At 69.6% G+C, this 179,365-nt stretch carries 153 protein-coding genes, 2 tRNA genes and 9 pseudogenes; 64 read left to right on the top strand and 100 right to left on the bottom strand.

Features of this window, described 5'->3' with window-relative positions; all coding sequences use genetic code 11:
• Window positions 1–180: hypothetical protein (locus tag J7E89_RS26415; RefSeq protein WP_308315609.1), on the top strand; the 180-nt coding region annotated here is incomplete at its 5' end.
• 24 nt (window positions 181–204) lie between these two features.
• On the opposite strand, the pseudogene J7E89_RS26410 reads toward J7E89_RS26415, so the two are convergent.
• The 3 genes and pseudogenes from J7E89_RS26410 to J7E89_RS26400 all read right to left on the bottom strand — a co-directional run.
• A pseudogene (locus tag J7E89_RS26410) lies at window positions 205–599 on the bottom strand (DUF2637 domain-containing protein); the annotation flags it as partial.
• A 422-nt stretch (window positions 600–1,021) separates the two neighbouring features.
• Window positions 1,022–2,290, bottom strand: coding sequence for a DUF3631 domain-containing protein (locus tag J7E89_RS26405; RefSeq protein ID WP_214976926.1), 1,269 nt, complete (start codon window positions 2,288–2,290; stop codon window positions 1,022–1,024).
• A gap of 233 nt (window positions 2,291–2,523) precedes the next feature.
• Window positions 2,524–2,739, bottom strand: a complete 216-nt coding sequence (locus J7E89_RS26400; RefSeq protein WP_251061112.1) for a hypothetical protein — start codon at window positions 2,737–2,739, stop codon at window positions 2,524–2,526.
• A 109-nt stretch (window positions 2,740–2,848) separates the two neighbouring features.
• On the opposite strand from J7E89_RS26400, the gene J7E89_RS26395 reads away from it, so the two are divergent.
• Entirely contained in the window at window positions 2,849–3,529 is a 681-nt protein-coding gene (locus J7E89_RS26395) for a helix-turn-helix domain-containing protein (protein WP_214976925.1), read from the top strand.
• Window positions 3,526–5,132: pseudogene (locus J7E89_RS26390) on the top strand (tyrosine-type recombinase/integrase). Before J7E89_RS26395 ends, J7E89_RS26390 begins: the two are co-directional and overlap by 4 nt.
• Window positions 5,133–5,421: 289 nt before the next feature.
• Here the strand turns inward: J7E89_RS26390 and J7E89_RS26380 are convergent.
• Window positions 5,422–7,104 carry a DUF3320 domain-containing protein gene (locus tag J7E89_RS26380; protein WP_251061084.1) on the bottom strand — a complete coding sequence of 561 codons (1,683 nt, stop codon included), beginning with the start codon at window positions 7,102–7,104 and terminating at the stop codon, window positions 5,422–5,424.
• Between the two features lie 53 nt (window positions 7,105–7,157).
• On the opposite strand from J7E89_RS26380, the gene J7E89_RS26375 reads away from it, so the two are divergent.
• Genes J7E89_RS26375 through J7E89_RS26355 form a run of 5 tightly spaced genes read left to right on the top strand, consistent with a single transcriptional unit; the run spans window position 7,158 to window position 13,107 of the window.
• A complete protein-coding gene (locus J7E89_RS26375; RefSeq protein WP_214976922.1) occupies window positions 7,158–8,684 on the top strand; it encodes a site-specific integrase in 1,527 nt (508 codons plus the stop codon).
• A complete protein-coding gene (locus J7E89_RS26370) occupies window positions 8,681–9,430 on the top strand; it encodes a hypothetical protein (protein WP_214976921.1) in 750 nt (249 codons plus the stop codon). The genes J7E89_RS26375 and J7E89_RS26370 overlap by 4 nt, the downstream gene beginning before the upstream one ends.
• Window positions 9,430–10,548, top strand: coding sequence for a hypothetical protein (locus tag J7E89_RS26365; RefSeq protein WP_214976920.1), 1,119 nt, complete (start codon window positions 9,430–9,432; stop codon window positions 10,546–10,548). Before J7E89_RS26370 ends, J7E89_RS26365 begins: the two co-directional genes overlap by 1 nt.
• Window positions 10,545–12,710 (top strand): hypothetical protein, encoded by a 2,166-nt coding sequence (locus tag J7E89_RS41105; RefSeq protein ID WP_251061083.1) that lies wholly within the window; start codon window positions 10,545–10,547, stop codon window positions 12,708–12,710. The genes J7E89_RS26365 and J7E89_RS41105 overlap by 4 nt, the downstream gene beginning before the upstream one ends.
• Window positions 12,700–13,107, top strand: coding sequence for a hypothetical protein (locus J7E89_RS26355; protein WP_214976919.1), 408 nt, complete (start codon window positions 12,700–12,702; stop codon window positions 13,105–13,107). The genes J7E89_RS41105 and J7E89_RS26355 overlap by 11 nt, the downstream gene beginning before the upstream one ends.
• Here J7E89_RS26355 and J7E89_RS26350 read toward each other — a convergent pair.
• The 5 genes and pseudogenes from J7E89_RS26350 to J7E89_RS26335 form a co-directional block, all read right to left on the bottom strand.
• Entirely contained in the window at window positions 13,005–15,491 is a 2,487-nt protein-coding gene (locus J7E89_RS26350; protein WP_214976918.1) for an ATP-binding protein, read from the bottom strand. The two genes, J7E89_RS26355 and J7E89_RS26350, sit on opposite strands and share 103 nt — an antisense overlap.
• A gap of 76 nt (window positions 15,492–15,567) precedes the next feature.
• Window positions 15,568–15,768, bottom strand: a pseudogene (locus tag J7E89_RS42455) (hypothetical protein); the annotation flags it as partial.
• An 11-nt stretch (window positions 15,769–15,779) separates the two neighbouring features.
• Window positions 15,780–16,103: a hypothetical protein gene (locus tag J7E89_RS26345; RefSeq protein WP_214976917.1), complete on the bottom strand. Its 324-nt coding sequence runs from the start codon at window positions 16,101–16,103 to the stop codon at window positions 15,780–15,782.
• 104 nt (window positions 16,104–16,207) lie between these two features.
• Complete coding sequence (locus J7E89_RS26340; RefSeq protein WP_308315608.1) at window positions 16,208–17,521, bottom strand: helicase-associated domain-containing protein; 1,314 nt, start codon at window positions 17,519–17,521, stop codon at window positions 16,208–16,210.
• A gap of 25 nt (window positions 17,522–17,546) precedes the next feature.
• A complete protein-coding gene (locus J7E89_RS26335; RefSeq protein WP_214976916.1) occupies window positions 17,547–18,263 on the bottom strand; it encodes a hypothetical protein in 717 nt (238 codons plus the stop codon).
• A gap of 355 nt (window positions 18,264–18,618) precedes the next feature.
• On the opposite strand from J7E89_RS26335, the gene J7E89_RS26330 reads away from it, so the two are divergent.
• The 9 genes from J7E89_RS26330 (at window position 18,619) to J7E89_RS26290 (ending at window position 26,776) form a co-directional block, all read left to right on the top strand.
• Complete coding sequence (locus J7E89_RS26330; RefSeq protein ID WP_214976915.1) at window positions 18,619–19,524, top strand: hypothetical protein; 906 nt, start codon at window positions 18,619–18,621, stop codon at window positions 19,522–19,524.
• A gap of 23 nt (window positions 19,525–19,547) precedes the next feature.
• The gene (locus J7E89_RS26325; RefSeq protein WP_214976914.1) at window positions 19,548–21,245 is read left to right on the top strand and encodes a DEAD/DEAH box helicase family protein; all 1,698 of its coding nucleotides are present in this window, start codon (window positions 19,548–19,550) and stop codon (window positions 21,243–21,245) included.
• 65 nt (window positions 21,246–21,310) lie between these two features.
• Window positions 21,311–21,631 carry a hypothetical protein gene (locus J7E89_RS26320; protein WP_214976913.1) on the top strand — a complete coding sequence of 107 codons (321 nt, stop codon included), beginning with the start codon at window positions 21,311–21,313 and terminating at the stop codon, window positions 21,629–21,631.
• Window positions 21,632–21,675: 44 nt separating this feature from the next.
• A complete protein-coding gene (locus J7E89_RS26315) occupies window positions 21,676–21,918 on the top strand; it encodes a hypothetical protein (protein ID WP_214976912.1) in 243 nt (80 codons plus the stop codon).
• 437 nt (window positions 21,919–22,355) lie between these two features.
• Complete coding sequence (locus J7E89_RS26310) at window positions 22,356–22,934, top strand: hypothetical protein (protein ID WP_214976911.1); 579 nt, start codon at window positions 22,356–22,358, stop codon at window positions 22,932–22,934.
• Window positions 22,931–23,137, top strand: coding sequence for a hypothetical protein (locus tag J7E89_RS26305; RefSeq protein WP_214976910.1), 207 nt, complete (start codon window positions 22,931–22,933; stop codon window positions 23,135–23,137). The genes J7E89_RS26310 and J7E89_RS26305 overlap by 4 nt, the downstream gene beginning before the upstream one ends.
• Window positions 23,134–23,556: a hypothetical protein gene (locus J7E89_RS26300; protein WP_214976909.1), complete on the top strand. Its 423-nt coding sequence runs from the start codon at window positions 23,134–23,136 to the stop codon at window positions 23,554–23,556. Before J7E89_RS26305 ends, J7E89_RS26300 begins: the two co-directional genes overlap by 4 nt.
• Before the next feature lie 387 nt (window positions 23,557–23,943).
• On the top strand, window positions 23,944–24,711 hold the full coding sequence (locus J7E89_RS26295) for a hypothetical protein (RefSeq protein ID WP_214976908.1): 768 nt from the start codon (window positions 23,944–23,946) through the stop codon (window positions 24,709–24,711).
• 481 nt (window positions 24,712–25,192) lie between these two features.
• A complete protein-coding gene (locus J7E89_RS26290; protein WP_308315607.1) occupies window positions 25,193–26,776 on the top strand; it encodes a hypothetical protein in 1,584 nt (527 codons plus the stop codon).
• Here the strand turns inward: J7E89_RS26290 and J7E89_RS26285 are convergent.
• The 24 genes and pseudogenes from J7E89_RS26285 to J7E89_RS26170 form a co-directional block, all read right to left on the bottom strand.
• On the bottom strand, window positions 26,707–29,124 hold the full coding sequence (locus J7E89_RS26285) for a tetratricopeptide repeat protein (RefSeq protein ID WP_214976907.1): 2,418 nt from the start codon (window positions 29,122–29,124) through the stop codon (window positions 26,707–26,709). The genes J7E89_RS26290 and J7E89_RS26285 overlap by 70 nt on opposite strands.
• An 804-nt stretch (window positions 29,125–29,928) precedes the next feature.
• Window positions 29,929–30,411, bottom strand: a complete 483-nt coding sequence (locus J7E89_RS41100) for a transposase (protein WP_251061107.1) — start codon at window positions 30,409–30,411, stop codon at window positions 29,929–29,931.
• Between the two features lie 82 nt (window positions 30,412–30,493).
• A pseudogene (locus J7E89_RS41095) lies at window positions 30,494–30,568 on the bottom strand (hypothetical protein); the annotation flags it as partial.
• A 758-nt stretch (window positions 30,569–31,326) separates the two neighbouring features.
• Entirely contained in the window at window positions 31,327–32,805 is a 1,479-nt protein-coding gene (locus J7E89_RS26270) for an aldehyde dehydrogenase (protein WP_214976906.1), read from the bottom strand.
• Between the two features lie 25 nt (window positions 32,806–32,830).
• A complete protein-coding gene (locus J7E89_RS26265; RefSeq protein WP_214976905.1) occupies window positions 32,831–33,724 on the bottom strand; it encodes an isocitrate lyase/phosphoenolpyruvate mutase family protein in 894 nt (297 codons plus the stop codon).
• A 66-nt stretch (window positions 33,725–33,790) separates the two neighbouring features.
• The gene (locus tag J7E89_RS26260; RefSeq protein WP_214976904.1) at window positions 33,791–34,375 is read right to left on the bottom strand and encodes a thiamine pyrophosphate-dependent enzyme; all 585 of its coding nucleotides are present in this window, start codon (window positions 34,373–34,375) and stop codon (window positions 33,791–33,793) included.
• Window positions 34,375–34,899, bottom strand: a complete 525-nt coding sequence (locus tag J7E89_RS26255; protein ID WP_214976903.1) for a thiamine pyrophosphate-binding protein — start codon at window positions 34,897–34,899, stop codon at window positions 34,375–34,377. Before J7E89_RS26255 ends, J7E89_RS26260 begins: the two co-directional genes overlap by 1 nt.
• A gap of 22 nt (window positions 34,900–34,921) precedes the next feature.
• Window positions 34,922–37,291, bottom strand: coding sequence for an ATP-grasp domain-containing protein (locus J7E89_RS26250; protein ID WP_214976902.1), 2,370 nt, complete (start codon window positions 37,289–37,291; stop codon window positions 34,922–34,924).
• A 48-nt stretch (window positions 37,292–37,339) separates the two neighbouring features.
• Window positions 37,340–38,197, bottom strand: coding sequence for a TauD/TfdA family dioxygenase (locus J7E89_RS26245; protein WP_214976901.1), 858 nt, complete (start codon window positions 38,195–38,197; stop codon window positions 37,340–37,342).
• Between the two features lie 45 nt (window positions 38,198–38,242).
• Window positions 38,243–38,647 (bottom strand): hypothetical protein, encoded by a 405-nt coding sequence (locus tag J7E89_RS26240; RefSeq protein WP_214976900.1) that lies wholly within the window; start codon window positions 38,645–38,647, stop codon window positions 38,243–38,245.
• Window positions 38,644–40,023, bottom strand: coding sequence for a cation:proton antiporter (locus tag J7E89_RS26235; RefSeq protein WP_214976899.1), 1,380 nt, complete (start codon window positions 40,021–40,023; stop codon window positions 38,644–38,646). The genes J7E89_RS26240 and J7E89_RS26235 overlap by 4 nt, the downstream gene beginning before the upstream one ends.
• The gene (locus tag J7E89_RS26230) at window positions 40,016–41,341 is read right to left on the bottom strand and encodes a sulfate adenylyltransferase subunit 1 (RefSeq protein WP_214976898.1); all 1,326 of its coding nucleotides are present in this window, start codon (window positions 41,339–41,341) and stop codon (window positions 40,016–40,018) included. The genes J7E89_RS26235 and J7E89_RS26230 overlap by 8 nt, the downstream gene beginning before the upstream one ends.
• Window positions 41,341–42,261, bottom strand: a complete 921-nt coding sequence (gene cysD / locus J7E89_RS26225; protein ID WP_214976897.1) for a sulfate adenylyltransferase subunit CysD — start codon at window positions 42,259–42,261, stop codon at window positions 41,341–41,343. The genes J7E89_RS26230 and cysD overlap by 1 nt, the downstream gene beginning before the upstream one ends.
• A complete protein-coding gene (gene cysC, locus J7E89_RS26220; RefSeq protein WP_214976896.1) occupies window positions 42,258–42,803 on the bottom strand; it encodes an adenylyl-sulfate kinase in 546 nt (181 codons plus the stop codon). Before cysC ends, cysD begins: the two co-directional genes overlap by 4 nt.
• Window positions 42,800–43,621, bottom strand: a complete 822-nt coding sequence (locus tag J7E89_RS26215) for a 3'(2'),5'-bisphosphate nucleotidase CysQ (RefSeq protein ID WP_214976895.1) — start codon at window positions 43,619–43,621, stop codon at window positions 42,800–42,802. The genes cysC and J7E89_RS26215 overlap by 4 nt, the downstream gene beginning before the upstream one ends.
• Before the next feature lie 63 nt (window positions 43,622–43,684).
• The gene (locus tag J7E89_RS26210; RefSeq protein WP_214976894.1) at window positions 43,685–44,935 is read right to left on the bottom strand and encodes an acetyl-CoA carboxylase biotin carboxylase subunit family protein; all 1,251 of its coding nucleotides are present in this window, start codon (window positions 44,933–44,935) and stop codon (window positions 43,685–43,687) included.
• Window positions 44,901–46,172 carry an MFS transporter gene (locus J7E89_RS26205; protein ID WP_214976893.1) on the bottom strand — a complete coding sequence of 424 codons (1,272 nt, stop codon included), beginning with the start codon at window positions 46,170–46,172 and terminating at the stop codon, window positions 44,901–44,903. The genes J7E89_RS26210 and J7E89_RS26205 overlap by 35 nt, the downstream gene beginning before the upstream one ends.
• 136 nt (window positions 46,173–46,308) lie before the next feature.
• Window positions 46,309–47,355: an aspartate carbamoyltransferase gene (gene pyrB, locus J7E89_RS26200; RefSeq protein ID WP_214976892.1), complete on the bottom strand. Its 1,047-nt coding sequence runs from the start codon at window positions 47,353–47,355 to the stop codon at window positions 46,309–46,311.
• A gap of 143 nt (window positions 47,356–47,498) precedes the next feature.
• On the bottom strand, window positions 47,499–48,584 hold the full coding sequence (locus J7E89_RS26195; RefSeq protein ID WP_214976891.1) for a TauD/TfdA family dioxygenase: 1,086 nt from the start codon (window positions 48,582–48,584) through the stop codon (window positions 47,499–47,501).
• Window positions 48,585–48,658: 74 nt separating this feature from the next.
• Window positions 48,659–49,948, bottom strand: coding sequence for a hypothetical protein (locus tag J7E89_RS26190; RefSeq protein ID WP_214976890.1), 1,290 nt, complete (start codon window positions 49,946–49,948; stop codon window positions 48,659–48,661).
• Complete coding sequence (locus J7E89_RS26185; protein WP_214976889.1) at window positions 49,923–51,866, bottom strand: alpha/beta fold hydrolase; 1,944 nt, start codon at window positions 51,864–51,866, stop codon at window positions 49,923–49,925. Before J7E89_RS26185 ends, J7E89_RS26190 begins: the two co-directional genes overlap by 26 nt.
• 14 nt (window positions 51,867–51,880) lie before the next feature.
• Window positions 51,881–52,903 (bottom strand): histidinol-phosphate transaminase, encoded by a 1,023-nt coding sequence (locus tag J7E89_RS26180; RefSeq protein WP_214976888.1) that lies wholly within the window; start codon window positions 52,901–52,903, stop codon window positions 51,881–51,883.
• Entirely contained in the window at window positions 52,900–54,183 is a 1,284-nt protein-coding gene (locus tag J7E89_RS26175; RefSeq protein WP_214976887.1) for a hypothetical protein, read from the bottom strand. The genes J7E89_RS26180 and J7E89_RS26175 overlap by 4 nt, the downstream gene beginning before the upstream one ends.
• Window positions 54,184–54,495: 312 nt before the next feature.
• Window positions 54,496–54,789: a hypothetical protein gene (locus J7E89_RS26170; RefSeq protein WP_214976941.1), complete on the bottom strand. Its 294-nt coding sequence runs from the start codon at window positions 54,787–54,789 to the stop codon at window positions 54,496–54,498.
• A gap of 137 nt (window positions 54,790–54,926) precedes the next feature.
• Between J7E89_RS26170 and J7E89_RS26165 the strand changes: the two genes are divergently transcribed.
• Window positions 54,927–55,295 carry a hypothetical protein gene (locus tag J7E89_RS26165; RefSeq protein ID WP_214976886.1) on the top strand — a complete coding sequence of 123 codons (369 nt, stop codon included), beginning with the start codon at window positions 54,927–54,929 and terminating at the stop codon, window positions 55,293–55,295.
• A gap of 85 nt (window positions 55,296–55,380) precedes the next feature.
• Here J7E89_RS26165 and J7E89_RS26160 read toward each other — a convergent pair whose 3' ends face one another.
• The gene (locus J7E89_RS26160) at window positions 55,381–55,533 is read right to left on the bottom strand and encodes a hypothetical protein (RefSeq protein ID WP_214976885.1); all 153 of its coding nucleotides are present in this window, start codon (window positions 55,531–55,533) and stop codon (window positions 55,381–55,383) included.
• A gap of 610 nt (window positions 55,534–56,143) precedes the next feature.
• The gene (locus J7E89_RS26155) at window positions 56,144–57,178 is read right to left on the bottom strand and encodes a LuxR C-terminal-related transcriptional regulator (RefSeq protein WP_214976884.1); all 1,035 of its coding nucleotides are present in this window, start codon (window positions 57,176–57,178) and stop codon (window positions 56,144–56,146) included.
• Window positions 57,179–57,263: 85 nt separating this feature from the next.
• Here J7E89_RS26155 and J7E89_RS41090 point away from each other — a divergent pair.
• From J7E89_RS41090 to J7E89_RS41080, 3 genes and pseudogenes are all read left to right on the top strand, one after another.
• Window positions 57,264–57,452 (top strand): annotated as a pseudogene (locus J7E89_RS41090) (hypothetical protein); the annotation flags it as partial.
• A 59-nt stretch (window positions 57,453–57,511) separates the two neighbouring features.
• Window positions 57,512–57,826, top strand: coding sequence for an FAD/NAD(P)-binding protein (locus tag J7E89_RS41085; protein WP_251061114.1), 315 nt, complete (start codon window positions 57,512–57,514; stop codon window positions 57,824–57,826).
• A gap of 9 nt (window positions 57,827–57,835) precedes the next feature.
• Window positions 57,836–58,657: a hypothetical protein gene (locus tag J7E89_RS41080; RefSeq protein ID WP_251061113.1), complete on the top strand. Its 822-nt coding sequence runs from the start codon at window positions 57,836–57,838 to the stop codon at window positions 58,655–58,657.
• Here the strand turns inward: J7E89_RS41080 and J7E89_RS26145 are convergent.
• Entirely contained in the window at window positions 58,567–59,142 is a 576-nt protein-coding gene (locus J7E89_RS26145) for an NUDIX hydrolase (protein WP_214976883.1), read from the bottom strand. The genes J7E89_RS41080 and J7E89_RS26145 overlap by 91 nt on opposite strands.
• A gap of 108 nt (window positions 59,143–59,250) precedes the next feature.
• Between J7E89_RS26145 and xerC the strand changes: the two are divergent.
• Window positions 59,251–60,534 (top strand): annotated as a pseudogene (xerC, locus tag J7E89_RS26140) (tyrosine recombinase XerC); the annotation flags it as partial.
• 392 nt (window positions 60,535–60,926) lie between these two features.
• Here the strand turns inward: xerC and J7E89_RS26135 are convergent.
• Window positions 60,927–63,632 (bottom strand): ATP-binding protein, encoded by a 2,706-nt coding sequence (locus J7E89_RS26135; protein WP_214976882.1) that lies wholly within the window; start codon window positions 63,630–63,632, stop codon window positions 60,927–60,929.
• 139 nt (window positions 63,633–63,771) lie between these two features.
• Window positions 63,772–64,872, bottom strand: a complete 1,101-nt coding sequence (locus tag J7E89_RS26130; RefSeq protein ID WP_214976881.1) for a hypothetical protein — start codon at window positions 64,870–64,872, stop codon at window positions 63,772–63,774.
• A 677-nt stretch (window positions 64,873–65,549) separates the two neighbouring features.
• On the opposite strand from J7E89_RS26130, the gene J7E89_RS26125 reads away from it, so the two are divergent.
• Window positions 65,550–66,326, top strand: coding sequence for a hypothetical protein (locus tag J7E89_RS26125; protein WP_214976880.1), 777 nt, complete (start codon window positions 65,550–65,552; stop codon window positions 66,324–66,326).
• Window positions 66,323–66,865 (top strand): restriction endonuclease, encoded by a 543-nt coding sequence (locus J7E89_RS26120; protein WP_214976879.1) that lies wholly within the window; start codon window positions 66,323–66,325, stop codon window positions 66,863–66,865. The genes J7E89_RS26125 and J7E89_RS26120 overlap by 4 nt, the downstream gene beginning before the upstream one ends.
• Window positions 66,866–67,121: 256 nt before the next feature.
• On the opposite strand, the pseudogene J7E89_RS42450 reads toward J7E89_RS26120, so the two are convergent.
• The 3 genes and pseudogenes from J7E89_RS42450 to J7E89_RS26110 form a co-directional block, all read right to left on the bottom strand.
• Window positions 67,122–67,205, bottom strand: a pseudogene (locus tag J7E89_RS42450) (IS5/IS1182 family transposase); the annotation flags it as partial.
• Window positions 67,206–67,388: 183 nt separating this feature from the next.
• The gene (locus tag J7E89_RS26115) at window positions 67,389–69,029 is read right to left on the bottom strand and encodes a UvrD-helicase domain-containing protein (protein WP_308315606.1); all 1,641 of its coding nucleotides are present in this window, start codon (window positions 69,027–69,029) and stop codon (window positions 67,389–67,391) included.
• Window positions 69,014–71,020 carry an ATP-dependent endonuclease gene (locus J7E89_RS26110; protein WP_214976878.1) on the bottom strand — a complete coding sequence of 669 codons (2,007 nt, stop codon included), beginning with the start codon at window positions 71,018–71,020 and terminating at the stop codon, window positions 69,014–69,016. Before J7E89_RS26110 ends, J7E89_RS26115 begins: the two co-directional genes overlap by 16 nt.
• A 1,392-nt stretch (window positions 71,021–72,412) precedes the next feature.
• Here J7E89_RS26110 and J7E89_RS41075 point away from each other — a divergent pair.
• The 4 genes from J7E89_RS41075 to J7E89_RS26090 all read left to right on the top strand — a co-directional run bounded on the left by J7E89_RS41075 (window position 72,413) and on the right by J7E89_RS26090 (window position 74,152).
• On the top strand, window positions 72,413–72,721 hold the full coding sequence (locus J7E89_RS41075; RefSeq protein ID WP_251061082.1) for a hypothetical protein: 309 nt from the start codon (window positions 72,413–72,415) through the stop codon (window positions 72,719–72,721).
• A gap of 278 nt (window positions 72,722–72,999) precedes the next feature.
• A complete protein-coding gene (locus J7E89_RS26100; protein WP_214976877.1) occupies window positions 73,000–73,179 on the top strand; it encodes a helix-hairpin-helix domain-containing protein in 180 nt (59 codons plus the stop codon).
• Window positions 73,176–73,553, top strand: a complete 378-nt coding sequence (locus J7E89_RS26095; protein ID WP_214976876.1) for a hypothetical protein — start codon at window positions 73,176–73,178, stop codon at window positions 73,551–73,553. The genes J7E89_RS26100 and J7E89_RS26095 overlap by 4 nt, the downstream gene beginning before the upstream one ends.
• A 17-nt stretch (window positions 73,554–73,570) precedes the next feature.
• A complete protein-coding gene (locus J7E89_RS26090; protein ID WP_214976875.1) occupies window positions 73,571–74,152 on the top strand; it encodes a TetR/AcrR family transcriptional regulator in 582 nt (193 codons plus the stop codon).
• 73 nt (window positions 74,153–74,225) lie between these two features.
• Here J7E89_RS26090 and J7E89_RS26085 read toward each other — a convergent pair whose 3' ends face one another.
• From J7E89_RS26085 to J7E89_RS26040, 10 genes are read right to left on the bottom strand one after another with little or no spacing between them, the layout of a single operon-like run.
• On the bottom strand, window positions 74,226–75,002 hold the full coding sequence (locus J7E89_RS26085; protein ID WP_214976874.1) for a class I SAM-dependent methyltransferase: 777 nt from the start codon (window positions 75,000–75,002) through the stop codon (window positions 74,226–74,228).
• 53 nt (window positions 75,003–75,055) lie between these two features.
• Window positions 75,056–76,042: an aldo/keto reductase gene (locus J7E89_RS26080; RefSeq protein ID WP_214976873.1), complete on the bottom strand. Its 987-nt coding sequence runs from the start codon at window positions 76,040–76,042 to the stop codon at window positions 75,056–75,058.
• Window positions 76,039–77,652 carry a GMC oxidoreductase gene (locus J7E89_RS42095; protein ID WP_214976872.1) on the bottom strand — a complete coding sequence of 538 codons (1,614 nt, stop codon included), beginning with the start codon at window positions 77,650–77,652 and terminating at the stop codon, window positions 76,039–76,041. Before J7E89_RS42095 ends, J7E89_RS26080 begins: the two co-directional genes overlap by 4 nt.
• 43 nt (window positions 77,653–77,695) lie before the next feature.
• On the bottom strand, window positions 77,696–78,877 hold the full coding sequence (locus tag J7E89_RS26070; protein WP_214976871.1) for an acyl-CoA dehydrogenase family protein: 1,182 nt from the start codon (window positions 78,875–78,877) through the stop codon (window positions 77,696–77,698).
• A complete protein-coding gene (locus J7E89_RS26065) occupies window positions 78,874–79,587 on the bottom strand; it encodes a 4'-phosphopantetheinyl transferase superfamily protein (protein WP_214976870.1) in 714 nt (237 codons plus the stop codon). Before J7E89_RS26065 ends, J7E89_RS26070 begins: the two co-directional genes overlap by 4 nt.
• A complete protein-coding gene (locus J7E89_RS26060) occupies window positions 79,584–80,342 on the bottom strand; it encodes a class II aldolase/adducin family protein (RefSeq protein WP_214976869.1) in 759 nt (252 codons plus the stop codon). The genes J7E89_RS26065 and J7E89_RS26060 overlap by 4 nt, the downstream gene beginning before the upstream one ends.
• Entirely contained in the window at window positions 80,339–81,091 is a 753-nt protein-coding gene (locus J7E89_RS26055) for a dihydrodipicolinate reductase C-terminal domain-containing protein (RefSeq protein WP_214976868.1), read from the bottom strand. The genes J7E89_RS26060 and J7E89_RS26055 overlap by 4 nt, the downstream gene beginning before the upstream one ends.
• Complete coding sequence (locus J7E89_RS26050; RefSeq protein WP_308315605.1) at window positions 81,084–81,383, bottom strand: hypothetical protein; 300 nt, start codon at window positions 81,381–81,383, stop codon at window positions 81,084–81,086. Before J7E89_RS26050 ends, J7E89_RS26055 begins: the two co-directional genes overlap by 8 nt.
• Window positions 81,380–82,816 carry a class I adenylate-forming enzyme family protein gene (locus J7E89_RS26045; protein ID WP_214976867.1) on the bottom strand — a complete coding sequence of 479 codons (1,437 nt, stop codon included), beginning with the start codon at window positions 82,814–82,816 and terminating at the stop codon, window positions 81,380–81,382. The genes J7E89_RS26050 and J7E89_RS26045 overlap by 4 nt, the downstream gene beginning before the upstream one ends.
• Before the next feature lie 5 nt (window positions 82,817–82,821).
• A complete protein-coding gene (locus J7E89_RS26040; RefSeq protein WP_308315604.1) occupies window positions 82,822–84,297 on the bottom strand; it encodes a nitroreductase family protein in 1,476 nt (491 codons plus the stop codon).
• A 233-nt stretch (window positions 84,298–84,530) separates the two neighbouring features.
• Between J7E89_RS26040 and J7E89_RS26035 the strand changes: the two genes are divergently transcribed.
• Both J7E89_RS26035 and J7E89_RS26030 read left to right on the top strand, forming a co-directional pair.
• The gene (locus J7E89_RS26035; RefSeq protein WP_214976866.1) at window positions 84,531–85,406 is read left to right on the top strand and encodes a helix-turn-helix transcriptional regulator; all 876 of its coding nucleotides are present in this window, start codon (window positions 84,531–84,533) and stop codon (window positions 85,404–85,406) included.
• 250 nt (window positions 85,407–85,656) lie between these two features.
• Window positions 85,657–87,024 (top strand): aminotransferase class V-fold PLP-dependent enzyme, encoded by a 1,368-nt coding sequence (locus tag J7E89_RS26030; protein ID WP_214976865.1) that lies wholly within the window; start codon window positions 85,657–85,659, stop codon window positions 87,022–87,024.
• A 220-nt stretch (window positions 87,025–87,244) separates the two neighbouring features.
• Here J7E89_RS26030 and J7E89_RS26025 read toward each other — a convergent pair whose 3' ends face one another.
• The 9 genes from J7E89_RS26025 to rfbB form a co-directional block, all read right to left on the bottom strand.
• Window positions 87,245–88,384 (bottom strand): ThiF family adenylyltransferase, encoded by a 1,140-nt coding sequence (locus J7E89_RS26025; protein ID WP_214976864.1) that lies wholly within the window; start codon window positions 88,382–88,384, stop codon window positions 87,245–87,247.
• Window positions 88,385–88,398: 14 nt separating this feature from the next.
• Window positions 88,399–89,487 (bottom strand): ketoacyl-ACP synthase III family protein, encoded by a 1,089-nt coding sequence (locus J7E89_RS26020; RefSeq protein WP_214976863.1) that lies wholly within the window; start codon window positions 89,485–89,487, stop codon window positions 88,399–88,401.
• Window positions 89,488–89,607: 120 nt separating this feature from the next.
• Window positions 89,608–90,378, bottom strand: a complete 771-nt coding sequence (locus tag J7E89_RS26015) for an SDR family NAD(P)-dependent oxidoreductase (RefSeq protein ID WP_214976862.1) — start codon at window positions 90,376–90,378, stop codon at window positions 89,608–89,610.
• 79 nt (window positions 90,379–90,457) lie between these two features.
• Window positions 90,458–92,107, bottom strand: a complete 1,650-nt coding sequence (locus tag J7E89_RS26010; RefSeq protein WP_214976861.1) for an FAD-dependent monooxygenase — start codon at window positions 92,105–92,107, stop codon at window positions 90,458–90,460.
• 49 nt (window positions 92,108–92,156) lie between these two features.
• Window positions 92,157–92,606, bottom strand: coding sequence for a VOC family protein (locus J7E89_RS26005; protein ID WP_308315603.1), 450 nt, complete (start codon window positions 92,604–92,606; stop codon window positions 92,157–92,159).
• A 4-nt stretch (window positions 92,607–92,610) separates the two neighbouring features.
• Window positions 92,611–93,735, bottom strand: coding sequence for a glycosyltransferase (locus J7E89_RS26000; RefSeq protein WP_214976860.1), 1,125 nt, complete (start codon window positions 93,733–93,735; stop codon window positions 92,611–92,613).
• A 71-nt stretch (window positions 93,736–93,806) separates the two neighbouring features.
• A complete protein-coding gene (locus J7E89_RS25995; protein WP_214976859.1) occupies window positions 93,807–95,012 on the bottom strand; it encodes an acyltransferase in 1,206 nt (401 codons plus the stop codon).
• Between the two features lie 79 nt (window positions 95,013–95,091).
• The gene (gene rfbA, locus J7E89_RS25990) at window positions 95,092–95,961 is read right to left on the bottom strand and encodes a glucose-1-phosphate thymidylyltransferase RfbA (RefSeq protein ID WP_214976858.1); all 870 of its coding nucleotides are present in this window, start codon (window positions 95,959–95,961) and stop codon (window positions 95,092–95,094) included.
• A 35-nt stretch (window positions 95,962–95,996) separates the two neighbouring features.
• A complete protein-coding gene (gene rfbB, locus J7E89_RS25985; RefSeq protein WP_214976857.1) occupies window positions 95,997–97,025 on the bottom strand; it encodes a dTDP-glucose 4,6-dehydratase in 1,029 nt (342 codons plus the stop codon).
• A 406-nt stretch (window positions 97,026–97,431) separates the two neighbouring features.
• On the opposite strand from rfbB, the gene J7E89_RS25980 reads away from it, so the two are divergent.
• From J7E89_RS25980 to J7E89_RS25930, 10 genes are all read left to right on the top strand, one after another.
• Window positions 97,432–98,589 carry a 3-deoxy-7-phosphoheptulonate synthase gene (locus J7E89_RS25980; RefSeq protein WP_308315602.1) on the top strand — a complete coding sequence of 386 codons (1,158 nt, stop codon included), beginning with the start codon at window positions 97,432–97,434 and terminating at the stop codon, window positions 98,587–98,589.
• 68 nt (window positions 98,590–98,657) lie between these two features.
• Window positions 98,658–99,476, top strand: a complete 819-nt coding sequence (locus J7E89_RS25975) for a 2,3-dihydro-2,3-dihydroxybenzoate dehydrogenase (RefSeq protein WP_214976855.1) — start codon at window positions 98,658–98,660, stop codon at window positions 99,474–99,476.
• An 82-nt stretch (window positions 99,477–99,558) separates the two neighbouring features.
• Window positions 99,559–100,218: an isochorismatase family protein gene (locus J7E89_RS25970; RefSeq protein ID WP_214976854.1), complete on the top strand. Its 660-nt coding sequence runs from the start codon at window positions 99,559–99,561 to the stop codon at window positions 100,216–100,218.
• 4 nt (window positions 100,219–100,222) lie between these two features.
• On the top strand, window positions 100,223–102,211 hold the full coding sequence (locus J7E89_RS25965) for an anthranilate synthase family protein (protein ID WP_214976853.1): 1,989 nt from the start codon (window positions 100,223–100,225) through the stop codon (window positions 102,209–102,211).
• A 4-nt stretch (window positions 102,212–102,215) separates the two neighbouring features.
• Entirely contained in the window at window positions 102,216–104,660 is a 2,445-nt protein-coding gene (locus J7E89_RS42090) for a cytochrome P450 (protein ID WP_308315601.1), read from the top strand.
• A 17-nt stretch (window positions 104,661–104,677) separates the two neighbouring features.
• Window positions 104,678–105,958: an activator-dependent family glycosyltransferase gene (locus J7E89_RS25950; RefSeq protein WP_214976852.1), complete on the top strand. Its 1,281-nt coding sequence runs from the start codon at window positions 104,678–104,680 to the stop codon at window positions 105,956–105,958.
• Window positions 105,958–107,424: an NDP-hexose 2,3-dehydratase family protein gene (locus J7E89_RS25945; protein ID WP_214976851.1), complete on the top strand. Its 1,467-nt coding sequence runs from the start codon at window positions 105,958–105,960 to the stop codon at window positions 107,422–107,424. Before J7E89_RS25950 ends, J7E89_RS25945 begins: the two co-directional genes overlap by 1 nt.
• Window positions 107,425–107,450: 26 nt before the next feature.
• On the top strand, window positions 107,451–108,428 hold the full coding sequence (locus J7E89_RS25940; protein ID WP_214976850.1) for a thiamine pyrophosphate-dependent dehydrogenase E1 component subunit alpha: 978 nt from the start codon (window positions 107,451–107,453) through the stop codon (window positions 108,426–108,428).
• A gap of 33 nt (window positions 108,429–108,461) precedes the next feature.
• Window positions 108,462–109,499 carry an alpha-ketoacid dehydrogenase subunit beta gene (locus J7E89_RS25935; RefSeq protein ID WP_214976849.1) on the top strand — a complete coding sequence of 346 codons (1,038 nt, stop codon included), beginning with the start codon at window positions 108,462–108,464 and terminating at the stop codon, window positions 109,497–109,499.
• A gap of 44 nt (window positions 109,500–109,543) precedes the next feature.
• Window positions 109,544–110,158, top strand: coding sequence for a dTDP-4-dehydrorhamnose 3,5-epimerase family protein (locus J7E89_RS25930; protein ID WP_214976848.1), 615 nt, complete (start codon window positions 109,544–109,546; stop codon window positions 110,156–110,158).
• A 78-nt stretch (window positions 110,159–110,236) separates the two neighbouring features.
• Here J7E89_RS25930 and fusA read toward each other — a convergent pair whose 3' ends face one another.
• Window positions 110,237–112,357, bottom strand: a complete 2,121-nt coding sequence (gene fusA / locus J7E89_RS25925) for an elongation factor G (protein WP_214976847.1) — start codon at window positions 112,355–112,357, stop codon at window positions 110,237–110,239.
• A gap of 66 nt (window positions 112,358–112,423) precedes the next feature.
• Window positions 112,424–113,863, bottom strand: a complete 1,440-nt coding sequence (locus J7E89_RS25920; protein ID WP_214976846.1) for a DHA2 family efflux MFS transporter permease subunit — start codon at window positions 113,861–113,863, stop codon at window positions 112,424–112,426.
• Between the two features lie 104 nt (window positions 113,864–113,967).
• Between J7E89_RS25920 and J7E89_RS25915 the strand changes: the two genes are divergently transcribed.
• Window positions 113,968–114,459, top strand: coding sequence for an FBP domain-containing protein (locus J7E89_RS25915; protein WP_214976845.1), 492 nt, complete (start codon window positions 113,968–113,970; stop codon window positions 114,457–114,459).
• Here the strand turns inward: J7E89_RS25915 and J7E89_RS42085 are convergent.
• Window positions 114,456–115,043, bottom strand: coding sequence for a MarR family winged helix-turn-helix transcriptional regulator (locus J7E89_RS42085; RefSeq protein WP_214976844.1), 588 nt, complete (start codon window positions 115,041–115,043; stop codon window positions 114,456–114,458). The genes J7E89_RS25915 and J7E89_RS42085 overlap by 4 nt on opposite strands.
• A 296-nt stretch (window positions 115,044–115,339) precedes the next feature.
• Window positions 115,340–116,482, bottom strand: coding sequence for an acyl-CoA dehydrogenase family protein (locus J7E89_RS25905; protein WP_214976843.1), 1,143 nt, complete (start codon window positions 116,480–116,482; stop codon window positions 115,340–115,342).
• Window positions 116,483–116,641: 159 nt separating this feature from the next.
• On the opposite strand from J7E89_RS25905, the gene J7E89_RS25900 reads away from it, so the two are divergent.
• Window positions 116,642–117,244 carry a TetR family transcriptional regulator gene (locus J7E89_RS25900; RefSeq protein ID WP_214976842.1) on the top strand — a complete coding sequence of 201 codons (603 nt, stop codon included), beginning with the start codon at window positions 116,642–116,644 and terminating at the stop codon, window positions 117,242–117,244.
• A 78-nt stretch (window positions 117,245–117,322) separates the two neighbouring features.
• On the opposite strand, the gene J7E89_RS25895 is transcribed toward J7E89_RS25900, so the two are convergent.
• From J7E89_RS25895 to J7E89_RS25885, 3 genes are read right to left on the bottom strand one after another with little or no spacing between them, the layout of a single operon-like run.
• Entirely contained in the window at window positions 117,323–118,060 is a 738-nt protein-coding gene (locus J7E89_RS25895) for an HAD family phosphatase (RefSeq protein ID WP_214976841.1), read from the bottom strand.
• 38 nt (window positions 118,061–118,098) lie between these two features.
• Window positions 118,099–118,497: a LysR family transcriptional regulator gene (locus tag J7E89_RS25890; RefSeq protein ID WP_214976840.1), complete on the bottom strand. Its 399-nt coding sequence runs from the start codon at window positions 118,495–118,497 to the stop codon at window positions 118,099–118,101.
• Between the two features lie 40 nt (window positions 118,498–118,537).
• Window positions 118,538–119,530: a ScbA/BarX family gamma-butyrolactone biosynthesis protein gene (locus J7E89_RS25885; protein ID WP_214976839.1), complete on the bottom strand. Its 993-nt coding sequence runs from the start codon at window positions 119,528–119,530 to the stop codon at window positions 118,538–118,540.
• A gap of 154 nt (window positions 119,531–119,684) precedes the next feature.
• On the opposite strand from J7E89_RS25885, the gene J7E89_RS25880 reads away from it, so the two are divergent.
• On the top strand, window positions 119,685–120,317 hold the full coding sequence (locus J7E89_RS25880; protein WP_308315600.1) for a ScbR family autoregulator-binding transcription factor: 633 nt from the start codon (window positions 119,685–119,687) through the stop codon (window positions 120,315–120,317).
• Between the two features lie 317 nt (window positions 120,318–120,634).
• Window positions 120,635–120,852, top strand: a pseudogene (locus J7E89_RS25870) (hypothetical protein); the annotation flags it as partial.
• A gap of 96 nt (window positions 120,853–120,948) precedes the next feature.
• On the opposite strand, the gene J7E89_RS25865 reads toward J7E89_RS25870, so the two are convergent.
• Window positions 120,949–121,695 (bottom strand): site-specific DNA-methyltransferase, encoded by a 747-nt coding sequence (locus J7E89_RS25865; RefSeq protein WP_214976838.1) that lies wholly within the window; start codon window positions 121,693–121,695, stop codon window positions 120,949–120,951.
• Window positions 121,696–122,274: 579 nt separating this feature from the next.
• Between J7E89_RS25865 and J7E89_RS25860 the strand changes: the two are divergent.
• A pseudogene (locus tag J7E89_RS25860) lies at window positions 122,275–123,390 on the top strand (C40 family peptidase); the annotation flags it as partial.
• A gap of 454 nt (window positions 123,391–123,844) precedes the next feature.
• Window positions 123,845–123,973: a hypothetical protein gene (locus J7E89_RS41890; protein WP_285439287.1), complete on the top strand. Its 129-nt coding sequence runs from the start codon at window positions 123,845–123,847 to the stop codon at window positions 123,971–123,973.
• Between the two features lie 552 nt (window positions 123,974–124,525).
• On the opposite strand, the gene J7E89_RS25855 is transcribed toward J7E89_RS41890, so the two are convergent.
• From J7E89_RS25855 to J7E89_RS25805, 11 genes are all read right to left on the bottom strand, one after another.
• Window positions 124,526–124,599, bottom strand: a tRNA-Thr gene (locus J7E89_RS25855).
• Window positions 124,600–124,708: 109 nt separating this feature from the next.
• Entirely contained in the window at window positions 124,709–126,244 is a 1,536-nt protein-coding gene (locus tag J7E89_RS25850) for an alpha/beta hydrolase (RefSeq protein WP_214976837.1), read from the bottom strand.
• Between the two features lie 135 nt (window positions 126,245–126,379).
• Window positions 126,380–127,594, bottom strand: coding sequence for a DNA polymerase III subunit delta' (locus J7E89_RS25845; RefSeq protein WP_214976836.1), 1,215 nt, complete (start codon window positions 127,592–127,594; stop codon window positions 126,380–126,382).
• 231 nt (window positions 127,595–127,825) lie between these two features.
• Entirely contained in the window at window positions 127,826–130,996 is a 3,171-nt protein-coding gene (tmk, locus tag J7E89_RS25840) for a dTMP kinase (protein WP_214976835.1), read from the bottom strand.
• A 147-nt stretch (window positions 130,997–131,143) separates the two neighbouring features.
• Window positions 131,144–134,041 carry a type I DNA topoisomerase gene (gene topA / locus J7E89_RS25835; protein WP_214976834.1) on the bottom strand — a complete coding sequence of 966 codons (2,898 nt, stop codon included), beginning with the start codon at window positions 134,039–134,041 and terminating at the stop codon, window positions 131,144–131,146.
• A gap of 213 nt (window positions 134,042–134,254) precedes the next feature.
• On the bottom strand, window positions 134,255–134,452 hold the full coding sequence (locus J7E89_RS25830; protein WP_214976833.1) for a hypothetical protein: 198 nt from the start codon (window positions 134,450–134,452) through the stop codon (window positions 134,255–134,257).
• A gap of 133 nt (window positions 134,453–134,585) precedes the next feature.
• Window positions 134,586–136,106: a class I SAM-dependent methyltransferase gene (locus J7E89_RS25825; RefSeq protein WP_214976832.1), complete on the bottom strand. Its 1,521-nt coding sequence runs from the start codon at window positions 136,104–136,106 to the stop codon at window positions 134,586–134,588.
• A 93-nt stretch (window positions 136,107–136,199) separates the two neighbouring features.
• The gene (locus J7E89_RS25820; protein ID WP_214976831.1) at window positions 136,200–136,781 is read right to left on the bottom strand and encodes a small secreted protein; all 582 of its coding nucleotides are present in this window, start codon (window positions 136,779–136,781) and stop codon (window positions 136,200–136,202) included.
• A gap of 210 nt (window positions 136,782–136,991) precedes the next feature.
• A complete protein-coding gene (locus tag J7E89_RS25815; protein WP_214976830.1) occupies window positions 136,992–139,409 on the bottom strand; it encodes a sodium-translocating pyrophosphatase in 2,418 nt (805 codons plus the stop codon).
• Between the two features lie 263 nt (window positions 139,410–139,672).
• Window positions 139,673–140,149, bottom strand: a complete 477-nt coding sequence (locus J7E89_RS25810) for an ATP-binding protein (protein WP_214976829.1) — start codon at window positions 140,147–140,149, stop codon at window positions 139,673–139,675.
• 95 nt (window positions 140,150–140,244) lie between these two features.
• Window positions 140,245–140,598 (bottom strand): STAS domain-containing protein, encoded by a 354-nt coding sequence (locus J7E89_RS25805; RefSeq protein WP_028810414.1) that lies wholly within the window; start codon window positions 140,596–140,598, stop codon window positions 140,245–140,247.
• An 81-nt stretch (window positions 140,599–140,679) separates the two neighbouring features.
• On the opposite strand from J7E89_RS25805, the gene J7E89_RS25800 reads away from it, so the two are divergent.
• Window positions 140,680–143,214 (top strand): DEAD/DEAH box helicase, encoded by a 2,535-nt coding sequence (locus tag J7E89_RS25800; protein WP_214976828.1) that lies wholly within the window; start codon window positions 140,680–140,682, stop codon window positions 143,212–143,214.
• Here the strand turns inward: J7E89_RS25800 and J7E89_RS25795 are convergent.
• From J7E89_RS25795 to ssd, 7 genes are all read right to left on the bottom strand, one after another.
• A complete protein-coding gene (locus J7E89_RS25795) occupies window positions 143,120–143,530 on the bottom strand; it encodes an Rv3654c family TadE-like protein (protein ID WP_308315599.1) in 411 nt (136 codons plus the stop codon). The genes J7E89_RS25800 and J7E89_RS25795 overlap by 95 nt on opposite strands.
• 113 nt (window positions 143,531–143,643) lie before the next feature.
• Window positions 143,644–144,021 (bottom strand): TadE family type IV pilus minor pilin, encoded by a 378-nt coding sequence (locus J7E89_RS25790; protein WP_214976827.1) that lies wholly within the window; start codon window positions 144,019–144,021, stop codon window positions 143,644–143,646.
• Window positions 144,008–144,214 carry a DUF4244 domain-containing protein gene (locus J7E89_RS25785; protein WP_214976929.1) on the bottom strand — a complete coding sequence of 69 codons (207 nt, stop codon included), beginning with the start codon at window positions 144,212–144,214 and terminating at the stop codon, window positions 144,008–144,010. The genes J7E89_RS25790 and J7E89_RS25785 overlap by 14 nt, the downstream gene beginning before the upstream one ends.
• 14 nt (window positions 144,215–144,228) lie before the next feature.
• Window positions 144,229–145,020, bottom strand: a complete 792-nt coding sequence (locus J7E89_RS25780; RefSeq protein ID WP_214976826.1) for a type II secretion system F family protein — start codon at window positions 145,018–145,020, stop codon at window positions 144,229–144,231.
• Window positions 145,017–145,841 (bottom strand): type II secretion system F family protein, encoded by an 825-nt coding sequence (locus J7E89_RS25775; protein WP_214976928.1) that lies wholly within the window; start codon window positions 145,839–145,841, stop codon window positions 145,017–145,019. The genes J7E89_RS25780 and J7E89_RS25775 overlap by 4 nt, the downstream gene beginning before the upstream one ends.
• 35 nt (window positions 145,842–145,876) lie before the next feature.
• On the bottom strand, window positions 145,877–147,025 hold the full coding sequence (locus tag J7E89_RS25770) for a TadA family conjugal transfer-associated ATPase (protein ID WP_214976825.1): 1,149 nt from the start codon (window positions 147,023–147,025) through the stop codon (window positions 145,877–145,879).
• Window positions 147,022–148,131 (bottom strand): septum site-determining protein Ssd, encoded by a 1,110-nt coding sequence (gene ssd / locus J7E89_RS25765; RefSeq protein WP_251061081.1) that lies wholly within the window; start codon window positions 148,129–148,131, stop codon window positions 147,022–147,024. The genes J7E89_RS25770 and ssd overlap by 4 nt, the downstream gene beginning before the upstream one ends.
• A 443-nt stretch (window positions 148,132–148,574) precedes the next feature.
• On the opposite strand from ssd, the gene J7E89_RS25760 reads away from it, so the two are divergent.
• Window positions 148,575–149,450, top strand: coding sequence for an HAD family phosphatase (locus J7E89_RS25760; RefSeq protein ID WP_214976823.1), 876 nt, complete (start codon window positions 148,575–148,577; stop codon window positions 149,448–149,450).
• 311 nt (window positions 149,451–149,761) lie between these two features.
• Here the strand turns inward: J7E89_RS25760 and J7E89_RS25755 are convergent, their stop codons facing one another.
• Entirely contained in the window at window positions 149,762–150,586 is an 825-nt protein-coding gene (locus J7E89_RS25755) for an oxidoreductase (protein ID WP_214976822.1), read from the bottom strand.
• 102 nt (window positions 150,587–150,688) lie between these two features.
• Here J7E89_RS25755 and J7E89_RS25750 point away from each other — a divergent pair, with 102 nt between their 5' ends.
• The gene (locus tag J7E89_RS25750; protein WP_214976821.1) at window positions 150,689–151,675 is read left to right on the top strand and encodes an ATP-binding protein; all 987 of its coding nucleotides are present in this window, start codon (window positions 150,689–150,691) and stop codon (window positions 151,673–151,675) included.
• 221 nt (window positions 151,676–151,896) lie between these two features.
• Here J7E89_RS25750 and J7E89_RS25745 read toward each other — a convergent pair whose 3' ends face one another.
• Complete coding sequence (locus J7E89_RS25745) at window positions 151,897–153,189, bottom strand: hypothetical protein (protein ID WP_214976820.1); 1,293 nt, start codon at window positions 153,187–153,189, stop codon at window positions 151,897–151,899.
• Window positions 153,190–153,469: 280 nt separating this feature from the next.
• Between J7E89_RS25745 and J7E89_RS25740 the strand changes: the two genes are divergently transcribed.
• The 7 genes from J7E89_RS25740 to J7E89_RS41055 all read left to right on the top strand — a co-directional run bounded on the left by J7E89_RS25740 (window position 153,470) and on the right by J7E89_RS41055 (window position 161,738).
• Window positions 153,470–156,016, top strand: a complete 2,547-nt coding sequence (locus J7E89_RS25740) for a bifunctional SulP family inorganic anion transporter/carbonic anhydrase (RefSeq protein ID WP_214976819.1) — start codon at window positions 153,470–153,472, stop codon at window positions 156,014–156,016.
• Window positions 156,017–156,046: 30 nt separating this feature from the next.
• Complete coding sequence (locus tag J7E89_RS41885; RefSeq protein WP_285439286.1) at window positions 156,047–156,169, top strand: hypothetical protein; 123 nt, start codon at window positions 156,047–156,049, stop codon at window positions 156,167–156,169.
• A 78-nt stretch (window positions 156,170–156,247) separates the two neighbouring features.
• Entirely contained in the window at window positions 156,248–158,215 is a 1,968-nt protein-coding gene (gene acs / locus J7E89_RS25735; RefSeq protein WP_214976818.1) for an acetate--CoA ligase, read from the top strand.
• A gap of 183 nt (window positions 158,216–158,398) precedes the next feature.
• On the top strand, window positions 158,399–159,877 hold the full coding sequence (gene nhaA / locus J7E89_RS25730; protein WP_214976817.1) for a Na+/H+ antiporter NhaA: 1,479 nt from the start codon (window positions 158,399–158,401) through the stop codon (window positions 159,875–159,877).
• A gap of 84 nt (window positions 159,878–159,961) precedes the next feature.
• Entirely contained in the window at window positions 159,962–160,426 is a 465-nt protein-coding gene (locus tag J7E89_RS25725) for a phage holin family protein (RefSeq protein WP_214976816.1), read from the top strand.
• Window positions 160,423–161,421: an alpha/beta fold hydrolase gene (locus J7E89_RS25720; RefSeq protein ID WP_214976815.1), complete on the top strand. Its 999-nt coding sequence runs from the start codon at window positions 160,423–160,425 to the stop codon at window positions 161,419–161,421. The genes J7E89_RS25725 and J7E89_RS25720 overlap by 4 nt, the downstream gene beginning before the upstream one ends.
• Window positions 161,422–161,549: 128 nt before the next feature.
• Entirely contained in the window at window positions 161,550–161,738 is a 189-nt protein-coding gene (locus J7E89_RS41055; protein ID WP_251061080.1) for a hypothetical protein, read from the top strand.
• Between the two features lie 37 nt (window positions 161,739–161,775).
• Here J7E89_RS41055 and J7E89_RS25715 read toward each other — a convergent pair whose 3' ends face one another.
• The 4 genes from J7E89_RS25715 to nth all read right to left on the bottom strand — a co-directional run bounded on the left by J7E89_RS25715 (window position 161,776) and on the right by nth (window position 166,119).
• Window positions 161,776–163,149 (bottom strand): 6-phospho-beta-glucosidase, encoded by a 1,374-nt coding sequence (locus J7E89_RS25715; RefSeq protein WP_214976814.1) that lies wholly within the window; start codon window positions 163,147–163,149, stop codon window positions 161,776–161,778.
• A gap of 47 nt (window positions 163,150–163,196) precedes the next feature.
• Window positions 163,197–164,396, bottom strand: a complete 1,200-nt coding sequence (locus tag J7E89_RS25710; protein ID WP_214976813.1) for a MarP family serine protease — start codon at window positions 164,394–164,396, stop codon at window positions 163,197–163,199.
• A gap of 12 nt (window positions 164,397–164,408) precedes the next feature.
• On the bottom strand, window positions 164,409–165,179 hold the full coding sequence (locus J7E89_RS25705) for a CoA pyrophosphatase (protein WP_214976812.1): 771 nt from the start codon (window positions 165,177–165,179) through the stop codon (window positions 164,409–164,411).
• A gap of 67 nt (window positions 165,180–165,246) precedes the next feature.
• Complete coding sequence (gene nth, locus J7E89_RS25700; protein ID WP_374196886.1) at window positions 165,247–166,119, bottom strand: endonuclease III; 873 nt, start codon at window positions 166,117–166,119, stop codon at window positions 165,247–165,249.
• A 254-nt stretch (window positions 166,120–166,373) separates the two neighbouring features.
• Between nth and J7E89_RS25695 the strand changes: the two genes are divergently transcribed.
• Together J7E89_RS25695 and J7E89_RS25690 are read left to right on the top strand one after the other, a co-directional pair.
• Complete coding sequence (locus J7E89_RS25695) at window positions 166,374–167,048, top strand: Crp/Fnr family transcriptional regulator (protein ID WP_123460131.1); 675 nt, start codon at window positions 166,374–166,376, stop codon at window positions 167,046–167,048.
• Window positions 167,049–167,169: 121 nt separating this feature from the next.
• Entirely contained in the window at window positions 167,170–167,709 is a 540-nt protein-coding gene (locus J7E89_RS25690; protein WP_214976810.1) for a Uma2 family endonuclease, read from the top strand.
• Between the two features lie 7 nt (window positions 167,710–167,716).
• On the opposite strand, the gene J7E89_RS25685 is transcribed toward J7E89_RS25690, so the two are convergent.
• The 4 genes from J7E89_RS25685 to J7E89_RS25670 all read right to left on the bottom strand — a co-directional run bounded on the left by J7E89_RS25685 (window position 167,717) and on the right by J7E89_RS25670 (window position 170,109).
• Window positions 167,717–168,547, bottom strand: coding sequence for an MBL fold metallo-hydrolase (locus J7E89_RS25685; RefSeq protein ID WP_214976809.1), 831 nt, complete (start codon window positions 168,545–168,547; stop codon window positions 167,717–167,719).
• The gene (locus J7E89_RS25680) at window positions 168,544–169,413 is read right to left on the bottom strand and encodes an NUDIX domain-containing protein (RefSeq protein ID WP_214976808.1); all 870 of its coding nucleotides are present in this window, start codon (window positions 169,411–169,413) and stop codon (window positions 168,544–168,546) included. Before J7E89_RS25680 ends, J7E89_RS25685 begins: the two co-directional genes overlap by 4 nt.
• Before the next feature lie 67 nt (window positions 169,414–169,480).
• Window positions 169,481–169,951 carry a RidA family protein gene (locus tag J7E89_RS25675; RefSeq protein ID WP_214976807.1) on the bottom strand — a complete coding sequence of 157 codons (471 nt, stop codon included), beginning with the start codon at window positions 169,949–169,951 and terminating at the stop codon, window positions 169,481–169,483.
• Window positions 169,948–170,109, bottom strand: coding sequence for a DUF4177 domain-containing protein (locus J7E89_RS25670; protein WP_019355547.1), 162 nt, complete (start codon window positions 170,107–170,109; stop codon window positions 169,948–169,950). Before J7E89_RS25670 ends, J7E89_RS25675 begins: the two co-directional genes overlap by 4 nt.
• A gap of 70 nt (window positions 170,110–170,179) precedes the next feature.
• Between J7E89_RS25670 and J7E89_RS25665 the strand changes: the two genes are divergently transcribed.
• Together J7E89_RS25665 and J7E89_RS25660 are read left to right on the top strand one after the other, a co-directional pair.
• A complete protein-coding gene (locus tag J7E89_RS25665) occupies window positions 170,180–171,169 on the top strand; it encodes an ArsA-related P-loop ATPase (RefSeq protein WP_214976806.1) in 990 nt (329 codons plus the stop codon).
• Window positions 171,166–172,515: an ArsA family ATPase gene (locus tag J7E89_RS25660; RefSeq protein ID WP_214976805.1), complete on the top strand. Its 1,350-nt coding sequence runs from the start codon at window positions 171,166–171,168 to the stop codon at window positions 172,513–172,515. The genes J7E89_RS25665 and J7E89_RS25660 overlap by 4 nt, the downstream gene beginning before the upstream one ends.
• A 35-nt stretch (window positions 172,516–172,550) precedes the next feature.
• Here the strand turns inward: J7E89_RS25660 and J7E89_RS25655 are convergent, their stop codons facing one another.
• A complete protein-coding gene (locus J7E89_RS25655; protein ID WP_028810436.1) occupies window positions 172,551–172,892 on the bottom strand; it encodes a WhiB family transcriptional regulator in 342 nt (113 codons plus the stop codon).
• A gap of 428 nt (window positions 172,893–173,320) precedes the next feature.
• Window positions 173,321–173,638: a hypothetical protein gene (locus tag J7E89_RS25650; protein WP_251061078.1), complete on the bottom strand. Its 318-nt coding sequence runs from the start codon at window positions 173,636–173,638 to the stop codon at window positions 173,321–173,323.
• Between the two features lie 155 nt (window positions 173,639–173,793).
• Between J7E89_RS25650 and J7E89_RS25645 the strand changes: the two genes are divergently transcribed.
• Window positions 173,794–176,043 (top strand): transglycosylase domain-containing protein, encoded by a 2,250-nt coding sequence (locus J7E89_RS25645; RefSeq protein ID WP_214976804.1) that lies wholly within the window; start codon window positions 173,794–173,796, stop codon window positions 176,041–176,043.
• Window positions 176,044–176,157: 114 nt separating this feature from the next.
• Here the strand turns inward: J7E89_RS25645 and J7E89_RS25640 are convergent, their stop codons facing one another.
• Window positions 176,158–176,622, bottom strand: a complete 465-nt coding sequence (locus tag J7E89_RS25640; protein WP_214976803.1) for a GatB/YqeY domain-containing protein — start codon at window positions 176,620–176,622, stop codon at window positions 176,158–176,160.
• Between the two features lie 76 nt (window positions 176,623–176,698).
• Here J7E89_RS25640 and J7E89_RS25635 point away from each other — a divergent pair, with 76 nt between their 5' ends.
• Entirely contained in the window at window positions 176,699–177,649 is a 951-nt protein-coding gene (locus J7E89_RS25635; RefSeq protein WP_214976802.1) for a metallophosphoesterase, read from the top strand.
• Between the two features lie 125 nt (window positions 177,650–177,774).
• Window positions 177,775–177,848 (top strand) — tRNA-Pro (locus tag J7E89_RS25630).
• A 192-nt stretch (window positions 177,849–178,040) separates the two neighbouring features.
• On the opposite strand, the gene J7E89_RS41050 is transcribed toward J7E89_RS25630, so the two are convergent.
• Entirely contained in the window at window positions 178,041–178,328 is a 288-nt protein-coding gene (locus tag J7E89_RS41050) for a hypothetical protein (protein ID WP_251061077.1), read from the bottom strand.
• A 633-nt stretch (window positions 178,329–178,961) separates the two neighbouring features.
• On the opposite strand from J7E89_RS41050, the gene J7E89_RS25620 reads away from it, so the two are divergent.
• Entirely contained in the window at window positions 178,962–179,243 is a 282-nt protein-coding gene (locus tag J7E89_RS25620; protein WP_214976801.1) for a hypothetical protein, read from the top strand.
• Window positions 179,244–179,365: the final 122 nt, after the last annotated feature.

Genomic DNA, 179,365 nt, shown 5'->3' with positions numbered 1-179,365 from the left:
ATGGGCGGCTCCAACCACCCCAACCACACGGTGCTCGCCCGGAAACTCCAGGACTACCTGCGGTGGCGCAACGCCAATGCCCGTCACCCCGACGTCCTGTCCGCCCAACGCCGTGAACGTGCCAGAGTCCGCAGCGAACGCCAGCAACGCTGGGGCCGCCCACGACTCAAAGCCGCCTGATCAAACCCGGCGAACGTTCGTGGCCAACGCACTAGCGTTGGCCGTGCCGCTGACGCCGGCCACGTTGAGCGCGATCGAGCCCACCGATCCGGTGGCCGTGAGGGCGATGGCCCACCCGTCGGTCACCCGGCGCAGGCCCGCCCGGAGCATGAGCAGTTCGCCCGCGACGATGAACGCGTCCAGGGTGGCGGGCCAGGCCCACCGCCGGGCGGGAGAGCTGTTGATCCCGTGCTGTCCGGCGACCTCGGCGAGGTGCGCGTACGAGAGCCAGAACGCGCCGGCGGTCAGGGCCACGATGACGGTGCCCGCCGCGATCAGTGCGTACCGCTCGACAGACTGCTTCGTCATCACTGGCCACCCTTCGCCGAGCCGGTCGCCTGGTAGGTGGTGCGGTGGATAGGGATGGAATGGGTGGTCAAGCGGTGTACTCCTGCGATAGCGGTGTAGTGCGTCTTTGCCGTCTTGGCCGTTGCAAGCGCAGGTCAGGGCGGGTACGGCAGCAGCCCCGGCCGTCCGTCCCGTCGCGTGCGGGCGGCGTCCTCGAACCTGCCGGGCGGAGGCTCAACCCGTTTATCGCGTCCGAGCGCGGTCTCAACGTGCCCCTGTCCGGCCGGGACGGTGCCGGGGCGTCTTCCGTCCCGGCAGGCAGCGCTGCGACCTGGGGCAATACGGCAAGGACGCTCAGGACGGCACAAGACGGATCCGGGCAGTGTCTGGGCGGGAAGCGCGCCAGTCGTGATCGCGTTGACGTCTTGGCCCTGACTGCCGTCTTGGCCGTATGCCGTTTGACCTGCGAGATCACGGCAGGGACGGCAAGGACGGCAACCAGGGGTGCGGGGGCTCAGCCCTCGCTGGGGGTGGGATCGGCGTCGACCGGATGCACGGTCGGGCAGTAGCGGCGCCAGGCGTCGAGGAACTTGTTGCGCATGTAGCCCTTGCGCTGTGTCCCGTCGGCGAGGCGGACGTTGCCGGACTTGATGCCGAACTCGCGCAGCATCGAGCTGAGGTCACGCGGGCTCAGCCCGCTCCGCCCCCACTCAGACCATGGGCTCTCCGGGTCCTGGCGCAGGTGGTGGAGCAGTTCCTCGGTGCAGAGGCTGTCGACCTCGCGCTGGGCGACGAAGACGCGGCGGATGTCGGCGAGGATCCGCACCGAACTGGGGTGGTCCTCCTCGGCCGCTGCCTCAGCGGCGACCATCTGTGTGCACGCCTCGCGGGCGAGCCGAGGCCAATGAGCGGCTGCGAGGTCGGCGACGATCACCAGAGGTTCCCAGGTGTCGGCGGCGCGGTCCTCGACCGGCATCGCCGGTTCCAGGTCGGCGGCCTTGTCGAGCAACGGCCAGGCCCACGCGGCGATGCGGTCGCGCAGATCGTGGAGGGCTGGGGTGTCCCTGCGTGATCGGAAGGGCCGGACACTCTCGCCGTCGGCTCGACGGCGGATGCGGATGACGACCGAGCGGTCCATGATCGTGTCGGGCAGGTCGCCGATCCCGGCCAGGGCCGCCATGGCGAAGGTGGCGAACCTGTGGGGTGTGTGGTCGTTGCCGACGACGCGGGTGACATAGCGGTTGCGCTGGTGGCCCGCGTTGAGGAGGCCGCGCATCTCCTCGTTCTTCTCTGCCTGCTTCGGCGTGCCGAAGATGGTGTCGGCCTCGTCGACGAGGAGCGTGGGCGGCTCGTCGGTGATCGAACGGAAGACCGCCGCCGGCGTGGTGTTGATGGTGAGCATCGGCTCGTGGACCGTCTCGGTCAGGACGTCCAGCAGCCGGGACTTGCCGCACCGCTTGGCCGGGCCCACCACCGCCAGGCGCGGGGCGTGCTGCCACGCGGGCTGCAGATGCGTCGCCGCCACCCACAGGGTGACCGCATCGAGCGCCTGCTCTGAGGGCAGGATTACGAACTTCGCTATGTGCGACCGCAGTTCGAGCAGCAGCTCGGAGCCGTAAGTCGGCTCTGGCTCCGGGACCGCTTCCTCGGCGGGTTCAGTCCCATCGCCGGGGATCTGCGCCTCGTTCTCGGGCGCGTAGTTGCCAGGGTGGCCGGGCACGGCCGTCGGCGGCCACGAAGGCTTGTCGGATTCGGAATAGGGCTCGGGTGCCGTGTGTTCCACAGGGCAGCTCCTCGTCTGGCGACTGCGGGCTTGCGTGCCCTTGCCGCCGGGTTGGTTCTCTTCGGGCCGTGGAGGGATGCTGGGGCCTCCGGCGTTGCGTCGCCGGGGGCCCATCCCCTTCTCGCGGGCATCAAGCCGCCGCGAGGGAACACGGACAGTACGTCCACGCCTGGCCACAGTCCAGCGTTTCTGTGTCAGCTCAGCGCAGAACCGCCTGCTACCTTGTCTCGCCCTCAAGCGGCGAGGCCCAGCAGGTTCAGCAGATCCGCGGTCACCACGCGGTACGCCTTGCCCAAGCGCAGGACCCTGCAGGGGTACTGGCCTCGCTTGGCCAGTTCATAGCCCTTACTCCGCCCGAGACCCAAAGCACGGTTTCCTGTGTCCAGGTCAACGGCAGCGGGAAGGGTAAGCAGCTCCTCCCGGCTCATCCCCTTCGACTGGCTGACCATCGCTTCTTCGCGCACGCAGCGCCCCTCTCGGTACAGCCCTCGGCGAACGTGCGCATCACATCCGACTCCAGGCGCCTAGTAACCATCATGGGCGAGCTATTGTGTCTTCATGACACAACATCGTTCCGATGATGAAGAGGACGACTTTCCGGAGTGGGTGGACCGGATCAAGGCCAACGTGGCCGGCGAAGTCCGGCGACGGAGGAAGGAGATGGGGTGGAGCGCACAGGACCTGGCGGACCAGTGCGAGAGGCTCGGGCACTCGATCGCACGCAATGTGATCGCCAACATGGAGTCCGGACGCCGGGCGAACCTTCCGCTGGTGGACGTCATGGTCCTCGCCGCCGCCCTGGAGACGTACCCGGTCTGCCTCATCTTCCCGGTCGGATACGTCGACCGGACCCAGGAACTCCCGTTCCGGGACCTCGTACCCACCTGGGACGCCCTGCGGCGCTTCACCGGCGAGGAGGACGTGCCTGAGTACGACGCGGGGCTGGTCCCCGAGTTCGAGCTTCACGCCAGCCTTGTGCGCACCGTCCTGGCCTCGCTCGAAGAGGAAGAACGGGCGCGGTTCGCGGCCAAGACGGCAACCAGCCGCGCCCAGCAGGAAGAAGCCGAGCGTAAACGGACCGAGTACGCCGACCAGGCCATCTCCGCCAAGTACAACCTCCGGCACCTCCGCCGGGAGCTCCGCGAAGAGGGAGTTACCCCGCCAGACCTGCCACCCGCACTGGGTGATGTCGACCCACCCGAATCCGACCCCAACACCACCCCGGAGGAACGCCTTTGAAGGGCTCCACCTACCGCCGCTGCTCCTGCCGCGACCCGAAGACCGGCAAGGAACTCGGCTCTTCCTGCCCGAAGCGCAACAGCAGGAACCACTGCACGTACTCCATGCGTCAGGAGCTGCCGCCCCGTGAGGACGGCAGTCGGCGGTCGTTCGCACGTGGCGGGTACGCCAACCTCAAGGCGGCCCAGGCCGACCTCGACCACGTACGCGCCCTCCTCGGGCTTGCCGAGGCCGACGACCCGGAGGGCGTGCAGCTGATCTCCGAGATGCTGGCGGAGGTCAGCGGGGAGAAGCTGCCTCTGCCCGACGTGGAGGAGACCCGGCGGCGACTCAAGGCCGGCCAGGACCTCGTCGGCAGCCTGACCGTGAGCGAATGGCTGGACCGGTGGCTGGCGGGCAAGAGGATCCGCAAATCGGGTATCAGCCGCTACGAGACCGACATTCGCGTGCACCTCAAGCCGCACATCGGGCACCGGCGCCTCGACCGGCTGCGCGTCAGCCACCTGAGCGAGATGTTCACAGCCATCGCCGACGCCAACGCCGAGATCCTGGAGCAGAACGCCCAGCGGCGGGCTGCCGTGGAGGAGTTGGCGACCATCCCATGGAAGGGGGTCGAGAACCGTGCTCGACGGAAGGCGCTGAAGGCAGCGATCGACGCGATGCCGGCCTTCCGCCGGGTCACCGGCCCCGCCACGCGCCAGCACGTCAAGGCCACGCTCCGCGCGGCCCTGAACGACGCGATCGGGCAGCAGATCATCACGTTCAACCCAGCGGCCCACGTTGAGATCGACCCGGTGCGCAAGCCGAAGGCGCTCGTGTGGACGGACGAACGGGTCGCCAAGTGGGACCAGACCGGAGAGAAGCCCCCACCGGTGATGGTCTGGACGCCGGAACAGACCGGCGCCTTCCTCGACTTCGTCGCCGAGGACCGGCTGTACGCGATGTGGCACCTGATCGCGTTCCGCGGTCTGCGACGGGGTGAGGCGTGCGGGCAGCCGTGGTCCGAGACCAACCTCGACCGGCACTCCCTCACCGTGACCGGGCAGCTCGTCCAGGACGGCTGGGAAGTCGAGGCGTCCGAGCCAAAAACCGACAGTGGCTTCCGCGTCGTCGCCCTCGATGACGACACCGTCGGCGTCCTGGAGCGGCACCGCAAGCAGCAGGAGGCTGACCGCGCGGAGTGGGGGTCGGCCTGGGTGAACACCGGGCTCGTCTTCACGCAGGAGGACGGCTCCTGGCTGCACCAGGCAAAGTGACCGATCTCTTCGAGGGGCTGGTGGTCTCCTCGGGGCTCCCGCCGATCCGGCTGCACGACCTCCGGCACGGGGCCGCCACGCTCATGCTCGCCGCCGACATCGACGTCAAGATCGTGTCCGACACCCTCGGGCACAGCGACACCCGGATCACTCGGGACATCTATCAGAACCCCCACGTCGGCAAGAACGCCGCCGAGGCCACCGCCAAGCTGGTCCCTCTCCAGCGCAAGGCGGAAATGAAAGAGGCCGCACGCAAGGCGGAGAAGGCCCGGAAGAAGGCCAAACGCGCCAAGAAGGACCAGGCCGAGGGCAAGAAGAAGGCCCAGCGGAAGAAGCCCAAGCAGTAGGGCCGAGACCCCCTCCGCTCGCACATCGCTCACGCAAGCCATTCCACGGCACCCCGGCCGTGTGACGCGCCATGCCCCGAGCAACAGAAAACCCCAGGTCATGGGCTACGTGACCTGGGGTTTCTCTGAGCCGCCTTCGGGATTCGAACCCGAGACCTACGCATACGAGGGGCTGCAAGATCATTCCAGATGGTTCTGAGCGGTGCTAATGAACACCGTCTTACGAGCGCGTCGGCTGGTCCTTCAGTAGCCGCCCCGGCCACAACGTGGCCCATCAGATCGGTTTCTGTCACCCGACCGCCGTAATGTGCCCGTTCACCTCCCTCAGCCTGCCCCGGCGGTGCAGTTCGTCGATGTCGGAGTCCAGGAAGCTGCGGATGTCCCGGCCCATGCGGCGCCAGCCGAAGAACTCGCCCGTGTGCCGGACCAGTTCGTCCCGGGACATGCTCGGACACTCGGCGGCAAGTTCGTACAACGCCAGCTGACGTTCAACCGGAGCGATGTGCGCGGCCTTGCGAGGGGTGTCGCCCTCCCCTGGAACGCGGGCACCCAGCCCCTCCCTGCCTGCCACATCCAAGAAGTCGCCATCGACGGTGACCTGCCCCGAGTGGACAAGACCTCGCACCGCTTCCCGTACGTTTTCACGGATCCTGTTGCCCGCCCGGGCCACACCCCACGCCTCCCTGGCTCGCTGCACCAACAACTCCTCGTGGACGGGGCCCTCGATCTCGATGACCCTGTTCAGGAGCTTGCGCAGCGCGGGCCGGGCCTCTGAGGTGTGCAGTTCGTACGGTGAGGACACTGCCATCTCGCATGTCTCGTACAGGGAGCTCCACGGCCGGTCGGGCTCGGTGTCGACCGGAACGCGCTCATGGTCCGCGGCAGCGGTCGGAGGCGTACCGTTCCCCAGCCCCGGGGAACCGGGCGCGGCCGAAACGCCGGGGAGCGGGGCAGCCGCCCTGGTGCCCGAGGTGTCCCCCGCTTTGTCGTCCTCGTCGGCCACCGTCGGGCCCGTCCTTGGATCCGTCGAGGCAGAGACCGGCATCGGTCCCCGTTCGACCGCCAGTGCGACCGCCTCGCGCAGTCTCAACTCGGCAGCATCCCTGCCGCGATACCAGTCAGTGCCCCAGATACGGTGCAGCCGCCAGCCCAGCCCGGCGAGCACCTCCTCCCGCAGCCGGTCGCGGTCCCGAGCCGTCCTGGAGGAGTGGTACATCGCGCCGTCGCACTCGATGCCGAGCGCGTAGGTACCCGGGAACTCCGGATGGCGCACGCCGATATCGATGCGGTATCCGGCGACACCGACCTGCGGCTGCACCCGGTGGCCCCAGTCGCGCAGCACCTGCAGGACCGACTCCTCGAAGGGGCTGTCAGGCTCGGTGTCGCCCTGTGTCACATCCCGCGCGAGGACGGCGTGGCCGTTCTCGGCGTACTCGAGATACCGCTTGAGGTGCTGAACGCTCTCGTTCGCACTGTCGGCCAGGCCACTTCCCCGGAAGGACGCGACGACCTCCATACGGAAGCGCGCCCTGGTGACAGCGACGTTGAGGCGCCGCCAGCCACCGCCCTTGTTGATCGGCCCGAAGTTCGTGCCGAACTTGCCGTGCTCGTCGGGACCGTACCCGATCGACATGATCACGACGTCGCGCTCGTCGCCCTGGACGGATTCGAGGTTCTTGACGAAGAACCCGTCGAGTCGATCCTCGGTGAAGCAGTGGTCGAGGTCGGGGCGAAGCAGCCGGGCCTGCTGGACGGCCTGGTCGATGGCCGCCGCCTGGGTCTGGGAGAGAGCGACGACGCCCAGGGTGCGACCGGGGCGAGTGTCGAAGTGATGGATGACCCGCCGGGCGACGAACTCAGCCTCCACACGGTTGTCGCGTCGACCGCCCCGGTCGTACACGCCCTGTGTGGGGAAGAACTCGACGCCGATGTCGTTGCCGTGGTCCAGTGCTCCGGCGGTCTCTAGCCACAAGAAACTGTTGCTGGGGTTTTGGTGACTGCGAGTGGCTGTATGTTCACTCATTGATGCTCGATGAACTTGAGGTGGAGACTGGCCTGTTGGCGCGGTGGCAGGTGCATTGGTGCAGCCCGCGACGGGAGGTGTCGTGGTACGCGGCAGATCCGGTGCTGGCAGGTCTGCCGACACTGGCGGAGTGGGCGCACGCGCACGGTACGCAGATGGGGCAGCCGGTGCTGCTTCGGGCCGATGGGTGGTCGGTGCCGGAGGTCAACGGGTTCTTCGCCTCGGCGCGGATGCGCAACGCGAGCACGGGCACGCGGAGGAAGTACGCCTTCGCGGTAGCCGTCTGGCTGGGATTCCTTGATGCGGCGGGCCGGGCTTGGCACGACGCCGACGAAGAGGACGTCGCCGGGTTCAAGTTCTGGCGGATGACCGACGAGGCCAACGTCCGGCGCGTGGCCGGCGGGACGGTGCTGGACGACCTGATCGCGATCAGCGCGTTCTACCGCTGGGCCGGGTCCCGGTTCGGAGTGATCGATCCGGTGGCCCGACGGCAGGTTCCCGGCCCTGACCCGGGCACGGTGGCGGAGTCGTTCGAGGCCGGCCCGCACCTCGTACGCGGCAAGGACGTGAAGTGGCTGGACCCGGCCGGCTACGCCCGGTGGGTCGACGTCGGGCTGCGCGGACTGGACCTGCGCGGTCGGGAGATCGACGGATGGCGCGGGCGCAACAGCCAGCGTGACTGCGCGTTCGTCGATGGGCTCTACGGCACCGGGCTGCGGCTGAGTGAGTGGGCCAGCGTCCTGCGCCTGGAGCTGCCCGCCGACGACCAGGCCCGCACCTACTACACCTGTCGGCTGGCGGAGGAATGCGCCAAGGGCGGACGTGGACGCCGGTTCTGGATGCCGCGCAGCGTGCTCGTCGACGTCCTGGCCTACGAGGAGGGCGAACGCGCCGCAGCGGTCCGCCGCGCTCAGCGCGCCGGCCGCTACGAGCGGCTGCCGCAGCTGCTGCTGGTCGAACGCAGGACCCGCAACCGGCGGCTGGAGATGCGCGACACCAACGGCCGGCGGATGACCGCGTCGCTGGACTCGCTCGATCCCGAGGCCCGCAAGAGGCTGTTCCGCCAGACCGTCGCCGGACTGGAACCGCTGGCAGTCTGGCTGAACGAAGACGGCATGCCACGCGAGGCGCACGGCTGGCAGCACACCTTCGACACCGGCAACGAGCGAGTCGCCCGCGCCGGGCTCACCTCGTTCGAGGCAAACGCCCACATGATGCGGCACTCGTTCGCGCTGCGCTGGTACTCGGTCGGCCGACTGCTCTACGAGCGGCAGGTCGCGCACCTGAACGCCGAGGAGGTACGTGACTTCCGCGCCCAGTTCGGCGACACCTGGTATCTGGTCAAGACGCTGCTGGGGCACGCCGACGTGACCACCACGATGGATATCTACCTGGAGCCCTTCCGCGACCTCGACGTCTCGCTGCTGATCGAGCATGCTCACGGCTTTGCGCTGTCGTCCCTGATGGCGTCCATGTTCGCCACGCACCCGCAGGTCCTGTCTGACCCGGTCGCCGGAGAGCCGTCATGACCCGGGCTACTGGGCGCCCGGCTGCGCTGCCGACCCCCGGATACCAAGCGCCGCGACGGTTGTTCCTCGACGACGGGCAGTGCCTGGTCCGCTTCTTCCCGGAGAGCGGCGGCCCGCCCGTCGACTACGACTTCGCCGCCTTCCCGGTCGCCCGCGAGCTGGTGGTGTGGCTGGCGACCGCGTTCGCAGGGGCGACCGCCCCGGCCGGGCGGCGCCGGACGACGTCCTCGGCCAAGAGCGCCTTCGGGCTGCTGCGCCGTTTCGCACAGCATCTGGCCTCGCTGAACCGCCCGCCAGCCCATCCGGCGCAGCTTCGAGCCGCCCACCTGGAGAGCTTTCAGATGGCCGGACTGGGCACGCCGAACCTGAACCGGGAGCTGCCGACGCTGCGCTCGGTGCTGCGGTTCGCACCTGAAGGTGCCGACCAGGACTTCCTGGCGCGTCTGGCCCGCAAGGGCCTGGAGCGCAACTCCACGCCCGCCGCCAGCTACACCACAGACGAGTTCGACCGCATCACCAACACCGCGCGCTCCCAGTTGCGGCGGGCCGCCGACCGGATTTTCGCCGGGCGGGAACTGCTGGCCCGCTGGCGGGCGGGGCAGATCGACGCCGAAGCGGAGCCGCGAACCTGGCAGCACGGCGAGCTGCTGGACCACGTGGAGCGGCACGGCGACGTTCCGCGCAGGGACACCGCTGGGGCCGGCAGCCTGACATCTGCGTCCGTCCGTTCGGGGCGGGCCGACTGATGGCGGACCTGCACCTGACCTTCTCCGACATCGGCGCGGCCGGCGTGCTGCTGCTCTGCCTGACCGGGCAGAACTACAGCACGATCTCCACAGCCACGGCGACGCACCACCGCGCCGACGGGCACACCGGGACCATCGCGACTGCGGTGGTGGACCTGGTCAAGCCGCGCCGCGGCCGGGACCGCGCACACATGCCGACCGCGTTCTCCGGCAATGCGCCCGGTGAACAGAGCCGCAGCCCTCACCGGCAGTTCGACCTGCACACGCCGTTCGGGGTCTACGCGCTGCTGGTCGATCTGGCCGACCCAGCACGGACGCACATCGGAACGGATCTACTCCTGGCCTTCTTCTGCTCCAAGGGCGTGGAGAAGGCTCGTGGATTTCGTACCGGCCTGCCTAACGCGATCCTGGCCAGCTGGAGCCGAGGCGCGAACCTGCACGCCGACACCGTCGGCGCGGACGGTCTTCCGATGCCGCTAGTCGTCGACAGCCGACGGCTTCGGATGAGCTGGCTGGAACGCCACCAGCAGCCGGTCGCACACACGGAACGGACGCTGGCGAACGAGTACCTGGCCCGCAACCGCGGCAACCTCGCCGAGTACCAGAAGGTCGTCGCGGACGTGCTGGAGGATCAGCTGGCCGGCGCGAGAGCCGCGCAGGTCATGCGAGTGCTGACGGCCACCGATGTCGCCGAGGCCCGTCGCACGCCCGAGACCGTCGCCAGCCGCCACGGCCTGGACCCGGCCACCCTGAAGAAGCTGTTGGCCGGGGAACTGGACACCGTGCTGGGAGGCTGCACCGACCACCTGGCCAGCCCGCACAGCCCGGCGGGCGAGCCCTGCCGCGCCTCGTTCCTGCTCTGCATGTCCTGCCCCTGCGCCCGCGCGACTCCGGCGCACCTGCCGGTGCTGATCGCCGTCCAAGACGGGCTGGAGGCCCGCAAACAGGAGATGACGCCTCTGCGCTGGGCCGAACGGTTCGCCGGGCCCGTCGCGCAACTGGCCGACCTGCTCTCCAACTTCCCCACCGCGACGATCGCCACGACCCGCACAGAGATCACCGCCGAGCAGCGAGCCCTGGTCGAGCGGTTCCTGACCCGAGGACTCGACCTGACATGATCCTCCCGGACACCGCCCCGGCCCCATCTGCGCCTCTGCTGCCCGAACCGGACACACTCGTGCTGCTCAACCGGCCGTTGCGCCCCGGAACCGACCCCAGCACTCTGTCGGTATTCGCCGACCAGCGCTGGCGCCTTTCGCCCGCCGTCTTCGAGGGCCACACCACCGCGTTCTCGATCGACTTCAGCCCCATCACGGCACCGTTCCTGCATACGGTCAAGACGCTCACCTGGTTGCTGCTCAACCACACCAGCGCCGGCGTCTCCACCTTCTACTTCCGGCCGCGCACGTTGGCGATCACCACCATCACCTCCACGTTCCGCAACCTCCGGCTGTTCACCGACTGGCTCCACGGACGCGGCCGTACATGCTTCGGCGAGGTGTCCCTGGCCGACCTCGACGACTACGCCGCGCACGTCAAAGCAACCGAGACCAGCCATGCCCAGCGCGAAGACCGGCTCTCGATCGTGAACCGGGTGTGGTCCTACCGGGACCTGCTTCCCGAGGCCGACCGGCTGCCGCAAACACCGCCCTGGCGCGGCGAGCGCATCCAGGACATCCTCCAGCAGCGGCGCGCCATCCGTGAAGAGAACCGGACGCCGCGCATCCACCCCGAGACGATGTCGGCGCTGCTGGCCTGGGCCCTGCGGTTCGTGGAGACCTTCGCCGAGGACATCACCGCGGCATTCGGCGAACACCTCGTACTCAGCGAGCGCGGCGGCCGCGCCCGCGGGGGCCGGGACATTCCTCCACCACGGCGCCCGAAGGGCGCGCTGACCGACGAGCTGCGCGTCCTGCTGAGCGACTACCGCGAGCGAGGACATCCGCTTCCCGGCATCCGTGACAGCGACGGCACGCTCCGGGTCAACCTCTCGCACATCGCGAAGGTGCTCGACACGGCCCGCGGTGCGCTGGACAACCCCAGCAACCGCGCCGTTTTCGCCGAGATGGGGCTGTCCGTCATCGAAGGCGCGCCGCTGGACGCGCCGGTCACCGGGCGATTGGACGGCCGGTCCTGGCACGACGGGGCCATCGACTACGTCGAGGCCGGCTTTCTGGCCCGGCACCTGAGTACGGCCTGCTTCATCGTGATCAGCTACCTGTCGGGGATGCGGGCAGGCGAGGTCCTCAGTCTTGAACGTGGCTGCGTCGAACGAGACGACGCCCACGGCCTGGTCCTCCTGCGCGGCAGGCACTGGAAAGGTGTCCGTGACGCTGCCGGCGACAAGATGCCCGAGGGCGAGATCCGGGCTGATCCGTGGGTCGTCACCGAGGCCGTCGCCACCGCCGTCGCCGTCCTGGAGCGGCTGCACACGAGCACCTGGCTGTTCCCGGCGACGTTGTTCACCGACGGTCGCGACGGCGCGACCATCCTGCGCAGCCGCGTCGGCGGTTCCCGGTCGGAGACCCGAATCAACCACGACATCGCCGAATTCCTGGCCTGGGTCGAGACCTACTGCACCGAGCACGGCCGCAGTGACCACATCCCGCCCGACCCGGTCCACCCGGTCATCTACTCCGCCCGCCTGCGCCGCACGCTGGCCTGGTTCATCGTCCGCCGGCCACGGGGCCTGGTTGCCGCCGCCATCCAATACGGACATCTCCGCGTCCAGATGACCCTCGGCTACGCCGGAAACTACGCCTCGGGATTCCCCGACGACCTCGCCTTCGAGGACTGGCTGACCCGGCTGGACACCCTCGCCGACGCACACCAGCGCCTACGTGAAGGCGAGCAGGTCAGCGGCCCAGCAGCCGAGACCTACCGGCACCGCGTCCAGGCCGCCACTCGCTTCGCCGGCCGAGTCCTGCGCACCAAGCGGCACGCCAACACCATGCTCGCCAACCCCGACCTCCAGATCTTCCCCGGCAAGGGCATGACCTGCGTCCTGGACCCCAAGCGGGCAGCCTGCCGCCTGCGCAGCGAGGAGGACAGCACCCGCCGCACCCCCGACCTCGACGACTGCCGGCCGAACTGCGTCAACATCGCGCGGACCGATCGCGACATCGAACACGTCCTCGTCCAGATCGACCAGCTACGACCGCTCGTCGACGACCCGCTGGCCCCCGCCTTCCGACACGCCCGCGAACAACAGGTACTCGACCGCCTGGAACGCATCGTCACCGCCCACGACTCGACTGGAGAACCCCACGATGGCCACTGACCGAGACGCCGAACGCGACGCCATCACCGCAGCGATCCAACGGCTCCTCGACGGCCGTCCAACCCGGTCCACCGGGGCGCTCACCACGCTGCAACTCGCCGCCGAGGCAGGCGTCAAGCGATGGGTCCTCACGCACAAGCACGTTGACCTCAAAGAGGAATTCGTCCGCCGAAAGTCCGAAGCGAACGGCATTCCACCCGCCTTCCAGCATCTGCACGCCCGCGCCATCGACGCCGAAGCCGCCGCCCAGGCCCTGCGGGAGGACAACGGCCAGCTTCGTGAGCGCGTCGCCGTCTATGCCCAGGTCATCCACGAACTCCGCACCGAGCTGGACCGACGCACCGACAACAACACCCGGCGCAGTCCCGTCCGGAGCCTGCCCACCAGCATCACCTGACGGGCAAGAACGGCAGATGAACCGTGATCGATTGACATTGGAAGCAACAACTCGCAATAGGCGAGAGAACCCGGGAACGTCACCATGGAGTTGCCGTAGAAGGACCTGTTGCTGAACGTGATCAGGTCCTCGTGACGGCTGCGGTAGTGCCAACGCAGGGAAAGTTCGCGTAGGGCGCCCGCCTTGCAGGCATGCAACAGCGACTCGAAGGTATCGGGGACGTCCTCGTCGTACTCGTCGGAGTCATCCTCGACCGCCGCGTCGAAGAAGGAAGTGGGCGGCAGCTGCTTCTCGTCGCCCGCCACGATCAGAGAATCTGCCCGGTATACGCAGTTGACGGCGTCGGCTGGGCGGACCTGTGATGCCTCGTCGAAGATGACCACGTCGAAGTGGTAATCCGCAGGCAGGAACTGGCTCACCGTCAGCGGGCTCATCATGAAGCACGGCTTGATCAGTCGGACGACTTCACGGGTGCGGCCGAGCAGTTCCCGCACCGGCATATGGCGTCGCTTCAGCTCCGCCTGCCGCTTGATCACCGCGGCCGCCCCGCCGCTGAACTGGCGCGGTCGGCGCTTGTTGCACGCCTCGATCACGGCTCCGCTCGCTGCAGCGACCAGCCGACGGTCGGCCTCCTGGAAGTCCGCCACCCGGACGTCCAGGTCCGCGGAGCGGGTGATGGCGAGCCGGGTGTCCGTGGCCAAGAGATCGTCGGCCCAGCACTTCAGCACCGCCTGCTCCACGACCGCAGGCAACCGCTCGGGCAGGAAGCCGCGTTCGACTGCACGCGGGACGAGTTCGTCGACACCGTGATGGGCCAAGACGTCCAGTCCGGAGCGGTACGCCTGCCATTCCTCCGGGCCGCGCGGGTTGGCCCGGAGTTCGTCGACGGCCTGCTGGGCCTGATCGAAGGTACCGAACAGGGCAAGAGACAGCTGGGCCTGGCGGGGCTCCTCGAAGAGGTCGTGCAGTGCGGCCGAGGACTCGGACCAGCGCTCGACGCGGTACGTCGCCGCGGCACACCAGCTGACCATCGCGCCGCGAATGCCACGGGCCAACAACCCCGGCAGCGGGTCGGGCTCAGTACCATCAGCCAGGCGGGCGGTGAGAAGGTCCCGCTGCTCGATCCCGCGGGTGAGTTCCGCGATGCGATCTGCCACAGTCAGCACGGCGTCCAAGGCGGGCAGTTCGTCCTCGTCGCGGGGGACATAGCCGCCCAGCGCCTCCTCGTGGTGTTTCGCCAGCCGAGCGACCTCCGCCGCAGTGTTCTGCCAGGCCAGGGCGTCGTTCAGGCGCTGGGGCAGCGCCTTGTCCCAGGCACCGTTGCGCGTGAGAGCGGCCACTGCCGCGCGGTCCTCCCTGTACCGGCCAGACAGACGCGCGAAGACGCCCCGGCGCTGACCAGTGAACCTCTCGACCAGGGCGGGCAACTCTTGGGCTTCCAGCACCTGTTCGCCGAAAAGGCCCACCGCTGCTGCACGGGCCGCCGCGTGGGCAGCGAGCGCGTCCCGCAATTCCTCAGCCGCTCGATGTGCCTCGCGCAGCCCTTCCTCGTCAAACCATCGCGCAGGCGGCCGCATCGCTGCGGAGGCCAGATCAGCGAGTTCCAGTAGACCGAACGCGGCCCGGGCTGATTCCGGCTTGGGCAGTCCGAACAGCTCGGCCAGTTGGGCGAGGCTTCCGAAGAGGTCGGCCGACAGTCCGCCGCCGACCGTGGCCAGGTTCCGGTCCGGCAGGCCCGCTTCCAGAATCCGTACGGTCTGCTGTACGTCGTGCACGGTACGCGGTTCGGGGGTCGTGGCCGCAAACGGGCGACGCTCGGCAGCCGTGCGCAGATCCCCGAGCGCGTCAGCGGCCTCGGCGAGAACCGTGGTGGGAGCGGAGGTCCCCTTCAGCCCGCGCCAGACGAACGCGTCGCCTTCCGCTGCCGGGCGCCAGGAACGACTGACGGCGCCGGCCGCGTCCAAGAGCGCCTGAAGCTCCCCGGCGCCAAGGCGCCGGACCGTGCTGGTGCTCTTGGCGCCGAGAGCGAGCTGCGGAGTGTCCGCTCGCTCCAGGAGGACAAGGCGGCCCAGGACGTCGTGGAGAGAACGGCCGAGCGGTTCGCGGATCTGGTTCATAGCCGCCGCGTAGGCAGACAGTTCCTCTCGCAGCCGCCGCGCCCGGTCGAGTTCGTGCTCGGCCGCGCCGGTGAGCCGCACTTCGGTGGTCAGCACCCGTTCGAGCTCCGTCGCCACAGCCTTCTTGCTGGTGTCGCCGCTGTGCAGGGCCATCACGAAGTCCCCGAGGCCGACACCTCGCAGCCTGTTGCGGACCACGTCGAGCGCCGCGGCCTTCTCGCTGACGAAGAGGACGGAGCGGCCGGCGTGCATGAGTGCGGCGATCATGTTGGTGATCGTCTGGCTTTTGCCCGTACCGGGCGAACACCCCACCGGACTTCTCCACCTCAACGGTCAGGTCTGCCGCCCGGTACGCCGCAGCCACCGCATCGACTGCCTCGGAGAAGGCAATCGGGTCAGCGTTGTCCGTGAATAGGTCGACGTCGTCCGAGAGCCGCTCCAGGAACCCGTGCACCTGCACCGCATACCCGCCGGCCAGGACAAAGCCGTAACTCGCGGCGGCTCCAAGACCGATACGGGCGAGCCGGGAGTGAAACGGATCCATGCCGACGAATACTACGCAGCCCTGCGGGTCAGCTCCGGGAAGCGCCCCTCCCACATCAGCCGCACCCGCGGCGGAAGCCACAGCCTCTGCCACACGGCTGAGAGAAGCACGGGGTCGAGGAACTGCCGCAGCTCCTCCACATGCATGGCCTCGCGGATGACCGTTTCATAGAGCATCCGCAGGTCAACGTCGTCCGACAGGTCGTAGGCACTCTTCGGTGTCCAGTCCAACGCGGTCGGCAAAACCACGACCCCGTCCGTCGGACCGGCCAGCTCATCCAGGGTCTCCGGAACCGTGTACGGCCGGATCTCCGCATACCGCACCCGTGTCTCCATGTGCTCAGTATGCCCAGCCTCGGCCCCGAACAGCCACAGCCATCTACTCAGGGGGCGCCGTCGATCAGGGCCTGCAGGAGGCTGAGCCCTCGGATCCGTCCGGGTCAGGCCAGTGGGTAGCCCTGGGCGAGCAGGGCTTTGCGGAACGCGGGGAGCTTCTCGGCGGGGACTGCCAGCTGCCGCTCACCGAGGCGGGTGCAGAGGGCGCGCAGGCGGCGGTCGCCCGCTAGGAGAGTAGCCAGGGCTTCGTCGGCGCACTCGATGAGGTGGACCGGGCCGGTGTCGCGAACCTTGCCGAGGCGGCGTTCGGTGTCGTCCAGCAGGGTGGTGACGGTTTGCGGCAGCGGCTGTGAGGACGCCTGGGCAAGGTAATAGCGGAGCTCCTTCAGGGTGTGCTTGGTGTCCAGGGCGCTCAGGAGGGAGGTGGCGCTCAGGGTCCACACCCGGTCGGAGGTCTTGTCGGCGAAGGCGTCAAGGAGCAGGGCGTCGGCAGGACGCAGTCCGTCGAGGGCGACGATGTCGAAATTCGGCAGGACCTTGATGCCGCGGCAGTCTGTGTCGACGGGGGCCGGCGCGGGGAAGTAGGCGGGGGTGCGGCCGGTGGCGTACCCGCCGAGCGGGTTAAGGCGCAGGGCGAGCAGGCCGTCATAGCGGGAGAGTTGGTCGAGGTCGTCGCCGCCCCAGTTGTCGCGGTAGTCCTCGCGGGCGCCGACGGGCGGAACGTACTCGATGTCGATGAGGCCGAGGGTGGCGGCGTACTCGAACAGGACGGCGAGCGTGTAGCGGCCCTGGAGCAGGGGCCAGTCGTGGAATCCGTCGTAGCCGAGGCTGCCGTACTGCGGGTCTTGCAGGTACAGCTTCCACAGGGCGCGGTCACTGCGCGCGATGGTGAAGTCGAACCCGCTCTTGCGCATGGCCGCGAACAGGTCGTCCACCTGGGTCCACTGCCCCGGTGCGCAGGCGGCGAGGGCCTCGCCGACCGTCTTGCGGCGGGGCCCCGCGGCGGACAGCACCGCCGCCGCGCGTTGGCCCTTGATCTCCTCGACACGGGAGAACTCATCCAGCACCGCGCGGTTCAGCCACCGCTGCCACAGGAGCCTGAGGGTGTCATGGGGCGGCTTGGTCAGGGCGGGCCGCCCTCGGGTGGTCAACGCCAGCTTCCCTGAGGCGAGTTCGGCGAGTCCTCCGGCCTGGAGCAGCAGCGGCCAAGCGAAGGCGGCGATGGGATCAGCCGAGTAGAAGTCGCCGTCCTGCAGGATCTCGGCAACAGCCGCCACCGTGGCCGCACCCGGGCGGTGCGTCTTCTGGCTGCACCGCAGCTTCCCGGCCGCGCACAGTTGCAGTACGGCGAGCAGGTTGGCCTGCGCCTCCTGCTCGGTGCACCGCACTGTGCCGCGCGACGCCTGCTCAGTTGTCACAGCTGATGCCTCTCCCACACCTGTGCTACAGGTGGGCGATGTAGTCGTAGTTGTCCGCGCCGCAGGTCCGCTCAAGCTGCCGCACGACGGCACGGGGGTCGTCGTGGGGGCCGGAGATGTAGAACGGTTTGCCGCCCTGGCCGTAGCGGATCTCGGGCAGGCCGGCCGGTGCGGGGCCCAGGTGCCCGGCGGCCGCATCGAATCCGGTGGCGGGCTCGAAGCCCAGAGCGCGCGCGTAGGCGACCGCGCCGTGGACGATCGCCTGGACCTGCTCCACGCCGATGCTCAGCGGCGGGTGGTCGAAGGCGGAGTAGTAGGAGCGGGCGTATGCCTGAAGTGATCCGGCCCCCATCACCTCCGGGCCGGTGACGTTCTTGACGCCCAGGCAGTACACATCCACCAGGAACCCGCACACCGTCACCCGGCTGGCGCGCTCCTGCCGAGCCAGCAGTACCTGTGCGAACCCGCCCGTACCAAGATCCTCCCGATCGTGGAGGGGGTCGGACGCCGCCCAGTCGGGAGCGGCGTCCATGCCGAGCCCCACGCTCCAGCCCGCGTTGACGAAGCAGCCCACCACCGCACGCTCAGCAGCCCCGACGCCTGCCTGCTGGGCCTCCGCGACCCGCCGAACCAGCGCGGTGGCCTGCGCCGGGCGCAACCCCAGCACCTTGGCGATCTGCTTCGGACCGCTGCCCCGCGCGCGCATCTCCCGCACCCGGCCGAGAAGTTCATCGTCCTGCATCACCCCATTGTGCCCCGTCGCCTCACCCAGGCAGACCAGTCCCAGGAAGCAGCAGTCGGGGCCCCACATGGCCTTCGAAGTGGATGGGCCTGCGGATCGGCGTACCTCACTGGTCCTTTGGAGAGACAGAACAGTCGGTCCGAAGTCGATGACTGCGAGCGGGGCTCGCAGCGCAAGGCGTTCCCCGCCCAGCAGAGCACGCTTGGGCCCGTGGATCGTGCCCACTGATGTCCACCTGGTGCGGCCCTCACCGGTCGACGCCTCCCGTGCCCACCGGACCAGGAGAGCGAGGGACACGAGGACGGACATGTCCTGATCGGCTGCGATCCGGTCAGGATTTTCGGATCATTGGCTCGTGGATGACTGGGACGGGTGGGACGACCCCGCCGAGTTGCGGATCCGGCTCGACGTCGCGCTCGAGCAGATCGCCGAGCTGACGGAGGAGAACCGGCGGCTCCGGGAACGCCTCGGAATGCCAGCACCCGACACCGTGCCCGAGGCGGTGGAGAGGCCGGCACCGCCCACGTTGCCCGAGATGCCGTACAGCAGTGGCCTGCCCTACGCGGACGCGGCCTCCGCCCCGCAGGCCAAGGTCGCTCTGTTCCGTGCACTGTTCGTCGGCCGCGCGGATGTGTACGCGAACTGGTGGGTGAGCGCGAAGAACGGCCGGACCGGATGGAGCCCGGCCGAGGAGAACCCCTGGGACAAGGCCAAGTCGGATGCTGAGCGGGTGTTCTTCCCGCTCACCGACCAGGTGATCTTCCGGCACCTGAGTCGGCCTGAGCCGGGACAGCGCGAGCTGCATGTGGCCCTTTACCCGATGTTCCCCGACGACACGACCCAGTTGCTGGCGTGCGACTTCGACGACAAGGACTGGCAAGGCGACGCCGCCGCCTACGTGGCGGCCTGCACGGAAGCCGGGGTTCCCACCTTGGCGGAGGTCTCCCGCTCCGGGGCCGGCGCACACGTGTGGATCTTCTTCACCGCGGCGGTACCGGCCAGCCTGGCCCGCGCACTGGGCATGGCCTTGTTGCGGCGCGCGATCGACGCCCGCGACGGGATGTCCCTGGCCAGCTACGACCGGCTCTTCCCCGCCCAGGACTTCCTTCCCACGCACTCCAAGGGCGGGGCACGGTTCGGGAATCTGATCGCACTGCCGCTGGGGTCTCCCGCACCGCGGGCACCACACTCTTCTGCGACCCTGCCACCTGGACGCCGTACAAGGACCAGTTCGCTTACCTGTCGCACACCGAACGTCTGACGCCCGGGCAGGTGCAGGAGTTGGTGGAAACGTTGGGCCCGCTGCAGGCCGGCCCCAGCCCGGTCCCGCCTGCGCTGCCGGCCCGGCCGCGCCGCAGCGCGCTGGGCAAGGCCCCCAAGACGGTCAAGGCCAAGGCAGGAGCCATGCTCCGCATCTCCACCACCGGACTGCCACCGCAACTGATCGCGGCGCTCAAACACGCCGCGTCCATCCACAACCCCGAGTTCTACCGACGCCAGAACCAGCGGTTCTCCACCTTCAACACCCCGCGCCTGATCTGCTGCTTCGACGCCACCGACCCGAAGTGGATCGCCCTGCCCCGGGGGCTGCGCGACGAAGCCGCCAGCCTGGTCGCCGCCGCCGGCGGCACTTTGAAAGTCACCGGCACCTTCCCCGACCGGGCCCCGGTCGGTGCCCGGTTCACCGGCGAACTCACCGCCGTACATACCCGGGCCGTCGAAGCGATGACCCCTCACCCCACCGGAGTCCTGGTCGCCCAACCCGGTGCGGGTAAAACCGTGATGGCCTGTGCCCTGATCGCGGTTCACGCCCGGCCCACAGCGATCATCGTCAACCGGGCCAAACTGCTGGCCCAGTGGCGCGAGCGCCTGGAGACGTTCCTCGACCTCGGTGAGCACACCGTCGGGTCGCTCGGCGCGGGCAAGGACCGCCGCGGCGGCGTGGTCGACCTGATCATGCTGCAGTCCCTGGCCCATCGTGAGGCCGCCACAGGACTGCTGGACAGCTACGGCCTGATTATCGTCGACGAGTGCCACGCCATCGGGGCTCCGGCCGCCGAGGCCGCGATCCGCAAGGTCAAGGCCGAACGGTGGATCGGCCTGTCAGCCACCCCGTACCGGGCCGACCAGATGGACGCTCTGATCACCATGCAGTGCGGGCCGATCCGCCACGAGATCGAGGACCAGAGCAGCTTCGCCAAACACCTCATCGTGCACCGCTGCCACTTCACCACCGACGAGCCCGGCACCGACGGCGCTTCCATCCAGGCCATCTACGGCGAACTCGCCGCCGACCAGGCGCGCAACCAGCAGATCGCCGCCGACATCGTCGAGGCCTACCGGCGTGGCCGGTGCAGCCTGGCCCTCACCAATCGCATCGAGCACGTCAACCAACTCGCATCTGCGCTCAAAGGGCACGGCATCGAAGCGCTGCTCCTGCACGGTGGCCTGCCCAAGAGCGATCGTGATCACGTCCGTGCCGAGTTGTCCGGCGCCCGTACCGGTCCTTTGGTACTGCTAGCGATCGACAAGGTCGCCGGGGAAGGGCTGGACGCACCCGTGCTGGACACGTTGTTCCTGGCCAGCCCCATCTCGTTCAAGGGCCGGGTGATTCAGCAGGTCGGCCGGATCATGCGCAACACCGAGGCCAAGAAGAGCCACGTCGAGGTCCACGACTACCTCGACTCGGAGGTACCGCTGCTGGAGCGCATGCACCACAAACGCCGCAGGGTCCTCGACCGCCGAGGTTTCACCACCGCGGCCCCGCCACGGTCGGAGCCCCAGTCGGATCGGACACCACGTCCCGGCGTCGAACGCGGCACGCCCCGCGAGGTCCCCGTAGCCGAAGACGGGCCGCAGGAGCCAACCACCGCCCAGGTCCGCTCGTGGGCCCGAGGCCAGGGCATCGACGTCCCGCCCCGGGGAAAGCTGCGGGCGGCGATCCGGGACGCCTACCAGGCCGCCCACCCCACGCCCCGGTGATGTTCCACAATCCACGCACAGGGCTTCCCCGCCGTCATGTATCCGGGCTGGCTACGCTGACGTCCGTGGAACCCAGCGAGCCGTGGACCGAGCAGGAACTCGACGCCCTCGTCGAGGAGGCCACCGTGGATGCCTACGACACCGAGGAACAACTGTCTGGGCTGTTCACCATGGTGCAGGAGCATCTCGCGGTGCCGTTCACCACCACCGTCCTGGGCGTGCAGGTCACGGTGGAAGACATCGACCTCACCGAAGGCAGCCACATCGTGGCACGCTGCGTCCGTGGCCCCTGGCAGCAGGCCATCGGCATCCTCGACCTCCCCCTGCCTGTCCCGGCCCCCGACGGTGTGCAGTGGATCGCGGCCTACCGCCACTGGGCGCCGTGACCTGCCACACCAACATCCCTCCGGTCACAAGGTGTGGACGCCTCGTGAGCGACTATCAGTCCTACGAATTCTGCGCCGCTGACCGGGCGCTGGACCGCCAACAGCTCGCCGTGCTCCGGACGATCTCGACCCGCGCCCACATCACCGCAACCAGCTTCACCAGCACCTACCAGTGGGGCGGCCTGAAGGCCGATCCCTGGCAATTGATGGAGCGCTACTTCGGCGCCCACCTGTATCTGGCGAACTGGGGCACCCAGCGCCTCATTGTGAACCTGCCCGCAGAGTAAGTCGGCCCTATGCCGTAGGGACTTCATCGTGTCGATGCCAGCGCCCCCGTAGACCCCGGACCTGGCGGAGACCACCCGCATCTTCAAGGCCAACGGTCTCGCCCCCGTGCCGATGAAGCCGTGCGCGCCGTCCCTGAAGGTCGAGCGTGTCGAGGTGCTGGCCGATGTCGAAACCTCGGTCCCGGTCGCTCCTGCGGCCCTGGCCACCTAGGGCAGGCGGGGAGGTCTCCTGGGGGTCACCCCGCCAGCCGAAACAGCGCATTCTACACACCAGTTACCGCGAAATAACCCTCTTCCGGGGCTGGACCCCTCGAACGGGACAGCGCTCTCGACCCCGTTTCGACAGGGCGCGTATCACCAAAGCAAGGGTCCCGGCCGGTGGGTGCAACACCGGAGGTGAGGCCATAGCCCGACTCCTGCAATGGGGGAGACAAAGTATGAAAAACACACCAACGGCTGCCAGCAACGGCGGCCCCGAGAGCCACACCACCCAGCCTCTCGGGAGCGCCTGCCAGGCCGCCCGGCTTCAGTCCGTCCCCGCAGCCCCGTCCGACGGTGAGCCCGCCGTGGGAGGGTCCGCTGTCCGCCGGACATTCACCTTCACCAGCGCTGTCACCGGTGAGAAGGTGACCGCGACCTGCATGCCCGGCTGCACGGTCGACCACGAGGCGGACAGCAACACGCCCGAGCACCCGCACGACATCTACTGCAACATCCCCGGCACAGCCGGCGAGCTGCCCCTCTACGGCCCGCTGTGCGACACGGGCAGCCCGGAGAACTTCCGCTTCCTCAGCTGGCAGATCGAGTCCTGCCCCTTCTCGGCACGGCCGGCGGAGCGGCTGCCCTTCGTAGCCATTGAGGCCATCGACGACCACTACATCGAGTACCTCGACCCGGACACGCTGGAGATGGTCATTAGCCGCCTGCAGAAGCGGGTCGACTCCCTGCGCGAGGCCCACGCCCAGCTCGCCAACGTCCGCACCGCGTACCTCAACCCATCGGAGGTGGCGGCATGAAGGCCACGGCCATCGCCGAACGCGCCATCGCCGAGGTGGAGACGTTCCGCACCAAGGTGCGGGAACTCGGCTCGCGCTCCCCGGCCGTGGAGAAGTTCGCCGACGAGGTGATCGTCCACATCATCGTCTGCGGGTCCCCGAAGGTCGCCGTCGAAACCGCGATGCGCAACCTCCTCAGCGAGCCGGCGGAGGTGACGGTATGACGACGTTGACCACGCGCGCCGGCTTCGACGCCTTCCGCGACCGCATGTGCGACCACTTCGGACAGCTGCCCGACGAGCTCGGCAACCAGCACCTCCACGTCAAACATGCTCCGCTCGGCCCCGATGAGTACTTCACTCACCGGCTCGACAGCGACGGCCACTACATCGTCTACGACCCGCGGCAGACCAGCGGGCTCATGGTGCGCCAGTTCCTCGGCATCTACGCCACCTTCACCGAGGACCCCATCCGCGAGGGCGTCCGCGACGCCTACTACGAGGCGAAAGCGGAGGGTGCGCGGGCAATCTGGGGGATCGTCCTCAGCGAGATCGACCGCACCCAGGACTCCGAGGGCGTGATGGACCAAGTGCTGGAGCTGCTGCAACAGGCCCGCGCGAAGACCAAGGCAACGGCCGCGTGAGGACGACCGTGAAGACTGCGGCGGTCGGGGGTGTGCACTTCGTGGACAACCCCGGCCGCCCGGCCCGCACCTGACAACAAGCCTTATGGATCCTGAAGACTCGACGCCCGCGAACGGTCACCCACACGAGTGAAGCGGCGCGACATTCCCCTGACAGTGCGGCTGGCTCTGTAGCGTGCCTGGCTGCAACTCACAGTCCGCTCGGCCGATGAACGGCAGCGCCGGGCAAGGAACAGGGAGAGGCCCATGGGTGCCCCTTCAACCAATAGTCGCCATCTTCTCCTGGAAGACCGGCCGCCGCCGAGCACCCCCACGGTGCAGCGGCTTCCCGGCAAGGCCAGGCCGCGCCAGGAGGCGCTGCGGGAGTGCGAGGCGGAGGTCACCGAAATGCGCGGGTACATCCCGCGGGTGCTCTGGGACTTCCTGATTCCGGATCTGACCCACGTGTTCCGGTGGCGCGTTCAGCTTGACTGCGACTGCATCCCCGAGGTCCTCACTCGCGAAGACGGCACCCCACCGCACGAGGCACAGTGGAAGGCTCTCCACTCCCCGCTGCCTCCTGGGCAGATGATCTGTCATCACGACGATTCCCCACCGCCGCCGTATCGCGAGATCGCCGAGTGGGGAGAACGGAGGGAGGTGACGTTTCCCGCCGACCCGGTCGAGCCACCGGACGACACGGCCCCCAGGGTTTGGTCGGTACTCCGCCATGACGAGCCGCACACCTCCGCGTTCTGGGAGGTGACGCTGGCCTGCGGTCACGTGGAGGAGGCCATCGCCCCGAGTCTCGATTGGGTGCCTGCTTCTGGACCTCGTTGTGCGGCTCCGGAACGAGTCCAACAGATGTCCGCAGAGTTCGAGGACGCCTGGCGCGCGAACCCAAAGCTGCAGACCGAGCGGGATCGGGAGCACACCCGACGAATGCTCGCGAACGGCTGGCCGACACCGGAGCCTGAGCAGCTCTGTTATTCCTGCCCCCAAGCACGAATGATCTTGGCCTACGAGCGCATCGGATGGCTTGTCCCCCGACAGCGACAGTCCGGGAAAGCGGCAGGCACCGCACCCACGCCCTCGCGGTCCGCCTTGGAGCGGAGGCTGCGAAAGGCCGAAGCCGAGGCCGAACGTCTTCGGGCCGAGTTGGATCGGATCGACTAGGGACCGCTTCGCCCTGATTGACGTCCGCAGGGGCGTTTCCCACCTCCCGGTTTCCGCAGTGTGTACCCAGATAGCATCCAGCGGGACGACAGGATGAACAGACTCGATCAAGTCAGGGGAACGAGCCGGCGTGACAGGTGGGACGGCGCGGTTGCGAGTACCGGTGGGCGAGGACGCGGAGCAGTGGGTCACACGCGTGGGCTGTCGTCGCGTCCTATTCATCGTGCACAACGTGACGTCCGCGACTCGCCTGCTGGACGTACTTCCGCTTTTCCACAGCGATGTTCGCGTGCAGATGTTCGCCACCTGCACGGGTTCATCTCCTTTCCTTGCTGGAGTGCCCGAGTTGTTGGCTCAGGCGGGGCTGCCTGTCCTCCCTTGGGAACAGGCCAGGGACACGGTGTTCGATCTGGCGGTGGCCGCGAGCTATGGCGGCGAACTGGGGTCGATACGCGGCAAGCTGGCCATATTGTCCCATGGGATGGGATACAATAAGAGGCTGGGGACACCGGACACCGGACACCGGACACCGGACACCGGACACCGGACACCGGACACCGGACACCGGACACCGGACACCGGACACCGGACACCGGTCTTCGGCCTGGCGCCGGACTGGCTCCTGGAGGACGGGCGCCCGCTCGCGACCGCCACGGTGCTCTCCCACCCCGAACAGCTGGAGAGGCTGCGCTCGGCCTGTCCTGAGGCGGTGCCCACCGCGGTACTCGCCGGGGACCCGTGCTACGACCGTATCCTCGCCGCTCTCCCCCAACGGGACCGTTTCCGCCGTGCACTGGGTGTGGGGCCTGGCCAGCGGCTGATCGTCCTCAGTTCGACCTGGGCACCGCGTTCCCTCTTCGGCGGTGCCGGGGCAGGAGGAGCGGGCGAGCCGGGTGCGGATGATCTGCTGCCCTGGCTGCTGTCACGTCTGGCGGCGGAGCTGCCGGCCGATGAGTACCGGACGACCGCTGTTCTGCATCCGAACATCTGGTACGGCCACGGTCCTGGCCAGGTCCGCGCGTGGCTGGACAACGCGCGGCGAGCCGGCCTCGAGGCGATCCCGCCGCTCGACGGGTGGAGACAGGCCCTGATCGCCGCTGACTGCGTCCTGGGGGACCACTCGAGTGTCACCTACTACGCGGCGTCCATGGGCATCCCCGTCCTCCTCGGAGCGTTCCCCCAGGAAGACCTCGACCCGCTTTCCCCGGTGGCCGCCCTCGGCCGTACGGCTCCCCGTCTCTTCCGCCGCGGCAGCCTCCGCGCACAGATCGACCGGGCGATCACATCGCACAACCCCGGCCGCTACAAGGAACTGGCGGAGCAGACCAGTTCGTCACCAGGAGAGTCGGCTGCTCTGCTGCGCCGCCTCTTCTACGGCCTCATGGGCATACCCGAGCCCGAAGGGCACCCGGCGCTGCTTGACCCGCTGCCACTGCCGCCGTACGTTCCCGCCCGCGTCACCGCGCCGATCCGCGTCCTCGTGCGCCAGATCAGTTCGGATCCGCCGGAACTCGCCCTTGTCCGGTACGCCGTCGTCGGCGACGAGCCCGATCCGTCGGAAGACCCGGCGGTGCGGGTCGACACCGCGCACACGGTGGTCGACGAGGAGACGCGGGAGACCGGCCGACTGCGCGTCGCCGACGTCGTCGTACGCCATGCCGCCGGGGACGATCCACGGCTCGGCCCGCCGGCCGCGTGGGCGTCTGAAGCGCTCGACCGCTATCCGTACTGCGGGCTGGTCGCCTATGTCGACGGCCCGGACCGCTGTGTCGTACGCACCCGCGAGGGAGACCTCGTGCGGCTGTCCGCCGCGGCGGACCCCGAGGGGCGGCCCGACCTGTGCGATCCCGCCGTCTACGCCTCCGCGCTCTACGCCTGGCTCGCGAGCGGGCAGCCCCTGGCCGATGCCCTCCCTACGATCACCGTACGCACCGGCGCTACGGCACATCACGTCACCGTCGAACTGCTCCCGCCGTCCCCACCGCCGACCGGGTCTCACGCCTCCAGTTCTGCGAGCCCCATCCGGATCCGCTCGGCACCAACCCGGTCACCGTTCTCCTCGTAGTGCACAGCGGCGGTGCGAAGATCCTCCGCCGCCTCCGCCGGACGGTCCGAGAGACGATGGCACCGGGCCCTCGACTCGAAGACATCGGCGAGCTGCAGCCCCGCGCCTGCCCTTTCCATGGCCTTGACGGCCTTGTCCAGGCACACCCGCGCGAGGTCCGTGTCCCCCTCGTCCAGGTGCGCCTCGCCCAGGCTCATGTAGACCCGTCCCTCGTTGTAGGCGTCGCCACCGTCGGGCAGCTGACGGAACCGCACCAGCGCGCCGTTGAGCCGAGCAAGGGCCTCCGCGAAGTGCCGCTGCTTCGTCTGGGCACGGCCGATGTGGTGCTCCAGCAGGGCCGTGGCACGAGGCAGGTCCTCCCACCCATCGTCGCCCTGCCGGATACGCCCCAGGATCTCCCGCGCCTCCTCGAAGCACCGCTGCGCCTCCGCATACTTCCACCGCTTGAGGCGGAGCAGCCCCAGGGCCTCGACTGCGCTCGCCTGCCCGCGATGGTGGCCGCAAGCCTCGTCCGCGCCCACGGCCTCCGCGAGAGCCTCCTCAGCGTCGTCCGCCCGCCCGGCTCCCATATAACCGAAGGCGAGTTGCACCAGCATCCGGCCCACCGCACGCCGGTCACCGAACTCCGCAGCGCAGCGCCGGGCGGCCTCGACTCCGAGCAGATGCGTGTCGATCCACTGGGCATGGAAGCCGAGCAGCAGATGCAGACCCCACATCGCCTCGCACAACTGCCATACGAGGTCGTCGAAGCCGTGGTGATCGGCCGCCCGGATGACGGCCGCGAGGTTCTCCCGCTCCCGACGCAGTTCCGCCAGCGCGCGCTTGCCGTCCGCCGGATCACGGTCCTCTGGCAGAACGAGTGCCCGATAAGCGGGGCCAAGCCGCCAGCGCAACGGCATGACCCGGAAGTCCGCTTCCGCCGCACAACGCAGATGCGCGACCGCCACCCGACGGACCCCGGCGGACATGCGGCCATGACCGTCCTCGGCCACCGCAAGCTCACGTGCGTGCGCCCGCGCCAGATCGTGGAAGCGGTAGCGCTCCTCACCGACCTCCTCCAGCAGATGCACCCTGGCCAACTGCTCCAGCAGTTCCCGGGCCTGGTCCTCCCCCACCCCTGCGGCATGGGCGGCGCACATGACGGTCACGGTCGGCCATGCCCACCCCGCGATCGCTCGGTAGAAGGCGGCGCACTCCGGAGTCAGTTCGCTGTACGAGGCATCTTGCGCGTGGCGAACAGGATCGACGGGGCCACCTGCGTCGTCGGTGCTTCCCGATCGCATGGCGTCGCCTCCCTGGCCCTGGCCGTGGATCCGTTCGGACAACTGTCGCGCCACTCGCTCCCAGGCCAAGTGCTCCCGGACTGCGAGACCGGCACCCATGGTGCACAACGCGAGAGGAACACCACCAGTCGCTTCCGCCACGGCCTGAACGACCGCGTCCGGAGCCGCCGCACGCTCGCTCCCCGCGACCCGCCGGAGCAGGAGGACGGAATCTGCGGTCGACAGCGGCCGGAGGATGAGCGGACGAGCCCCGTGCTCGGCCACGAGGCGACCCAGCCGGTGCCGACTCGTCACCAGGACGAGGCACCCGGGCGAAGCCGGGAGCAACGGGACGACCTGGGCGTCGGCATGGACGTTGTCCAGTACGACCATCATGCGTCGATCGGCCGTGCAATCGCGGAACAGATCCCGCTGACGGGCCTCATCGCCTGGCACCATGGCGGGCGGAACCCCGAGCCTCTCCAGGAACCGCGCAAGCACGTCGGAAGGCGGAAGAGCCGTGCCGGAGGACGCGCCGGCCAGGTCCACGAACAGGATCCCGTCGGGGAACCGCTCCCGTAGTGCGTATGCGCACTGAACGGCGACAGCCGTCTTGCCGATACCACCCGGCCCAGTAAGGGCGGCAATCGTCGGCGCGCCCTGTATGGGGTCCGCATCGTCCAGCAGTGCCGTGATCCACGCGATCACGTCCTCGCGGTCCGTGAACACCGCGGTCGCCGGCGGCAGCATCTGCGGACGGGAGGCACCGCTAGCCACGGCAGGCACGGCACGCGGCGCCAGCCAGGAGGCCTCACGGGCCCACTCCGCGACTTCGCGCGCGAACTCCGGCGATCTGCGGGCGACTTCCATCAGCCGTAACGCGGCTGCCGTCTGCTCTTGCTCGGTGACGGGCAGGGTGGGCTGCTCCTCACCGCCTCCGGAACCGGTGCCCGCTCCCTCATCCACGGTGCGTGCTCGACTCAGCAAGCCGTAGAGCCTCTCGGAGGTCCGCCTACCCATCTCGCCGCCCGCTCCGGAAAGAGCGCCCGAAGCGACCGTGCCGACAGTCGAGAGCACCATACTCATCAACGGTTCCACGCAGGACTCTCCCAACTCGCCGTTCCCGCAATGGTATCGACAAGATCGGAGCACGGGCGGAAAGGGCCGATGCTGCGACGGTGCAGTGTGACGGGTCTGCAGGAACCGCGCAGCCGGGCCTGGCCGAGACCGACGGGAAGTCCCTCGCAGCCGCATTCACCCGGGCTGCGGAGCCGAGTCGCTTGCGTTCCTCCGTGAAGCGGGAAGTCTTCTCTTCCACTGCTCCACATCGATGGCGGTCTGTCAGCTCGGTGGCACCTCGGAACGTGCCAAGAAGCGGTTCCTGCGTGTACTCACGGTCAATCATCGCCAGGACTCGAGCTGGACGTGAAGCTGTCAGGACCGGACAGTCCCGACGCCGCCGATAGCCCCATCGGAGACCGGTGGATTTCACCCGTCGGCCAGGGGCGGCGAGAGTGCCCTGACGGAGTTTCACGCACGGTTGTCCACCGGGTGTCCACCGGGATCCATTGCGCTGGCATGGTCCGTTCCCTACGAGCAATCAAAAGACCAGTTCAGAGGCTTGCTGCGTCGGTCTCGTCACAGAAATCAAACCTCCGACCTACGCATTACGATGCACAGACAGACAGCGCCCGATTTGCCGAGATTCCAAGGTCGCCCGACACAAGAAACCCCAGGTCAAAGGCCCGACCTGGGGTTCACCATGGAGCCGCCTTCGGGATTCGAACCCGAGACCTACGCATTACGAGTGGGATCGAATCCTTGCCGGGTGGTGCTCGACGCTGCCGCAGGATGCTGTTTCGCCTGATCAGGGCCCTACGGTGTCGTACCTCATCCCGCTCGTGACGCCCCGTGCCGCACCATCCGCTCACGCATCGCGCACGCACGAAGCCCGCGTGCCTTGTCGCCACGCCTGCGCCCGGGTAGCCTGCCGCTGTTATGCAGACCCGGGCTGGAGTGCTGGGCCTGACAGCAGCCCACCTTTGACCATGCGGATGAGCATGCAGCTCGGACGACACGTCGATTGGCGGGATTCCCCATTACTTGTGGCGGTATCGGCGCGCGTGCGTACTGGTGCCGCCTTCGCCGCAGCCGCACCAGCAGAGGCACGGCCGCATCCCGGTCGCCCACATTCGCGGCGGTCACCGCGACGACCAGCAGCAGGCCGAGCGTGTCGGTCACGATGTGCCGTTTGCGGCACCTTCTTCCCGCCGTCGTAACCGCGTGAGGCGGCCGGCACCGTCGCGGCGGCCCGCACCGCCTGCGCGTCGATGATCCCCGCCGTGGGCTCGGCCTCACGGCCCTCGCGTTCATGGACCTTTCCGTGCAGCCGGTCGTGGAACTCTGCGATCAGCCCGTGCTCGCGCCACCGGCGGAAAAAGGCATAAACCCGGCGCCAGGCGGGGAAGTCCACGGGCATCGCCCGCCAGCAGATCCCACCCGCGACCAGGTAACGGATCGCGTCCAGCATCTGACGGTGGCATAGCCCTCGGGCTGCCCGCCCCGCCCCTCCAGCCAGGCCGACACCGGCAACAACAGGCGCACAGCCGCCCACTCCGCGTCCGTCATGTCCGAGGGATACCGGCGTGCCCGATCCGGATGATCAGCCGCGTTCCCGTACGCATGTGCGAGGCAATCGCACGGTACGACAGCCGAGTTGAACTCGACAGGGATGAGCGAGTACAACAACGACACTAGGGCCTCCCGGTCTTGCTCGGTTCGATTCGCATCTCCGAGCTACCGAGAGGCCTTGCCCTCATGCCCACACCACCAGAGAATCACCCGATCAGGAAATCTGTCCGACCCTCACGCTCCAAGATCGGTTGAGAAGCGGCTTCTGAGCACGGCCCAACGCAAAATGGCGGCCCCCCGCTCCCGGAAGTTCCGGGAGCGGGGGGCCGCTTCGTGGGTCAGGGCGCCTTGGTGGCGAGGGTGTCGTCGATGAGGATCTCAAGCGCACGGTCCCGGTGGCGGCCATCCGTGGTGCCTGCCCTCGCCGATCGGGCGCTACTGATAGCCGTCTACTACAGCACGTACCTCACCATGCGGCAGATCACGCCGCTGTTCGGAGTCTGACCCGCGGCGGCCTGCCGAGTGATCCAGCGGCTACGCCCTACGGGGGCCTTCTACGTTGTCCCCGCGCCGCCGAAAGCCCGGAACCGGTGTTCGGTCCGGGACTTCGACCCTTCCGTGGGTCTTCCCTCACACCGGGCTGCCCGCCGGTTGCGGTCAGTACGCGATGCAGGCCGTGCGCCACTCCGTGTAGAAGTCCCACACCTGGGGCGAGCACTCGGCCGGGCCGTACTGGGACTCCTTCGCGCCGATGTGAGGCATGTGCGGGTACGCGCCCACGCCCGGGCGGTTGACGTGGAGCATGCCCGCGTCGACGCGCTCCAGGGCCTGCAGCGCGAGGGAGGTGTCCGCCGTGAAGATGGCTGCGGCCATGCCGTAGCGGACGGAGTTGACGATGCGGAGACCGTCCTCGAAACCGTCGCAGACGAGGACCGACAGCACCGGGCCGAAAATCTCCTCCTGGGCGATGTAGCTGTCCGGACGTACACCGGTCAGCACCGTCGGGGCCATGAAGTAGCCCTGCGGGACGCCCTCCGTCAGGCGGTCTCCGCCGGTGACGGCCACGGCGCCCTCCGCGAGCGCCTGGCGCGTCCCGTCCAGGCAGGCCAGCAGCCGGTCGGCACTGACCACCGGGCCGAGCCGTGAGTCCGCGTCGAGGCCGCCGCCCACCTGCAGCGCGGCCGCGCGCTCGGCCAGCTTCCGCACGAGCTCGTCGTGGACGGCACGGTCCACGACGACCCGGCTGGTCGCGGAGCAGCGCTGGCCGGCCTGCCCGAAGGCTCCGGCCACAATCGAGTCGGCCGCCAGGTCGAGATCGGCGTCCGCCAGTACCAGGGCGGCGTTCTTGCCGCCCATCTCCAGCTGAGTACGCAGGAACCGCGGCGCACCGGCCGTGTGTATGGCCCGGCCCACCTCGACCGAGCCGGTAAACGAGATGCCGGCCACGACCGGGTCCTTGACCAGGACCTCGCCCACCTCGCGCCCGCCGTACACCAGGTTCAGCACGCCGCCCCCGGCCCCGGCGGCCAGGAAGCACTCCACGAGCAGCATCGCTGTGAGAGGGGTGAGCGGCGAGGGCTTGAGGACGGCAGTGCACCCCGAGAGCAGGGCGGGGGCGACCTTCCACGCGGGAATCGCCAACGGGAAGTTCCAGGGCGTGATCAGTCCCACGACTCCGATGGGCTCCCGCCGGGTCAGCGCCAGGGTCCGCGGGTCGTCGGCGGGGAGGGTGGCGCCGCCGAGCCGTCGCCCCTCCCCCGCCGTGTACTCCAGGAGGGCGACGGTGCGGTCCACCTCGCCCAGCGCCTCGCGCAGCAACTTGCCCTGCTCCCGGGTGACCGCCTCGGCGAACTCCTCCCGGCGCTCGTCGATCAGGCGGGCCGCCCGCATCACGATCTCGCCGCGCCGGATCGGGCCGAGGGCCCGCCAGGCCGGGAGCGCGCGCTGTGCAGCTCCGACTGCCGCCTGCACGTCAGCCGTGCCGGAATCGGGACTCCGGCTGACGAGGTCCGCGAGATCGCCGGGGTTGCGGTTCTCCTGGACCCGGCCCGACTCGGCATCGCACCACTGGTCCGCGATGCGATTGCGCACCTCGGCCGTCTGTCGGCCGCCGGCGGTTCGGCGAGGCACCATCATGCTCCCTTTCTGTGGGTTCGCCGACTCAGCCGAGGGCGGAATACGCGGCGGTCAGCTCGTCGTGGCGCTCCTGGCGGGCGAGCAGGTCGTCCACGTCCTGAAGGGCGAAGACGTCCTTCAGGCTGGCGATGGAGCCCTCCACGGCGTAGGTCGAACCGGCGCCGCCGATCTGGGCGAGGACGTCGCGCATCGCGCTGATCGACGCGCGCAGGCCCTGGTTGGCGTAGATCACCCCGCCGAAGCCGTGCTCGGCCAGCTCAGTGGCCGTGACCTGCGGGTAGGTGGTGGGCACGACGATGACGGGCAGCGCACCCCGGTAGGCGTCGCGGAAGGCGTAGACCTCCTCGGCGGTGGAGCGCTTGGAGTGGATCAGCAGGGCGTCGGCACCGGCCGCCTCGTAGACGGCCGCGCGGCGCAGCGCCTCCTCCAGGCCGGCGCCGGCGATGAAGGCCTCGATGCGCGCCACCACGACGAAGTCCTCGTCGGTACGCGCCTCCTTCGCCGCGGTGATCTTCGCGGCGAAGTCGCCGATCGGGGCCAGGTCCTGGTTACCTTCGACGAAGCTGTTCATCTTGGGGAACTGCTTGTCCTCGATGCACACCCCGGCCAGGCCGCGGGCCTCGTACGAGCGGACCATGTGGGCGACGTTGCCGACGCCGCCGAAGCCGGAGTCGCAGTCGGCCAACACCGGGATGTCCACCGCGCCGGCGATCTGGGCGGCGGCCTCCAGGCACTCCGCCATGGACAGGATGTTCGCGTCCGGCAGCGCGCGAGCGGCGGAGATCTCCAGACCGCTGGCCCAGATCGCCTCGAAGCCGGCCTCCTGGCCGAGCTTCGCGCTGAGCGCGCTGTGTGCGCCCATGAAGCGGGTGATCGCGGAACCGTTGAGTGCGTCGCGCAGGACACAGGTCTTCGACATGGGGAATTCCTTCAGGAAGATAACGCGGCGGATGAAGAGGTTTATGGGGGTGCGGAGCGTGGAGTGTTACCGCGCCGGGCGGTTGGCCGCTGCGTGGACGCGCGCGACGATCTCCTGCGGGGTGTGCGTGACACGGCGGCCAGGTCCGTCCGTACGCGGCCCGGTGAGCGCGTGCAGGAGGACCGCTCCGGCGGGCAGTTCGGCCGCCCGGAGCTCCTCGGCGGTCTCGACGCGTACGGCGCTGCGGTAGCCCGCCGCCAGGGCCAGTGCGACGAAGTCGGAACGTTGCACGGTGGACTGGCCGCCGGTGCTCTCGTGCATGCCGTTGTCAACGACCACGTGCAGCAGGTCCGTACCGGAGGCGGCCACCAGCGGGAGCACGCTCAGGTTCATGAGCAGCGAGCCGTCGCCGTCAAGGGCGATCACGGTGCGCTCGGGGCGTGCCAGCGCGAGGCCGAGCGCGACCGGGGCGGACATGCCCATCGAGCCGACCAGGTAGAAGTTCTCCGGCCGGTCGGCCGCGTTGAACAGCTCACGGCTGGTGAATCCGCACGTGGACACGATCAGCGCGTCCGGGTGGCGGGCGATCAGCTCCCGCACGACCTCGGAGAGGCTCAGCGGCGGGGCGGTGGCGGGCAGCGGTGCGGGCATCAGATGCCTTCCCGGACGACGAGCACGCTGCAGCGCTGCTCCTTGTCCATCAGATCGATCGCGGCGGAGACGGAACCGGCCGGGTCAGCGGGGTCGAGGACGGTGTGCGGCAGCCTGAACAGATCGAGCAGCCGCAGCAGTTCGGCTCCGATCACGTCGTGCTCAACGGCGTCGTTGCCGTCGTGGCCGCGCCAGCTGACGATCAGCAGCACCGGTACGTCGTAGATGAGGTTGAACGAGGTGATGACGTTCAGGCAGTAGCCGAGCCCGGAGTTCTGCATGAGGACCACGGCCCGCTCGCCGGCCACGATGGCGCCGGAGGCTATGCCGATGGCGCTGTCCTCGCGCGGGGCGGGTACGTAGCGCAGACCGGCGAGCCGGGCGTCGTCACCGGGCTCCTCCAGCAGCTGGAACGCGCCCTTGAGCAGGCTGCAGGGAACACCCGTCGCGAGGGTGTAGCCATGGTCCACCAGGCAGTGCAGCAGATCGCGGGCGGTGGTCGAGCCCGCGGTGGCGGTGTGCATGTTGGCCTTCCGTCAGAAGAGGTCAGTGGAGCGAAGCGGAGAAGGTGACGGGACTGCCGTCGTCGAGCGAGACGAACTCGGCCCGGAACGCACCCGCCACCCGCTCCGCGGTGGCCAGGCAGGACGTGACGTCGTCACCGGTCACCAGGAACGTCAGAACGTTGTAGGGCCGTTCGGGATGCAGCTCGGCACCGGGAGCGAAGCGGGTCTTGCAGAACACCAGCTCCGGGAACTGGGCGAGCAGTTCCTCCCGTGGGGTCTGGCCGACCAGGGTCACGGCCTGCGCGGGCGGCGGCACCGCGCGGTACAGCGCATACCGACGGCCCTGGTAGTCGCCCTCCGGGGAGCGGCCGAGCGCGAGGCGCATGATGTCCGCCTCGATGTCCACGCCGCTGCTGGCCCGCAGCAGGTGCCCCACCGGGCCGCCCAGCCGGGCATTGAGCTCGATGCAGCCCGGGCTGTCCGGGGTGAGCTTGAGCTCCAGGTGGGTGGCGCCCCACCGGATGCCCATGGCCTCGATGACCCGTCCGGCATGCTCCAGCACCTCTCGCTGCCGGTCAGCGGGCAGCGAGGTGGGGGCCACGTAGCCGGTCTCCACGAACCTCTGCAGCGGGAGCTTGTCGGTGATCCCGACATGGGTGATGCGACCGTCCTCGACCAGCGACTCCACGCTGACGTAGTCGCCGAATCCGTCCTCCTCGTACCACTGGTCGCCCACCAGGAGCTCTTCCAGGACGAAGAGAGGCTCGGGGTCGAAGAGCGGGGACGACCGATAGGCCGCGATCGCCTCGCCCAGCCGGTCCCGCAGCTCCGTCTCGTCCCCGACCTTGCTCACCAAGAAGCTGGCAGCGCCGTGCACCGGCTTCAGTACGGCGGGGAACCCGACCGCGGCCACCGCCGCCGGCACGTCCGCCTCGCCCGCGATCTCATGGAAGCGGATCTTCTCGACGCCGGCCTCCCGCAGCCTGCGCCGCTGGGCCAGCTTCGACTGGGCGGTACGGACGGTCTCCGGCGGATTGCCGGGCAGGCCCAGCCGCTGCTGCGCTTCGGCCTGGACCACGATCAGCGGCTCGCCGAACGTGACCACTCCGTGCACCGGCCGCCGCCCGTGCAGGTCCACCAGCAGGTCGGGGATGGCCAGGTGGTCGGCGGTGGTCAGCCACTCGCCAGCGAAGGACTCGCTCCACTGCTGTCGGAGCCGTTCGACCGCGGCGCCCGACGTGTTGCCCTCGTACCAGACGACGCTGACCTCGGAGGCGACCTTCGCGGCCGCCTGCAGGGCGGCGTCGGGGGAGATGCCCCCGGCACCCAGCAGGAGGACGAGATGGGACGCGCCGGCACTCAACGGAGCTCCCGACCCGCTGCCCACCGCTGCGGGAGCGGGCAGCAGCGTCTCGGTGATCAGTCGCTCCATGTCCTGCTCGTTGTGCGGGTCGACCAGCTGGACGCCCATACCGCGCCCCACCCGCTCCCGGGCGGCCATCACATTGCGGTGCGGTACGCCGTGGACCGGCGGGATGGTGATGTCGTTCTGGGCCAGCCAGGTGTCCGCCCCGAGCGAGGCCATCGTGTCCGAGGGCACCAGGACCAGGGCGCGGGCCGCGGCGACCAGGCCGGGGTCGCGCAGGATGTCCGGGATACCCGCACCCCACAGGTCGCCGCCGAGTTCGGCGACGATGATCTCCGCGCCCTCTTCGGTCAGCCGGCCCACCAGGTGCCGGGCAGCGCCCACCACGGCGTCCGCCGAGTGGCCGTACGTTGTGGCCAGACCCGCGTCGACGAAGTCGGCCGCGCAGTGCGCGCCCGCGTCCGCCAGGGTCAGCAGGTCGCGCAGCCGGCCGGTGCCGGCCAGCTTGGTGACCCCGACCCGCAGCCCGTGCCGGGCGGCCAGGTGGTTGACCAGGGCCGAGGCGAACGTCGTCTTGCCGACCTCGGCGGCGGTGCCGCCGATGAACACGATCGGGGTGCCGGCCGCCGAGGAAGCGGCCTTCGGCTCCAGGCGCACCACCCGGCCGTCGGCGTCGGCGGCGAGGCCGACGAGCTCCAGGGCGGTCGCGGTGCCGAGCGAGGACGGGGAGGAGGCAGCGATGCCGATGACGCCGCCGACCGCCATCAGGTCGGCCGGGGTGCCGGCCGTGACGGCGAGGCCGGCCTCGGGCAGCCCGCCGTAGATCGAGGTGGTGGAGAAGCGGTCGCCCAGCACGCCGACGATCTCGTCGCCGACGCGGATCCGGACGTCCCGCCCGTGGGCGTTCTCCACCTGTCGGTAGGCGCCCACCTTCACGACGCGGGCGATGACGAGATCTCCCGCCCGGCCGATGCCCTGTACGGCGGTCAGCCGCTCCGGGAGCGCCTGCGCTCCACGCGTACAACTCGCTATGACTGTGCTCATGTCCCGTTCCGGAAGAGGAGGTTGATGTGTTGGAGAGCGCGAGCGCGGCTACTGGATGTTGACGCTCCAGATCGTGCGCGGATTCACCACAAGGGCGCCGTCGGCGTCCGTGCGGGTGGCCACCACCTCCTGCCGGCCGTGGCCGTAGCGGTCGTTGTCGATCACGACGACGTCACCGGCGGCCATCACGTACACCTGCTGAACCGCTGGGTCGTTGGCCGTGTCCTTGAAGCGGGTGACCGCCTCGAACCAGCGCTCGCCGCCCTTGACCGACTCGGCGGCCTTCTGCAGCCGGGTGATGTCCTGCGGCAGCCGGGCCGCGTAGTCGTCCAGGACGGGCGTGCGCCGAGGGGTGCCGGGGACGTAGAGAAACGGCAGCTCGGAGGCGTCCTCGTCCAGGTGCGAGGCGGGGAAGCTCATCCCGTAGCCGGTGAGCAACCGCAAGTCCTCGGCCCAGTGCTCGGGGTGGCGGATCCGCATCTCGGACAGCACGTCGCCCCACCGCACGATCAGCGACTCGCCGTTGTGGCCGGCCTCGAAGTCCTGCCAGCCCGGGTCGGCCATCAGCATGGCCAGGTGCAGCGGGCGGCGGCGGGCGAAGGAGCGGCCGGAGTGCATCGGCAGCGAACCGGCCTTTTCCTGAACCCGCTCGACGCCCTCGGACTGCGGAGCGCGGCACCGTACGGTGTTGATCGCCGGGTGCAGCGCGTACGCCGCCTTCGTCGAGTCGGCGGCGTAGTTGGGGCAGAGCTCACCGAGCGTCTCCAGCAGGCCGATGCACTGGTCGACGTCGAGCGGGAAGTTCCGCAGGTATGCGAGCCGGTGGTCGGCCACCGAGGCGGTGGTGGCCGCTTCTGTCTCTGCCGGCGAGAGGTCGGTGCAATCGATGGCAATGGTGTCGAACATGGTGACAACTCCCAGAAGGAATGAAGGAGTCCGGGCGGCGAACGGTCAGCCGGCCAGGACCAGGCCGTGCTCCGCCAGCAGGGCGAGCAGCACGTCGACGGACGGGGCGGGGTCGTCCGGACCGGCCCCACGCACCTCCAGGAAGGTGGTGCCGGCCCGTAGGTGGCGGTCGCGGACCCGGTTCCGGTCTGCCGGGGGCCCCTCGGGGGCCGCGACCACGGCGAGGATGCCGTGGCGGGCAAGGATCTCGGCCACCAGGCCGATCCGTTCGGCGGCGGCCCGCGGGCTCTCACCGGGGACGGCCGAGGTCGCGGGGTCGAGGACCTCCACCCGGCGGTGGTGGGCGGCGCGCAGCCGGTCGGCGAGCTCCTCGGCGACGGCGTGCCGCGGAGCGCCGTCCAGCCACAGGGTGGCTCCGGGCCGGCAGGTGCAGACGGTCGTGGAGGTCATGCGGATCCCACCTCGGCAGGTTCGGACCGCCGTTTGGCGGCGGATGACGGCGGGGGTGTCTCCGTGCTGTCCCTACGGGACAGCAGACCGCGTTTGATTGCGCTTTCCAGCCACGTGCCGGCCATCAGCGAGGTGATGACGGCGGTGAGGACCAGCGTCGTGAACAGCGTGGCGTTGATGATCCCCGCGTCGTACGAGAGCGTGGCCAGCACGATCCCGGGACCACCGCGGGCGTTCATCGCGACGGCCAGGTTCAGCGAGTCGGCGGGGGCGCGGCCCGCCCAGCGGGCACCCGCGTACACGCTGGCGGCCTTGACCACGCAAGCGAAGGCGATGAACAGCAGCGTGTACAGGGGCGCAAAGGAGTGGACGAGGTCCAGCTTCAGGCCGACGACGGCGAAATACACGGGGATGAAGAAGCCGGTGGCGAAGGATTGGATGGCCCTGGTCGGCTCGTTCGCGGCCGCTTCCCTGGCGCTGGGGCCGGCGCGGCCCCAGCCCGCCATGAGGCCGACGACAAACGCCCCGTACATCGGCGTGATGCCGAGGAAGAGGCAGCCGGCCGCCGCAGCGAGGACGAGGGCGAGCTGGACCGCGACCCGGCCGGTCGGCCGGTCCGGGCCGGCTGCCCGCCGGCTCGTGGCCAGCACCCGCCGTACGACGAAGCCCACCCCGGCCACCAGCCCGAGGAAGCCCACCGAGGCAAGTGCGTGGTAGGCGGCGGAGCCGTATCCGGATCCGATGCCGAACAGCGCCGCGGCGCCGAACGCGTCGTGTCCGCCGCCGTCGACCATGCCGAGGGCTACAGCGATCACCACGTTGAGGACGATGTCCTCCAGCACAGCGACCGAGAGCACGATCCGGGCGAAGGCCGTGCCGGCAATGCCCAGATCGAGCATGATCCGGGAGATCACCGGAATGCTGGTGATGGCCACGGCGCAGGCGATGACCAACGTCAGCGCGGTCTCGTTGCCGGCCCGGCCCATGGCTCCGGACAGGTCGACCAGCTGGACCAGCAGCAGCCCGAAGGCGAACGGGACCACCATGCCGACCACGGTGATGAGCCCGACGGCGCGGCTGTCCTGCCGGGAGAACAGTGCCCGCATCTGGATACCCGCGAGGAACATCAGCAGCAAGGTGCCCAGTTGGTAGATCAGCGCCAGCCCGGCCGCTGCCGGGCCGGTCTTCGGGAACAACCAGGCCTGCGCGTCCGGGGCGATCAGCCCGAACAGCGAGGGGCCGAAGAGCAGGCCGCCGAGGATCTCGCCGATGACGGGCGGCTGGCGCAGCCGCCCGAACAGCCGGCCCATGAAGTGCGCGGCGACGAGCAGGGCCATGAGCCCCGCGAAGAGCCGGAAGAGGTCGGTGTCAGACACGACCGTCGCCCCTCACCACGGAGGAACCGGCCATCCCGGCTGCGCGCGTGGTGCCGTCCGCCGGGTCGATCAGCAGGAAGGCGCCGGTGCTCCGGTTGTCCTGGTAGTCGTCGAGGGCCAGCGGCTCGGCAGTGCGCAGCACCACGTCGCCGATGTCGTTGACCGACAGGCCCTCGCCGCCGGGCCGGTACTCCAGGGTGTCGATGTCGAGCCGGTGGGAGATCTCCCGGACCACTGCACGCACGGTGCGGGTGGTGTGCTTGATCAGCACCTTGTCGCCTGCCCGCAGAGGGCGTTCGTGGAGGTGGCAGACCGTCGCCTCGACGTCCTGGGTGAGCCGTGGCGCCGCACCGGCGACGATGAGGTCGCCACGCGAGATGTCCAGGTCCTCGGCGAGTCGCAGGGTGACCGACTGGCCGGCCGACGCGGTATCCGAGGGCGTGCCGAGGATGTCGATGGCCGCGACGACGCCACGGTGCCCGGAGGGCAGCACGGTGACGGTGTCACCGGTGCGCAGCACTCCGGCGGCGACCTGGCCGGCGTAGCCGCGGTAATCGGGGAACTCGCCGTGCTGCGGGCGGATCACGTACTGCACCGGGAAGCGGGCGGGCAGGCCGGCCGGACTCGTGTCGACCGGGACTGTCTCCAGGTGTTCGAGCAGTGTCGGGCCCGCGTACCAGTCCATGGCGACGGACGGCTCCACGACGTTGTCGCCGGCCAGCGCGGAGATCGGCACGGCGACGACGTCGCGTACGCCGAGCCGGGCCGCGTAGCCGGTGAACTCCGCGGCGATCGCGGCGAAGACGGCCTCGTCGTAGCCGACGAGGTCCATCTTGTTGACGGCGAGGACAACGTGGGGGACGCGCAGCAGGGCGGCGAGGGCTGCGTGTCGGCGGGTCTGCTCGACCACGCCGTTACGGGCGTCGACGAGGACTACGGCCAGCTCGGCGGTCGAGGCCCCGGTGACCATGTTGCGCGTGTACTGCACGTGCCCGGGAGTGTCGGCCAGGATGAAACGCCGCCGGGGCGTGGCGAAGTAGCGGTAGGCGACATCGATCGTGATTCCCTGCTCCCGCTCGGCCCGCAGGCCGTCGGTCAGCAGGGCCAGGTCGGTACTCTCCTGCCCGCGTCGCCGGGACGCCTGCTCGACGGCCTCCAGCTGGTCGGCGAGGACCGACTTGGAGTCGTGGAGCAGCCGGCCCACCAGAGTGGACTTGCCGTCGTCGACCGAGCCGGCCGTCGCGAAGCGCAGCAGGGAGGTCGTGAGGCCGGGCAACGTCACGGAGTCGGTGCTCCGGTCGTGTGTGGACGTCAGCATTAGAAGTACCCCTCGCGCTTGCGGTCTTCCATGGCGGCCTCGGAGAATTTGTCGTCGGCGCGGGTGGCGCCGCGCTCGGTGATGCGGCTGGTGGCGATTTCGGCGATCACGTCGGCGACGGTGGACGCGTCGGAGTCGACGGCTCCGGTGCATGACATGTCGCCGACGGTGCGGTAGCGGACCATGCGCCGCTCCACGGGTTCGGTCTCCTTGGGGCCGCCCCACGTCCCCGGGGTCAGCCACATCCCGTTGCGGGCGAACACCTCGCGCTCGTGGGCGAAGTAGATCTCGGGGAGCTGGGTCCTCTCCCGCTCGATGTACTGCCAGACGTCGAGTTCGGTCCAGTTGGAGAGCGGGAAGACCCGGACATGCTCGCCGGGCGTGTGCCGGCCGTTGTAGAGGTTCCACAGCTCCGGGCGCTGGCGACGCGGGTCCCAGGCACCGAACTCGTCGCGCAGCGAGAAGATTCGCTCCTTGGCGCGGGCCTTCTCCTCGTCGCGTCGGCCGCCGCCGAAGACCGCGTCGAAGCGGTTGCGCTCGATGGCGTCGAGGAGCGGCACCGTCTGCAGCGGGTTCCGGCTGCCGTCGGGCCGCTCTGCCAGCCGCCCGTCGTCGATGAACTCCTGTACATGGGCCACGTGCAGGGTCAGTCCGTACCTGGCGACCACCCGGTCGCGGTAGTCGATGACCTCGGGGAAGTTGTGCCCGGTGTCGACGTGCAGCAGCGCGAACGGCACCGGCGCCGGCCAGAAGGCCTTCAGCGCCAGGTGCACCATCACGATGGAGTCCTTGCCTCCCGAGAAGAGGATGACCGGGCGCTCGAACTCGCCCGCCACTTCGCGGAAGATGTGCACCGACTCCGCCTCCAGGGCGTCGAGGTGCGTGGGGTGGAACACGGGGGCATGCGTCACGGTGGTCATGCCAGTCCCCTCTCGGTGAGCAGTGCGTGCAGGCGGCCGGCCGATTCGGCAACCGTCCGGCCCTGGGTCTGCAGGCGCAGGTCCGGTGCGGCGGGGACCTCATACGGGTCGTCCACACCGGTCAGGTGGGTGATCTCACCGGCCGCCTGCCGGGCGTACAGGCCCTTTACGTCGCGTACGGAGCACACATCGACCGGCGTCGCGACGTGCACCTCCAGGAACGGGGTGCCCATGACGGTGTGCTGGCCGCGTACGGCGGCGCGCGCGTCGGCGTACGGGGCGATGACCGGCACCAGCACCTTGACACCGTGCTGGGCCAGCTTCTGTGCGACGAAGCCGATCCGGGTCACGTTGGTGTACCGGTCCTGTCTGCTGAAGCTCAGGCCCTGGGAGAGGTGTTCGCGGATCTCGTCGCCGTCCAGCACCTCGACGCGGTGGCCGTCGGCACGCAGCCGCTCGGCCAGGGCCAGCGCCAGGGTGGTCTTGCCCGCGCTGGGCAGGCCGGTCAGCCAGAGTGTGACGCCGCTCTCGGTACGCGTCACTGCGCTGCCTGCCCTTCCTGCGCGTCGCGCGCCTTCAGCAGGACGGCGGCGAGCAGCGCCGGGGCGTCGGCGGCTTGGCAGACCAGCAGGTCGGGCAGGTACGGGTCGGCCTGGTTATAGAGGAGCGGGGTGCCGTCCAGCCGGGAGACGTGCAGGCCGGCGGCGAGGGCCACGGCGGCGGGAGCCGCCGAGTCCCACTCGTACTGTCCGCCGGCGTGGATGTAGGCACGGGCACGGCCCCGGATCACCGCGGCGGTCTTGGCACCAGCCGAACCCATCCCCACCAGCTCCGCGCCGACCCAGTCGGCGACCTTTCGCAGGAAGGCCGGCGGCCGGGAGCGGCTGCCGAGGATGCCCAGGTCCTGGGCGGCGGCGGGCGGCGTGGAGGCCGTGGAGGCCGTGGAGGCCGTGGAGGCCGTGGAGGCCGTGGAGAGCGTGACGCCCTGGGCGGGGAGCGCCACGGCTCCCGCCACGAGCCGGCCGTCGGCCCACAGGGCGACGTGCACGGCCCAGTCCTCGCGGCCGGCCTCGGAGAACTCACGGGTTCCGTCCAGCGGGTCCACGATCCACACCCGGCCGGCATTCAGCCGCGCGGGATCGGCCACGCCCTCCTCGGACAGCACGGCGTCCAGCGGCCGGTGCCGGGCTAGTTCGGCGACCAGGAAGTCGTGCGAGCGGGTGTCTCCGAGGTCCTTGAGCGCCTTGGGGTCGCCCAAGGCCTGCTCGGTGCGCAGCCCGAGGAGCAGGGCACCCGCCTCCTCGGCGAGCCGGTGGGCTAGAAGGCCGATGAAGATCTTGAAATCGCGCCCGGCTTGCACCGGTTCAGCCCGATTGACATTTACCGGCAATCCGGGGTGAGTCGGGCGGTCCGAGCAAGATCTTCAGGAGTCTTCTAGCTCATGGTCGTCAGGGGCACAGCCCCTGCCGTCATATGCCTCGGTGCAGGACGGTGAGCGGGTGGTGACGGCCGTGGTCTCGAACAGCCGACGGATCCAGCGCTCCACGTCCGCCGGGTCGGCGCCCGCCACCACTCCGGACAGCGGCAGGTTCTCTGGGCGGTACGAGTGCTTGCGCGCCGTCGGGGTGCCGGGCGGCATCATCAGGTGGCTCAGCACCAACGGGTCGTCGAGCATGCCGTCGGCCACCTCCACGGTGACCTCGGCGCCGCCGTGCACATGGCCGGGGAAGAGGAAGAAGCCGTGGCTGAGGTCGGAGCGGGCCAGCCCGATGAACCGGGTGGCCAGTGTGGACTCGATGTCCGAAGCCATGTCCAGGGTGTGCAGGTAGGCGCCCGTGCGCAGTTCGGTGGCGCGCACGATGTAGCCGCCGCCACAGCGGGCCGCGACCTCCATGAAGACCGGCCCATCCACGGTCATGATCGCTTCCAGGTGGAAGGTGAGCGTCTCGCCGCCGAGAGCGCGTACACAGCGGACGGCCCAGTCGGCCAGTTCCGGGTTGTCGATCTGGACCGATCCGACCGGCTCGCCGTTCTCGAAGCGCAGCGGCGTCCCGACGTACCGGGAGGGCTGTACCACGACGACCTCGCCCTCGAAGAGGAAGCCGTCGATATGCCAGATCGGCCCCTCGACGTACTCCTCCAGCTCGTAGCGGGCCGCGAAGGCGGCGGTGCGGACGAATCCGGCGGCCTCCTCGAAGGTGGCGAAGAGCTTGACGCCCTGGCTGCCGCCCTCGTCGCGCGGCTTGACGATGGTCGGGCCCAGCCAGGGCGCTGCGGCGTCACCGCACTCGTCGAGCGCCAGGTAGCGCGGCACCCGGACGCCGACCGCGGCCAGCGTGTGCTTCATCGCGACCTTGTCGCGGAAGTTGCGGGCGGTCTCGGGTCCCATGCCCGGGATACCGAACTCGGCCCGCAGTTCGGCGGCTGGGGTGATCAGCAGCTCGTGTCGGGCGATGATCCGGTCGTACGGGGGCTGCCCGGCCAGGAACGGACGCAGCTGGTCCGCGACCGGCAGCGCCGGGTCCCAGGGATGCATCTCGCACCGAATGTGGTCCGGGATGTTGTCGAGGTACTCCTGGGCGCCGGCGTAGGTGACCTCGTGCGCCGTGTGGTCGATGGCCTGCTCGTAGCCGAGCCGTTCAAACAGGTTCTGGTGAAGGACCAGTATCCGCACCGGTGTTCTCCCTGAGGGTGAAGTAGACGACGGCACAGGCGGCTACGCCGCACAAGCCCATGAAGACGAAGAGCAACCCGCGGTCGAACGAGGCCAGCACCAGGCCTCCCGCGGCGGGTCCCGCCCCGAGGCCGAGGTTGCGCAGGGTGGCCGCGCCGAAGTAGGTGCCGCGCATGGCGGGCGGCGCCAGTTCGTCGACCACGACGCTGACGGTGGGGACCACCAGCACCTCGGCCATGCTGATCAGCACGATGAGGGTGATGAGGCCGGTCTTGCCGAAGGCCACGAGCGAGAAGAGCAGACAGACGACCGCGAACAGGGCGTTGCCCAGCAGGATCGTGCGCCGGGGGCTGAGCCGCTTGGAGATCGCCGTGGCGATCGGCTGCAGGGCGATGACCGCGGCCGCGTTGACCGTGAGCAGGATGGCGAAGAACCGCACTCCGTCGGAGAAGCCGCTGCTGACGATCGCGGAGAGATTCGTCGCGATCTGGCAGTACGCCAGCGTGAAGAGGATCATCGAGACCGTCAGGCCTCGGAACACCCTGTCCGCGCCGAGCACTCTGATCGCCCCGGTGAAACTGCGCCGCTCCTCCGGGGGCCCGCCGGGGACCCCGAAGCCCGTTCCGCGCGTGAGCCACCAGAAGGCGACGGCGAACACGAGATACGAGCACCCCGAGATGACGAACGCCGCCCGGGCCGACGCGATGCCCAGGAAGGCCCCGGCCGGCGGGCCGATGCCCACGGCGAAGTTGGTCAGCACGTAGCGGTGCCGGAACAACGCGGGGCGGCGCTCCTTGGGCAGGCTGTCCGCCATCAGTACCTGGGTCACTGGCCAGAAGAAGGCCGACATGACCCCGTAACCGGCGTTGAGCAGGCCGAACGCCACAGCGAACAGCGAAGAGCCCCGGAGAAAGGTCGCCGCCAGGAAGAACAGCAGGAAGACCAGGGCGCTGCCGAAGAGGCCCACCAGCAGGATCAGCCGCTTGCCGACCCGGTCGGCGAGCACCCCGCTGAAGAAGCCCGCGGTGAGCGAGCCGATCTGGCTGAGTCCGACGATGACGCCGATGATGTACGGCGGGGCATCCACGTTCCTGCTCAGGTAGATCGTCATGAACGGGATGCAGAGAAAGGAGACCAGCTTCAGAAAGAAGGTGCTCGCCATCGTGACCGAGACCAGCGGGTTGCGGTACGCGGCGTAATCGCTGGTGGACGTCGCCGCTTTCATTTCCACACTCATGCAAAACCTCTTGTCCGTCGTTCTGCTGTTTCGTCGCCGCGTCGTGCCGCGAACGGCCACCGGATGCCGAGAACGCCGAAGCGGGCCGGTGGTGACCGGCCCGCTTCGGCGTTCTCGGGGGGCTGTACGCGTGCTGTCAGGAAGCGACGTTCCTGTAGAACGGAGCGTCCTCGGGCCCGGTGTAGTCCGGGCGGTACCAGGTCGCCGGGCTCAGCGAGCCGCGGACGGCGTCGGCCACGCCGAGCACCGAGGCGAACAGGGCCATCCGCATGGGGATGCCAGCGTCGGTCTGCCGGAAGATCGCCAGGCGGGGGTCGTCGTTGAGGTCGGTTGCCAGGTCGTTAGAGCCCGGGCGGCCGTCCCGCGGCAGTGGGTGCATGATCACCGCGTCGGCCCGGCAGACCCGGCTCACCAACGCCTTGTCGATACGGAAGGCGTCGCTGTAGGGCACCGGCCGGTCCGCGAACCGCTCGGTCTGCAGCCGCGTCGAGTAGACAAGGTCGGCGTCCTTGAGGCCGGTCTCCGGGTCGTCGCTCAGCTCGATTCGGTGGCCCCGCCGCTCGACGAACTCCAGCAGCTCGGCGGGCATCCCAAGGGACTGGGGGGCGACGCAGACGATGGTCAGATCCTCGTAGCGGGAGACCAGCTTCATCAGCGAGTGTACGGTGCGGCCGTGCCGCAGGTCGCCGACCAGGGCGAGACGGCGGCCATCCATGATTCGGCCGGTCCGAGCGAACTCCTGGTGCAGGTTGAACATGTCGAGCAGGGCCTGCGTCGGGTGCTCACCGGCGCCGTTGCCCCCGTTGATCACCGGGACGTTGGTGGCCGCGGCGAACTCGTGCACCGCGCTCGTCTCTGGGTGCCGCATCACGATGAGGTCGCAGTACCCGCTGACCACGCGGCTGGTGTCGGCCAGCGACTCGCCCTTGGCGATCGACATGACCTCCGCGCCCGTGGTGCTGGTCACCCCGCCGCCCAGGCGCAAGAACGCGGACTCGCAGCTGAGCCGGGTGCGGGTGCTCGCCTCGAAGAAGAGGCTGGCCATGACGGCGCCCTCGAGGACCCGGGTGACTTGGCGGCCCCGGGCCACCGGCGTCAGCACGTCCGCCAGTTCGAAGAGCTGCTCCAATGCGTCTCTGCTGAAGAGGTCGCTGGAGAGAATGTGCTTTCCGGTCAGTGACATGGCGGATCCGACTTCCTCTGGGAACTCAACTGCGATCGGGGCGCCGACAGTGTACGGGGGCACCCGATTGGCCTGCTGATATCAGCTTTCCGCCCTGCTGCGGGAAACAGCAGGGCGGAATCCCCCGGGCCATGGGACAGCAATCAGTGGTGGGAGAGCGCCACCAGCTGCACCGATGAGACGTTGCGCTGCTCGACCTCCTTGAGGGAGGCCACGGCGGTGTCCAGCGACTGGGCCGCGGCATTGCTGCCGGTCCCGCCGATCAGGGCGTCCAGCTCGCCCTGGAGCTCGGCGCAGACGGCGACGAGGTCGGCCTGCTCGCCATCCGCCTCGGCCGCGGCCCCGTCCTCAGCCCTGGGCGAGACCGTGACGCTCCATAGCTCGCGGTTGTTCGTCCGGGCCTCGCCGTCGACGACGTACTCCCCGACTATCTTCAGGCGGCCGTGCGCGAAGCGGTGGTTATCGAGCAGCAGCAGGTCGCCGCTCGCCATCGGGAAGCAGGCGAAGAACTGCTCGTCGGCGCTCGCCTCCAGCAGGTAGTCCAGTGATTTCTGGTACGCCTCGAAGTCGGGGATCTGCTCCCGGATGCCCACGATCTTCTCGCTCAGGTCCTGCTTCAACCGCACGCCGACGTCGTAGGGGCCACGGGCGTCCGGCAGCCGGTAGAGCAGCGGAAGGCGGCTGAGCTCCTCGCGGACGTTGTTCGCCTCGAAGGTGATCGGGGTGGTGGACAGCCGCGCGAAGTGCTCCTGGAACGCCTCGCCGTCGCGCTCCGCGAGCCGGTTGAACAGGTCGTTCCAGCTGACCACGACGGACTCGCCGCGCTCACCGGCCGGCACCTCGCGCCAGCCAGCCTCGACCATCAGCATCGCGAAGTGCGAGGGCCGCGGGGAGCGCCAGGACCGCGCCGAGTGGGGCCGCAGCCCGCCCGCGACGTAGTGCACCGACTGGGCACCCTCCGCCTTCTTCTTGTACTTGACCCGGTTGATCTGCGGGTGCGGGTCGGTCTTCGCCAGCTCGCTGAGCGAGGAGTAGTTCATCAGCGGCTCACCGAAGTGGCCGAGGAACTCCAGGTAGCGGTCGGGGTCAAGGGGGAAGGCGCGGATCAGACAGATCCGGTTCTTCTCCATCACCTCGCGCGCAGCGGCCGCGATTTGCTCGACCGACTTGCCCGCACCGGCCACGCACTCGTCCTGGATGACCCGGGCCAGTGCATTCTCCGTGTACAACGTTTCGCCTCCTTGGCGGTGTTCGTGAGAGGAGCGGGGCGGCGCGCGGCCGGCCCGTTCTGGCGGCTGGCGCCTTACGCGGTCGCCGCCGGGTCTGCCGCCGCCATGTCGCCCGCAGCGTCCGCTGCCCGCCGCTGGACGGCGCGGGCCTCGGCGACGCGGCCCAAGCGGGCCAGCAGCGAGGCGTGCGTGAGCAGGGTCAGCCGGTTGGCGTCCGGGCTCTCGGCCGCCGGGCCGAGCAGGGCCAGCGCCTCCTCGGCCCGGTCCTGTCCGGCGAGGAGGTTGGCGAACTCGACCTGCAGCTCGTGCTGGGCCGCGTTGGCGGCCAGGCTCTGCCGGTAAAGGACCTCTGCGAGGCCCGGGTCGCCCAGCCGGTCGGCGGTCAGCCAGGCCAGCTTGCCCAGCGTGTAGGGGTGGTTGGGGCGGCCGGCCAAGGCGCGCAGCATCAGCGCGCGCGCCTGCGCGGTGTCGCCCACGTGCTTCGCCACGTACAGCGCATAGTTGCACAGGGTGCGGGGGTGCGCCGCGTCCAGCCGCAGCGCTTCGCGGTAGCGGTCGCCCGCGTACTGCGGGTCCTGCTTCTTGTGCTCAGCGTACAGCGCGAAGTTGCTGTTCACCCGGGCGTAGCGGGTCTCCGCAGCCACCGGGCGGCCGGCCTCGCGCTTCTTGTCGTCCGGCGCCCAGTGGATCTTCTCGGTCCACAGCGAGAGCAGTCGCAGGTCGTTCGCGTCCTCGGGGTAGCGGGCCTGCATGTTGGCCAGTGCGATCGGGTCGGGCCGGTCGGCGAGGTAGCCGAAGCGCCCCATGGTCTCCCACTCGGAGAGGGTGATCAGCTCCTTTAGCTCCACCGGGTAATCGGGGCGGATCTTCGTCGCGTTGATCCGGCTGCCCTCCGCGAGCACCTCGGCGTCGAACTCCTCGCCGACCAGTTCCAGGAAGCGGGCGAAGTCGGCCTGGAGGTCCTCCTGGCGCCCGATGAAGTCGACCTCTTCGCCCGGAGCGCCCACGTACGAGGTGTAGATGTTGCCCAGGGCGCCCGGCAGGGTCGTCACCGCGCGGCGGACGAACGTCTCGAAGTCGTCGCTCTCGCAGTGCTCGTCCAGCGGGTACTGCGGACGCCAGCCCCTCTCCATCCGGTAGGACCAGTAGGAGCGGTACCACTCCAGCGGATCGCGGACGAAGGCGCCGATGAAGCGGTACTGCGAGCGGTCGAAGTCGGCGAGCAGGTCGTGCTCGCGCATCGCCGGGTCACCGACCTCCTCGACGGCGATGCCCAGCTCTCTGATCTTCTTCCGGATCCAGGTGCTGCCGGTCTTCGGGGTCAGCAGCAGCAGCGCGTTACTGCGCGTCAGGTGAAGTGCCATGCTCTGCTCCAGAGTTCGGCGCCCGGCCCGCCGCAAGGCGGGCGGCGCGAGGTGAGTCGAAAAGCTTCATGGTGGTGTCGACCGAGGGACCTGCCGGATCGGGCTGCGTCCCCGCTGGCCCGGGCTCCCAGAGCCGGTCGGCCAGGTAGCGGGCTAGCAGCGCGTTCAGCGCATTGCGGTTGCCGGTCGTCACCACCTCGTGGCCCTCGTCGGGGAAGAGGGCAAGAGTGGCGTCCCGGTTCGCCTGAGCCAGGGCCATGAACATCCGGGTCGCCATCTCTGCGGGCACTCGGCTGTCGGTGGCGCCGTGCACCAGCAGCACCGGGCAGCGGAAGCCCTCGGGCCGGTTCACCGGTGAGGTCGCCTCTAGGGCCGCCCGCTGCTCCGGTACGGCCGGATCCCCAATCCGCCGCCGCAGCATCGGCGCCGCGGTCCGCCAGAAGGCGGGCGGCTCCTCCAGGAACCGCACCAGGTCGGTCAGCGGCGAGGTCGCCACCACGCAGCGCAGTTCCCGCCGGGTGGTCGCGGCCATCTGGAGCACGGCGTAGCCGCCGTAGCTCCCGCCCAGCAGGGCAATCCGGTCCGGGTCGGCGAGCCCCTCGGCCACCGCCCAGTCCAGGGCGTCCTCCAGGTCGTCCTGCATGGCGGCGCCCCACTGCCGGTCGGCGGCGTTGGCCCAGGCCGAGCCAAAGCCGGTGGAGCCGCGGAAGTTAGGCTCGATCACGGTGTAGCCCTGCTCGGCGAGCCAGGCCCGCCGCTCGGCGTACTCCCAGCGGCTGCGCCGCCAGGGCCCGCCGTGCACCAGCAGGACGGTCGGCCCGGCCCCGCCCCGCCGCCGCGCGTCGGCGCCCCGGGTGACGTAGGTGACGGCGTGGCCGCCGTCCCGCAGCGGCACCGTGGCCGGCCGACACTCCACCGGCAGCGGCTCCTGGCCGGGACGGGCCGTGCTCAGCAACCAGGTTTCGTCTGCCGCCGGGTCGTGGAGGGCATACGTCACGTCCCGCTCGGGGCGGTGCGCGGCCGCCAGCCAGTGGCCGCCCCGGCGTTCCAGGACCACCGGTTCGGTGCCGAGCGCGCTCCGCAGCCGCGCGACCCGGGCCGTCGCTGCCTCGTCCAGCGCGACGCAGGTCTGCTGCGCCTGCTCGACATGAAACAGGTCGGGCCGGCCGGTGTCCTCGGCGTACAGCACCCCGGCGAAGTCCCCGCCGCCGACCCGATACAGGGTCCGCGGCCTACCGGCCGGCACCCCGGGCCGGCAGTCCAGCTCGGCCAGCCGTACGCCGTCGGCCCCGTCCGGCAGCACCAAGTACAGGCTGTCGCCGTCCATGCCGAACCGCAGGATCCGAACGGTGAGCGCGTCCTCGTGCGAAATGCGCAGGTAGGGAGCGCCCTCGCCGTCCGTGCCCGGCGCTGGCAGGTGCCGCAGCTCCCGTGAGCCGTCCGGCAGGACGCTCTCGGTCAGCCGGGGCCGAAGGACACGGTCGAAGTACACGGCGGAATGCGCGGAATCGCGCAGCAGCGGCACGTGCTCACCGGTGAGCAGCGAGACCCGCAGGTAGTCGCGGCAGCTCGGGTCGCGGCCGTCGGCCGACAGCACGACCTCGGCGGGGCGCTGCTCAGAGAGCCCGGCGATCTGCATCCGTACGGCCGGGCCGCCACCGAGCGGCGTCCACTCGGCCGCCTCGACCCGAACCCGGTAGAGGGTCCAGTTCTCGGCCCCGTCCGCGTCCGCCACTGCGAGCCCGACGCCGGGCAGGTGCGTCCAGGTGAAGGCCCTGCAGCGCACCGCGCCGACGCCGGAACGGCTGAGCTCGCGCCGCGCCGCCACGTCGTACAGCACCAGGCGGGGAGCGGCGGAGCCACTGGAGAGCCAGCCGGCGAACCGGCCGTCGGCGCTGAGCGACGGCGGCCCGTTCACCTCTCCGGAAGGACTCACTGGTCTGCCGCGGTCAAGCAGCCCGCCGCCTCGTGCACTCGGACGACGCACTCGACGACCGCGTCGAGCTCGGTCTCCTGCGGTACGGAGATCCGTACGCCGAGCGGCCACTCCTCGGGGTAGCCCTTGAGGTCGTGCAGAAGGCGGGTCCGGTAGCCGGCGGTCAGCAGCTCTTCGACGATCGCCTGCGCGTGCGGGCTCTCCAGGCAGAGGTAGTTGGCGTCCGAGGCCCACACCCGCATGCCCTCTATCTTCTCCAGGGCCGCCGCCAGGACCTCCCGGCTCTCGCGGGCCCTGCGGATGCTGTCGTGCACGGCCTCGGTACGGGCCAGCAGCCGCAGGGCGGTGCGCTGGGCCACGCCGGAGACGCTGTTGGGCATCAGCCAGAAACGGAAGTCCTGGCGGGCGAAGGCCTGGGAGACCGCGAAGCCGATCCGCAGGTTGGCCAGGCCCCAGGCCTTGGAGAAGGTCCGCATCACCACGAGGTTCGGGTACTGCGACACCAGCCGCAGCGCCGTGTCCGGGGCGAAGTCGGCGTACACCTCATCCAGGACGACGAGGCCGCGGGCGCGGCCCAGGAGCGTGGCAATGTCCTGAAGATCGAATTGGTAGCCGAGCGGATTGCGCGGCGAGCACAGCACGATGATCGCTTCGGGGCGGTCAAGGTACGGCTCCAGGGCGGGCAGCAGTTCACCCGCCTCGCGCACCGGGACGCTCTCGTAATTCCACCCCTGCTGCCGGGAGACGGTGGCGGTGAGGTGGAAGTTCGGGGTGACGTCGACCACGAGGCCCTGATAGGCGCTGCGCAGCAGGGTGTCGATTAGCTGGGTGGCCCCCGCACCGACGCGCACGAATTCCTCGGGCACGTCGAAATGCTTGGCCACCGCGGCGGCCACGCTCTCGCCCCAGACGTCGTCCTTGTTAGTGATGTCGATGGATTCGGTGGCCGACATCATCTGGTCGGCCTGCTCACGCGGGTCCAGGAATTGGTTGCCCGTCCAGGTCAGGTTTAGCGTCATCGGAGTATCCCGCCGTCGGTGAAATGGCTCTGGGTGGTCCCGAGCAGGAAACGCCGCTTCTTCCCGCCCAGCGGGGTGATGCGTGCGCACTGCTCCAGGTCCGGGTGCTCCGCGGGGAGCAGTCCGGCCACGGCGTCGCGCAAGGCGGCCGCGAGGACGCCCGGGTCGGCGCAGGCCGCCTCCGGGGACCAGCGCAGGAGGGTGCGGTCTGGATCGCTCAGCACGAACTGGAAATCCGCGAGGCCCGGGACGAAGCCGACGGCCCGCGTCACCTCGTCCGCGGGCAGCTCGGCGGTGCGGAAGCGGACCTTCTCCGGCTCCCGGCCGCGCAGCGCCAGCAGCCGCTGGGTGCCGTCCTCGGCGGTCTCCAGCTCGGCGAGGTCGCCGGTGCGGTAGCGGGCGAAGACAGTGCTGCGGTTGACCAGGTTGGTGAGCACCAGCTCCCCCCGGCCGCCGGGTGCGGGCCGTCCGCTCCCGCCGAGCACTTCGAGCCGTACGTTCTCGCCGAACACGTGGTACGTCGCCCCGTCCGGCGCAGTCGCGGCGATCAGGCCGCCCTCCGTCGAGGCGAGGGCGTCCACGATGGGCGCCTCGAAGTAGCCGGTGAGCCGCTCGCGGTCGTCCGCGTGCAAGGGCTCTCCGCTGACCAGGATCAGTTGCGGCCGCCAGGGTGGCCGTACGGCGCCCTGGCCGAGCAGCGCCGCCCGCAGGTCGAGCAGGTAGGTCGGCTTGCCGTAGAGCACGGGGGCCTGGAACTTCTGGAAGAGCGCCAGGGTGTCCGCCCCGGACTCGGGCAGCTGCAGGCGCAGGTAGAGCGCGTCGTCCAGGGGCGGCAGGGGGCGTACGAAGCTGGGCCGGCCCGGCTTGTTGCTGACGAAGACGACGCCGGGCGCGCCACGGCGGAAGGCATCGCGGGGCAGTCCGGCGAGCTCGCGGATCTGCGCAAAGAAGTGGTAGTTGACGGCGTACCAGGCGGGGTCGTCCAGGGTGACGTCGAGCGGCCGGCCCGTGGTGCCGCTGGAGGAGAGTCGGTACTGCGGGCCGTCGGCGGGCTCCGCACGGAACCGGCCGCCGTCATCCTGGTGGTCCGAGCGGCCCACGAGCGGCAGCTCGGCCGCTGCGTCCAGGTCCCGGTAGTAGGGGACGCACGTGCGCAGGTACTTCAGGAATTCCTCGTACGCGGTCGCCGGAGAAGCGGGACGGGGCCTTTCCTCCCAGGTCTGCCGGGATCGGCGGACCGCTTCCAGCGAGTTCGCAATGGCGTCGTCGGAATCAATCACTGTGGACCCTGTCCGTTCGGCGAGATAGAGGACGCGATGAGAGATGCATGCACCCGGAACACGGAAGAAAAAACATTCCACGATCAGACGCGCCTCGACGGTCCATTCACATCAAGGGGGATCAGTGGGCAGCCGGAAACTCCGACACTTCTTCCGCTGCCAAGAGCGTGACACCTTCACGGTCTCATGTCAAACATAGAAAGAATCCATACGCGGAAGCGAAAGGGAAACACCGAAAGGGCCTTGCGCGGCAACATGAATTGCTACGCAAAGCCTTCTGGAGGCACTTTTCAGGGATGTCCCGAATGCGACTCAGCCGGCCGCGAGGGCCGTCAGTTCTTCGACGTCGTATTCGGCACGCGAGGGACTCCCGTGGCGCGTCAGCTTTCCGCGGCTCGCCCACTTCCGGACGGTGGCCTCTGACACTCCCGCGGCCCGGGCTGCCAACCGCGTCGGCAGCGTCCGCCCCGCAGGTGCGGGGGCAGGCCCGTCGGCCGACAGCAGCTGCCGCAGCACCAGCCATTCCCCAGCCGGCCACGCATGACCGTCCTGGCAGCGCACCTCGCCGGAGCGCGCCCCGTCCCCGCTGCGCGCGGCGCCGTGCACCCACGCCTCCACCGCACTTGAGCAGCCGGCCCGGGGGCAGGGGCCGAGGGTGACCGGCACGCCGCAGGCGGCTGGACCACCCTGCGGGCATCCGCCATCAGCCTGCCGATCTCCTCGGCCAGATCGGCGGCGGCCGGGTGGCCGGCCAGCAGGTCGAGGTGCCGGAGCAGGAAGGCGGTGAGCGGTCCTACTTCCCGCACCGGTGCGGCGACCGCCCCGAGGCCCGTGACCACGCCCGCCCAGGAGGCGAGCACGCCGATCATCACGGTGCGGACGGCCGAGGCCTCCTCATTGAAGAGGAGCCCGAGGTTCCGGCTGCCGCTGACCCGCTCGCCGCGGCCGGTCACCGTCGGTCCGAGGACGTACTCGATCTCCCGGTGCAGGCCGGGGAGTTCCGCGAGGGCCGCCGCGAGGCGGTCTCGGCATGCTCGGCACAGCCGTCCGGCGGGCGCCGGCGTCTGCGTTGCGTACGGCGCCGACCGGCCGCGGTCGGTCGGGCACTCTGACAGAAGGCATCCGCTGCCGTCGGCGGCTTTATACATGGAGGTTCCTGATGCGGAGTCGAGTCACCGGCGAGGGCGGAGCGGGCGTCTAGTCCCAGGCCCAGCTGTAAGGCGCGGGCTGGACCGACGGCGCGTTGGCGCGTACCTCGTAGGCGGTGGGCCGCTCCGGCGAGGCGATGAGCAGCACGGCGGCCAGCGCCGCCACGGAGCAGTTGAGCAAGGTCAGAAAGCGCGTCGACATGAAGGTCCTCTTGAGCTGTATCAATTCGCTGTGTTGCGAGCCGGAAGGCCTCTCGGAGAATTGTGTTCTCCGCGAATTCGTCGGCTCGCTGCGCAGCCAAAGTGACACACGGTGCGAGCCAGGCTCCAGATATTTCCCTGGCCGTAAGCTGCCCAGGCCACAAGGTGCCATTCAGAAGGGGCGGGTGGCTGCGTGGTCCCACGACATGGATGCCACCTGGACTGTCGCATCACACAGACCGACGGACCACGGATCGGTGGAAGTCACCAGATTGGCCCTCATGTGGCTACCCGTGAGCACCTTTCGGACTGCGGCCAATGCCCCGGATCCTGCAGCTTTCACAGACGATCCAGTGACGTAGAGCACGCCGCAATGTCCGTATTCATTCGTTCTAGGCGCGTAGACATGCTCGAGAACGCAATTCCGGACCTTAGACAATTCCATCGCGACGTCATTGATGTCCAGTCGGCCCAGGCCGGACTCCGGGAGACTCTGCCGGATATGGATTGCGTACATGGGAGCCCATGGTGGCACCGCGCGGGCTGCGGAACGCGGATGGACGTCGGCCGCTAACTGCCATGGCACGAGACGGCCACCCGGTTGCCCCGCTCTACATCCAGCCGGCCCTCGTCGCCAACAGCCCGGCCTCGAACCGGCTGCGCGCGCCCAGTCGGCCCATGATGTCCGCCATCATCCGGCGCACCGTCCGCAGGGAGACGCCGAGCTTGCGGGCGGCCATCTCGTCCGTGCTGCCCATCTCTAGCAGCTTCAACAGCTCCAGCTCCTGGGCCGTGAGCCCGCCCGGCCCGGAGGGCTGTACGCCGTCCAGCGGCTGCCCCTGCTGCCAGGCCACCTCGAAGAGGTGCACCAGCGCGGCTAGCACCCCCGGCGCCTTCACCATGACGGCCCCGGCCCGGCTGTTCTCCGGGTCGATGGGCAGCAGGGCCACGGACCGGTCCACGACGAGCATCCGGACCGGCAGGGAGGGAATCGTGCGGATCTCGCCGCCGAGTCCGGCCAGCCTGCGGGCGTACTCGGTGGTGGCCCGGTCGTTGCGGACGCTGTCGAGGTACAGAGTCCGGATACGGACCCCGGCGGAGAGGCTCTTCTCGTCCAGCGGTCGGCTGGCGTCCAACGCCTCCCGGCTCTGCGCACCGCCTGGTATGAAGGAGAGCAGCTCGTGCTGGGCGTGCTCGGCGAGCTCGGCCAGCCGCGCCCGCACCGTGGCGACCTCGTCGAGCTGCTCAAGACCCTGATTGCCCCAGTACCCCTGGTGCGCGGAGTAGACGACGGCGAGCTCGGCGACCTCAGTGCGGGCCGCGGCGAGCTGCGCCTGCTGGTTCTGAATCTCGGACTCCCGCCGGTTCAGCAGGGCCGCCAGGCCGATCTCCGGGTTCAGCGCGATCGGTGTGGTCGAGTGCTTGGCCGGATAGAGCATGGAGAGTTCCGCCAGCTTGTCCAGACAACCGCGGACTTGGGCCTCGGCCATGCCTAGATGCCAGGCGATCTCGGCGATGCCCCATCCAGGACGGCGCACCACGATCCGGTAGACGTCCAGGAGCCCGTCATTCAGGCCCAGGAGCTTGGCCAACGGTGCCCGGTCCGGCTCTAGCTCCGCCTCGTCGCCGACCGCTGACGCAACCATCGGTACCCACCCTCTCGACACCATCGCCCCCATGCGGTGCCTTTGCCCCCGCTCCCGTTACCCTCGGTGCCGATAGTAGACGCCGATGCGTCATGATCTTGTCATGTGGACTGCGGATGGTGAGGCAAAGTACAGCCCGATGGTGGGGCCGACGGTTGCGGTGGTCGGGTCCGGTGCGGCGGGCGTCCTGACCGCGGTCCAGCTGCTGCTACAGGCCGAGCAGCGGGGCGAGCCGTGTGACGTCCGGCTGATCGATCCGGCGGCCGGGGGCGCCCCTGGACCCGCCTACGCGACGACGGATTCACGCCACCTTCTCAACGCCGGGCAGACCGAATGGGCCTGCTGTACGGCCGGTACCTGCTGGAGCTGCTGGCGGGCACGGCCGCGCGCAGTACGACCGTCAGCCTGCTCCCCGTCCACGACCGGACCATTGGCATCGCGCCCGGGCCGGGCCGCACCGCCGTGCTCGCGCTGCGCGGAGCGAGCGGCCTCACCCAGCACGCCGATGCCGTGGTCCTCGCCCTGGACAGTCTTCCGCCGAGCCGGCCCTGCGCGCCTCGGCGCGCTTCGTCCCCGATCTCTGGGTCCCGGGTGCCCTGGACGGCGTACCGGCCGATGCCGATGTCCTGCTCGTGGGTACGGGCCTGACGATGGCCGATGCAGCGCTCACGCTGGGGCGGCCGGGGCGCGTGCTGTACGCCGCCCGTCCCGCCCGTCGAGCCCCCGGACCTCGGTGGCCTGCACACCCTCGATGCCCTGCGCCGGGCTGTGCTGCGGCACCTGGCCGCGACCCGGCGTACGCACGGCGACTGGCGGCCGGCGATGGACGGCCTGTGCCCGCTGACGGCCGAACTCTGGCAGCGGCTGTTCTCCGCCGACCGGGCCCGTTTGTTCTCCGCCGACCGGGCCCGTTTCCTCGGTGAGGACCTGCGAGTGTGGGAGACGCACCGGCACCGACTGGCCCCCGCCTCCGCCGCCGCCCTGCACTCGCTACGGGAGGAAGGCCTGTTGGAGGTCTCGGCGGACGAGGTCGCCCGGGCTGACACCGAGGGTGACGGGATACGCGTGGGACTGCGCGAAGGTCGGGAGCTACGGGTGGGCGCAGTGGTGAACTGCACCGGCGCGCAGACCGGCGTCGGCGCCTCGGACGACCCGCTGATCGCGGATCTGCTGCGGCGCGGCCTGGCCCCGCCCGGACCCTGCGGACTCGGCCTGGACACTGAGCCCGACGGCCGCCTCCGGCCCGGCGGCCGAACCACTGGCACCGGGCCAGGGGCCCGGCTGTGGACGCTGGGCGCGCTGCGCCGCGGCAATCTGTTCGAGACCACCGCGGTCCCCGAGAGCAGGGTGCAGGCCGAAACCGTAGCCGCGGCCGTACTGGGCACCTGTCACGGGGCCGGGAACTCCACGGCCGCCCCGTCCAGCAGCTCCGCCGGGCCGCCGTCCGTCGGCAGCGCGGCGAGAGAGGCCTTCAGCTGACCCCACGACGCGGCGGACAGCAGCGCCTCAGCCTCGTCCGGCGTGCACATCCGCCATGTCGCCAGCTCCGCCTCGTCCAGCCGTATCCCGGCCAGGTCCCCGTCCTCCAGCAATCCGCCGTCGAAGACGTGGACGATCCGCGGCTGGTCGCCACTCCGGTTCACCCAGTCCACGGCGAGCAACCGTCCGGGCGCACACAGCAGTCCGGTCTCCTCCGCGATCTCGCGCACGGCCGCCTGTCGCGGTGCCTCGGTTCCGGCCTCCACGGTTCCACCAGGGAGCCCCCAGTGCAGCGCGTTGTGCCAGGGCTGGAGCCGCACCAGCAGGATCCGGCCGCGGCGGTCCGTGAACAGCACGCGCGCCTTGGCCACGACGGCGGGCCGCGGCGGGGCCGGCGCAGTGCCGCCAGGCGCGCTGGGGTCACCGGGCGCGTCGGCGCGGTCCTGGGAGCCCTGGGCGTCGTCGGCTATCGGCAATAGATCCATGCCGGGAGCGTAGCCTCCCCGCGCTAAACTGCGCGGCGCAGCCACCCACGGTCACCAAGCCGGGGTCGGGGCCGGCCCGTCAACCCGGGCGCTACCCCGACACTCTGCACGGTCGGCGAGTGGCTGGACACCTGGCTGTCGGGCAAGAAGGGGCGGCAGAGCGCGATCAGTCGCGACGAGAGCAACATACGGGTGCACCTCAAGCCACGCATCGGACACCTGCGGCTGGATCGCCTTCGGGTCACCCACCTGTCGGAGATGTTCGAGGCCATAGCCGAGGCCAACGTCGAAGTCGCCGAGGGAAACGCCGCGCGGCGTAAGGCGTTCGAGGATCTCGCACAGATCCCCTGGAAGGGGCGCGAGCCCCGCGCCCGTCGCAAGGCCATGAAGGCCGCCATCGCCGAGATGGATCCCTACCGTCGCATCGTCGGTCCGGCGACGCGCCAGCGCGTCCGCTCCACGCTGCGGGCCGCGCTGAACGCAGCGATCGCACAGCAGTTGATCACCTTCAACCCTGCCGCCCACGTCGAGTTGGAGGCGGGCAAGCGCCCCAAGGCGCTTGTGTGGACCGAGGAACGCATCCTTCACTGGAAGCGCACCGGTGAGAAGCCCTCGCCGGTGATGGTCTGGACTCCGGAGCACACTGGTCTCTTCCTCGACCACGTCTCGGAGGATCGGCTGTATGCGCTCTTCCACTTGGTCGCGTTCCGCGGCCTGCGGCGCGGTGAGGCGTGTGGTCAGAGGTGGACCGACACCCTGCTGGATGCCGGGCTCATCACCGTCGCCAAGCAGCTCGTGGTGAACGGCTGGGAGGTCTACGAGGACGATCCCAAGACCGATGCCGGCGCGCGCACCATCGCGCTGGACTCCGACACGGTCCAGGCCCTAAAGCGGCACCGCGCCCAGCAGGACAAGGATCGCAAGAAGTGGGGGAGTGCCTGGGTCGAGACCGGACGGGTCTTCACCCGCGAGAACGGCGAGCTGCTCCACCCCGCCAATATCACACGGCGGTTCATCGAGCTGTACGAGGAGATCGGCCTCCCGCCAATCCGGCTCCACGATCTCCGTCACGGTGCAGCGACCCTGGCCCACGCGGCCGGCGCCGACCTGAAGGACATCCAGGAGATGCTCGGCCACTCCTCGATCACCATCACGTCGGACACGTACACGAGCCTGCTCCCCGAAGCGGATCTGGCGATCGCCGAGGCCGCCGCTCGCCTCGTGCCGCGCGCACGCGCCGCCTCACTGGAAGCGGATGCCAAGCCCGACGAGGCGGAGGAGTCCGTGCCGGATGGTGCTGATCCGTCGGGAGAAATATCGGGGTCTGGCGACCCGTCCGCTCACGCTCCGCTCACGCAAACGGCCCCGGACGAGGAGTCCGAGGCCGGTTAGAGCCCCTCCCTGGTGGAGAAATACCAGGTCAGAGCGGTAATGCGTTGTGCCCCCGGCAGGATTCGAACCTGCGACACCCGCTTTAGGAGACCAAGAGCGATCATGTTGCCCGGTGCCGTGTGGTGCCGCCTGGTGACGTTTGCGCTGATCAGAGCAGGTGCACCGGGTTGGGGCGTGCCACCCCGTGCTGCATCGTCCAAAGGCATCTGTCCACCGGCTATCCACCGGTGCACCTAGGCGCTCACCACCTAGTGACCACCTTCCGGCCCGCCGGCACCACGGAAGGTCGTCCGGCCACTCAGACTCCCGCGCTTGTCGACACTCGACAAGCGCCCAATCCGTAGGCGCGCCGCCATAGGGGCAGCAACCACCCTAGCTGTATGGCCCAGTGCTCAAGGTGCTAACGGTGAGTGGGCGGGGCGGGGCTGGGTCGCGAGGTGCTCGATGAGGGCGCGCTGGTTCTCGATCTCCCGTGCTTGCTGGAGTGGAACGTCGTAGCGCTGGAGGGTGTCGAGTTCGGCTCGGGCGGCGGCATAGTCACCGGTGTGAGCGATGACGACTGCTCGTTGGGAGCGAAGTCCGATGACAAGGTCATCGAGCGCGTGCTGCTGTACGAGGGGCAGCAGTGTCTGCTCAAGGAGTTGAAGGGCTTCCTGGAGGTCTCCGATCTCCACGAAGTCGTCTACTACCTCCTGGCCGATGGTGACGACCGATCTCCAGGCGCCGGCGAGGTGGAAGAACTTCATGGCGTGCAGAGCGGCGAGTCCATGGTGCTCATCGAGTTCTCGTTTGCAGCGCACGGTCAGCGCCAGGCAGTCGGCCAGGCGTTTGCAGTCGTCGAGGTCCGTGCCCTGCTGTCCCAAACGGCCGCCCAGCTCCTCGACCCCGACGCCGATGATGTCCTCAGGCTTGAGCCCGAGGTGATCCAAATAAGCCTCGGCCACGTCCATGGCCAGAATGTTCGACTGTTCGTACCTGCCGGCGATGAAGAAGCACTGGGCCTGCGTGTAGCGCAAGATGCGCCTCGCCACGGAGTTCTCGGCTGTCTCGGATCGTGTTGCCAGGTACGTGGTGTTCATGGCGCCGAGGTCGCCGGTGGATGCGTGTTGGATCATCTGGTGGGTCGCGAGCACCAGCCGCTCGCGTGCGCCCCACTGTGCTGGGTGCGCGGCTGCGAGTGCGGCAAGGTCATCAACCAGGCGGCCGTGGTCTGCTGTCTCGTCGGCAGCGTGCGCAAGGAGGGCGAGCGCGTTCAGGGCATCGAATCGGCTGACTGGTGCGGCGTCCTTGTCAGTGACCACAGCGGTGAGGATCGGGGCGAGGTCGGCGGAGAAGGACTGTTCAAAGAAGAGATCGTGGCTGGCAAGTTCGAGAAGCTGCTCGGTCTGATCGGTTCGGGCCAGCAGCATGGCCCATTTCGCCAGGCGTCCGACCGGTGCGCTGCCTCCTTCAATGGACTCGCGCAGGATGCGGCTCAGAGCATGCTCAATCGTGAGATGGCTTCCTGCTGGGCCGTACTCCGTCGCGAGAGAACGCGTGGCGTCGTGCAGGGTAATCAATCGGCCGGTGCGCTGGGTGATGGCGAAGGCAGTAAGGGTTCGCAGGCCTCGTGCGCAGTCCGGTCCGCTGAGCTCCGCCGCTTGGGCTAGGCGCTGTAGTTCTTGGTTGGTCAGAGGGACTTCGGCCGTTGCCAGGAGGAAGGCGACCGTCCGTGCCGTTGGGTCCAGGCTGGCGAAGACTTCCTCAAGGATGATGTCTTGGACAGAGGGGACGCTGTGGCAGCGCTGGCTGAGTTCTGTGCACAGGCTGGCCGCGTCGTGATCGTAGTGAGTGCGGGTCAGGGCGGCAGCACTGCACACGTAGAGAGGCAGGCCGCCGGTAAGGGTTACGAGGCGCTCGGCAGTGGGCCGGTCGACGGGGCACTCGGCATCAGCGAACACAGCAGCCACGCTGTCGGCCGTCCACCCGTTGAGGTTTTCCGTCGCGATGCCGAGGTGGGCTGCGAAGGCAACCTGGTCAGGGCGAGGCTGGCCGAGCAGTACGAGTCGCACAGCTGGCAGCGCGGATACAAGTCCTCGCAGGGCGGCGGCATCCATTCGATGGACGTTGTCGATGACGATCGCGACCGGTGTACCCGCCAAATGACGGTGGACCGCCCGTAGGACATCGATGCCGACCCCGTGCAGGAGGTCCGTTCGCTGCGCTGTGTCGAGATGACGGGCCGCAAGTTCTCGTGCGAGTGCTCCGGCGACGGCGTCGCGGGAAAGCGCGGAGACGTCGAAGTAGGTGATCGGCTCAGGGCAGTGCGTGGCAGCATGAGATGCCCAGGCGGTCTTCCCCGAACCGGAGAAGCCGGTGATGAGACGTACTTCGGCGGCGGTCAGCAGTTCCGGTTCGGTGTCCTGCGGCAGATAGGGGGCCGGAGTTGCTGGGAAGGCTTGCAGCTCCTGGACGAACTGCTCATAGAATGCTGGCATTTCACTGGCTTTGAACATTTGCCCGCCGTGGCCGGTGCAGGCAAGGACGACCCGGGCCGCCAGCTTCCATACAAGCGTCTGCGGTTCCAGAGACGCGAACGGGACTCCCGCCGCTTCGCGGGTGCACCAGGCGACTGCCTCGTCGACCGTTTCCCATGCGGGTGGCAGCCAGTGATTGGGGGCCGGTACTCCAGGAGTGAGGATCGTGACGTCGTTCGGCCAGTCGTCGCCGGCCATCTTCTGGGTCAGGCTTGGACCAGCGGCCTGGTTCGACACGATAATCAGCTGGGGCCGTCCCGGGCGTTTACCTGCGGCGTGCCGGGCCCGCACACCCTCGAAGTTTTCGACGGCGCTGCTGATGTCGCCCCACTGCAAGGCTCTACTGCGGGTCTTGATCTGCATGTACAGTCGCCAGTCCGGAAGGACGGCTTCCACGTCCTCGTCCCGTTCGACCAGCAGCCTGTCCACTCCCCCGCGTTTGAGGCTCAGCAGGCATCCGACGGCATACAGATGCTGGTAGAGGAAGCCCCTGTGCAGCGATGTGATCCGCGTCAGCTGAGCAGGATCGACAGGGCCGTCATCGACGTCGGGGGTGATGCGCGGCGGGAGGATGTCGGGCACGTACCCCATTCTCACACTCGTTACGCAGGTGGATCAGGACGGTCGGCAAGCTGCCTGCTCACACAGCAGCCTCTATACGGAGAGGAAGAACTGACGCGGGCCTGTGCTGTAGAGCACTGGATCAAAAGTCCTGCGAGGGTCAGTCTCCGGACCAGGCTTCCATACGATCGGCGACATGGGCGGTGTAGGGAGCGAGCCCTTCGCGCAACGATCGTGCCTCTTCTGCGGGGAAGTAGGCGCCCACGAGCCCGTAGAGCGGTGCCTGGAGGGACAGCTGTTCCCGTACTCGCCGCTCGGGGCGGTAGTGCACCAGGGTGTTTCTGAAGCCTCCATGGGCCTGCATGACCAGGCTGCTTGTCGGAGCGTTGAGAATCTCCTTCAGCAGTGCTTGGTCCGGCGGGCGGAGCTCGGCCCCGTACTGTTCATCGAGCTTACGGAGGCTGGAGAGCACATGGTGGAGCGTGATATAGCGCAGCTTCCACAAGGTGACCGCGGAAGCTTGGCCGGTGTCGTCACCAAGGAGGACGTCCACGGTGTTCAACGCGCAGATCATGGCCGTCAGGGATGCCTTGACTTCCTCAGGAAGGGCAGGGTCGAAGCTTCGCCGGTAGTACTTCTCAGCACGTACTTCGCCCTCTGCCAGTTCCATTTTCTGAAAAGTATCCAGGAAGGACTGTCCTTCCCAGGGCAGCCCGTTTGCTGCTGCGGCGATGTAGCTGCCCTGTTCCACGGCGATGGCATGTACCTGGGGGCCAAGTACGTCGAGGCTTTTGAAGGATCGCGGCGGGAGGGCGAGGAAGAAGCTCGCCGTGTGAGAGGTGGATACGAGCCTGCCGCGGTAGCGCCACAGGACCAGGTCCCTCTCCAGCGGCCGGGCCAGCGGCAGCCAGGTGTTGTTGAGGAACTCCTGCCGATGCTCGTCGATGATGCGCCGGAAGTCGGCGCTGACGTCGGCCAGTCCCTTGTACTTGTCGTCGAAGAGCTTGACCGAGTGCCGGGCGCGCTCGATAGCGGGGGCGCAATCGTAGGCGAGTGCATCCGCGAGGTCGGGGACGACGTGGCGAAGCGTCCGGTGGGACTCGTGGATGATCAGGCACATGTAGTTGTGCATGCAGAAGATCGGGACGACCACTTGTTCCTTATCGACTGTGATGCTGTTGGCGAATCGCCGCAGGAACATCGTGTCTTGCTCGATCAGTGCCAGCGCGATGTCGTTACCGGAGTCGGCGGTCGTCGTCATAGGTCGCTCTCACTCAGGTTTAGGGGGTGGTGGGTAACGCTTCCTGTGGTGCGACACCCAGCCCGAAGCTGCCCCGGTTCGAGCAGCGTTGTTGTCGGTCAGGGCATCGTGCCAGCAGTCGAAGCCCGTGCACATTAGGTTTTGAGCAGGGTGGCCGTCCTGTGCTGCCGACGCGCCGAGGGTGCGCCGCCTCCGCGACGTTCAGGTCGCTTGCTACCGTGCTGCGCCCCGGCTGCGCATCCTCACCCAGCTCTCCTCTCTGCGGGACGGGCATCGAAATCGGTGTCGGCGCGGAACGGTCTGCCTGCCTGTGTTTCAAGGGAAACGCATCGCGTGCTGCAATGGTGAAGGGTCGTGCCCCGCGCAGTGGTGTAGCGGGCCGTTCTTGCCGCTCATACGAGCTCCGCCGACCAGCACCGTGGTACAGGCGGGACAGCCGAGGTGATCGCTGTTACACCACTCGGCGGGACACCATCTGGTGAAGTACGTGCGGTGGCGTGGCGGTGCCCGCGCCGGAGGGCGGGAGTGAGGTTCTTGGCGTGGTAGAGGAAACAGCGGATACGGATACGACTGCGCAGGTTTCGCGTTGGTTTGTTTCCGCGCCGGCTGCCGCGGACCTGCGTCCGCTGCTGGGAGCGCTACGGCAGCGGGGGGTGCGTCCCTATGTTCTCTCCGATGTGGCTCCTCTGGGAGCGAGTATCGCCCAGAGCCTGCGGCAGGCCATCACGCAGGCCGAGACAGTGCTGGTAGTCCTGGGGAGCCCCGCCAGGTCCCAGAGTGTCCTGTTCGAGGCCGGCGTAGCGGTAGGTATGGGCAAGCGGGTCGTCGTCATCACCGATCCCGGCGAGGAGACCCCCGCGGACCTGTGCGGTCTGCTCACCATCCGTGCCCGCCCGGACGACCTGGAGGCCATCGGTTTTGCCCTGGACCAGGCCGAGGGCCGTCCGGCTCCGGGTTCTGCGACTGCCGCTGCGGTCGGGCGCCCGCTCGGCGCCGTGCGAGTGGATGAACTCCTTGCCCTGCTGCACGAGGGCAAGCCGCGCGAGCTACGGATCATCGAGATTCTCAAGACCGCCCTGGAGGAGAGCGGAACGGTAGCCGTGGAGCGCCCAGTCCACGGCACGCATCGCCTTATCGATCTCGGGGTGTGGTCGGACGACCTGGACGCCATCGCTCTGAACCCTCTACTCATCGAGGTGAAGCGCACGTTGTCGCGCAGCGCGGTCGATCAGACTCTCCGTCTGCTGCAGAGCAGCCGCATGCAGGCGGCCCTTTTGGTGCACCTTGAGCCGCCGCCGTCGCAGAGTGAGGCGGGTGAGGCACTCGAGGAGACCACGTTCCCGGTCCTGACAGTTTCGCTACCAGCGCTGCTTGAGCGCATGCGTACGTCGAGCTTCGCCGAGGTCGTACGCGACCTGCGGAACCGCGCTGTTCATGGTGTGCAGGCCTCATGACGTCCATCGACGACGGCCGTGTTGCCGCGCTCTTGGCAGCTGGTGACAACGCCGTCAGCAACGCGGCACGAGGCAAGGCTTTCGAGGACCTCCTCACCTACCTCTTCGAGCTCGTCCCCGGGATCAGCGCGAGTGTCCGTAACCAGCTCGATGCCTTCTCATCTGAAGAAATCGACATCGCCTTCTGGAACGACGGCGACCCAAACGGTTTGCGCCAGTTCGACCAGATCATCCTGGTGGAGTGCAAGAACTGGTCCAAACCAGTGGGCGCATCAGAGGTAACGATTTTCAATGCGAAGCTGGAGGCACGCGGTCGGCCTCTGGGAGTCCTCGTCGCCGCAAGTGGGATCACCGGTGATGCGGACGACCTCTCTGCCGCACACCAGATCCTCTTCAGGGCTCTGGGGCAGAAGAGAGAGATCCTGGTGGTAACCCGGACTGAGATCGAGCAGCTCTGCGATACCGACGATCTGGTCCGGCTGTTGAAGCGGAAGAAGCTGCAACTGGCCGTCTCGGGCACTATCTACGGTGTGTCGTGACAGGCTGGCACGAATGTCAGGCGGCCAAGACGCTGCTGTCGCCTGCCCAGAGACCGTCCTCGACGGCGGCTGTGAGGCGTACTGCTGCGCAGAGCAAGAGCACCGCTCCGTTGAAGCAGCCCGCGAAGGGGCCCTCTTGCCTCTCCCCGACCTGTCCGTATCCTCGCTGACCGTGACATCCCGCAAGGAACAGACATGGCCCTTGCAGGGGCTGGCAACAGCGTCCGTGGTGGCCGACTCCATCTCCCAAAGCCGCACGCAGGTACGCCAAGGCGACCAGCGGAAGCTGGTGCGGTGGGAGTTTGCACCGTCGGCCACCTTCACGAGTGACGATGAGCATCGTGACTCACTCGGCGTGCCGCAGGTCGAGTGCGACAGGAGAAGAACCAACCAGACTCCTACGCGGGCGGGTTGAGACTTCAAGCAGCTCCCTCAAGGCGGGAGCCTCATGCGCTGCGGGTCTCCGCCCATCCACTGCCGTCACCCGATCGGTGTCCATGTTGAAAGGCTCAGGGACCTGTCCCTAGTCGTGAACGGCGGCGCCGCTGAACCATTCGCGTGCCACTGCTTCACTACGAGGGCTAAGCGGAGTCACGAAGACGACGGCGAGGCGCCTGATGGCCCGGGAACAGCAGACGTAGAAGAGGTTGCGGGAGCGGGTGGCCCGTTCCTTGCGGTGGTCGTCTCCGGTGAGCATGCGGTCGACGTTGAAGTGGTTCCATGCGCTGTCGTCGATCATGACCACGACGTTCTCGAACTCGTCGCCCTTGACGCCGTGCTGGGTGGAGAAGGGGGTGAGCTCGTTGCGGTACTGGGTGAGACGGACGACTTCCTGGTATTTGATGGCGCGCAGGCCAGCCGCGAAGTCGGCGTCTCTTTGGGCACGTTCGTCGAGGTCCTCCGCGCCGATGGTGCGTTCGATGGATTTGACCCTGCCCGGCGGAGTGATCAGCTTGGCGCGGGTAACGGCGTCGAGGACGTCGCCAACGGTGCCCGTGGCCCGGACTGCGGTGATCTCCTGGAGTATGCCGTTGATCCTGGCTTTGTCCGAGTGCTTGCGGATGGTGAGGGGCCCTGTGCCGAGCAGGGTGGTGAGGTGGGCGTACTCCTGGGCTTCGTAGGCGGCGCAAAGCTCCTCGATGATCTTCATGAACTGGGCGTAAGGCTCAGTTCCCTCCAGAAGGTCGTCCCTCCCGTTGCTCCCTCGTTTGCTGTAAAGCTGGAGGAGGTTGGGGTAGCCATGAGCGGCTGCGATGCTGCGGTGCGTCAGGCTCAGGTACTTGACCCCCGTCGCAGGCCAGCCGCAGGTGTCGAGTACTGTCCGGGCCCGCTGGACCGGGTTCTCGTCCTCAGCGCCGGGCAACTTGAGGATCAGGCGGACCTCGCCGGCAGACTTGTCCGTGTCCGGTTGCTGGATCAAGTCTGGTCGGATCTTGTTCAGGACCTCGACGATCGGCTTCGCGCAGCGGTGGTTGCCATGCATGGTGAGCGTGACCAGGTCGTCCCGCTTCAGGGCGCCGACGCCGGTGTTGTAGATCTTCTGCATGGAGTCGCCGAAGAAGCCGACGGTGCAGGCAGGTCCGGTCGCCGTGGCGATGTGGTCCAAGAGGAGGGTGACGGTGGCGGGGAAGGTGTCCTGGTACTCGTCGACGAAGACCACCGGGTAGCGGTGGGCGATGATCCTCGCGAGTTTGGAATGGGAGCCGATCAGTGCGGAGGCGAGCGCGAGGACCTCGTCGTGGGAGATTTTCCCGTCGGCGAAGCGCCGGCCCCGGTCGTGGTATTCGATCCGGAGGCCGGAAGCGAGTTCCGCCATGTCCTGGGGGCGCGGCAAGCCTCGGTTGTACTCGATGAGGGCGTCCAGTAGTTCGCGCTGATGGTCTTGGATGAGGCTCCACAGGAATTCGTGGATCGTGCCGACGTACACCAGGGGGTCGTCAGCGATGCGCTGCTTGATCTGGTGCTTGGCCACGTTGGTATAGGTGATGCAGGCGATCTGCTTGCCGGCCTGCTCCAGGGCCGGCCGCCGGGTGTCGAGCAGGTAGAAAAGGGCCTCCACCAGGGCCGTGGTCTTGCCGGCGCCGGCCCCGGCTTCCACGAGGAAGTTGCTCCGGGCGTCGAGGGCGGCGCGGATACCTTCGCGGACTTCTACCTCGTCAGCCACTGCAGGCCTTCCCGGATATAGCGAGGGACCGCCCAGCCCTCCGTGAGGAGCATGTCGAACGCGAAGTCGGTTTTCTTGCGGCTCAGTCGCTCGGCGATGGGGAAGGCGGCGGTAGCGATGGCCTCGGGGCTCGGCGTGGTGCCAACCTCGCTGGTGAAGGCGTTCTTGAGGGCCAGTGTGTCCAGGTTGCGGGTGAACATGTCGGCGTTGGCGATGATCATGGCGTCCTCGAAGCTGCGCCCGCACGGCCCCCCGTCCGCTTCCGGCACCTCGTAGGCGACGCGTACGTTTCCGCAGACTTTCGCCTCTGCTGGGGCCTGCAGGAGCGTCTTGACCTCACTGAGCTGCGGCACCCAATCCTTGAGAGTGGCGTTGGAGGTGAGGGCGCCGCCGGTGTCGGGCGCGCAGCGTGTTTTGGTGGCGGGGTCGACCGAGTCGAGGTCGGTGATTACCAGCGCCGGGACGCCGAGGAACTCCAGGAGCGTCTTGAACCGCGCGGCGTATGCATCGCCGACCTCAATGATCGAGATGTACTGGTTTGCCAGTTCCGGCGCACACTTGCTGATCATGGCGCGGAGGAGGAGTCGTTCAGCGGTCCCCTCGATCAAGATGATGCGGTCGGCGAAGAACATGTCGCAGCGGTGCGTGTGCATGTACTGGGCGAGGAACTGAAGGGTCGTCTTCCCGTTGGTCTGCTGCTTGGTGGTGTGCTCGAAGTCGGAGAGGTCCTTGACCTTGAGGTTGGGGCCGTTGCAGTCGAAATAGCGCACGGCACTGAAACCGCTGCTCGCGACAATGTGCGAGGAATGGGTGGTGAGGACCGCCTGGACGGCCCACTCTTTCCTCTCCAAGAGGCGGTTAATGTTGCTGATGAAGACTTCCTGCATCTGGGGGTGCAGGTGGGCTTCGGGTTCCTCGATGAAGAGCAGTTGCAGGGCCGGCCGGGGCTTCAAGCGCAGGTAGGCGTGGTAGAACCCGATGACCTGGATCACGGTGCTGATGAGCTTGCTGTAGCCGAGGCCGTTGTGGCCTTCGGGCAGCGGGTGGTCACTCTCGGGCGAGGCGTACTGGATTCGGGTGCTGCCGTGGAGAATATCCCCGGACTCGATCAGCGAGATGATCTCCGGCGTTTGCAGCGGAGCGATAGTGCCCACGCCGAAGGTGCGCAGTTCGTCGAGGATGGGGCGGAACAACTGGTCGTAGTTGGTGTCGATGCTCTTCGAAGCGACGGCCAGCGCCTGCTCGATGCTCTCGATGTTCTGGTTGCGTTCCTCGTCGGCGCTGTTCGCCTTGTAGAAGGTCTCGAAGGTTTTGGACAGCGTGCGGGCCCGGTCTGCGGGGACGTCGTCGATGCGGGGCTGGGCGTGGATGGACTTTACTGACAGCACCCTGCGCGCCGCGGCGGGCGTGATCTCCCGGCGGACGTTCGGGTCCAGGGCGGAGACCGCCCAGTAGGAGGGGGCGTAGAACGTGGAGAAGTTCTTGCGGAGGAACTTGCCCCAGTCGAAGGCCGAGCCTTGCCGGGCCAGGGCAGCGTCCGCCTGCTCGAGGAGGTCGCGCGGCCGCTTCACACTTAGGACTGCTTCGAGCCGGGCCTCCAGGCAGTCCTCGCCTAGGTCCAGGATGATCCCGGACAGCAAAGCGAGGTCGTCCTCTACGGTGTAGGCGATGACGACCTGCAGACTGATGGCAGGGATGAGCTCTTCCGCTGCCTTCAACTGCTCTTCGCGGGTCTCGCTGCTGTCCTCCGGAACGGCCCGGGCCGTGCGGTAGGCCTCCACGGCCGACTTGATCTCCTTGATCCTGCTGACGGACAGGTCCTCCAGGACGAACTTGGTGTCGTCGCTGCCGAAGAACTTGTCGAAGAGGTTGGCGAAGGACGTCTTGCCGCTGTTGTTCCGGCCCACTACGAGCGTGGCCTTCTTGTCGATCTTCACCTCTACGTCCTGCAACGCGCGGAAGTTCGTCACTTTGGCACAGGTCAGCTGCACTGGCTCTCCCGAGCTGTTCCACCCCTAGCCTGCCGCACCGGCCCAACAGGCACACCGATTTGATGCAGTATCAGGCACACCACGGGCCCAGATCCGCGCTTCGCTAAAAGTGGATCATTCGTTCGATTACTCAGGTACTTCGCCCGGGCTGAAGCCGCCGGGCGGAGGCAAGTGCAACTGCGGCGGCGGGCCATGCCTGAGTGCCCAGACGATGGGCTGCCCGCCGTGACAGACGAGGGAGAGCCATGGGGATCAAGGGGGCGGGCGGACGCGTACGACGCGGCTCGGCCGGCGGCGCACTTTACTGCGGGAGGGTATGGCACGGGCAGCTGTCAGAACGGCACAAGCCCGAGATCGCCAAGCCCAGGTCACGGACAACCCAACTGGCCCCAGGACTCGGACGCCCCGCAAGAATTCTGACGTTTCATCACGCACAGCTGTCCACCGGCTGTCCACCGGAGGCATCACGCACCAGACGAATTCCGCAGCTCGGCCGATCAAAACAGCAGGTCACAGCCTTGCGACCACCCATCGGCGACTGCGAGTAAACCTGCGACCTACGCATTGCGATGCGTAGACCGCACATGCCCGATTTACCCGGAATTCAAGGTCACCCGAAACAAGAAACCCCAGGTCAGAGGCCCGACCTGGGGGTTTACCTTAGAGCCGCCTTCGGGATTCGAACCCGAGACCTACGCATTACGAGACCATGAGCAATCATGTTGCGTGGTGCCTGCTCGTGCTGCTGAGTGACGTTTTGCCTGATCAGAGCACGTGCGACTGGTTGGTCTATGCTTCCTCATATTGCGTCGTCCAAAGGCGTCCGGCCTATGCTTCCTCATATTGCGTCGTCCAAAGGCGTCCGGCCACCGGCTGGCCACCGGAGGGGTCACCGGAGGGGTCACCGGAGGGGTCACCGGAGGGGTCACCGGAGGGGTCACCGGAGGGGTCACCGATAACGACAAGAAGAGGTGCCACGCGGGTTGTGGGTCTTCCACAGTGCCTCCTGCGGCCGATCCCGCTCCCTGCGGAGTCGCCCCCAAGGGCGCTCCCACCGTAGCCGGTACGGACCGCCACGCTGGGACGTGGTCACCGCCCGCAGGTTCGCGCCGCGCCGACTGATCAGCTCCGCCGCCGGGTTCTGTCGACGCCTGGCTCAGGCCAGGGATTCCTACTCCGGCCTCGACCAGAGACACGGCGTCTGTGCTCGCCCCCCTCGTGGCGGCTGGACGCTGACGCCCCCGAACTCGTGCCTGGTGGGCCGGACAGTCGCTGGTCCGACGCCGGGGCTCTCGTCACCGTGCGTGATGCTGCGCCAGTGCGGTGCACCGTCCCAAGGCAGGCGGATCCCCTCCGTCTGGAATACCCCTCTGCCCGTTTCGATTGCTTCCCTTGTACCGATCGCGGGAGGGGGACGCTGGTGGCCGACCTCTCGCCGGGACCGGGCGGATCCTGTTCGACCGGTGCTTCATCAGCGAACTGGTCTACGGCCCTCTCCACCGGGGCCGTTCCCGGATCAACTGGAAGTCGGTCCTGGACGATCTCGCCCGTGACGCCGCCGAGAAGGTCGTGCAGCTCGTGCCGCACGCTCGGAGGCCCCTGGCGGCCGTCAAGGACGGAGAGCCGACGGCCTCGCCCCGCCGGCCTAGGATGACGCCGTCGCGCAAGAGCGACGAGGCCAAGGAAGAGCGCTCCGCCTGATCGCAGGCGAGAAGGAGCCCCGGTCAGCGGAATCTGACCGGGGCTCCGCCATGTCATGAACGGTCCACGGTGCAACGCGGCAAGCAGCGCCACCCAGGCCTCCGCGTGGAGCGCGCCGCGCACGGCCCGCAACCCGTACTCGTCCCACCCCTCAGCCACGGCCCGACGGTAGCGCGCACGACGGAGGATGTACGACGCCGAGACCCACCGGCCGCCGCCCGCCTCCGTACCACTTCCGATCCCACCCGGCGCCTGCGAACAGGCCGTCTGCTTTGTTCGTGCACAACATCGGCGCAATCCGGCTCGGGCGAATCACGGCTGCCTGGCAGGAACAGAAGGCCATCGCCGAGATCATGCTGTTCCTGCAGAACTTGGGAATCACCCCAGGCCTCGCGGTGAAGATCTACACCGCCTACGCCGAGTCTTCCGGCAGCACGACGACAGCGCCGCGATCGTGACGAACGCCCACCGCATCCTGCACGGCGAACTCCCGCAAGACGACCCCAAGGCGTTCTGGAACCGCCCCGTCCCCGTCGCCGAAGACATCGCCCAACGCGTGGTGAACCGGGTCTGCGAACTCATGCCCGAGCACTTCAAGGCCCACCCGGAGGGCGTCCAGGTCCTGTGCCCGGGCAAGAAAAACATCGCTGGCATGAACGACCTCAACCTGCGCCTCAACCCACCCGCGCCGGACAAACCCCCAGCAATACCACGGCGGGTCCGTCTTTCGGCTCGGCGACCGCAACTGGAATCGGTGACTGGCATCACAATGGCGTGCTGGGCAGCTGCGCGCTTCGCGGCGCAGGCCGTATCGTCCAAGGGAGTAAGCTAGGCCTATTAGGAGAGTGGATGAAGACGCGCGCGGGCCTGACCGTCGACAAGATCACACAGGCCGCTGCCGCCCTGGCCGACGAGGTCGGCTTCGAAGGGGTCACCCTCTCAGCCCTTGCCCGCAGGTTCGGCGTCAAGGACGCCAGCTTGTACTCGCACGTCAAGAACCTTCAGGACGTACGGACCCGGGTGGCTCTGCTGGCAGCCGAAGAAATGAGCGCCGAACTCGCCGCCGCCATCGCTGGCCGGTCGGCCGAGGACGCGCTGGTGGCCTTCGCCGACGCCTACCGTGACTTCGCCCTGCGCTGTCCGGGGCGGTACGCGGCGACACAGATGCGGCTGGATCTGGAGCAGATCGCCGACGCGAAGGGGTTCGTCCAGAACATTGAGCTGACGTACGCGGTGCTGCGCGCCTACGACCTGGAGGAGCCCGATCTCACCGACGCGGTGCGCTTCATGCGCAGCACGTTCCACGGCTTCATCAACATCGAGTCGGTCGGCGGATTCGGGCATCCGCGCGACATCGACGAGTCCTGGCGCAAGGCCATCGCAACGGTCCACTCGGCGCTCCGGCAGTGGCCCCGCACCAAGGCCGCTTAGGGCCTGCCGGGCCCTGAGCGTCGGTGGCGCGACAGGGAAGGGACGAGACCCGGTCGCGCCAGCCTGCCTCCCGTCACTCACCCCACTTCATGTAGATCACCGGCGGCTCACGGCCGGGGAGCTGGCGCAGGGGCGCGTGGTCGAGGCCGAAGACCTCACGCAGAGCAGTGGTCTCGCCGGGCCACTTGGGATGGGCCAGCTCGTCGAAGGCGAGAATGCTGCCCTTGGTCAGGTACGGCTTGATCGCCTCCAGAAGCTCCTTCGTCGGCTGGTACAGATCGAGGTCGAAGTAGGCCATCGCGATGACCGTCTCCGGGTTCTCCTCCAGGTACCGCGGGACGGTCTCGCGTACGTCGCCCTGGACGACGAAGGAGCGCTGGGTGTGCCCGAAGGGCTCGGTGGCCTCGTGGGCGGCCAGGACCTCGCGCAGGTGGTCAACCTCACCGTCGGGCGTCGCGAAACGTCCCGGGACGGCACTGGTGCTGACCTTGTCGACCTCCTTGATGTCCTCCGGGAAGCCAGTGAAGGTGTCGAAGCCGACGATGCGACGCAGCGAGTTGTACGGCTCGTAGATGCTGCGCAGCGCTGTCAGGGTGGCCAGATGGCGACCGTGCAGGACGCCGAACTCCATGATGGTTCCCGGGACTTCGGGCAGCATGCGGTAGAGCGCGTCCATGGACAGCAGGTCGGCCAGCTGGTGCCGCCGCATGTAGACCGACAGGTTGTCGATCAGGTACTCCGGCGGGATCGGTGACTCGACGAGCAGCTTGGTCAGCCGCTCGCGCGCCTCGCGATCCTGCGCCGACTCGTGCGGGACAATCCGCGGATCGGTGTAGCTGTTCTCGGCCATCAGCCGTTTCCTTTCAATTCAGTTCAGTTCAGTTCAGGTCAGGTCAGGTCAGGTCAGGTCAGCCAGCAGTCGGGGGCGGAGCCACCGCGACCGACCGGCGGGAAGAGTTCGTCGAGCCGGTCCAGCAGGGACTCGGGCAGGACGCACTTCAGGGCTTCTAGTGCGCCCTCGATGTGCTGCTCCGTACGAGGCCCGATCACTGCGGCCGTCACACCGGGGCGCGACAGCGTCCAGGCCATGCCGACCACCGCCGGGTCCAGGCCGTGATCGGCGCAGAGCTTCTCGTAGGCCTCGATGGTGTCGTGGTGTGCGTCCAGGGCCGCCACCGCACGGCCTTGCGCCGACTTGACGGCGGAGTTGGTCCGCTTCTTGCGGAGCACACCGCCGAGCAGGCCGCCATGCAGCGGTGACCAGACCAGCAGGCCGAGTCCGTGCGCCTGGGCCGCGGGCATGACCTCGAGCTCCGGATACCGGGTGACGAGGTTGTAGACACACTGCTCCGAGACCAGGCCCAGGGTGTTCCTGCGCTGCGCGGCCGCCTGAGCGGAGGCGATGTCCCAGCCCGCGAAGTTGGACGAGCCGACATAGCGCACCTTGCCCTGGGTGACCAGGAGGTCCATCGCCTGCCAGACCTCGTCCCAGGCCACGGAGCGGTCGATGTGGTGCATCTGGTACACGTCGATCCAGTCCGTGCCCAGACGCCTGAGCGACGCCTCGCAGGCCGCGACGATGTTGCGGGCCGACAGACCGTGGTCGTTCAGGCCATCGCCCATCGGGTCGCCCACCTTGGTGGCCAGTACAACCTGGTCACGGCGGGCGGGGCCCTTGTCGAGCCATCGGCCGATGACCTCCTCTGTGTGGCCCTTGTAGACCCGCCACCCGTACGTGTTGGCGGTGTCGATCAGGTTGATGCCCCGCTCCAGGGCGTGGTCCATGAGGTGGTGCGCCTCCGGCTCCTCAACCCGGCCGCCGAAGTTGACGGTGCCGAGGGCCAGCCTGCTGACGCGCAGACCGGTGCGGCCCAGCTGAGTGTGGATCACGCGTCCTTCCCTTCGTCCGGTACCTGTGTCCCCGGTGCCGCGTCGGCCGTGCCGCGCCGGATACGGCGCGCGATGTCGCGCGCCCCCAAGACGGACAGCGCGACGCTGGTGAGGGTGGGGTTGCAGGCCGTCCGCGTCGGTATGACGCCGTTTCCCGCGACGTAGAGGTTGTCGACCCCCCACACCCGGCTGCTGGGGTCGCAGACGCTGGTGCCGTCGTCGACGGCGCCCATGCGCACGGTCCCCTGGTAGTGCAGGGAGCTACCCGACGGGAGGATCCAGGGGGCCTCGCCGTCGGCGGGGCCCCCGAGGACCTTGCTCAGGCGCAGCGCCTCAGCCTCGGCCTCGGCGAGCATCGCGCGGTCCCCGTCGTCGAGGGTGTGGTGGATCGTCATCGCGGGCATGCCGATCCAGTCCCGCTCGGTGTCGCTGAACTCCAGCCGGTTGTCGGCCCGCGGCTCCTGTGAGGTGAACAGGTGCACCGAGACCAACGGTCTGCCCGCCCGGCCGCCGTCGGCGGTGTCCGCGACCGTGGCGGGGTCGATCCGGGTCAGCATGCAGTGGAACGGATACCTCTCACCCTCGTAGGGGATCCAAGTGACCCCGCTCGGAACCTCGTTCCTGCCTTCCCCGTCCTCGGGGCCGCCGAGGCCGTGGACCTCGGCGATGACCGAGACCTGCGGGTGCTCGTTGAGGTAGCGGCCGAGGGCCCGGGGGCGTACACCGGAGGCGAAGAGCAGCTGCGGGGTGCGCAGCGGGTCGCCCGCCACGACGATGTAGTCGGCGCGTACGACGCTGACGGCTCCCGTGGCCCGGTCGCGAAGCCCCACTCCGACGGCCCGCCCGTCCTCCACGAGCACCTTCTCGCACAGCGTGTCCGCGCGCAGTTCGACGCCCGCGCCGGGACCCGTCGGCAGCTCCCGCAGGATCACGTCCGTACCGCTGCGCCGCACCTGGTTCCCGGTGCGGACGGCGGCCATGGGCATGGCCCGCACCCTCCGGTCCGGCGCCCGTCCCTCGTCGAGCTCCTCGCCCAGGATCCGTTCGATATGGGCGGCGAAGGCTGAGTCGGAGAACTGGGTACCCGAAACCTGGAGAAGCCGCTCGGCGACCGCGTACGCCTCGTCGAGCTCGTCCCGGTCCACGCAGTCGACGCGCTCGGCGTCGCCCGGCCGGGGGGAGGCCCCGAACCAGAGCGCCCCCATGCCGCCCACGTTGCAGGACTGCTGGGCCGCGGGCAGCCCGTCGCCGGTCAGGTCACCCGACCCGACGGGGAACATGCCCGGCCGGGTGACAAGGGCCCGCCCCCGCTCCTCCCAGAACTGGTTGTGCGCGATGGCCGACGCCGTGGCGATTCCGTACGGGCGCCGAAACGGACCTTGCGCGGCGACCCGGGCGCGCTCGCGCTCCTCGGCGTCGGTGATGGCGGTCATGTGCAGGCCCGGCGGATCCGTCAGGACGGGGCCCGCCTCGACCAGCAGAACGCCGGCTGAGGGGTGCGCCTCGTGGATCTGGTGGGCGTAGGTCGCGCCCGTCGGACCGCTGCCGATGATGACTACGTCGACGACATGCGTGCTCTCGGTCGTCTCGGTGGACTTCTGAGCTGACACGCTGCTCCTCTCTCCAGCTCTATGGCTCTATGGCTCTATGGCTCTACAGCGAGCGGGCGATGACGACGCGTTGGATCTGGTTGGTGCCCTCGATGATCTGGAGCAGCTTCGCCTCGCGCATCCAGCGTTCGACCGGGTGATCCTGGACATAGCCATAGGCGCCCAGGGCCTGTACGGCGTCCGTGGTGACGCGCATGGCGGTCTCGGTGGCGAAGAGCTTGGCGCGGGCCGCCGCAGCAGTCACGGCCGAGGCGCTCGCGCCGGAGTCCAGCGTGCGGGCTGCTTCCCGCACCAGGGCGCGGGCCGCGTCGACCTGCGTGGACATATCCGCGAGCATGAAGGCGAGGCCCTGGAAGTCCGCCACGGGACGGCCGAACTGCCGCCGGGTCTTGGTGTAGGCGACGGCGTGGTCCAGGGCTGCGGAGGCCAGGCCCACCGCGCAGGCGGCGATGCCCAGGCGGCCCCGGTCGAACAGGCCGGTCGCGATCAGGAACCCCTTGCCCGGACGGCCAATCAGCCGCTCGGCCGGGACCTGGGCCCCGTCCAGCACCACCGCCGCGGTGGGCGAGGAACGCACACCCATCTTCTTCTCAAGCCGCTGGACCTGCAGCCCCGGGGTTTCGGCGTCGGCGAGGAGCACGGACAGCCCGCGGATGCCGGGGCCTCCGGTGCGGCAGAAGACGTTGTAGTGGTCGGCCTGCCCGGCGTGGCTGGTCCATGCCTTGATGCCGTCGACCGTGTACCGGCCGTCCTCGGAGGCCTGGCGTGCCGTGCAGGCGATGGCCGCGATGTCGGAGCCCGCCTCGGCCTCCGAGATGCAGTTGGCGCCGAGCTGTTCGCCGCCGAGCATGCCGGGCAGCCACTGCTCACGCTGGCGGTCGGTGCCGTAGGTGGCCAGCGGGTAGCACGACAGGGCGTGGATGTTGACGGACTGCGCGACGGCCAGCCACCGCTTGGCCAGGATCTCCAGCACGGTGAGGTAGACCTCATGGCTCTGCCCGCCGCCGCCATACTCCGTGGGGTACGGCAGGCTGAGCAGCCCGGCCCGGCCGAGGGTCCGCAGGATCTCCCGCGGGAACTCCGAGCGGGCCTCGAAGTCGTCGGCGTTCGGAGCGAGTTCCTTCTCGGCCAGCTCTCCGGCCAGCGCCACCAGATCGCGGACCTCCTCGTCCTGCTTCCATGACCTGCCCGTCGAGGGGGCTTCGGTGAACGGAGGGCTTGTCATCGTGACACCGGTCTTCTTTCTGGTGCGAGGGTCGGGGGTGGGGTCGGGGGCCCGGCTTCCGGGGCCATCAGGGCGAGGCGGACCACGGCCGGGCGGTGCGGCTGGTCGAAGGCGACGGCCAGGGCGAACGCGGGGAGGGGCTGCAGCACCCGCCACCGCAGAGCCCGCCAGGTCCCGCCGTCCGCCAGCAGCGCTCCGGGGTAGGTCTCGGGCCAGCGCTTCAGCCCTGTCCCGGTGGCTTTGGCACACGCCTCGTGGATCGTCCAGCGCCGGGCCAGCGCCGCCGCCTGCCGCTCGGGCGGGAGCACCGCCAGCTCGCGCTGCTGCTCCACCGAGCAACAACGGTTCAGCAGGCCGGCGGTGGGCGGTGTCGGCCCCTGGATGTCGACGCCCACGGCGCGGCCCACGGCGACGGCGACGGCGACCGTCTCGCCGCTGTGGGAGACGCTGATGCCGATGGACGGCAGGTCCTCCAGCACGGGTTTGCCACGGTCGGTGCGGGCGACCCGGGTGGCCCGCACCCAACTCCCCAGGCTGCGCTCCAATGCCCAGCGCAGCAGGGCCCGGCCCGCGGTGAACTCCCGGGCCCGACGCGGCGCGAAGGCCTCCGCCTGGAGCGACTCCTCGGCGCTGAGCAGGTGCGCGTGCCGCACCGCCGCAGCGGTCGGCGCGCACGCCACGAGGAGGTCGTCGCGCGGCACTTTGGTCACCACGTGGTGGCTTCGGGCCAGACGCACCGGACGCGTCGGACGGCGTAGTCCCAGTAGGAGCGCACGGACAGGTCCGCGTAGATGAAGTCCCGTTTGAGGGCGACGTCTGTTTCGGAGGCCCAGGTGTAGGGGGCGCCGCTCTGCTCCGCCAGCAGCTGCAGTCGGCAGGCGCGCTCCAGGACCTGCGCGAAGACCGCGGCGTGCCGCACGCTCTTCCCGACGATCACCCCGCCGTGGTTGCGCAGCAGGACGCCCTCCGCGTCGCCGAGCGACTCGGCGATGGCGTCACCGGTCTCCTGGTCGAGCACCGTGTTGCTGGTCTGTGTGAACAAACTGAGGGCGCCGGTGAAGTGCGCACCGTCGTGCGAGACGGGCCGCAACTCAAGGTCCGTGGCGCCGAAGACGAGGGTGTGCGGGGCGTGGCTGTGCACGATGCCGTTGACGTCCGGGCGAGCCCGGTAGATCGCTTGGTGCAGCGGGAGTTCGGGCGGGGCGAGCGGGTCGACCGGCGCGTCCGGGGCGATGGACGCGGCCACCACCTGGTCGGGGGTCGCCTCGTCGAAACCGCACAGGGCGTTCTTGATGAAGAAGGTGTCGGAGTTGGGCATCCGCGCCGATATCTGGCCCTGGTTGAAGTCGTCATGCCCGTCGAGGGAGAGCATGCGGGCCCCGGCGGCGATCTGCCCGGCCAGCCGGGTGGGTACGCGCGGCAGGGTGCTGCGGCCCTCCACGGCGGCTGCGGTGGTTGGCGTCATCGTCCGTCCTCCTGCCCGTCGGTCACCGCGCCGGCCATCGTGGCCAGCAGGTCGTCGAACACCTCGTGGATCGAGTACGTGCCGGGGGCGCGGCCCACGCTCCAGCCCGCGGCTCCCAGGGCACCGGCCGCGGCCGCGTCGACGGAGCGAACCTCGTGGGTGAAGGTCAGTGCCTGCTCGGGCCATTCGAGCCGGACCTCATGGTCGCTGACGGCCGGACCGCAGCGCAGCGAGGCGATGTCGGCGGCCGGCCGGCCGGTGTGCCGCAGCCACTCCCGGGCGAGGCGGGAGGCCGTCGTGCTCGGCCGGTGCGCCTTGGTGGCGGGATGACGTTCCAGGACGGCGGCTTCCGGTACGGCGCCGGTGATGCCGGCCCGTTCCATCGTGGCGACCACCTCCGCGACCTGCCGCAGGGCGCGGGTCTGCAGGTAATTGCCGAGCGACAGGTTGGGCGCGAGGACGACCGGGGCCTTGGCCGCGTGTGCGTCGAGCAGCCGGAGTTGGTCGTCGTCGAGACCGGAGACGCACTCGACGAGGGGCACCCCCAGGCGGCCGCTCAGGTCGACGGCCTGTGCCACGGCGGCGGGTGCGGAGCAGTCGACGAGGACGTCGGGCACTGGCACCGAGTCCCACTGGTCCGGGCGCCTCGGGTCGTACAGGTGGACGGAGTGCCCTTCCGCTTCGGCGGTTCGGTGGATCGCCCGGCCGAGGCGGCCCGCCCCGAAGACGCCGATGGCGGGCTCAGGCATCGGCCGACTCCCGCAGATGCTGACTGATCAGTTCGACGAGGCTGTCGATGGTCTCGAAGCGCTCGCTCTCCTCCTCGGGGTCGAGATAGACCCCGAGTTCGTTCTCCACCGTGTCAATCATGCGGATGTAGGCCAGCGACGAGTAACTCACCTCGGGCAGCGACCAGTTCGCGGCTGCCAGGTCCCGCTCGGCCAGGTCGCCCTCTGCCGAGCTGAGCACGATGCGCACGATGCGCGAACGGATGTCGTCCGGGGAGGCCGGCATGGCTGCGTTCTCCTTGAGCGTGGTCACTGGATGTCCTCGGTGTCGTCGAACATGCGGCGCAGCGCCGCCGTGGCGGGCTTGCCGCTGGAACTGCGGGGGATCTTTGGCACGATGCGTACGAGGCTGGGGATCTTGTACGGGGCCAGGCGTTCGGCCAGGTGCCGGCGTGGCCCGGCCGGGTCGAGGCCGGGGGCGGCGGCGAGGACCGCGGCGAGGGCGGCGGTCCCGTGCCGGTCGGCGACCTCCAGGACGATTGCGTCCCTCACTCCCGGTGCCCCTGCGAGGGCTTCGGAGACCTCGACCGCGTCGATCTTGCGGCCGCCGACGTTGATCACCTGGCTGGTGCGACCGGTCAGTACGAGGCTTCCGTCGGACAGGTGCCCCGTGTCGCTCGTGCGGTAGAAGCCGTCCTCGCCGATACGGCTCTCCAGCGCTCCGGGGGCATTGAGGTAGCGGGTGCCCATGGACTCGCTCCTGGCCTCGACGACGCCGGGTTCCCCGGTGCTGCCGGCCCGCAGCTCGACGCCGGGAAGCGGCTGCCCCAAGCCGGGGTCGGTCAGCGGGTCGGTGGCGAAGGTGAGTGGTCCGGCCTCGGCGATGCCGAAGTAGTTCTGCAGGGGTACGCCGGTGCTGTCCACGAACTGCTGCTTGATCTTCGGGCTCAGCGGCGCTGCAGAGGAGATCGCCATCCGCAGATCGGGCAGTGCCTGGGGTGACAGGGGGCGCCGCACCAGGGACTCGTACAACGCGGGGAAGCCGACCAGCCGGGTGGCGGCGCTGCTCCGCAGCATCCGGGAGACCGCGCCGGCCGTGGGCAGTCCGCTGCCCAGGTGCAGCCGCGCCCCGACGAGGAACGCCGACAGCAGGGAGGTGTTGAAGGCAAGGCCGTTGGACAGCGAGGCGAAGCACAGGATGCTGTCGTCGCCGCAAAGGCCGGTGCCCTCGGCCCAGTTGGCGGCGGCGCGGTGCACGGCCCGGCCGCGGAACTCGATGCAGTTCGGGCGGCCCGTGGATCCGGAGGTGAAGCGGCAGACCTCCGTCTCGTCGTGCAGGGCGGGACGGTCGTCGCGGGCCGGGAAGCGGGTGGCGTGCAGGGGACCGAGGGTGCCGCACCGGGTGCCGTGCTCCGGGACCGGCGTGCTCTCCTCGTGGACCAGCAGATCGAGCCCGCAGTCCTCCTGAACGACCCGGGTCTCCTGCGGGCCCGCGGCCCGGTCGATGAGGAACGGTACGCATCCGGCCTTGAGAGCGGCCAGATACGTCACCACGTAGGCGACGGAGTTGCCGGCCCGGATGCCGACGCGCGGCCGGTCCCGGCCGGGCAGCAGTTCCCGTACGACGAGGGCCTGTTGGCCACTGGCCTCATCCAGCTCCCGGTAGCCGAGCGCCGAGCGGCGGTCGGCCACGGCGGGGGCGTCCCCGTGGGCGCGCAGGGCCTGGGTGATGACCTCGATCAGCATGGACATCACCTCTGCCCGTGGGCGTGGGCGGGCTGAAGACGGTCGATCTTGACCGCGGAGGTACCGGGGGTGCCGAGCATCGCGACGTAGAGGACCTCGTCCTCGTCCGCCAGTCCCGCGAGGGAGTGCCAGTGTCCGGCGTCGAAACCGCCGATGGTGGTGACGGCGATGCCCGTTCCAGTGGCACCGAGGTAGAGGAGGTGGGCCAGGGTACCGGCGCGCAGCAGGGCCTCGTCGACGCCGCGCATGCCGATCCGGAAGATGTCCCGGTGCCGGGCGTGGAAGACGACGGCCGCGCAGGTGTGGCGCAGTTGCTCCTGCCCCATGCAGATCCGCACGATGTCGTCGCCGGTCGCCGCGGTGGTTCCGGCGGGCTCGGCGGCGATCTCACCGGTGCCACGGATCGGGTACGCGCCCGGGGCGAGCCCGGTGACCCGGCGAGCGACAAGGGTGGCACCGAAGCCGTCGGACGGGAACAGGTCGGTCGTCAGCGGGGCGCCAAGGACGGCCAGCGCCTCCCGCACCCGGTTCTCCGGCAGTTCGGCGTCGCCGAAGTCCTTCGCCGAGCGCCGCCAGGCGGTGAGGTCCGCCAGCGCGGCGTGGAGCGCGGGGACACCCGGGTCCACGCCGTCCGGGCCGGTCAGCAGGGGGCGGGGACGAGGGGCGGTGGACTGGGCCGGGGGCTGCTGGAGGTGGGGAACCAAGCCCCGCCAACATCGTCCCTCGGAGCCGTCCGCAAGACGGTGTACCGGTGGCACGCTCCGCCAGTCCGTACACGTCCACGTGCCAAGGGAGCGCTCGTAGTTGACGACGGGGTCGGCTGCCAGCAGAACGCTGTGCGGGAAGACGTGGTTGTCGCCGAGGCGCAGCAGGCCGCTGAGGGGCCCAGTCGCCGCGCGGGTCAGCCACTCCGCCCGACGGTGGCTCCGCTCCGCCAGGCACAGCAGGTGTGTGCCCAGGTGCGCGGCGTCCAGCTGGGCGTAGAGATAGCCCCGATCGTCGTACTTGCGTATGGACAGCCACGGGCGCACCGCGATCAGCACCAGGAAGGCTTCGGACCCCGGGAGGGCAAGCCCACCGCTCTCCAGCGCCTTGGCCACCTGCTCGCCACGGTGCAGCAGACGGCAGCTGCGCCGGGTGACGTCCACGGAGAACACCGTCGGACCCGCGGGTCCGCCGGTGACCACATATTGCTCGTACGGGTACAAGGCGCCGGCCGACGGCACGGAGGGGCCGCCGTTGAGGGACCCTTCGGCGGACGCCTCGAACAGGGTAAGCGCACCGCGCAGTTCGGCGGGCACGGATATCCGCTGGGGCCGGGGGGCGCCGTCGGGAGCGGCGGCGAGCGCCATCTGCTGCCAGAAGCGCAGGGCGTCCCGCTCCGCGTCCACGGCGTGGGCACGAGGTCCGGTGGCCGTGTCCGCGACGCCCTCGAGGCGGTCGGCGGGCCGGTCGTCCATGACGGAGCCTTTGTCCTTCACCGGTATCGCTTCTCCTTCCTGCCGAGGCGGGCTCGACGTGAACACCTGAGTTGGCGCCGAGCGATGAGCCGCACTCACTCGGCAACTACGTACAGTAATGCCGAAAAGCAGGATCAATACTTTCGCCAACAACAGTTCCGATCTTGCCAGATAAGAGCAGAACCGTGTAGACCCTTTAGTGGCCGACAACGGTCATGACCGGAAAAGGACATGCGGGGGAAAGGATTAATTAAGTGCTCCTGCAGGCAAATATAAATGGAGAGAACGCCTCTCTGGAAACGCTGTCGAAACTGGTGGGAAGGCAGCAGCGGGCATTGGTGGAGGCCGGAGAGGTCACCCGCTCCCTGCAGTTGCAGCTGTCCGCCCTCGCCCTGCACCACCGCGGGACTCAGGACGTGGCCGTCACGGGCGTCGAGGAGATCGACGACCCGGGGCGGGTACGCGCCCTCCTGGACTCCGTGGCCGCGATGACCCGACACCAGATCCGCGTCATTCAGCCGTCCGTCGTCGCCCGTCACCTGATCTCGGACTGGCTGGGCGAGGACCGGTACGGGCACGAGAACAGCATCGAAGTCCGCACGATCCACCAGAGTTCCCTGCTGCACAGTGAGCGGGCCGTCTCCTACCTGGAGCGGCTGGCGCGGCGCGGAGTACGCGTCCGAGTCGCGCCGCTGCTGCCGTTTCGCCTGATCATGGTGGACGAGACGTCCGCACTGGTCTGCCCGCCGGACACGACGTTGCTGGTGCGACAGCCCGCTCTGCTACAGCTCCTTGCCCGGATGTTCGAGTTCTGCTGGGACGACGCACGCGACCTGTACAAGCCGCCGGCGGAGACACCGCACCGGGAGACGAAGGCGCTCGGCGACCCAGCCGGTGTGGGCAGGGTCCCCCTGAGCGAGCAGCAGTTGGTGATCCTCAGGCTGTGGGCGAAGGGCCGCCAGGACCCCGACATCGCCTGTGAGCTGCGGGTCTCTCCCCGCACACTGCGTCGCATGGTGTCCGCGCTGCTGCGCCGGCTCGGAGTGAGCAGCCGCTTCGAGGCCGGTGTCGTGGCCGCGCGCACGCATCAGCTGCTGGAGGACACCGAGCGGCTACCGCTGCCCTTCTGACCGCGTGTGGCCGCACCCGGCCGCGTCCGCCGAGGGTCAATCTCCGCCCGCTGCCCACCGGGACGCTCTGCCAGAACCAGGCATCCCAGGCCCCGCCCGTTCCACGGTCGTTGGGCCCTGCCTCTCTGGTGAGCCCCACTCCCGGCAGTGGCTTCCTCTCGTACTGCTTTCCCCTCTGGGCCTCACCCGGGCCGTTCCGGCCCGCAGGTGCCGCCGGAACCCTGCTCAGTTCACCTACCAGGAGTGCGACATGTCTGTTCAGCCGTCCTTGCCGACCACCGAGGTGGAATGCGGTGACCCGCTGCCCGTGCTCGGCGCCGATGTGACGGTGCCGCTCGTCACGGGGGGCGAAGTGCCCTATGCCGCCCTCGACTACGCGGCCAGCTCCCCGATCCTGCGGAGTGTGTGGAACGACGTGGCCACGTATGCGCCGTACTACGGCAGCGTGCACCGCGGCGCCGGCTATCTGTCGCAACTGTCCACCGACCTGTTCGAGCAGAGCCGGGAAACCGTGCGGGAGTTTCTCGGCTGTCGTGGCGACGACGAGGTCGTCTTCACCCGGTCGGCCACCGACTCGCTCAACATGATGGCGTCGGTACTTCCCGCCGGGACGAGGGTCTACGTCTTCGAGACGGAGCACCACGCCGCCCTGCTGCCGTGGCGTGATACGGAGTTCACCCTGCTGAGGGCCCCTGGCACCCGCCACGAGGCGGTCGAGATCGTGGCCGAGGCGCTGGCCGGCCACGACCCGGAGCGGCCCGGCCTCGTCTGTGTCACCGGTGCCTCCAACGTCACGGGCGAGCTGTGGCCGGTCGCGGAGATCAGCGAGGTCGCGCACGCGGCCGGGGCGCGGGTGGTCCTGGACGCCGCCCAGCTCGTACCGCACCGACCGGTCGTCATCAGCGAACTGGGCGTGGACTACGTCGCCTTCTCCGGGCACAAGATGTACGCGCCCTTCGGAGCGGGTGTGCTGGCCGGGCGCGCGGACTGGCTGCGCGAAGCCGAGCCATATCTGGCCGGGGGCGGGGCAAGCAGGCGGGTCGTGCGCGGCGACGACGGGTTCTCCGTCGAGTGGCAGCAGGGCCCCGCGCGGCACGAGGCCGGGTCGCCGAACGTCGTCGGCGCCTACGCGCTGGCCTCGGCCTGCCGCGCGCTCCAGTCGGAGGGCTTCGACTCGCTGATGGCGCGCGAGGAGGCGCTGCTGCAGCGGACCCTGGCCGGTCTGGCGGCAATTCCGCAGGTCAAGGTGTTGTCGCTGCTGGGCGATTCCGCTCCGCGGGTCGGTGTCATCAGCTTCGTGGTCGAGGGCTGGAACAGCTCGCACCTGGCCTCGGCGCTCTCCGCCGAGCACGGCATCGGGGTTCGTGACGGCATGTTCTGCGCCCATCCGCTGGTCCGCGGCCTGCTCGGCAACGCCCCCGACCAGCCGGACGAGTGCGGCGCCCCGGAGCCGCTGGCGCCGGGCGAGCGGCCTGTGAACGCCGTGCGGGCGAGCTTCGGCGCCGGCACCCCCGTCGAGCACCTCGACCGGCTGGTGGCCGCGGTCGCGCAGCTCGCCCGCGAGGGGGCGCGGTGGACCTATCGCACCGAGGCGGGGCGCTGCGTTCCGGTGCGCTGAAAGGGCTGCTGCGATACGTGCCCGCCTGCCACAGGGCAGGCGGGCACACAACTGTTATCGGAGACGCCGATAGAATGCGAATGCATTCTTCATGTACCGCCGGGGCCGAGAATGGAGAATGCCGGTTCCTGGATTCGGAGCGTGTACGGGAGTTCCGTGTCAGCGGGACTCTCCGACACCGAAATCAGCACGGAGAGTAATCGTTCTGGGGCGGGGCGGGTCAGTAGGAGGGCATGGCGGTGTCGATCCGCTCCGCCCAGGCAAGGATGCCGCCGCCCAGATGGACCGCGTCCGGGTGGCCGCTCCTCTTGACCACCGCGAGCACCTCCGCCGAGCGGATGCCTGCCCGGCACAGCAACACGGTCCTGCGGTCCTTGGGCAGCCGGTCGGCGGCGTCACCGCGCAGGAACTCCCCCTGCGGGATGAGCACCGAGCCGGGCAGGTGGGCGAAGGCGTACTCGTCCGGCTCACGGACGTCGACCAGGGTGACCGGCTCGCCCTGGTCGAGCAGGGCCTTGAGCTCCTCCGCCGAGACGGTGGACGCCCGCGCGGCCTCGGACGCCTCCGGTGACAGCAGGCCGAAGAAGGGGTCAGCGGCCGTGAGTTCGGCCGGGCGCTGGGTGCGCGCGTCCGGGCGCAGCGGCACGGTCACGCAGGTGGCGGCCATCGCGTCGTACTTCATCACGCGGCCGACCAGTGGCTCGCCCGCGCCGGTGAGCAGTTTGACGGCCTCGGTGGCCAGCGTCACGGCGAGCCAGGCCCCCACCACCTTCAGCGCCCCGGCCATACCGCGGAAGTACGGGGCGGGGGGCTCGGGGTACAGGTCCCGGAAGCCCGGCCCATGCCGGTCCCAGAAGACGGAGGCGCGGCCCCCGGTGGCGTCCATGGAGCCCCACACGAAGGGGATGCCGGCCTGCGCGCAGACGTCGTCGACGAGTTGGCACCGGGCCTGGTCCTCGCCCGCGCACACCACCAGGTCGTAGCCGTCGACCAGCTCCCGCGCCGAGGTCACGTCGAACCGGCCCTCGACGACCGTCCGCACGGACGGGTGGGTGCGCCGCAGGGCATGGGCCCAGGCGGATGCCCGGTCGGACGGTTCCTCGCCCGGAATGCCGAGATAGCGGTCCCAAGGGTTGAGGGGTGAACCGTCGGAGATGCCGATGAACCCGATGCCCGAGTCGGCGAGATGGGCGATGAGCGGCGCTCCGATCTCGTCGGCGCCGATGACCAGCACCCTGCCCGCGGCGAGCCGCCGCTGGCCCGGGGCGCCGTGACCGGACAGGATCAACTGGTGTGCGTGGCGCCGGACTTCGCTGTCGGGAAGGTCGGACGCAGGCTGTACAAGGGGCGGAAAGGGCATGGCGGGGCTCCTCTTCACTTCTGGGGTACGGGAGCCGTCGCGGCCTGTGCCTCGTCGGCCTCCGCGGTGGCCCAGGAGGGGATGTGGAGGATCTCCAGCACCGCGGCGCCCCAGTTGAAGCCGTAGCCGGTACCGGCGAGCACCACACGGTCCCCGGGTTCCAGCTGTCCAGTGGTCAGCAGGTACTCGAGCCCCGCGTTCTGGTCGCCGGATCCGAGGTGGCTGACCTGACGCCCGAACTCCCAGGTGGTGCGCTCCTGTCCGACGCCCATGTCGGCGAGCATGTTCCACCAGCGCACGGTCTGTCCGTTGTGAGGCATGACGAATCGCCGTACGTCGGCCACGTCGGTCTTCGCCTCGTCGAGGGCCTGCTGGATGCAGTCACCGATGCCCCCGGCGATCTGCAAGGAGATCGACTCGAGGTCGTTGAGGTTCTTGCGCATGAAGTCCGTCTTGCGGGCCCGCATGTTGAGGGGCTTGTCGCCGGAGGCCGGGGCGTCCTTGAGCCCGCGGCCGCGGTACATGTGCTCCAGCGAGGAGTCCGATGTGAGGACGCAGGAAACGACCCGGGCGAAGCCGGGGGTCCGACCGAGTACGAGGGCCGTGCCGCCGTCGGCCATGACCGTGCCGCTCTCGGTGCGGAATCGGTCGAACCCCGGGAGGCAGAACCGCTCGCCGGTGGTGACCAGGACGGCGGCGGCGGCGTCGCAGCCCGCCAGGAAACCGGCCGCGAGCGACAGCGCGGCCATGCCCCCGTTCGACTTCTGGTCGACCTCGACGGCCGGGGCGTTGCCACCGATGGTGTGGTGCTGGATGTAGGAGGCCGGCGTCCACATGTCCTGGCCCTGGAAGTACGCGCTGGCGTGCAGCAGCAGCCGTACGTCGTCGGGGGCCAGATCGGTCCCGGCGCGTTCGAGGGCCAGGCGGGCCGCCGCCACAGCCAGGTCGGGGGCGAACACGTCGTCCGACACGGTTACCCCGAGGAGGGCGTTGGCGACGTACTCAGCGGAGGCGTAACGCCCGTCGGTCACGGCCTCTTCGAGGTCGAGCCGCCGGCCCAGACGTACACCGAGGGATGTGAGGTAGATGTCGTTGAGGAGCAAGTCCAAACCTTTCTGACGTACAACGGCGGTTCGCAGCGGGCCCGAACGGGGCGGCGCAGCGGGCGGTCGGCCGCATGGAGCAGCGGGCGACAGGCCTCACAGAACGGAGGGTGGCGGATCTCACAGATAGGCACCCCCGGTGGTCTCCACACGCTCTCCGGTGATCCACCGCGCCTGTTCCGAGGCGAGGAAGGCGACGGCGTCTGCCACATCCTCTGGCTGTCCCAGCCGTCCAAACGCGGTGAGCGCCGCCGCCTCGGCGGCGTCCTCGGGGTGGGCGCGCAGCCGGGCGCGGTGGAAGTCCGTCTCGATCAGGCCCGGTGCGACGGTGTTGACCGTGATACCGCGGGGACCGAGCTGCGCCGCCAGTGAGCGGCTGAACGCCTCAAGCGCGCCCTTGCTCATGGCGTAGGCCAGCACGTGCGGGTGGGCGATCCGGTTGGCGACGGAGGAGACATTGACGATCCGCCCCCCGTCACGCAGCAGCGGCAGGAGCCGCTGGACGACGAACACGGGGGCCTTCACATTGATCGCGAATACCCGGTCGATGTCCTCACTGGTCAGGGTGGTGATGTCGGCGCGGCATCCGACGCCCGCGTTGTTGACCAGGACGTCGAGCCCACGGGAGCCCGTGTGCTCGACCAGGCCCTGCTCGACGCCCGCGGCCAGCGCGTCGACGGCGTCTTCCTCGGTCAGGTCGGCGCGTACCGAAAAGGCCTGTCCGCCCGCGGCGCGAACCGCGGCCACGGCCTCGTCCGCCGCGGCGGCGTCGCGTCCGTAGTGGATGGCCACCACGGCACCCGAGCGGCCCAGCCGTTCGACGACAGCCCGGCCGATTCCCCTGCTGCCGCCGGTTACCAGAGCGGTACGCGGTGCGGTGTCCGCTGCCACGGTTCCCTCCCCTCGTCGCGAACGGAGAACGAACGCGACGCCATGTGAGTTGAGTTTCGAATGGTGAGTTGAGTGCGCCTCAGGAAGGCTGTTCCGGGCGGGCGAGGAGCGCGGCCAGGGCTTGTTCCAGACGGGGCTCGGGCGCACCGTCGAGGCTCTGGGCACGCCATGCGACGAACCCGTCGGGGCGCACCAGCAGGGCCCCGGAGTCCTCGACGCCGACCTGGGTGGTCCAGGGGGCACCGGTCTCGCTCGCCGTGCCGTCGCCGTCCTCGACGCGATGTCCGTCCACCGGGACGCCGAGACGGGCCGCCACCTTGCCGAGGGCGTCGAGCCACTCCTGCCCGCGTGAGCCGGTGAGGAGGGTGAACCGGTGGTCGACCAGGTCGAGTGTGGAGACCCGGTCGCGTTCCCCGGGCAGCCAGTGGTGCGGGAGACGGGAGCCGGGGGATCCGTCCAGGTCCGCCTCCACGTCCTCGCCGGACGGCAGCCCGGGGTGCGCGTCGAGCACGGCCGCGGAGTCGTAGCGGTAGCCGAGGTGGACCACCGGGGCGTTGAGCGCCCCGGCCCGAGCCCTGCGCGCGCGGCCTTCCGGCCCGGACGCCCAGTGCAGGGAGGGATCCTCCAGCCGCAGCATCGACTGCTCCAGCGCGGTCCTGGCCACCGGGATCCGCTCGGCCTCGTAGGTGTCCAGGAGGGCGCCGCCCGCATTTCCGTCCAGAACGTGTGCGAGTTTCCACGCGAGGTTGTGGGCGTCGGCCACTCCCGTGTTCATGCCGAAGGCACCGACCGGCGGGATGACATGGGCGGCGTCCCCGGCGAGGAACACCCGGCCGGAGCGGAATCGGTCGGCGATCAGTCCGCGTACCTGCCAGGGCAGGATGCTCACGACGTCGGGCTCCACGTCGGCGGCGGGTCCGATGGCCTCCCGGATCCGTGCGGCGCACTTCTCCGGTGTGAAGTCCTCGGCCTTCTGGCCGGAGTCGGGCGAATAGCGGAAGTGGTAGATCCACTCCCTCCTGCCGTCGACCGGCAGCAGCCCGCCGGAGGCCTTCGGGGTGGTGATGTCGCAGATGACGAACGTGTGGCCGTGCGTCAGCTCCGTCAGGTCGGCATGGAAGAGCACGCTGATCAGGGGGTCGCCGAGCACGCCGGGGCCGCTGGTGGCGATGCCAAGTCGCTCCCGTACGCCGCTGCGGGCGCCGTCGGCGGCCACCAGGTAGCGGGCCCGGATCTCGCGGATCCCGTCAGAGCCCGCGACCTGTGCGGTGACTCCCTCGTCGTCCTGTACGAAGTCAAGGAGCTCGGTACCGAACTCGATGCGCGCGCCCGCGGCCCGGGCCTCGTCGACGACCACCTGGTCCAGGCGGCCCTGCGGGCAGGTGCCGCGCAGGGTCTGCGGCGTCAGCCGGCCGAAGGCGTCACTGCGGGGCGGTGCCTGCTGGGACAGGACGTCCAGGTCGGCCTCCGCGAGGGTGGGTGTGGTGAACATCTGGAGGTTGTCGCCGGTCATGTCCACGCACTGGGCGTCCACCGCGTCGGCGAGACCGGCCGCGCGCAGGATCTCCACGGTGCGCGGGCCGATCCCCATGGCGCGCGGGTGCGTCGGCGGGGCCGGGCGCCGCTCGACGGCCAGGGTGCGTATCCCGGCCCGGGACAGGAACAGGGCTGTGCACAGCCCCACCGTGCTGCCGCCGACGACCAGTACGTCGGGATTCTCGCTGGGCATTCGGTTTCTGCTCCATTCGTACGGATGAACAGGCACTGCGACGGATGCGTTATGTGTCGGATGCCGAGTCGAAGGCGGGCATCCGCGGGGCCCCGGGGTCCCAGGACGCGACGAACTTCTGCTGCCGGGAGATGTCCATCATTTCCAGGTCGATGCCGAGGCTGCGCACCTTGTGGTAGGTGTACGGGCGCCCGAGCGGGCAGGCGCTGAACTCCTGGGTCAAGCCCGCGTCGGACAGCCGGGCGGAGCTCTGGGTCACGTCCTCGGTCCAGTAGCCGAGGTGGTGGCAGCGGGCTCCCAGGGAGGAGTCCCAGGGGCTGCCGGGGGGCCCCTGGACGAGTTCGATGTACGGCGGGCCGCCGCTGGTGAACGCGAGCCGGTAGTCCCACTCCCCGAGGGAGTCCTCCAGGACGCCGGACCACTGGGCGCCGACGCTCGCGGTGAGGTCACTCATCGCCTGCTCGATGTCCGGTACGACGAAGCACACGTGGTAGAACACGGCGTCAGACCAGCTTCTCGATCAGGTTCAGCACCTCGGCGGGCGCGGGCATGGCGTTGGCCTCGTCCGCCAGCGACCGGGCGCGCTCGCGGTAGGTCGCCTTCGTCAGCAGGTCCTCCGCCGCGGTCGCCACCGCGTCCGGGGTGTCGTCGCCCGGCAGGATCGTGCGGGCCGCGCCGTAGGCGGCGAGGCGCTCCGAAGGGGCCACCAGCTTGGGCATGTTGGGGACGAGCAGCTGGGGTATGCCATAGACCATGCCGGTCAGCGCCGTGCCGCCGCCCGCGTGGTGGACGAGCAGGTCGCAGGTGCGGGCCACCGTGTCGAAGGGCAGCCAGCCGACCTTCGTACCCGTCGCCTCGCTGAGTTCACCGGCAACCGCGGGCGGTGCGCTGACCAAGAGCTCGGCGTCCAGATGCCGGAGCTTGTCGACGAGTTGGACCAGGTAGTCGAAGAAGTAGCCGGGGGCGGTCTTCGTGCCGGCGGTGATGGCGACCCTGGGCGCGGAGCCCTTCGTGTACATCCACGGCTCAAGCTGCGGCTGCAGGTTGCAGGGGACCCAGAGCATGGAGGTCCCCTGCGGGGCCTCGGGGTCCCGGACGCTCGGCGGGCAGACGTCGATCCACAGGGCGGAGTCGGGGATGCCGCCGAGGCCCAGTGCCTCGAGTTCCGGCCGCATCTCGATCTCGGCGGCTACGTCGACGACCTGCGGCTCGCCGGAGTCCCAGGACTGCCGTACGTAGGGCACGCCGATGCGGGCGGCGAGGACCGCGGCCGAGTAGGTGAGAGTGCCGCCGACGACCACATCGGGGCGCCAGGACCGGGCCAGTTCGTACAGGGGCTCCTGGTAGAGCGCCGCCATCCGGCCAAAAGCGTGGCCGATGGACCGCATCTGCACGTCCGGGTCGTCGGACTTCGGGACGAGATCGCCCGCACGGTCGGTGGTGATGAGGTGCCGGATCGGGACGTCGGACACGCAGACGCCGGGGAGCCCGGCTCCAGCGATCGCCTCCATCGTCTCCTTGTTGGAGGCGACGAGGACCTCGTGGCCGGCGTTGCGGGCGGACGTCGCCAGCGGGGTGAGTGCGTAGGCGGTGGCCGGGCTGCCGCCCGTGACAAAAAGGATACGCAAGGAAGAGACCTCACTCGATGTCGGAGCGGAAGGGGGGTAGGGCATCGAAGAACAGTGCGGCCCAACCCAGGTCAGGCGCGGGGCGATGCGCTCTCGTCCGCGCGGCCCGGCGACGGCTTGGGTACCGCCGCGGAATCGGACGGTGCGGCGGCTGCCCGGCGCCAGGAGCGGCCCCAGTGGCGCATCGCGGGCGTCTCGATCCAGTGGTACATGGCCAGGGCGAGACCCAGGCTCACCGCGAGGGCGAGCAGCGAGACGAACACGCTCTCCAGCGTCGTCAGCGCCCGGCCCGCACCCGCCACCTGTTCCCCCGCGTAGGCCAGGACGATGCCGTGGACGAGGTAGAACGCGAACGACGCCTCACCGAGGCGACGCGTCACCGGTCCCGCGAGGACCGTACGGCCGCCGCCCGCGTCGGTGGCCGCCAGCGCGGCGGTGAACAGCGCCAGCGGAACAACGGTGACGGCGGCGACGGTGAACAGCATGGGCGTGTAGATCCCCACGACGTACGCGACGGTAGTCAGCAGCGCGGCCCAGGCGGAGCTCAGGCCGATCCACCGCCCGCTGAGCACGACGCGCGCCATCAGCATGCCGAGTACGAACTCCAGCAGCCGGGTCAGCGGGAAGACGTACACGAACCACAGGCGCTCGATGGACACGCCGTCGAGCCACGAGCCCACCGCCGGGAATGCAGGGGACTGCGGCAGCAGGACCGACGCCACGAGGGGGAGCACCATGACCGCTGCGGCGACACCCGCCGCCCACCACCACAGCCGAGCGGCGCGGATCCGGCCGATCAGCGGCAGCAGCACCGGGAACAGCGCGTAAAAGAGCAGCTCACAGGAGAGCGACCAGCTCGCGCCGTTGACGCTCAGGAAAACCGCCGGGTCGGACGACCAGGACTGGAGCAGCAGCAGGTTGAGCACGGCCGTACCGAGCGGGGTGGCGGCCGCGGCGTACACGACCATCGCCAGGGCAAAGGTCACCACGTGATTGGGAAGGATCTTCACCAGGCGGCGCCGCAGCATGCTGCCGTAGGTCTCGCCCGGGCGGGCCGACCATGTCAGCACGAAGCCGCTGAGGACGAAGAAGAACGAGACGCCGATGGTCCCGGCGGTCTTGGTCGCCGTCATCAGTCCGTCGGCCGCGCCCGACCCGGCGGCGAAGAGGCCTCCGGTCGCGATGTGGCACAGAAACACAAGGCCCGCGGCGACGAAGCGCGCTCCGGTGAGCGAATCCAGACGGTGGTTGCGCAGAGCACCAGCAGCGCTCTCCATAGATGTCTCCTGTGTCGATGGCCCGTTCCTTCGGGCGTCCTGTCGGGAGTTCGGGCGTCCGGTGGCGAGGTGCGTGGGATCAGGCCTGGACCAGAGATCTGACGTGCCTGCCGTACATCGACCCGGTAGAGAGCCGCTCGGAGAGTTCACTGAGCTGGCCCATGCCGATGTAGCCCATGCGGAACGCGGTCTCCTCCAGGCAAGCGATCTGCATGCCCTGCCGCTTCTGCAGGACCTGCACGTACTGACTGGCCTCCAGCAGGCTGTCGTGGGTGCCGGCGTCAATCCAGGCGTTGCCGCGGCCGAGTTGGACGATCCGGCCGCGGCCCTCCTGGACGAGCAGCCGGTTGACGTCGGAGATCTCGAGCTCGCCTCGGGCGGACGGCGAGATCTTCTCGGCGTAGGCCAGGGCGTCATTGCTGTACATGTACAGCCCGGTGACGGCGATGTTGGACGGCGGAGCGGCCGGCTTCTCCACGATGTCGACGAGCTCACCGTCCCCGTCGAGCACGGCGACGCCGAAGCGCTCGGGGTCGGAGACCGGGTAGCCGAAGACCGTGCAGCCGTCGACGGTCTCCGTGGCCTTGTGCAGCGTGGCGGGCAGGCCCTGCCCGTAGAAGATGTTGTCGCCCAGGATCAGGCAGACGTCCTCGTCACCGGCGAACTCCCTTCCGATCAGCAGGGCTTCGGCGATTCCCCGCGGCTCGTCCTGGACGGCGTACTGCAGGTCGAGGCCGAGGTGGCTGCCGTCGCCCAGCAGGGAACGGAAGGAGTCGATGTGGAGGCTGTTGGTGATGACGAGGATTTCCCGCATCCCGGCGAGCATCAGCACCGACAGGGGGTAGTACACCAGCGGCTTGTCATAGACGGGCAGCAGCTGCTTGGAGTTGATGGTGGTCAGCGGCAGCAGCCGGGTGCCAGAGCCGCCGGCGAGCAGTATTCCGCGCATCGCGATGGGTTTCCTTGCCTAGGGGCGATCAGCGGTCAGTGGACGGTTCCGGTCAGGGCGACGGATGGAGCGGTGCGAGGCAGCGGGGCGGTGCCGAGCGGGCGCCACCAGTCGGGGGTATCCCGGTACCAGCCCACGGTGGCGGCCAGTCCGGAGTCCAGGTCGTGCAGCGGCTGGTAGCCGAGTTCCTCCCGCGCCTTGCGGCAGTCGACCGAGTAGCGCAGGTCGTGGCCCTTGCGGTCGGGCACCGGGCGCACGGACGACCAGTCGGCGCCGGTGGCCACGAGCAGCCGTTCGGTCAGCTGCCGGTTGGTGAGTTCCGTACCGCCGCCGATGTTGTAGACCTCTCCGGGGCGGCCCGCACGCCGCACCAGTTCGATGCCGCGGCAGTGGTCCTCGACGTGCAGCCAGTCGCGGACGTTGCTGCCATCGCCGTACAGCGGCACAGACAGCCCGTCGACGAGGCGGGTGACGAAGAGGGGGATGACCTTCTCCGGGTGCTGCATCGGGCCGTAGTTGTTCGAGCAGCGGGTGATGCGGACATCGAGACCGTGGGTGCGGTGGCAAGCCAGCGCCAGGAGGTCGGCTGAGGCCTTCGAAGCGGAGTAGGGGGAGTTCGGCCGCAGGGGGCAGCTCTCGTCCCAGGACCCGTGCTCGATCGACCCGTACACCTCGTCCGTGGAGATGTGCACGAATGTGCGTACGCCGTGCCGGAGCGAGGCGTCCAGCAGGCTCTGGGTGCCGAGGACGTTGGTGCGCAGGAATGCGCCGCTGTCCTCGATTGAGCGGTCGACATGGGACTCGGCGGCGAAGTGCACCACCGTGTCGACGCCGGGCAGCAGTGCGTCGAGGACACCGGGGTCGCAGATGTCGCCCTGCCTGAAGCGCAGCCGGTCGTCGTCGGCCAGGTCGGCCAGATTGGCGAGGTTGCCCGCGTAGGTGAGCTTGTCCAGGACCGTGACCGTGCGCACGTCCGCGTCCGCGCGACGCAGCAGCGTACGGACATAGTGGGAGCCGATGAAACCCGCGCCCCCGGTGACGAGCAGGTGCGTGCCCTTCTGCATGTACTCCCCCTGGAACTGGAACGTTAAAACGGACCGCCAATACGGCAGGGCGGCGTCAACCTAATCCTCTTAGGTGGCGACTGTAAAGCCTTAACCTACCGAAAGGCGAGTCAAGCAAAAGCAAAGCAGTGCATGTAACCGCACACGCTTTAAAAGATGCGCGCAACCGCATCAAAAACGGGGCTCAGCAGGCATTCCAAGCGCGACAATGATCGCTTGACGAAGTCCGCGACATCTGCATATCTTGCAGATCCATTGCGTGCCGCATTGCCGAAAGTGCCCCGTCGCGAATTCGGCCACGACTTAATTCGACGCCCGAATTTCGATCACCGAATCGAACGTTCTGCTATATCCAAAAAGGGGGAGCTACGTGGGGCGAGATACGGCCACAGTCCACGCCGCGAACGTGGAAGAGGTCCCCCCACCCCTGGCCGCGGAGCAGCAGCCCGTCTGGCGTGACCGATGGCTGCTGGCCCGGGTCCGCGCGATCCTGCGCGACCGCCCCGGCCTCGTCACCGCCGAGGACACGGCCCGGCTGCGGGAGCTCCTCGGCGAGGTGGTCACCGGAGACCGGCGGATCCTTCAGGCGGGCGACTGCGCCGAGGACCCGGCCGAGTGCACCGCGCCCGGCGTCCGGCGCACCGTGCGCCTGCTCGACGAACTCGCCGGGGTGATGCGGGACGGCACCGGGCGCGAGGTGCTGCGGATCGGGCGGTTGGCCGGCCAGTTCGCCAAGCCCCGCTCCCAGCCCGTCGACCGGGTCGGGGGCCTCGAACTCCCCGCCTACCGGGGCCCCATGGTGAACGCACCCGAGGCCGAGCCGGTCGCGCGGGAGCCCGACCCCCGGCGGCTGCTGACGGGCTACGACCTGTCCCGCACCGTCCAGTCGGCCGTGGCCGCACAGGGCCGCGGCCCGGCGGCGGACGCCAGGTCGGCCGTGTGGACCAGCCACGAGGCGCTGCTGCTCGACTACGAACGGCCGCTGCTGCGCAGGCTGGACGACGGCGGGCTGCTGCTGGCCTCCACCCACCTGCCGTGGATCGGGGAGCGCACCCGGCAGCTGGACGGCGCCCACGTCCATCTGCTGTCCCAGGTCGTCAACCCCGTGGCCTGCAAGGTCGGCCCCACCGTGACGGCCGACGAACTGCTGGCGCTGTGTGCCGCGTTGGATCCCGGCCGCAGCCCCGGCCGACTGGCCCTCGTCACCCGGATGGGCACCGCCCATGTCCGCGACAGGCTGCCGCGGCTGGTGCGGGCGGTCCGCGAGGCGGGGCACCCGGTGATCTGGCTGTGCGACCCCATGCACGGCAACACCGTGCGCGCGGCGGACGGACGCAAGACACGGATCGTGGCCGCGCTCATCGACGAGGTCGAGGCCTTCCAAGACGTGGTGCTCGCCGAGCGCGGTGTCGCGGGCGGCCTGCATCTGGAGGCGACCGCCCAGCTGGTCGCCGAGTGCGTCTGGGCCCCCGACGACGTGCCGGGCGCCCCCTACACCACGCTGTGCGACCCCCGGCTCAATCTGGCGCAGGCCCGCCACCTCGCACTCGCCTGGCACGCCTGATCCACGGCCGATCTGCGGTGCCTCGATCTGTAGTGACTCGATCTGAAGCGACCTAAGGAGAAACAACGTTGAAGGGCAAGGAGCACACCCGCAGGGAGCGCCCCGGCACGGAGCACGCGGGCAAGGTCGCGCTGGTGACGGGGGCCACTGGAGGCATCGGGCAGGCGGTCGTGTACGCGCTCGCCGAGGCCGGTGCCTCGGTCGCCGCGGTCGACCTCGACGCGGTGGCCCTCGAAGAACTGGAGCGAACCGCCAGGGACAAGGGCCTGTCCGTGGCCGGCTTTCCCGCGGATGTCACCTCCGCCGCCCGGGTGGAGGCCGTGATCGCCACCGTGGAAGAGCGGCTGGGCCCGATCGACCAGCTCGTCAACACCGCGGGCGTCCTGCGCGCCGCGCCAGTGCTGTCGCTCACCGAGGAGGACTGGGAACAGACCTTCGCGGTCAACACCGCCGGTGTGTTCCGGGTCTCCACCGCCGTCGCCCGCCGCATGGCGCAGCGCCAGCACCGGGGCTCCATCGTCACCGTGGCCTCCAACGCCGCCGTCGTTCCACGGGTCCACATGGCCGCGTACAGCGCCTCGAAGGCCGCGGCTGTCGCGTTCACGAAGAACCTCGGCCTGGAGCTGGCGCAACACCGCATCCGCTGCAACGTCGTGTGCCCCGGCTCGACCGACACGTCCATGCTCCGCTCCCTGTGGGAGGACGAGTCCGGGCCTGCCCACTCTCTCAACGGAGTGCTGTCGGAGTACCGGGGCGGCATTCCGCTCGGCAAGTTCGCCACCCCCGACGACATCGCGGACGCCGTCGCGTTCCTGCTCTCCGACCGTGCCGCGCACATCACCATGCACGACCTCCACGTCGACGGCGGCGCCGCCCTGGGTCGCTAGGCCCTGTCGTGGGGCCTACCCAGCCCACCCAGGACCTGTCCGGCCCAGGACATCCTCCTCGAACCCCCAGGAGAACCCCCTCATGGCCATACCCGGCATCGCCCCCTACCCCATGCCCCACCAGGACGCCCTGCCCGCCAACACGGCCTCGTGGCGGCCCGACCCCCGGCGCGCGGCGCTCCTCGTGCACGACATGCAGCGCTACTTCGTGGCCCCCTTCCCCGCGGCCCAGGAGCCCGCGCTCAGTCTGGTCGGCAACGCCCGCAAGCTGGTGGAGCTGTGCCGGTCCCTGGACATCCCGGTCGCCTATACCGCGCAGCCGGGAGACATGACCGAGGACCAGCGCGGGCTGCTCAAGGACTTCTGGGGTCCGGGCATGCAGACGACGCCCGAACACCGCGCGATCATCGACGAGGTGGCGCCCGCCGCGGAGAACGCGGTCTTCACCAAGTGGCGTTACAGCGCCTTCCACGGCAACGACCTGATGGACCATCTGCGACGCAACGGCCGCGACCAATTGATCATCTGCGGTGTCTACGCCCACGTCGGCTGCCTGATGACGGCTGTCGACGCCTTCACCCATGACATCGAGACCTTCCTGGTGGCGGACGCGGTCGCAGACTTCTCCGCGAACCACCACCGGATGGCACTCGACTACGCCGCGTCCCGGTGCTCGGTCGTCGTGCCCACCGACACGCTGCTCAGCCAGCTGGGCACCGCCGAACTCATCAGGCAGGACTGACGCGATGGCGCCCGAAGACTGTCGGTTCACCGACCTCCTGGGACGCGTGCTCGGACCCGACACGCCCGCCTTCGCATTGCTGTACCGGCCCGAGGCGGTCGGGGACCGGGTGGAGCTGCTGCTGGGAGACGTGGACGAAGTGGCCCGCCTGGCCGACGTACCGCTCACCGCACCCCACGAAGGGCCGCCCGGACCACACCACGAGACGCTGGTACTGGTGCCCTACCGCCAGGTCTCCGAGCGCGGCTTCGTCTGCCACGACGACGGCGCACCGCTGCTGACCCTGACCGTGGCCGAACAGGCCGCCCATCCCCTGGACGAGGCCCTGGCGCTGCTGCCCGACGTGCCGGTCGACCTGTCGGACGCGCGCTTCGACGTCGACGACGACGAGTACGCCTCGATCGTGCGCCGGGTGCTGGAGCGCGAGATCGGTAACGGTACGGGTGCCAACTTCGTCATCAGCCGCTCCTTCACGGCCGACATCACCAACTGGTCCCCCGCGGTGGCCCTGAGCCTGTTCCGCCGGCTGCTCGGCGGTGAGCGCGGCGCGTACTGGACGTTCGTCGTGCACACAGGGGACCGCACCTTCGTCGGCGCCACCCCCGAGCGGCACGTCAGCCTCTTCGACGGGACCGCCGTGATGAACCCCATCAGCGGCACCCTGCGCTACCCGCCCGACGGCCCCGCACTCGCCGACGTGATGCGGTTCCTCGCCGACCCCAAGGAGGCCGGTGAGCTGTACATGGTGGTGGACGAGGAACTCAAGATGATGGCCCGGATCTGCGACGAGGGTGGCCGGGTCGTGGGCCCGTACCTGAAGGAGATGGCCACCCTCGCGCACACCGAGTACCTCATCAAGGGCCGCACCACCCGCGACGTGCGCGAGATCCTCCGCGAGACGATGTTCGCGCCCACGGTCATCGGCAGCCCCCTGGAGAGCGCGTGCCGGGTGATCCGCGAGTACGAACGCCGCGGCCGCGGCTACTACAGCGGAGTCGCCGCGCTGGTCAGCCGTGACATCAACGGCGGTACGTCCCTGGATTCGGCGATTCTGCTGCGGACGGCGGCCATCACCGGCGGCCGGCTCGAACTGGCGGTGGGCGCCACCCTGGTGCGCGACTCCGAGCCCGACTCCGAAGTGGCCGAGACTCACGCCAAGGCGCGCGGTGTGCTGCGCGCGCTGGGCATCGCCGAACCCACGGCCGCCCGCCGGGCCGTGGCCCTCACGCTGGCCGACCACCCCTTGGTCCGCGGTGCCCTCGAAGACCGCAACGAGAGCCTCGCGCGATTCTGGCTGAGCTCGTCCCCGGCCGACGACGATCCGCCGCTCACGCGGATACCCGAGGGCCGCCGCGTACTCGTGGTCGACGCCGAGGACAACTTCACCGCGATGATCGCCCATCTGCTGCGCTCGCTGGGGTTCGAGGTCGACGTGCGCCGCTTCAACGCGCCGTACGCCACGACGGGGTACGACCTCGTGGTCATGGGACCGGGCCCGGGCGATCCCTGTGACATCACCGACGCCAGGATCCGCTCCCTGCGCGAGACGATCCGGCACCTCCTCGACGCGTCGACACCCTTCCTCGCCGTCTGCCTCAGCCACCAGGTGCTCGGCACCCTGCTCGGGCTTGACATCGTGCGCCGCGAACGCCCCAACCAGGGCGTGCAGAAGAAGATCGAACTTTTCGGGCGGCCTGTCCTCGTGGGCTTCTACAACACCTTCGCCCTGAGCAGCGCCGAGGACACGATCGGCTCCCCCGCGGTCTCCGGCACCGTCGAGGTGAGCCGCGACCCGGCCACCGGTCAGGTACACGGCCTGCGCGGCCCCGGCTTCGCCTCTCTGCAGTTCCACCCGGAGTCACTGCTCAGCCGGGATGGGGCGGCCGTGCTCGGGGAGACGGTCGCCGCCCTGCTCGCGGCGGCGCCGCACCGCGCACCTGCCCCGCCGGCCCACCGTGAACCCCCACACCTGCCCCTGCCAACCACAAGGTAGAGAAGTGCTGAACATCGCGATAGCGGGCGGCGGGATCGGCGGCCTGGCGGCCGCCCTGGCCGTCGCCCGATCCGGCCACACCGCCCAAGTCCTAGAACGCAACGCCGATTTCGTCGAACTCGGCGCGGGTATCCAGCTGGCGCCCAACGCCTTCCGCGCCCTGGACCGGCTCGGCATCAAGGAACCGGTACGTGACAGTGCCGTCCGTGTCGACGCCCTGCGGCTCATGGACGGCCGCTCCGGCGCGGCCCTGGCCTCGCTGCCGCTAGGTGACGCGTACCAACGGCGGTTCGGCAACCCGTACTCCGTGGTCCAGCGCGGCGATCTGCACACGGCGCTGCTGCGTGCCTGCCATGCCCACGACCTCGTCGCTCTGCTCCCCGGCGTAGCGGTGACCGGCTACCTGAACACCCCCGAATCGGTACGCGTCCTGACCGTCGGCGGCCACAGCATCGAGGCCGACGCCCTGATAGGCGCCGACGGGATCCGCTCCAAAGTGCGCGCCCAGATGGTGGGCGACGGCCCGCCGCAGGTCTCGGGCCACACCATCCACCGCACGGTCGTACCGATGGCGGAGGTGCCGTCCGCGCTGCGCTGGAACTCCGTGAATCTGTGGGCGGGTCCCGGCTGGCACTTCGTGCACTACCCGATCGCGGGCGGCGACAAGTTGAACCTCGCGATCACCCGCGACGACGGCGCCCGGGACTCGGTGGCCGGTGTCCCGACCGGCCGGGACGAGGTGCTGGCGGGCTTCCCCGATCTGCACCCGAACGCCCGCCGCCTGCTCGAACTCGGCCGGAACTGGCGGACCTGGGTGCTCTGCGACCGTCCACCGACCGACACCTGGACCGACGGGCGGGTCTGCCTCACCGGAGACGCCGCTCACCCCATGCTGCAGTACGCCGCCCAGGGCGCCTGTATGGCGCTGGAGGACGCGGTGGTGCTCGGCGAGACGCTGGACAGTTCATCCCTGCACGCCATCCGCCCGGACGTCGCAGGGCGTCTCACGCGGTTCGCCGCACTGCGGCGGGAGCGCACCGCGCGGGTCCAGGAGGTGTCCCGGTGGATGGGCCATGCCCTGTACCACCCGGACGGTGCCGAAGCCGACGCACGCGACGCGCTGCTCGCTTCGCTCTCCCCCGACGGCCTGATGGAAGCCGTGGACTGGCTCCACGCCCATGACTCCGACGGCCCTCCGGGGCATGCGGGAGCCGGTCCGGACAAGGTTCACGCGAGCGCCATTCCGGCCGGAGCCCACGCCGGTGTCGCGCCGGCGGAGGCCCGTCGGTCGGTCGTACAGCCCTGGCCTGCGTCCAAGCGTTTTTGCAGCAAGCGGCCAGGGGCCGCTCCTACCCCCTGGACAGGAAGGATTCCGAACGTGTCACACACAGACCGAGGTCTGGGGCGTCGGCTGCAACTGCAGCAGGGCCTCATATGGCTGGCAGCTGCGCAGGGCGACCCCTACGCAGCTCTGCTGCGGGGGCTCGACATCGACCCCCGAGACCAATGGCGCGCTCTGCGTGAACAGCCGCTGTCCCGCAGCACCACTGGTGACTGGGTCGCCGCGCGGCATCCGGTCGCGCACGCCGCCCTGACGACACCCGAGTTGCGCGGCCGGCCCCTGTTCGACGCGTACGACGACGTCTCCTGGCCCGACGCCGCGGCAGCCGCGGCGCGATACGCCGCGACTTCGTGGAAACACACACTGGATCGGACGTCCGACGAAGCCGACCTGGTCGCCGTCGCCCGCGACGCGGCCGTCGGGGCGCTGGCGCGGGCCTGCGGGCTCGACGAGGCCGCGGAACGCGCCCTGCATACCGCCGTCCTGCAGACCCAGGGCGCACTCGACGCCCCGTTCTATCCGCAGAGCCCGGCCCTCACCCGGCAGATCGCTGACGGCCTGACGACCCTGCGGGCCCTCGTCCCGGCCGGACTCGACATCGCCGTGGCCGGAATCCCGGTGGCGACGGACCTGCTGACCAACGCCGTCACCCATGGTGCCGCGACCGGCCACGGCGCCGCCGAACTGTGGGACCGGCTGGCAGCGCAGCCGAGCCACGCCGAGCGGGTGGTGCGGGAGACCCTGCGCCTGGCCTCTCCCCTCCAACTGCACGTTGCCACCGCCGACGCCCCCTGTGAGCTGGGCGGGCAGCGCATCGCGGCCGGTGAGCGCGTGGTGGCGGTCCTGGGCGCCGCCCACCGAGACCCCGAGGTGTTCCCCGACCCCGACCGATTCGACCCGGACCGTCCCCTGGAGCAGCAGGGCACCGTCCTCGTGCCCGGCACGGCCCGGTCCTCGGTGCTGCCCTTCGCCGTGGCCTGCGCCCAAGAAGGACTGCGCGCCCTCGCCGCTCTCCGCCCTCGCCCGGTCACCACCGAGCCGCTCGTCCGCCGCGCCGCCGCCCCGGTGTCCCCGTCGTTGGTCGCCTGCCCCGTGGCCACGGTCTGAGCCAGGAAGAACACCACATGAAGATTCTGTTCGCCAGCATGCCCCACCCGACGCACTTCCACCCGATGCTGCCCCTCGCCTGGGCACTGCGCGCGGCCGGGCACGAGGTGCGCGTCACGGGGCACCCCGACCTGACAGAGACCACCACCGGAAGCGGCATGACCGCCGTGCCGGTCGGCGAGCCCGGCTGGTACCGCAACGACACCTACGAGCCCGAGCTGTACGGACAGTTGATGAGCAACGGCGCATCCGACTTCCTGGGCACCTTCGACTGGCCGATGACCGACGCCGCGGCCTGGAGCTGGGAGGGGCTGCTGGGCCTGGAGAAGGTCCTCGTCTCCGCTCTGTACGCCGGGATCAACAACGACCCGGTGATCGACGAGCTGGTCGCCTACGCCCGCCACTGGCAGCCCGACCTCGTCGTCTGGGAGCAGCTCACCGTCGCCGGTGCCGTGGCCGCCGAACTCATCGGCGTACCGCACGCCCGGTTCGTGTACGGCCTGGACTTCATCGGCCGGGCCCGCGAGGAGTTCCTGCGCCGCCACGACGAGCAGCCCGCGGCGCACCGCGAGGACCCCACACGCGAGTGGCTGGAGGAGACCATGCGCCGGCTCGGCGGCACATGGACCGAGCGGCTGCGCACCGGCAGTTTCACCATCGACACATCGGTACCCAGCACCCGGCTGGACTCCGCGGGCCCCGTTGAAAGCCTGCGCTACATCCCCTACAACGGCCCCGCTGTGGTGCCGGACTGGCTGCGGAAACCGGCCGAGCGCAGGCGGGTGTGCCTCACTCTGGGCCTCTCCAACGAGATCGAGAACACGACGACCACGGTCGGCGACATTCTCGCCGGACTGGCCGACCTGGATGTGGAGGTCGTCGCCACCCTGAGCGCCGACGACGCGGCTGGGCTCGACCAACTCCCCGACAACGTCCGCCTGGTGGACTTCGTACCGCTCCACGACCTGCTGCCCACCTGCGCGGCCATCGTGCACCACGGCGGCATCGGCTCCCGTCTGACCGCCGTCCACCACGGCGTGCCCCAACTGGTGCTGGGCCACGGCTACGACACCCTGATGATCGCCCGGCGGCAGGAGGAGCTGGAGGCAGGGCTGGCCCTGCCCGCCAACAGCGCGACCGCCGACGCCGTCCGCGACCACGTCGCCCGGCTCCTGGACGAGCCCCGCTTCGCCGCGGGCGCCGCCAGGATGCGGGACGAACTGCTGGCCCAGCCCTCCCCCGCCGCCGTGGTCGCGACTCTGGAACGCCTAGTGGACAAGCAGGCGGAGGCGGCCTGATGACGGCCTACGCAGCCACGTCCGCACCTGCCCTGACGGCGTACGCGGAAGACCTGTTGAGCCGGCGCCTGGCCCGTTCCGCCGCGGCCCGCACCGACGGTGTGACGGCGCTTTCCGACTACCACCAGTGGTTCGCCGCGTGTGCCGAACGATCCTCGACCGAGGTGGAGCCCGTCCCGCTCGACGAGCTGACCGGCTGGCACCGCGAGCCGGGTACCGGCAACCTCGTGCACGACAGCGGGCGCTTCTTCTCCGTCGGGGGCGTGTCGGTCGAGCGGCCCGGCGCCGCAGTTCCCGGGTGGAGCCAACCGGTCATCAACCAGCCGGAGACCGGCATCCTCGGCATCCTGATGTCCGAGTTCGATGGCGTCGCGCACTTCCTGATGCAGGCGAAGGTGGAACCGGGCAACCACAACGGGCTCCAGCTGTCGCCCACGGTGCAGGCCACCCGCAGCAACTACACTGGCGCCCACCGCGGCCGCCCGGTCCCCTACGTCGAGTACTTCCGCAACGCCGCACAGCACACGGTCATCGCCGACGTACGCCAGTCCGAACAGGGCGCCTGGTTCTACCGGAAACGCAACCGCAACATGATCGTCGAGGTCCGCGAACCGGTCGAAGTGCGAAATGGGTTCCGGTGGCTGACGCTGGGTCAGGTCCACGAACTGCTCGCCCTGGACGACATGGTGAACATGGACTCCCGCGCCGTTCTGTCCTGTCTGCCCTTCACCGGCCCCGGTGTCGCTCAAGCCGCGGCCTCGTCCCCGGACGCGTTCCAGACCGCGCTGCTCAGGTCCTGCGAGATCGGCGCCGACGACGGCCGGCACACCACGGCCGAGATCCTGAACTGGATCACCGAGACACGCAGCACCACGGAACTGCTGGTCCGCCAGGTGCCGTTGAACCAGGTCACCGGATGGCGTGCGGCGGACGGCCGGATCAGCCACGAGAGCGGGCTCTTCTTCGACGTCATGGGCGTACGGGTCCGCGCAAGGGGCCGCGAGGTGGACCAGTGGACCCAGCCCCTGATCGCCGCCGGACGGACCGGCCTGATCGCCTTCCTGACCAGCCGGATCAACGGCGTCCTGCACGTCCTGGTACAAGCCAAGGCCGAACCGGGCCACAACGACGTCATCGAGCTGGCCCCGACGGTGCAGTGCACCCCGACGAACTACGCCGTCCTGCCGGCCGAAGCCCGGCCGCCCTTCCTCGACGAGGTGCTCGACGCCGACCCCCGGCGCATCCGATTCGACACCACCCTCTCCGAAGAAGGCGGCCGCTTCTACCACACCCGCAACCGCTACCTGGTCGTCGAAGCGGACGACAGCGAGGCCGGCGACCACCCCGGCTTCCGCTGGGTGACCCTGCGGCAACTCACGGACCTGCTGCGCCACAGCTACTACCTCAACGTGGAAGCCCGCAGCCTCGTCGCCTGCCTGCGGAGCCTGCTGGCCGGGCCGCAGTGACAGAAACACACCGAAAGGACTCGCAGATGGTGTCTGCCCGCGCCCGGCTGATCCGGGACATGGTGCGCATCCGCACGGCGGAGGAGATCCTCGCCGACTACTACCGCGACGAGCAGGAGATGCGTACCCCCACGCACTTCTCCATCGGACAGGAGGCGACCGCGGTGGGGGTGTGCTCGGCCACCACCACCGAGGACTGGGTGTACTCGGGGCACCGCTCGCACGCGCCCTACCTCGCAAAGGGCGGCGACCTCGAAGCGCTGGTGGCCGAGCTCTACGGCAAGGAGGACGGCTGCGCCCACGGACGGGGCGGCTCGATGCACGTGATGGACCAGTCGGTGGGCTTCGCAGGCTCGGCCGCCATCCTCGGCGAGATGATCTCCGTGGCCGTCGGCAGCGGCTGGACGTTCGCCCGCGCCGGTGAGGAGCGGGTCGCGCTCACCTTCTTCGGTGAAGGGGCGGCCGACGAGGGCGTGTTCGCCGAGTCCCTGAACTTCGCGGCGGTGCACCGGATTCCGGTGGTCTTCGTCTGTGAGAACAACCTGTACTCGATCTCCTCGCCGCTGAGTGTCCGGCATGCCGAGGGCACCTCGGTGCACGGGCGTGCCGAGGCAGCCGGAGTGCGGGCCCTGTCCGTCGACGGCAACGACGTGTTCGCCGTCCAGGCCGCCGCGCGGGACGCGGTGGAGCACGCCCGCCGGGGCGAAGGACCGGTCCTGCTCGAACTGGCGACGTACCGGTGGCGCGCCCACGTGGGGCCCGGGCTGGACCACGACCACGGGTACCGGTCCAAGGAGGAGATCGAGTCCTGGATGGCGGGCTGCCCGATCGTGCGGGCCACGGACGCGCTGCGCGCGGATGAACCGGACATCGACGCGGCCGTGGCCACCTGGAGCACCGAGTTCCAGCAGGAGACCCACGCGGCGGTCGACCGCGCCAAGGCGCTGCCGTTCCCGGACACCGCCCGTCTGCTCGACGGCGCGTATCTGCCCGAGACCCACTGACCACCGCACATCCCAGGGAAGAGGAGACCGGATATGCGCACCCTGACCTACTGGCAGGCCATCAGCGAAGCCACCGTGCAGTGCATGGAACGCGATGAGCGGATCTTCGTCGCCGGCGAGGGCGTCGACGACGTGAGCGGCAGTTTCGGCACCACGAAGGAGGCCTTCGACCGGTTCGGCCCGGGCCGGGTGATCGACATGCCCAACGCGGAGAACGCCACGGCCGGCTTCGCCATCGGAGCCGCCGCCGCGGGGCAGCGCCCCCTCGTGGTGCACGTCCGCGCGGACTTCATGTTCCTCGCCATGGACCCGATCGTGAACATGGCCGCCAAGTGGCGCTATACCTACGGCGGTGACAAGGGCGGCGTCCCGGTGGTGACCCGCGGTGTCGTCGGACGGGGCTGGGGGCAGGGTTCCACCCACTCCCAGAGCCCGCACGCGACGTTCGCGCACTACGCGGGGCTTCACGTGGCGACGCCCGCCACCCCGGCCGACGCCAAGGGCATGCTGGTGCAGGCCCTGACCGGTGACACACCCGTCGTACTGATCGAGAACCGCAACCTGTACCAGCTCACCGGCGAGGTGCCCGAAGAGCCGATACCGACCCCGTTCGGCATCGGTCGCATCGCCCGCACAGGCAGCGATGTCACCGTTGTCGCGGCGTCGTTGATGGTGCACGAGGCGGAGCGCGCGGCCGAGCAGCTCGCCCAGCGGGGCATCAGCGTCGAGGTGGTGGACGTACGCAGTCTGCGGCCGCTGGACGAGGGCATCATCTGCGAGTCCGTCGCGAAGACCGGACGGCTCGTCGTCGCCGACACCAGCTGGGCACGGTACGGCTTCACCGCCGAGGTGGCCGCGGTGGTCGCCGAGCACGTACCGCACGTACTGCGCGCACCGGTACGGCGTGTGTCCCTGCCGGACTGCCCGGCGCCCGTGTCGCGTCCGCTGGAGGAGGCCTTCCACCCTGGCGCGAGCAGCATCGTGTCCGCCTGCCTGGAGGTGTGCGGCGAGAGGGACGCTGCGCTGCCGCAGTTGGCCGATGTGTCCGCCGGCTTCCAGGGACCGTTCTGAGTGCCGCCCCCGGGACGGCACGTGTCACTACATGAGGAGAACCGGTGCAGGTACGCCAGCTGAAGATCGAAGGGGCCTACGAGTTCACCCCCCAGGTGTTCGGGGACGCCCGCGGCGTCTTCCTGTCGCCCTACCAGGAGGACGTGTTCACCGAGGCCGTGGGACGCCCGCTCTACCCGGTGGTGCAGTCCAGTTACAGCGTCTCCAAGCGGGGCGTCGTCCGCGGTATCCACTTCACTGCCGTTCCGCCCGGTATGGGGAAGTACGCCTACTGCTCGCGCGGGAAGGCCGTCGACTACATCATCGACACCCGGGTGGGCTCCCCGACCTTCGGCATGTGGGACTCGGTGGAGCTCGATCCGCAGAACTGCCGGTCGGTCCATATCCCGATCGGCGTCGGGCACCTGTTCGTCGCCCTCGAGGACGACACCACCATCTCCTACCTGCTCTCCACCGGCTACGAACCGCAGCGGGAGTACGCCATCCACCCGCTGGACCCCGAAATCGCCCTGCCCTACCCAGAGGACCTGGACCTCGTCCTGTCGGACCGTGACCGTGCAGCCCCGACACTGGCCGAGGCGAAGGAGCTGGGCATCCTCCCCGACTACGCGGAAAGCCTGCGCCTCGACGCGCGGTCGGCCGCGGTGCGGAGCAGCTGATAGCGGGAACGAACGAACGCCGTGGCGGGAGGCTCCTTGAAGGGCCTCCCGCCACGGCGTTCGGGGTTCCGGGGCGGGCTACTCGCCCTTGGTCTTCGCGATGATCTCCTCGGCGACGTTCCGGGGAACCTCGGCGTAGCTGTCGAACTGCATCGAGTAGTTCGCCCGGCCCGAGGTCTTGCTGCGGAGGTCCCCGACGTAGCCGAACATCTCCGACAACGGCACCAGCCCTGTGACGAGCTTGGCGCCGTGGCGGTCCTCCATGGACTGGATCTGGCCGCGGCGGGAGTTGATGTCCCCGATGACATCGCCCATGTAGTCCTCGGGCGTCGTCACCTCGACCTTCATCATCGGTTCGAGCAGGGCGGGAGAGGCCAGGCGCGCGGCCTCCTTGAAGGCCATCGAACCGGCGATCTTGAAGGCCATCTCGGAGGAGTCGACCTCGTGGTAGGCGCCGTCGAGGAGGACCACGCGGACACCCGTGAGGGGGTAGCCGGCGAGCACACCGAAGTCCATGGCCTCCTGACAGCCGGCGTCCACGGACGGGATGTACTCGCGCGGTACACGGCCCCCGGTGACCTTGTTCTCGAACTCGTAGCCGTCGCCGTCGAGGGGTTCGAGTGCGATCTGCACCTTTGCGAACTGGCCGGAGCCACCCGTCTGCTTCTTGTGCGTGAAGTCGTGCTTCGCGACCGTCTTGCGCAGAGTCTCGCGGTAGGCGACCTGCGGCTTGCCGACGTTCGCCTCGACCTTGAACTCGCGCTTCATGCGGTCGACGAGGATGTCGAGGTGGAGTTCGCCCATACCGGCGATGATGGTCTGGCCGGTCTCCTCGTCGGTCTTGACGCGGAAGGACGGGTCTTCCTCGGCCAGGCGCTGGATGGCGACGCCCAGCTTCTCCTGGTCACCCTTGGACTTGGGCTCGATCGCCACCTCGATGACCGGGGCCGGGAAGTCCATGGACTCCAGGATCAGCGGGCTCTTGTCGTCACACAGCGTCTCACCGGTGGTGGTCTGCTTCAGGCCCATGACGGCGACGATGTCACCGGCGCCCACCGAGTCGATCTCGGTGCGCTTGTTGGCGTGCATCCGGTAGATCTTGCCGATCCGTTCCCGCTTGCCCTTCACGGAGTTCAGCACCGCGGTGCCGGCGTCCAGGCGGCCGGAGTAGACCCGGATGAAGGTGAGCTTGCCCAGGTGTGGATCGCTGGCGATCTTGAAGGCGAGCGCCGAGAGCGGCTCCTCGTCGGCGGGCTTGCGCCGCACGACCTCCTCGGGGTCGTTCACCGCGTGGCCCTCGATGGCCTCGACGTCCAACGGGGACGGCAGATAGCGCACGACCGCGTCGAGCAGGGGCTGAACACCCTTGTTCTTGAACGCGGTACCGCAGAACACCGGGGTGACCGTGGTGTCCGAGGACTTGCCCGACGCGATGGTGATACTACGGATCGCGGCGTACAGCTGCTCCACGGAAGGCTCCTGGCCCTCCAGGTACAGCTCCATGATCTCTTCGTCGTTCTCCGCGACGGCCTCGAGCAGCTTGCCGCGCCACTCGTCGGCGGCCTCGGTGTGCGTGGCCGGGATCTCGATGGTGTCGTACGCCTCGCCCTTGGCGGCCTCGGCCGACCAGACGTACGCCTTCATCGTCACCAGGTCGACGACACCCTTGAAGTCAGCCTCCGCCCCGATGGGCAGCTGCATGACCAGCGGAGTCGCACCGAGACGGTCGGTGATCATGGCGACACAGCGGTGGAACTCGGCGCCGGTGCGGTCCAGCTTGTTGACGAAGCAGATCCGCGGCACGCCGTAGCGGTCCGCCTGACGCCAGACGGTCTCGGACTGCGGCTCGACACCTGCGACGCCGTCGAACACCGTCACGGCACCGTCAAGCACCCGGAGGTTGCGCTCGACCTCGACGGTGAAGTCGACATGGCCCGGGGTGTCGATGATGTTGATGGTGTGATCGACGCCCTCGAGCGGCCAGTGGCAGGTCGTCGCGGCGGACGTGATCGTGATGCCACGCTCCTGCTCCTGCTCCATCCAGTCCATCGTGGCAGCGCCGTCGTGGACCTCACCGATCTTGTACGAGACACCGGTATAGAACAGGATCCGCTCGGTGGTCGTTGTCTTGCCCGCGTCGATGTGGGCCATGATCCCGATGTTGCGGACCTTGGCCAGGCCAAGCGAAGTGATAGCCATGACTGAGTACTTTCCTGAACGGAGTGGTGGGGCGGGTTCCGGAGGCTCGGGCCTGCCGAGGCCTGCTCAGGCCTGCTTGGAGGTGCCAGGCGGGAGGAACAGCGCGGGAATCGCGGTGACAGCCACGAAGACGAGGGCCCACCAGAACACGGGGCCGAAGTCCGCGGCCGCGCCGTCGGCCGAGTAGACGTAGTGCTGCAGGAGCAGCGCGATGACGGTGGTGCCCACGGCACCACCGAGCTGCTGTGAGACCGCGTTGGCCGTGGTCGCGGCCGGCACGCTGGTGGCCGGAAGCGAGTGGTACAGCGTGACCATGATGGGCGCCGCCGCCAGGGCCAGGCCGATGCCCTGGGCGAACAGGGCGGCGAGCAGCAGGGCGTTCACCTCGGCGGTGTCGGCCATGGCGAAGGTCGTGATGCCCGCCGCGACCAGGAGGAGCCCGACGAGGACCAAGGCCCGGGGGTTGCTCTTGGTGTCGATGACCCGGCCGACGAGCAGCACCGCAGCCGCCGTTCCCACTCCCTGCGCCACCATGATCGCTCCGGCCCCCAGCGGGCCCTTGCCACCGGCCTGCTGGAAGAACAGCGGAACCAGCACCACGACTCCGTACAGACCGAAGTTGTTGAGCAGGGTGATGGAGGTGGAGGCCGTGAACGTCCGGTCGCGGAAGAGCGAGAAGTCCACGACGCCGGGGGTCTGAGCCCGAGCGGCCCGCACACCGTGCACGGCGAGCAGGACCGCGCCCACCGCCACCGGCAGGAGCACCGGCGTGCTCGTCGGCGACGTGCCCTTGGCCAAGTTGCTGAAGCCGAGGATGACCGCGGCCAGGCCGCCGCCCATGGTGAGCAGCCCGGCGAGGTCGAGACGCCCCGGCGCCTGCCCCTTGGAGTTCGGGATGTGCCGCACGGACAGGACGATCACGGCGAGGACGATCGGCACGTTCAGGAAGAACGCCCACCGCCAGGAGAACTCCTGGATGAGCGTGCCGCCCAGCACGGGACCGAGCACCGGGGCGACCAGCAGCGGGACGGCCATCATCGTCATCATCCGGCCCATCTGAGCCCGGCCGACGACCTCGACGACGATGATCCGCATCAGGGGGAAGAGCATGCTGGCGCCGAGCCCCTGCACCGCCCGGAAGGCGATGAGGCTGCCCAGCGACCAGGCGGCCCCGCACAGGACCGAGCCCAGCAGGAAGACGGTGAGCGAGGCGATCCAGGTGGCGGTCGCGCCGAAGCGCTGAGCCGCCCATCCGGTCGCCGGGATCACCGACGACATCGCGAGGAGATACGCGGTGGACGCCCACTGCGCGTCCGCGAGGCCGGCGTCGAAGTACTCGGTGAACGAGTGCATGGCGACGCCGACGATCGTGGTGTCCAGCAGGGCGACGAACGCGCCCAGGGCCAGGACGAGAGCCACGACGACGGGCGAGCGCTCCCCTGGTGGAGGGGCCGCTTCGGCAGACGCCTCCTCCTCGGTGCTCGTGGTGCTGATCTCCTCGGACATGAACGTTGCCTTTCCTGTACGGGGTGGGGCAGGGCACACAGGCTGTAACCTAATGACCATAGTGTATTGCCTAATATACACAGGCATTGCTAGGGTCCGGGATCATGAAGGAATTGACCGACCCGGAAATCCGCGAATCGTTCGTCAACTGCACGAAGGGCGAAGTCGGCCGAATCACGGTGCCGCGGGATCTCCCCGACTTCCCCTGGGCCGACTTGGACTTCCTCGGGTGGCGCGACCCTGGCGCGCCGAATCGCAGCTACATCGTGGCCGAGCACGACGGCCAGCTGGTGGGCTTCGCGCTCCGCCTGGCGTCCCGCAGCGCCGGCTCGCACCACCGCACCATGTGCTCGATCTGCCTGACCACCCACCCCGCGAGCGGGGTGACGCTGATGACGGCCCGCAAGGCACGCCAGAGCGGCAACGGCGGCGACACGGTGGGCGAGTACATCTGCAGCAATCTGGCCTGCTCCCTGTATGTGCGAGGGAAGAAGCGGACCCAGCCCGGGGGCCGCCTCAAGGAGTCGCTCACGGAGGAGGAGAAGGTCGACCGCATGAAGACGAAGCTGGCCGCCTTCCTGGACACGCTTCTCTAGCAGCCGCACGGGGCGTCCGGGGCGCCATGCGAAGCGTCGAGCGCGTGGGCGAGCGCCATCCGGTAGGCGGGCACCGCGGCCTCGTACAGGTCGCGCCCCCGCCCGGTTATACGACCGCGCACCGTGCGCCGGTCGCCGGTGCTCGGCAGGCGCACAGCCAGCTCGTCACGGACCAGACGGTCCACGACCCGGGACGTGGACGACGGGCTGAGACGGATCTCCTGGGCGAGTTCCGCGATGCGCAACTGACCCGGGTTCAGCGCGAGTTGCTCAAGGGCGAGATACGTCGACGGGGACAGCCCGAGTCGGCCGAGCTCGCGCGTCAACGCCCGCTCGAAACGGCAGCGCAGTTCCTCCATGCGCCACCACCAGGCGAGTTCCCCCTCGGACGCCTCGCGTGCGCTGGTACAGGAGCCAGGTTCGCCGGGTACGTCCGGTGTGGCCATCGCGCCCGCCCGGCCGTCCCCGTCACCGCAGGCGGGGGCAGACAGCTGGGTACGCGGGGCCGGGCGGCGGGCATGGCCGCCCGGATGGACCGTGCGGTGCGTGGTGAGCGTGGTGGACGGTCCGGGATATGTCGTCACAAGAGATCCCCGTTCTCAGTCGATGCCGGCCGGGAGGTCACCTCACGGCCAGGGTGTAGCCCACATGTCCCCGCCAGAGCACGGAGACTGAGGGCGACGCACTGCAAGGAGATAATCATTCCTTCGCGGCGGTTTCAAATACGTTCAGAGATCCCGATATCGGGGCGGCCCGAGCGCCCCGTCAGCATGCGCGCGGACACGCCGACGGCCCCAAGTACCGATACCTGGGGCCGTCCGTCAGGAAGGAGCGGATCCGACGGTCGCGTCGGTGGCGCAGGCCCGGCTCCACCGCGGGTTCAGCGCGCGGCCACGTCGGCCGCCACCCACTGGCCGTATGCGCGCGCGGCGAGCGGTAGCTGCAGGGCACCGTGCCCGGCCAGAGCATGCACATCGCGCCAGAGCCGCTGCAGCGGCTCCCCTTCGGCCTGGGCGCGGGCCCCACCGCTGCGGAAGAGCCGCTCCACGGCACCGACCAGCATCTCCACGGCCACCGCCGCGTCGCGCATGTTCAAGGCCACCGGCAGGTCGTCCAGCGGGGCCTGGTCGGCGCGTTCGGCCGCACGCCGCAGCAGCAGATGCGCCGCGTCGATCTCAGCGGAGGAACGGACCAGGGCGTCTTGCGCGACGGCCTCCTCGAGGAAGCGGCCGCCACCGGCCGTGGTACGCCCGGCTGCCAGCGTGATCCATGCGCGCAGGGCGCCGCGCGCCGCGCCGAGTGCGGGCGCCGCGAAGATGAGAGAGGCGACCAGGGTGTACGGGATGCGGTGACAGCGCGCCGCACCCTCCTCGTCACGCCCGGCGGCCAGCGCCTCGCGCAGGACGGTGCGGTGCTCGGGCACGAAGGCGGCGTCGACCGTGACGCTGTGGCTTCCGGTGCCGCGCAGACCGCTGTTGCGCCAGGTGTCGTGGATGGAGATGTCGGCACGGGGCACGGCGAGGATCCACTGACGGTGGTCGCCATCGGCGCGTTCCGGCGCGGCGAGCAAAATCCAGTGGGCGTGGTCAACGCCGCTCGCGAGGTTCCAGCGCCCGGTCAGCAGGTAGCCGCCGGGTACCGGGGTGAGCTCCCCGGCCGGCGGCACCACGGCGGCCGCGATGGGTATGTCCGCGCCGGATCCCCACAGGTCGGCCTGCCCTTGGTGGGGCAGATGCGCGGCGAGCCTGCCGTGGGCGGCCTGCAGTGCGGCGCACCAGGCCGCAGAGGTGCACCCCTCCCCCACCAGGGCCACCGCGTCGAGGAGTTCGGCGAACGTGCCGGCGGTGCCGCCGAAACCGACGGGAACGAAATAGCGTGCGAAACCGTCCTGGACCAGGGTTTCGGCCACGGCCGGGTGCAGCGTGCGCGCCTGTTCCGACTCTGTCGCGTACCGGGCTCCTTGAGCGGCGGCGTGATGAGCCCAGGCGGCGCGCGTCAGCGCGGCGTGGGTGGTGGTGGGCATCGACCTGTCTCCTTATCTGCAGGCAAATTGTCCAAATATGAGGCTGTTCCGCGATCGGGATTACCGAATCGACTTGCTCCGCAGCACACCGTGTGAGAAAAAATTCGCTTGCGAAGGAATTTCTTTTCGGGGGCGGCGGTGCCGGGTGGGAGCCTGACGATGGTGAAGCAGGACAGGGCACGACGTACGCACGCGCTGGTCCTCGACGCGGCCGCCACGGAGTTCGCCGCGCGGGGGTTTGCCGCCACCAACTTGCATGCCGTCGTGCGGCGCACCGGCCTCACCAGGGGTGCGCTCTACGGCCACTTCGCCTCCAAGGCCGAGCTGGCCGCCGAGCTGACCCGACAGTTCGAGCAGCGCTGGCGGGCGTTACTCACGGCTGCCGAGGGCTCCGGCGCGTCGCCCCTGCGGGTGCTCGACATGCTGCTGACCCAGCTCACCGACCGCGCGCAGCACGACGTGCGGTTCAGTGCGGGCCTGCGCCTGGTGACCGAGAAGGCCTGGGCCGAGGGCACGAGTGCGGAGCAGGTGGAGCAGTTGCGGGCGCTGCTGCTGCACCTGGTGGTGGTCGCGCAGGACAGCGGCGGGATCGACCCGGGCCACAAGCCCGAGGCGCTCAGCCAACTGTTCCTTGCCGTGCTCCTCGGCCTGCACCATACGGTGCCCGCCGCGCCGCCGGAGCGGGACGGCGGGAACCATGTGGTGCAGACCCGCCATGTGTGGAGGACTCTGCTGCCCGCCATGTGCCACCCCGTGATCTGACGGGCCCGGCGATACGCCCCACGGCGACCGGCTTTCCGCGGCACCCGACACCCGGGCCGTCAGCGGGCCCGTGCGAGATCACGTGAGTGCCCCTGTGAGTGGCCCGGTGCGAGGGCGGCCGACATGGGAGCCGACCGGCGAGGGGGCCGCGACCCCGGCCAGCCGTCGCCATCCCTCGCTTCGAACAAGGGAGTTGAGCAGCGGGTCGTCGCCGACCACCACCGGGTGGCCGACAGCCCGCAGCAAATCCACGTCGCTGGCGTGATCGCCATAGGCGTGGCAGTCACGGGGGGCCGCGTGGTGGTCGCCCATCGTCTGCCGGGCCAGGCCCGCCTTCCGCGCTCCGATGACCGGTGTGTCGATCTCCCCGGTCAGGATGCCGTCGTGCTCCTCGGCGGTGACGCACAGGACCACGTCGGCGTGCAGGGCCTCGGCGATCGGCGCCAGGCACGGCAGGAACGACCCGGAGACCAGTGCGATGAGGTCTCCGGCGCGGCGGTGGCCCAGCAGGGCGTCGACGGTGGGCTGGTGGAAGAGACCTCCACGCGCCTGTTCGGCCGCGAACCAGTCACGTCCGGCCCGGGCCAGCACGGCGCCGGAGGCTCCTCGGAAGTGACGGTAGAAGGACCGGTTGAGCCGGCTGCGCGGCACACCGGCCGCCTGAGCGCGGAGATGTTCGCTGCGGGCCCGCAGGAAGCGGGCCTGGTCCTCGCCTTCCCGGTCCCAGTAGAAGGCGAGGAAGCGGGACATGCTCTTGACGGTGATGAGCGTCTCGTCCACATCGAAGAATGCGACGGCGCGCCGGGGGGCGTTCATGGATTCCTTGTCGCCGCCCTCGGTGGGGCGGTATCGGTTCAGGGGTGGTCGACGGACGGCGCCGGAGAGTCCTGTCCGGCCCCGACCGTCACTGACGGGAACCGACGCTGTACGCTTTGCAGCGGATGGGGGCACGCGCAGTTGGCCCGGCGCCGGCCGAGGTCACCGCGGCGGTCGGCCGCGCCACGGACCTCTCGGCCCGCCGTGTCGACCGCCTGGAGAATCTGGTCCACCCGGGACTCCAGCACCGCGCCCGCGGCGGTCAGCTCGATCGGGTACCGCCCGCGACGCAGGAACAGGACGGCGTCAAGGGAAGATTCGAGACTCTTGATCTGGCCAGTGATGGTGGACTGGGCGCAGTGCAGATTCCTGGCCGCCTGGGTGAAGCTCAATTCCCGTGCCACCTCACGGAAGACACGCAGCTGCTGAAGTTCCATCTTTGCTCCGCTTGGGATGTACGGCGGTACCTGGTGCCGGTCAGCGTGCTGAGGCCGCGGGCTGGGGCCGGTACACAGAGGTGGCCCGGGCGAGGGTGCGCTCGCCCTGCGTGGCCGTCATCCGGACCACGTGATTGCCCGGGGCAACTTCCGAAGACGCATCGTACGCCTGGATCAAGAGGGGCGCGTCCAGTTCGCCGAAGGAGCCGAAGGCGACCTCGCACGCCGTCATCATTTGGGTCCGCGGGTTGCCGGACTGGCGCAGCAGCTGGTGGCCCGCCTGGCGGAAGGCCTCCACCAGGGCCATGCCGGGAACGTGGTCGCTGGCGTGCTCGAAGTAGCCCGGATGCTCCGTATCCAAGTGCACGCCGTACGTCCCGGGCCCCTCGCTGCTCAACAGGACGTTCTCCGGGCGGACCTGCCCCACCTCGGCGGCCGGGAGCAGCGTCCGGGGCCGTGGCGGCAGCGGCCCACCGGCCGGGGCACTGTCGCGATGGCGCAGCATGGTGTAGAGCTGGTCTCCCACCGCCAGCAGCCGCACCGAAGCACGGCCGCAACGCTGCCCGTTGACCCTGATCACGGCCTCGAAGCGGGCACCGAAACGTTTCGCCGACTGGTTGGCCTCGGGCGTGAACCGCCCGTCGAGCACGGCCCGCAGCGGCGCACCGCCCACCCGCAGCAGGGCCGGTTCCTCGATCTGGAGGTCGAGGTCGCAGAAGATGAAACGGTGGGCCAGCGGCACCTCGTGGAAGCGGTGCGCGGTGTAGATGGCAGCCTGCCGCACGGTCTCGACAAGCAGCACCGGATCGGTGAACCCCGCCGCGTCCGGCTCGTACAGACCGTGGCTGCGCGGCCACTGGGCGGCTATGAGGAAACGGTCCATGTCCTCCAGCCGACACCCGTCCGTCAGGAACACCTCGGCCACGGCCGCACGGTGGACCAGGGTTCGCGGCACTGTCTGGTCGTACCTGAGGAGTTGACGCAACGGTGCCGCGCCCGCGGTGCGGATTACAGAAGACGTGCTGATCGACATAGATGAACCCCCACCAGTCCCACCATGTGGGACTCCCAATCGGCTAGCGGGAAAAATATACCTTCGGAAATGTATATTGCAAGAGCAACTACCGCCACGGCACGCTCGTTGGAAGCCAGCTCGCGGCGCCGACGCAGGAAGGGGAACGGAGCCGGTGCGGAACACGAGCAGCCCGGGCACGGCCCAGCGGGCCACCAGCCAGCCCAAGCAGGAGCGTTCACGGCGCACGAAGGCCCAGATCCTGCAGGTGGCGGCGGAGACCTTCGTGGAGCAGGGATATGCGACGGTCACCCTGCAAGACATCGCCGACCGCGCCTCGATGACGAAGGGCGCCGTCTATTTTCACTACGCCAACAAACAGGCGCTGGCCATCGCCGTCGTGGATGGGCACTACGGGCGCTGGCCGACCCTCGTGGAGCAGGTGCGGGCCATGGGACTGCCGCCGCTCCAGACCCTGCTGGGCATTCTGGACCGCACCGCCGAGGCGTTCCACACCGACGCCATCGTCCAGGCTGGCGCCCGGCTGCAGATCGAGCGCTCGCTGATCGGCGCCGATCTGCCCCAGCCGTACGTGTGGTGGCCCGAGCTGCTCACCGAATTCATCGCCGAGGCCAAGGATGCCGGGCAGCTGCGACCCGAGACCGACCCGCAGACCCTGGGCCGGGTCCTCGTCTCCGCGTTCTTCGGTATGCAACACATCTCGGACGTACTCACGGGCCGTGACGACCTGATGGAGCGTTACGTCGAGATGCGCGACGCCCTCTTCAAGGGCTTCATCGTCACCTGAACCGCCTAGTACTCCAGCAGGAGTTTGCTGTTTGACCTGCGGGTTTCGCTGGGCGGCTGGAGTGTAGCGGGCTGGGAGTCAGTCAGGGGCGGTCTCAGGGAGGCCGCCCCTCGATCGTGCGACAGCGCCGCAGGTAATGGCAGCGGCGGGGAAGCCTCCACGCGTGATCACCGAGCATGCTGCCGAGCAGTGGGACCTCGAACTGGACGACCTCTTCCTGACCATCGGCCACCGTTTCCGCCGAGTCGAGCTCCGTCGCCGCATGCGTGACTACGTGCGCGGTCTGCTCGCCCCGGTGGCCCGAAAGAACAGCTGGGATGGTGAACGTCGCCTCCGTCATCTTCCGCCCGAAGCACGAGGCGATCCTGGTCTCCTCAAGGTCGACCCGGACACGGTCGAGCTGGAGGAGGGCTTCTCCCGCGACATGCGCGGCATCGGCCACCTCGGGACGGGCGACCTGGAGGTCCGAATCTCCTCGGCGACTGACCTGGAGAAGGCCGGGCCGCTGATCAGGCGGGCGTTCGAGGCAGCCTGACGCAAGAAGAAGGGCGGCTGGTGCATCGGTTTCTCGATGCTCCAGCCGCCCTTTTGCGTCTGCGGTCCGTCGGCCCCGGCCTGGTTGGTCTCATGCTCACGCCTCCGGTCCGGCCAGGACGAAGTCGTCCTGGGTCAGCTCCGCCTGGAGCCTTCGCTCGGCGACGGCGGCATAGTGCGACGACAGCTCGACCCCCACGAACTGTCGGCCCTCGCGCAGGGCGGCGACTCCCGTGGAGCCGCTGCCGGTGAAGGGGTCGAGCACGGTGCCACCCTCGGGGCAGATCTGCACGAGCTGCTGCATGATCTCGACCGGCTTCTGGGTGATGTGCACCCGGTCCTTGCGCGGCTGGGAGGCGATGAAGTGGCCGGGCAGGTACAGGTCCCGGTCCTTGGCCAGGCTGCCCTTGACGCCCCAGGTGATGAACTCGGCCGACTGCTTGAACCCGCCCTTGCGAGGCCGGCTGGCGGGCTTGATCCACGGGATCGTGCCACTCCAGGTCCAGCCCGCCATCTGCAGGGCGTCGGACGTGGTCGGCTCCTGACGCCAGTCCGAAAAGACGATGGCGACCGAGTGCTCGGTGGAGGCCCGGTACGCCTCGGTGAGCAGGGCGGTCAGCCAGCTTCGATAACTCCTCTGGTCGCGGTTCTCTCCGGGGAAGTTCTGCAGGTCGTGCGCGCTGTTGCTGGTGACGTACTTGGCTCGCGCGGTGCGACCGGTGCGGTCCGAGCTGGTGCGTCCGCCGGAGTTGTACGGCGGGTCGGTGATGACGGCGTTGACGCTCTCGTCCGGGAGGGTCTTGAGCACGGTGAGGGCGTCGCCTCGGTGCAGCATGTAGCTCATGTGCGGGGCCTCTTTCAGGGCACGGCGGGACTGGGCCCGCTCCGGACGGTGCTCAACAGTGGCCGTTCGGAGCGGGATTGCGCCGGACGTTAGCCGCAATTTCCGGCCGCACCTAACGAACCGCGTCGTGCTCCGGGCCCGGGTCCGAGAGCCGTTTGGTGCGGCCGGAATCCCGGTCTACTGTCTCGCCATGTCACCGGGACGGAGCCCCGCTCCACCCTCGCTGACCTGTGCTTATCCGTGTTGCCTCGTCCAAAAATGGCAGCACGGGAGGCCCGTTGACCCCTATTTCCCGAAGCCGTGAGGAGACCCGGTGTACCGCCTGAGATTACGAGCGCGGCTGACTGCCGCGCGTGACCCGAGACCGGCGTCCGGGAGCTACCAACTCCTGTGACACGGGCCCGCCCTGAGAGGCGGATTTACATCGGCGCGGTGCCGACGGCTTTGCACGAGAAGCCGGCACCGCGCCTCCTACGAAACCCAAGGAGCCGCTGCGATGCAGCATGCCCTGATACCCCCGTGCCCTGACCCAACACCGTTGTCCGGCTGGCACCGCCGCCTCGGTGAACGGCGGCGGCGATGAAGAAGACCACCGGAGCCGTCGTCGGTCTCTTCGCATCCGGTCCGCTGCTGCTGGCCGTTCCGATCCTCGCCATCGGTGCCGGGACGGCTTCGGCCGCCTGCTCGACCGGCGGTGCACAGGCTGTGGATACCTCAGCCGTTGCCGCTCAGGTGAAGGAGATCCTGGACGGCGGCGCCAAGGGGACTGTCTCCGTGCCGGGGCTGGACGATCCAGCCGAGCAGGTGCCGAACGCCAAGACGATCCATGCCACCGGTGTCGCGATGAAGATCCCCGTCCGGGGGCAGATCGTGGCGCTGGCCACCGCGCTGCAGGAGAGCGGCCTGCAGAACATCACCTACGGGGACCGTGACTCGGTGGGGCTTTTCCAACAGCGGCCGTCGCAGGGCTGGGGCACCGTGGCCCAGATCATGGACCCGGTCTACTCCTCGACGAAGTTCTACGAGGGGCTGCGGGAGGTCTCGGGCTGGGAATCGATGACCATCACCCAGGCCGCCCAGGCGGTGCAGCGCTCTGGCTATCCGGACGCCTACGCCAAGTGGGAGCCCCTGGCGACCGCCCTGCAGAAGGCGATCCAGCCGCTGCTGGCGAAGACCGGTGATCCCGCACCCACGCCCTCCCCGTCGGGGTCCGGGGGCGGCACTGCCAGCCCGGCGCCGAATGCCGCAGGCGGCTGTACGACCGGCGGGGACGGAACCGACTTCGGCACCATCCCTCCCGGGACGGTGCCGGACGGATACAAGATCCCGGCCGATGCCTCACCGAAGGTGCAGACCGCGATTCGCTGGGCCATGGGCCAGCTCGGCACTCCGTACCAGTGGGGCGGCACCTGCACCGACTCCCACGGGGCAGACCCGATGGGTCGCTGCGACTGCTCCTCGCTGATGCAGATGTCCTGCAAGGCGGCCGGGGTCATCCTGACGCGGACCACCTACACGCAGGTCAACGAGGGACAGTCGGTCTCAGCCGACGCTCTGAAACCCGGCGACCTGCTGTTCACCAGGGGCACCGCCCAAGTTCCTGAACACGTAGGCATGTTCATCGGCTCGGGCCTGGTCATTCATGCCCCGCGCACCGGCGACGTGGTCAAAATTTCGACCCTCGCCTCCTGGAAGCCGTGTCCCTCCAGACGTTCGACGGCTTCGCGGAGCTGTTTTCGCAGTATTCGGGTGGCGGCCGGGTCGTCGTTTATGGCCAGCAGCCTCCAGCCGAGCGCGCGGCACAGGTGCCCCTTGCGGCCGTCGTTGCTCTCGGCGCGGGCCTTGGCGCAGACGAAGGCGGAAGTGACGGCATTGTCGATCTCGGTGTCCGTCGCGTCGCCGGTCAGGTTAGAGATGAAGCGGGCCTCGATGTCGCGCAGCATCCGCCGGTCACTGTAGACGTCCGGCCCGTAGCCGACGTCGTTCAGGGCCTGGTGTACGGGCGCGAAGGCGGCGGGAGGCTTGTTGCCACGGGTCATGGCTCCGAGGCTAGGTCTCAGCTCCGGGGCGGGGTCCAGTTTTCCGCCGCTTTTGATTCCGGCATCCGCGGTCCTATGGCGCTCCCGACATCGGAGAAGGGAGCATGGGGATGCCGGATCAGGAGAACATCCGCGAGCAGGAGAAGGTGCGGAGCCGCGCCGCGTGGCGGAAGGTCACGCTGCGGCTGGGGGTCCGTCTGGGGGTGGAGTTGGTGCTCTGGTTCCTGCGGAACATGTGACCGACGGCCGTGCGCTGGGAGGCGCAGAACGCTGTTATCTGCAGCTTTCTGCGCTGAAACGGCAATAACTGCTCGGAAGAGCACACAAGACCTCGAAGTACCCGTACAGCTCGAAGCGGATCCGCCGGCGAAGCCGTTCATGACCTACAAAGAGGCGCTGGTACATCGCCGTACGGTGATCCACGACATGTGGGCGATTCCGCCACCCAGGTCCGCGAGGCCATCCAGGAAGTCCCCGCTGGCATCGGCCGCCCGAGACGCGAAGATGGCGAAGCGGCTCCGCCTCCAGCCGGGCTGCTCGACCCGACCGAAGTCCTTACAGGCGGCGCTGCTCGGCAACGACTTGTAGGGACGGAACAACGATCGGGCGGCCGTCCGCACGCACCCAGCGGCGCTCTTGGCCACCGCCGCTGCACGCCGTTTGCACGTTTGGCCACCGGTCGGCCACCAGAGGGTGCGTGGCGGGGCCTCTGGGCTGACGCACCGGCAGGAGCAAGGTCACAGAACGGCAAAAAGCCCAGGTCACGGCGAGTGAGTCCTGGGCTTTCTGAGAGCCGCCTTCGGGATTCGAACCCGAGACCTACGCATTACGAGTGCGTTGCTCTGGCCAACTGAGCTAAGGCGGCGTCGCTGCCGACACCATGGTGCGATCAGCAGCGGGCCCAAGTCTACACAGTTTCGAGGGGTGCTCCGCACAGCCCTGTGTGGAGCACATCCGCGCAGGTCAGCGGCGGGTTAGGAGCACCTCTTGCCGTCCTTCGGGGCTACGCCCTCCAGGAGGTAGGTGTTGATCGCCGTGTCGATGCAGTCGCTGCCGCGCCCGTACGCCGTGTGGCCGTCGCCGTCGTACGTCAGGAGCATGCCGGAGTCGAGCTGGCCCGCCAGGGACTGAGCCCACTTGTACGGGGTCGCCGGGTCGCGGGTGGTGCCGACCACGACGATCGGCGCGGCGCCCTTCGCCTCGATGCGGTGCGGGGTGCCGGTGGCCTTCGTCGGCCAGTAGCCGCAGGTCAGGGAGGCCCAGGCGAGGCCCTCACCGAAGACCGGGGACGCGTTTTCGAAGGCGGGAAGCTCGTTGCGGACCTCGTCGGGGCCGGTGAAGGCCGGGGGGAGGTCCAGGCAGTTCACGGCGGCGTTGGCGTACATGAGGTTCGCGTAGCTGCCGTCCTCGGAGCGCTCGTAGTACGTGTCGGCCAGCGCGAGCAGCTGAGCTCCGTCGCCTCCCGTGGCACGGGTGAGAGCGGGGCGCAGCTGCGGCCAGGCGGACTCGTCGTACATCGCCGCGATCACGCCCATGGTCGCCAGGGACTCACCGAGCGGGCGGCTCTGGCCGGTGGGTACGGGCCTGGCATCGAGCTCGTCGAAGAAGCCCTTAAGGCGGTCGCCCGCCTCGTTCGGCGTACCGGTGCCGAGCGGGCAGTCCTCGCGCTTGACGCAGTCCGCGGCGAACGACTGGAAGGCGGTCTCGAAGCCGGCCGTCTGGTCGCGGTTCATCTCCCGGGCGGCGAGGGACGGGTCCATCGCGCCGTCGAGTACGAGACGGCCGACGCGGGCGGGGAAGAGCTCGGCGTACGTCGCACCCAGGAAGGTCCCGTACGACGCTCCGACGAAGTTCAGTTTCCCGTCGCCCAGCACCGCGCGCAGGATGTCCATATCGCGGGCCGCCTCGACGGTGGAAACGTGCGGAAGGATCGCGGCCGAGCGCTTCTCGCAGCCGGCCGCGAAGCCCTTGAACGACGTGACCAGCTTGCCGGTCTCCTCCTCGTCGTCCGGGGTCTGATCCACCTGTGTGTACGCGTCCATCTCCTTGCCCGTCAGGCACTCGACGGGCTCGCTGCGGGCCACGCCGCGGGGGTCGACGGCCACCATGTCGTACCGCGCGCGGACCGGCGCCGGGTAGCCGAGTGCGGCGTACGCCTGGAGGTAGCCGATCGCGGCGCCGCCCGGGCCGCCCGGGTTGACCAGCAGGGAGCCGACGCGCTTGCCAGGGCCGGTGGCCTTCTTCCGCGAAACGGCCAGCTTGATGTCGGCCTTCTCCGGCTTTTGGTAGTCGAGCGGGGCCTTCATCGTGGCGCACTGGAAGCCGGGGGCGCCGCACTCGCGCCAGGTCAGCTTCTGCGCGTAGTACGTCGAGAGGGCGGCCGGGACCGATTTCTGCTGCGCGGAGGCCGAGGCACTTGGTGACGAACCTCCCGACGAGCAGCCGGACATCAGCAGCCCGGCAGTCGCGAGGGCGGTGGCGGAGATCCGGATCAGGTGCCTGGTGTCCATCCTCGGAGCGTAGTGCGGCCATCACGGATTGTGCGGAGATCGGCTCGTACGGGTGATCCGGTCAACCGCGGCGGGAGGCACGACGGGAGTGGCGCGGCGGTGATACGGCGGTGAAGCGGCCGCCTGATCACTGGCTCAGCCGGCGCGCAGCGCCACCGTCATCGCCTCCACCGCGAGGAGCGGCGCGACGTTGCGGTCCAGGGCCTGCCGGCAGGCGATGATCGCCTCTATCCGGCGCAGGGTGCGCTCGGGGGTCGAGCTCTGCGCGATGCGGTCGAGGGAGTCCCGTACGTCCTCGTTGGCGAGGGCGACCCGCGAGCCGAGCTGGAGCGCGAGTACGTCGCGGTAGAAGCCGGTCAGGTCGGTCAGCGCGAGGTCGAGGCTGTCCCGCTGCGTACGGGTGGAGCGGCGCTTCTGGCGGTCGGCCAGCTCCTTCATCGCGCCGGCCGTGCCGCGCGGCATCCGGCCTCCGGACGCCGCGCCGAGCGCCGCCTTGAGGTCGTCCGTCTCCTTGACGTCGACCTCCTCGGCGACCTGCTTGGCGTCCTCGCCCGCCGCGTCGACCAGCTCCTGCGCCGCCTTGAGGCAGCCCCCGATGTCGGCGACGCGCAGCGGGAGTTTCAGCACGACGGCGCGGCGCGCCCGCGCGCGCTCGTCGGTGGCGAGTCGGCGGGCCCGCCCGATGTGCCCCTGGGTGGCGCGCGCGGCGGTCGCGGCGGTCGCGGGGTCGATCCCGTCACGCCGTACGAGCACGTCGGCGACGGCCTCGACGGACGGCGTACTGAGCGTGAGGTGGCGGCAGCGGGACCGGATGGTCGGGAGGACGTCCTCCAAGGACGGTGCGCACAGGAGCCAGACCGTACGAGGAGCGGGCTCTTCGATGGCCTTGAGCAGTACGTTGCCCGCGCCCTCGGTGAGCCGGTCGGCGTCCTCCAGGACGATGACCTGCCATCGGCCGCCCGCCGGGGACAGCTGGGCCCGCCGGACGAGCTCGCGGGTGTCCTTCACGCCGATGGAGAGCTGGTCGGTACGGACGATTTCCACATCGGCGTGCGTGCCGACCAGGGCTGTATGACACCCGTCACAAAACCCGCAGCCCGGGGCCCCGCCGAGCGCCCGGTCGGGGCTGACGCACTGCAGCGCAGCGGCGAACGCGCGGGCGGCGGTGGAGCGCCCGGAACCCGGCGGGCCCGTGAAGAGCCAGGCGTGCGTCATCTTCGACGCGGCGGGGGCGAGGGTTCCCCCGGACCGGTCGGCGACGGCGGTCACGAGCGCGTCGGCGTCCCGGGCGGCGGCGGCCAGCTGTGCCTGCACCCGCCCCTGCCCGACCAGGTCGTCCCATACGGCCATGGTGCTACCGCCTTCGCCGTGCGCTCACGTTCTTGCGTTCTTGAATCCCGACGTCCCTATTGTGGTCGACCCCACTGACATCACTCGCCCACAAGGGCCCGGGGCCGCAGAAATCAGCCCGTCCGGCGTTTTGAGGACACGCCTGGAGGGCGTCCGGGGGGTGTCCTGGGGTCCGGGGCGGAGCCCCGGTTTCGGGAAAAGGGCGGGTAGGGGACTAGCCGCCCGGCGGGCCTACCGGCGCCCGCCCCGCCCCCACTGCGTACCGTCGTCCTCGTCGGCGTCCCGTCCGCCCAGCAGCTCGTCCGCCAGCGACGGCAGATCGTCGAGCGGAGTCTCCTCCGCCCAGTCCGAGCGCCGACGCGACGCACGCGCGTTCTGGCCGGCGGTCGGATGCGCCGCCTCCGGATCGAGCCACGGCAGCTCGCGCGTACGTTCATTGCTGTTTTCGCCGTCGCCGCGATCCTCAGACGCTTCGTCACGGAAGAACCCCGGCGGCACCCGGTCAGAAGGCTCGTCCCGCAACTGCGGCAGCACCGCCGTCTCGTCCGCGGGCCTCACGTCGCGCACCGGCGGCAGGACGGCGGTCTCGTCGGCCGCCGGCCCCGCATCCCGTACGTCCCGTACCGGCCGCAGCACGGCCGTATCGTCCGCAGCCCGCGCGGCCGGCGGGTCGTCCTTGCGCATGTCGACACGCGGCGTCGGCGTCTCCACCGTCTGCGTCACTTCGTCGGGGCGCACGACCGGCGTAGGCACAGTCAGCTCGGCGTCGGACGGTTCCGGCTCCGCCGCAACCGGAGCCGAGGCCATCGACGCCGCCGCAGCAGCCGCCTCAGCCGCCTCCGCGAGCCGACGCGCCTCCTCCGCCCGCAGCAGCGCCTCTTCCGCCCTGCGCTGCTTCTCCCGGCGGCGTTCCTCCGCCTCGGCCCGCAGCCGGGCCTCCTCCGCGGCCTGCCTGCGCAGCCGTTCCTGCTCGGCGGCCCGCGCCTTCTCCTCCGCCTCGCGGCGCAGCCGCTCCTCCTCGGCCAGCCGACGTGCCTCCTCGGCCCGCCGACGCGCCTCCTCCGCCTGCCGTTCGACCTCGCGCTGCCGCGCCTCTTCGATCTCGCGGCGTTTGCGCTCTTCTTCCTCGGCGCGGAGCCTGGCGAGTTGTTCCTGCCGCTCGCGCTCCAGCCGCTCCTCCTCAGCCTTGCGCGCGGCCTCCTCCTCGGCGCGCCGCCGCGCCTCTTCCTCGGCGGCCTTCCGCGCGTCCTCCTGCGCCTTCACCTCGGCGTCGGAGAGGGGCAGCATCCGGTCCAGCCGGTGGCGTACAACCGTGGTGACCGATTCCGGGTCCTGGCCGGCGTCCACCACCAGGTAGCGCCCCGGATCGGCGGCCGCCAGCGTCAGGAAACCGTGCCGCACGCGCGCGTGGAACTCCGGCGGCTCGGACTCCAGCCGGTCCGGCGCCTCGGTGAAGCGCTCGCGCGCGGTCTCCGGCGAGACGTCGAGCAGCACCGTCAGATGCGGTACGAGCCCGTCCGTCGCCCAGCGCGAGATACGGGCGATCTCGGTCGGCGACAGATCGCGTCCCGCGCCCTGGTACGCCACCGACGAGTCGACGTAACGATCAGTGATGACGACAGCGCCGCGCTCCAGCGCCGGACGTACGACGGAATCGACGTGCTCCGCCCGGTCGGCGGCGTAGAGCAGCGCCTCGGCCCGGTTCGACAGGCCCGCGCTCGACACGTCCAGCAGGATCGAACGCAGCCGCTTGCCGATGGGCGTGGCACCGGGCTCGCGCGTGACGACGACCTCGTGGCCCTTGTTGCGGATCCATTCGGCAAGCGCCCCGACCTGGGTGGACTTGCCCGCTCCGTCGCCGCCCTCCATGGCGATGAAGAAGCCGGTCGCGGCGGGCGCCTGGTCGGGCTCGCCGCCCCGCAGCGCCTCGCGCAGGTCGCGGCGCAGCGGAACGCCCTGCCGGTCGTCAGCCTTCGCAAGCACGAGCGCGGCCACCGGCAGCAGCAGCGCGCCGACGAGCATCAGCGTGAAGGCCGCGCCGCCGTGGGCGAAGACGAAGCTGCCGCTGGCAAGGCGGTGCGGGCCGATCGCGGCGGCGAGCACCGGGGCCACGACCGCGCCGAGGGCCATGTAGACCCGTACGACGGCGTGCAGGTGCTCGGTCGTACGCGCCCGCCGGAAGTCCTCGGTCTCCTGGTCGAGCAGCGTGTGCCCGGTGTTCGCGGCGACTCCGGCGGAGAAACCGGCAAGCAGTGTGATCATCAGGACAGTCGCCGTGTCCGGCACCACGCCCATGGCCAGCAGCGCGATGCCGGTGAAGGCGATCGCGAGCGACAGCAGGCGGCGCCGCGACAGCGTGGGCAGCACCTTCTGCGCGCTGCGGATCCCGATGACGCTGCCGCCGGTCAGCGCGAGGAAGAGCAGGGCGAAGGTGGCGGGGCCGCCGCCGAGGTCCTTCCCGTGCAGTACGGCGACGGCCGCCGCGGCGGCGACCGCTCCGGCGACCGCGGCGCAGGCCACGACGATGAGCCGGATCGCGCCAGTGCGTCCCTTGTCGACGCCCGTGCCGGTCTTCGGCCGACGCAGGCCCTCAAGCGGCGAGCGCGCGCGAGGCGTCTGCGCGTCGGGCAGTTCGAGGAAGAACAGCGTCGATACGGATGCGGCGAAAAGCCCCGCGGCGACGTACGACCCGAGGGCCGCCTGGTGCTGCGAGAACCAGTCGATGCCGGTGCCGAGCAGATTCCCGACGAGCGTCGCGGCCAGCAGCACGGCGGCAGCCGCGGGCAGGGCGACGAAGCTTGTACGCAGCGACAGCCGGCGCAGCGCGTCCAGGTGGTCGGGCAGCGGCCGTACCGTCGCGCCCTCCGGGGGCGGGGCGGGCAGCAGCGCGGGGGCGGCGCCCTCCTTGGCGACCGTCCAGAAGCGCTCGGCCACACCGGCGACGAATACGGTGATCATAAGTACGGCCTGTGCCGTGTCCGGGGTCCAGTCGATCCACAGCGGTGCGACGACGAGGAGGCCGAGCCGCAGCCCGTCCGCGCCGATCATCGTCCAGCAGCGGTCGAGCGGCCCCGATGGCCCGGTCAGCGTGGAGACCGGACCCAGGAGCAGGGCTCCGAAGATGAAGGTGGCAAGGATCCGAGCCCCGAACACCGCGGCGACCGCGAAGGCCGCACCGCGATAACCACCGCCGAACGACCCTTCCGAGATCGCCGCCTGAAGCGACAGCAACAGCAGCACGAGAAGGGCGAGGGCGTCGCCGGTGTTGCCGACGAGCTGCGCGCTCCACAACCGCCTGAGCGGGGGAATGCGCAGCAGGGCTCGTACGGCTCGCTCGCGTGAGTCTGCGGCTAGTGCGTCGGAGGTAGGGCTCACGACCGTTGGCTGCTCGGCTCGCGTCATCCGCCCAGCCTATCCGGACCCCGCTGCTCCCCGGAGGCCACGCCCGAACAAACGTCTGCTCCGGGCCCCATCCGGCCCTCCCACGCGGACACGGAAACAGCCCCCGGCGCCGAAAAAGCACCAGGGGCTGTAAACATCCTGTGACGACTACTCCTCCGAAGCCGACGACGAAGCCGAAGCCGACGACGTCTTCTTGGCCGGAGCCTTCTTGGCCGTGGCCTTCTTGGCAGCGGTGGTCTTCGCCGCCGTCGCCGTGGTCGTCTTCTTGGCCGCCGTCTTCTTCGCCGCGGCAGTCTTCGCCGTGGTCGTCTTCTTGGCGGCCGTCTTCTTGGCCGTGGCCTTCTTCGCCGGGGCCTTCTTGGCGGTCTTCTTCTTCGCCGGGCCCTTGGCGCGCTTCTCGGCGAGGAGCTCATAGCCCCGCTCGGGGGTGATGTCCTCCACGCTGTCGTCGGTCCGCAGCGTCGCGTTCGTCTCGCCGTCCGTGACGTACGGGCCGAAGCGCCCGTCCTTCACGACCACCGGACGCTCGCTGACCGGGTCCGTACCCAGTTCCTTGAGCGGCGGCTTGGCGGCCGCGCGGCCCCGCTGCTTGGGCTGGGCGTAGATCGCCAGCGCCTCTTCGAGCGTGATCGAGAAGAGCTGGTCCTCGGTCTCCAGGGAGCGCGAGTCCGTGCCCTTCTTGAGGTACGGGCCGTACCGGCCGTTCTGCGCGGTGATCTCGACGCCCTCGTCGTCCGTACCGACGACACGCGGCAGCGACATCAGCTTGAGCGCGTCCTCCAGCGTCACCGTGTCCAGGGACATCGACTTGAAGAGCGACGCCGTCCGCGGCTTGACCGCGTTCTTGCCGGTCTTCGGAGTGCCCTCGGGAAGGATCTCCGTGACGTACGGGCCGTACCGGCCGTCCTTCGCCACGATCTGGTGGCCCGTCGCCGGGTCGGCGCCCAGCTCGAAGTCGCCGCTCGGCTTGGCCAGCAGCTCCTCGGCGTACTCCACGGTCAGCTCGTCGGGCGGGAGGTCGTCCTGCACGTCGGCGCGCTGGTGTCCCTCCGCGTCCTTCTCGCCGCGCTCCACGTACGGGCCGTAGCGGCCCACGCGCAGCACGATGCCTTCGCCGACCGGGAATGAGGAGATCTCGCGGGCGTCGATCGCACCGAGGTCGGTGACGAGCTCCTTGAGGCCGCCGAGGTGGTCGCCGTCGCCGTTCCCGGCGTCCGCCGCGCCTCCCGGCGCGACACCGGCGTCGGCGTCGCCCTCACCGAAGTAGAAGCGCTTCAGCCACGGCACGGCCTGGGCCTCACCCCGCGCGATGCGGTCGAGGTCGTCCTCCATCTTCGCCGTGAAGTCGTAGTCGACGAGCCGGCCGAAGTGCTTCTCCAGCAGGTTGACCACGGCGAAGCTCAGGAAGGACGGCACGAGCGCCGTGCCCTTCTTGAAGACATATCCGCGGTCGAGGATCGTGCCGATGATCGAGGCGTACGTCGACGGGCGGCCGATCTCGCGCTCTTCGAGCTCCTTGACCAGCGAGGCCTCGGTGTAGCGGGCCGGCGGCTTGGTGGCGTGCCCGTCGACCGAGATCTCCTCGGACGAGAGCGCGTCGCCCTCGGCGACCTGCGGGAGCCTGCGCTCGCGGTCGTCGAGCTCGGCGTTCGGGTCGTCGGCGCCTTCGACGTACGCCTTCATGAAGCCGTGGAAGGTGATCGTCTTGCCGGAGGCGGAGAACTCGGCGTCCCGGCCGTCGCTCGCCCGGCCGCCGATCTTCACCGTCACGCTGTTCCCGACGGCGTCCTTCATCTGGGAGGCGACGGTGCGCTTCCAGATCAGCTCGTACAGCCGGAACTGGTCGCCGCTCAGGCCGGTCTCGGCAGGGGTGCGGAAGCGGTCGCCCGAGGGGCGGATCGCCTCGTGCGCCTCCTGCGCGTTCTTGACCTTGGCGGCGTACGTGCGGGGCTTGTCCGGCAGGTACTGGGAGCCGTAGAGCTGCGTCACCTGGGCGCGGGCCGCCTGGACCGCGGTGTCGGAGAGCGTCGTGGAGTCCGTACGCATATACGTGATGAAGCCGTTCTCGTACAGCTTCTGCGCGACCTGCATCGTGGACTTGGCGCCGAAGCCCAGCTTGCGCGACGCCTCCTGCTGGAGGGTCGTCGTACGGAACGGGGCGTACGGCGAGCGGCGGTACGGCTTCGACTCGACCGAGCGGACGGCGAACGGCGAGTCGGCGAGAGCGGCGGCCAGGGAGCGCGCGTTCGCCTCGTCGAGGTGAAGGACGTCACTCTTCAGTTGTCCCACGGAGCTGAAATCGCGGCCCTGGGCGATACGCCTGCCGTCGACCGTCGTCAGGCGGGCGACCAGAGAGGACGGGTCGGAGGCGTCACCGGTGCGTCCCGTGGAGAACGTGCCGGTCAGGTCCCAGTACTCAGCAGAACGAAAAGCGATGCGCTCGCGTTCCCGTACGACGACGAGACGTGTGGCGACGGACTGGACACGGCCGGCGGACAGCCGGGGCATGACCTTCTTCCACAGGACCGGCGAGACCTCGTAGCCGTAAAGACGGTCGAGGATGCGGCGCGTCTCCTGTGCGTCGACCATGGGCTTGTTCAGGTCACGCGGGTTGGACACGGCCTCGCGGATCGCGTCCTTGGTGATCTCGTGGAAGACCATCCGGTGGACGGGAACCTTGGGCTTCAGGACTTCCAGGAGGTGCCACGCGATGGCTTCGCCCTCGCGGTCCTCATCGGTGGCGAGGAAGAGTTCGTCGGACTCCGCGAGGAGCTCCTTGAGCTTCCTGACCTGCGACTTCTTGTCGGCATTGACGACATAGATCGGCTGGAAGTCGTTCTCTACGTCGACGCCGAGGCGGCGCACCTCGCCGGTGTACTTGTCGGGCACCTCGGCGGCGCCGTTCGGGAGGTCGCGGATGTGCCCGACGCTCGCCTCGACGACATAACCAGGGCCGAGGTAGCCCTTGATCGTCTTCGCCTTGGCGGGCGACTCGACGATGACGAGTCGGCGGCCGCCGTGTGCGGTCTCGCTGGTCGGGGACAACTTGGCTCTTCTCTCCGGTCGACACTCAGTGGTCTGTACGTGACGCTGCGGAGTGTGACGGTACAACCCGTCCCCGTGTCAAACGGCAAAAGCCCGCAACGGCCACTCGAACGGTAACCCGACTCCCGGCATTCCTGCCGCCCGGACCGCCCGACCGCCTCTGCCGGGACCCCGCCGGAGACCTCGTGTAGATCCCGTGTGGATCTCTTCCGATCAGATCCGGCCGAAACACCACACTCCGAGAACGACGAAGGCCGACCCGAACGCGGTGGCCAGCGCGAAGGAGATCGCGGGGCTCGTTCCGTACGCCACCGGCGCGCGGTGCAAAGTGCGCGCCCCCGTCCACCACAGCAGCCCGGCCCCGAACAGCGTGAACGCCGCTCCGGCGAAAACCGCTGGCCCGCTCTCCATCCCCGTACCCCTCACCGTCGCCGACCTGGTTCCCCGGACGGTGAGGCTGGCACCCCCGGAACACCGCCCGGCGACCTGGACGCGAACTGCCGGTGAACGGCATGTGGGCGGCAGAGGCTCAGTCCAGCGGCTCTCAGTCCAGCGGCTCCAGGAACGCCTGCTCGACCAGCAGCCGGATCGCCTCGGGCGTACGGTCCCGCAACAGCACCGGGTCCTCTCCGAGCAGTTGCGCGATGGCGTCGAGGATGCGTCCCGCGCTGAGCGATCCGTCGGACACCCCGGCGAAGCCCGCGCCGACCGTGTCGACCTTCGTCGCGCGCCGCATCCCGCGGTTCTGGCGGAGCACCACGTACTCCGGGTCTTCCGCGCCCGGCAGCCCGATCTGCTCCTGCACGACTTCGTCGGCGAGCTTGAAGTGGCCGGCGAGCAGCGCCGCGTCGTCGTGCGTCCGCAGGTAGTTCTGGCGCTCGAAATGGGCCCGTACGACCGGACCGAGAGGCTGTTCGACGGGGTGCGGCCACTCTTCGATGGTGATCGAGGGATTCTCGGCGCCGGACTTGCGCAGCGTGATCCAGCCGAAGCCGACGCCCTTGGTCTTGCGGGCCTCGAACTCATCCAGCCAGGCGTCGTAGCGCGCGGCGTACTCCGCGGGATCGGAGCGGTGGTCGCCGCTGTCGCGCAGCCACAGTTCGGCGTACTGCGTGACGTCCTGAACCTCGCGCTGCACGATCCACGCGTCGCACCCGCGCGGCACCCAGGAGCGCAGCCGCTCCTGCCACTCCTCGCCCTCCACGTGCTGCCAGTTGGCGAGGAACTGCGCGTACCCCCCGTCGTTGAGCCGCTCCCCCGCTCCCTGAACGAGCAGGCGGCACAGATCGTCCCCGCCCATCCCGCCGTCGCGGTACGTCAGCCGCGCACCCGGCGAGATGACGAAGGGCGGGTTGGACACGATCAGATCGAACGTGTCCTTGCCGACCGGCTCGTAGAGCGAGCCCTGACGCAGATCGGCTTCGGGCGCCCCGGAGAGCCCGAGTGTCAGCCGCGCGAACTGGAGGGCACGCGGGTTCAGGTCGGTGGCGGTGACCTTCACGGCGTGCTGCGCGGCGTGCAGTGCCTGGATGCCGGACCCGGTGCCGAGGTCGAGGGCGCTGGAGACCGGCGTACGGATGGTGATCCCGGCGAGCGTGGTGGACGCGCCGCCGACTCCGAGGACGACACCCTCCTCTCGGGTGCCCACTCCACCGGCGCCGCCGACCGCGCGGCCGAGGTCGGAGACGATGAACCAGTCCTGGCCCTCCTCGCCGCCGTAGGGCCGTACGTCCACAGTGGCCCGTACGCCGCCGTCCGCACCCTCGCCCCCGTCCGCACCCTCGCGCACCAACCAGCCGTCGGCCAGACACTGCTCCAGGGGCAGGGCGGCCCCGGCGCGGTCGGCCGGCACGGCCTGCTGGAGCAGGAAGAGCCGCACGAGCGTTTCGAGCGGGCTGCCGCCGCGCGTGCAGCGCAGAGCGGGCACGGTCTCGCTGCGGGCGAGCGCCGCGTACGCGGGCGCACCGAGCAGCTCGAGCAGCCCGTCGGCGGTGAATTCGGCGGCGAGGAGCGCGTCGCGGAGGCGGGCAGAGCTTTCGGGCGCGGGGAGTCTGGTCGTACTCACCCGGCCATTGTCACCGCTGCCACTGACAAAAGCCGCGCGGCCCGCCCCCCTTGTGGGGTACCGGGCCGCGCGGCAGGGCCGTATGCGCCGCGATTACGCGTCCGGGGACGCCGGGGAGGCGGGCGTCGCGCCCGGCTTCTGGCAGCCGGGCTGCTTGGCCATCGCCTTGCCGACCTCGCCCGACTGGAGCTTCTGGAGCGCGCGGTCGCCGCTCCTGCTGATCTTGTTCAGCTCGTCCGCGACGCCCTTGAGGCCGTCCGCGAACTTCGCCTGGTCGTCGGTGTCGAGCCCGTCGACCTGCTTGCGCAGCCCGGCGTACGCCGCCGAGGAGGCGTTGAGCTCCTTGACCGCGTCCTGCTGGGTCGTCTCGCCGTCGTCGACCGGCGGGGCGCCCGCCTTGTCCACCGCGGTGGCCATCGCCTTGTAGGCGTCCGAGATCTGCTGGAAGGCCCGGGAGTCCGTCCGCTGGACGTCGACGGGCTTGCTGTTGTCCGCGGTCTGCTTCTGGATCGAGGTGTTGGCGTCCGAGACCTTCTTCAACTGGGGCTGCACCTGGTCGCAGACCGTCTTCGCCCAGTCGTTGACCTTGTCGTCCTCGTCGTCACCGCCGCAGCCGGACAGCGCCATTACCAGTACCGCACCGCCGGACAGCGCGGCCGCAAACTTCTTGTTCACCGGATTGGTCCCTTCCAAGGCTCTCGGCCCCGGAACATACACGCCAAGTGGGCGACAACCGCATGCCGTACGTCTGGTACGTACGCTATTAAAGCCATTTGCACCAAGCGAGAGACACCTCACGAAACAGCCGCGGAACAGCGGCAGCGGGCGGACGCCGCGTCAGCACGCGGTGCCCGCCCGCCGTCTGATCAGGCGTTACTACTACTCCTACGAGACAACCTTGGACGGCACCGGCGGATCCGCCGGCTTGGGCACCCGTCCGGAGACACCTCCGGAGTTGTCTTCGTCACCCACGGCGATTCCGCGCCGCTTGGACACGTACACCGCGCCGACGACGACGGCGATGGCGAGCGTCGCGACCACCGCCCGCACTCCGGCGCTGGCGTCGGCGCCGTAACTGAACTGCACCACCGCGGGAGCGATGAGCAGCGCCACCAGGTTCATCACCTTCAGCAGCGGGTTGATCGCGGGACCCGCGGTGTCCTTGAACGGGTCGCCGACCGTGTCGCCGATGACGGTCGCGGCGTGGGCATCACTGCCCTTGCCGCCGTGATGACCGTCCTCGACGAGCTTCTTGGCGTTGTCCCACGCGCCGCCGGAGTTGGCGAGGAAGACGGCCATCAGCGTGCCGGTTCCGATGGCGCCGGCGAGGAACGAGCCGAGCGCGCCGACTCCGAGCGAGAAACCGACCGCGATCGGCGTCAGCACGGCGAGCAGGCCCGGTGTGGTCAGCTCGCGCAGCGCGTCCTTGGTGCAGATGTCGACCACTCGGCCGTACTCCGGCTTCTCCGTGTAATCCATGATCCCGGGGTGCTCGCGGAACTGCCGCCGCACCTCGAAGACCACCGCGCCCGCCGACCTGGACACCGCGTTGATCGCCAGCCCCGAGAAGAGGAAGACGACCGCCGCGCCGAGCATCAGCCCGACCAGGTTGTTGGGCTGCGAGATGTCCATCTGGAGTCCCAGCTCGCCGACTTTCGCCCCGACGTCGTCGCGTGCCGTCGCGATGGCGTCCTTGTACGAGCCGAACAGCGCCGCCGCCGCGAGGACCGCGGTGGCGATGGCGATGCCCTTGGTGATGGCCTTGGTGGTGTTGCCGACGGCGTCCAGGTCGGTGAGAACCTGCGCGCCCGCGCCCGTGACGTCGCCGGACATCTCGGCGATGCCCTGCGCGTTGTCGGAGACCGGGCCGAAGGTGTCCATGGCGACGATGACACCGACGGTGGTGAGCAGGCCGGTGCCGGCCAGGGCCACCGCGAAGAGGGCGAGCATGACCGACGTACCGCCGAGCAGGAACGCGCCGTACACGCCGAGTCCGATGAGCAGCGCGGTGTAGACGGCGGACTCCAGGCCGATGGCGATACCGGCAAGGACGACGGTGGCGGGGCCCGTCAGCGAGGACTTGCCGATGTCCCTGACGGGACGTCGGTTCGTCTCGGTGAAATACCCCGTCAGCTGCTGGATCAGGGCGGCCAGAACGATTCCGATGGCGACGGCGACGAGCGCCAGCACCCTCGGGTCGCCCTCGTGTCCCTTGACGACGGCGTCGGTCACGCCGTCCAGGTCGGCGTACGAGGACGGCAGGTAGACGAAGACCGCCACCGCGACCAGGACGAGGGAGATCGCCGCGGAGATGAAGAAGCCGCGGTTGATGGCGGACATTCCGCTGCGGTCGGCGCGCCGCGGGGCGACCGCGAAGATACCGATCATCGCGGTGACCACGCCGATCGCCGGAACGATCAGCGGAAAGGCCAGTCCGGCGTCGCCGAAGGCCACCTTGCCGAGGATGAGCGCCGCGACGAGCGTCACGGCGTACGACTCGAAGAGGTCGGCCGCCATGCCCGCGCAGTCGCCGACGTTGTCGCCCACGTTGTCGGCGATGGTCGCGGCATTGCGCGGATCGTCCTCCGGGATGCCCTGTTCGACCTTGCCGACCAGGTCGGCGCCCACGTCGGCGGCCTTCGTGAAGATGCCGCCGCCCACTCGCATGAACATCGCGATGAGCGCGGCGCCGAGCCCGAACCCTTCCAGCACCTTGGGCGCGTCGGCCGCGTACACGAGGACCACGCAGGAGGCACCGAGCAGGCCGAGGCCCACCGTGAACATGCCGACCACGCCGCCCGTACGGAAAGCGATCTTCATCGCTTTGTGCGAGACCGCTGTCAGATCCTTTTCCGGCTCGCCCTCGGCCGGGGTGGCTTCACGCGCGGCGGCTGCCACGCGCACATTGCTGCGTACGGCCAGACGCATCCCGATGTAACCCGTCGCCGCCGAGAAGAGCGCGCCGACCAGGAAGAATACGGAACGTCCGGCACGCTGCGACCAGTTGTCGGCCGGAAGCAGCAAGAGCAGAAAAAACACCACGACGGCGAAAACGCCGAGTGTGCGCAACTGCCGCGCAAGATAGGCATTCGCGCCCTCCTGCACCGCCGCCGCGATCTCTTTCATCTTGTCGGTGCCTTCGCCGGCTGCCAGTACCTGACGTACCAGCAGCTGGGCGACGACCAGGGCCGCCAGTGCCACTACGGCGATGACGATCACGATGATCCGGTTCTCGTCGGTGAGTACCGCTGCCGCGAGAGTAGAGGGGTGGTCCAGCTGCTGCGATGTGAAGAGCCCCGCCATTCGTCCTCCTTGACGCTCAGCGCTCAAGATGTGGACGGATTGTAGGGAGCGGAAGCTGATCAAAACAGAGCGCCACAAACCGAATTGACCTTCGCTTGCCACTCAGCAAATGATCGCGTTCCCGCAATCCCCTCAAAAGCGGTAATGGGGCAAACGCATTGGCGATTTCGGAATGATCTCCCGGAAAGATCTAGGGAAATACGAAAGGCCCTGCTCAGCAGGGCCTCACGGAAAAGATCCGGTCCACAGGAACCGGCAGAAGATCAGGGGGAAACGGCCGTCGGTGTCGTCGGCCAGCTCATGCGAATGGTGCCGCCGGACGCGCCCGTGACGACTTCTACATCGTCGACGAGTCCACTGATGACCGCCAACCCCATCTCGTCCTCACCGTCGGCATCGGCGTCGGAATCGGCGCCGGTCCCTCCGGACTCGGACCCGGTCCCGGTGGCGCCACGCACCCCGGGGACCGATCCGGCCGCACCGCCCGAACCGGGCACCTCGTCCCCGACCTCGATGGAGAAAGACTTCTCCTCCTCGGTCAGAGCGACCCGGACCGGAGCCGAGATGCCATTGCTGCGGTGGAGCCCCACCGCACGGGTGCACGCTTCGCCGACCGCGAGTCGGACTTCGTCCAGCACCGCCTCGTCCACCCCGGCCCGGCGCGCCACGGCGGCCGCCACCAGGCGGGCCGTCCTGACGTGCTCGGGCTGGGCGCTGAAGCGGAGTTCAACGGTGGCCATCTGCGGTCCCCCTCGGACGTACGGGCGTGCTTCTCAGGGGCCCAGGCCTGCGGCCCGGTGCCCCTGGTCCTTCTTCCGGTGGTCCCCGGAAGCCGTCAGTCGGTGGCGTTGACGGCTTCGTCGACCGAGGTGTGAATGGGGAACACCTTGGTCAGCCCGGTGATTCGGAAGATCTTGAGAATGCGCTCCTGGTTGCAGACCAGTCGCAGCGAGCCCTCATGGGCCCGCACACGCTTGAGTCCGCCCACGAGCACGCCGAGCCCGGTGGAGTCGAGGAAGTCCACGCCCTCCATGTCGACAACCAGGTGGTAGCTGCCGTCGTTCACCAACTCGACCAACTGCTCGCGCAGCTTGGGCGCGGTATACACATCAATCTCGCCACCGACCTCGACGACCGTACGGTCGCCACCAGGTCCAGACACGTTGCGAGTCGACAGGGACAGGTCCACGGATCCTCCAGCACCTTGCTATCGAGCGGCCGCCCCCCTGAGGTCTCCCCGGCGGAGCCAGAGGACGGAACGCCAGCCGCGATGGCATTCAATCACTTACCTGCAGGCATGCACGATGCCTTGGAACCATTGTCCTTCACGCCAGTGACACACTCGGTGCCGATGGCCAAGAATCACCGTCCCAGCAGACCTACGGAGAACGCGGGTGCGCCCCCCTCTCCCAGTACGGTCCTCCACCGGCTCTCCGCAGGCGAGAGCCGGTCCTCGCGCATCACTCATACGGAGCACTTGCCCCGACGTGCGGGTTCTCATGCAGTGTGGCCCGACCGCATCCGTACGGAAGTGATCGCGGCGATTCAGGCCGCCGGGATCGAGCATCCCTGGACCCACCAGGCGCAGGCCGCCGAGCACGCCCTGGACGGCGAGTCGGTCGTCATCTCCACCGGCACGGCGTCCGGCAAGTCGCTCGCCTATCTGGCCCCCGTCCTCACCACCCTCCTCGACGGCTCCGAAGCACCGAACGGGCGCGGCACGACGGCCCTCTACCTCGCCCCCACCAAGGCCCTCGCCGCCGACCAGCGCCGCGCCGTGAAGGCCCTCGCCGCGCCGCTGGGCAACGCCGTCAGGCCGGCCGTCTACGACGGCGACACGCCGGTCGAGGAACGCGAATGGGTACGTCAGTACGCCAACTACGTCCTCACCAATCCGGACATGCTCCACCTGGGGATACTCCCCTCCCACCCCCGCTGGGCCTCCTTCCTGCGCGCTCTGCGCTACGTCGTCATCGACGAGTGCCACACCTACCGCGGTGTCTTCGGCTCGCACGTGGCCCAGGTGATCCGCCGTCTTCGCCGCCTGTGCGCCCGCTACGGCGCGAATCCCGTCTTCCTGCTGGCCTCCGCCACCTCCGCGGAACCCGCCGTGTCCGCGGGCCGCCTGACCGGCCTCGCCGTCCGGGAGGTCGCGGACGACGCCTCCCCGCGCGGTGAACTGGTGTTCGCCCTCTGGGAGCCGCCGCTCACCGAACTGCGGGGCGAGAAGGGCGCGCCCGTACGCCGGACCGCCACCGCCGAGACCGCCGACCTCCTCACCGACCTGACCGTGCAGGGCGTCCGCTCGGTCGCTTTCGTACGCTCCCGGCGCGGCGCCGAGCTGATCGCCCTCATCGCCCAGGAACGCCTGGCCGCCGTCGACCGCTCGCTCCCGGCCCGGGTCGCCGCCTATCGCGGCGGCTACCTCCCGGAGGAACGCCGCGCCCTGGAGCGTGCCCTGCACTCCGGCGAGCTCCTCGGCCTCGCCGCGACCACCGCACTCGAACTCGGCGTCGACGTGTCGGGCCTGGACGCCGTCGTCATCGCCGGATACCCCGGCACACGTGCCTCCCTCTGGCAGCAGGCGGGCCGGGCCGGCCGTTCGGGTGAGGGCGCCCTGGCGGTTCTCGTGGCCCGCGACGACCCGCTGGACACGTACCTCGTCCACCATCCCGACGCCCTGTTCCGCCAACCGGTGGAATCCACCGTCCTGGACCCCGCCAATCCGTACGTCCTCGCCCCCCATCTGTGCGCCGCTGCTGCCGAGCACCCGCTCACCGATGCCGACATGGAGCTCTTCGGCCCGGCCGCCACCGAACTGATGCCGCAGCTGGAGGCCGCCAACCTGCTCCGCCGCCGGGGCAAGTCCTGGTACTGGACCCGCCGGGAGCGGGCCGCCGACCTCACCGACATCCGCGGCGGGGGCGGTCGCCCCGTGCAGATCGTCGAGGCGGACACCGGCCGGCTGCTCGGCACGGTCGACGCGTCAGCCGCCCACGCCTCCGTCCACGACGGCGCGGTCCACCTCCACCAGGGCCGTACGTACCTGGTGCGCCACCTGGACCTGGACGACCCGCACGGCGCTGTCGCCCTGGTCGAGGAGGCGAACCCGCCGTACTCCACCACCGCCCGCGACACCACCGCCATCTCCGTCCTGGAGACCGACACCGAGATCCCGTGGGGCGAAGGCCGCCTCTGCTTCGGCTCTGTCGAAGTCACCAACCAGGTCGTCTCCTTCCTGCGCCGCAAACTCATCACCGGCGAAGTGCTCGGTGAGACCAAACTCGACCTCCCTCCCCGTACGCTCCGGACCCGCGCCGTGTGGTGGACGGTCACCGAGGACCAGCTCGACGCCGCCCGCGTCAACCCGGAGCAGCTGGGCGGCGCCCTGCACGCCGCCGAGCACGCCTCCATCGGGATGCTCCCGCTCTTCGCCACCTGCGACCGCTGGGACATCGGCGGCGTCTCGATCCCGCTCCACCCGGACACCCTGCTGCCGACGGTCTTCGTGTACGACGGCCATCCGGGCGGCGCCGGGTTCTCGGAGCGGGCCTTCCACACCGCCCGCCAGTGGCTGACGGCTACCCGGGAGGCCATCGCCTCCTGCGAGTGCGAGGCGGGCTGCCCCTCGTGCATCCAGTCGCCCAAGTGCGGCAACGGCAACGACCCGCTCAACAAGCGCGCAGCCGTGCGCCTCCTCACCGTCCTCCTCAGGGGAGCCCCGGCCGACCGGGCCGCCCCGGATACCCCGGATTCGCCGGAGACCCCGGAGGCTCCTGCTGCCACGGAGAGCCCCTCGGAGTGAGCCCGGCAGCCACGGGCCCGGCGGGCCCCGCCCGGGCCCTCACAGCCACCCTGTACGGCCCCGCACCGGCCTCCACCATGACGTCGGAGACTTCGCCGTACACGGAACAGCTCACCAGCCGCGCCTCCTGAGCCGACGCCACCTCGGCCGCGTCATCGCACGCGGCGGCCTCACCCCGCATCCACTGCCCCGCGGCCGCGAGGGCCGCCAGATCCGCGGCACCGCCGGCCCGATGCCGCGCCACCACCGCCTGCCCCGCCGCCAACGCTCCCGCGAACACCACCCCAAGCACGGCCACAACCACGACGGCCAACACCGTGGCGCCCCCGCGATCCCCCCGCCCCAGGCCGCTACGCTCCCTCCAGCCGGCCCGGCGGCCGACGCCGCCCCGATGGTCGCCACCCCAAAGGCCGAAGCCCCACCTTCCCCTCACGCCGCCACCCCCACGCTCTCCTCGGCCGCCGCGACCGCTTCTGCCCGCAGCGTCAGGGACAGTGCGCCGAGGCCGGGTGAGGGGGCCTCGACGGTTACTCGCACCAGGTCCCCCTCCCTGCCGATCGTCACGCGCGCTCCACGCGGCGCCGCCTGCCGGGCCGCCGCGACCGACGCGCCCGCCGGCTCCTGCCGTGCGGCGGCCCTGGCGCCCGCCCTCGCCGCGTCCACGCACTGGATCTGCGCGGAGGTAGCCATCAGCGCCCAGATCAGCGCCATCGTGAAGAGCACCAGCGCCGGTACCACCACGGCCGCCTCCGCCGTGACATAGCCGCTGTCCGCACGTGCCCGTTCGCCGGCCTCAGAACGGCACATTGAGTGCCCTCCCCACGACCGCTTCCAGTGCCCCGGCGACCATGTCGCTCGTGACGACCTTGTAGAGCACCGCCGCGAACGCGCAGGCAGCGATCGTCCCCATCGCGTACTCGGACGTCGTCATCCCCGCGTCCCCGCCACCGGCCGCCCCGCACACCAGCCTGCGTGCCCGCACTCGCATCCACACCCACATGTCGACCCCCAAGGTCAGTTGCCGTTCATCAGTCCGCTCGCCAGTCCGATCACCACGGGCGCCACTCCGACCACCAGGAAGGCGGGCAGAAAGCACAGCCCGACCGGCCCGACCATCAGCACGCCCGCCCGCTGCGCCCGGGCCGCGGCCTCCCGCGCCCGTTCGGCTCTGAGGCCCTCGGCCAGCCGGGCGACGGGTTCAGCCGCCGGAGCCCCGGTGGCGCCCGCCCGTTCCAGACAGCGGGCCAGCCCCGCGGCGCCCCGTATCGCGCCCAGCCGCCCCCACGCGTCGGCCGGTTCCCCTCCGAGCCGCAGCTCGGCAGCGGTCCGCGCCAGCCGCTCACCCACCGGGCCGCGGAGCGAATCCCCGACCGCCTCCGCCGCCTCACGCGGCCCCGCTCCGGCCGAGATGCAGGCCGCCAGAAGATCGGCGGCAAGCGGGAGTTGGCGGGCATCGACCGGGCCCTCTTCGCGCGGCTTGCGCCCCCGCTGCCACCGCACGGTCCCGTACGCCGCGACCGCCCCGACCGCGCAGCCGGCCAGCCCACCCACCAGCACGTACCCGGTGGCAACGGCCCCCATCGCCGGCCCCCAGCGCAGCACCCGCACCCCGTACTCGGGCCTCCACCGCCACCTGCGCCCGAAGCCCGTCCCGGCCGCATCTGCCGCCTCCATGACCAGCAGCGCCGCCAGCCGTCGGCGCAGCAACCGCTCCCGCCGCCGCCCGGCCAGCGCGAGCGCCAGCCACACCGCGGTGGCCGCGACCGACACCACCACCCCCAGCCTGTGGACAAGTTCCCCGCTCATGAGCCCTCCCCCCGTCGTACGATCCGCCGGGCCCAGAAGAGACCCGCGCCCTCCAACAGCCCGCCGGCCAGCAGGCAGCCCAGCCCGGCCGGAGTGTGCAGCAGCACCCTCAGCGGTCCGGCCCCCAGCGCGCTGCCGATCAGCAGCCCGGCCACCGGAAGCAGCGCCAGAAGCGCCACCGTCGCCCACGCCCCGGTCAGCTGGGCCCGGAGGTTCTCGCGCTGGTCCCGCTCGGCCCGCAGCGCACCCTCCAGCCGGTCGAGCCCGGCCGCGAGACCGGCACCGCCGTCCACCGCCACCCGCCAGCACGCGGCGACCCCCACGAGCCCGTCCGCCCCCGGCTCCCGCGCGGCCCTCCGCAGCGCATCGGGTACGTCCCCGCCGAACCGCGCCGCCGCCAGCACGTCGGCCTGCGCCCCGCCCAGGCCACCGGTGCCCGCCGCGGCGGCGAACAGCGCCTGCCCCGGCTGCCTTCCGGCCCGTAACTCGCCCGCCACCGCCGCGCACAGCGCGATCACCTCGTCCGCCCGCTTCCCCCGCTCACGGCGCCGCTCCCCGGCCAGCAGCCGGCGCCGCACCAGCGGCACCGCCACCGCTCCCGCGACCAACGGCAGGACCGACTGGCCCAGTACGGCCACGAGCACCGCGACCGGCACACAGAGCCACTCCCGCCCCAGCCGCTCCCTCACCGGCGCCGCCAACCGCGCCCAGAGCGCGCCCGGGCCGCCCGGGTCCACCGCCCCGCCCGCCAGCATCAGCCGTGCCCGCCGCAGGTCGCGGTCCCGCCCTGCCAGCAGCCAGGCCGCCGCCCCGGCGCACATCGCCGCGGCATACACCGGCCCCGCGCCCGCACCCGTCACAGCGCACCCCCGATCAGCGCACGCAGCCGGAGCCAGCCGCGTTCGTACGAGAAGGCCTCCGCGCCCCACCGCAGCGCAGGCACGGTCACCACCAGCCCCGCCGCGTCCCGCTCCAGCACATGGACCTCGGCAACCCGCCGCAGCCCGCCCCGGCCGCGCGCAAGATGCACGACCACCGACAGGGCCGCCGCCAGCTGACTGTGCAGCGCCGCCCGGTCGAGCCCCGCGGCCGCCCCGAGCGCCTCCAGCCGCGCCGGGACATCCGTCGCCGCGTTGGCATGCACAGTCCCGCATCCGCCCTCGTGCCCGGTGTTGAGCGCGGCCAGGAGCTCGGTTACCTCGGCGCCCCGCACCTCACCGACCACCAGCCGGTCGGGCCGCATCCGCAGCGCCTGACGCACCAGGTCCCGCAGCGTGATCTGCCCCGCGCCCTCCTGGTTCGCGGGTCGCGACTCCAGGCGCACCACATGCGGGTGATCGGGCCTCAGCTCGGCCGAGTCCTCGGCCAGCACGATCCGCTCCCGCTCCCCGACGAGCCCCAACAGGGTCGAGAGCAGCGTGGTCTTCCCCGTGCCCGTACCCCCGCTGATCAGGTACGAGAGCCGGGCTTCGACGATCGCCCGCAGCAGCCCCTCGCCACCTGGCGGAACCGTCTTGGCCTCGACCAGTTCGGCCAGCGAGAACGCCTTGGGCCGCACCACCCGCAGCGACAGGCACGTCGAGCCGACCGCCACCGGCGGCAGCACCGCGTGCATCCGCGTCCCGTCGGGCAGCCGGGCGTCCACCCACGGCCTCGCGTCGTCCAGCCGTCGCCCCGCCACCGCCGCGAGCCGCTGCGCGAGCCTGCGCACCGCGGCCGCGTCGGCGAACGAAACCCCCGTGAGCTCAAGGCCGCCGCCCCGGTCCACCCACACCCGGTCGGGCGCGGACACCAGCACATCCGTCACCGAGGGATCGGCGAGCAGCGGTTCCAGCGTCCCCGTCCCCACCAGCTCGCAGCGCAGCTCCTCGGCCGCCCCCAGCACCTCCGCGTCCCCCAGCAGCCGCCCCTGCGCCCGCAGCGCGGCAGCCACCCGGGCCGGCGTCGGCTCCGCCCCGCTCTCGGCGAGCCGCTGCCTCACGGCGTTGAGCATTCCCGCGCTCATGAGACACCGCCCCCGGCGAGCGCCTGCTCCCAGAACGCCGTACAGAACCTGGCCAGCGGTCCGCGCGCACTGCCACCCGGCGGTGTACCGCCGGCCTGCGCCTCCAGCAGCCCCGACTCCACCGGCAGCTCACCTGCCAGCGGAAGCCCCAGCAGCCCCGCCACCGACTCCTCGTCGAGCCCCGCGGCGTACGGCCCGCGCACCACCACCCGCAGGTCCCGCAGCACCATGCCCGCGGTGGACGCCACCCGGCTCGCCGCCGCGACGGCCCGCAGCTCCGCGGGCACCACCAGCAGTCCGAGGTCGAGCTGGGCCAGCGCCTCGGCCACGGCCTCGTCGACCCGGCGCGGCAGGTCCACGACCACCACCCCACCACGCCTTCGCGCGGCGGCCAGCACCGAGCGCATCGCTTCCGGCGGGATCACCACACGGTCGCCGCGGTCCCAGCTCAGCACGCGCAGCGCATGCAGCTCAGGCAGCGACTCCTCCAGCGCGCCGCTGCCGACCCGCCCCCTGGACTCCGCGAAATCGGGCCACCGCATGCCTTCCACGGCTTCCCCACCGAGCAGTACGTCGAGGCCGCCGCCCAGCGGATCGCCGTCGATGAGCATCGTGCGCAGGCCCGTGCGGGCGGCGGCCACCGCCAGCGCACACGCCAGAGTCGAAGCCCCCGCCCCGCCGCGCCCGCCGAGCACTCCCACGGTCAGGGCCTGGCCCCCCACGCCCTCCGCCACATCGGCGATGCGCTCGACGAGCCAGCTTTCCGCGTCGGGCAGCCGCAGCACATGGTCGGCTCCGATCTCCACCGCGCGCCGCCACACATCGGGGTCGTCCTGGTCCTTGCCCACGAGCATCACGCCGCGTCTGCGCACTCCCCCGCGTCCCAGCACCGCCCCGCGCACCCGGTCGGCGGCGTCGTCACCGACGAGGATCAGCGGCGCGCTTTCCCAGCTGCTCCTGCGCTCGGGCACCGCGTGGTGGACTTCCGGTTCGGCGCCCGCCGCGGCGCACAGCCGCAGCAGATCGTCGAGCAGGTCGACGTCCTCGGTGACGATCAGCGGTCCGCCCTGCCGCGCTGCGGCGGCCGGCGTTCGGTCGGGTGTCATGGATCCGGCCACGATCTCCGCCCCCTTCTCACTGCGATTCCTTGCGTCCACGAACTTCGCGGACGCAATCACCGTGGGGGGATCTGGGAAATCGTGTGGATCTTGCTGAAAAACGGGGGACAACTCATCGGTTGTGAATATCCCGCTCACCTATACCAGTGACTTCCGGAGAGCGGCGGAACGATTACGCAGCGTGACACGTCTGGTGAGTGGAAGGCAGCCGCGGCCACGGGCCGAGAGGGGGAACAATGATCAGAACCGGAGGGCGAAACCACGTCCGGACATGCGACGACCCCCGTCGGGGGGGAGAACGGGGGTCGTCTCCACGGCCGACTCGGGGGGGAGGAGTCGGACCGGGGTAGCACGGTCGCGAACGATCCGTGACTTCCATGGTGTACCCGAGAGCCTTCTCAGGCAAACCCACGCGCCACAGCGTACGCCGAATGGTGGGCGCCTATGCTCGCCTCGTGGAAAACCGCTCCTTGCCGCGAACAGCCGCCTTCTTCGACCTCGACAAGACCGTCATTGCGAAGTCGAGCACGCTGACCTTCAGCAAGTCCTTCTATCAAGGCGGACTGATCAGCCGCAGAGCTGCTCTCCGCACGGCGTACACCCAGTTCGTGTTCCTCGCCGGAGGCGCGGACCACGACCAGATGGAGCGCATGCGCGAGTACCTCTCCGCGCTCTGCAAGGGATGGAATGTTCAGCAGGTCAAGGAGATCGTCGCCGAGACACTGCACGACCTGATCGACCCCATCATTTACGACGAGGCGGCCTCCCTCATCGAGGAGCATCACACCGCCGGCCGCGACGTCGTGATCGTCTCCACCTCCGGCGCGGAGGTGGTCGAGCCCATCGGTGAGCTCCTGGGAGCCGACCGCGTGGTGGCGACCCGGATGGTCGTCGGCGACGACGGCTGCTTCACGGGCGAGATCGAATACTACGCGTACGGACCCACCAAGGCCGAGGCGATCAAGGAGCTCGCTGCCTCCGAGGGGTACGACCTGGCGCGCTGTTACGCGTACAGCGATTCAGCCACGGACATCCCGATGCTCGAGTCGGTCGGCCACCCCTGCGCGGTCAATCCGGACCGGGCGCTGCGCCGCGAAGCACTCGCCCGCCAATGGCCGGTTCTCGTCTTCAACCGGCCGGTCCGGCTCAAGCAGCGGCTGCCCGCCTTCTCCATGCCGCCCCGCCCCGCGCTCGTCGCCGCGGCCGCGGTCGGAGCGGCCGCCGCCACCGCGGGCCTGGTTTGGTACGTCAGCCGCAGGCCCGGCCGGCGAGCCCGACGGCAATGCGAAAACTTTGCCCGTATTTGAACCGATACGTAAAGAAGCACGTCCAGGGCTTTCGCTTCCCCGGCTTCAGGAGTACAAATGAATTAACGGCCCGCGAGACCAGGGACATCCGAGAGGATGACCTATAACGCAGTAAGGCCCCACGGACCGAGCATGGAAGTTGAGCACCCACGCGACGTCGACCCGTCGATTACGGGCCAGCCGCACCAGGGACGGGCAAAGTTCCCGACCTGATGGGCATAAATTCGAGGACGCATGGTAACTCGGCGGACATGCCAGCGGCGGTACCGTTCCACTGGTACCGCCGCAACCCTTTGTCCGGCCGGAAAGGCTCAGGCAGCTCCGCGCTGAAGCGCCTCGCACACGGCCGTCGACTCCCGGGCCCCCAGCTCCACCGCACGCCCGCAGTGCGTGATCCACGCCGCCATGCCCTCCGGCGTCCCTGACACGTAGCCCTCCAGCGCCGCGACGTACGCCGCGCGCCCCAGCTCTCCGTGCCCGACCTCCGCCGGGCAGACCGACTTCGGGTCGAGGCCGCTGCCGATCATCACGATCCGCCCGGCGGTGCGCGCCACCAGGCCGTTGTACGAGCCGAACGGGCGCAGCGCCAGCAGCTCGCCGTGCACCACGGCCGCCGTGACCAGCGCAGGCGCGGAACCGCCCGCGATGATGAGCTCCGAAAGCCCCTCCAGCCGCCCTGCCACCTCGTCGGCGCCCGGCAGCGGGAACTCGATCAAAGGCTCGTCCACCGGCTCGCCCGCGAGCCGCGGCCGGCCCACCAGCTCGTCGGCGATCCCTGCGCCGCCCGCCGCCACCAGATGCAGCCGGGCCAGCACCCGAAGCGGCGACTGGCGCCAGATGGACAGCAGTTGTCCGGCCTCGGCGGTCAATCGCAGCGCCGCTCCGACGGTCCGCGACTCGTCGTCGACGCTGAAGTCGGTACGCCGACGCACCTCCTCCAGCGCCCAGTCCGCACCCGCGAGCGCCGCCGAGCCGCGCGCGCCGCGCAGCGCCGCCTCCGCGGTGATCTCGTTGCTTCGGCGCCGCATGACGCGGTGTCCGTAGACGCGGTCGACGGCCTTGCGCACGGAGTCCACGGCCTCGGGCACGCCGGGCAGCGCGCCCAGCGCCGCGAGTGGGTCAGCAGTCGTACTCATAAGTAAGGAGCCTACGCATCCACAGCACTCACCCCACCTTGGAGTGGTCTTCTTCACTCACTGCGCGCACACGACGCAATCATGCGATTACCCTTGGTGAACATGAAGATCGCTTTCGTAGGGAAGGGCGGCAGCGGCAAGACGACGCTGTCCTCGCTCTTCATCCGCCACCTCACCGCCAACGAAGCCCCGGTCGTCGCCGTGGACGCCGACATCAACCAGCACCTGGGCGCCGCGCTCGGTCTGGACGAGGCACAGGCCGCGGCGCTGCCCGCCATGGGCGCGCACCTGCCCCTCATCAAGGACTACCTGCGCGGCACGAATCCCCGCATCGCCTCCGCCGAAACGATGATCAAGACCACCCCACCGGGGGAGGGTTCGCGGCTGCTGCGGGTGAGCGAGGACAACCCGGTGTACGACGCGTGCGCCCGCACCGTGCGACTCGACGACGGTGAGATCCGGCTGATGGCCACCGGTCCGTTCACCGAGTCCGACCTGGGCGTCGCCTGCTACCACTCCAAGGTCGGGGCGGTCGAGCTGTGCCTCAACCACCTCGTCGACGGCCCGCAGGAGTACGTCGTCGTCGACATGACGGCCGGCTCTGATTCCTTCGCCTCCGGCATGTTCACCCGCTTCGACATGACCTTCCTGGTGGCGGAACCGACCCGCAAGGGCGTCTCCGTCTACCGCCAGTACAAGGAGTACGCGGCGGACTTCGGCGTATCCCTCAAGGTCGTCGGCAACAAGGTGCAGGGCCAGGACGACATCGACTTCCTGCGCGAGCAAGTGGGCGACGACCTGCTGGTCACCGTCCGGGCGTCCGACTGGGTCCGCGCGATGGAGAAGGGCCGCCCGTCCCGATTCGAGCTCCTGGAGGCCGACAACCGCCTGGCCCTCCAGACGCTGCAGGACGCCGCGGAGGACTCGTACGCGGAGCGCGACTGGGAGCGCTATACGCGCCAGATGGTGCACTTCCACCTGAAGAACGCGGAGAGCTGGGGCAACGCGAAGACGGGCGCCGACCTGGCTGCCCAGGTCGACCCCGCCTTCGTGCTGGGCGAGGCGCTGCTCGTCCCCCAGCCGTCCTAAAGCCGCAACACCTACCCCCGGCCGCGAGCCGGACGGACGGAGTCCGGCACAGCGCCCCGAAGCCCGAGAGGCGCCCCGGCGCCGAGCGGTGCGAGGGGCGCAAAAGGAGGAACCTGCCTGGCCGCCCAGGTCGACCCCGCCTTCGTGCTGGGGGAGGCCCTGCTCGTGCCCCAGCCCTCCTAGTCGACCCGCCTTCGTCCTCGGGGAGCGTTTCGCGGGGGCTAGTGCCGCTCAGCCGGCTTGACCTGGGAGGCCGCCCCTGCGCTGGGGGCGGCCGCTGCCGGCTGGGTGGCCAGGAATGACGCCCAGCCTTGCTGCGGGTTCTCCCCGACCTCCAGAGTGCGCATCTTTGCGAGCACCTGCGGGTCCTGTACGTCCAGCCAGTCGGCCAGTTGCTTGAAGGAGACGCAGCGCACGTCCCGTTTCAAGCAGACCATTTTGATCGTCTCCTCGACGGCGCGCATGTACGTGCCGCCGTTCCAGGACTCGAAGTGGTTGCCGATGATCAGCGGGGCGCGGTTGCCGTGGTACGAGCGGTCGAAGGCCTGGAGCAGGCCGTCGCGCATCTGGTTGCCCCAGAACTCGTGCTGGGCCGGATCGCCCTTGACCGTTCCCGACTGGTTGACCATGAAGTTGTAGTCCATCGAGAGCGTTTCGAAGGCCCGGCCCGGCACCGGTACCAGCTGGAGCGGAAAGTCCCACATGCCCTGGGTCTTCTTCGGCCACACCTGCTTGCCGACACCGCTGGAGTCGTAGCGGAAGCCGAGCTCCCTTCCGGCCGCCATCATGTTCTTCTGCCCCTCCAGGCAGGGGGTGCGGGCGCCGACGAGCTCCTTGTCGTAGTCGAAGGGCAGCGGCTTGGCGTTCCTCAGGCCCGAGTTGGTCTTCCAGCGCTTCACGAACGCCTTCACCTGCGCGATCTCGCTCTTCCACTCCTCCGTGGACCAGGTGCCGACGCCCCCGTCCTTGCCGCAGAAGTGGCCGTTGAAGTGCGTGCCGATCTCATTGCCGTCCAGCCACGCGCCGCGCAGCTGTTCCACGGTGTCGCTGATTCCCCCGACGTCGTTGAAGCCGATGTCGGAGCGGCCCGGTGAGTGCTGAGGCGGGTCGTAGAGGTGCCTCTTGTCCTCGGGCAGCAGGTATACGGCGCTGAGGAAGTACGTCATCGTCGCGTCGTACTTCTTGCCGACCTCGCGGAAGTGGGAGAAGAGCCGCTGGCTGTCCTCCCCCGCCCCGTCCCAGGAGAAGACCACGAACTGCGGTGGCGTCTGACCGGGCTTCAGCCTCTGTGGCTTGGGCAGGCGCGGCTGCTTTCCGGTGTACGCCGTCGAGCCGTCGCCGATCAGGCGTACCGCACTCATGGGCGCCGGCTTGGGCGCGTTCTTCTTCGCTCCGTGGGCGCCTTGCCCGGCGCCGGGGGCGCCCTGGCCGGCGGATCCCGAGCAGGCTGCGAGCGAGCCTGCCAAGGTCACGGCGGCGACGCCGAAGGCGATCCTCTTCGTGGCGGCCATCATCCGCCCACCCCTCTTCCGTCAGGTTTCGTGCGCTGCAGTGCCGACACAGCGCGGCAAACCTCGCACGGCCTAGCGGAGGGATAGATATGACAAGCCGCTTAAATTCCTTATTCACCAGTACGGGTGAAACGCTGGCCCATTTGGACCCAATTGCACCCTTCGTTCTTTACTCTGCATTACCATTCATTTACTGAGAGTTGAAAATCCCGCCACTGCACGCCGTGACCCACGGCCGCGTCCCACATTCCGCGACCGCGCTGCCCCGGAGGAGACGGGAACCATGTCTGCCTGCGTCCCCACCCGCACCGACCACTCTTCGAGCGCCACCGGCGCATCCCGATCCGAGCGTCCGCACAGTCCGCCGACCGGTGACGGCCACCGGCGCCGCTTCCGTATCGCGGGAGCGGACATGTCCGCCTCGATTTCCGTCTTCCTGATCGCGCTGCCGCTTTCCCTGGGCATCGCCCTGGCCACCGGCGCTCCGCTCCAGGCCGGCCTGGTCGCCGCCGCCGTCGGCGGCCTCGTCGCCGGCCTGTTCGGCGGCGCTCCCCTCCAGGTCAGCGGACCGGCCGCCGGCCTCACGGTGGTCACGGCCGACCTGATCCAGCAGTACGGCTGGCGCACGACCTGCGCCATCACCGTCCTCGCCGGCCTCGCCCAACTCGTACTGTCCGCAGTGCGCGTGGCCCGTTCCGCCCTCGCCGTCAGCCCGGCGATCGTGCACGGCATGCTGGCCGGCATCGGCGTCACCATCGCCCTCTCCCAACTGCACATCGTCCTGGGAGGCACCCCGCAGAGCTCCGCCGTCGACAACGTGCGGGGCATGCCCGCTCAATTGGCCAACCTGCACGGACCGGCAATCCTGGTCAGCGCGCTCACCGTCACCGTGTTGCTCCTGTGGCCGCACATTCCCGGGCGTACGGGCCGGATCGCCCACCAGGTCCCGGCCGCCCTCGTCGCGGTGCTCGCCGGTGCCGCGCTCGCCGCGCTGACCCGGATGAAGGTGCCGCGCGTCGACCTGCCGTCCTGGAGCAGTCATGCGCTGCCGGAGCTGCCGGAAGGGCCGGTGCTCGGCATCGCCGCGGCCGTGCTCACCGTCACGCTGGTCACGAGCGTGCAGTCGTTGCTGTCGGCTGTCGCCGTCGACAAGTTGGTGTCCGCCCGCAAGACGCCGCCGGCCGAAGGGACGCGTTCCAACCTCGACCGCGAACTGGCGGGCCAGGGCGCCGCGAACATCGTGTCCGGGGCGCTCGGCGGACTTCCGGTCGCCGGTGTCGCCGTACGCAGCGTCGCCAATGTGTCGGCAGGCGCGGTCAGCCGGCACTCCACGATGCTGCACGGAGTGTGGATCGTTCTTGCCGCGCTCTTCCTGGTGCCGGTCATCGATCTGATCCCGCTGCCCGCGCTCGCCGCGCTGGTGATGGTCATCGGCTTCCAGATGGTGAGCGTCGCGCACATCCGCAGCGCCTCCCGCCACCGGGAGATGCTGGTTTACGTGGTGACGGTCGCCGGAGTCGTTCTCCTCGGTGTACTGGAAGGTGTGGCGATGGGGATCGGGGTGGCGGTCGCCGTCGCGCTCCACCGGCTGGCCAAGACACATGTCACCACGGAGACGACGGCCGACAGCGTCCATCACATCAGGGTGCGCGGCCAGTTGACCTTCCTGGCCGTGCCCCGGCTGAGCCGCGCCCTGAACCAGGTGCCCCACGGGGCCGACGCGGTCGTCGAGCTGGACGGCTCCTTCATGGACCACGCGGCGTACGAAACGCTCCAGGACTGGAAGGACGCCCATGCCGCGCAAGGCGGCCGGGTGGAAATCACCGGACGCTCGGGCCACCGGTTCACCGGACCGGCCTCCGGCCCGGGTTCTCCCGACTTGGCCGACTTCGCCTACCCCGATTTCGCCGGCTCAGCCGACTCGGCCGGTCCCGCCCGCTCCACGCAGTCCGCCCACACCTGCTGCCGGCCGTGGACACCCTGGCGCAACCACCACTGTGACGACCATGCCACCGCCCCCTCGGCCGTCAGGCCGGGCTCGACGGCCGGCAGTGCGGGCCAACTCGCCACCGGGCTCAGCGCGTTCCAGCGCAACACGGCGCCACTGGTGCGTGACGAGCTGGCCCGGCTCGCCCGTGAGGGGCAGACGCCGTCGCAGCTGTTCATCACGTGCGCCGACTCCCGGCTGGTCACGAGCATGATCACGTCGAGTGGCCCCGGTGACCTCTTCACCGTACGCAACGTCGGCAATCTGGTCCCGCCGCCCGGTGCGGAGAGCACGGACGACTCGGTCGGGGCGGCCATCGAGTACGCCGTGGACGTACTGAAGGTCCAGTCCATCACCGTTTGCGGCCACTCCGGCTGCGGCGCGATGCAGGCCCTGCTCAATACGCCGATCAACACTCCGCTCAACACTCCGCCGGACGACGCCCAGACGCCACTGCGGCGCTGGCTGCGGCACGGTGCGCCCAGCCTGGAGCGGATGAGGAGCAGGAAACACTCCTGGGCGAGGATCTCGGGGCGGCTGCCGGCCGATGCGATCGAGCAGCTCTGCCTGACCAATGTGGTCCAGCAGTTGGAGCATCTGCGTACGCACGAGGCGGTACGGCGGCGGCTAGCCGAGGGCACGCTCGAACTGCACGGCATGTACTTCCATGTCGGCGAGGCCCAGGCGTATCTGCTCCAGGACAGTATGCGGATCGGCGAGACCTGCGAGGTCTTCGACCGGGTCGGCCCGTCCGACGCGGAAGGCCCAGAAGGCTCGGATGGCTCTGAAGGCTCGGATGGCTCTGAAGGCCCAGAAAGCTCACTTGAAGAGTCGCGCGCCTGAACCGATCCGCCTCCGCGTCCGTGAGACCGTATGGCCCCTCCCCGCACCGCCCTGCGAGGAGGGGCCGTACGCCGCACCGCAGTCACCGCGGCCACCGCCGCCGCCAACACCGGACCGGACCGGATGCGGCCCAGCCGCAGCTCACAGGTCTAAACCAATTCCCGGAAGGCTCTTGTCACCCGGGCACGGGCCTGATGAGCTAGGGCACGGGACACATCGGACGCCCTGGGAATGGGAGATGTCGTGAGCAACGAAAGCCTGGCCAACCTCATGAAGGAGGAGCGCCGCTTCGCGCCGCCTGCCGAGCTGGCCGCGAACGCCAACGTCACGGCGGAGGCGTACGAGCAGGCCGAGGCAGACAGGCTGGGCTTCTGGGCCGAGCAGGCCCGGCGGCTCACCTGGGCCACCGAGCCGACCGAGACGCTGGACTGGTCGAACCCGCCGTTCGCGAAGTGGTTCGCCGACGGCGAGCTCAACGTCGCGTACAACTGCGTGGACCGCCACGTCGAGGCGGGCCACGGCGACCGCGTCGCCATCCACTTCGAGGGCGAGCCCGGCGACAGCCGCGCGATCACCTACGCCGAGCTCAAAGACGAGGTCTCGCGCGCCGCCAACGCCCTTACAGAGCTGGGCGTACAGAAGGGCGACCGGGTCGCCGTCTATCTGCCGATGATTCCCGAGGCCGCCGTGGCGATGCTGGCCTGCGCCCGCATCGGAGCCGCGCACTCGGTCGTCTTCGGCGGCTTCTCGGCCGACGCCGTCGCCTCCCGGATCCAGGACGCCGACGCCAAGCTCGTCATCACCGCGGACGGCGGCTACCGGCGCACCAAGCCCACCGCCCTCAAGCCCGCCATCGACGAGGCCGTCGCCAAGTGCCCGCAGGTGGAGCACGTTCTGGTCGTACGCCGCACGGGTCAGGACACCGCGTGGGACGACAGCCGCGACGTGTGGTGGGACGAAATCGTCGGCCGTCAGTCCGCCGAGCACACCCCCGAGGCCTTCGGCGCAGAACACCCGCTCTTCATCCTCTACACGTCCGGCACGACGGGTAAGCCGAAGGGCATCCTGCACACCTCCGGCGGCTACCTCACCCAGGCCGCGTACACCCACCACGCCGTCTTCGACCTCAAGCCGGAGACCGACGTCTACTGGTGCACGGCCGACATCGGCTGGGTGACCGGCCATTCGTACATCGTGTACGGGCCGCTCGCCAACGGCGCGACGCAGGTCATGTACGAGGGCACGCCCGACACCCCGCACCAGGGCCGCTTCTGGGAAATCATCCAGAAGTACGGCGTCACGATCCTCTACACCGCGCCGACCGCGATCCGCACGTTCATGAAGTGGGGAGACGACATCCCCGCCAAGTTCGACCTGAGCAGTCTCCGCATCCTCGGTTCGGTCGGCGAGCCGATCAATCCCGAGGCATGGATCTGGTACCGCGAGCACATCGGCGCCGGCAAGACGCCGATCGTGGACACCTGGTGGCAGACCGAGACCGGCGCGATGATGATTTCGCCCCTGCCCGGCGTCACCGAGACCAAGCCCGGCTCCGCCCAGCGCGCGCTGCCCGGCATCAGCGCGACCGTCGTGGACGACGAGGCGAACGAGGTCCCGAACGGGGGCGGCGGCTACCTCGTCCTCACCGAGCCCTGGCCCTCCATGCTCCGTACGATCTGGGGGGACGACCAGCGCTTCATCGACACGTACTGGTCCCGCTTCCCCGGCAAGTACTTCGCGGGCGACGGCGCCAAGAAGGACGACGACGGCGACATCTGGCTGCTCGGCCGGGTCGACGACGTGATGCTGGTGTCCGGCCACAACATCTCGACCACCGAGGTCGAGTCGGCGCTCGTGTCCCACCCGTCGGTCGCCGAGGCGGCAGTTGTCGGCGCGGCCGACGAGACGACCGGTCAGGCCATCGTCGCCTTCGTGATCCTGCGCGGTACGGCGTCCGAAACGGACACTCTCGTCGCCGAGCTCCGCCACCACGTGGGCGCCACCCTCGGCCCGATCGCGAAGCCCAAGCGGATCCTCCCGGTGGCCGAACTGCCCAAGACCCGCTCCGGCAAAATCATGCGGCGGCTACTGCGGGACGTCGCAGAAAACCGGCAACTGGGCGATGTCACCACACTCACCGACTCCTCGGTGATGGACCTGATCCAGACAAAGCTCCCGAGCGCGTCCAGCGAGGACTGACGACCGCGTCAGTACACGCACAGAACGGGCACCCGGCTCCCCGCGCCGGGTGCCCGTTCTGCTCATTTTTGTTCGTAAAGTGACGGTTCACCGGATTACGCCCTTGCATGCCCCCGGTAGAGTGTCTGTTCGCGTAAGGAACGCGTCAAAACTCCAGAGGTGTGCCGGGAAGTCTGGTCGGCAATGTGCTCCATGCTGCCCACCGACCGGAGGTTCCACCCCGTGACCGCGCCCCGCCCGACCACGCCGCCGTCCCCGCCCGGCCCGCCGACCGCGCCCGGCCCCCGCAAGTTCCTCGGACGGCTCTCCCTGCCCGAGCGCACGTACGTCGCGGACGCGCTGCGCACCGAAACCGTCGGCGGCGTACTGCTCCTCATCGCGGCGATAGTGGCGCTGATCTGGGCGAACACCGGACTCAGCGACAGCTACGAGTCCGTACGCGCCTTCCACATCGGCCCCGCCTCCCTCGGCCTCGACCTCTCCGTCCAGCACTGGGCCGCCGACGGCCTCCTCGCCGTCTTCTTCTTCGTCGCGGGCATCGAGCTCAAGCGCGAACTCGTCGCCGGCGAACTCCGCGACCCCAAGGCCGCCGCGCTCCCCGTCATCGCCGCCCTCAGCGGCATGGTGGCGCCGGCCCTCGTGTACGTCCTGGTCAACGTGACCGGGGACGGGTCCCTGGACGGCTGGGCGGTCCCGACCGCCACCGACATCGCCTTCGCGCTCGCCGTCCTCGCGGTCATCGGCACCTCGCTGCCGTCCGCGCTGCGCGCCTTCCTGCTCACTCTGGCCGTCGTCGACGACCTGTTCGCGATCCTGATCATCGCCATCTTCTTCACCAGCGACCTCAACTTCCTCGCACTCGGCGGCGCGGTCGTGGGTCTGGCCGTCTTCTGGCTGCTGCTGCGGGGACGCGTGCGCGGCTGGTACCTCTACGTACCGCTCGCCCTGGTGATCTGGGGCCTGATGTACAACAGCGGCGTCCACGCCACCATCGCCGGTGTCGCGATGGGCCTGATGCTGCGCTGCACCCGGGACGAGAACGGCGAGGCGCACTCCCCCGGCGAGTACATCGAGCACCTCGTACGACCCATCTCGGCCGGGATCGCCGTGCCCCTGTTCGCGCTGTTCTCCGCCGGGGTCACCGTCTCCGGCAAGGCGGTCGGCGACGTATTCACCCGGCCCGAAACCCTCGGCGTCGTCCTCGGCCTGGTGGTCGGCAAGGCCGTCGGCATCTTCGGCGGTACGTGGCTGGCGGCCCGCTTCACAAGGGCCGAGCTCAACGACGACCTCGCCTGGCCCGACGTCTTCGCCGTCGCCTCGCTGGCGGGCATCGGCTTCACGGTCTCGCTGCTCATCGGCGAACTGGCCTTCACCGGGAACGCCGAGCTGACCGACCAGGTCAAGGCTTCCGTACTCCTCGGGTCGCTGATCGCCGCCGTACTTTCCGGGATTCTGCTCAAGCTGCGGGTACGCAAGTACCGCGCGATGGTCGAGGACGAGGAGCGCGACGAGGACCGGGACGGCATTCCGGACATCTACGAGCTCGACCAGCCCGAGTACCACCTGCGGATGGCCGCGATCTACGAGGAGAAGGCCGCGGAGCACCGCAAGCTGGCGGAACTCGCGAGGGCTTCCAGCGGCAAGGACGACAGTCCGGCATGATTCGACATCAGATCAAGCCCCAGAAAACGCAGCAGACGTAGTACACGTACTACACGTAGAAGACGTATGAAGAGGGAGAGAGCTATGAGCGACCCCGCCCGCACGGCGACAGCCGACAGCGTCGACCGCAGCCTCGGCCAGTTGGTCGCATCGGCGACCGCCGAGATGTCCGCACTCATGCACGACGAGATCGCACTGGCCAAGGCCGAGCTGCGGCAGGACGCCAAGCGCGTCGGCATGGGCGGTACGGCCATTGGTGTCGCGGGGGTGTTCGCGCTCTTTTCGCTGCCGGTGCTGAGCTTCGCCGCGTCGTACGGCATCCACAACCTGGGGCTCGGGCTCGCCTGGTCCTTCCTGATCGTCGGCGGAGCGTTTCTGCTGCTGGCGGGCCTGCTGGCGCTGATCGCCGTCTTGAAGTTCAAGAAGGTCAAGCCGCCGGAGAAGAGCATCGCCTCGGCCAAGCAGACGGCAGCCGTACTCCAGGGCGTCAAGCCTCATCCGCGCCGGGTCGGTGACAAGGCAGTGGCTGTGGCACGCTCGTCCACATGACCGTCCCAGATTCCGGCTCCGGCGCGACCGCTCCTGCTCCCGCCTCTGCTCCAGCCCCTGCTCCGGCTCCGGCTCCGGCTCTCGCTTCCGCTTCTGTCGTACGCCCCGACGGCCCGTGGACCCACCGCGATGTCGCGGCCAACGGCGCGCGCTTCCACATCGCGGAAGTCGGGGACGGGCCGCTCGTGCTGCTGCTGCACGGTTTCCCGCAGTTCTGGTGGACGTGGCGGCACCAGATGACCGCGCTCGCCGACGCCGGGTTCCGGGCCGTCGCGATGGACCTGCGGGGCGTGGGCGGCAGCGACCGTACGCCGCGGGGTTACGACCCGGCGAACCTCGCGCTCGACATCACCGGCGTGGTGCGCTCGCTCGGCGAGCCGGACGCGGCGCTCGTCGGGCACGACCTGGGCGGGTACCTGGCGTGGACGGCGGCCGTGATGCGGCCCAAGCTGGTGCGCCGGCTCGTGGTCTCGTCGATGCCGCATCCCCGGCGCTGGCGCTCGGCGATGCTCTCCGACCTGTCGCAGACGCGGGCCGGATCGTACGTCTGGGGCTTCCAGCGGCCGTGGCTGCCCGAGCGTCAGCTGATGGCGGACGACGCGGCGTTGGTGGGCCGGCTGGTCCGGGAATGGTCGGGGCCGCGGCTGCCGGACGACGAGGACGTCGACGTATACCGGCGTGCGATGTCGATTCCGTCGACGGCGCACTGCTCGGTCGAGCCGTACCGGTGGATGGTGCGGTCGATGGCGCGGCCGGACGGCATCCAGTTCAACCGGCGTATGAAGCGGCCGGTACGGGTGCCGACGCTGCATCTGCACGGATCGCTGGACCCGGTGATGCGTACGCGCAGCGCGGCGGGTTCCGGCGAGTACGTCGAAGCGCCGTACCGGTGGCGGCTGTTCGACGGTCTCGGCCACTTCCCGCACGAGGAGGATCCGGCGGCTTTCTCGACCGAGCTGGTCAACTGGCTGAAGGATCCCGAGCCCGACCGGTGAGCGTCGGCCACCGACCACTGACGCCCGCATGAACGCTTGTCCTACGAACAGCCAATTGCCTGACGCATAGGCCAATTGGCTGTCCCCGACGCGATTACGGACCTTGGGGCACGGGCAAACGTCGGGGTATGGGCTGGACGCACGACTACGGTGACGCAGCACGCAACCGCCGCTCGGCCACAGCGCTGAGCACCCACGAAGGGGGCGGTCCGCAGGATCAGGGCCACGGCCCGCCTTCCCGCGCGATCGGGATCCCACGCATCCTCCGCCGCCGTGCCCGCTGGGTCTCGGCGCGGCTGCGTCACCCTCGCGACTGAAGCTACGGAAACTACTGACGCTCCGAATCGACCGAAGCTACCGAGCCCCGGACTTGAGGTAATCGAGTCCGGGGTGCGCGCTCCGGTAGCCGTCGAGCAGCTTCCGTGCCACCCCGACCGAGTCGACGAGCGGGTGCAGGGCGAACGCCTTCACCGCTGCCCGCGCCGACCCGCTCTCCCCCGCTTCCAGAACGCACCGTTCCACCGCCTTGACCGCGGCCACCAAGCCCGCCTCATGGCCGGTCAGCGGTGATACGGCGACGGGGCGGGCGCCGGTCGCGTCGACCAGGCACGGGACTTCGATGACGGCTGCCTCGTCGAGCAGCGACAGGGTGCCGCGGTTGCGGACGTTGAGGATGAGGGTGGCGCGTTCGTCGCGGGCGATGGCCCGCATCAGGGCGAGCGCGACGTACTCGTAGCCACCGGACTCCAGGTCGTCGGCGGCGCGCTCGCCCGCGCCCGCTGCCTCCCGGTTCTCCGCCATGTAGGTGGCTTCGCGCTCGGCGCGCGTACGGTCCCACGCGGCCAGGGCGCCGGACGCCGACGTACGGTCCGCCATGTCCTCGTAGAAGCGCGCCTGCTGGTCGCGGAGGAAGGCGCCGCGGGTCTGCTTCGCCTCGCGGTAGGCGGCGACCGTCTCGCGGTTGAAGTAGTAGTAGTGCAGGTATTCGTTGGGAACGGAGCCGAGCGAGCGCAGCCACTCGGCTCCGAAGAGGCGGCCCTCCTCGAAGGAGGTCAGCGCACTCTCGTCGTCGAAGAGGGCCGGGAGCAGGTTGTCGCGGCCGGGTTCGACGTCGGCGTACACCCCCCGCAGCCAGCCGAGGTGGTTAAGTCCGACGTAGTCGAGCCGCGCCCGCGCCGGGTCGGCGATGCCCAGCACGCGGGCGACGCGGCGGCCGAGGCCCACGGGTGAGTCGCAGATGCCGATGACGCGGTCGCCGAGGTGGCGGGACATGGCCTCGGTGACCAAGCCGGCCGGGTTGGTGAAGTTGATGACCCAGGCGTCGGGCGCGAGCCGCGCCACGCGTCGCGCGATGTCGACGGCCACCGGGACCGTACGCAATCCGTACGCGATGCCTCCCGCGCCGACCGTCTCCTGGCCCAGGACGCCTTCGGCGAGTGCGACGCGCTCGTCGGCGGCCCTGCCTTCCAGGCCGCCGACCCGGATGGCTGAGAAGACGAAGTCGGCGCCGCCCAGGGCGTCGTCGAGGTCGGTGGTCACGGTCACGGACGGCGCGTCCGGTACACCGTCGGCCTGGTCGGCCAGAACACGGCCGATGGCCGTCAGGCGGGCTTGGTCCACGTCGTGGAGGGTGACGTGGGTGACACGGCCCTCGGCGCGGTCGCGCAGCAGCGCGCCGTACACGAGGGGAACGCGGAAGCCGCCGCCGCCGAGGATCGTCAGACGCATGTGATGGTGATCCGGCCTCTCAGTGCGTTCCTGTCAGTGCGTGCCTGTCAGAGCGCGCATGCCTGGCTGTCGACCTGCTGGTTGGCGGCGCGGCCGAGGCGGATGTCCTCGCGGACCTCGTCGGCCGTCAGGGCGTACCCCGTGTCGGCGTCGTCGAGGGACTTGGCGAAGACGACGCCGTAGACCTTGCCGTCGGGCGTCAGCAGCGGGCCGCCCGAATTGCCCTGCCGGACGGTCGCGAAGAGCGAGTAGACATCGCGCTGAACCGTTCCGCGGTGGTAGATGTCGGGGCCGTTGGCGTTGATCCGGCCGCGGACGCGGGCGGACCGGACGTCGTACGCGCCGTTCTCCGGGAAGCCCGCGACGATCGCGCCGTTGCCGCTGCGGGCGTCGGTGTCCGTGAACTGGAGCGCCGGGGCGTCGAGGTTCGGCACGTCCAGTACGGCGATGTCGCGCTCCCAGTCGTAGAGCACCACCGTGGCGTCGTAGCGGCGACCCTCGCCGCCGATCTGCACGGTCGGTTCGTCGACGCCGCCGACAACGTGCGCGTTCGTCATGACACGGCGCTTGTCGAAGACGAAGCCGGTGCCTTCGAGGACCTTGCCGCAGCTCTGCGCCGTACCGACGACCTTGACGATGGACTTCTTGGCGCGGGCGGCGACCGGGCTGCCGGCGAGCGCCGGATCCGGGGCCTGGACCTCGGTGATCGGCTCGTTGGAGAAGGGGCTGAAGACCTGCGGGAAGCCGTTCTGCGCGAGGACGGACGTGAAGTCCGTGAACCACATGCTCGCCTGGTCGGGCATCACCCGCGAGACGCCGAGCAGCACCTTGGAGTTACGGACCTCCTTGCCCAGCGTGGGCAGCGAGGTGCCGGCGAGAGCGGAGCCGATCAGCCAGGCGACCAGGAGCATCGCGACGACGTTGACGAGGGCGCCGCCCGAGGCGTCCAGGACGCGGGCCGGCGACCAGGTGATGTATCTGCGGAGCTTGTTGCCGAGGTGGGTGGTGAAGGCCTGGCCCACCGAGGCGCACACGATCACGACGATGACCGCGACGACGGCGGCCGTCGAACTGACCTCCGATCCGTCGGTCAGCTGGTCCCACAGGAACGGCAGCAGATAGACCGCGACGATGCCACCGCCGAGGAAGCCGATCACCGACAGAATGCCGACGACGAATCCCTGTCGGTACCCGACGATCGCGAACCACACCGCCGCGACCAGCAACAAGATGTCCAGGACGTTCACGAGGCCACCCTGTCACGCGTGCCAGTCGAGCGGGACCTGCCGGGAGCGGTCCCAGGGCCGCTCCCATCCTGCGTAGTGAAGAATCTTGTCGATCACGCCGGCCGTGAAACCCCAGACCAGAGCGGGTCCCGCCAGGAACGCCGGGCCGCTGTGCCCGCGCGGGTGCACGCTCGTCACGCGGTTGGCCGGATCCGTGAGATCCGCCACGGGGATCGTGAAGACGCTCGCTGTCTCAGCCGAATCGACGACGCCGACGGGGCTCGGCTCGCGCCACCAGCCGAGGACGGGCGTCACGACGAAGTTGCTGACGGGGATGTAGAGGCGGGGCAGTACGCCGAAGACCTGGACGCCGGAGGGATCGAGTCCGGTTTCCTCCTCGGCCTCGCGGAGCGCGGCGCGCAGCGGGCCCGTCGTCTCCGGATCACCGTCGGCGGGGTCGAGGGCGCCGCCGGGGAAGCTCAGCTGCCCCGCGTGCGAGCGGAGGCTTCCCGCCCGCTCCATGAGCAGCAGCTCAGGACCTTTCTCGCCCTCGCCGAAGAGAATCAGTACGGCCGACTGGCGTCCGGCGCCGCTCTCCGGCGGCAGGAAACGGCTGAGCTGCTCGGGGCGTACGGACCGGGCGACGTCGGCCACCGGATCGAGCCACGGGGGCAGCCCACGGCTCGTCACGGCGACTTCGGACAGGCCGGCCGCCTCTGCGGTCCCGGCTACCCCAGCCACCCCGGCCGTACCGGCAGCCGTCCCGGTCGTCCGGCCGTCGTATGTCTCGCTCCCACGCGTCATAGGCACCCCCGTCGTCACAACGCCCGAACCGGGCCCGTTCGTTCCGCGCGACCGCGCGCCGCCCCCGTCACTCGGCGGCCCCCAGCGGCGGCGCCGGCGCTCCGGGATAGCCGGGCGGCGGCTTCAGCCGCTGTCCCGGGTAGCCGCCCATCTCGTACTTGAGGAGCTTCTTCGCCTTCTCCGGGTCCGTCTCGCCCTCGCCGTAGGACGGGCACAGATGCGCGATCGGGCAGGCGCCGCAGGCCGGCTTGCGGGAGTGGCAGACGCGGCGGCCGTGGAAGATGATCCGGTGTGAGAGCATCGTCCACTCGGTCTTCGGGAAGATCGCGGCGATTTCGGCCTCGATCTTCTCCGGGTCCTCGCTGTCGGTCCACTTCCACCGACGTACGAGCCGCCCGAAGTGCGTGTCGACGGTGAGCCCGGCGACGCCGAAAGCATTGCCCAGCACCACGTTGGCGGTCTTGCGGCCGACGCCGGGCAGCGTGACGAGGTCCTTCAGACGGCCGGGTACCTCGCCGCCGAAGTTGTCCCTGAGAGCGGCGGACAGTCCGATCAGCGAGCGGGCCTTCGCGCGGAAGAAGCCCGTCGGCCGGATCAGCTGCTCCAGCTCCTCGGGGTCGGCCGCCGCCATGTCCTCCGGCATCGGGTACTTGGCGAAGAGGGCAGGGGTCGTCTGGTTGACCCGCAGGTCGGTGGTCTGGGCGGAGAGGACCGTGGCGACCAGCAGCTCGAAGGGATTCTCGAAGTCGAGCTCGGGATGGGCGTACGGATAGACCTCGGCCAGCTCGCGGTTTATGCGGCGGGCGCGGCGGACCATGGCCAGGCGCGACTCGGGCTTGGCAGCCGTGGCGGGCTTGGCAGCCTTCGCGGCACTCGACCGCGTGGCCGTTTTTACCTCTTTTGCAGCTTTCTTTGGCTGCGTCGGAACTTGTTCGCCCACAGCGGAATTACGGCCTTCAGTCACCTGTCCGGCCCCCTTGGGCTGCGCTGTCACCGGCGTTTTGGACACCCGGCCAGCCTAAAGCCCGGCACTGACATCTGGCCCGGTCACAGCCAATTGCCACCCCAATCGGCCCCCTGCCGCACGGTCGGGCACGCCGGTACGTCAAACTTGTGATTGATCGCACTGTTTTACCGTCCGGCATCATGGTGACCACGGTTCCCGTGATGAGCAGGTCGACAAGGAGAGAACTCGTGGACGACGTTCTGCGGCGCGCCCCGCTCTTCGCGGCGCTCGATGACGAGCAGGCCGCGGAGCTCCGCGCCTCAATGAGTGAGGTGACGCTCGCTCGCGGCGACGCCCTCTTCCACGAGGGCGACCCGGGCGACCGCCTGTACGTGGTCACCGAGGGCAAGGTGAAGCTCCACCGCACCTCCCCCGACGGCCGCGAGAACATGCTGGCCGTTCTCGGCCCCGGCGAGCTGATCGGTGAGCTGTCGCTCTTCGACCCGGGCCCGCGCACCGCCACCGCAACCGCCCTGACGGAGGTCAAGCTGCTCGGCCTCGGCCACGGCGACCTCCAGCCCTGGCTGAACGTCCGCCCGGAGGTGGCCACGGCCCTCCTCCGCGCCGTCGCCCGCCGGCTGCGCAAGACCAACGACCAGATGTCCGATCTGGTCTTCTCCGACGTGCCGGGCCGTGTCGCCCGCGCGCTCCTCGACCTGTCGCGCCGGTTCGGTGTGCAGTCCGAGGAGGGCATCCACGTCGTTCACGACTTGACGCAGGAAGAGCTGGCCCAGCTGGTCGGCGCGTCCCGCGAGACGGTCAACAAGGCCCTCGCGGACTTCGCGGGCCGCGGCTGGCTGCGCCTGGAGGCGCGGGCCGTGATCCTGCTGGACGTGGAGCGCCTGGCGAAGCGCTCGCGCTAGTACGAGCCTGTACGACGCTGGAGGGCCGTCCCTGGTGGGGTGGCCCTTCCTCGTTTCCGGCCCGATGTCAGTGGTCGGGGCTATTCTGCGCATACGGTCGGTGACGAGCGAGGAGGCAGCGATGAGCGTCATGGATGACCTGCTGCGGCACAAGGCTGAGCAGATCGCCAAGGAGCACGAAGGCTTCAAGGTCGAGGTCGTGGGGGGCCATGTCGTGATGACGCCGCAGAGCAATGTGCAGAGCTGGACGATCTTCGATGTGCAGGCGGCGGCGCGGACGGCCGGCATCGAACAGTCTCGGCTCATTTCCGACGTGCTGATCAAGTTCCCTGGCGACCCCGACCGTGTGCCTGACGTGACGATCCTGGCGGAGGGCGCGAAGGAGCCTTACTCGTACGAGGACATACTGGCCGCTGTCGAAATCGTCTCCACCAAGGACGATCCGAACGACTACAAATTCAAGGTCGAGCAGTACGCCCGCTACAACGTGCCGATCTACCTGATCATCGATCCGTTCCGGGGCGAGTGCACCCTGCTCACCCGCCCACGAGGCACCGACTACGCGGCTCGTGAGTCCTTCAAGTACGGCGAGACTGTCACCCTCCACCTTGAGGACGGATCCACCGTGCCCATCCCCACCGACCAGTTCAAGCGCAAGTGACGCCTGACTAGATCAGGCCGTGCTCCCGCAGATACTCCAGCTGCGCCCGCACCGACAGCTCGGCCGCAGGCCACAGTGACCGGTCCACGTCCGCGTACACGTGGGCGACGATCTCCGACGCGCTGACGTACCCGTTCTCGACGGCCGTCTCCACCTGCGCCAGCCGGTTCGCCCGGTGGGCCAGGTAGTACTCGACCACGCCCTGCGCGTCTTCCAGTACGGGCCCGTGCCCCGGCAGCACGGTGTGCACCCCGTCGTCGACCGCCAGGGAACGCAGCCGCCGCAGCGAATCCAGGTAGTCGCCGAGCCGCCCGTCCGGATGCGCCACCATCGTCGTGCCGCGCCCCAGGACGGTGTCCCCCGTCAATACGGCCCGGTCGGCGGGCAGGTGGAAGCACAGCGAGTCGGCGGTGTGCCCCGGCGTCGGCACCACGCGCATCTCCAGGCCCCCGGTGGTGATGACGTCCCCCGCCGCGAGCCCTTCGTCCCCGAGCCTCAGCGCGGGGTCCAGGGCCCGTACGGACGTACGCGTCAGCTCGGCGAACCGTGCCGCGCCCTCCGCGTGGTCGGGGTGCCCGTGCGTGAGGAGGGTCAGCGCGACGCGCTTGCCCGCCTTCTCCGCGGTGTCGATCACCGTCCGCAGGTGTACGTCGTCGAGCGGACCCGGGTCGATGACGACCGCCAGCTCCGAGTCCGGCTCGGAGACGATCCAGGTGTTGGTGCCGTCCAGAGTCATCGCGGAGGCGTTGGGGGCGAGGACGTTGACGGCACGTGCGGTGGCGGGCCCGGAGAGCACCCCGCCACGGGGCTGTCCGGGAAGCGCGGCGGCGTCGGTCATGCGGTGCCTCCTGTGCTCTGGATCCGCTTCGTGAATTCATCGTGGCCCGGCCAGCTCAGAACCACCTCGTCGCCGACCAGCCGCGCCCGCGCGAGGACCGGCGTCATGTCCTGCTTCGCCGCGCCCGCGAGGGCCTCGGCGGCCGTGGCGTACGGCTGGAGCGTACGCAGCGTCGAGATCGTCGGCGGCATCATCAGCAGCTCGCCCTTGTCGTAGCCCGCCGCCGCCTCCGCCGGGCTGATCCACACCGTGCGGTCCGCCTCCGTCGAGGCGTTGCGGGTCCGCTGGCCGGCCGGCAGCGCGGCCACGAAGAACCACGTGTCGTACCGCTTGGGTTCGAACTCGGGGGTGATCCAGCGCGCCCACGCGCCCAGCAGATCGGACCGCAGCACCAGGGACCGGCGCTGGAGGAAGTCCGCGAAGGACAACTCGCGGGCCACCAGCGCCCGGCGGTCCGCCTCCCACTCGTCACCCGTGGTGTCGCTGACCACCGTGGCGGCCGTCGGGCCCGCGAGGAGCACACCGGCCTCCTCGTACGTCTCGCGCACCGCGGCGCACACGATGGCCTGCGCCGATGCGCGGTCCACGCCGAGGCGAACAGCCCAGTCGTCCAACGACGGGCCCGCCCAGCCCACCTGGTGGTCGTCGTCGCGCGGATCCACTCCCCCGCCCGGGTACGCGTACGCGCCTCCGGCGAAGGCCATGGAGGCGCGTCTGCGCAGCATGTGGACGGCGGGGCCGCCGGCCGTGTCCCGAAGGAGCATGACGGTGGCGGCCCGCTTGGGGGGCGCGGCGGTGAGCTCACCATTGGCGAGGGCGCGGATCCGGTCCGGCCACTCGGGCGGGTACCACTGACCATTGGACATGGCCGGAGGCTATCCGCTCCCGGTCGGATGTTCGAGAGCACCGAGGTCAGGGGCCGCGACCCGGTCGTCACGCAGAAGCGAGCTCGACCTGAATCTCAACCTCGACCGGCGCGTCGAGCGGCAGCACAGCCACTCCCACCGCGCTGCGCGCGTGCACGCCCTTGTCGCCGAGCACCGCGCCCAGCAGCTCGCTCGCGCCGTTGAGCACGGCCGGCTGGCCGGTGAAGTCCGCGGCGGAGGCGACGAAGCCGACGACCTTAACGACACGCGCGATGCGGTCCAGGTCACCGGTGACCGACTTGACGGCCGCCAGGGCGTTCAGCGCGCACGTACGCGCCAGGTTCTTGGCCTCTTCGGGCGTAACCTCCGCGCCAACCTTGCCGGTGCACGGAAGCTTGCCCTCCACCATCGGGAGCTGGCCCGCGGTGTAGACGTACACGCCCGACTGCACGGCCGGCTGGTACGCGGCGATCGGCGGCACGACCTCAGGCAGCGTCAGGCCGAGCTCGGCGAGCTTCGCCTCGACTACACCGGTCATGCCTGCTTCTCCCGCTTCAGGTAGGCCACCAGCTGCTCGGGGTTGTTCGGTCCGGGGACGACCTGGACGAGCTCCCAGCCGTCCTCGCCCCAGGTGTCCAGAATCTGCTTGGTCGCGTGCACGAGAAGGGGCACGGTCGAGTATTCCCACTTGGTCATACGCCGACTGTAGTGCCTGCCACAGACACCTCCTGCGTAGCCCGGGCACCGACTGGTTAGGCTCAAAGACGTGAGCAGGCTCCAGGTCGTCAGCGGAAAAGGCGGTACCGGAAAGACCACGGTGGCCGCGGCACTCGCGCTCGCCCTCGCGACGGAGGGCAAACGCGCCCTCCTCGTGGAGGTCGAGGGCAGGCAGGGGATCGCGCAGCTCTTCGAGACGGAAGCACTTCCGTACGAGGAGCGGAAGATCGCTGTCGCACCGGGCGGCGGGGAGGTGTACGCCCTCGCGATAGACGCCGAACGCGCGCTTCTCGACTACCTCCAGATGTTCTACAAGCTCGGAGGAGCCGGCCGCGCGCTCAAGAAGCTCGGCGCGATCGACTTCGCGACCACCATCGCGCCGGGTCTCAGAGACGTGTTGCTGACCGGCAAGGCGTGCGAGGCGGTGCGCCGCCGGGACAAGCAGAACCGTTACGCGTACGACTACGTCGTGATGGACGCACCGCCCACCGGCCGGATCACGCGCTTCCTGAACGTGAACGACGAGGTGGCGGGCCTGGCCAAGTTCGGCCCGATACACAATCAGGCGCAGGCGGTGATGCGCGTACTCAAGTCACCGGAGACGGCCGTCCACTTGGTGACGCTGCTTGAAGAAATGCCCGTCCAGGAGACCGCCGACGGCATCGCCGAGCTGCACGCCGCCGAGCTGCCCGTCGGCAACGTCATCGTGAACATGGTCCGCCCGCACCTCCTCGACGAGGACGCCCTGCGCACCGCGGCCGGTGAGCAGCGCACCGCCGTCACCAAGGCGCTCTCCCAGGCCGGCCTGGGCGGGGCACGCCGCGGCGGCCTCGCGGAGCGCCTGGTGGACCCGCTGCTCGAACAGGCCGCGGAGCACGCGCAGCGCGTCGAGCTGGAGCGCGAGCAGCGCGCCGTACTGGCGGGGCTGGATCTGGCGACGTACGAACTGCCGCTGCTCGGCGAGGGCATGGACCTCGCCGGGCTCTACCGGCTGGCGAAGGAACTGCGGACCCGTATCGCCCCTGGGGGAACTTCATGACCGTGAGTGCCACGGACAGCAGCATGGGCAACAGCATGGACGCGACACCCACCCTGGACATCGACCCGCTGCTCGACGACCCGGCCACCCGCATCATCGTGTGCTGCGGCGCGGGCGGTGTCGGCAAGACGACGACCGCGGCGGCGCTGGGTGTACGGGCGGCCGAGCGCGGCCGGAAGGTCGTCGTGCTGACCATCGACCCGGCCCGCAGGCTCGCCCAGTCCATGGGCATCGACGAGCTCGACAACACCCCGCGCCGGGTGAAGGGCATAGACGAGACGGCCGGCGGCGAGCTGTCCGCGATGATGCTCGACATGAAGCGGACCTTCGACGAGATCGTCGAGGCGCACGCGGACGGCGAGCGGGCCCGCGCGATCCTGGAGAACCCCTTCTACCAGTCCCTGTCGGCCGGTTTCGCGGGCACGCAGGAGTACATGGCGATGGAGAAGCTGGGCCAGCTGCGGGCCCGCGACGAGTGGGACCTGATCGTCGTGGACACCCCGCCGAGCCGCTCCGCGCTGGACTTCCTCGACGCGCCGAAGCGGCTCGGGTCGTTCCTGGACGGCAAGTTCATCCGGGTGCTGATGGCGCCCGCGAAGGTGGGCGGCCGGGCCGGGATGAAGTTCCTCAACGTCGGCATGTCGATGATGACTGGCACCCTCAGCAAGCTGATGGGAGGCCAGCTGCTGCGCGACGTGCAGACGTTCGTGGCCGCCATGGACACCATGTTCGGCGGCTTCCGCTCGCGTGCGGATGCGACGTACCGGCTGCTCCAGGCACCCGGTACGGCGTTCCTGGTGGTCGCCGCGCCGGAGCGGGACGCCCTGCGCGAGGCCGCGTACTTCGTCGAGCGGCTGGCGGCGGAGGAGATGCCGTTCGCCGGGCTCGTACTCAACCGGGTGCACGGCAGCGGCGCCCCTCAGCTCTCGGCCGAGCGGGCACTTGCCGCCGCAGAAAATCTTGACGAGGGCCGCATTGTGGATCAGGAGGCCGGGAAGGCTGGAGTTCGTGACTCCTCGGCGCCCTCTCCCGAAGCCGAATCCGCACCGGACCCCACCTCCGAGAGCCAGAGCCACGGCGAAACACCCAGCGGAACCCGCACCATCCACACCGTCGAGCACACTGTCGAGCAGTTGACCGCGGGACTGCTGCGCCTGCATGCCGAACGCATGCACGTACTCGCGCGTGAACAGCGAACGCGCGACCGCTTCACCGCACTCCACCCCGAGGTGGCGGTGATCGAAGTAGCCGCCCTGCCGGGTGATGTGCACGACCTCGCAGGGCTTCGGGCCATCGCTCACCGGCTCGCCGCGAGTGATGCCGCCGAGCTTGACCCGTCTGACTAAGCCGTCCGGCTAACCCGTCCGGCTAACCCGTCCGGCTAACCCACAGCCGCGTACTCGATGTACGCCCCAGTCTCGTCGTCCTCGGGCAAAATGCCCGTGCTGCGCTCGTACTCAGTACGGGCGGTCTCAAGGAGCCGACGCCAGGAGGTGACGGTGGGGCGCCTGCGCAGAAGTGCGCGCCGCTCCCGCTCCGTCATGCCGCCCCACACGCCGAACTCGACGCGATTGTCCAGCGCGTCGGCCAGGCACTCGGTCCGCACCGGACATCCGGTGCACACCGCCTTGGCCCTGTTCTGCGCTGCTCCTTGTACGAACAGTTCATCCGGATCGGTAGTGCGGCAGGCTGCCTGCGCACTCCAGTCGGTTACCCAGCCCATACCGGCGCCGTCCTCTCCCGAATCGAGGCTCCCCCACGGCGGCAGCGGCATATTCACCGCTGCCAGTTGAGGACGTTACGGAAGGTGGGCACAGCGCAACACCCCCTTCGGGCCCAATCTTGAATGGCCCGAACGGACTATGCGTAAGCGACAGATCACCCGACGGAGTGAGGCGAGGGCATACGTAACCAACCCGGCAAACCGGGGTAGTTCGGATGGGCCACAACGGAAACCCGGTGACGCATGAGGCTGATTCGGACATGCCTCTGCCAGATTTCGGGACTGACGGGATTTGACGCCGGTGATGTTGTGATGCCGGTGATGCCAGGGGGCTTGATGCGAAACCGCACTGCTGTGACAGTTGGGAGCAGCTTAGGCCAAGGCATATACGCGTGTCCGGCGAATGAGAACGTAGACACCTCACGGTGTCAATCCGTCAAGACTCCCGGGACGAGGCCGCCGTTCACTGCTCGCCTCCAGAGCCTGTCGTGCCATTCGTTGGCATCGGGAGCGGGCTTGGTGGTGAGCACGGGGTTCGGTCCACTCTCGATGAGGTGAAGCAGCGACCAAGCGACCCCGTAACAGTCGTCCGGACCGAAGCATGCGACCAACGCCCGGGCCTCCTGCGCCGTGACCGGCCGGGAGATCGCCTCAAGCTGCTGGACTCGTCTGTCGATCTCCTCTTCGCTCACGTCCCAATCGGGGAGCGGGCCGCCGGCGACGAACGTCTGCACTTCGGTTCTCATCTTCGAATGGTCGGTTGCCGGCGCTGCCCTGAGCAAAACGTCCGGCACGTCACGCCACCGGCCCGGCTGCCTGGAGATGTCACGGCTTGGTACCCGAACATCCCGAGAAGCACCCGCTCATCGGAACACCGCCAACAACGGATTAGGCTGCCCCCATGCCAAAGAAGCGCTCGGGCGGGGGTCTCACCGGGACCCAGCAGGCCGCCAAATTCCTCGGTGTCGCCGCGCTCTCCGGAGCCGTGCTGGCGGGCATCGCACTACCGGCGGCCGGAGCGCTGGGCCTTGCGGCCAAGGGAACAGTCGAGGGGTTCGACGAGATCCCCGCCAACCTCAAGACGCCGCCGCTGAGCCAGCGCACCACCATCCTCGACGCGCAGGGCGGTTCGATCGCCACGGTCTACTCGCGTGACCGCACCGTCGTGGACCTGAAGGACATCTCCCCGTACATGCAGAAGGCGATCGTCGCGATCGAGGACGCGCGCTTCTACGACCACGGGGCGATCGACCTCAAGGGTGTGCTGCGCGCCGTCAACCGCAACGCCCAGACGGGCGGCGTCTCGCAGGGTGCGTCGACCCTCACACAGCAGTACGTCAAAAACGTCTTCGTCGAGGAGGCCGGTGACGACCCCACCAAGGTCGCCCAGGCCACCCAGCAGACGCTCGGCCGCAAGGTGCGCGAACTCAAGTACGCCATCCAGGTCGAGGAAGAGCTGGGCAAGAAGAAAATCCTCGAGAACTACCTCAACATCACCTTCTTCGGGCAGCAGGCGTACGGCATCGAGTCCGCGTCCAAGCGCTACTTCAGCAAGTCCGCCAAGGACCTCGAGCTGGAGGAGGCCGCGCTGCTGGCCGGCATCGTGCAGTCGCCGAGCCGCTACGACCCGGTCAATGACTCGGAAGAGGCGACCAAGCGGCGCAACACCGTGCTCCAGCGCATGGCTGACGTCCGTGACGTCTCGCAGGCCGAAGCGGACCGGGCAAAGGCGACGCCGATCAAGCTGAATGTCAGCAGGCCGAAGAACGGCTGCATCACCGCCGTCAGCGGCGCGGGCTTCTTCTGCGACTACGTGCGCGAGGTCTTCCTGTCCGACCCGGTCTTCGGGAAGACGAAGGAGGACCGGGCCAAGGTCTGGAACCAGGGCGGCCTGAAGATCCGTACGACGCTGGACCCGCAGGCACAGCAGTCGGTGCAGGCGTCGATCAAGAACCACGTCTACCAGTCCGACAAGATCGCGACGGCGGTCACGCTCGTCGAGCCCGGCAGCGGCAAGGTCCTCGGGATGGGCCAGTCCAGGCCGTACGGCTTCAAGAGCAACGAGACGACGATCAACTTCTCCGCCAACAAGAGCATGGGCGGATCGGCGTACGGTTTCCCGACCGGCTCGACCTTCAAGCCGTTCGTGGCGGCCGCGGCCATAGAGCAGGGCATTCCGGCGACGAAGACCTACTCTGCGCCGTACGACATGCCGTACCCGAGCCCCGTGGAGACCTGCGACAAGCCGTGGGTCAACACCGGGGACACGGTCGAGAACGAGAACGAGCAGGAGGTCGGGCCGTACGCCATGAAGGAGGCCATGGCGAAGTCGGTCAACACCTACTTCGTCCAGATGATCTCCGAGATCGGCATCTGCCCGGTGACGCAGATGGCGAGCAAGCTGGGCGTCATCCAGGCCGACGGGCAGAAGCTGAAGGAAGTGCCCGCGATCTCGCTGGGTACGGAGGGCATGTCGCCGCTGACGATGGCGAACGCGTACGCGACCTTCGCCAACCGCGGCACGTACTGCACGCCGGTCTTCATCGAGTCGGTCGTGACCGCGCAGGGCAAGGACCTCCCGGTGCCCAGGTCGACGTGCTCGCGGGCGATGTCCGAGAAGACGGCCGACACGATCAACACCCTGCTCAAGGGTGTGGTCGACTCCGGTACGGGTCAGCAGGCGGGGCTCACCAGTCGTGACAACGCCGGTAAGACGGGTACGACGGACGGGCGCCACAACGCCTGGTTCGTCGGGTACACGCCGAACCTGGCCGGTGCGGTCTGGGTCGGCGCGGCCGGCGCCAAGCAGGTCCCGATGGAGAACATCACCATCGGCGGCGTCTACCACGACAAGGTCTTCGGTGGTCAGGTCCCGGGGCCGATCTGGAAGGACGCGATGAGCGGCGCGCTGGACGGCAAGCCGGCGCCCGGCTTCAACACCGTCCACATCCCGAATCCCGACAAGGACAAGGGCGACCGGGGCCGTGGCCGGGACAGGGGCGACGACGAGGACGAGGGCGACCACGACGACGGCAAGCCCGGCGACGGCGGCAACGACGGGGGCAACCCCTGGCCCGACATCTCGATCCCGCCGGACCTGATCGGCGGCGGCCACGGCAACGGCGGTGGACGCGGCGGGAACGGGCCGTAGGGCGCGTTACGCGTCAGGCACGACGACGGAGGGGCGCCCGGTGAAATCCACCGGCCGCCCCTCCGTCGTACCTACCTACCTGCCTGCCTGCCTGCCTGCCTGCCTACCTGCTGCTCAGCCGGCCAGGAGCTTCTTCACCGCGGCGGCCACGCGGCCGCCCTCGGCGCGTCCCGCCACCTTCGGGTTCACGATCTTCATGACCGCACCCATCGCGCGCGGCCCTTCGGCGGCCGCGGCCTTCGCCTCTTCGACGGCCTGCCCGACGATGGCGTTCAGCTCGTCGTCGCTCAGCTGCTGCGGCAGGTACGCGTCGAGGATCTTGCCCTCCGCCAGCTCACGCTCGGCCGACTCCGTACGGCCGCCTTGGGTGAAGGCCTCGGCAGCCTCGCGGCGCTTCTTCGCCTCCTTGGCGATCACCTTCTGCACCTCGTCGTCGGAGAGCTCGCGCGCCGTCTTGCCGCCGACCTCCTCCTTGGTGATCGCGGTGAGGGTGAGCCGGAGCGTGGACGAGGTCAGCTCGTCGCGCGCCCTGATGGCGGCGGTGAGGTCTTCCTTGAGCTTGGACTTGAGCGTGGTCATGGGGCAAGTGTGGCAGGTACGCACCCGCTTGCGCCCGCCGATTTCGCGGGCGGGGACCGTCTGCGACGATGGGCGTATGCGCGCACGTTACGGGGTACCCCTGAAAGTCACCGCAGGAATCACGGCTGTTGGCGCGGTCGGCATCGCCTACGCCGCCGGGTTCGAGGCCCGTTCGTTCCGCCTCCGGCGCTTCACCGTGCCCGTACTCCCGCCGGGTGCCCGGCCCCTGCGCGTACTCCAGGTCTCGGACATCCACATGGTCTGCGGACAGCGCAAGAAACAGCGCTGGCTCCAGTCGCTGGCCGGCCTGCGCCCCGACTTCGTCGTCAATACGGGCGACAACCTCTCCGACACGGACGGTGTACCGGAGGTGCTGGACGCGCTCGGCCCGCTGATGGAGTTCCCGGGCGTCTACGTCTTCGGCTCGAACGACTACTACGGCCCCAAGCTCCGCAACCCCGCCCGCTACCTCCTGGAAAAGGCCCAGGGCAAGTACGGCCTCAACGGCAACCCGCCGGCCGTCGGCGCCGTACACAACCCGTGGGAGCGGCTGCGCGACGGCTTCGACGCGGCGGGCTGGGTGAACCTCACCAATGCGCGGGGCAGGCTCAAGCTCGGCGGCCTCGACGCCCTGGAGATCGCCTTCACCGGCGTCGACGACCCGCACATCAAGCGGGACAGGTACGCCGAGGTGGCGGGCGGCCCGGACCCGTCGGCCGACTTCTCCATCGGCGTCGTCCACGCCCCGTACCTGCGCACGCTCGACGCCTTCACCTCCGACGGCTACCCGCTGGTACTGGCCGGCCACACACACGGCGGCCAGCTCCGCGTCCCCTTCTACGGGGCGCTCGTCACCAACTGCGACATCGACACAGACCGGGCGAGGGGCCTGTCGACCCACTCCGCCGACGGCCGCCGCTCGTACCTCCACGTATCGGCAGGCTGCGGCACCAACCGCTACACCCCGGTCCGCTTCGCCTGCCCGCCGGAGGCGACCCTCCTGACCCTGACCCCCCGCGACCGCTGACCACGCCCGGCCCTACCTGCGGGGCCCTACCTGCGGGGCCCACCTGCGGGGCCGCGGAAACCGGATTTCGCCTCCGGCCCCGAGTCCGCTAAAGTAATCGATGTCGCCGCGACGCGCGCGACAATCGGGGTGTAGCGCAGCTTGGCAGCGCGCTTCGTTCGGGACGAAGAGGTCGTGGGTTCAAATCCCGCCACCCCGACAGCTGAAACACCAGGTCAGGGGCCTGATCCGCATCGCGGATCGGGCCCCTGAGTGGTTTCTGGGTCCATCTTGGGAGCCGTTTGGGAGCCGACCACCGCGAATCCGGCTCCCGGCGAGCCGCCGACGAGCTTGCCGGCGCACCCCGACGAGACGCTTACCGACACAGACGCCCAGCAGAACCTTCCCGTGATCAAGCAGCTGGCTCCAGCCCCGGGGCGGTCTGCTGCGGTGGACCGAGGATCGTGAAGGCACGGTCCCCCGGACGCCGCCCCAAGCGCTGGACCATCAGGGAACCGAGCAGCGCGGCCCCAGGTCCGCACACCGGCCTGGCCTCCGTACCGACGTAGATCAGGCCGTTCTCGTCCGGTACACAGTCCCCGCACTCGGTGCCAACGGCCAGCGCGAAGCAAAAGCCGAGGAGATCGACTCGAAGCCCGAGGGGCAGATCGCCGCGAAGAAACACCAGGGGGTGGGTCATCCCTCGCTGTCGTAGCCAGCCGTGACAACAGCACCCAGCCCGTCGGGCAAGGGGTAGAGATCCTCCGGGATGTCCTCCACGACACCCTCCAGGTAAAGGGCAGCGAGCTTCATCCACTCGAGCGAGAAACGACCGAACGCCGACCGCCAATTGCTGCTCGCTCAGGCCGGGGCGCACAAGTACACAGAGCCGCCTTGAGAGGACGGTCAGTGCCGCTTGCATGCCCTGATCCCCCAGGTCCGTCTCCACCGCCCGTGCGTTCATCGTGTCCAGCACCACGGCGGCTTCAGCAATGTCCGTGTAGAGATGCTGAGCTGACGCGTACACAAGCTCCCGCGCCAGCGTCGGCCTTCAAGCGCCAAACAGAGGTCGCGGTCAACCCGCTGCGTAGCCTCGTAGGCATCGAGGACACGTTGGGTCAGGACCGCCTGATTGGCCGCTCGCTGATGCACCGGGCAGGTCGACTGCACCCGTCGTCGGCCCTGGCAGTCCTGGGGTGTACTGCCTTCTGGCCGATGCTTTATGTTGCAGAGGTGAAGTAGGGGGGCACATGCCGTCGGCGGAGTAGCTGAAGTCACAGTTGCAGTCGATGACTTGCGGCCAACCGACCATGACTGAGGCGGCGGACGACAAATGGTGCGGGATTACGACAGCCAGCTGCTGGAGTCGGTGGCGGTGCGCCGGCGCAGGACGAGGGACGCGTTGCTGTTCGGCGCTCAGCGGGTGCGGCGGACGGCGGACGAGCGGCTCGGGAAGGTGTTCGCGGGCATCGTCATAGCGGCCGTCCTGTGCGCGGGCTGCGTTGGGTGGTCCTTCTTGCAGCACACGCTGGCGAAGCAGGAGGCCGAGCAGCAGAAACAGCAGCAGCGTCAGGAGCAGCAGTACGGGCAGCCGGCGAAGTCGGGGAAACATTGAAGTGCTCTCCCGGCTGAAGCCGGGAGATTCCTGCTTACCTTGCGGCAGCGGGCTTGACGCGCTTCGCGCGCCTGACGACTGCCCTCCCGGCAGCCGGGGTGAGCGCGAGGCCCATCCGGTAC

The organism is Streptomyces sp. ISL-100 (genome assembly GCF_018614615.1).
GTDB lineage: Bacteria > Actinomycetota > Actinomycetes > Streptomycetales > Streptomycetaceae > Streptomyces.
The sequence above is the reverse complement of the archived record's forward strand: the minus strand, read 5'-3'. Positions and strand labels throughout refer to the sequence as shown.

What these genes read in the sequence shown, in the direction of transcription:
- J7E89_RS26300 (WP_214976909.1), top strand. Translation starts at nt 23,134, where the DNA reads ATGACGACGTTGACCACGCGCGCCGGCTTCGACGCCTTCCGCGACCGC.
- J7E89_RS25655 (WP_028810436.1), bottom strand. Translation starts at nt 172,892, where the DNA reads ATGGGCTGGGTAACCGACTGGAGTGCGCAGGCAGCCTGCCGCACTACC.
- J7E89_RS41085 (WP_251061114.1), top strand. Translation starts at nt 57,512, where the DNA reads ATGGGCCTGCTGTACGGCCGGTACCTGCTGGAGCTGCTGGCGGGCACG.
- J7E89_RS41885 (WP_285439286.1), top strand. Translation starts at nt 156,047, where the DNA reads ATGGCCCCTCCCCGCACCGCCCTGCGAGGAGGGGCCGTACGCCGCACC.
- J7E89_RS25745 (WP_214976820.1), bottom strand. Translation starts at nt 153,189, where the DNA reads ATGATGGCCGCCACGAAGAGGATCGCCTTCGGCGTCGCCGCCGTGACC.
- J7E89_RS25885 (WP_214976839.1), bottom strand. Translation starts at nt 119,530, where the DNA reads ATGTCGATCAGCACGTCTTCTGTAATCCGCACCGCGGGCGCGGCACCG.
- J7E89_RS26370 (WP_214976921.1), top strand. Translation starts at nt 8,681, where the DNA reads ATGACCCGGGCTACTGGGCGCCCGGCTGCGCTGCCGACCCCCGGATAC.
- J7E89_RS26265 (WP_214976905.1), bottom strand. Translation starts at nt 33,724, where the DNA reads ATGTCGAAGACCTGTGTCCTGCGCGACGCACTCAACGGTTCCGCGATC.
- J7E89_RS26030 (WP_214976865.1), top strand. Translation starts at nt 85,657, where the DNA reads ATGTCTGTTCAGCCGTCCTTGCCGACCACCGAGGTGGAATGCGGTGAC.
- J7E89_RS26260 (WP_214976904.1), bottom strand. Translation starts at nt 34,375, where the DNA reads ATGCCCGCACCGCTGCCCGCCACCGCCCCGCCGCTGAGCCTCTCCGAG.
- J7E89_RS25815 (WP_214976830.1), bottom strand. Translation starts at nt 139,409, where the DNA reads ATGGCGGGGCTCTTCACATCGCAGCAGCTGGACCACCCCTCTACTCTC.
- J7E89_RS26120 (WP_214976879.1), top strand. Translation starts at nt 66,323, where the DNA reads ATGACGTCCATCGACGACGGCCGTGTTGCCGCGCTCTTGGCAGCTGGT.
- J7E89_RS26155 (WP_214976884.1), bottom strand. Translation starts at nt 57,178, where the DNA reads ATGGTTGCGTCAGCGGTCGGCGACGAGGCGGAGCTAGAGCCGGACCGG.
- J7E89_RS26355 (WP_214976919.1), top strand. Translation starts at nt 12,700, where the DNA reads ATGGCCACTGACCGAGACGCCGAACGCGACGCCATCACCGCAGCGATC.
- J7E89_RS25915 (WP_214976845.1), top strand. Translation starts at nt 113,968, where the DNA reads ATGAAGGAATTGACCGACCCGGAAATCCGCGAATCGTTCGTCAACTGC.
- J7E89_RS26295 (WP_214976908.1), top strand. Translation starts at nt 23,944, where the DNA reads ATGCGCGGGTACATCCCGCGGGTGCTCTGGGACTTCCTGATTCCGGAT.
- J7E89_RS25785 (WP_214976929.1), bottom strand. Translation starts at nt 144,214, where the DNA reads ATGTGGGTGTGGATGCGAGTGCGGGCACGCAGGCTGGTGTGCGGGGCG.
- ssd (WP_251061081.1), bottom strand. Translation starts at nt 148,131, where the DNA reads ATGACACCCGACCGAACGCCGGCCGCCGCAGCGCGGCAGGGCGGACCG.
- J7E89_RS25905 (WP_214976843.1), bottom strand. Translation starts at nt 116,482, where the DNA reads ATGCCCACCACCACCCACGCCGCGCTGACGCGCGCCGCCTGGGCTCAT.
- J7E89_RS26055 (WP_214976868.1), bottom strand. Translation starts at nt 81,091, where the DNA reads ATGCCTGAGCCCGCCATCGGCGTCTTCGGGGCGGGCCGCCTCGGCCGG.
- J7E89_RS41050 (WP_251061077.1), bottom strand. Translation starts at nt 178,328, where the DNA reads ATGACCCACCCCCTGGTGTTTCTTCGCGGCGATCTGCCCCTCGGGCTT.
- J7E89_RS26060 (WP_214976869.1), bottom strand. Translation starts at nt 80,342, where the DNA reads ATGACGCCAACCACCGCAGCCGCCGTGGAGGGCCGCAGCACCCTGCCG.
- J7E89_RS25950 (WP_214976852.1), top strand. Translation starts at nt 104,678, where the DNA reads ATGAAGATTCTGTTCGCCAGCATGCCCCACCCGACGCACTTCCACCCG.
- J7E89_RS26255 (WP_214976903.1), bottom strand. Translation starts at nt 34,899, where the DNA reads ATGCACACCGCCACCGCGGGCTCGACCACCGCCCGCGATCTGCTGCAC.
- rfbB (WP_214976857.1), bottom strand. Translation starts at nt 97,025, where the DNA reads ATGCAGAAGGGCACGCACCTGCTCGTCACCGGGGGCGCGGGTTTCATC.
- J7E89_RS25970 (WP_214976854.1), top strand. Translation starts at nt 99,559, where the DNA reads ATGGCCATACCCGGCATCGCCCCCTACCCCATGCCCCACCAGGACGCC.
- J7E89_RS26345 (WP_214976917.1), bottom strand. Translation starts at nt 16,103, where the DNA reads ATGGAGACACGGGTGCGGTATGCGGAGATCCGGCCGTACACGGTTCCG.
- J7E89_RS25640 (WP_214976803.1), bottom strand. Translation starts at nt 176,622, where the DNA reads ATGACCACGCTCAAGTCCAAGCTCAAGGAAGACCTCACCGCCGCCATC.
- J7E89_RS26365 (WP_214976920.1), top strand. Translation starts at nt 9,430, where the DNA reads ATGGCGGACCTGCACCTGACCTTCTCCGACATCGGCGCGGCCGGCGTG.
- J7E89_RS25935 (WP_214976849.1), top strand. Translation starts at nt 108,462, where the DNA reads ATGCGCACCCTGACCTACTGGCAGGCCATCAGCGAAGCCACCGTGCAG.
- J7E89_RS25890 (WP_214976840.1), bottom strand. Translation starts at nt 118,497, where the DNA reads ATGGAACTTCAGCAGCTGCGTGTCTTCCGTGAGGTGGCACGGGAATTG.
- J7E89_RS25945 (WP_214976851.1), top strand. Translation starts at nt 105,958, where the DNA reads ATGACGGCCTACGCAGCCACGTCCGCACCTGCCCTGACGGCGTACGCG.
- J7E89_RS25720 (WP_214976815.1), top strand. Translation starts at nt 160,423, where the DNA reads ATGACCGTCCCAGATTCCGGCTCCGGCGCGACCGCTCCTGCTCCCGCC.
- J7E89_RS26240 (WP_214976900.1), bottom strand. Translation starts at nt 38,647, where the DNA reads ATGACCTCCACGACCGTCTGCACCTGCCGGCCCGGAGCCACCCTGTGG.
- J7E89_RS25995 (WP_214976859.1), bottom strand. Translation starts at nt 95,012, where the DNA reads ATGGAGAGCGCTGCTGGTGCTCTGCGCAACCACCGTCTGGATTCGCTC.
- tmk (WP_214976835.1), bottom strand. Translation starts at nt 130,996, where the DNA reads ATGACGCGAGCCGAGCAGCCAACGGTCGTGAGCCCTACCTCCGACGCA.
- J7E89_RS25705 (WP_214976812.1), bottom strand. Translation starts at nt 165,179, where the DNA reads ATGACGCGTGGGAGCGAGACATACGACGGCCGGACGACCGGGACGGCT.
- J7E89_RS25670 (WP_019355547.1), bottom strand. Translation starts at nt 170,109, where the DNA reads ATGACCAAGTGGGAATACTCGACCGTGCCCCTTCTCGTGCACGCGACC.
- J7E89_RS26395 (WP_214976925.1), top strand. Translation starts at nt 2,849, where the DNA reads ATGACACAACATCGTTCCGATGATGAAGAGGACGACTTTCCGGAGTGG.
- J7E89_RS25845 (WP_214976836.1), bottom strand. Translation starts at nt 127,594, where the DNA reads ATGGCCGTATGGGACGACCTGGTCGGGCAGGGGCGGGTGCAGGCACAG.
- J7E89_RS25810 (WP_214976829.1), bottom strand. Translation starts at nt 140,149, where the DNA reads ATGGCCACCGTTGAACTCCGCTTCAGCGCCCAGCCCGAGCACGTCAGG.
- J7E89_RS26270 (WP_214976906.1), bottom strand. Translation starts at nt 32,805, where the DNA reads ATGATGGTGCCTCGCCGAACCGCCGGCGGCCGACAGACGGCCGAGGTG.
- J7E89_RS26305 (WP_214976910.1), top strand. Translation starts at nt 22,931, where the DNA reads ATGAAGGCCACGGCCATCGCCGAACGCGCCATCGCCGAGGTGGAGACG.
- J7E89_RS25635 (WP_214976802.1), top strand. Translation starts at nt 176,699, where the DNA reads ATGCGCGCACGTTACGGGGTACCCCTGAAAGTCACCGCAGGAATCACG.
- J7E89_RS26190 (WP_214976890.1), bottom strand. Translation starts at nt 49,948, where the DNA reads ATGGCACTTCACCTGACGCGCAGTAACGCGCTGCTGCTGCTGACCCCG.
- J7E89_RS25755 (WP_214976822.1), bottom strand. Translation starts at nt 150,586, where the DNA reads ATGAGTACGACTGCTGACCCACTCGCGGCGCTGGGCGCGCTGCCCGGC.
- J7E89_RS26230 (WP_214976898.1), bottom strand. Translation starts at nt 41,341, where the DNA reads ATGCTGACGTCCACACACGACCGGAGCACCGACTCCGTGACGTTGCCC.
- J7E89_RS26290 (WP_308315607.1), top strand. Translation starts at nt 25,193, where the DNA reads ATGGGATACAATAAGAGGCTGGGGACACCGGACACCGGACACCGGACA.
- J7E89_RS26180 (WP_214976888.1), bottom strand. Translation starts at nt 52,903, where the DNA reads ATGACGCTAAACCTGACCTGGACGGGCAACCAATTCCTGGACCCGCGT.
- J7E89_RS26130 (WP_214976881.1), bottom strand. Translation starts at nt 64,872, where the DNA reads ATGACGACGACCGCCGACTCCGGTAACGACATCGCGCTGGCACTGATC.
- J7E89_RS25775 (WP_214976928.1), bottom strand. Translation starts at nt 145,841, where the DNA reads ATGTGCGCCGGGGCGGCGGCCTGGCTGCTGGCAGGGCGGGACCGCGAC.
- J7E89_RS26070 (WP_214976871.1), bottom strand. Translation starts at nt 78,877, where the DNA reads ATGACAAGCCCTCCGTTCACCGAAGCCCCCTCGACGGGCAGGTCATGG.
- J7E89_RS25865 (WP_214976838.1), bottom strand. Translation starts at nt 121,695, where the DNA reads ATGAGCTACATGCTGCACCGAGGCGACGCCCTCACCGTGCTCAAGACC.
- J7E89_RS25800 (WP_214976828.1), top strand. Translation starts at nt 140,680, where the DNA reads ATGGCATTCAATCACTTACCTGCAGGCATGCACGATGCCTTGGAACCA.
- J7E89_RS25770 (WP_214976825.1), bottom strand. Translation starts at nt 147,025, where the DNA reads ATGAGCGCGGGAATGCTCAACGCCGTGAGGCAGCGGCTCGCCGAGAGC.
- J7E89_RS26160 (WP_214976885.1), bottom strand. Translation starts at nt 55,533, where the DNA reads ATGTCGACGCGCTTTCTGACCTTGCTCAACTGCTCCGTGGCGGCGCTG.
- J7E89_RS25685 (WP_214976809.1), bottom strand. Translation starts at nt 168,547, where the DNA reads ATGACCGACGCCGCCGCGCTTCCCGGACAGCCCCGTGGCGGGGTGCTC.
- nhaA (WP_214976817.1), top strand. Translation starts at nt 158,399, where the DNA reads ATGTGCTCCATGCTGCCCACCGACCGGAGGTTCCACCCCGTGACCGCG.
- J7E89_RS41080 (WP_251061113.1), top strand. Translation starts at nt 57,836, where the DNA reads ATGCAGCGCTCACGCTGGGGCGGCCGGGGCGCGTGCTGTACGCCGCCC.
- J7E89_RS26085 (WP_214976874.1), bottom strand. Translation starts at nt 75,002, where the DNA reads ATGGCCGAGAACAGCTACACCGATCCGCGGATTGTCCCGCACGAGTCG.
- J7E89_RS25750 (WP_214976821.1), top strand. Translation starts at nt 150,689, where the DNA reads ATGAAGATCGCTTTCGTAGGGAAGGGCGGCAGCGGCAAGACGACGCTG.
- J7E89_RS26245 (WP_214976901.1), bottom strand. Translation starts at nt 38,197, where the DNA reads ATGTTCGACACCATTGCCATCGATTGCACCGACCTCTCGCCGGCAGAG.
- J7E89_RS25620 (WP_214976801.1), top strand. Translation starts at nt 178,962, where the DNA reads ATGGTGCGGGATTACGACAGCCAGCTGCTGGAGTCGGTGGCGGTGCGC.
- J7E89_RS41890 (WP_285439287.1), top strand. Translation starts at nt 123,845, where the DNA reads ATGCCGGATCAGGAGAACATCCGCGAGCAGGAGAAGGTGCGGAGCCGC.
- J7E89_RS41105 (WP_251061083.1), top strand. Translation starts at nt 10,545, where the DNA reads ATGATCCTCCCGGACACCGCCCCGGCCCCATCTGCGCCTCTGCTGCCC.
- J7E89_RS25690 (WP_214976810.1), top strand. Translation starts at nt 167,170, where the DNA reads ATGAGCGTCATGGATGACCTGCTGCGGCACAAGGCTGAGCAGATCGCC.
- J7E89_RS25965 (WP_214976853.1), top strand. Translation starts at nt 100,223, where the DNA reads ATGGCGCCCGAAGACTGTCGGTTCACCGACCTCCTGGGACGCGTGCTC.
- J7E89_RS25895 (WP_214976841.1), bottom strand. Translation starts at nt 118,060, where the DNA reads ATGAACGCCCCCCGGCGCGCCGTCGCATTCTTCGATGTGGACGAGACG.
- J7E89_RS25850 (WP_214976837.1), bottom strand. Translation starts at nt 126,244, where the DNA reads ATGGACACCAGGCACCTGATCCGGATCTCCGCCACCGCCCTCGCGACT.
- acs (WP_214976818.1), top strand. Translation starts at nt 156,248, where the DNA reads ATGGGAGATGTCGTGAGCAACGAAAGCCTGGCCAACCTCATGAAGGAG.
- J7E89_RS26350 (WP_214976918.1), bottom strand. Translation starts at nt 15,491, where the DNA reads ATGATCGCCGCACTCATGCACGCCGGCCGCTCCGTCCTCTTCGTCAGC.
- fusA (WP_214976847.1), bottom strand. Translation starts at nt 112,357, where the DNA reads ATGGCTATCACTTCGCTTGGCCTGGCCAAGGTCCGCAACATCGGGATC.
- J7E89_RS26205 (WP_214976893.1), bottom strand. Translation starts at nt 46,172, where the DNA reads ATGAGTGTGGAAATGAAAGCGGCGACGTCCACCAGCGATTACGCCGCG.
- J7E89_RS25660 (WP_214976805.1), top strand. Translation starts at nt 171,166, where the DNA reads ATGACCGTGAGTGCCACGGACAGCAGCATGGGCAACAGCATGGACGCG.
- J7E89_RS41055 (WP_251061080.1), top strand. Translation starts at nt 161,550, where the DNA reads ATGGGCTGGACGCACGACTACGGTGACGCAGCACGCAACCGCCGCTCG.
- J7E89_RS25940 (WP_214976850.1), top strand. Translation starts at nt 107,451, where the DNA reads ATGGTGTCTGCCCGCGCCCGGCTGATCCGGGACATGGTGCGCATCCGC.
- J7E89_RS25645 (WP_214976804.1), top strand. Translation starts at nt 173,794, where the DNA reads ATGCCAAAGAAGCGCTCGGGCGGGGGTCTCACCGGGACCCAGCAGGCC.
- J7E89_RS26090 (WP_214976875.1), top strand. Translation starts at nt 73,571, where the DNA reads ATGAAGACGCGCGCGGGCCTGACCGTCGACAAGATCACACAGGCCGCT.
- J7E89_RS26010 (WP_214976861.1), bottom strand. Translation starts at nt 92,107, where the DNA reads ATGCCCAGCGAGAATCCCGACGTACTGGTCGTCGGCGGCAGCACGGTG.
- J7E89_RS26285 (WP_214976907.1), bottom strand. Translation starts at nt 29,124, where the DNA reads ATGAGTATGGTGCTCTCGACTGTCGGCACGGTCGCTTCGGGCGCTCTT.
- J7E89_RS25715 (WP_214976814.1), bottom strand. Translation starts at nt 163,149, where the DNA reads ATGCGTCTGACGATCCTCGGCGGCGGCGGCTTCCGCGTTCCCCTCGTG.
- J7E89_RS41100 (WP_251061107.1), bottom strand. Translation starts at nt 30,411, where the DNA reads ATGAACGCGAGGGCCGTGAGGCCGAGCCCACGGCGGGGATCATCGACG.
- J7E89_RS26025 (WP_214976864.1), bottom strand. Translation starts at nt 88,384, where the DNA reads ATGCCCTTTCCGCCCCTTGTACAGCCTGCGTCCGACCTTCCCGACAGC.
- J7E89_RS25675 (WP_214976807.1), bottom strand. Translation starts at nt 169,951, where the DNA reads ATGACCGGTGTAGTCGAGGCGAAGCTCGCCGAGCTCGGCCTGACGCTG.
- J7E89_RS25680 (WP_214976808.1), bottom strand. Translation starts at nt 169,413, where the DNA reads ATGTCCAATGGTCAGTGGTACCCGCCCGAGTGGCCGGACCGGATCCGC.
- J7E89_RS25760 (WP_214976823.1), top strand. Translation starts at nt 148,575, where the DNA reads ATGGTGGGCGCCTATGCTCGCCTCGTGGAAAACCGCTCCTTGCCGCGA.
- J7E89_RS26145 (WP_214976883.1), bottom strand. Translation starts at nt 59,142, where the DNA reads ATGGATCTATTGCCGATAGCCGACGACGCCCAGGGCTCCCAGGACCGC.
- J7E89_RS26310 (WP_214976911.1), top strand. Translation starts at nt 22,356, where the DNA reads ATGAAAAACACACCAACGGCTGCCAGCAACGGCGGCCCCGAGAGCCAC.
- J7E89_RS25650 (WP_251061078.1), bottom strand. Translation starts at nt 173,638, where the DNA reads ATGAGAACCGAAGTGCAGACGTTCGTCGCCGGCGGCCCGCTCCCCGAT.
- J7E89_RS25900 (WP_214976842.1), top strand. Translation starts at nt 116,642, where the DNA reads ATGGTGAAGCAGGACAGGGCACGACGTACGCACGCGCTGGTCCTCGAC.
- J7E89_RS25780 (WP_214976826.1), bottom strand. Translation starts at nt 145,020, where the DNA reads ATGAGCGGGGAACTTGTCCACAGGCTGGGGGTGGTGGTGTCGGTCGCG.
- J7E89_RS26375 (WP_214976922.1), top strand. Translation starts at nt 7,158, where the DNA reads ATGCTCGATGAACTTGAGGTGGAGACTGGCCTGTTGGCGCGGTGGCAG.
- rfbA (WP_214976858.1), bottom strand. Translation starts at nt 95,961, where the DNA reads ATGCGCGGAATACTGCTCGCCGGCGGCTCTGGCACCCGGCTGCTGCCG.
- J7E89_RS25725 (WP_214976816.1), top strand. Translation starts at nt 159,962, where the DNA reads ATGAGCGACCCCGCCCGCACGGCGACAGCCGACAGCGTCGACCGCAGC.
- J7E89_RS26335 (WP_214976916.1), bottom strand. Translation starts at nt 18,263, where the DNA reads ATGCAGGACGATGAACTTCTCGGCCGGGTGCGGGAGATGCGCGCGCGG.
- pyrB (WP_214976892.1), bottom strand. Translation starts at nt 47,355, where the DNA reads ATGTCACTGACCGGAAAGCACATTCTCTCCAGCGACCTCTTCAGCAGA.
- J7E89_RS26400 (WP_251061112.1), bottom strand. Translation starts at nt 2,739, where the DNA reads ATGGTCAGCCAGTCGAAGGGGATGAGCCGGGAGGAGCTGCTTACCCTT.
- J7E89_RS26250 (WP_214976902.1), bottom strand. Translation starts at nt 37,291, where the DNA reads ATGAGCACAGTCATAGCGAGTTGTACGCGTGGAGCGCAGGCGCTCCCG.
- J7E89_RS25790 (WP_214976827.1), bottom strand. Translation starts at nt 144,021, where the DNA reads ATGTGCCGTTCTGAGGCCGGCGAACGGGCACGTGCGGACAGCGGCTAT.
- cysD (WP_214976897.1), bottom strand. Translation starts at nt 42,261, where the DNA reads ATGACCACCGTGACGCATGCCCCCGTGTTCCACCCCACGCACCTCGAC.
- J7E89_RS26045 (WP_214976867.1), bottom strand. Translation starts at nt 82,816, where the DNA reads ATGCTGATCGAGGTCATCACCCAGGCCCTGCGCGCCCACGGGGACGCC.
- J7E89_RS25830 (WP_214976833.1), bottom strand. Translation starts at nt 134,452, where the DNA reads ATGGAGAGCGGGCCAGCGGTTTTCGCCGGAGCGGCGTTCACGCTGTTC.
- J7E89_RS25740 (WP_214976819.1), top strand. Translation starts at nt 153,470, where the DNA reads ATGTCTGCCTGCGTCCCCACCCGCACCGACCACTCTTCGAGCGCCACC.
- J7E89_RS25920 (WP_214976846.1), bottom strand. Translation starts at nt 113,863, where the DNA reads ATGTCCGAGGAGATCAGCACCACGAGCACCGAGGAGGAGGCGTCTGCC.